This is a genomic window from Hoyosella altamirensis (assembly GCF_014191505.1).
Classification (GTDB): domain Bacteria; phylum Actinomycetota; class Actinomycetes; order Mycobacteriales; family Mycobacteriaceae; genus Hoyosella; species Hoyosella altamirensis.
Genome location: NZ_JACHWS010000001.1, coordinates 746,737 through 976,564 on the forward strand (window position 1 = coordinate 746,737; position 229,828 = coordinate 976,564).

General features: G+C 62.7%; 217 protein-coding genes, 2 pseudogenes and 1 riboswitch (2 of these 220 running past the window's edge). Of the genes and pseudogenes, 121 read left to right on the forward strand and 98 right to left on the reverse strand.

The genetic code is table 11. The features are described 5' to 3' along the window. The 14 genes from FHU29_RS03610 to gcvP all read left to right on the forward strand — a co-directional run. Positions 1–291, forward strand: the 3' portion of a protein-coding gene (locus FHU29_RS03610; RefSeq protein ID WP_064440201.1) for a hypothetical protein. The gene continues 234 nt to the left of window position 1, outside the view; the window shows 291 of its 525 coding nt (coding positions 235–525); its start codon lies beyond the left edge, outside the window; the stop codon is at positions 289–291. Continuing rightward, a complete protein-coding gene (locus FHU29_RS03615; RefSeq protein ID WP_221194673.1) occupies positions 284–1,522 on the forward strand; it encodes an MFS transporter in 1,239 nt (412 codons plus the stop codon). Before FHU29_RS03610 ends, FHU29_RS03615 begins: the two co-directional genes overlap by 8 nt. Positions 1,523–1,552: 30 nt before the next feature. After that, positions 1,553–1,822: an acylphosphatase gene (locus tag FHU29_RS03620; protein ID WP_064440203.1), complete on the forward strand. Its 270-nt coding sequence runs from the start codon at positions 1,553–1,555 to the stop codon at positions 1,820–1,822. A gap of 5 nt (positions 1,823–1,827) precedes the next feature. Then, complete coding sequence (gene smc / locus FHU29_RS03625; protein WP_064440204.1) at positions 1,828–5,463, forward strand: chromosome segregation protein SMC; 3,636 nt, start codon at positions 1,828–1,830, stop codon at positions 5,461–5,463. Positions 5,464–5,668: 205 nt separating this feature from the next. Next, positions 5,669–6,265: a CDP-alcohol phosphatidyltransferase family protein gene (locus tag FHU29_RS03630; protein WP_064440348.1), complete on the forward strand. Its 597-nt coding sequence runs from the start codon at positions 5,669–5,671 to the stop codon at positions 6,263–6,265. 38 nt (positions 6,266–6,303) lie between these two features. After that, positions 6,304–7,203: a DUF881 domain-containing protein gene (locus FHU29_RS03635; RefSeq protein ID WP_064440205.1), complete on the forward strand. Its 900-nt coding sequence runs from the start codon at positions 6,304–6,306 to the stop codon at positions 7,201–7,203. Continuing rightward, the gene (locus FHU29_RS03640; protein WP_013807936.1) at positions 7,200–7,532 is read left to right on the forward strand and encodes a small basic family protein; all 333 of its coding nucleotides are present in this window, start codon (positions 7,200–7,202) and stop codon (positions 7,530–7,532) included. Before FHU29_RS03635 ends, FHU29_RS03640 begins: the two co-directional genes overlap by 4 nt. Beyond that, entirely contained in the window at positions 7,525–8,268 is a 744-nt protein-coding gene (locus FHU29_RS03645; protein ID WP_064440207.1) for a DUF881 domain-containing protein, read from the forward strand. The genes FHU29_RS03640 and FHU29_RS03645 overlap by 8 nt, the downstream gene beginning before the upstream one ends. 73 nt (positions 8,269–8,341) lie before the next feature. Continuing rightward, positions 8,342–8,746 carry a glycine cleavage system protein GcvH gene (gcvH, locus tag FHU29_RS03650; protein ID WP_064440208.1) on the forward strand — a complete coding sequence of 135 codons (405 nt, stop codon included), beginning with the start codon at positions 8,342–8,344 and terminating at the stop codon, positions 8,744–8,746. A 233-nt stretch (positions 8,747–8,979) separates the two neighbouring features. After that, positions 8,980–9,462 (forward strand): oxoglutarate dehydrogenase inhibitor Odhl, encoded by a 483-nt coding sequence (odhI, locus tag FHU29_RS03655; protein WP_064440209.1) that lies wholly within the window; start codon positions 8,980–8,982, stop codon positions 9,460–9,462. Positions 9,463–9,494: 32 nt separating this feature from the next. Next, on the forward strand, positions 9,495–10,178 hold the full coding sequence (gene ftsR, locus FHU29_RS03660) for a transcriptional regulator FtsR (protein WP_064440210.1): 684 nt from the start codon (positions 9,495–9,497) through the stop codon (positions 10,176–10,178). Positions 10,179–10,311: 133 nt separating this feature from the next. Beyond that, a complete protein-coding gene (locus FHU29_RS03665) occupies positions 10,312–10,785 on the forward strand; it encodes a bifunctional nuclease family protein (protein ID WP_064440211.1) in 474 nt (157 codons plus the stop codon). 319 nt (positions 10,786–11,104) lie between these two features. Then, positions 11,105–11,665, forward strand: a complete 561-nt coding sequence (locus tag FHU29_RS03670; RefSeq protein WP_064440349.1) for a MerR family transcriptional regulator — start codon at positions 11,105–11,107, stop codon at positions 11,663–11,665. Positions 11,666–11,720: 55 nt separating this feature from the next. Then, positions 11,721–11,816: riboswitch (glycine riboswitch) on the forward strand. Between the two features lie 176 nt (positions 11,817–11,992). Further along, positions 11,993–14,833 carry an aminomethyl-transferring glycine dehydrogenase gene (gene gcvP / locus FHU29_RS03675; RefSeq protein ID WP_064440212.1) on the forward strand — a complete coding sequence of 947 codons (2,841 nt, stop codon included), beginning with the start codon at positions 11,993–11,995 and terminating at the stop codon, positions 14,831–14,833. A gap of 16 nt (positions 14,834–14,849) precedes the next feature. Here gcvP and FHU29_RS03680 read toward each other — a convergent pair whose 3' ends face one another. From FHU29_RS03680 to FHU29_RS03740, 13 genes are all read right to left on the reverse strand, one after another. Continuing rightward, positions 14,850–15,995, reverse strand: a complete 1,146-nt coding sequence (locus FHU29_RS03680; RefSeq protein ID WP_064440350.1) for a metallophosphoesterase — start codon at positions 15,993–15,995, stop codon at positions 14,850–14,852. Positions 15,996–16,102: 107 nt separating this feature from the next. Continuing rightward, the gene (locus FHU29_RS03685) at positions 16,103–18,277 is read right to left on the reverse strand and encodes a malate synthase G (RefSeq protein WP_064440213.1); all 2,175 of its coding nucleotides are present in this window, start codon (positions 18,275–18,277) and stop codon (positions 16,103–16,105) included. A 111-nt stretch (positions 18,278–18,388) separates the two neighbouring features. Then, complete coding sequence (locus tag FHU29_RS03690) at positions 18,389–19,273, reverse strand: hypothetical protein (protein WP_064440214.1); 885 nt, start codon at positions 19,271–19,273, stop codon at positions 18,389–18,391. After that, positions 19,273–20,331: a hemolysin family protein gene (locus tag FHU29_RS03695; protein WP_064440215.1), complete on the reverse strand. Its 1,059-nt coding sequence runs from the start codon at positions 20,329–20,331 to the stop codon at positions 19,273–19,275. The genes FHU29_RS03690 and FHU29_RS03695 overlap by 1 nt, the downstream gene beginning before the upstream one ends. Further along, positions 20,324–21,724, reverse strand: coding sequence for a hemolysin family protein (locus FHU29_RS03700; RefSeq protein WP_064440216.1), 1,401 nt, complete (start codon positions 21,722–21,724; stop codon positions 20,324–20,326). The genes FHU29_RS03695 and FHU29_RS03700 overlap by 8 nt, the downstream gene beginning before the upstream one ends. A 337-nt stretch (positions 21,725–22,061) precedes the next feature. Next, positions 22,062–22,508, reverse strand: coding sequence for a hypothetical protein (locus FHU29_RS03705; RefSeq protein ID WP_064440217.1), 447 nt, complete (start codon positions 22,506–22,508; stop codon positions 22,062–22,064). 57 nt (positions 22,509–22,565) lie between these two features. Continuing rightward, positions 22,566–24,017: a GuaB1 family IMP dehydrogenase-related protein gene (locus FHU29_RS03710; RefSeq protein ID WP_064440218.1), complete on the reverse strand. Its 1,452-nt coding sequence runs from the start codon at positions 24,015–24,017 to the stop codon at positions 22,566–22,568. 16 nt (positions 24,018–24,033) lie between these two features. Next, a complete protein-coding gene (gene gndA / locus FHU29_RS03715; RefSeq protein WP_064440219.1) occupies positions 24,034–25,503 on the reverse strand; it encodes an NADP-dependent phosphogluconate dehydrogenase in 1,470 nt (489 codons plus the stop codon). An 83-nt stretch (positions 25,504–25,586) separates the two neighbouring features. Further along, the gene (locus tag FHU29_RS03720) at positions 25,587–26,546 is read right to left on the reverse strand and encodes a M56 family metallopeptidase (RefSeq protein WP_064440220.1); all 960 of its coding nucleotides are present in this window, start codon (positions 26,544–26,546) and stop codon (positions 25,587–25,589) included. Positions 26,547–26,644: 98 nt separating this feature from the next. Then, positions 26,645–27,046, reverse strand: a complete 402-nt coding sequence (locus tag FHU29_RS03725; protein ID WP_013807918.1) for a BlaI/MecI/CopY family transcriptional regulator — start codon at positions 27,044–27,046, stop codon at positions 26,645–26,647. A 61-nt stretch (positions 27,047–27,107) separates the two neighbouring features. Then, on the reverse strand, positions 27,108–27,968 hold the full coding sequence (locus tag FHU29_RS03730; RefSeq protein ID WP_064440221.1) for an ABC transporter ATP-binding protein: 861 nt from the start codon (positions 27,966–27,968) through the stop codon (positions 27,108–27,110). Then, positions 27,965–28,957: a FecCD family ABC transporter permease gene (locus FHU29_RS03735; protein WP_221194818.1), complete on the reverse strand. Its 993-nt coding sequence runs from the start codon at positions 28,955–28,957 to the stop codon at positions 27,965–27,967. The genes FHU29_RS03730 and FHU29_RS03735 overlap by 4 nt, the downstream gene beginning before the upstream one ends. Before the next feature lie 110 nt (positions 28,958–29,067). Further along, positions 29,068–30,528: an iron ABC transporter permease gene (locus FHU29_RS03740; RefSeq protein ID WP_074390849.1), complete on the reverse strand. Its 1,461-nt coding sequence runs from the start codon at positions 30,526–30,528 to the stop codon at positions 29,068–29,070. Between the two features lie 149 nt (positions 30,529–30,677). On the opposite strand from FHU29_RS03740, the gene FHU29_RS03745 reads away from it, so the two are divergent. Then, a complete protein-coding gene (locus tag FHU29_RS03745; RefSeq protein ID WP_221194675.1) occupies positions 30,678–31,496 on the forward strand; it encodes a hypothetical protein in 819 nt (272 codons plus the stop codon). Between the two features lie 299 nt (positions 31,497–31,795). Beyond that, positions 31,796–32,263, forward strand: a complete 468-nt coding sequence (locus FHU29_RS03750; RefSeq protein ID WP_064440222.1) for a PaaI family thioesterase — start codon at positions 31,796–31,798, stop codon at positions 32,261–32,263. Between the two features lie 60 nt (positions 32,264–32,323). Here FHU29_RS03750 and FHU29_RS03755 read toward each other — a convergent pair whose 3' ends face one another. Further along, the gene (locus tag FHU29_RS03755) at positions 32,324–33,727 is read right to left on the reverse strand and encodes an NAD(P)/FAD-dependent oxidoreductase (RefSeq protein ID WP_064440223.1); all 1,404 of its coding nucleotides are present in this window, start codon (positions 33,725–33,727) and stop codon (positions 32,324–32,326) included. A 216-nt stretch (positions 33,728–33,943) separates the two neighbouring features. On the opposite strand from FHU29_RS03755, the gene FHU29_RS03760 reads away from it, so the two are divergent. The 6 genes from FHU29_RS03760 (at position 33,944) to FHU29_RS03785 (ending at position 40,169) form a co-directional block, all read left to right on the forward strand. Beyond that, on the forward strand, positions 33,944–34,534 hold the full coding sequence (locus FHU29_RS03760; RefSeq protein WP_232322954.1) for an alpha/beta hydrolase: 591 nt from the start codon (positions 33,944–33,946) through the stop codon (positions 34,532–34,534). Between the two features lie 83 nt (positions 34,535–34,617). Further along, the gene (locus FHU29_RS03765) at positions 34,618–35,937 is read left to right on the forward strand and encodes an NAD(P)/FAD-dependent oxidoreductase (protein WP_183377463.1); all 1,320 of its coding nucleotides are present in this window, start codon (positions 34,618–34,620) and stop codon (positions 35,935–35,937) included. 11 nt (positions 35,938–35,948) lie between these two features. Beyond that, positions 35,949–36,731 carry a DUF1365 domain-containing protein gene (locus FHU29_RS03770; protein WP_064440356.1) on the forward strand — a complete coding sequence of 261 codons (783 nt, stop codon included), beginning with the start codon at positions 35,949–35,951 and terminating at the stop codon, positions 36,729–36,731. Next, on the forward strand, positions 36,732–38,069 hold the full coding sequence (locus FHU29_RS03775; protein WP_083962295.1) for a class I SAM-dependent methyltransferase: 1,338 nt from the start codon (positions 36,732–36,734) through the stop codon (positions 38,067–38,069). Between the two features lie 2 nt (positions 38,070–38,071). Continuing rightward, positions 38,072–39,382: a class I SAM-dependent methyltransferase gene (locus FHU29_RS03780; protein WP_064440224.1), complete on the forward strand. Its 1,311-nt coding sequence runs from the start codon at positions 38,072–38,074 to the stop codon at positions 39,380–39,382. Next, a complete protein-coding gene (locus FHU29_RS03785) occupies positions 39,375–40,169 on the forward strand; it encodes a DUF1295 domain-containing protein (RefSeq protein WP_064440225.1) in 795 nt (264 codons plus the stop codon). The genes FHU29_RS03780 and FHU29_RS03785 overlap by 8 nt, the downstream gene beginning before the upstream one ends. A gap of 2 nt (positions 40,170–40,171) precedes the next feature. Here FHU29_RS03785 and FHU29_RS03790 read toward each other — a convergent pair whose 3' ends face one another. The 3 genes from FHU29_RS03790 to FHU29_RS03800 all read right to left on the reverse strand — a co-directional run bounded on the left by FHU29_RS03790 (position 40,172) and on the right by FHU29_RS03800 (position 43,764). Beyond that, entirely contained in the window at positions 40,172–40,606 is a 435-nt protein-coding gene (locus FHU29_RS03790) for a nitroreductase family deazaflavin-dependent oxidoreductase (protein ID WP_064440226.1), read from the reverse strand. Positions 40,607–40,785: 179 nt separating this feature from the next. After that, complete coding sequence (locus FHU29_RS03795; RefSeq protein ID WP_064440227.1) at positions 40,786–42,216, reverse strand: alanine/glycine:cation symporter family protein; 1,431 nt, start codon at positions 42,214–42,216, stop codon at positions 40,786–40,788. Positions 42,217–42,384: 168 nt separating this feature from the next. After that, entirely contained in the window at positions 42,385–43,764 is a 1,380-nt protein-coding gene (locus tag FHU29_RS03800; protein ID WP_064440358.1) for a DUF2252 domain-containing protein, read from the reverse strand. Positions 43,765–43,903: 139 nt separating this feature from the next. Between FHU29_RS03800 and FHU29_RS03805 the strand changes: the two genes are divergently transcribed. The 3 genes from FHU29_RS03805 to FHU29_RS03815 all read left to right on the forward strand — a co-directional run bounded on the left by FHU29_RS03805 (position 43,904) and on the right by FHU29_RS03815 (position 45,780). After that, positions 43,904–44,338 carry an Hsp20/alpha crystallin family protein gene (locus FHU29_RS03805; RefSeq protein ID WP_064440228.1) on the forward strand — a complete coding sequence of 145 codons (435 nt, stop codon included), beginning with the start codon at positions 43,904–43,906 and terminating at the stop codon, positions 44,336–44,338. Between the two features lie 65 nt (positions 44,339–44,403). Then, the gene (locus tag FHU29_RS03810) at positions 44,404–45,009 is read left to right on the forward strand and encodes a nitroreductase family protein (protein ID WP_064440229.1); all 606 of its coding nucleotides are present in this window, start codon (positions 44,404–44,406) and stop codon (positions 45,007–45,009) included. Positions 45,010–45,015: 6 nt separating this feature from the next. Further along, positions 45,016–45,780 carry a fructosamine kinase family protein gene (locus tag FHU29_RS03815; protein WP_064440230.1) on the forward strand — a complete coding sequence of 255 codons (765 nt, stop codon included), beginning with the start codon at positions 45,016–45,018 and terminating at the stop codon, positions 45,778–45,780. A gap of 19 nt (positions 45,781–45,799) precedes the next feature. Here the strand turns inward: FHU29_RS03815 and FHU29_RS03820 are convergent, their stop codons facing one another. Then, on the reverse strand, positions 45,800–46,330 hold the full coding sequence (locus FHU29_RS03820; protein ID WP_183377464.1) for a DUF309 domain-containing protein: 531 nt from the start codon (positions 46,328–46,330) through the stop codon (positions 45,800–45,802). A gap of 434 nt (positions 46,331–46,764) precedes the next feature. Here FHU29_RS03820 and FHU29_RS03825 point away from each other — a divergent pair, with 434 nt between their 5' ends. Beyond that, positions 46,765–47,487: a type 1 glutamine amidotransferase gene (locus FHU29_RS03825; protein WP_064440231.1), complete on the forward strand. Its 723-nt coding sequence runs from the start codon at positions 46,765–46,767 to the stop codon at positions 47,485–47,487. A gap of 13 nt (positions 47,488–47,500) precedes the next feature. Here the strand turns inward: FHU29_RS03825 and FHU29_RS03830 are convergent, their stop codons facing one another. Genes FHU29_RS03830 through FHU29_RS03840 form a run of 3 tightly spaced genes read right to left on the reverse strand, consistent with a single transcriptional unit; the run spans position 47,501 to position 49,432 of the window. After that, entirely contained in the window at positions 47,501–47,680 is a 180-nt protein-coding gene (locus FHU29_RS03830) for a hypothetical protein (RefSeq protein ID WP_064440232.1), read from the reverse strand. Next, a complete protein-coding gene (locus FHU29_RS03835) occupies positions 47,673–48,995 on the reverse strand; it encodes a hypothetical protein (RefSeq protein ID WP_064440233.1) in 1,323 nt (440 codons plus the stop codon). Before FHU29_RS03835 ends, FHU29_RS03830 begins: the two co-directional genes overlap by 8 nt. Beyond that, the gene (locus tag FHU29_RS03840) at positions 48,992–49,432 is read right to left on the reverse strand and encodes a cupredoxin domain-containing protein (RefSeq protein ID WP_064440234.1); all 441 of its coding nucleotides are present in this window, start codon (positions 49,430–49,432) and stop codon (positions 48,992–48,994) included. The genes FHU29_RS03835 and FHU29_RS03840 overlap by 4 nt, the downstream gene beginning before the upstream one ends. A gap of 272 nt (positions 49,433–49,704) precedes the next feature. Here FHU29_RS03840 and FHU29_RS03845 point away from each other — a divergent pair, with 272 nt between their 5' ends. Together FHU29_RS03845 and FHU29_RS03850 are read left to right on the forward strand one after the other, a co-directional pair. After that, positions 49,705–49,848 carry a hypothetical protein gene (locus tag FHU29_RS03845; RefSeq protein ID WP_157095070.1) on the forward strand — a complete coding sequence of 48 codons (144 nt, stop codon included), beginning with the start codon at positions 49,705–49,707 and terminating at the stop codon, positions 49,846–49,848. A gap of 74 nt (positions 49,849–49,922) precedes the next feature. Next, positions 49,923–50,987, forward strand: a complete 1,065-nt coding sequence (locus FHU29_RS03850) for a SagB family peptide dehydrogenase (protein ID WP_064440235.1) — start codon at positions 49,923–49,925, stop codon at positions 50,985–50,987. Positions 50,988–51,048: 61 nt separating this feature from the next. On the opposite strand, the gene FHU29_RS03855 is transcribed toward FHU29_RS03850, so the two are convergent. Together FHU29_RS03855 and FHU29_RS03860 are read right to left on the reverse strand one after the other, a co-directional pair. After that, entirely contained in the window at positions 51,049–53,040 is a 1,992-nt protein-coding gene (locus FHU29_RS03855) for an ECF transporter S component family protein (RefSeq protein WP_064440236.1), read from the reverse strand. Positions 53,041–53,230: 190 nt separating this feature from the next. After that, positions 53,231–53,746 (reverse strand): lipocalin family protein, encoded by a 516-nt coding sequence (locus FHU29_RS03860; RefSeq protein ID WP_183377510.1) that lies wholly within the window; start codon positions 53,744–53,746, stop codon positions 53,231–53,233. 177 nt (positions 53,747–53,923) lie between these two features. On the opposite strand from FHU29_RS03860, the gene FHU29_RS03865 reads away from it, so the two are divergent. Beyond that, positions 53,924–54,148: a hypothetical protein gene (locus tag FHU29_RS03865; protein ID WP_157095074.1), complete on the forward strand. Its 225-nt coding sequence runs from the start codon at positions 53,924–53,926 to the stop codon at positions 54,146–54,148. On the opposite strand, the gene FHU29_RS03870 is transcribed toward FHU29_RS03865, so the two are convergent. The 3 genes from FHU29_RS03870 to FHU29_RS03880 form a co-directional block, all read right to left on the reverse strand. Next, on the reverse strand, positions 54,145–55,029 hold the full coding sequence (locus FHU29_RS03870; protein WP_064440238.1) for a hypothetical protein: 885 nt from the start codon (positions 55,027–55,029) through the stop codon (positions 54,145–54,147). The genes FHU29_RS03865 and FHU29_RS03870 overlap by 4 nt on opposite strands. A gap of 107 nt (positions 55,030–55,136) precedes the next feature. Beyond that, positions 55,137–55,691, reverse strand: a complete 555-nt coding sequence (locus FHU29_RS03875) for a YceI family protein (RefSeq protein ID WP_064440239.1) — start codon at positions 55,689–55,691, stop codon at positions 55,137–55,139. Positions 55,692–55,797: 106 nt separating this feature from the next. Next, positions 55,798–56,343, reverse strand: coding sequence for a YceI family protein (locus FHU29_RS03880; protein ID WP_064440240.1), 546 nt, complete (start codon positions 56,341–56,343; stop codon positions 55,798–55,800). A gap of 105 nt (positions 56,344–56,448) precedes the next feature. Between FHU29_RS03880 and FHU29_RS03885 the strand changes: the two genes are divergently transcribed. Genes FHU29_RS03885 through FHU29_RS03900 form a run of 4 tightly spaced genes read left to right on the forward strand, consistent with a single transcriptional unit; the run spans position 56,449 to position 59,799 of the window. Further along, positions 56,449–57,393, forward strand: coding sequence for an ABC transporter ATP-binding protein (locus FHU29_RS03885; protein WP_064440241.1), 945 nt, complete (start codon positions 56,449–56,451; stop codon positions 57,391–57,393). After that, on the forward strand, positions 57,390–58,136 hold the full coding sequence (locus FHU29_RS03890) for an ABC transporter permease (protein ID WP_064440242.1): 747 nt from the start codon (positions 57,390–57,392) through the stop codon (positions 58,134–58,136). The genes FHU29_RS03885 and FHU29_RS03890 overlap by 4 nt, the downstream gene beginning before the upstream one ends. Continuing rightward, positions 58,073–59,197: a sensor histidine kinase gene (locus tag FHU29_RS03895; RefSeq protein WP_183377465.1), complete on the forward strand. Its 1,125-nt coding sequence runs from the start codon at positions 58,073–58,075 to the stop codon at positions 59,195–59,197. Before FHU29_RS03890 ends, FHU29_RS03895 begins: the two co-directional genes overlap by 64 nt. After that, positions 59,194–59,799 carry a response regulator transcription factor gene (locus FHU29_RS03900; protein WP_064440243.1) on the forward strand — a complete coding sequence of 202 codons (606 nt, stop codon included), beginning with the start codon at positions 59,194–59,196 and terminating at the stop codon, positions 59,797–59,799. Before FHU29_RS03895 ends, FHU29_RS03900 begins: the two co-directional genes overlap by 4 nt. A 2-nt stretch (positions 59,800–59,801) precedes the next feature. Here the strand turns inward: FHU29_RS03900 and FHU29_RS03905 are convergent, their stop codons facing one another. Together FHU29_RS03905 and FHU29_RS03910 are read right to left on the reverse strand one after the other, a co-directional pair. Further along, positions 59,802–60,401 carry a TIGR03086 family metal-binding protein gene (locus FHU29_RS03905; RefSeq protein ID WP_064440244.1) on the reverse strand — a complete coding sequence of 200 codons (600 nt, stop codon included), beginning with the start codon at positions 60,399–60,401 and terminating at the stop codon, positions 59,802–59,804. 344 nt (positions 60,402–60,745) lie between these two features. After that, complete coding sequence (locus FHU29_RS03910; protein ID WP_064440245.1) at positions 60,746–61,528, reverse strand: META domain-containing protein; 783 nt, start codon at positions 61,526–61,528, stop codon at positions 60,746–60,748. 159 nt (positions 61,529–61,687) lie between these two features. Between FHU29_RS03910 and FHU29_RS03915 the strand changes: the two genes are divergently transcribed. From FHU29_RS03915 to FHU29_RS03950, 8 genes are read left to right on the forward strand one after another with little or no spacing between them, the layout of a single operon-like run. Next, the gene (locus tag FHU29_RS03915) at positions 61,688–63,352 is read left to right on the forward strand and encodes an alpha/beta hydrolase (protein ID WP_183377466.1); all 1,665 of its coding nucleotides are present in this window, start codon (positions 61,688–61,690) and stop codon (positions 63,350–63,352) included. A 9-nt stretch (positions 63,353–63,361) separates the two neighbouring features. Further along, entirely contained in the window at positions 63,362–63,868 is a 507-nt protein-coding gene (locus FHU29_RS03920; RefSeq protein WP_064440246.1) for an NUDIX domain-containing protein, read from the forward strand. Between the two features lie 58 nt (positions 63,869–63,926). After that, positions 63,927–64,628: a YqeB family protein gene (locus FHU29_RS03925; RefSeq protein WP_064440247.1), complete on the forward strand. Its 702-nt coding sequence runs from the start codon at positions 63,927–63,929 to the stop codon at positions 64,626–64,628. After that, a complete protein-coding gene (locus tag FHU29_RS03930) occupies positions 64,625–65,782 on the forward strand; it encodes a sensor histidine kinase (protein ID WP_064440248.1) in 1,158 nt (385 codons plus the stop codon). Before FHU29_RS03925 ends, FHU29_RS03930 begins: the two co-directional genes overlap by 4 nt. After that, on the forward strand, positions 65,779–66,444 hold the full coding sequence (locus tag FHU29_RS03935; RefSeq protein WP_198156530.1) for a response regulator: 666 nt from the start codon (positions 65,779–65,781) through the stop codon (positions 66,442–66,444). Before FHU29_RS03930 ends, FHU29_RS03935 begins: the two co-directional genes overlap by 4 nt. A 47-nt stretch (positions 66,445–66,491) precedes the next feature. Continuing rightward, positions 66,492–66,953: a DUF4190 domain-containing protein gene (locus FHU29_RS03940; RefSeq protein WP_083962299.1), complete on the forward strand. Its 462-nt coding sequence runs from the start codon at positions 66,492–66,494 to the stop codon at positions 66,951–66,953. Beyond that, the gene (locus FHU29_RS03945) at positions 66,954–68,030 is read left to right on the forward strand and encodes an NAD(P)-binding domain-containing protein (RefSeq protein ID WP_064440250.1); all 1,077 of its coding nucleotides are present in this window, start codon (positions 66,954–66,956) and stop codon (positions 68,028–68,030) included. A 7-nt stretch (positions 68,031–68,037) separates the two neighbouring features. Further along, on the forward strand, positions 68,038–68,802 hold the full coding sequence (locus FHU29_RS03950; RefSeq protein ID WP_064440251.1) for an enoyl-CoA hydratase/isomerase family protein: 765 nt from the start codon (positions 68,038–68,040) through the stop codon (positions 68,800–68,802). Between the two features lie 80 nt (positions 68,803–68,882). Here FHU29_RS03950 and FHU29_RS03955 read toward each other — a convergent pair whose 3' ends face one another. After that, positions 68,883–69,353 (reverse strand): MarR family winged helix-turn-helix transcriptional regulator, encoded by a 471-nt coding sequence (locus tag FHU29_RS03955; RefSeq protein WP_083962300.1) that lies wholly within the window; start codon positions 69,351–69,353, stop codon positions 68,883–68,885. A 117-nt stretch (positions 69,354–69,470) separates the two neighbouring features. Between FHU29_RS03955 and FHU29_RS03960 the strand changes: the two genes are divergently transcribed. Next, a complete protein-coding gene (locus FHU29_RS03960; protein ID WP_083962301.1) occupies positions 69,471–71,552 on the forward strand; it encodes a fatty acid desaturase in 2,082 nt (693 codons plus the stop codon). Positions 71,553–71,565: 13 nt separating this feature from the next. Here the strand turns inward: FHU29_RS03960 and FHU29_RS03965 are convergent, their stop codons facing one another. Next, the gene (locus FHU29_RS03965) at positions 71,566–72,729 is read right to left on the reverse strand and encodes a PucR family transcriptional regulator (RefSeq protein ID WP_064440365.1); all 1,164 of its coding nucleotides are present in this window, start codon (positions 72,727–72,729) and stop codon (positions 71,566–71,568) included. Positions 72,730–72,887: 158 nt separating this feature from the next. Between FHU29_RS03965 and FHU29_RS03970 the strand changes: the two genes are divergently transcribed. The 3 genes from FHU29_RS03970 (at position 72,888) to FHU29_RS03980 (ending at position 77,109) form a co-directional block, all read left to right on the forward strand. Next, positions 72,888–74,603, forward strand: a complete 1,716-nt coding sequence (locus FHU29_RS03970; protein WP_064440253.1) for an aldehyde dehydrogenase family protein — start codon at positions 72,888–72,890, stop codon at positions 74,601–74,603. Positions 74,604–74,624: 21 nt separating this feature from the next. Continuing rightward, positions 74,625–76,211 (forward strand): GMC family oxidoreductase, encoded by a 1,587-nt coding sequence (locus tag FHU29_RS03975; protein WP_064440254.1) that lies wholly within the window; start codon positions 74,625–74,627, stop codon positions 76,209–76,211. Between the two features lie 64 nt (positions 76,212–76,275). Then, positions 76,276–77,109 carry an SDR family oxidoreductase gene (locus tag FHU29_RS03980; protein WP_074390850.1) on the forward strand — a complete coding sequence of 278 codons (834 nt, stop codon included), beginning with the start codon at positions 76,276–76,278 and terminating at the stop codon, positions 77,107–77,109. Positions 77,110–77,197: 88 nt separating this feature from the next. On the opposite strand, the gene FHU29_RS03985 is transcribed toward FHU29_RS03980, so the two are convergent. Further along, complete coding sequence (locus FHU29_RS03985) at positions 77,198–78,265, reverse strand: hypothetical protein (RefSeq protein WP_183377467.1); 1,068 nt, start codon at positions 78,263–78,265, stop codon at positions 77,198–77,200. 198 nt (positions 78,266–78,463) lie between these two features. Here FHU29_RS03985 and FHU29_RS03990 point away from each other — a divergent pair, with 198 nt between their 5' ends. Then, positions 78,464–79,261: an alpha/beta fold hydrolase gene (locus FHU29_RS03990; RefSeq protein ID WP_064440367.1), complete on the forward strand. Its 798-nt coding sequence runs from the start codon at positions 78,464–78,466 to the stop codon at positions 79,259–79,261. Positions 79,262–79,317: 56 nt separating this feature from the next. Here FHU29_RS03990 and FHU29_RS03995 read toward each other — a convergent pair whose 3' ends face one another. Beyond that, entirely contained in the window at positions 79,318–80,160 is an 843-nt protein-coding gene (locus FHU29_RS03995; protein ID WP_064440256.1) for a nitroreductase/quinone reductase family protein, read from the reverse strand. Between the two features lie 252 nt (positions 80,161–80,412). Here FHU29_RS03995 and FHU29_RS04000 point away from each other — a divergent pair, with 252 nt between their 5' ends. Then, positions 80,413–81,207, forward strand: a complete 795-nt coding sequence (locus tag FHU29_RS04000) for a class I SAM-dependent methyltransferase (protein ID WP_064440257.1) — start codon at positions 80,413–80,415, stop codon at positions 81,205–81,207. 37 nt (positions 81,208–81,244) lie between these two features. On the opposite strand, the gene FHU29_RS04005 is transcribed toward FHU29_RS04000, so the two are convergent. Next, on the reverse strand, positions 81,245–81,964 hold the full coding sequence (locus FHU29_RS04005; RefSeq protein WP_083962303.1) for a TetR/AcrR family transcriptional regulator: 720 nt from the start codon (positions 81,962–81,964) through the stop codon (positions 81,245–81,247). Between the two features lie 97 nt (positions 81,965–82,061). On the opposite strand from FHU29_RS04005, the gene FHU29_RS04010 reads away from it, so the two are divergent. The 4 genes from FHU29_RS04010 (at position 82,062) to FHU29_RS04025 (ending at position 85,254) form a co-directional block, all read left to right on the forward strand. Then, on the forward strand, positions 82,062–82,748 hold the full coding sequence (locus FHU29_RS04010; protein WP_064440258.1) for an NAD(P)-dependent oxidoreductase: 687 nt from the start codon (positions 82,062–82,064) through the stop codon (positions 82,746–82,748). A gap of 59 nt (positions 82,749–82,807) precedes the next feature. After that, positions 82,808–83,236, forward strand: a complete 429-nt coding sequence (locus FHU29_RS04015) for a hypothetical protein (RefSeq protein WP_064440259.1) — start codon at positions 82,808–82,810, stop codon at positions 83,234–83,236. Between the two features lie 138 nt (positions 83,237–83,374). Then, positions 83,375–84,409: an ATP-binding cassette domain-containing protein gene (locus FHU29_RS04020; protein ID WP_064440260.1), complete on the forward strand. Its 1,035-nt coding sequence runs from the start codon at positions 83,375–83,377 to the stop codon at positions 84,407–84,409. Next, on the forward strand, positions 84,406–85,254 hold the full coding sequence (locus FHU29_RS04025; RefSeq protein WP_064440261.1) for an ABC transporter permease: 849 nt from the start codon (positions 84,406–84,408) through the stop codon (positions 85,252–85,254). Before FHU29_RS04020 ends, FHU29_RS04025 begins: the two co-directional genes overlap by 4 nt. A 131-nt stretch (positions 85,255–85,385) precedes the next feature. On the opposite strand, the gene FHU29_RS04030 is transcribed toward FHU29_RS04025, so the two are convergent. Beyond that, complete coding sequence (locus tag FHU29_RS04030) at positions 85,386–85,667, reverse strand: hypothetical protein (protein WP_064440262.1); 282 nt, start codon at positions 85,665–85,667, stop codon at positions 85,386–85,388. Between the two features lie 402 nt (positions 85,668–86,069). On the opposite strand from FHU29_RS04030, the gene FHU29_RS04035 reads away from it, so the two are divergent. Continuing rightward, on the forward strand, positions 86,070–87,026 hold the full coding sequence (locus FHU29_RS04035; RefSeq protein WP_064440263.1) for a hypothetical protein: 957 nt from the start codon (positions 86,070–86,072) through the stop codon (positions 87,024–87,026). Between the two features lie 18 nt (positions 87,027–87,044). Here the strand turns inward: FHU29_RS04035 and FHU29_RS04040 are convergent, their stop codons facing one another. The 8 genes from FHU29_RS04040 to FHU29_RS04075 form a co-directional block, all read right to left on the reverse strand. After that, a complete protein-coding gene (locus FHU29_RS04040) occupies positions 87,045–88,046 on the reverse strand; it encodes an ABC transporter substrate-binding protein (RefSeq protein WP_064440264.1) in 1,002 nt (333 codons plus the stop codon). Between the two features lie 425 nt (positions 88,047–88,471). Then, positions 88,472–91,009 carry a molybdopterin-dependent oxidoreductase gene (locus FHU29_RS04045; protein ID WP_064440266.1) on the reverse strand — a complete coding sequence of 846 codons (2,538 nt, stop codon included), beginning with the start codon at positions 91,007–91,009 and terminating at the stop codon, positions 88,472–88,474. Positions 91,010–91,206: 197 nt separating this feature from the next. Further along, positions 91,207–91,809, reverse strand: a complete 603-nt coding sequence (locus FHU29_RS04050) for a DUF1775 domain-containing protein (protein WP_064440267.1) — start codon at positions 91,807–91,809, stop codon at positions 91,207–91,209. Then, positions 91,806–93,446, reverse strand: coding sequence for a copper resistance protein CopC (locus tag FHU29_RS04055; protein WP_232322960.1), 1,641 nt, complete (start codon positions 93,444–93,446; stop codon positions 91,806–91,808). Before FHU29_RS04055 ends, FHU29_RS04050 begins: the two co-directional genes overlap by 4 nt. A 13-nt stretch (positions 93,447–93,459) precedes the next feature. Next, positions 93,460–94,140 (reverse strand): YcnI family copper-binding membrane protein, encoded by a 681-nt coding sequence (locus FHU29_RS04060; RefSeq protein ID WP_064440269.1) that lies wholly within the window; start codon positions 94,138–94,140, stop codon positions 93,460–93,462. A 108-nt stretch (positions 94,141–94,248) separates the two neighbouring features. After that, positions 94,249–94,803, reverse strand: coding sequence for a hypothetical protein (locus FHU29_RS04065; protein WP_064440270.1), 555 nt, complete (start codon positions 94,801–94,803; stop codon positions 94,249–94,251). 43 nt (positions 94,804–94,846) lie between these two features. Continuing rightward, the gene (locus FHU29_RS04070) at positions 94,847–95,641 is read right to left on the reverse strand and encodes a phytanoyl-CoA dioxygenase family protein (RefSeq protein ID WP_064440271.1); all 795 of its coding nucleotides are present in this window, start codon (positions 95,639–95,641) and stop codon (positions 94,847–94,849) included. Between the two features lie 60 nt (positions 95,642–95,701). Next, positions 95,702–96,322, reverse strand: a complete 621-nt coding sequence (locus tag FHU29_RS04075; protein WP_083962305.1) for a TetR/AcrR family transcriptional regulator — start codon at positions 96,320–96,322, stop codon at positions 95,702–95,704. A gap of 41 nt (positions 96,323–96,363) precedes the next feature. Between FHU29_RS04075 and FHU29_RS04080 the strand changes: the two genes are divergently transcribed. The 3 genes from FHU29_RS04080 to FHU29_RS04090 all read left to right on the forward strand — a co-directional run bounded on the left by FHU29_RS04080 (position 96,364) and on the right by FHU29_RS04090 (position 99,101). Then, positions 96,364–97,584: a DUF418 domain-containing protein gene (locus FHU29_RS04080; protein ID WP_260152011.1), complete on the forward strand. Its 1,221-nt coding sequence runs from the start codon at positions 96,364–96,366 to the stop codon at positions 97,582–97,584. Positions 97,585–97,746: 162 nt separating this feature from the next. After that, positions 97,747–98,391: a TetR/AcrR family transcriptional regulator gene (locus FHU29_RS04085; RefSeq protein WP_064440273.1), complete on the forward strand. Its 645-nt coding sequence runs from the start codon at positions 97,747–97,749 to the stop codon at positions 98,389–98,391. Between the two features lie 20 nt (positions 98,392–98,411). After that, complete coding sequence (locus tag FHU29_RS04090) at positions 98,412–99,101, forward strand: GOLPH3/VPS74 family protein (protein WP_064440274.1); 690 nt, start codon at positions 98,412–98,414, stop codon at positions 99,099–99,101. Here FHU29_RS04090 and FHU29_RS04095 read toward each other — a convergent pair. Continuing rightward, complete coding sequence (locus FHU29_RS04095; protein ID WP_157095080.1) at positions 99,098–100,810, reverse strand: acyl-CoA dehydrogenase family protein; 1,713 nt, start codon at positions 100,808–100,810, stop codon at positions 99,098–99,100. The genes FHU29_RS04090 and FHU29_RS04095 overlap by 4 nt on opposite strands. 221 nt (positions 100,811–101,031) lie before the next feature. Here FHU29_RS04095 and FHU29_RS04100 point away from each other — a divergent pair, with 221 nt between their 5' ends. Then, complete coding sequence (locus tag FHU29_RS04100) at positions 101,032–105,198, forward strand: bifunctional nitrate reductase/sulfite reductase flavoprotein subunit alpha (RefSeq protein ID WP_221194677.1); 4,167 nt, start codon at positions 101,032–101,034, stop codon at positions 105,196–105,198. Positions 105,199–105,217: 19 nt separating this feature from the next. On the opposite strand, the gene FHU29_RS04105 is transcribed toward FHU29_RS04100, so the two are convergent. From FHU29_RS04105 to FHU29_RS04130, 6 genes are all read right to left on the reverse strand, one after another. Then, entirely contained in the window at positions 105,218–106,411 is a 1,194-nt protein-coding gene (locus tag FHU29_RS04105; RefSeq protein WP_064440276.1) for a MalY/PatB family protein, read from the reverse strand. Positions 106,412–106,413: 2 nt separating this feature from the next. Then, a complete protein-coding gene (locus tag FHU29_RS04110; RefSeq protein ID WP_064440277.1) occupies positions 106,414–106,740 on the reverse strand; it encodes a GNAT family N-acetyltransferase in 327 nt (108 codons plus the stop codon). Positions 106,741–106,760: 20 nt separating this feature from the next. Next, positions 106,761–107,483, reverse strand: coding sequence for a pirin family protein (locus tag FHU29_RS04115; protein WP_064440278.1), 723 nt, complete (start codon positions 107,481–107,483; stop codon positions 106,761–106,763). 5 nt (positions 107,484–107,488) lie between these two features. Then, positions 107,489–108,460: a pirin family protein gene (locus FHU29_RS04120; RefSeq protein WP_064440279.1), complete on the reverse strand. Its 972-nt coding sequence runs from the start codon at positions 108,458–108,460 to the stop codon at positions 107,489–107,491. A 136-nt stretch (positions 108,461–108,596) separates the two neighbouring features. Then, complete coding sequence (locus tag FHU29_RS04125) at positions 108,597–110,264, reverse strand: ABC transporter permease (protein WP_064440280.1); 1,668 nt, start codon at positions 110,262–110,264, stop codon at positions 108,597–108,599. Beyond that, the gene (locus FHU29_RS04130) at positions 110,261–111,181 is read right to left on the reverse strand and encodes an ABC transporter ATP-binding protein (protein ID WP_064440281.1); all 921 of its coding nucleotides are present in this window, start codon (positions 111,179–111,181) and stop codon (positions 110,261–110,263) included. The genes FHU29_RS04125 and FHU29_RS04130 overlap by 4 nt, the downstream gene beginning before the upstream one ends. Before the next feature lie 199 nt (positions 111,182–111,380). Here FHU29_RS04130 and FHU29_RS04135 point away from each other — a divergent pair, with 199 nt between their 5' ends. Then, a complete protein-coding gene (locus FHU29_RS04135) occupies positions 111,381–112,400 on the forward strand; it encodes a hypothetical protein (protein WP_064440282.1) in 1,020 nt (339 codons plus the stop codon). A 36-nt stretch (positions 112,401–112,436) separates the two neighbouring features. Further along, entirely contained in the window at positions 112,437–113,702 is a 1,266-nt protein-coding gene (locus FHU29_RS04140) for a glutaminase (protein ID WP_064440283.1), read from the forward strand. A gap of 3 nt (positions 113,703–113,705) precedes the next feature. Here FHU29_RS04140 and FHU29_RS04145 read toward each other — a convergent pair whose 3' ends face one another. Both FHU29_RS04145 and FHU29_RS04150 read right to left on the reverse strand, forming a co-directional pair. After that, positions 113,706–114,164 carry an RDD family protein gene (locus FHU29_RS04145; protein ID WP_074390851.1) on the reverse strand — a complete coding sequence of 153 codons (459 nt, stop codon included), beginning with the start codon at positions 114,162–114,164 and terminating at the stop codon, positions 113,706–113,708. Further along, entirely contained in the window at positions 114,161–114,589 is a 429-nt protein-coding gene (locus tag FHU29_RS04150; protein WP_064440284.1) for a hypothetical protein, read from the reverse strand. The genes FHU29_RS04145 and FHU29_RS04150 overlap by 4 nt, the downstream gene beginning before the upstream one ends. Before the next feature lie 418 nt (positions 114,590–115,007). Between FHU29_RS04150 and FHU29_RS04155 the strand changes: the two genes are divergently transcribed. The 4 genes from FHU29_RS04155 (at position 115,008) to FHU29_RS04170 (ending at position 119,327) form a co-directional block, all read left to right on the forward strand. Then, entirely contained in the window at positions 115,008–115,385 is a 378-nt protein-coding gene (locus FHU29_RS04155; RefSeq protein ID WP_064440285.1) for an SHOCT domain-containing protein, read from the forward strand. Between the two features lie 166 nt (positions 115,386–115,551). Continuing rightward, on the forward strand, positions 115,552–117,192 hold the full coding sequence (locus FHU29_RS04160) for an AMP-binding protein (RefSeq protein WP_064440286.1): 1,641 nt from the start codon (positions 115,552–115,554) through the stop codon (positions 117,190–117,192). 59 nt (positions 117,193–117,251) lie between these two features. Continuing rightward, a complete protein-coding gene (gene prpD, locus FHU29_RS04165) occupies positions 117,252–118,754 on the forward strand; it encodes a 2-methylcitrate dehydratase PrpD (protein WP_064440287.1) in 1,503 nt (500 codons plus the stop codon). 93 nt (positions 118,755–118,847) lie between these two features. Continuing rightward, a complete protein-coding gene (locus FHU29_RS04170) occupies positions 118,848–119,327 on the forward strand; it encodes a nitroreductase/quinone reductase family protein (RefSeq protein WP_064440288.1) in 480 nt (159 codons plus the stop codon). Here FHU29_RS04170 and FHU29_RS04175 read toward each other — a convergent pair. The 3 genes from FHU29_RS04175 to FHU29_RS04185 all read right to left on the reverse strand — a co-directional run bounded on the left by FHU29_RS04175 (position 119,324) and on the right by FHU29_RS04185 (position 122,005). After that, positions 119,324–119,896 (reverse strand): DUF488 domain-containing protein, encoded by a 573-nt coding sequence (locus tag FHU29_RS04175; protein ID WP_232322961.1) that lies wholly within the window; start codon positions 119,894–119,896, stop codon positions 119,324–119,326. The two genes, FHU29_RS04170 and FHU29_RS04175, sit on opposite strands and share 4 nt — an antisense overlap. A 643-nt stretch (positions 119,897–120,539) precedes the next feature. Beyond that, positions 120,540–121,112 (reverse strand): CGNR zinc finger domain-containing protein, encoded by a 573-nt coding sequence (locus FHU29_RS23610; RefSeq protein WP_064440290.1) that lies wholly within the window; start codon positions 121,110–121,112, stop codon positions 120,540–120,542. Then, the gene (locus FHU29_RS04185) at positions 121,109–122,005 is read right to left on the reverse strand and encodes an alpha/beta fold hydrolase (RefSeq protein ID WP_064440291.1); all 897 of its coding nucleotides are present in this window, start codon (positions 122,003–122,005) and stop codon (positions 121,109–121,111) included. The genes FHU29_RS23610 and FHU29_RS04185 overlap by 4 nt, the downstream gene beginning before the upstream one ends. Positions 122,006–122,265: 260 nt before the next feature. Between FHU29_RS04185 and FHU29_RS04190 the strand changes: the two genes are divergently transcribed. The 4 genes from FHU29_RS04190 to FHU29_RS04205 are packed head-to-tail and all read left to right on the forward strand — an operon-like array spanning position 122,266 to position 126,576. After that, positions 122,266–123,033 carry a hypothetical protein gene (locus FHU29_RS04190; RefSeq protein ID WP_064440292.1) on the forward strand — a complete coding sequence of 256 codons (768 nt, stop codon included), beginning with the start codon at positions 122,266–122,268 and terminating at the stop codon, positions 123,031–123,033. Positions 123,034–123,039: 6 nt separating this feature from the next. After that, positions 123,040–124,608 (forward strand): multicopper oxidase family protein, encoded by a 1,569-nt coding sequence (locus tag FHU29_RS04195; protein ID WP_232322955.1) that lies wholly within the window; start codon positions 123,040–123,042, stop codon positions 124,606–124,608. A 33-nt stretch (positions 124,609–124,641) separates the two neighbouring features. Then, complete coding sequence (locus FHU29_RS04200; protein WP_064440294.1) at positions 124,642–125,844, forward strand: alpha/beta fold hydrolase; 1,203 nt, start codon at positions 124,642–124,644, stop codon at positions 125,842–125,844. A gap of 51 nt (positions 125,845–125,895) precedes the next feature. Then, positions 125,896–126,576 (forward strand): YceI family protein, encoded by a 681-nt coding sequence (locus FHU29_RS04205; protein WP_064440295.1) that lies wholly within the window; start codon positions 125,896–125,898, stop codon positions 126,574–126,576. A gap of 90 nt (positions 126,577–126,666) precedes the next feature. On the opposite strand, the gene wrbA is transcribed toward FHU29_RS04205, so the two are convergent. After that, positions 126,667–127,263, reverse strand: coding sequence for an NAD(P)H:quinone oxidoreductase (wrbA, locus tag FHU29_RS04210; protein WP_064440296.1), 597 nt, complete (start codon positions 127,261–127,263; stop codon positions 126,667–126,669). A gap of 120 nt (positions 127,264–127,383) precedes the next feature. Here wrbA and FHU29_RS04215 point away from each other — a divergent pair, with 120 nt between their 5' ends. Next, complete coding sequence (locus FHU29_RS04215; RefSeq protein ID WP_064440297.1) at positions 127,384–127,839, forward strand: carboxymuconolactone decarboxylase family protein; 456 nt, start codon at positions 127,384–127,386, stop codon at positions 127,837–127,839. Between the two features lie 3 nt (positions 127,840–127,842). Further along, on the forward strand, positions 127,843–128,604 hold the full coding sequence (locus tag FHU29_RS04220) for an alpha/beta fold hydrolase (protein WP_064440298.1): 762 nt from the start codon (positions 127,843–127,845) through the stop codon (positions 128,602–128,604). Positions 128,605–128,612: 8 nt separating this feature from the next. Here FHU29_RS04220 and FHU29_RS04225 read toward each other — a convergent pair whose 3' ends face one another. Further along, positions 128,613–129,446, reverse strand: coding sequence for an LLM class flavin-dependent oxidoreductase (locus tag FHU29_RS04225; protein WP_064440299.1), 834 nt, complete (start codon positions 129,444–129,446; stop codon positions 128,613–128,615). Between the two features lie 5 nt (positions 129,447–129,451). Next, a complete protein-coding gene (locus FHU29_RS04230) occupies positions 129,452–130,090 on the reverse strand; it encodes a lytic transglycosylase domain-containing protein (RefSeq protein ID WP_064440300.1) in 639 nt (212 codons plus the stop codon). 384 nt (positions 130,091–130,474) lie between these two features. Here FHU29_RS04230 and FHU29_RS04235 point away from each other — a divergent pair, with 384 nt between their 5' ends. From FHU29_RS04235 to FHU29_RS04260, 6 genes are all read left to right on the forward strand, one after another. Further along, a complete protein-coding gene (locus tag FHU29_RS04235) occupies positions 130,475–131,389 on the forward strand; it encodes a DMT family transporter (RefSeq protein ID WP_064440301.1) in 915 nt (304 codons plus the stop codon). A gap of 49 nt (positions 131,390–131,438) precedes the next feature. Beyond that, a complete protein-coding gene (locus FHU29_RS04240) occupies positions 131,439–131,873 on the forward strand; it encodes a MerR family transcriptional regulator (RefSeq protein WP_064440302.1) in 435 nt (144 codons plus the stop codon). Beyond that, complete coding sequence (locus FHU29_RS04245; protein ID WP_064440303.1) at positions 131,870–132,892, forward strand: aldo/keto reductase; 1,023 nt, start codon at positions 131,870–131,872, stop codon at positions 132,890–132,892. Before FHU29_RS04240 ends, FHU29_RS04245 begins: the two co-directional genes overlap by 4 nt. A 67-nt stretch (positions 132,893–132,959) precedes the next feature. Beyond that, entirely contained in the window at positions 132,960–134,684 is a 1,725-nt protein-coding gene (locus FHU29_RS04250) for an ABC transporter ATP-binding protein (protein ID WP_064440304.1), read from the forward strand. Between the two features lie 10 nt (positions 134,685–134,694). Beyond that, positions 134,695–136,614, forward strand: coding sequence for an ABC transporter ATP-binding protein (locus tag FHU29_RS04255; protein WP_064440305.1), 1,920 nt, complete (start codon positions 134,695–134,697; stop codon positions 136,612–136,614). 119 nt (positions 136,615–136,733) lie between these two features. Further along, the gene (locus tag FHU29_RS04260) at positions 136,734–138,362 is read left to right on the forward strand and encodes an ABC-F family ATP-binding cassette domain-containing protein (protein WP_064440306.1); all 1,629 of its coding nucleotides are present in this window, start codon (positions 136,734–136,736) and stop codon (positions 138,360–138,362) included. On the opposite strand, the gene FHU29_RS04265 is transcribed toward FHU29_RS04260, so the two are convergent. From FHU29_RS04265 to FHU29_RS04275, 3 genes are all read right to left on the reverse strand, one after another. Continuing rightward, positions 138,334–139,845, reverse strand: a complete 1,512-nt coding sequence (locus FHU29_RS04265; protein WP_064440307.1) for an SDR family oxidoreductase — start codon at positions 139,843–139,845, stop codon at positions 138,334–138,336. The genes FHU29_RS04260 and FHU29_RS04265 overlap by 29 nt on opposite strands. Positions 139,846–139,879: 34 nt before the next feature. After that, entirely contained in the window at positions 139,880–140,269 is a 390-nt protein-coding gene (locus FHU29_RS04270; protein WP_232322956.1) for a TM2 domain-containing protein, read from the reverse strand. Positions 140,270–140,437: 168 nt separating this feature from the next. Continuing rightward, on the reverse strand, positions 140,438–141,847 hold the full coding sequence (locus FHU29_RS04275; protein ID WP_064440308.1) for an alanine/glycine:cation symporter family protein: 1,410 nt from the start codon (positions 141,845–141,847) through the stop codon (positions 140,438–140,440). A 120-nt stretch (positions 141,848–141,967) separates the two neighbouring features. Here FHU29_RS04275 and FHU29_RS04280 point away from each other — a divergent pair, with 120 nt between their 5' ends. Next, on the forward strand, positions 141,968–142,777 hold the full coding sequence (locus FHU29_RS04280; protein ID WP_064440373.1) for a glycerophosphodiester phosphodiesterase family protein: 810 nt from the start codon (positions 141,968–141,970) through the stop codon (positions 142,775–142,777). Between the two features lies 1 nt (position 142,778). On the opposite strand, the gene FHU29_RS04285 is transcribed toward FHU29_RS04280, so the two are convergent. Continuing rightward, positions 142,779–143,366 carry a TetR/AcrR family transcriptional regulator gene (locus FHU29_RS04285; RefSeq protein WP_064440309.1) on the reverse strand — a complete coding sequence of 196 codons (588 nt, stop codon included), beginning with the start codon at positions 143,364–143,366 and terminating at the stop codon, positions 142,779–142,781. Positions 143,367–143,462: 96 nt separating this feature from the next. Here FHU29_RS04285 and FHU29_RS04290 point away from each other — a divergent pair, with 96 nt between their 5' ends. Further along, positions 143,463–144,782 carry a cytochrome P450 gene (locus FHU29_RS04290; protein ID WP_064440310.1) on the forward strand — a complete coding sequence of 440 codons (1,320 nt, stop codon included), beginning with the start codon at positions 143,463–143,465 and terminating at the stop codon, positions 144,780–144,782. 9 nt (positions 144,783–144,791) lie between these two features. Beyond that, complete coding sequence (locus tag FHU29_RS04295) at positions 144,792–145,385, forward strand: MOSC domain-containing protein (protein WP_064440311.1); 594 nt, start codon at positions 144,792–144,794, stop codon at positions 145,383–145,385. 3 nt (positions 145,386–145,388) lie between these two features. On the opposite strand, the gene FHU29_RS04300 is transcribed toward FHU29_RS04295, so the two are convergent. Together FHU29_RS04300 and FHU29_RS04305 are read right to left on the reverse strand one after the other, a co-directional pair. Then, positions 145,389–146,408, reverse strand: a complete 1,020-nt coding sequence (locus FHU29_RS04300; protein ID WP_064440312.1) for an SDR family NAD(P)-dependent oxidoreductase — start codon at positions 146,406–146,408, stop codon at positions 145,389–145,391. A gap of 116 nt (positions 146,409–146,524) precedes the next feature. Then, on the reverse strand, positions 146,525–147,850 hold the full coding sequence (locus FHU29_RS04305; RefSeq protein ID WP_064440374.1) for an AI-2E family transporter: 1,326 nt from the start codon (positions 147,848–147,850) through the stop codon (positions 146,525–146,527). A 154-nt stretch (positions 147,851–148,004) separates the two neighbouring features. On the opposite strand from FHU29_RS04305, the gene FHU29_RS04310 reads away from it, so the two are divergent. Further along, entirely contained in the window at positions 148,005–149,687 is a 1,683-nt protein-coding gene (locus tag FHU29_RS04310) for a cation:proton antiporter (RefSeq protein ID WP_064440313.1), read from the forward strand. On the opposite strand, the gene FHU29_RS04315 is transcribed toward FHU29_RS04310, so the two are convergent. The 3 genes from FHU29_RS04315 to FHU29_RS04325 are packed head-to-tail and all read right to left on the reverse strand — an operon-like array spanning position 149,677 to position 152,237. Then, a complete protein-coding gene (locus FHU29_RS04315) occupies positions 149,677–150,786 on the reverse strand; it encodes a VIT1/CCC1 transporter family protein (protein ID WP_064440314.1) in 1,110 nt (369 codons plus the stop codon). The genes FHU29_RS04310 and FHU29_RS04315 overlap by 11 nt on opposite strands. Positions 150,787–150,817: 31 nt before the next feature. Next, on the reverse strand, positions 150,818–151,873 hold the full coding sequence (locus FHU29_RS04320) for an HNH endonuclease domain-containing protein (protein ID WP_341478961.1): 1,056 nt from the start codon (positions 151,871–151,873) through the stop codon (positions 150,818–150,820). Positions 151,874–151,889: 16 nt separating this feature from the next. Beyond that, the gene (locus FHU29_RS04325) at positions 151,890–152,237 is read right to left on the reverse strand and encodes a YidH family protein (protein WP_064440316.1); all 348 of its coding nucleotides are present in this window, start codon (positions 152,235–152,237) and stop codon (positions 151,890–151,892) included. Between the two features lie 188 nt (positions 152,238–152,425). On the opposite strand from FHU29_RS04325, the gene FHU29_RS04330 reads away from it, so the two are divergent. Then, positions 152,426–153,055, forward strand: coding sequence for a hypothetical protein (locus tag FHU29_RS04330; protein ID WP_064440317.1), 630 nt, complete (start codon positions 152,426–152,428; stop codon positions 153,053–153,055). Positions 153,056–153,113: 58 nt separating this feature from the next. Here FHU29_RS04330 and FHU29_RS04335 read toward each other — a convergent pair whose 3' ends face one another. The 6 genes from FHU29_RS04335 to FHU29_RS04360 all read right to left on the reverse strand — a co-directional run bounded on the left by FHU29_RS04335 (position 153,114) and on the right by FHU29_RS04360 (position 156,809). Further along, complete coding sequence (locus FHU29_RS04335) at positions 153,114–153,650, reverse strand: DinB family protein (protein WP_083962308.1); 537 nt, start codon at positions 153,648–153,650, stop codon at positions 153,114–153,116. An 89-nt stretch (positions 153,651–153,739) separates the two neighbouring features. Then, a complete protein-coding gene (locus FHU29_RS04340; protein ID WP_157095084.1) occupies positions 153,740–154,822 on the reverse strand; it encodes an alpha/beta fold hydrolase in 1,083 nt (360 codons plus the stop codon). Positions 154,823–154,925: 103 nt separating this feature from the next. Continuing rightward, complete coding sequence (locus tag FHU29_RS04345) at positions 154,926–155,249, reverse strand: hypothetical protein (protein WP_064440319.1); 324 nt, start codon at positions 155,247–155,249, stop codon at positions 154,926–154,928. Then, complete coding sequence (locus tag FHU29_RS04350) at positions 155,233–155,499, reverse strand: hypothetical protein (protein WP_064440320.1); 267 nt, start codon at positions 155,497–155,499, stop codon at positions 155,233–155,235. The genes FHU29_RS04345 and FHU29_RS04350 overlap by 17 nt, the downstream gene beginning before the upstream one ends. 6 nt (positions 155,500–155,505) lie before the next feature. After that, positions 155,506–156,546, reverse strand: coding sequence for a hypothetical protein (locus FHU29_RS04355; RefSeq protein ID WP_064440321.1), 1,041 nt, complete (start codon positions 156,544–156,546; stop codon positions 155,506–155,508). Then, positions 156,543–156,809: a hypothetical protein gene (locus tag FHU29_RS04360; protein ID WP_064440322.1), complete on the reverse strand. Its 267-nt coding sequence runs from the start codon at positions 156,807–156,809 to the stop codon at positions 156,543–156,545. Before FHU29_RS04360 ends, FHU29_RS04355 begins: the two co-directional genes overlap by 4 nt. Positions 156,810–157,334: 525 nt before the next feature. On the opposite strand from FHU29_RS04360, the gene FHU29_RS04365 reads away from it, so the two are divergent. Then, positions 157,335–158,648, forward strand: a complete 1,314-nt coding sequence (locus FHU29_RS04365; protein ID WP_064440323.1) for a condensation domain-containing protein — start codon at positions 157,335–157,337, stop codon at positions 158,646–158,648. A gap of 110 nt (positions 158,649–158,758) precedes the next feature. Continuing rightward, positions 158,759–159,502, forward strand: a complete 744-nt coding sequence (locus FHU29_RS04370) for an ESX secretion-associated protein EspG (RefSeq protein WP_064440324.1) — start codon at positions 158,759–158,761, stop codon at positions 159,500–159,502. 10 nt (positions 159,503–159,512) lie between these two features. On the opposite strand, the gene FHU29_RS04375 is transcribed toward FHU29_RS04370, so the two are convergent. Further along, a complete protein-coding gene (locus tag FHU29_RS04375; protein ID WP_183377469.1) occupies positions 159,513–161,267 on the reverse strand; it encodes a DUF2207 domain-containing protein in 1,755 nt (584 codons plus the stop codon). Positions 161,268–161,486: 219 nt separating this feature from the next. Between FHU29_RS04375 and FHU29_RS04380 the strand changes: the two genes are divergently transcribed. After that, positions 161,487–162,377, forward strand: coding sequence for a DUF5602 domain-containing protein (locus FHU29_RS04380; RefSeq protein WP_074390858.1), 891 nt, complete (start codon positions 161,487–161,489; stop codon positions 162,375–162,377). Between the two features lie 95 nt (positions 162,378–162,472). On the opposite strand, the gene FHU29_RS04385 is transcribed toward FHU29_RS04380, so the two are convergent. Beyond that, a complete protein-coding gene (locus FHU29_RS04385; protein ID WP_064440327.1) occupies positions 162,473–163,513 on the reverse strand; it encodes an LLM class F420-dependent oxidoreductase in 1,041 nt (346 codons plus the stop codon). Positions 163,514–163,605: 92 nt separating this feature from the next. On the opposite strand from FHU29_RS04385, the gene FHU29_RS04390 reads away from it, so the two are divergent. From FHU29_RS04390 to eutC, 4 genes are all read left to right on the forward strand, one after another. After that, the gene (locus tag FHU29_RS04390) at positions 163,606–164,427 is read left to right on the forward strand and encodes a crotonase/enoyl-CoA hydratase family protein (RefSeq protein WP_064440328.1); all 822 of its coding nucleotides are present in this window, start codon (positions 163,606–163,608) and stop codon (positions 164,425–164,427) included. Positions 164,428–164,559: 132 nt separating this feature from the next. Beyond that, a complete protein-coding gene (gene eat / locus FHU29_RS04395; protein ID WP_064440329.1) occupies positions 164,560–166,017 on the forward strand; it encodes an ethanolamine permease in 1,458 nt (485 codons plus the stop codon). After that, the gene (locus FHU29_RS04400; protein ID WP_064440330.1) at positions 166,014–167,429 is read left to right on the forward strand and encodes an ethanolamine ammonia-lyase subunit EutB; all 1,416 of its coding nucleotides are present in this window, start codon (positions 166,014–166,016) and stop codon (positions 167,427–167,429) included. Before eat ends, FHU29_RS04400 begins: the two co-directional genes overlap by 4 nt. Beyond that, on the forward strand, positions 167,426–168,169 hold the full coding sequence (gene eutC / locus FHU29_RS04405; protein ID WP_064440331.1) for an ethanolamine ammonia-lyase subunit EutC: 744 nt from the start codon (positions 167,426–167,428) through the stop codon (positions 168,167–168,169). The genes FHU29_RS04400 and eutC overlap by 4 nt, the downstream gene beginning before the upstream one ends. Here the strand turns inward: eutC and FHU29_RS04410 are convergent. The 3 genes from FHU29_RS04410 to FHU29_RS04420 are packed head-to-tail and all read right to left on the reverse strand — an operon-like array spanning position 168,153 to position 170,080. Beyond that, positions 168,153–169,193, reverse strand: coding sequence for an LLM class F420-dependent oxidoreductase (locus tag FHU29_RS04410; protein ID WP_064440332.1), 1,041 nt, complete (start codon positions 169,191–169,193; stop codon positions 168,153–168,155). The genes eutC and FHU29_RS04410 overlap by 17 nt on opposite strands. A 9-nt stretch (positions 169,194–169,202) precedes the next feature. Then, a complete protein-coding gene (locus FHU29_RS04415) occupies positions 169,203–169,736 on the reverse strand; it encodes a DUF1697 domain-containing protein (protein ID WP_064440333.1) in 534 nt (177 codons plus the stop codon). 5 nt (positions 169,737–169,741) lie between these two features. Then, positions 169,742–170,080, reverse strand: a complete 339-nt coding sequence (locus FHU29_RS04420; protein ID WP_064440334.1) for a Rieske (2Fe-2S) protein — start codon at positions 170,078–170,080, stop codon at positions 169,742–169,744. A gap of 135 nt (positions 170,081–170,215) precedes the next feature. Between FHU29_RS04420 and FHU29_RS04425 the strand changes: the two genes are divergently transcribed. Continuing rightward, complete coding sequence (locus tag FHU29_RS04425) at positions 170,216–170,668, forward strand: hypothetical protein (protein WP_157095087.1); 453 nt, start codon at positions 170,216–170,218, stop codon at positions 170,666–170,668. A gap of 228 nt (positions 170,669–170,896) precedes the next feature. After that, positions 170,897–172,327 (forward strand): APC family permease, encoded by a 1,431-nt coding sequence (locus FHU29_RS04430; protein WP_183377470.1) that lies wholly within the window; start codon positions 170,897–170,899, stop codon positions 172,325–172,327. 31 nt (positions 172,328–172,358) lie between these two features. Here FHU29_RS04430 and recD read toward each other — a convergent pair whose 3' ends face one another. Genes recD through recC form a run of 4 tightly spaced genes read right to left on the reverse strand, consistent with a single transcriptional unit; the run spans position 172,359 to position 181,825 of the window. Continuing rightward, positions 172,359–174,212 (reverse strand): exodeoxyribonuclease V subunit alpha, encoded by a 1,854-nt coding sequence (recD, locus tag FHU29_RS04435; protein ID WP_064441578.1) that lies wholly within the window; start codon positions 174,210–174,212, stop codon positions 172,359–172,361. Beyond that, complete coding sequence (locus FHU29_RS04440; RefSeq protein ID WP_064441579.1) at positions 174,209–175,264, reverse strand: phosphotransferase enzyme family protein; 1,056 nt, start codon at positions 175,262–175,264, stop codon at positions 174,209–174,211. Before FHU29_RS04440 ends, recD begins: the two co-directional genes overlap by 4 nt. Further along, on the reverse strand, positions 175,257–178,538 hold the full coding sequence (locus FHU29_RS04445) for a UvrD-helicase domain-containing protein (RefSeq protein WP_064441580.1): 3,282 nt from the start codon (positions 178,536–178,538) through the stop codon (positions 175,257–175,259). The genes FHU29_RS04440 and FHU29_RS04445 overlap by 8 nt, the downstream gene beginning before the upstream one ends. Next, on the reverse strand, positions 178,538–181,825 hold the full coding sequence (gene recC, locus FHU29_RS04450) for an exodeoxyribonuclease V subunit gamma (protein WP_064441581.1): 3,288 nt from the start codon (positions 181,823–181,825) through the stop codon (positions 178,538–178,540). Before recC ends, FHU29_RS04445 begins: the two co-directional genes overlap by 1 nt. A gap of 265 nt (positions 181,826–182,090) precedes the next feature. Between recC and frdA the strand changes: the two genes are divergently transcribed. The 12 genes and pseudogenes from frdA to FHU29_RS04510 all read left to right on the forward strand — a co-directional run bounded on the left by frdA (position 182,091) and on the right by FHU29_RS04510 (position 192,912). Next, on the forward strand, positions 182,091–183,857 hold the full coding sequence (gene frdA / locus FHU29_RS04455) for a fumarate reductase (quinol) flavoprotein subunit (RefSeq protein WP_064441582.1): 1,767 nt from the start codon (positions 182,091–182,093) through the stop codon (positions 183,855–183,857). A gap of 6 nt (positions 183,858–183,863) precedes the next feature. Further along, positions 183,864–184,616, forward strand: coding sequence for a succinate dehydrogenase iron-sulfur subunit (sdhB, locus tag FHU29_RS04460; RefSeq protein WP_064441583.1), 753 nt, complete (start codon positions 183,864–183,866; stop codon positions 184,614–184,616). Next, a complete protein-coding gene (locus FHU29_RS04465) occupies positions 184,613–185,017 on the forward strand; it encodes a fumarate reductase subunit C (protein ID WP_064441584.1) in 405 nt (134 codons plus the stop codon). Before sdhB ends, FHU29_RS04465 begins: the two co-directional genes overlap by 4 nt. Continuing rightward, positions 185,014–185,379, forward strand: coding sequence for a fumarate reductase subunit FrdD (gene frdD / locus FHU29_RS04470; RefSeq protein ID WP_064441585.1), 366 nt, complete (start codon positions 185,014–185,016; stop codon positions 185,377–185,379). The genes FHU29_RS04465 and frdD overlap by 4 nt, the downstream gene beginning before the upstream one ends. A gap of 67 nt (positions 185,380–185,446) precedes the next feature. Beyond that, positions 185,447–186,109, forward strand: a complete 663-nt coding sequence (locus tag FHU29_RS04475; RefSeq protein ID WP_341478962.1) for a TetR/AcrR family transcriptional regulator — start codon at positions 185,447–185,449, stop codon at positions 186,107–186,109. Positions 186,110–186,327: 218 nt separating this feature from the next. Next, a complete protein-coding gene (locus FHU29_RS04480) occupies positions 186,328–187,542 on the forward strand; it encodes an acetyl-CoA C-acetyltransferase (protein WP_064441586.1) in 1,215 nt (404 codons plus the stop codon). Next, positions 187,542–188,299 (forward strand): annotated as a pseudogene (locus tag FHU29_RS04485) (SDR family oxidoreductase). Before FHU29_RS04480 ends, FHU29_RS04485 begins: the two are co-directional and overlap by 1 nt. Next, a complete protein-coding gene (locus FHU29_RS04490) occupies positions 188,296–189,282 on the forward strand; it encodes an NADPH:quinone oxidoreductase family protein (RefSeq protein WP_064441587.1) in 987 nt (328 codons plus the stop codon). The pseudogene FHU29_RS04485 and the gene FHU29_RS04490 overlap by 4 nt, the downstream one beginning before the upstream one ends. Positions 189,283–189,328: 46 nt before the next feature. After that, positions 189,329–190,087 carry a 3-oxoacyl-ACP reductase FabG gene (gene fabG / locus FHU29_RS04495; RefSeq protein ID WP_064441588.1) on the forward strand — a complete coding sequence of 253 codons (759 nt, stop codon included), beginning with the start codon at positions 189,329–189,331 and terminating at the stop codon, positions 190,085–190,087. A gap of 14 nt (positions 190,088–190,101) precedes the next feature. Continuing rightward, positions 190,102–190,554, forward strand: a complete 453-nt coding sequence (locus FHU29_RS04500) for a MaoC family dehydratase (RefSeq protein ID WP_064441589.1) — start codon at positions 190,102–190,104, stop codon at positions 190,552–190,554. A gap of 70 nt (positions 190,555–190,624) precedes the next feature. Then, positions 190,625–191,809 (forward strand): acyl-CoA dehydrogenase family protein, encoded by a 1,185-nt coding sequence (locus FHU29_RS04505; RefSeq protein WP_064441590.1) that lies wholly within the window; start codon positions 190,625–190,627, stop codon positions 191,807–191,809. Next, complete coding sequence (locus FHU29_RS04510) at positions 191,806–192,912, forward strand: acyl-CoA dehydrogenase family protein (RefSeq protein WP_064441591.1); 1,107 nt, start codon at positions 191,806–191,808, stop codon at positions 192,910–192,912. The genes FHU29_RS04505 and FHU29_RS04510 overlap by 4 nt, the downstream gene beginning before the upstream one ends. Positions 192,913–193,008: 96 nt before the next feature. Here the strand turns inward: FHU29_RS04510 and FHU29_RS04515 are convergent, their stop codons facing one another. From FHU29_RS04515 to FHU29_RS04540, 7 genes are all read right to left on the reverse strand, one after another. Continuing rightward, a complete protein-coding gene (locus tag FHU29_RS04515) occupies positions 193,009–194,271 on the reverse strand; it encodes an acyl-CoA dehydrogenase family protein (RefSeq protein WP_064441592.1) in 1,263 nt (420 codons plus the stop codon). A gap of 90 nt (positions 194,272–194,361) precedes the next feature. After that, positions 194,362–195,201, reverse strand: coding sequence for an SDR family oxidoreductase (locus tag FHU29_RS04520; RefSeq protein WP_064441593.1), 840 nt, complete (start codon positions 195,199–195,201; stop codon positions 194,362–194,364). A gap of 11 nt (positions 195,202–195,212) precedes the next feature. Next, positions 195,213–196,217, reverse strand: a complete 1,005-nt coding sequence (locus tag FHU29_RS04525) for an NADP-dependent oxidoreductase (protein ID WP_064441594.1) — start codon at positions 196,215–196,217, stop codon at positions 195,213–195,215. Between the two features lie 71 nt (positions 196,218–196,288). Beyond that, the gene (locus tag FHU29_RS23015) at positions 196,289–196,411 is read right to left on the reverse strand and encodes a hypothetical protein (protein WP_260152035.1); all 123 of its coding nucleotides are present in this window, start codon (positions 196,409–196,411) and stop codon (positions 196,289–196,291) included. A gap of 103 nt (positions 196,412–196,514) precedes the next feature. Next, on the reverse strand, positions 196,515–197,150 hold the full coding sequence (locus FHU29_RS04530) for a TetR/AcrR family transcriptional regulator (protein WP_064441595.1): 636 nt from the start codon (positions 197,148–197,150) through the stop codon (positions 196,515–196,517). 98 nt (positions 197,151–197,248) lie between these two features. Beyond that, positions 197,249–198,847, reverse strand: a complete 1,599-nt coding sequence (locus tag FHU29_RS04535) for a BCCT family transporter (RefSeq protein WP_064441596.1) — start codon at positions 198,845–198,847, stop codon at positions 197,249–197,251. Positions 198,848–198,944: 97 nt separating this feature from the next. Beyond that, positions 198,945–200,417 carry a bifunctional phosphatase PAP2/diacylglycerol kinase family protein gene (locus tag FHU29_RS04540; protein WP_232323037.1) on the reverse strand — a complete coding sequence of 491 codons (1,473 nt, stop codon included), beginning with the start codon at positions 200,415–200,417 and terminating at the stop codon, positions 198,945–198,947. Positions 200,418–200,486: 69 nt separating this feature from the next. Between FHU29_RS04540 and FHU29_RS04545 the strand changes: the two genes are divergently transcribed. Continuing rightward, on the forward strand, positions 200,487–201,872 hold the full coding sequence (locus FHU29_RS04545; RefSeq protein WP_013807747.1) for an acyl-CoA dehydrogenase family protein: 1,386 nt from the start codon (positions 200,487–200,489) through the stop codon (positions 201,870–201,872). 3 nt (positions 201,873–201,875) lie between these two features. Here FHU29_RS04545 and FHU29_RS04550 read toward each other — a convergent pair whose 3' ends face one another. Then, entirely contained in the window at positions 201,876–203,246 is a 1,371-nt protein-coding gene (locus FHU29_RS04550) for a WS/DGAT/MGAT family O-acyltransferase (protein WP_064441778.1), read from the reverse strand. A 134-nt stretch (positions 203,247–203,380) separates the two neighbouring features. Here FHU29_RS04550 and FHU29_RS04555 point away from each other — a divergent pair, with 134 nt between their 5' ends. The 13 genes and pseudogenes from FHU29_RS04555 (at position 203,381) to tenA (ending at position 215,175) form a co-directional block, all read left to right on the forward strand. After that, positions 203,381–203,851, forward strand: a complete 471-nt coding sequence (locus FHU29_RS04555) for an SRPBCC family protein (protein ID WP_064441597.1) — start codon at positions 203,381–203,383, stop codon at positions 203,849–203,851. 5 nt (positions 203,852–203,856) lie between these two features. After that, positions 203,857–204,186, forward strand: a complete 330-nt coding sequence (locus FHU29_RS04560) for an ArsR/SmtB family transcription factor (RefSeq protein WP_064441780.1) — start codon at positions 203,857–203,859, stop codon at positions 204,184–204,186. Positions 204,187–204,301: 115 nt separating this feature from the next. Continuing rightward, positions 204,302–204,919: an IMPACT family protein gene (locus tag FHU29_RS04565; RefSeq protein WP_064441598.1), complete on the forward strand. Its 618-nt coding sequence runs from the start codon at positions 204,302–204,304 to the stop codon at positions 204,917–204,919. Between the two features lie 249 nt (positions 204,920–205,168). Further along, positions 205,169–206,728, forward strand: a complete 1,560-nt coding sequence (locus tag FHU29_RS04570; protein ID WP_064441599.1) for an alpha/beta hydrolase — start codon at positions 205,169–205,171, stop codon at positions 206,726–206,728. 75 nt (positions 206,729–206,803) lie between these two features. Then, complete coding sequence (locus FHU29_RS04575; protein WP_064441600.1) at positions 206,804–207,286, forward strand: DedA family protein; 483 nt, start codon at positions 206,804–206,806, stop codon at positions 207,284–207,286. Positions 207,287–207,307: 21 nt separating this feature from the next. Further along, positions 207,308–207,583 (forward strand): annotated as a pseudogene (locus FHU29_RS04580) (DUF952 domain-containing protein); the annotation flags it as partial. 72 nt (positions 207,584–207,655) lie between these two features. Beyond that, positions 207,656–208,363, forward strand: coding sequence for an alpha/beta fold hydrolase (locus FHU29_RS04585; protein ID WP_064441782.1), 708 nt, complete (start codon positions 207,656–207,658; stop codon positions 208,361–208,363). A gap of 167 nt (positions 208,364–208,530) precedes the next feature. Then, positions 208,531–209,874: an MFS transporter gene (locus FHU29_RS04590; protein WP_064441601.1), complete on the forward strand. Its 1,344-nt coding sequence runs from the start codon at positions 208,531–208,533 to the stop codon at positions 209,872–209,874. Between the two features lie 34 nt (positions 209,875–209,908). Beyond that, the gene (locus tag FHU29_RS04595; protein WP_064441602.1) at positions 209,909–211,006 is read left to right on the forward strand and encodes a methyltransferase; all 1,098 of its coding nucleotides are present in this window, start codon (positions 209,909–209,911) and stop codon (positions 211,004–211,006) included. 140 nt (positions 211,007–211,146) lie between these two features. Continuing rightward, positions 211,147–212,238, forward strand: coding sequence for a Glu/Leu/Phe/Val family dehydrogenase (locus tag FHU29_RS04600; protein ID WP_064441603.1), 1,092 nt, complete (start codon positions 211,147–211,149; stop codon positions 212,236–212,238). 19 nt (positions 212,239–212,257) lie between these two features. Then, a complete protein-coding gene (locus FHU29_RS04605) occupies positions 212,258–213,004 on the forward strand; it encodes a uracil-DNA glycosylase (RefSeq protein WP_064441604.1) in 747 nt (248 codons plus the stop codon). Between the two features lie 87 nt (positions 213,005–213,091). Beyond that, complete coding sequence (locus FHU29_RS04610) at positions 213,092–214,495, forward strand: NAD-dependent malic enzyme (RefSeq protein WP_064441605.1); 1,404 nt, start codon at positions 213,092–213,094, stop codon at positions 214,493–214,495. Between the two features lie 8 nt (positions 214,496–214,503). Beyond that, positions 214,504–215,175 carry a thiaminase II gene (gene tenA, locus FHU29_RS04615; protein WP_064441606.1) on the forward strand — a complete coding sequence of 224 codons (672 nt, stop codon included), beginning with the start codon at positions 214,504–214,506 and terminating at the stop codon, positions 215,173–215,175. Between the two features lie 13 nt (positions 215,176–215,188). Here tenA and FHU29_RS04620 read toward each other — a convergent pair whose 3' ends face one another. Beyond that, the gene (locus tag FHU29_RS04620; RefSeq protein WP_232323038.1) at positions 215,189–216,163 is read right to left on the reverse strand and encodes a S1C family serine protease; all 975 of its coding nucleotides are present in this window, start codon (positions 216,161–216,163) and stop codon (positions 215,189–215,191) included. A gap of 102 nt (positions 216,164–216,265) precedes the next feature. Beyond that, positions 216,266–216,532, reverse strand: a complete 267-nt coding sequence (locus tag FHU29_RS04625) for an antitoxin (protein WP_064441607.1) — start codon at positions 216,530–216,532, stop codon at positions 216,266–216,268. 286 nt (positions 216,533–216,818) lie between these two features. On the opposite strand from FHU29_RS04625, the gene FHU29_RS04630 reads away from it, so the two are divergent. Continuing rightward, positions 216,819–218,279: a cytochrome P450 gene (locus FHU29_RS04630; protein ID WP_064441608.1), complete on the forward strand. Its 1,461-nt coding sequence runs from the start codon at positions 216,819–216,821 to the stop codon at positions 218,277–218,279. A 9-nt stretch (positions 218,280–218,288) separates the two neighbouring features. On the opposite strand, the gene FHU29_RS04635 is transcribed toward FHU29_RS04630, so the two are convergent. The 3 genes from FHU29_RS04635 to FHU29_RS04645 all read right to left on the reverse strand — a co-directional run bounded on the left by FHU29_RS04635 (position 218,289) and on the right by FHU29_RS04645 (position 220,914). After that, a complete protein-coding gene (locus FHU29_RS04635) occupies positions 218,289–218,924 on the reverse strand; it encodes a DUF305 domain-containing protein (protein WP_183377471.1) in 636 nt (211 codons plus the stop codon). Between the two features lie 23 nt (positions 218,925–218,947). Beyond that, positions 218,948–220,486 carry an LVIVD repeat-containing protein gene (locus FHU29_RS04640; RefSeq protein WP_064441610.1) on the reverse strand — a complete coding sequence of 513 codons (1,539 nt, stop codon included), beginning with the start codon at positions 220,484–220,486 and terminating at the stop codon, positions 218,948–218,950. Between the two features lie 158 nt (positions 220,487–220,644). Further along, positions 220,645–220,914 carry an antitoxin gene (locus tag FHU29_RS04645; protein ID WP_064441611.1) on the reverse strand — a complete coding sequence of 90 codons (270 nt, stop codon included), beginning with the start codon at positions 220,912–220,914 and terminating at the stop codon, positions 220,645–220,647. A 104-nt stretch (positions 220,915–221,018) separates the two neighbouring features. On the opposite strand from FHU29_RS04645, the gene FHU29_RS04650 reads away from it, so the two are divergent. From FHU29_RS04650 to FHU29_RS04665, 4 genes are all read left to right on the forward strand, one after another. After that, positions 221,019–221,489 (forward strand): GatB/YqeY domain-containing protein, encoded by a 471-nt coding sequence (locus FHU29_RS04650; RefSeq protein WP_064441612.1) that lies wholly within the window; start codon positions 221,019–221,021, stop codon positions 221,487–221,489. 36 nt (positions 221,490–221,525) lie between these two features. Beyond that, positions 221,526–222,596 (forward strand): ATP-dependent DNA ligase, encoded by a 1,071-nt coding sequence (locus FHU29_RS04655; RefSeq protein ID WP_198156543.1) that lies wholly within the window; start codon positions 221,526–221,528, stop codon positions 222,594–222,596. Then, on the forward strand, positions 222,593–223,591 hold the full coding sequence (gene ligD / locus FHU29_RS04660) for a non-homologous end-joining DNA ligase (RefSeq protein WP_064441614.1): 999 nt from the start codon (positions 222,593–222,595) through the stop codon (positions 223,589–223,591). The genes FHU29_RS04655 and ligD overlap by 4 nt, the downstream gene beginning before the upstream one ends. Before the next feature lie 198 nt (positions 223,592–223,789). Then, entirely contained in the window at positions 223,790–224,335 is a 546-nt protein-coding gene (locus FHU29_RS04665) for a hypothetical protein (protein WP_064441615.1), read from the forward strand. Between the two features lie 38 nt (positions 224,336–224,373). Here the strand turns inward: FHU29_RS04665 and FHU29_RS04670 are convergent, their stop codons facing one another. Further along, the gene (locus tag FHU29_RS04670) at positions 224,374–224,946 is read right to left on the reverse strand and encodes a helix-turn-helix domain-containing protein (protein WP_064441616.1); all 573 of its coding nucleotides are present in this window, start codon (positions 224,944–224,946) and stop codon (positions 224,374–224,376) included. A 90-nt stretch (positions 224,947–225,036) separates the two neighbouring features. Between FHU29_RS04670 and FHU29_RS04675 the strand changes: the two genes are divergently transcribed. Beyond that, complete coding sequence (locus tag FHU29_RS04675; protein WP_064441617.1) at positions 225,037–225,990, forward strand: NAD(P)/FAD-dependent oxidoreductase; 954 nt, start codon at positions 225,037–225,039, stop codon at positions 225,988–225,990. Here the strand turns inward: FHU29_RS04675 and FHU29_RS04680 are convergent. Both FHU29_RS04680 and FHU29_RS04685 read right to left on the reverse strand, forming a co-directional pair. Next, on the reverse strand, positions 225,987–227,660 hold the full coding sequence (locus FHU29_RS04680; protein WP_064441618.1) for a phospholipase D-like domain-containing protein: 1,674 nt from the start codon (positions 227,658–227,660) through the stop codon (positions 225,987–225,989). The genes FHU29_RS04675 and FHU29_RS04680 overlap by 4 nt on opposite strands. Positions 227,661–227,687: 27 nt before the next feature. Continuing rightward, positions 227,688–228,206, reverse strand: coding sequence for a PH domain-containing protein (locus FHU29_RS04685; protein WP_064441619.1), 519 nt, complete (start codon positions 228,204–228,206; stop codon positions 227,688–227,690). Between the two features lie 110 nt (positions 228,207–228,316). Here FHU29_RS04685 and FHU29_RS04690 point away from each other — a divergent pair, with 110 nt between their 5' ends. Further along, entirely contained in the window at positions 228,317–229,504 is a 1,188-nt protein-coding gene (locus tag FHU29_RS04690; RefSeq protein WP_064441620.1) for a PrsW family intramembrane metalloprotease, read from the forward strand. Here the strand turns inward: FHU29_RS04690 and FHU29_RS04695 are convergent. Further along, a protein-coding gene (locus FHU29_RS04695) for a DUF2306 domain-containing protein (protein WP_064441621.1) crosses the window boundary here: on the reverse strand, positions 229,452–229,828 show its final stretch. The gene runs 778 nt beyond the window's last position; the window shows 377 of its 1,155 coding nt (coding positions 779–1,155); its start codon lies off the right edge, out of view — the gene reads right to left on this strand; its stop codon occupies positions 229,452–229,454. The genes FHU29_RS04690 and FHU29_RS04695 overlap by 53 nt on opposite strands.

The window sequence follows — 229,828 nt, forward strand, 5'->3', positions numbered from 1 at the left end:
CGAACCCCTGCGGTGGACTTCGCCGGTATGCGAATCCCGGGCGTGAATGTGCCGCCCATCAAGACCGAGCCAGTGCGCGTGTCGGCGTTCCGCATTCCGTCCGTCCGCATCTCGCCGATCCGAATCTCGACGATCCGGTTCGAGGAGTTGAGCTTTCCGGCAATTACCATCCCGGCGTCGCGAATCGGGAAGGTGCACCTGCCTGAGGTGCGCATTCCAAGCGTAACGATCAAAGCTGGCGGTCTGACGCCTCTGCGCCTCCCACGGATCATTTTCGACAAGAATGAATAGTTCCGCAGATCCAGGCACAACTCGCGAGCGCGATGAGGTCCGGGTGTCACGGTTGCGGGTATGTGCCATATTCGCGGTGAATGGTCTGTTCATCGGTGTGTGGGCAGGCCTGTTGCCGTCACTTCGCGATCACTTCCGCACCGACGCACGCGGGATTGCCGTACTCCTGATGGTCGCGGGCATCTGTGCGGTGATCGCGATGCAGATCGCTGGCCGCTGGGCGGACCGCCGAGGTGCTAAAAAGATCACTCTGGCGGCCGTCCCCATCATGGCAATCGGGATGTGTGCGGTGGCGGCCGCGCCGTCATACGGTGTCCTGGTGGCGGCCGCAGCCGTATTCGGCGTCGGCAACGGGATGATGGACGTCGCAATGAACGCCGTTGGCGTGCACGTGGAGGCCCGGCACAAGCGCCCGACGATGAGCCTGTTCCACGCGTTCTTCTCGATCGGGGCGCTGGCCGGAGCAGGCATCGTCCTTGGCTCTGCGGTGCTCACCGGCGGTCTGCGAACGGTCATCGTTGTTTCGAGTCTCGCCAGCGTCGTCATCGCGGTTGCGGGAACGATGGCTGTCGCAAAACGTCTTCCACAGTCTCAGGTGACCACCGCATCGATGAGCGGTCCACGGCGGATTCCGGCGGCTGCCTGGCTGCTCGGCGTCATCGCCCTGTGTTTTGGGATGACTGAGGGGACCGCGATGGACTGGTCCTCGATACACGTCACCGACGTCACCAACGTGTCACCAGGTATCGGCGCGCTGGGAGTGGTGTGCGTAAGTGGAGCGATGATCATTGTCCGGCTGTTAGGTGACCCCCTGTGTGCACGATTCGGCCGCACCGCCATTGTGCGGGGCGGGGCGATAGTCGCCGCGGCAGGTTTCACCGTGACGGTCATTAGTGACGACCTGCCCGTGGTGCTGGCGGCCTGGCTGGTTGTCGGACTGGGTGTCGGCATCATCAACCCGCAGATCTATGCGGTGGCTGGGCACCTCGGTGGGGGCCGCACCCTCGCTGTGGTCGTAGGGTTTGGCTACACGGCTTTCCTCATCGGACCTGCGATTATCGGGTCTCTCATCGCGGTAGTTGGCATTCAGAACGCGATGATGCTGCCCATCGGTCTCGCTGTGGTCGTTCTCATTCTCGCGCTGTGGATGCCCACGGCAGGTCCTGCAAAGGGCGGCCAACGGAAGCGAGACGTTCACGGCCGAGAGCAACACGCCCCAATATCTCGCTGAATTCCCGGTGAACCGCGTGATACTGAAGGCGTGGTTCGACTGACAGCGTGGGTGCACGGCACGGTGCAGGGCGTGGGTTTCCGATGGTGGACCCGGGCGCGCGCACTGGAACTAGGCCTTTCGGGGCACGCCACAAATCACCGTGATGGGCGCGTGCATGTTGTCGCGGAGGGTCCGCGAGACCAATGCGAGAAACTGCTGGCACTGCTGAACTCCGGCGAGACACCGGGCAAAGTGACGCTCGTGGTGGAAAGCTGGGAAGACGCGCGCGGTGAACTCTCAGGGTTTGAGGAGCGGTAACTCGGGTGCACCTCAAATCGCTCACACTCAAGGGATTCAAGTCCTTCGCCTCCGCCACAACGCTGAAGTTCGAGCCGGGCATTACGTGTGTTGTCGGGCCGAACGGCTCGGGGAAGTCGAATGTGGTTGATGCCCTCGCATGGGTGATGGGGGAGCAGGGCGCGAAAGCGCTGCGTGGCGGCAAGATGGACGACGTCATCTTCGCGGGCACAGTCGGACGGCAGGCACTCGGCCGCGCCGAAGTGACGCTCACTATCGACAACACCGATGGCGCACTGCCAATCGACTACACGGAAGTCTCCGTCACCCGCCGCGTCTTCCGGGATGGCGCAAGCGAGTACGAAATCAACGGGTCGAGCTGCCGCCTGATGGATATTCAGGAGTTGCTGAGCGACTCCGGAATCGGGCGCGAAATGCACGTCATCGTGGGCCAGGGTCAGCTCGCGCAAATCCTCGAATCGCGTCCCGACGATCTCCGCGCCTATGTCGAAGAGGCAGCGGGTGTGCTGAAGCACCGGCGCCGCAAGGAGAAGGCGCTCCGCAAGCTTGACGCGATGCAGGCGAATCTCGCGCGGCTCAGCGACCTCACAACTGAACTGCGGCGTCAACTGAAGCCACTCGCGCGCCAGGCCGATGTCGCCCGCCGCGCCCAGGTGATCCAGGCGGAGTTGCGCGACGCGAAGCTGCGCCTCGCTGCCGACGATCTCGTCCAGCGGCGCTCTGAGCTGCATGATCAGCAACTCAATGAACAACGTGCGCGTGAGCAGGCCGAGAGGGTACGGGCAGAGCTCGATGCGGTCCAGCGGGAAGAACGCGCACTTACCGCAGGCGCGGAAACTCTCGGTCCGCAAGCCGACGAGGCATCTCAGGTGTGGTTCCGGCTGTCGGCGACTGCGGAACGCGTCAGCGCGACGACACAGGTCGCGCGCGAGCGTGCGCGTCACCTCGAAACAGCGGCAGTCGAGCATCGCGGTCAGGATCCTGACGCGCTTGAGTCGCAAGCCGAGAGGATCGCGGCGCAGGAGGCGGAACTGGCCGAGGCTGTGGAGATGGCTGCAGCCGCACTCGAAACCGTGCGCGACGAACTCGCTCACTGCGAAAGTGAGGCGACAGACGCGGAACGTGAGCATCTCGCCGCCGTTCGTGCCGTCGCAGACCGGCGGGAAGGTCTGGCTCGTCTCGCAGGCAAGGTCGAGAATCTCCGGACACGTGCTGAATCCTTCGACAGCGAAATTGCGCGGCTCGACGACCGGATCGCGTCTGCGGTCGAGCGTCAGCAGGAAGTGGAAGCTGCACACGAGGCGGCTCAGGGCAAACTGGCTGACCTCGAGCAGACAGAGGCGAAACTCGACCAGCAATATGAGCGCGCTGCCGCCGCGCTCGACAAGGCGAATCGGCGCGTCACCGAACTGCGGGAGGCTGAACGCGCCGCCGGCCACGATGTCGTGTCACTCCAAGCGCGTATCGACACACTAGCGGCGGGGCTGAACCGCAGTGACGGGGCGGAGTTCCTGCTGCAGCAACCCGGGATCAGCGGGCGCGTGACCGATCTCATCCGCCCCGCTGAGGGTTGCGAAACTGCCATCGCCGCCGCGCTCGGGCTTGCCGCTGATGCTGTGGTCAGCAACTCCGGTGAGGCGGCGGAATCCGCGATCGAGGCGCTCCGCCAGGAGGGCGGCGCCCGCGCCGTCGTCGCGGTCGCGGGCCCGGATGCCGCTGAGAACACCGGCACGGCGGACACTGAGCGCCCAGTTCTGCCGACAGGCGTGGTCTGGGCCGAGGATCGTCTCGAGGCAGATGCACGGATCCGAACCGCGGTCCGCAGTCGACTCCGGGATGTGGCGATTGCCGACAACCTCCGTGTCGCTACCGCCGCGGCGAAGGCCCTGGCCTCGGTACGGCTCGTGACCAAGGACGGTGAGCTGGTCGGAGCAGGCTGGATCGAGGGCGGCACCGGACGCGGCCCCTCAGCTCTCGAGGTGCAGGCCGAGATCGAAACACTGACGTCCCGGCTCGTCGCTTCTCGGCATACTGCCGAGGAACTCGGTGCTGCTCTTGCTGGGGCCGTGGACGAGCACGATGCCCGGCGCACAGCGGCGACAGAAACATTTTCGTCGCTGACCACCTCTGACGCCGAGATAGCGCAGGTCCAGGAAGAGCTGGCGCGCTACGGCCACGAGGTGCGGGTGATGGCCGCGAAGCACGAGAATCTGACCCAGCAGCGTGTGCGGACGGAATCGGAACACGCGGAGCTAATGGCTGCCCTGACTGACCATGAGTCGCGTTTGCGGCGCGCGCAAAGTGAAGGGGAAGAGCAGCCTGCCGAGGATGGAACGAGTGAGCGGCGCGAGGCCGCAGCCCGTTCGCTCGCGGCGGCCCGTTCAGCTGAGGTTGAGGCACGGCTTGCGGTACGTACCGCGGAGGAGAGAGCTGGCGCAGTGCGCGGTAAAGCGGACAGTTTGCGCCGCGCCGCCAAGGCTGAACGCGAAGCGCGGGCCCGCGCAGAGTCTGCCCAGCGCGCGCGCCGCGCCGCGGCCCATGTCGCTGCTGCTGTCGCGGAGTGCGGTGAACTCGTTGCGGCCCGTCTATCCAGCGCGGTGGCGGAGGCGGCAGCGAAGCGCGACATGCTCGCGCGCGCCCGGGACGAACACGTCGCCGCCCTGCACTCAGTTCGTGGCCGCGTACAGAACTTGTCGGCGGAACTGGCGCGGCTGACAGATGCGGTGCACCGCGACGAAGTCGCACGCGCGGAAGCAGCGCTGCGGATGGAACAACTTGAAGAGGCGGCGCTCGAGCAGTTCGGCGTCGCCGCGGAAAACCTGATCGATGAGTACGGGCCGCACGTCGCGCTCCCGCCGTCGCCGCTCGAAATGCAGGAGTACGAACAAGCGAAAGAACGCGGCGAGCAGGTCAGCTCACCGCAGCCGATGCCGTTTGATCGTGCCGCTCAGCAGCGTCGTCTCAAGGCAGCGGAACGGGATCTCGCGACCCTCGGTAAGGTCAATCCGCTCGCGCTAGAGGAATTCGCCGCGCTCGAAGAGCGATACAACTTCCTTTCCACCCAGCTCGAGGATGTGCGCTCGGCGCGCAAGGACCTACTCGGAGTTGTCGCAGATGTCGACAATCGCATTTTGCAGCTCTTCACCGACGCTTACGAAGACGTGGAGCGCGAGTTCCGTACCGTGTTCGCGACACTCTTCCCAGGCGGGGACGGGCGTCTGGTCCTGACGGCTCCCGAAGACATGCTGACCACCGGTATCGAAGTTGAAGCGCGCCCGCCCGGCAAGAAGGTGAAGCGGCTGTCACTCCTTTCAGGGGGTGAAAAGTCGCTAACCGCGGTCGCGATGCTCGTCGCGATTTTCCGGGCGCGCCCGTCGCCGTTCTATGTGATGGACGAAGTCGAAGCTGCCCTGGACGACACCAACCTGCGGCGTCTGATCAAGCTCTTCGAAGAGTTGCGCGCGACGTCACAGCTGATCGTCATCACACACCAGAAACCTACGATGGAAGTCGCCGACGCACTGTACGGCGTGAGCATGCGCGGCGACGGCATCACCGCGGTGATCTCGCAACGATTGCGTGGACAGAATCTCGGGTCCGGTCAGACTCTCGACGCCGTGCCGGCCGCGGCTGCGGGGTAGACCGCACGCGGTCACGACACAAATCGGCTGCGGGCCTGCCCTACGGATGATATCTGTGGCAAGGTATGCCAGAGTTGCGTGCATGAGGACGCCGGAATCAGGTTCTCGTCCGCCGTCTCCTGACGGTGACGAGAGCGAACGACCGCCTGAGGGCAGCGATCGGTTCGCCGAATGGCGCACCCGCAGCCTCGCTCGGGCGCGGGAGATGGACAAATTCGCAGCTGAACCGCCGGTCAACACCGACCGGTTCTTGACAGTCCCGAACATGCTGAGCTTGCTGCGACTTGCGGCCGTCCCACTGTTCCTGGTCCTTTTGCTCGTGTACGAGGCGGATGGCTGGGCGCTCGTCGTGCTCGTCGTCAGCGGCATCAGCGACTGGCTCGATGGGAAGCTCGCCCGACTGCTCAACCAGGTGTCGCGCTACGGGGCCCTTCTCGACCCGATCGCGGACCGGCTGTTCATGGTCGTTATTCCGATAGCGTTCGCAATGCGCGACTTCATTCCGTGGTGGGTTGTGCTGCTCCTCGTCGGTCGCGACCTCGTCCTCACGGTGATGGTGCCAGTCGTCCGGTCCCGGGGTGTGGAGGCGCTGCCAGTCACCTATCTCGGCAAAGCAGCGACTTTCGCCCTCATGTACGCCTTCCCAGTGATCCTTGCGGCGCAGGGGGACTGGGCGCTCGCGCAGATCATGGAGCCGACCGGCATCGCTATGCTGATCTGGGGGATGTTCCTGTACATGTGGACGATGGTGCTTTACCTGATCCAGGTGGGCCTCGTCGTCCGGCATCTGCCGAAAGTCTGAGGGAAGCGCATACAAATCGCGCACACAAATCGGGGGCCATGGTGACTCAGCCAGGGAGCCGCGACCGGGTTCCGTCGCTTCTGCGTTCGCTGCTTTACGACCATCTTGACCCTGGCTATGCGGCTGCTGCCCGCAAGCGAGTCGATGCGGGCACGCGTTCCCCACGCGCACGCAGGATTGCCGCGGTGTGGCTGGTCAGCGGTGCCCTGCTGGTCGGTATGTCGTTGGGCCTCGCGCGTGGTTTTGCGGAAGAGCGCGCGCCGGACGCTGACCAGGTGCGGGCGAGCCTGCAGGCAGAAATCCGGTCGGCGCAGGCGAGGTCGCGCGAGCTTGCGCTTCAGCGCGACGCACTCGCCGCGGAAGCTGCCGCGGCGCGATCCCAGGCACTCGCTCTCGATGCTCCAGGGCAGGCGCTCCTGTCGACGCTGCACCGCGCGGAGAATGCCGCGGGCTCAGTACCTGTCAGTGGGCCCGGGCTCATGGTGATGATCACCGAGCCGCCGGGCCAGCGCGACCTCTCTGGCGCGTCCCGGCCGACAGGGCAGCGGAACACCATTCTCGACCGTGATCTGCAGATCGTCGTGAATGCTCTCTGGCAGGCAGGAGCGGAAGCGGTCGCAGTGGGTGATGTGCGTGTCGGTCCCGGAGTGGCGATCCGTCAGGCGGGCAGCGCCATCCTGGTTGACAACCGTGTCGCAGCCGATTCATCCGGAACGTACGTCATCTCTGCGGTCGGTGATCGGCGCGAGATGCAATCGAGGTTCATCGCAAGTGGCGCGTATATCCGGATGTCGGGGATCAGCCAGCTTTACGGCGCGGCTTTCACCGTCCGGGAGGAATCCGAGATTACTTTGCCTGCAGCGCCGGTACGCGAAGTCCGGTCAGCCGTGCGATTGGGTACCGAGGGCAGTGGTATCGAAGAAGAGGGGGAACCGTGATCGGTATTGTTGCCTTGCTCGCTGGAGTGGTGCTCGGCGTGTATTTGAGCCCCGACATTCCAGTGTATTTACAGCCGTATCTGCCGATCGCTGTGGTCGCGGCGCTTGATGCGCTTTTCGGTGGTTTGCGCGCATATTTCGAGGGTATTTTCGACTCGAAGGTGTTCGTCGTGTCGTTCATCTTCAATGTAACTGTCGCGTCGTTGCTCGTTTTCCTCGGCGATCTGCTCGGGGTGGGAACGCAGTTGTCCACGGCTGTGCTTGTGGTTCTCGGCATTCGTATCTTCGGCAACGCTGCAGCGATCAGGCGGGGGGTGTTTGGTGCCTGACAAACCGAAACGGGCCGACGCGCCGCAGCGCGGGGCACGCACCTTGATCTTCACCGTGCTTGTCGCGGCGCTGTGCGGTCTTCTCGGCCTCGCGATCGCGACTCAAGTCCGGACGACGACCTCTGACGATGTCCTGGGTGGGATGCGTTCGCCTGAACTGCTCTCTCTGCTCGAACAGCTGAACGCGCGGGAGGCGGCGATGCGGAATGAGATCGATACGCTTGAGGACACGCTAGCGGGGATTCTCGCGTCTGGAACTGACAATCAGGCGGCGATCGCTGAGGCACAGGCTCAGCTCGACGTCCTCGCGATTCAGATCGGATCTGTGGCGGCGCGGGGGCCCGGTGTGGTGCTCACGGTGCGTGATCCGAACCGTGCGATTGGCCCGGAGGTGCTGCTCGATCAGGTGCAGGAGCTTCGCGCTGCTGGCGCCGAGGCGATCCAGGTCGCAGGAAGTGGGGAGTCTTCGGGCGGGCCAGTCCGGATCGGTGTAGATTCCTGGTTCGGTGGAACCGGAGGTGCGATTGTCGCCGACGGCGAAACTCTTGCTGGGCCGTATGTGATTAGTGCTATTGGTGATCCGCCAACTTTGGAGGCTGCGCTGAACATTCCCGGCGGAGCGATTGATACCGTTGCCCGAAGTGGTGGACGCTTGACCATCCAGAAGTTTGACGAAGTAGAAGTGACCGCCTTGCGGGAATTGCGTGATCCTCAATACGCTCAGCCGGGTGGTTAGCTCTCCGCGACGAAACGCAGAGACACAATGAAGTCAATATCAACGTTGTGGTTGTGGACGGAAGGAAAACTCAGTGAGTGAGGCGGCTATCCCTGACGATCTGCGCTATACCCGTGAACACGAATGGGTGCAGCGGACAGGGGACACCCGAGTGCGAATCGGGATCACTGACTACGCGCAGAAGCAGCTTGACGACGTTGTTTTTGTCCAGTTGCCTAAGTCGGGCGCGGCGGTCACGGCTGGCGAGCCACTTGGCGAGGTTGAGTCGACGAAAAGCGTGTCGGACATATTCTCGCCGATCAGCGGTCGTGTCATCGCGGTGAACGACCAGCTCAGCAACCGCCCAGAGCTGGTAAATGCGTCGCCTTACCGCGAGGGATGGCTGGTTGAGCTGGAGGTGGCGGATAGCGCTCACCTCGAATCCGCTCTTGGCGAAACGCTCGACGCGGCCGGATACCGCGAGATCATCACGGACTAGCCGTCAGCCCCAGTATTGTTGGTGTTGGGTTGCTGCCCGGAGCGGTGAAAGATCAGCCAAGAGACCCGACACGCTGTGCCTGAGAGGGTACGGTCGGTTGTAGCGTTGGCGGGTCACTGAATCGGGACATCAATACCGGCTTGGACGGGTCAGCTAACGGTCGGGGATAGATTGCGACTGTGGCTGCGGAAGCGACATCCGCTGCGACAGAGCAGATAGAAAGAGGAGATACGGTGAGCGAGAACCAGGACAATCCGGCGTTCGAAGGAGCGTCGGCGGAAACCACATCGGTGTTCCGCGCGGATTTTCTGCGCGAGCTCGATGCGGCGAGCCAGGCACCTGAGCCTCAGGTTTCGGGGATCGAAAGCCTGCCTGCAGGTTCCGCGCTGCTCGTCGTCAAGCGTGGGCCCAATGCTGGCTCGCGTTTCCTCCTAGACGAGGCTACGACGTCGGCCGGCCGTCATCCTGATAGCGACATTTTTCTTGATGATGTGACCGTGAGTCGCCGGCACGCCGAGTTCAGGCGTGAGAACGGCGCGTTCCAGGTCGTCGATGTCGGGAGTCTCAACGGCACGTACGTAAACCGTGAGCCGGTTGACTCAGCGGTGCTCGCCAATGGCGACGAGGTACAGATCGGCAAGTTCCGGCTCGTTTTCCTCGCGGGACCGAAGTCAGTTGGGAAGGACGAGCACGCGGCAGGTGCAGGTAGCCAGTGACAGCAGCAGGGCACCCGCTTTCGGGGGGGAGCATGTCGATCGGGTCTGTACTCGATCAGCTTCGCCCCGATTTCCCTGATGTGACGATCTCAAAGATCCGTTTTCTCGAAGCTGAGGGCTTGATCAGTCCGCAGCGGACACCGTCGGGGTATCGCCGGTTCTCGTCAGCTGACTGCGATCGGTTGCGGTTCGTGCTGACGGCACAGCGTGATCACTACTTGCCTCTGAAGGTTATTCGTGAACAGTTAGATGCCATCGACCATGGCTCAACGCACGAGGGCCCCGTCGTCAAGCTGCCGAGGACCTTCGCATCGACAAGCGATGCATTCGCGAACGACAACTCGACGGGGCGGATAAGCCGGGAAGTTCTATGTGAGCGCAGCGGAGTCGACGATCAGTTCGTCGGTGATCTCGTCTCCGCAGGCTTTGTGGTTCCCGGCAATGCGGGGTACTTCGACGCTGACGCGGTGCTGCTCGTGAAGACCGCATGGGCACTGTCGGAGTTCGGTTTGGATATCCGGCACCTTCGGTCACTTCGCATGGCAGCCGACCGCCAGGCGGCGCTGCTGGCGCAGATTGCGGGGCCTGTCGCCAAAGGAAGGGAAGCCGGCGCTCGTGACCGTGCCGAGGAACTCGTCCGTGAGCTCGGTTCCCTCATCGTTACAGCGCATGGTGCGTTGCTGAAAGCCTCGGTACGTGAAGAGCTCAAAACATAGGCTGGCTGTCGCCGGCCGGTTTGTGGGACGTGCAGAGATCGATATGTCAGACAAGCGGTGTTCTCAGTGATTCCCATAGACTGGAAGTGCACACTCCGTTCCTTTCAGCGGTCGCAGTCGAGAGGCGGTCACCATGGGTGAGGTTCGTGTGGTCGGGATACGTGTGGAACAACCGCAGAACCAGCCAGTACTCCTTCTCCGGGAGGTTGATGGCGACCGCTACCTGCCGATCTGGATTGGCCAGGCAGAGGCCACCTCAATCGCACTGGAGCAGCAAGGGGTCGTGCCCGCCCGTCCACTCACGCATGACCTGTTCCGCGATGTACTTGCTGCGCTAGGGCACGCGCTGAAGGAAGTCCGGATCGTGGATCTGCAAGAAGGCACGTTCTACGCCGAGATGCTCTTCGACGGCGAGATTCGCGTTTCCGCCCGTCCTTCTGATTCTGTTGCGATCGCTTTGCGTATTGGTGTGCCTATTTACGCTGAAGAATCCGTCCTGGAGGAGGCCGGGCTCGTCATTCCCGATGAGAGGGAAGATGAAGTCGAGAAGTTCAAAGAGTTCCTCGACTCGGTTTCGCCGGACGATTTCAAGTCCACGGAGGGCTGACTTCCCGTCGTTGTGCACCAATTCGTCACGAAACAATCTCAACCTTGGATCGAGAGTTATAAATTTCGGAGTGTTGTGTGACGAAATTGTGGGCGGACTCATAGCGTTCGGATTGGCGAGGCGCGAACGTGGGCCGCGCCTCAGGGCGGTATCCTGAACAGGACCACCCTGATGGAGCCCAAACGGGTTTCACGGTTTCCGTTTCTTGGTCGCTGCGAACAGTGGCGATCTGTGGTGCGGAACGGGCGAAAGGGAGATTTCCGTGGCCGAAGAACAGCAGGGGCAGGGGAGCAGCGACGCTTCCTCAGCAGGCGGTCCCGTGGCGGTTGATGTGTCGCCGGGCGTCGTCCAGCCGGGCCTTTTCCCGGACGATTCCGTACCTGACGACCTCGAAGGCTATCGAGTGCCTATCGCATGTCAGGTGGCTGGTATCACCTACCGTCAGCTCGACTACTGGGCGCGCACCGGGCTGGTGCAGCCGACGATAAGGAATGCGGCCGGTTCGGGCAGTCAGCGGCTGTACTCATTCAAGGACATTCTTGTTCTGAAGATTGTGAAACGACTTCTCGATACGGGGATTTCGCTGCAGAACATCCGGGTAGCGGTGGAACATCTCCGCAAGCGTGGAGTGGAGGATCTTGCGAATATCACCCTCTTCTCCGACGGGGCAACGGTTTACGAGTGCACGTCACCCGAGGAAGTCGTTGATTTACTGCAGGGCGGGCAAGGTGTATTCGGCATCGCGGTGAGTGGCGCAATGCGTGAACTCACCGGCAAGATTGCGGAGTTCCCGGCGGAACGCGCCGATGAGGCCGAGGCGTTGCCGTTGCACGACGAACTTGCCACACGGCGCCGTAACCGGACCCGGAAGATCGGCTAGTACTGCTTGCTCCAGTTCGCACGGCAGCCGGGAGCGGGCTAGACTCGTGATGCGCCGATGCCGTGCGGGAGAGTCCCATCCTCAAGTGATGGGCGCCGAAGGAGCAACACCTCTCCGACAATCTCTCAGGCACAAGGACCGTACGTGCTGCGGCGCCTCTGGAAAGTGGTGGTGAGCCACCCGCCCACGGGGAAAAGCCCAGCGAGACATCCAGTCGTCGCCGCCGAATCTCTCAGGCGCCCATTGTGGCAGCGACAGAGGGGGAGGACCGAAAGCGGATGCGCGCTTCATATATGAGCGTCCACCGCCCGGCCTGAGGGGTGCTCCATGATCGACTCCACTGATCGAGGTTTCGCTGACCGCCACATCGGCATCGACGATGAGGCGCTGAACCACATCCTGCATGTCATCGGTGTTTCTTCCCTCGACGAACTCGCCGCGCGCGCAGTGCCCGAGGCCATCCTCGACTCGGCTGTAGATGCCAATGGCGAGATGTTTCGCGGTGCAAGCGAATACGAGGTACATAGCGAACTCCGCGCGCTGGCCGCGCAGAACACGCTCACGACGTCGATGATCGGCCTTGGTTACTACAGCACACTCACGCCGCCGGTGCTGGTGCGTAATATCCTGGAGAATCCTGCCTGGTACACCGCTTACACGCCCTACCAGCCTGAAATCAGCCAGGGGCGTCTCGAGGCTCTGCTGAACTTCCAGACCATGGTCGCTGACCTCACTGGGATGGACATTGCCAACGCGTCCCTTCTCGATGAAGCGACCGCAGCAGCCGAAGCGATGACCATGTTGCGCCGGGCATCGAAGTCAAAATCTCCGCGGTTCGTTGTGGACAGTGATGTGTTCCCGCAGACAATGGCCATCCTGCATACACGTGCTGAGCCGCTCGGTATCGACGTGCTCACCCATGACCTGTCCGGCGGGCTTCCTGAAGGCGACTTCTACGGCGTCCTGGTACAGCAGCCCAGTGCGAGTGGACGAATCGCGGACTGGACCGGTTTGTTTACCGAAGCACATGACCGCGGTGCGCTGGTCGCGGCTGGAGCTGATCTGCTCGCCGCGACACTGGTTACCCCTCCTGGCGAGATGGGGGCCGACGTGGTTTTCGGTACCTCCCAGCGTTTCGGTGTACCCATGGGTTTCGGGGGACCCCATGCCGGTTTCCTCGCCGCCCGTGCAGCTTTCGCGCGCCAGCTTCCTGGCCGGCTAGTCGGGGTGTCCAAGGACGCGGATGGCAAAATCGCCTACCGGCTCGCGCTGCAAACCCGTGAACAGCACATTCGTCGTGAAAGAGCCACATCTAACATTTGCACCGCTCAGGTTCTGCTCGCTGTGATGGCCGCGATGTACGCGTCGTACCATGGCCCGGACGGTCTGAAGCGGATCGCATCTCGGGTTGCCGGGTACGCGCAGGCGCTGGCTACGGAGCTAGGCAATGCTGGGATAGACGTGGTCCACGACGCGTTCTTCGACACTGTTCTTGTTCGCGTACCGGGCCGTGCGCACGAGATCTGGGAGAATGCCCGGTCCCGGGGCCTCACACTGTGGGTGGCCGACGCCGACCATGTCAGCATCGCGTGTGATGAAGCGACCACCACCGACCACATTGCCGGTGTACTCGCTGCCTTCGGCGTGCCGGCGCCTGCGGGGCGCGGCAGGCCGCGTTCTGCGATCCCGGGCGAATTGCAGCGCACCAGCAGCTATCTCAGCCATCCCGCGTTTCACCGCTACCGCACGGAAACCGCGATGCTCCGTTACCTGCGCGCACTAGCAGATAAAGACATCGCGCTTGACCGCAGCATGATTCCGCTGGGTTCCTGCACGATGAAGCTCAACGCCACCGCCGAGATGGAGCCGATCACCTGGCCTGAGTTCTCTGGCCTGCACCCCTTCGCGCCGAACGACGATTCCGTCGGAAGCCGAAAGCTGATCAGCGACCTCGAACAGTGGCTCGCCGACATGACAGGTTACGACCGCGTCAGCTTGCAGCCCAACGCGGGGAGCCAGGGAGAACTCGCAGGCCTCCTCGCCATTCGCGGCTATCACCGCAGCCGCGGCGATCTCCAGCGGGACGTCTGCCTCATCCCGTCGAGCGCGCACGGCACGAACGCGGCCTCTGCCGTGATGGCCGGTATGCGGGTTGTCGTCGTGAAATGCCGCGACAACGGGGACGTCGACCTTGACGATTTGCGCGCCAAGGTCAGTGAGCATGCTGAGCGGCTCGCGGCCATCATGATCACGTACCCGTCGACGCACGGTGTGTACGAACACGACATTGTCGAACTCTGCGATGCGGTGCACGAGGCAGGAGGCCAGGTTTACGTCGACGGCGCAAACCTCAACGCGCTTGTCGGTGTCGCTCGTCCCGGCAGCTTCGGGGGCGACGTCAGTCACCTCAACTTGCACAAAACCTTCTGCATCCCGCACGGCGGTGGGGGACCAGGTGTGGGCCCGGTGGCGGTGCGCGCGCACCTCGCGGAATTTCTCCCCGGGCATCCCCTCGCACCTGAACTCGGGGATGGCCCGGTGATTTCCGCTGCCCCGTATGGCTCTGCCTCAATCCTGCCGATTACGTGGGCGTACATCAGGATGATGGGGACGCAGGGGCTGCGCCGGGCGACACTGACGGCGATCGCCTCGGCGAACTACCTCGCTCGACGACTCGACGAATACTTCCCGGTCCTCTACACCGGCGAGAACGGCATGGTCGCACACGAATGCATCGTCGACGTCCGTCAGCTCACCAAGACGACCGGCGTGACAATTGACGACGTGGCGAAGCGTCTCGCTGACTACGGCTTCCACGCGCCCACGATGAGCTTTCCCGTGCCGGGCACGCTGATGGTGGAACCCACGGAAAGTGAAAGCATCGAGGAACTGGATGCGTTCTGTGCCGCGATGATCGCGATCCGCAGGGAAATCGATCGTGTGGGTGCTGGTGAGTGGCCAGTGGAGGACAATCCGCTGCGCGGCGCTCCGCACACCGCCGAATGCCTGGTCGGTGACTGGCCGCATCCGTATTCGCGCGAGATCGCCGTCTACCCGGCCGGTATCGGCGCTCGGCACAAAGTGTGGCCTGCGGTGCGGCGCATCGACGGTGCGTACGGTGACCGGAACCTCGTCTGCTCATGCCCGCCACTCGAGGCCTACAGCTGAGCTGGCCTCGCCGGTCTCAGGGCGCCGACCGCAACTCCAGTATCGGAATTTCTGGTGGGGCACCCACACGCACCGGAGGTCCCCACGCTCCCGCCCCGCTGGTTGTGTAAAGCGTGGTCGCCCCGACCCGGTCTAGGCCCACGAGTGCGGTGTCGTGCACAGCCTGGACGGCGTAGTGAAACGGCCAGATCTGGCCGCCATGCGTATGCCCGGAAATCTGGAAGTCGACTCCGCGTTCGGCGGCTTCGCCAGAGTGCAGGGGCTGGTGTGCCAGCAGCATCACGAAACCAGTGGGATCGCGACCCTCGAGAGCCGCCGCCATGTCCGCCGGGTCCGGCTCGGGAGCGTCGTAGTCGTGCACCCCGGCGATGTCGATTTCCTCGTCACCAAGCGAAATCGTCGCATGCTCGTTGCGCAGGACGGTGATTCCCAGGGATTCCCAGTAGTCCAGCCAGGCGTTGACGTCGTCCGAGTAGTACTCGTGGTTGCCGCTGACCGCGAAGATGCCGAGCGGGGCCTCGAGTTCGGCTAGCGAAGCAATATCGGCACCTACTTTGTCGACCGTCCCGTCGATGAGGTCACCGGTCATGACAATGAGGTCGGGGTCCTGTTCGTTGATCAGATCGACGACTTTCTGCGTGAACCCTGCACCGAGCGAAGGTCCAACGTGAAGGTCAGCGACGACAGCGACGCGGATGCCATCGAACTCGGCGGGCAGCCCTTCGAGGTCGACGACAGTTGTTGTGACACGAGGATTCAGAGCAGCGACAGCACCATAGGTGGTGGCCGCGACCGCTCCTACGACCATCACTATCCCCGTCACCCGCACGAAGTTGCGCCGCCGGACGTCGCCCGGGCGGGCAGCCCGAATCCGAATGATGCGGCCGGTGAGCAGCATGACACCGATGAGAACTGTTCCGAGCACGAGATAGAAGACGACGGCAAGCCATGTCATGCCGATGTAGCCGAGCGGGCGCGCCCAGGACGTCGCGAAGTATGTGCCGCTGCCGAAACCAATTACTGCGAGAAGCCAGCCCGTCGTCAGGACGACCCCAGCCAGCAGGGCGCCGCGCGGGCCAGTCTCACTCGCCCGCACCAGCCGCCGGTAAAGCCAGAAGTGCACAAGACCGAGGAACACGCCAACCACACTGATGAAAATCAGCACAGCACACTCCTAAGTAAAGCGGTCGACGCGAAAGGGTGGGCGCGGAGGACCGCACCCACCCTTTCACAGCCTAAGCCTCGGTCAGGCGAGCCTATCGGCGCGAACTATTTGTTCGCGGCCTTGAACTCGCGGCGGCGGCGGTGCAGGATCGGCTCGGTGTAGCCGCTGGGCTGCTTTCCGCCTTCGATGATCAGCTCAGTGGCGGCTTCGAAGGCGATGTTGCCATCGAAGTTCGGTGCCATTGGCTTGTAAGCCGGATCGCCTGCATTCTGGCGGTCCACGACCTCAGCCATGCGCTTAAGCGACTCCATCACCTGGTCCTTGGTGATGATGTCATGGCGCAGCCAGTTCGCCAGCGTCTGGCTTGCGATGCGCAGGGTGGCCCGGTCCTCCATGAGCGCAACATCGTTGATGTCAGGCACCTTGGAGCAGCCGACACCGTGGTCGATCCAGCGGACCACGTAGCCGAGGATCGACTGGCAGTTGTTGTCCACTTCACGCTGCACTGTCTGCGGTTCCCAGGAGGCCGCATCCGCAGCGACAGGGATGGTCAGCAGATCATCGATGCTGGCCGGCGTGCGCTCCTTGAGCTCAGCCTGACGCGCGAAGACATCCACCTGGTGGTAGTGCATCGCGTGCAGCGTAGCTGCGGTGGGTGAGGGCACCCACGCGGTGCTCGCACCGGCCTTCGGCTGACCGATCTTCTGCTCGACCATGCCGGCCATCAGCTCAGTCATCGCCCACATGCCCTTACCGATCTGCGCGTGGCCGGGCAAACCAGTGGCCAGACCCACGTCGACGTTCGCGTCCTCGTAGGCGTTGAACCATTTCTGCGACTTCTGATCAGCCTTAGGCACGAACGGACCCGCCTCCATTGAGGTGTGGATCTCGTCGCCGGTGCGGTCGAGGAAGCCGGTGTTGATGAACACCACACGTTCCTGAGCAGCCTCGATGCATGCCTTGAGGTTCACCGTGGTCCGGCGCTCCTCGTCCATGATGCCGACCTTCAGCGTGTTCTCCGGCAGGTCGAGGATTTGCTCGACGCGGCGGAAGAGTTCGACGGTGAACGCGACCTCTTCGGGGCCATGCATCTTGGGCTTCACGATGTACAGCGAGCCCGTCCGGCTGTTTTTGAGCGGGTAGGCACCGCGGAGGCTGTGCAGGCCGATCAGCGACGTGATGAGACCGTCGAGGATCCCCTCAGGCACCTCGTTGCCGTCAGCGTCGAGGATAGCGTCGGACGTCATCAGGTGGCCGACGTTACGCACGAACAGCAGGGAGCGCCCGGGCAGCGTCAGGGTGCGGCCATCGGGGGTGGTGTACTCACGGTCCGGATTCATCGTCCGGGTGAAGGTCTTACCGCCCTTGCTGACCTCCTCCGAGAGGTCGCCTTTCATCAGGCCCAGCCAGTTCGTGTACCCGATGACCTTGTCGTCAGCATCGACCGCGGCGACAGAGTCTTCGAAGTCCATGATCGTGGTGATCGCGGATTCGAGGACAACATCTTTCACTCCGGCCGGATCGGTCTTGCCGACCGGGCTTGCGGGGTCGATCTGGATTTCGGCGTGCAGACCATGATGCTTGACCAGGATCGCCGACGGCGCGTCGACATCCCCCTGGTAGCCCGACAGTGTCGCACCCGAGGCCAGCCCTGTCGTGGAGCCATCAGCGAGCGTGACCTGAAGATGGTTGTTGGCGATCGCATACTTCGTGCTGCCCGTGTGAGAACCCTGGGCGAGAGGTGCCGCGTCGTCGAGAACTTTGCGCGCATACGCGATCACCTTGTCGCCGCGCACCTTGTTGTAGCTGGTGCCCTTCTCAGCGCCGCCATCCTCGGGGATGACGTCGGTGCCATACAGCGCGTCGTAGAGCGAGCCCCAGCGTGCGTTCGCGGCGTTGATCGCGAAGCGCGCGTTCAGAACCGGCACAACGAGCTGCGGGCCGGCCATCTCCGCGATCTCCTCGTCAACCCCAGAAGTGGTGGCGTGGAAATCGGCAGGCTCGGGCTGCAGGTATCCGATATCAGACAGGAAGGACTTGTAGGCGGCTAGATCGAAGTCGCCACCGTTCTCGCCGTGCCATGCATCGATCTTTCCCTGAAGCTCGTCACGCTTGGCGAGGAGTTCCTTGTTCGTGGGGATGAGATCGGTGAATACGGACTCTGCTCCGGCCCAGAACGCTTCGGCATCAACGCCGGTGCCGGGTATGGCCTCGTTCACCACGAAGTCGTACAGAACCTCGGCAACCTGCAGGTTGCCGACGGTCACGCGCTCAGTCATTCATCGCCTCACTTCTATGAATTCGTTCCACGCACACCAACGGCACTGCGAGTGCCGTGGCGCACAGGGCTGCCCGAAGCACCACCAAGGGTACCTGCAGGGGTTCCTGCGTCACTGGTCAGCCTTGGGGGTGGTCTCGAGGTCAGCTAATACGTTCCGGCAGCGCTGAAGCAGCCGCGTCCGGAGTGGTTGTGCTGCCTTACTTAGCGCTATTTGCCCCCGCACATATTCCGCGCGGCCGGCTGGAGTCTCAATCTGTACGGGAGGGTACCCGAACTCAGTCAAATCATAAGGGCTTGCGCGCATGTCTAGCGCACGCGCTTCCAGGGCGAGTTCAAAACAATCCATCAGCAGTTCAGAATCAGTGATCGGGAGCAGCTTGTAGCACCACTTGTAGAGGTCCATAGTGGCGTGGACGCAGCCGGGCTGTTCTCGCACGAGCTGATCGTCGCGCGTGAGCGGCAGCACGTTCTTCGGTGCTGCCGCGGGCGTGAAGAAGCGGAACGCGTCGTAGTGGGTGCACTTGAGTTGCTGCGCTTCGACGACCTCATTCGTGCCGGTGTGGCCGAGCCGCAGCGGCACCCCCGCATGCCGGATGTCCTCGGGCGTGCTCCGGTACACCATCGCCCACTCGTGCAGCCCGAAACACCCGAGCACAGGCTCCTTGCTCTCAGTGTTCGCCAGAAGCCGTGCGACAAATGTCAGCGTCCTTACCCGGCGCGCCACGTGGTCCGGGGAAACCGACGTGCCCTCGGACGTGCTGTGGTAGCCGCGCAGCGCGGCGTATTCCGCCGCGTCGCGCAGCGCGACGCCGTGTCCTGGGTGCCAGCGCCGGAGTTGCGCGGGCCGCAGGCTGTAATAGGTGAACAGGAAGTCCATGACCGGATGCCGCTCGCCTCGCGCCTGCCGCTCCATGTGCGGCGTGAGAAGAGCATCCGCGCGTGCATGATGCGCTGCCTGACGCGGGCGCCACTGCTGCGCTGTCAGAGTCGTCATCATCTCCGGTGGGTGCTGTCGCGGACACGTCCAACGAATTCCTCGAGAAGGTCCTCAAGCGCGACGATACCGACCGTGCGGCCGGTTGACGTCACCACCTTGCCGAGGTGACTGCTGTCAAGGCGGAGCGCGGCGAGCGCCTCATCGAGCGGTGTGTTGCCTGGAATAGAGGGCAGCGGCCGGATCAATTCCCGCGGGATCACCGTCGCCGGTCCGGCGGATTCGTCGATCACCGCGTCGAGAGCATCTTTCAGATGCAGATACCCGACATACTCGCCCGCCTCATCGGCGATCGGGTACCGCGAGAACCCCGTATCTGCGACCGCCTTCTCGATCGCACCGAGTGTCGTCCCACCGTGCTGCAGCGGGAGGCCACGGACACGGCTCACCGGGATGAGGACGTCTGCGACGGTGCGGCCCGCGGTCCGCAAAGTCCGGGTGAGTCTGCGGTGCTCGTCCTCATCCAGCAAACCTTCGGACCGTGACTCGCGAATCATGTCAGCGAGTTCACGGACAGAAACTGCCGAGTCCAGCTCGTCACGCGGCTCCACACCGAAGAGCCGCAGCGTCTTGTTCGCGAGGAAGTTGTACAGCGTGATGAGAGGGCTCATCAGGCGAGTGGCGAACACATGCGCCGGAACCAGGAGCATCGCGGTACGTTCCGGCCCCGCGATGGCAATGTTCTTCGGCACCATTTCCCCCACGAGAATATGCAGGACCACCACTATCGCCAGGGCGATCGTGAAAGCGATGGGGTGCAGCAGGACACCAGGAACGCCGACCGCTTCGAGCGGTGTTTCGATGAGATGCGCTATCGCCGGCTCAGCGACCCGGCCCAAAAGGATCGAGCAGATCGTGATGCCGAGTTGTGCGCCCGCGAGCATCCGTGAGAGCTGCTCACCGGCGCGGATGACCGTCTGGGCACGTTTGTGGCCCTGCTCGTCGAGAGCCTCGAGCCGGTCGCGGCGCGCGGAAATCAAAGCGAACTCAGCCCCGACGAAAAATCCGTTGCCAAGCAGCAGGAGAACCATCAGGCCGATGGCGAACAGGTCACCCATGGCTCATCTCCTCACTGTTCTCGGGGTGATGTGATTCCGGAATTCGGCTGATGGTGACACGGTCGATCCGGCGGCCTTCCATCCGGAGGACGATGGCTTCCCACAGTTCCGGAGCATCGTCGAAACCGTCGCTGGATCGACTCCGGTCTGACGCGGGAAGGATGACGCGATCACCCTCGTCCGGGATCCGGCCAAGCGCGGTGAGCACTAGACCCCCGAGTGTTTCGTAGTCACCATCAGGTGCGTTGTAGCCGGTAGCGGCTTCCACCTCATCGACCCGGAGCAGTCCGGAAAGATCCCATCCCGCGCTTGTCTCCGAGATCTCGGCTTCGGTGTCGTCGTGCTCATCGCGTACGTCACCGAAGATTTCCTCGATCAGGTCTTCCATGGTGACGACGCCGGCGGTGCCGCCGTACTCGTCGACGACGAGCGCGATCTGCAGCCCATGCGAGCGGATGCGGTCCATGAGCGCGTCCCCATCGAGTGACGAGGGAACAACGGGGACCTTTTGCAGAAGCCGTGACACCGGTGTCACTGTTCGGTCCGCGGGAGCCACCGTGAACGCTTCCTTGACGTGAACGACGCCGATCGTGTCATCGAGGTCGCCACCGGTCACCGGGAAACGTGAATGGCCAGTGCGCCGTGCGGCGCTCAACAGATCCGCGACGGTGTCCTCCCGGGCAAGTGATTCGATTTTCACCCGAGGTGTCATGAGGTCTTCGGCAGTAAGTTCACCAAACTTGAGGGAGCGGTCGACGAGAGTCGCGGTCGCCTCGTCGAGGGAGCCATGAACAGCGGAGTTGCGCACGAGTGCAATCAGCTCCTCGGGCGACCGCGCCGACCTAAGCTCATCTGCAGGTTCGATTCCCAGGCGGCGCACCATCGTGTTCGCCGTACCGTTCAGGCCTGTGATTGCCGCTTTGAACAGAAACGAGAAGCCCGCCTGGAAACCGGCTGTCGCCCGGGCTGTGGGCAGCGGGCGGGAGATAGCGAGGTTCTTCGGAACCAGCTCACCGAACACCATCGACAGTGACGTCGCGAGAATGAGCGCAATGGCGAGCGAGAGCCCACCAACGGCAGATTCGGGAACGCCGATGAGGGTGAGGACGGGCAGAACGAACTGCGCGAGCACAGGTTCTGCAAGATAACCCGTGATGAGGGTGGTCAATGTGATGCCGAGTTGCGCTCCGGAAAGCTGGAACGAGAGCGTCCGGTGGGCGTGCTGTACCTGGCGGGCCCGCAAATCTCCCTCACGGGCATGCGCATCGACAACGGTGCGTTCAAGTGCAGTGAGCGAGAATTCGGCTGCGACGAACATCGCGGTGCCCGCGGTTAGTGCGATAAACCCGAGCAGGCTGGCGATGGGAATCAGAACTGAAAGCAGAACGTCCACTACGCGGCGCCTGAAGTCGGGGCCGTTGTTTCGGTGGCGTCAATAAGAGTTGCGGAGGGGCAGGCGGGATGGCGCGGGGATAGGCCGGGTTTGCGACCCGGCTTCCTAGAGGACCCCGGAGCGGGATCGTCTGGTGAGCCTTCGCCACTGTGTGCGCCGTTTTCAGCGCTCGCGAGCGGTTGATCGGGTGCCTCGGGCACCGTCGTCCTTTCTGTTGGACACGGGCCTGCTCGGGAAGAGCCGCCGTGCCATTTCCTGAAAATGGAGGTGCGACTACTTTACCGGCGAAACGGCCGAAATGGGGACTTCGGGGCGCGAGGCTGAGAGCGAACGCACACTACCGCGGCAGGGGGCACAGGTGCCAGCGCGCGGCATTCCAGATCGGGAATACCTGCGCGGTGGTGGCTTCGGGATGGTCGCGCTGAGTGAATTCGACCAGGTCATTGACGGTGTTGTCCGACGATTGCGTTAGCACGCACGCCTTGAGCGCGATTTTTCCGGTCTCTGTGAACCCGATGTCCCGCGCGAACGAGCCCATCCGCTGTTCCTCGGTGATGAAGCCGTCGAGGTCCGCGGCCCAGCGATTGAACCCGTCCTGGGTTTCGAAGTCGCAGGTCTCGCCGAAGAACTCTGCGCAAGTCTGCTGGCGTCCGTCAATGGCGTAAGTGGGGTTATCCTGCGCCTGTTCCGTCGTTTCCGAGCGATCGATGAAGATGAAAAAAAGTACAGCCCCAATAACAACAGCAACAATCGCCGCGACGATACCGGCCAGCAAACCCTTCATGCCCCTCACCTTAAACAGTCAAATAGGGAGACCGGACAGTTTTCGTGATCAAATACGTCACCATCCACCTGGGCGGGGACGGCCTTCCGCGAAGCCAGCAGGGGATTGCACTCCAAGTACGGCACGATCGGTGAACTCCTCGAGCGTGCGCGCACCGGCGTAGGTGCACGCGCTGCGCAGACCGGAACAAATCTGGTCGATGAGGTCTTCCACGCCTGGCCGTTCCGGATCTACCCGCATCCGTGACGACGAAATGCCCTCTTCAAACAGCGCCTTTCGTGCCCGGTCAAACGGCTCGTCCGCTGAGGTCCGTGCGGCGACGGCGCGCTTGGAAGCCATCCCGAAACTTTCCTTGTAGGCGAAGCCGCTCTCGTCCACCCTCAAGTCGCCGGGCGATTCGTAGGTGCCTGCGAACCATGAACCGATCATGACGTTTGATGCGCCCGCAGCGAGTGCGAGCGCAACGTCGCGGGGATGGCGGACGCCGCCGTCTGCCCAGACGTGGGCGCCGCGTGACCGGGCAGCCGCAGCGCACTCAGCGACTGCCGAGAACTGGGGGCGGCCGACCCCCGTCATCATGCGAGTCGTGCACATTGCTCCGGGGCCGACACCCACTTTGATGATGTCGGCGCCTGCCTCGATGAGGTCGAACGTCCCTTCAGCGGTGACGACGTTGCCTGCGACGAGAGGTACGCCCAGTTCGCGATCCCGGACTGCCGCAATTACTTCGAGCATTTTCTCTTGATGGCCGTGGGCGGTATCCACGACGATCAGGTCTGCGCCCGCATCGACGAGCGAAGCGGCCTTCGCGGCGACGTCACCGTTGATGCCTACCGCCGCCGCGACGCGCAAGGCGCCCCGCGTATCGAGATTGGGACGGTACAAGCCGGTGCGCAGTGCACCGGTCTTGGTGAGCACGCCTGCCAGTGAGCCATCACCGTGGGTGAGGACCGCGATCGGCTCATGGTGTGCCTCGAGCAGGTCGAACACTTTCCGTGGGACGGTGCCGGCGTCGACGGTGACGAAGTCGGTGATCATCACGTCCTGCACCCGGGTATACCGGTCGACGTCGGCACATGCGCGCGGCGTCAGCAGGCCGCGTGGCTGATCGTTCTCGACCACAACTGCCGCACCGTGCGCACGGCGGTTCATTAGCGCGAGTGCCTCATAGACCGCCCGGTCCGGCGTCAGGGTGACCGGAGTGTCCGCCACGAGATGACGGCTTTTGACGAAGCCTATTGTGTCCGCCGCGGCTCCTGGAGGGAGGTCCTGAGGCAAAACGACGAGCCCTCCGCGCCGGGCGACGGTTTCTGCCATGCGGCGGCCGGCCACTGCCGTCATGTTGGAGATCACCAACGGTATGGTTGCCCCTGATCCGTCCCGCGTTGCGAGGTCGACGTCGAACCGCGATGTCACACTTGTCCGTCGCGGGACAAGGAAGACGTCGTCATAGGTCAGTTCAAACTGTGACCCCCTGTGCGGGAGAGCTGAGTTCTCGAGGAAGCGCACGCTGGAGGCCCCTTTGTCAGTTGCTGATCTCGCTTCGGTCCGCGCTCCACTGTGTGTGGAAGTGGCCAGGCTTGTCGACCCGCTCGTAAGTGTGCGCGCCAAAGTAGTCCCGTAGACCCTGAATCAGGGCGGCCGGCAGACGCTGCGCGCGCACGCTGTCGTAGTACGCCAGTGCAGAACTGAAGCCGGGCGCAGGGACACCGAGCTGGGCCGCGACGGTGACGACGCGCCGCCAGCTCGCTGCAGCGGATTCGACGGCGTCGCGGAAGTAGGGGTCGAGAAGTAGGCTCGGCAGCTCCGGGTTGGCCGCGTAGGCGTCGCTGATCCGGCCGAGGAATTGTGCGCGGATGATGCAGCCGCCGCGCCAGATCCTGGCGAGGTCGCCCAGTTTAAGATCCCACCCGTACTCCCGGCTCCCGGCGGCGAGCTGGTCGAAGCCCTGTGCGTAGGCGACCACTTTCGAGGCGTAGAGCGCGGAATGAATATCAGCGACGAATGATTCAGTGTCGATGCCGGGGAAGATTTCGGTGAGCGACGTTGCGAGTTCCGCGCCGGCGAGACCTCGGGAGGCGGCGCGAAGTTCACGCGACCCAGAAACCGCGCGGGCGAACACAGCTTCTGCAATGCCTGTTACAGGCACGCCGAGATCGAGTGCAGACTTCACGGTCCACCGGCCGGTGCCTTTCTGCCCCGCCGCGTCGACAATGACGTCAACAAGTGGTTTGCCCGTCTCAGCGTCCGTGTGCCCGAGAACTTCCGAGGTGATCTCGATCAAATAGCTTTCGAGCACACCGCTGTTCCACTCGGCGAACACCTCCGCCGCTTCTTTGGCGGAGAGCCCCGCAGCGCTCGTCATGAGCTGGTAGGCCTCGCCGATCAGCTGCATATCGGCGTATTCGATCCCGTTGTGGACCATCTTCACGTAATGCCCAGAACCATCGGTGCCGATGTACGTGCAGCACGGCGCGCCTTCGACAACTGCCGCGACGGATTCGAGCAGTGGCCCAACGTATTCATACGATTCGGCGGAGCCGCCCGGCATAATCGATGGCCCGTTGAGTGCACCCTCTTCGCCGCCTGAGATCCCCGCACCAACGAAGTGGAGGCCGCGTTCGCGCAGCGCCTTCTCCCGCCGCTGAGTGTCCGTGTACAACGCGTTGCCGCCGTCGATGATGATGTCACCCGGCTCCATGGCGTCCGCGAGTTGCTCTATCACCGCGTCTGTTGCCGCACCTGCCTGCACCATGATGAGGGCCCGGCGGGGGCGTTTCAGTGACGCGACGAACTCGGTGATGCTGGCCGAGGGGACGAAATTCCCTTCGCTTCCGTGCTTTGTCATGAGTTCGTCGACGCGCCCGGCGCTGCGGTTGTGCAGCGCAACGGTGTGACCGTGACGGGCGAGGTTGCGTGCGATATTTGCGCCCATTACAGCGAGTCCGGTGACACCGATATCGGCAAGGGCGGATGGCGAATCAGATGAAGTCATATGCGATTCCTAGCCGGCTATGCATTCGCCCTGGCGGCCACCAGGGCGAGTTCAGGATATCGGCTACCTTCTGAAAGAAAATGTCAGCGTGGCGCCAGGCCGAAAAGACGGGACAATTCGACCAGCCAGGGGACCGCGACAGCGATTGTTGGCCCCACCATGATCAGCGCTGCGACGGAATACGCGGCTACCGATATTCGGCCGTCATACGTTCCCTCGGCGAGCCGCCGGACACGTACCACGGTGGACGGGCCGCCCGCAGCCATCGCGCCTTCGGGTGTTTTGCTCGACGCGCATGTCACCAGGGCGTGGGCGAGAGGCCGGGGGCCTGTTGTGCGCAGTGCGGCGTCGTCCGCGAGAAGTTCGATGAGCAATCGCACCGACCCGAGGGCCGTCTTGCTCCGGACGAACCGGGGGAAGGCCTCATGTACCGCGGTGAACGCTTCGAGAACGAGGTCGTGACGTGCCCGCAGATGTGCACGCTCGTGCGCGAGGATCGCATTGAGTTCTTCGGGCTCGAGCTGATCGAGGGTCCCTGCGCTTACCACGACGCGCTGCTTCAGCCCGGGCAGGCAGTACGCCATCGGTTCGTGATGCTGCAGAACCCGCAGGTCGGCTTTGCTGAGCCCGTCCAGCCGCGGATCGCGCTGATCGAGCAAGTCGACGAGCATGCGGTGGTGTGCTCGTCTGCGCCGTGTCTTGATCGCTACGCGGGCTGTGCTGTAGAGCAAACGGGCGCCAATGAGGACTGTGAGGGCGAAGACTGCGACTGACAGCATCCACAGGGGCAGGCCGAGGGCCGAGATTTCGTCAGTCGGTGAGGTCGTGGGCCTGCCGTCTGGCCCGGGCACAAGCAGCATGCTGGCGATGGCGAGACCGGAACTGAAGGCGGACAGTACCGCCGCGAGAGCGATGGACTGCCACAGGACGAGTGCGGCACGCGGTGCCCGGAGCGGCCATCGCGCACGACTGAGCAGCGCGGGTACCGGCCCTGCGAGCAGCACAGCGAGCGCCGCGAATAGAGCTGCGGTCGTTCCTGTCATGATGCTCCCTCGTGCCTGGCACCGTCGGCGGTCTTTCGTCCGTTTCTAGTGTGCCTGTTGAGGGCGCGAATTAGCGAGTCCCGTTACAGCAATCACCCTCAGCGGTCGCGCCTGCGGCCGCGCGGAGCATCGTCACGAAGGTCGAGTGAGGCTAGTGCGTCGCGCAAGGCGGCGGCTTCGCTGGGGTCGACCCGCTCGACGAAGTGCACCAGCGCGGCAGCCCGCCCGCCCGACTCCTCTGCCTGTTTGAGCGCGTCGACCATGAGTTCTGCGACGAGTTCCTCACGGGCGTTCACGGGCGTGTAGCGATAGGCACGCTCCCCACGCTCCTGGGCGACGAGCTTCTTTTTCGCGAGCCGCTGCAGCACCGTCATCACCGTGGTGTACGCGAGGGTGCGGTGCTCAGAAAGGGCCTCGTGCACCTGGCGCACGGTCTGCGGTTCGGGCGCGGACCAGAGATGGTCCATCACCGCCCGCTCGAGTTCTCCTAGACCTGCCATTTCTCCTATTCTACGGAGTCTTCGACACATGTGCGTACTACGGGTAGTCGTAGCCACCCTTTCAGGGCGTGATATTTGTCACCGGAAGGAGGCTGGTGTGCACGTGGCGTGTGCCGATGGGGACGATGAGGGGCGCGTCGGATGCGGGGTCGTCGATCACGGTGGCGCGAAGCCCGAACGCTTCTTCGAGGAGATCCGCGGTGATGACGTTGCGTGGTGCGCCCTGAGTAATGATCTGGCCATCTTTCATGACGACCAGATGATCGCTGTAGCGGATCGCAAGGTTGAGGTCGTGCAAAACCATTACGACCGTTCGACCCATGCCGTCATGCAACTGATCGATCAGGTCGAGTACGTCGATGGCGTGAGAAAGGTCGAGGTAGGTCGTGGGCTCATCGAGCAGCAGAATGTCCGTGCCCTGGGCCAGAGCCATGGATATCCAGACACGCTGCCGTTGCCCGCCGGAAAGCTCGTTGATGGGCCGGTCCGCCAGGTCTGCAATCCCGGTGAGTTCGAGCGCAGCTGACACTTCCTGCTCATCGTCTCCTGACCATTGACGCAGCCATGACTGGTGCGGGTGCCTTCCACGGGAAACCAGATCGGCAACTGTGAGGCCTTCAGGGGCGATAGGGGCTTGGGGGAGCATGCCGAGGATGCGCGCGACCTCTTTTGTCCGCATTGACGTGATGAGTTTCCCGTCGAGAATGACTGACCCTTCGCGGGGTTTGAGCAAACGGCCCAGCGCGCGCAGGAGGGTCGACTTGCCACAGCCATTGGGACCAATGATCGTCGTGATACCTCCGGTCGGGATCGCGAGGCTCAAGTCCTCGATGATGATTCGTTCGCCGTAGCTCAGGGTGATCGAATCAGCGTGCAACCGGGATTGGGGATGCGATGCCGTAATCCCATTCGTCGGAGTCATGCCGATACCTTTCGGTTTGTGCGGATCAGCAAATAGAGCAGAAACGGGCCGCCGAGCGCGGCCGTGACGATGCCTGCGGGGAGTTCAACAGGAAGCACGGTCCGCGCCACGATGTCCGCGAGGAGAACCAGACAACCGCCGGTAAGTCCGGAAGCAATGATTGGTGGCCCAGCTGATCGGACAAGCCGCAGTGCGACCTGCGGGGCCATCAGGCCGACGAAGCCGATGGGGCCGGCTGCGGCAACACTTGCGGCAGTCAGTCCAACAGCACAGAGAAGCAACGTGGTCTGAGCCAGTTGGAGACGCGTACCCAGCGCGCGCGCCGAGTCCTCGCCGAGGCGGAGAGCGCCAAGCTGGAAAGCGGCGATGACCGCGATGGTCCCGCAGATCAGCACGACTGTGAGCATGGGATAAACGTTGCGCCAGTCGCGGCCGTTCAGGGACCCGACCAGCCACGCTTGCGCGCGTGCTACGTCATGGATGTCGGAAATGATGAGCATCCAGTACACGAGCGCCTGTCCGATGGCGGTGATGGCGATGCCGATCAGGATGATCCGGAAGCCGTCGACGCCGCCTTTCCACGAAAGAAGGAAGAGTGCGATCGCAGCCGCGAGACCGCCGAGCAGGGCTGCGAGCGGAAGTCCGAAGATTCCGAGGAAGCTCGCAATGGAACCGCCAGTGAGAACGATAAGGGCAACTGCCGCGACACTGGCTCCGATGCTGATGCCGAGGATGTCGGGACTGGCGAGTGGGTTGCGGGTGATGGATTGCGTAATCGCGCCAGCGACGCCGAGAGCCACACCGACGAGGACGCCCACTAGGGAACGCGGTAGCCGCAGGTCGGCGATGATGAAGCGTTCGGCGCTGGTTCCGCCACCGAGCAGAACCTCGATGACCTGGCTCAGTGCGATCGGGTAGTCGCCGCGGCCCACGTTGATACAGACGAGGAGGAACAGTAACCCGGCAAGCCCGGCTGTGATGGCCGCCATTCGTGGGCGCCACACGAGGGACACCGGGCCGAGGCGCACAGCGGGGCGTGTGGGGACTGTGGCGGGCGCGTCCGGCGCGTATGCGCGGATAGAGCCGGAGGTTGTGGCAGTCACAGGCTCACCAGCTTCCGGCGCCGCACGAGTGCGATGAAGAACGGCCCGCCGACGAGAGCCAGGACGATGCCAATTTGCAGCTCGCCGGGGCGGATGACGACCCGGCCGAGCACATCAGCGGTCAGCAGCATAATGGCGCCGCACAGTCCCGCGAACGGAACGAGCCATCGGTAATCAGGGCCCGTGATCGCCCGCGCGATGTGGGGGACGACGAGGCCAAGGAAGGCGATCATCCCGCATGCGGCGGTGGCGGCGCCGGTCAGCAAGGTGATCGCGAGGATTCCGAGCGTCCGGTTTAAAGCGATGTTCGTCCCGAGTGAGCGGGCGACGTCCTCGCCGAGGCTCAGCAAGTTCAGCCCTGGAGTGCTGGCGAGCGCAAGGACGAGGCCGAGCGCGATGAAGGGCAGCACCTGGATGAGTACGTCGAATCCGCGTCCGGCGACCGAACCCACATTCCAGAACCGGTACGCATCGAGCGATGCACGGTCGAGCAGCACTATCGCGTTTGTCATCGCCATGAGAAACGCACCGACCGCGACACCGGCGAGCGGCAGTGTCAGTGGGCTCGCGCGTCCTCCGCCGACCGAGGCAAAAGCGAAAACCGCGACGCTGGCGAGGAAAGCGCCGAGGAATGCGAACCAGATGAACTGGAGCGGCGACGAGAGGCCGAGAAGGAAGACGGAGAGAACAACAGCGAAGGCTGCGCCTGCGCTGACGCCGAGAATCCCCGGATCGGCGAGTGGGTTGCGCGTATGCCCCTGAATGAGTGCGCCAGCGACTCCGATAGCGATGCCCACCACGATCGCGAGAACGGTGCGTGGCACCCGCAGTGTGCGCACCACGATGTCGGTATCGATGCCGCTGGGGGTAACAAGGGCGTGGTAGATCTCGGCGAGAGTGAGTGGCCGCGCGCCAATAGCAACACTCGCGAGGGTGACCGCTACGAGGATGACCGAAAGGACCAGCAGGCCGAGCAGTCTCGAGCGGCGCAGGGCCCGGACGCTGATGTCACGCTCGTACGGGGTGAATCCTTCTGCGGTCGCGGTGGACAGGAGGACGGTTTCCGAGGCGCGGGTGAGCCGGGGAGTGAGAGCCGCCCTGAATCCGATTGCCTGGCCTGTTCGCGAACTCCGCAGGACGAGGCCGGTCCACTTCTTCCCTAGGCTCTGACCGGCGCGGCCGCCAAGATGGCCGATGTTCCAGCCGGTTACAGCGATAGCGATGATGACCGCGAAGGCCCCGAACACGACCCGATCGGCCTGTCCGCCGCCGTACTGGTCGCTGAGAGCATTGACGATAAGTGCACCCACAGCTAGCGGTGCAGCGCAGACAGCAGCGTCGAGGAGGCCAGCGCAGGCGCGCCGGGGCAGCGGCGCTGATCCGGCGGGAACGTGCTCGTACCCCCGGTGCTCCGGTAGTTGGTGCGCTCCCGCGTTGGTGTCGCGCAGGCGTGTCATGGTCACAGCTGCTTAGGTTACGCGAACCTAAGTAAGGCGCGAAACCCGAGACCGCCTGTGCGCCACGTCTCTATCCTAACCTGGGGTGAATAGGGTATCCATAGTAAGTGTAGGCTTACCTGAACTTGACGATGGATAAGGTGGTGTCAATGGGTGGCGCAGCGCGTGCCAGCAGGGAAGTTGGGGATCGGGGCATCGCCCCCTTAGTGCTGAATCATCAGGATCTACAGGCAGACCTGTGCATCCCGTTGCTTGCCAGCGCCGACCGGATGCGCGCGCTGGATCCCGAGTATCCACGCATCTACGCAGTTGCCTGGATGGCTCGTGAGCCTCGCCGCCGCTGGTGGCCGCTCGCGGCCGCGCTCTCCGAGGATCGCCTAGAGCAGATGCACTCCCGGATGGTGAGGGATCTCGGCAAACCCGGCCTCGCTTCCGCTCAGGTCGCAAATGTCGTGATTCACGCCGTGGTGAGTCGCGTGATGGCACTCATCGCTCTGGAAGGCCGCGCCTGGGACCCCGGGATCGACAACTTGTGGCTCCACTACGACTCGGATGGTGGGGTCGACTGGGCAGGTGTGGTTGACCCGGCCTTGCGTGTGCTGCACGGCGATCCGGTTGCGCGGGCGAGGCGTGCAGTGGAGATGCCGTGCGAGGAAGCATTGGTGGTGTGGGCGGCACACCGTTGTGAGACGACATTGGTGCCGTTGTTCGCGCGAATCTCCGAATTCACCGGGGTTGATAGGGACCGCCTGTGGTCGATGGTCGGGGAGGCGGTGATCGGGACGGCAACGTACGCGCCGCAGCTTGCTGGGTGCGACGATGCCGCATCGCTGCGGCGCGGACGCGGTTTCCTCGATGCACTCGCACGGTCAGGATTGCCTGTGCGCAGCCACGCTTCCCACGTCCGGTTGCGGTGGCGCGGAACGGATCCGGGTCCTGCACTGCCCGCTATTCCCGCATCAGCATGATTGTGATGGCAATCACATCTGAGATTCAAGGTAAAGCGTTGAAAATTAGGTGAGCCTCACCTATTCTTATGGCAGAAGGTTCCGCTGGAGCCGACGACAGGCCAATACAGGACCGAGTGGTGTACTGAGGGCTGCAGTTACACCCGGTCCATGCCACGGTGGGCCCTGTGCGGACTCACGCGCAGGGCCCACCTCCTTGTCTTCACCCGGTTTTCGTGTGGTTTGTGACAGGATGCGTCCTAGGGTGGTCCCGTGACCGGCACCCAGACACATGACGCCATCTCGACAAGGGAGGCCTGATGACCCCATCTGGCGAGGAAATAACGGAAACTGCCGTAACGGACCCAGAGTTCTACGAGCGCCTTGAGGAGGTGCTCGGCCGCGGGATGGGCGAGTACCTTGGTCTCCGCTTCACAGAGATCACCCCCGACTCTGTGCGCGCGCACTGGCGGATCCGTCCTGATATGCATCAGCCAGCAGGGCTGGTCCATGGTGGCGTGTATTGCGCTGTTGTCGAAACAGTTGCGAGTCTCGCGGGAAGTGCATGGCTGGGCGACCGCGGTCACGTCGTCGGCGTTAACAACAACACCGACTTCCTTCGAGCTGTCCGTGAGGGCACTCTGCATGCACATGCGATTCCGATGCATCGCGGACGCCTGCAGCAATTGTGGCTCGTGAATATCACTGACGATCAGCACAAATTGATAGCACGTGGCCACGTGCGCCTGCAGAACGTCACCGACGCCGCTCGGCTAGGGGCGAGCTGAAAGCGCTGCCCTGGCCACAGGTACTCCCGGGGCCAGGGCAGGCAAACCTTCAATGAGCGGTTAGCTCGCCGCTCGCTTGTCGGCCGCGGTCTTTTCCTTGTCCGCCGACTTTTTCGCCTCGATCTCCTCAAGATGATCGATCGCAAGGCGGGCTGTCATCCACTGCTCGGTCACCGTGAGCTGCGCGCGTGAGTTCGTCAGGAACGTCACCGTCCACGAGAAGAGCGTCGCTGCCCGGCTCTTGAAGCCGACAATGTAGACGAGGTGCACGGCGAGCCACATCAGCCATCCGAGGAATCCGCTGATGTTGATTCTTCCGACCTGGGCGACCGCGCTGTACTTTGACACCGCAGCCATATTGCCCTTGTTGAAGTACTTGAACGGCTTCCGCTCCGGTGCCGGTTCGCCCTTCTTCTCGGCCTTCAGCTCCTGCTTGATGGTCTTTGCGGCATAACGGCCACCCTGAATCGCGACCTGCGCGACACCGGGAAGCTTGTCGAGGGACATCATGTCGCCCACGACGAAGATGTTCGGGTTCCCCTGAATGCTGAGGTCAGGTTTCACCATCACACGACCGGCGCGGTCGATCTCGGTGCCCGTCTGATCGGACAGGATCTTCCCCAGCGGGCTCGCCGCGACACCTGCGGCCCACAGTTTGCAATACGCGGTAATGCGCTGTTCGTTGCCCTCGGCGTCCTTGATGACGATGCCGTTCTCGTCCACATCGGTGACAAAAGTGTTGAGCATGATCTCGACGCCGAGCTTCTCGAGCCGCCGGTGCGCCTTGGAACCGAGCTTTTCCCCGAACGGCGGCAGTACCTGCGGAGCTGCATCGAGAAGGATGATGCGAGCCTGCCCTGGATCGATGTGCCGGAAAGTCCCGACAAGCGTGTCACGTGAGAGTTCCGCGATCTGTCCGGCCATTTCGACACCGGTCGGGCCTGCGCCGACGACGACGAACGTCAGCAACTTCTGCTGCTCGGCGGGATCAGTCGAGAGTTCCGCGAGTTCGAACGCGCTGAGAATCTTGCCGCGCAGCTCGAGTGCGTGATCCACCGTTTTCATACCCGGTGCGAACTTCGCGAAGTGGTCGTTCCCGAAATACGACTGCTCAGCACCAGCCGCGACGATCAAGCTGTCGAAACCGGTCACGGTGACGTGGCCGAACTGCTCCGAGGTGACCGTCTGGTTCTTCACATCGATGTCGATCACTTCGCCCATCAGTACCTGCGCATTACGCTGTTTGCGCAGAACAACGCGGGTGGGCGCGGCGATCTCACCGACGGACAGAATTCCGGTGGCCACTTGGTAGAGCAGCGGCTGGAAGAGGTGATGCGTTGTGCGGGCAATAAGCGTCACTTCAACATCGGCCCGCTTCAGCTTCTGGGTCGCGAACAAGCCACCAAAGCCGGACCCGATGACGACGACGCGGTGCCGCTGAGTGGTGTCGGGCTGGTTACCCATTGCTGGCTCCTTCGTTCGCACTTCGGACCTACCAAGCGTAGTGAGGTCCGAACAGTGCAGCGAACCCGGACCCATATTTGGCAGCATCCCTCTCCCTCAAATTTCCCTCATTACGGAGGAAAGTTCCCTCGAATGTGTCGTGTTCCGGTGCGCGCCCGGAATGTGCTGACCGACACACTGCCCAAGCCGCGGCGGTTTCTGGCCCGAATGATGGGTATGACCGCAACCGTTCTCGTCCTCCCCGGCGGGAAGCCGAATAGTCTGCAGCGCGCACGATCCTGGCATCTGTCGTCCGTGCGGATGCGGCCTTTCACGTCCGCGATAAGGGAAGCGGGAGCTGACTCAGGTATCCACGTCGTTCAGGTCCAGTACCAGGTACGCGGATGGAATCGCGGGGGTTCATCGGCGATCACGGACGTTCGCCGCGTGATGGCCGATGCGCGCAGAGAAAGGCCCGGTGCGCCAATCGTCTTGGTCGGGCACTCGATGGGCGGGCGGGTTGCTGCTCACCTTGCGGCGGAGCCCGACGTACTGGGTGTTGTCGCACTCGCACCATGGTGGCCCGGCGGTGAAGGCTACCTATTCCGTTCGGCGCAGCACCTCGCTGTTCTGCATGGGACGGCCGATCGGTGGACCAGTCCCGACGCGTCCCGCAGGGAAGTCATCGCAGCGTCGAGGCGTGGAGTGCGCGCGTCGTGGACCCCGGTGGAAAACGCGGGGCATTTCATGCTGCGGCATCCAGCCCGATGGCACGCATGGGTGTGCGAGGAAGCACTGCGGATCGCCTCGCTCGCACCGTCCCAGTGATCACCCCCAGTGATCCCCGAGACCACTACGGGTCGGTATTGGCCCATCCGTTGTCGTGAGTGCTCCGAATAACGCGGTAGAAGATGCGCCCAGGTTTGTCTCAGGAGGACAGTGCAGTGTCAGAACCAGTTGATCCACGCCGCCGCATCGCGGTTGTTGGCAGTGGCGTTGCGGGTCTGACAGCAGCGTGGGTGCTGCAGAAGAACGCCCGCGTGACGCTGTACGAAGCGGACGACCGTCTCGGCGGCCACGCCGACACCCACGAGGTTCTCGCCGCAGGGCGGACAGTTCCGATTGATACCGGGTTCATCGTCCACAACGATCGCACCTACCCGACGCTGCTCCGCTTGTTCGGTGAACTGGGCGTCAGCACGCAAGCCACCGACATGAGCATGTCCGTGCGATGCGACGGGTGCGGACTCGAGTATGCGGGCGGCAAGAAAGCCGGTGGCCTGTTCCCCGGGATGCGCATGGCAGCTCGTGGACGCTATTTGCGAATGCTGTTGGAGGTGAAGCGCTTCCACCGCGCGGCCCAGCAGGTGCTCGACAGCGCAGACGACGACACGCCTGACGTCACCCTTGGTGCTTTTCTCGAGACCGGACGGTTCTCCCCGTATTTCGTGAATCACTTCATGACGCCGCTTGTGTCAGCGGTGTGGTCATGCAACCCCGACACTGCTTTGCAGTACCCGGCCCGTTACCTGTTCACCTTCCTTGACCACCACGGGATGCTCAGTGTCAGTGGCTCGCCGGCATGGCGGACCGTCACTGGCGGCTCGCGCGAATACGTGTCTAGAGTCGCCGCAGCGCTGAGCGAGGTCCGCACCGGTTGCGGCGTCCGCACGGTCCACGAGACCGAGGCCGGGGTCGAGATCCGCGATGACGCGGACGGCGCCGAGACGTATGACGCGGTCGTGATAGCCACCCACCCAGCCCACGCGCTCGCGATGCTGAAGGAACCTTCCGCGGCCCACGGCGAGGTGCTCGGCGCTATCTCGTACACGCCGAATCTGGCACGCCTGCACACCGATGAATCGGTGCTGCCGACGCTCCCACGGGCACGTGCGTCCTGGAACTACCGCATCCCCGCATGTGACGCGCGCCCCGAGAACGTTCTCGTCAGCTACGACATGACTCGTCTGCAGCGGCTGGGCAGTCTCGACGGCAGACGCTACATCGTCACTCTTGGCGGCGAGGACCTCCTTCGCAAGGAGGCAGTCATCGACCAGATGGAGTACGAGCACCCCCAGTACACACCGCGTTCCCTCGCAGCACAGCAGCGGCTGCCGGAACTGAATTCGGGTCGTGTGGCGTTCGCCGGTGCGTATCACGGCTGGGGTTTCCACGAGGATGGGGCAGCATCAGGTCTGCGGGCCGCCGAACATCTTGGCGGTGTGTGGTGACCGTTGCCGCCATCAAGACGCGCGCTGCACGCCCTGCCCGGCGGCGCAGCGGGCCACGCCAGTACCCCGGAGCCTTGTACCGCACGGAAATTCGCCACGTACGCTCGACGCCGCTAACCAATGAGTTCATCTACCGAAGCTGCTGGTGGCTCGTGGATCTCGATCGGCTTCCCGCTCTTCCCTGGTGGCTGCGCCCATTCGCACGGTTCTCGTCAGCTGATCACTTCGGTGATCCAGCGCGCACGCTCAGGGACAACGTCGACAGTTTCCTGCTCGAACGTGGAATCGACGTTCGCGGCGGCCAGGTGTGGATGCTGGCGAACGCCCGTGTGCTGGGCGTGAACTTCAATCCGCTGTCAGTCTTCTGGTGTTACGGCCGTGACGGTGAACTTCGGTGCGTGATCGCCGAGGTGCACAACACCTACGGCGGGCGGCACTGTTACGTCCTGGGGCCTGAAGCTGCAGGTCCGAGCGGTACGGTCGCGCCGAAAGAGTTCTACGTCTCCCCGTTCAACGACGTGTCGGGCCAGTATCGCCTGCGTCTGCCGTTCCCAGATCGTGAATTGTCCGCCCACATCGTGTTGCTCCGGTCTGGTGAAATGCCCTTCGTCGCGTCAGTGAGTGGAACACGGGAAGACATCACACACCGGTCGGTGCTTCGTGTGCAGCGGGAGCTGCCAGTGGCACCCCTTCGCGTCATTCTGCAGATCCGCTGGCAGGGCATCCGCCTCTGGGCCCGCGGCCTGCAAATTCAGCCCAGAAATGGCACCCCGTCCCCTCAGGAAGGTGTTTAAGTGAGCGTCGAATTTCAGGATGAGCGCTGCGCTCGCGCAGACAGCACCACTACCGTCATCGACCCGCACCGGTGGCCGGGTGTAGCTTCGGTTCCGCGACGGTGGGCACAGGGTGTGCGGTCAAAGGCGGCTCGCAGTCTGTTCACCCGGGCGGTGTCGCGTCTCCCATTGCGTGTCGAATTCCCCGATGGCCGCATAGCGGGCCAGGGGAGCGGTACGGATTCACTGCCGCGAATGATCATTCATGATGCGGACGCGTTGTTCGCGCGGCTAGGTTCGGGCGGCCTCATCGGGTTCGGTGAGTCGTACATGGCGGGCGAGTGGGACGCGTCCGACTTGGAGCGTGTCCTCGAGGTATTCGCCGCGAGCGTCGCGGACCTGGTCCCGAAATCCCTGCAATCGCTGCGCGCCGTGACAGTTCGGCGTCAGCCCCGGCGTGAACGCAACACCGCCCAGAACACACGATCCAACATCTCGCGCCACTACGATTTGTCGAACGCGTTTTTCCGGCTGTTCCTCGACGAGACGATGACGTACTCGGCGGGGTTGTTCACCGATCCGGAAACCGCGTCGTGGGAGGAGCTAGCCGACGCTCAGCACCGCAAGATCGACCGGCTGCTGGACCAGGCCGGTGTGGGTGAAGGCACGAGAGTGCTCGAAATCGGAACCGGCTGGGGTGAACTCGCTATCCGCGCCGCCCAGCGGGGGGCGAGGGTCCGTTCAGTCACGTTGTCAGTGGCGCAAAAAGAACTCGCCGACGAACGCATCAAGGCTCTAGGCTTGAATGATCGAATCCAAGTTCAGATCCTTGACTACCGGTCTGTTGAGGGCGAGTTCGACGCAATTCTCTCTGTAGAGATGATCGAAGCAGTCGGCTACCAATACTGGCCGACGTACTTCCGCAAAATCGATGAACTGCTTGCGCCCGGCGGCACTGCTGCCATCCAGGCAATCACCATGCCGCACAACCGGATGCTGGCCACGCGCAACACATACACGTGGATCCATAAGTACATTTTCCCGGGCGGGCTCATCCCGTCCATAGAGGCGATCCGCCACACAACCGAGCGCGAGACGAACCTCCGGATCCGCGATCAGTTCTCGATGGGGCCGCACTACGCCCGGACGCTCCGCCTGTGGGAAGAGCGTTTCAGCGCACGCTTCGACGAGGCCCGTGCGCTCGGTTTCGATGAGGTTTTCCGCCGCATGTGGAAGTTCTACCTCTGCTACTCAGAGGCCGGTTTCGCGTCGGGCTACCTCGGTGTGGAACAACTCGTGTTCAGCCGCCCCGATGGCCCCGGCGGTCCCACTGCCCCCGCGCCAGCGAAGGAGCATTGACAATGGCGGATCCCGAAGCTCCGGCAGATCCTCTGCCTGCACGCCCGGCCGCTGAGATCATCGCAGGGGTCCTCGAACCGCTGACCGGCAGTCCATTGCCGGTGCGTATCGAAGCCTGGGATGGCAGTTCCGCGGGCCCCAGCGGTGTCCCCGTAGTGGAACTCGCGTCCCCGGATGCGATCCTCCGGATGCTGTGGCATCCCGGGGAACTGGGCGCCGCCCAGGCGTACGTCACCGGTGAGCTCGACGTGCAAGGCGACCTCGGTGCCGCGCTCGACCATGTCTGGCGAGTGGTGCATGAGCGCAACCTCCGCGCTTTCCGGCCGCACCCGCGCAACCTTGCTCGCATTGCCCGCGCAGCGCGGGAACTCGGGGTACTGCGCACAGCGCCAGAAGCTCCCCGCTCGCAGGCCCGAATCCGCGGACGGCTCCACAGCCTGCGGCGCGACAAGAGAGCGATCAGCCACCACTACGACCTGTCCAACGACTTCTACTCGAAAATTCTCGACCCTCACATGGCGTACTCGTGCGGATACTGGATGTCCAGCGACCCGTCCTACACGGTTGAGGATGCGCAGCGCGACAAACTGGACCTCGTGTGCCGCAAGCTCGGGTTGCGCGAAGGCATGCGCGTGCTCGATATCGGCTGCGGGTGGGGCAGCCTCAGCATCCACGCTGCCGACAAGTTTGGAGTAGACGTAGTCGGGGTCACGCTGTCACGGGAACAGAAAGCGTTCGCGGACAAACGTATCGCCGAGATCGGACTCACGGACCGCGTCGATATCAGGCTCCAGGACTACCGTGAAATTCCGGATGGCCCCTTCGACGCGGTCGCGTCTCTGGAAATGGGGGAGCACGTTGGGCAGCGGAACTATCCGCGCTACGCCCAGGCGTTGTTCGAAAACGTGAAACCCACTGGCCGAGTGCTCATCCAGCAGATGTCGCGCTGCGGACGGCACCCGGGCGGCGGCCCGTTCATCGAATCCTTCATCGCTCCGGACATGCACATGCGACCGGTCGGGGAAACCATCGGCATGCTCGAAGAGGCAGGCCTCGAGCTGCGTGACGTCCACGCGCTACGCGAACATTACGTGCGCACCGTTGACGCGTGGCACCAGCAATTCGAAGCGAACTGGGATGAGCTTTGCGCCATGGTTGGCGAGGAGGTCGCCCGAGTGTGGCGGCTCTACCTCGTTGGCGGTGGACGTGCATTCCGTGACGGACGTATGGGAGTCGACCAGTTACTGCTGGTGCGGCCCGATCGCAGTGGCGGCAGCGGAATGCCCGCGGTGCGGGGACCCGCTCATGGGTGATTTCCTCGTAGTCAGCGCTGCCTCGCTCGCCGCGATTGCCGTCCTGATGGCGGTCACCGCGGTGGCCGGATTCTGGCTGAAACGGCACAACGTAGTGGACGTGTCCTGGGGGCTGGCGTTCGTGTCAGTCGCGGCGGCCGCAGCCGCCGCCGGGACTGGCGAGCCAGCCCGCAGACTCGTCGTCCTGGGCCTGGTCACAGTGTGGGGGGTGCGGCTGGCGTGGCACATGTTCATCCGCACGCGCGGGCACGGCGAGGACCCGCGATACGAAGAAATGTTGGCACGAGGGGGTGGCAATCCCACGTGGCTGGTGATCCGCAAGATCTATCTGACGCAGGCGCTCGCGGCGTGGTTCGTCTCCCTGCCGATCCAGGTGGCCGCGGTCTCTGATGGTCCACTCGGCTGGATCGCGTTTGCGGGCATTCTGTTGTGGATCGTGGGGCTGACGTTCGAGGCAGTAGGCGACTATCAGCTGCGGAAGTTCAAGGCCGATCCGGCGAACCGCGGCAAAGTGATGGACCGCGGACTCTGGTCCTGGACGCGGCACCCTAACTATTTCGGTGATGCTTGCGTCTGGTGGGGCATCTTCCTCATCGCCGCCGACGTGTGGCCCGGCGTTCTGACAATCCTGTCGCCCATTCTGATGACGTACTTCCTTGCCTTCGCCACCGGCGGGAAGCTACTGGAAAAACACATGTCCGAGCGTCCTGGTTACCGCGACTATCAGGCACGGGTGAGCTTCTTCATTCCGCTTCCGCCCAAGCGGAGGAATCGCGAACGGGCCTGACTTCAGTTTTTGGCGAGGATGACAACCGGAATGGGGCGGCTCGTCATTTTCTGGTACGCGGAGTAGCGATTCTTATTAACTCGATTGACAGCTGCCCAGGCGTCGTCGTATTCGTTGTCGCCAGGCCGCACGACTCGTGCGACGGCGGGGAAGACATCGCGGCCGACCTGTACCTTGACCTCCGGCTGCGCGATGAGGTTATGCAGCCAGCCAGGGTTCTTGCTAGCGCCTCCGTTGGAGGCGACGACGGCGTAGCCGCCGGTAACGGAGGCGTAGGTCAGTGCGCTGACGCGTTCCTTGCCAGTTTTGCGTCCCTTCGTCGTCAATAGCAGCGTCGGCACACCGAGAAGCTTGTGGCCGATCCGTCCGCCACTCCGCTCGTAAAGTGCCTGGTGCGCCTTCAGCGTATTCACGAAGATTGTGCCGGCAATGCTCATTGATCCCCCTTGATCAGTTCATTCGACCCCAGGCTACCCCGGGAGAAATGTCAAGGCGTGAGACTTGAAATCAAAAAATAAAGCCAAGGGGCTTGCCGGTGATGTGGGGCATCGCCGATCCGGTTGGATTTGCCGCGCACACCGCGTGAAATCCAACCGGATCGCACCTCTGGAGTGCGTTAGGAAATGCGCGCGCCTTCTTGCGCGCCTTCCCAGCATTCGACCCCCGCAAGATCTGGCATGTCTCGCTTCGCGAATGTTGGGTTGATGCCGCGGCGCCGTTGTTCGAGGTAGTGATCGAGCAGGCGGAACGCGATCACCGATAGTGGCGCGATGACCAGGAGGTTGATCAGCACCATCACGCCCATGGTGAGGTCAGCCACGTTCCATACCAGAGCGAGTGATCCGACGGACCCGAGGAACACGCATGTGATCACCGCGACGCGGAACGAGTTGAGCGCGATGCGCGAATGGGTCAGGAACTGGACGTTGGCCTGGCCGATGTAGTAGTTGCCAAGGACCGAACTGAACGCGAGAAAGAAGATGACAACGGCGAGGTAGTGAATGGCCCAGTCGCCGAATTGAAGGGCGAGCGCATTCTGTGTCAGTCCCGCACCTTCCCGCTGCCCGAAATCGGGATCGGAAAGCAGGATGATGAATGCGGTCATTGAACAGATAACCAACGTGTCGAAGTAAACGCCCAGCGATTGCACAAGTCCCTGTTTCACAGGGTGTGAAACGGCAGCAGTGGCACTGATGTTCGGGACTGACCCCATCCCGGCTTCATTTGAATAGAGGCCACGACGGATGCCGTGCATAATCGCGGCGCCGATCCCGCCGCCGACAATCTCCCGGAGGCCAAAAGCGTTCTCGAAGATCAGCACGAACATGCCGGGCACTGCATCGATGTTCATGGCAACGACCACAAGACCGAGGCCAATGTAAGACAGCGCAAGGGTCGGCACTATGACCTGGCACACCCAGGAAATTCGGCGGACACCACCGAAGATCACCAGCGCCGTGAGCGCAGCGAGGACTATCCCCAGCCCGAAAGTCACGAAAGTGGATGACGTGCCGGCGGAGTTCCTGACGACATCAGTGATCGTGTTGGCCTGCACACTGTTGAAAACGAGGGGGTAGGTGACGATGGTGACAACCGCGAATATGGCCGCAATGCGGTGCTTCCCGAGGCCACGGCTGATGTAATAGGCCGGTCCACCGCGATAGCTGTCATGGTCTTTGACCTTGTAGAGCTGCCCGAGAGTTGATTCGACGAATGAAGTCGCCGCGCCGATCAGTGCCGTAACCCACATCCAGAAGACGGCACCTGGGCCTCCAACGGTAATCGCGATGGCGACACCGGCGACATTCCCGGTGCCCACCCTGGCGGCGGCCGAAATGGTGAACGACTGGAACGATGAAAGACCTTTCCGTCCGTTCTCCATGGTCAGCGATGGCTCTGAGATCAGCCGGACCATCTCGCGCCCGAGCCGGAACTGAGCGAACCTGGACCGGATCGTGTAGTAGATACCCGAAGCCAGAAGTAGGGCGATAATCAGATACCAATAGCGGTCATTGATTTCGGTAATGAAGCTGTTTAGTTGATCCACGGGACCACCTTTAGTGAAAAGGAATAAGCTGCCCTTCGGGGGCATCGGAAAAACGGTACGTTAGCTTCGGCGCAGCACGGCCTTGGGGCATTTTGTTACGGTGCTTTAAATGTGCTGCTGAACGGACCTTTCCGAGGATGGTGGTGTCCGGTATATCCGTATTATGGTTTACGCATTATTCACAGGTAGCTCGCCGTCATCAACAAGCGCGAGAAATTCAGCGTAATCCGCCTCGACCTGGGCGGCGTAGGACGTGGCGTAGGCGGCGATGGCGCGGTCGAAGTGCTTCCCTCTCGCGAGGTACGCCCAGAGCGTGCGCGAGTCGACTGTCCGGCAGTGTGCGCGGGCAAGTAGCGCGCCAGTCAGGCGGCCGTAATCGTCAAGGTTCTTCGCGGTCAGGCGTGCCGGATCAATATCCGCCTTGTGGTTGCGGAACTGCCGCACCATGTATTCGCGCTCACCGATGTTCGTCCACCCCAGCCACGAGTCGCTGTCCGCTTGCATGATGCGGATGCCCTCGACGATGCGCTGCCCATTATGGGTGGGCGCGGTCTCAGGAACATACGGCGCCAGCAGTGAACGCTGCGCCTGTTTGAGTTGCAGGACGAGCGCCTCATTCCCATTACCCTGCAGGAGAACAAGGTAACTCCGCAGCCCGACGCTCCCCGTGCCCACGATCCGGTGGACGACGTCGTGAGCGCGATATCGCGCACTGAGCGGACGTTTTGCAGGTGGCAGCGTCGCGGTGTAGCGGCGCAGCGCATCGACGACGTCAGTTTCGTCTTCCGGCGATATTCGCGTGCGAATCGGTGGGTCTTCAGTGAATTCCCACTGGCCGTCGTCACGTGCGGTCCATCGGTCGGCAACGCGTTCGGAGGTGTTCCGCGCTGCTTTCCGGAGCGCGCGTGCGTAGTCGTCAGCGAGTGCGTCGGCCTTGGTGCGAGAGATCACCGATTCGTCGGCGAAATTGCGCCAGGCGTCGAGGAACGGTGTGGCGGAGACGCGCCGAGCGGCACGCCGGTACGCGCGCGCAGCGTGACGGGCCGCGCGAACGCACGTCCCGTCGTCGATGTCGTTCTGTCGGCCAGCGAGGATCAGGCTCGCGGCGAGGCGTTTGACGTCCCACTCCCAGGGGCCCCGGACGGTCTCGTCGAAATCGTTGACGTCGATGACGATGGACCCGAGCCGTCCGCCAAACAGCCCAAAGTTAGATGCGTGGGCATCGCCGCATAGTTGTGCGTGCAGACCCGTGACGGGTTCGTGGGACAAGTCGTACGCCATCAGCCCCGCGGTGCCGCGGAAGAAAGCGAAGGGGGACTGGCGCATCCGTTCAATCCGGATGGGCAGCAGGTGTTCGTCACGTCCCTCATTTGTGGCTTCCATGTAGTCCCTGACCGTTGGGCGATCGGTCTGGGCAGTGAAGTAGGTATGCGCTTCGTGGGGAATGTAGTCGCGGAGATCCCGGCCCTTGTCGCGTGCCTCAGCCGCGTCGGTCCAGGAGTCGGCACCGTCTCCTGTGAACAGCGTTTTCTGGGTCCGCTCGTCCATGAGCACCACCTTGCCTCATTGAGGACACGCGACATCAAGTTGAGTGGAATACACTCAATTATGCTGGTGTTATGTCAATCGAAAGTGGCTAGTCGCCTTCGAGCGAAAAGCAAACCAGACCAGATTGAAGGAGTGTGAAATGGCAGTACCAGCCCGCCGCGATCCCCGCCGATGGGATCCGTTCCGCGACTTCGAGGAACTGTACGACCGACTCGGCCGATGGTTCGAAGAAGGAACCGGAGAAGCGAGAACGTGGGCGCCGTCCGTCGATATCGAGGAGACGGATCTGGCGTACAAGGTCGACGCGGAACTCCCAGGTGTGCAGAAGGACGACATCACTGTGGAGTACCGCGACGGCATCTTGCAGATCGCAGGCGAATCCAAGGAGAAGGAACGCGTCGGCATCGTCCACCGGCGTACCCGCCGCACCGGGCGGTTCAGTTACCAGGTGACAGTGCCGACAGAAGTCGACGCTTCAAAAATCGACGCCAGTCTCTCGGACGGTGTTCTGACCGTCACACTTCCGAAGTCAGAGACGAAGAAGTCCGTCCGCAAGATCGAAGTCCGCGGCTAGTTCGGAAACGCGGCCCGGGAAGTCTCCCGGGCCGCTCTCGCGCGATTCACGCTACGGTTGTCGCGATGGATGCTGAACTTTCCGAAACACTGCCGCGCGGCGTCGTCGAGTCGATCGCGCGTCGACGGTCCTACTTGACGCTGACGAGTGACGCTCCGAGCGACTCCGTCATCACGGACCTCATCCAGGCGTGCACCTCGGTCGCCGACCACAAAGCGTTGCGGCCGTGGCGAATCATCACCCTCCGAGGTGCCGCGCGTGAACGTTTTGGGGCCGCCATAGTGGAGCACGAGTACGGCGATGCTTCGTTGCTGACAGACCCTGACAAGATCGCCGACGCGCGCAAACTCGCCGGTAAGCCAATGCGGGCGCCACTGCTGATCGCGATCGTGCACAGGTTCGTCGGCCACCCCAGCGTCCCCGAGTGGGAACAGGTCGCCAGCGCTGCTGGCCTAGGCCACTTGCTCTCGCTCGCATTGTTCGACCAGGGCTGGGGTGTCGTATGGCGCACCGGGCCGTTCGTGAATATGCCGGAGGTAGCCGAAATGCACGGGCTGAAAGACACCGAGCGGCTGCTTGGGTGGCTGTACGTTGGCGGAATCGACCCGTCCGACGTCAAGCCGCGCAACCGCAAGATCGACGCCGCACAACTGATCACCCGCCTGGAGTGAGCCGCAATGCGTAACTTCATCAAGCGAAACGCGCTGCACCCAGATTTCTATCGTGCCGAACACGCGGGTCTTGAATGGCTGCGCGCTGCTGGCCTGCCCGTCGTGGGGGTCATCGCGTTCGATGAAGATTTCATCGAGCTTGAGCGTCTCCAATCCGCGGCGCCCAGCCCCGTCGCGGCGCGAACATTCGGTGAACGGCTCGCGAAGGCGCATGGAGTCGGAGCGCGGGGATTCGGTGCCCCGCCTGACGGTTTCGACGGCCAGATGTTCATCGGTACTCAGCCGATGCCCTCAGGCCCGGAAGCAGTGCACACCTCGTGGGGTGAGTTCTACGCCGCCGAGCGGGTACTGCCGTTCCTGCCCCGTGCACGCCAGCTCGGAATGATCACTGCGGCTGCGGTTTCGGTGGTTGAGAAGGCCTGCGACCTGGCCGCGTCAGGTGTGTTCGACAACGGAGCGGAACCGGCCCGGATACACGGCGATCTGTGGTCGGGCAACGTCATGTGGACCATTGATGGTGCCGTGGCGATCGACCCCGCGGCACACGGCGGTCACCGTGAAACCGACCTCGCGATGCTGGAGCTGTTCGGCTGCCCATTCCTCGACGAGATCATGGGCGGCTACCAGTCAGTCTGTGAGCTGGAAGCAGGCTGGCAAGAGCGGATTCCGCTGCATCAGATGCATCCGCTGGCGGTACATGCGGCAGGGCAGGGGGCTCACTATGGCCACGAACTGGAGCGCGCCGCGCGCGCCGTACTGAGGCTGGCATGAATTCGGCGTGCGGCCAGGTTCAGCAACCCGTCAGTGGCGGCACGGCAAGCCAAACAGGACTGGCTTCACTGTGATTCTCAAGCTCAGCGGATTGGTGTTCTGACCACGCCCGCAGCCCGTCGACATCGATGGTGAACGGTCGCGTGTCCTGAAACGGCTCCAAATGCTCTGCTGCGCGAGTCAACAGCCGGGCAGCACCGCTCAGATTGCCGCGCGCCGCATGCGTGACGCCTACAGCAAGCTGCGCGAGACCTTTCCACAGTCCGCGCCACTGCTCCGGCGCGGACTTCCAGGCGTCTTCGAAGACTTCGTGGGCGTGAAACGGCATTCGTTGATCGAGCAGCGCAGACGCCTCTGCGAGGGTCTCCTCGGGCGTGCGGACTTGTCCTTCTTCAAGGCGGGGAACTCCCTGGGAACCGTAGGGCAGCGGTCTGCCCAGCGCGTCCCGCGGCCGCGCATTGCGTGCGCGGCCCGACTCATCTCTATCTCGAGTCTCATCAGTACCTGTCAATTGAGTCTCCAGGTCCTCTTCTGGTCCGCGATGCGTCACAACTCCATGGTTCCAGGCGCTGCGCGTCCAGCCGAGCACCAAGGCGACCGCGTTAACCGGTCTTCGTCAGCCAGACTTCAGTCGCGCACGAACAGTCGGGCTGGAGCGCATCGCAATCAAGCACCCAGGCATGCCGGTGCCGAGCCGGTGCGAGGCACTCATCGCTGGTGCATTCACGGGAACCCCCAGTGTGAATGATGAGCGTCCCATGGCAGTGGTCTAGCTCTGCAGTGCAGTCAGCACAGTCCGTTGTCAGCCGCATGTCCTACTTCTATCAGGGCACACCGACAAATTTTGGCGCCGACACGGGCCTAGAAGTGACTGGGAGCACAGAGAGCCCCTGCCAGCATGCAATTGCACCTCTGGATGTCTACAGTGCTCTTGGTACGTGGTTGTGCTCCGCACAGTGGGGCAGTGAGGAGTCAGCACCTCGGATGGGTGAACGAGTTGTCACGGTCATCGAGAACCACCCAAGCTGCCCGCTCGATCTGCTCGAACAATCGTTGGCGATGGTCAGCCTCGAGGTCGTGCGGCCTTACTATGGCGACACCCTGCCTAGTTGTGACGACGTCGGCGATGGTCTGATCGTTCTCGGTGGTTACCAGAGTGCGATCTCGGACGACGATTGTCCGTGGCTGCCTAAGGTTCGCGCCTTGTTGCGCGACTGTGTGGACGCTTCAATCCCCACCCTCGGCATCTGCCTCGGCGCGCAACTCCTCGCTCTCGCGTGCGGCGGATCGGTGAATATCGATGCTGACGCAGGTCTGGAAGGTGGGGTAGCTGAGATACGGTGGCTTCCCGAGGCGAACCTGGATGAGCTTTTCGGCCGGATCGCGGTGTGCTGTAACCCGATGCGGTCGCCCAGTATGCACTTCGACGTTGTGGAGACTCTTCCCGCGAGCGCCACCCTGCTCGGATCATCCGCAATGTACCCCAACCAGATTTTCCGGATCGGACGCCGAGCGTGGGGGTTGCAGTGCCACCCCGAAGCGTCCTTCGGTACGTTCCGGGCGTGGGCAACCGACGCGGCAACCCAGGAGTCGATGAGTCCCAGCAGTTTCCTGCGGGCCTATCAGGACCGGGAACCTGAAATTGTCGCGACCGCCCACATGGTCGGAAGATCTTTCGCGCGCGTCGTCGGGTGTTCGGGCCGCTGACGATACGGGTCCGCTACTCGGGTTCCTTCTCCCAATCCTCTTCTTCCCAGTCGTCGTCCCATTCCTCACCCTCCGGTGGGCGCTTCTTGCGGGCGGTGTAGATAAGTGCGGCAATGATCGCGAGCGGGCCGAGGAGCATGAGCGCTTCATCCCAGCCGCCCTGATGCATGAGGACGATTTCAACCTCAGACACTGGACACCAGCACAATCCCAATCACCGTATAACCCACCATGAGCGCGAGCGCAGGGTATTGTCCAGTCTTCTTGTAATCAGGCCGGATGATCTGCAGTGCGCGATCGTGGGCCGAAACAACGGCGACGATGTGCCCGACGATGATTGCGCCGACCTGCACGAGGGCAATCAGGCCTGTGGAAAGCACTGCGTAGTTGATGCCGGTCCCGGCCGTGCCAAACAGGTCCCATCCCTGCCCGAATGGATCAGTAGCGAGCAGGAAGCCGGCCTGCCCCTGAAAAATCGCGAAGGAAAAGTAATGCGCGATCGTGTAACCCAGCGCGAGCGGGATGAGCGAATGGGCGAAGGCGCCATACAGGTCGACGGGCGGCTCACCGCGCCGGGGCTTTCGCAGATACGGCCGTGTCAGCCACATCGCTCCCACATACATCGCGGAGAGGAACCCGACGGTCGCGGCAAGTGCAAAAGTTCCGGCAACCGCCGTCCAGAACGGAGTCAACGGATCCACGAAGTCCGGCCACATCGGGATGCGGGTCACGCCATCGAACGTCGTCGAGCCGAGAATCAGCAGCAGCACCGGAGTGAGGCCGTGAGATGGCCCGTCGACCAGTCCATTGAGGGGGCTGCGGACCACAATCCGTCCGTCGTTCCGCCGCCCGAAGGGACTCAGCCGCGCAATGAGTGTGAAGTAGACCTCGAACCCGTCGCCTCGTTCGAACCACTTCGGCCCGTAGTAGGCGCCAGCAACAGCCATCGTCACTGCGTAGAGCGTGACAAAAACGGCGATCGCACGGGGAGAATCTGACGCGGGGTACACGAGTTCGAGCCAGAGAAAAGCTGCGAGTCCAGCGATCGCTGGCCAGAATGCGAGTTTGTCGAGCGATCCGTCACGCCCGGGCCGGTAGAGCACGGGCGCAAGCCCGCGAGCGAGGATCCGCAGCGGATTCGCGACCCGGTAGATTCGCCCGAAAACCAGCGACAACGCGATGACTCCAAGCCAGAACCACACATAAAACCACGTGCTCGCCGGGTTGGTGAACGAGCTATCTGTGCCAGCCCACGCAGTCGCGAGCAGCAGCACGAAGAACACCAGCCCCGCGGCCTGGAGCACGAAATGAAGTGCGCGGCTGTCGACGAAGCGTTCTATGAAAGTCGGTACGGGGCGGCCCGCTTCGGCTCCGAGTAGTCGCGGTTTGGTCCACATAAAGGCCAGTACCACGAACGAAACCAGCACCGCCGCCGCGCCCGTGTAGAGCGCAAGCCAGAGCGGGACGGGCAGGTCGGAGCGACCGTGGAGCCCGTGCGCAAGGATCATCCCTCGACCCGCAGTTGTGTCAGGACAGCGTTCGCGTTGTGCAGTTCAACCTCGAAGATCCCGGGCAGGTCCGCCGTGAATTCGAGCCGGGAAGTCTCGCCCGGCTCGACGTCTGCGTAGAGATCGTAGCCGTGCACGTGGAGCTCTTCAGCGGTGTTCGACGTGACCTCGATAACGACAGTGCGGCCGATTTCAGTAGAGATCCGGGCGTCGCCGTCGACCCGGCGCCCGTCTTCCGCCACAAAGCTGAATACGTCCGAGTCAGCGGCGCCTTCCGCATCATCAGCGGACTCGGCAGCTGTCGTGCCTTCACGAGCCCCGCCGTACGGCCCGGGTGCAGCGCTCTCGTCGCCGCACCCGGTGAGTGATAGTGACACCGCGGCAGCGATGGCAAAGCCCGCGAGCGAACGGCGCGACACTAGTGCCGAGGAAGACATCGTTGACTCCTAGGTTGATCTGCGTTGATCCAACTGTATCGAGCACATGATCTCACTTGACGTCCGAAATGCGCCAAAAAATAGTGGGGTCAGCCACCCGCCGGGCGGGAGTATGATCAGAATCGCGTTATTTCACACACACTTGGAAATCTGCTCCAGCAGAGGTGTAACAACTTCCGCCCGCCAGCGATGTATATGGCAGAGAGTCTGAGCGTGTGAGCCAGGGCGATGCCTGGATCCGCTCGGTTACGCGGGGAAGGACAACGCAGAACATGAACATCGACGAAATGGCACGCGGGCTGTTTGACACAGTCGCAGCAGATGACGTTGTGCTGGCCGCATTTTCAGTGGAAGCAGCGGCGTTCCGCGCGCATAAGAGTGACTACATCGAGTCGCGTCCGCGCCCCCTCAGCTAACGCGCCGCCGGGCTGTCCGGTCGCCCGTACTATCACAGGCAGTGTGTGGTGATGGGAGTTGGGGAGGCAATCGGATGGAGCGGGTGAAGGTCGCTGAATATGCCGCCATGTTCTGGAAGGGCGGCGACCTCATCTGGGACGATTACCTTCATCACCGACAGTTTGCCCTCACCGCAGAAAGCGAAAGCATTCTGCGGTGGTTTTCGTCATGGCGCATTCTTTCAAGTATCGGCGCGCCAGGCGAGATTCAGCGCGCGATCGCAGACCGGTTGATCGACGAGAAAGTGCTCATTCGGGAAGGCTCCGCGGAGCACTACGAAGAAACTCGCCTTCTCGACGAATGGGGCTCGTGGGGAGCTGGCACACGGTACCACCACTTCGCGTCGCGGACCGATGAGACGGTGACCTATCTAGACCCCGCATCGGACCACATGGCATTTGCCGACAAAGCGAAATCTGAGCCCCCGCCGTCGCCAGTCAAAACTTTTCCCGAGCGGCCGATTACGGTAACCGCTCCGGAAGTTCATGACCTCTCGCGCTGGAAGCGTCCGGCGCTCGTCGACGCGTTGTTCTCGCGCCGGTCGGTGCGTCACTACAGCCGGGCAGCGATTCCCCTCGACATGCTCGGGACGCTGGTCGATATCGCGGCTGGGCCGATCGACGTCATCGACAACGAAGAAACCGGATCAGTCGTCCGGAAGACCAGCCCGTCCGCGGGGGCACGGAGTCCGATCGAACTTTACGCCCACGTCAACCGTGTTCATGGACTACAGCCGGCCGTCTATCACTATGCCTCCGCGCGCGGCGGCCTTGAACGCATCCGGCCAGCGGCACGCCCCGCGACCTTGCGCCGGGCGGTGGGGGACCAGCCGTGGCTTGCCGATGCCCCGGTATTGCTGATCTACACGGCGGTCCTGCAACGGACACGGTGGCGTTTCGAGTCCCGGCGTGCTTACCGGGACATTCTGCTCGAGGCGGGCCATATCAGTCAGACCGTGCTGTTGACGGCGACTGCCATGGGGCTCGGTTCTGTAACTGCCACGGCTCTCTGTGACTCGGTCATCGAACAGATACTCGGAGTAGACCCCATCAGCGAGCCCCTGCTCGCCGTCACCGCGCTCGGTTTTCCTGCCACATAACGGCCAGTGAGCGGGCCAGAGGAGTTTCCTCAGGCCCGCTCACTGCCGCTCCAGTCTGCCGTTATGCGGTAGCTGGTTGTGGCTTTGACTTCGCGTCATCGGGACGCTTGTTCTTGCCGTGTGCTGCGGTTGCGTAGCACCAGCCGTAGAACGCGATCAGTCCGTACCAGAAGATCTGGACGATGGCGTAGGCGACCGTCCATACCCACGCTGGAACGTCGTCGCTGACTTCGCGCTGCAAGAACTCGTGCTCAGTGATGAGTTCCTTGGTTTCACCTGCTGCGGTGGTCACCTGGCGGCCCTTGTCGCTGAGGATCTCAGGGTCGTCCGGAGCGTATACCGGGTACGCAATGTGCACGGTCGGTGGCAGGTGGACTCGAATCAGGGTCTTCCACGAGCCGTACATGGGCAGTGGACGCTCCGACTGGAACTCACCAGGATTCCCTGTCTCCACCATCGGGACGCGGACGACACCTTCAGCGCCGCCGGCTTGAGGGTCACGCGGGATGTTCGGAACGCTACGGTCTTCACGGCCCTGCCAGCCGAGGGCATACAGCCAGATAGCGTCCTGAACATCTTCCGGATTGCTGAACCGCACCGTCATGATGGCTTCACAGCGGCGTTCAGCATCACATTCGGTGTCACCTGTGTTCACGGGCAGGGGTTCGCCCTGCTCATTGAAGTAGGTGACGTCGGTGAAGCTGGCGGTCGCTTCGACACCCGGGCGGTCTGTCGGCGGTGCGTAGACAGCCATCAAGCCGATGAACGTCAGAATGCCGACGAGTCCAGCTGTGTGAGCCTTCCAGAACGCGGGTGTGCGCGGCGATAGGCCGATGACCTTCTCCGCGTCCTCTCGTGTGAACGAGCTGCGAGCTTCAACAAGATCGAGCTTCTGCGTATGCCACGCGGCAAGAAGACCGCCGCCGACACCGGCAATTGTGCCGACGGTCAGCATGAACGGCAGCGCCGATGCGGGCAGCGGCTGCGGCAGTGGCATGAAAACGTGGCTCCAGCCCCACTCCGCGAACATCCCGAGCGAGCCGACCAGAAGCCCAGCAACCACGCCGAACCGCACCTTGTTAGCCGGGTCGATGACGGCCGCCACCAGTTCGATGATCAGCGCAGCCGGGAGGAACAGCAGGAATCCCGCGATGAGAACGCCGGGGAGCAGCGCGACCGTCGCCATCAGGAAAAGATGCGCGACGATGTAGACGGCCCACGCGAAGATAGCGCCACCGGGCCCGAACCGCATTCTGACGGCGGTGAACACCCAGCCAGTCAGGAACGCCGCGATGATGAACTGTGTCGCCGCGGGGAACTGTGGCACACCGAGGTCGAACTCCATCAGGAACGCGAATGGGACGATGCAGAGGCTGAGGATGACAGCCTCGCGGAGCCTGCCGAAACTGGAAACAGCGCCCGGAGCGCCCGTCTGCTTCGCCTCAGCATGCAGCAGGACGACACCCAGGATGCAGGTGACGGCACCGCCAATCATCATGATGTGTGTGGGGCCCCACTCGGTGACGTCCGGGCCGAACAGCCGATGCCACACGTCGTCCGCGGGGAAACCGGTGAGGGCGATGAGACCAGCCGCGGTCATGATGAGCGCGCCGAGGGGGCTGCGCCAGCCAGGTGCAATGCGGATGGTGCGGCCAGGAAGTTTGCTCCGGTGGCCGAGAATGATGCTCAGTACACCTGCGCTGAAGAAGCCGAGGATGCCGAAGAAGATCGGCCAGTGAGACGGATTCGACAGCGCTCCGTCGTCGCGACCGTCCTGCATATGCAGCGCCACATCCCACCACACGCCGAAACCCGCAGCGAGGATGCTGATGATCGTGAGGTATGCGGGGAGACTGAACCAGCGAGGCATTCCGTCTCGCTCGGCGAGCCAGTCAGCGAACCGCCCGATTACCGACGATTTCCCTGCGCGCTCGCGCAGCATGAACCAGGCGACTGGCGCGGACACCACTGCTGTGATGATCAGCGCGATCACAATATCCCGGACGTCTGCACCGCCTACGGGTGCGACGTCAGGTGGCTGTGCGACAAACATTGTCGAATTGCCCTCTCACAGTTTGCGGAGCCACTGGTGCACAGTCGCATCGTTGCGACATCCAGACGAATCCGATTTCTGAGACAAAACGATACACACAGTATGCTCACTGGTATAGAGTCCTTCGGGTTCTGTGAGTGATGCTCATACCAGGGCTGAATTGTGATCTCAGTCGCTTTCGTTTACCCCGCTACAAAGTACAGAGTGGCCTGATCTCCTCAAGTCCTCCAGTGGTAGGCGACGTAAGGAAAAAACAGGAATCCCAGCCGCGGGACTCGATTGTTGAGCGCACTAACTGCCATTGTTCAGTCGAAATGCTGGATGTCCTGGAGAGGACGAATCCCGATGTTCGGGCGGGATCGCCCACGATGGCGACCGAATACTCGTCGTCGACATAGGTGACGACGTAATTGGGAATTTCCTCAGCGATTTCGAACGGCACCGTAGGAAAGCGGACCCGCAATGCGGCGTTGGTCGCGGAGTCGGTCACCCGCGCCGTCCCGTCGATCTGGGACTGCTCGCCGGTCCATGTCGTGCAGGTATTGCGGACGGAAATCTCACCGGGACCGATGATTCCGTACTCTGCCCGAGTATCGCGGGCGCACTGCAGGCTGAAGGGCTGCGGTATCGCGGCTATTTGCTGCCACGTTCCTCCGTAGCGTTCAACGTCGAGCGACGGTACTGGCGGCAATGGTTCGGGAAGCATGGATCCCGGTGCTGCGGTCGCGGTGCCAGGCAGTGCGACGAGTGCGGCGGCGGCAAGGGCGGCAGGCAGGGTGCGCTGTATGAGACTCACGAAAACAGTCTGTCAGAAATGCACCACGTTGGTGGCAGTTGTCACATGTGTTTGAGTTCGGCGGAGGTGTGTGGTGAAGATATCCGCGTGAAAGAAGTGATCGACCGTTTGATAGGTGCCGCGCCCTACGCTGCCGGTTCGCTGCTTGCTGTAATCGTTTTTCGCTTCTTTACCGGCAGTGATGCGGACGTCGCGATCCTCGATTCACTGGGCGGCGGCGCGTTCGCTTGGGGTGCTATGGCGCTGCTCGGCGTGGGGCTGCACCCCAAGGCAGCACCGCGGCCCGCGCCCCGTCCGGTGGCTGACGCTTAGCTTACGGTCGGCAGCGGCGGAGTGAACTCCAGATTTACGTATGGCTGCGCGCCGCCAATCGCATCGGCCGGCCACTCCGCAGTAGCTTCATGTACTTCGTCGTCGAGCTGCAGCCGCACCTCATAGCGGTGCGGTGGCTGACCGTCTTCGAGGGATCTTGCCGTCTCTTCCGTGAAGAACCGCAACGACCCTTCTGGGCATGCGGTTGGGGTCGCCTCAGATTCGATGGTTTGTGTCACGCCGTCAGCCGAGGTGATGGTGATGGCAACCGAGGCCCGCTGAGGGTCGGCACGCAGGTCGGTGAGCGTCAGGTCGGGGAAGGACATCGACAAGGGGGCGAATTCCGACGCAATCGCGAGCGCGGCCTGCGGTTCGGGCACTGCGCCGTCCTCTGGGGTATCCCAGCGGAACATGACTGCAGCGTCACCTTCCGGCGCTCGGACGACGAGGAGCACGTCGTATTCACCAGCGAGTCCCACCGGTTCTAATGTGAACGTGCCGTCTGGGTTTTCCTGAAGGTCGGTTTCGTAATTCCGGCCGCACTCGTCGCTGCCAGCCTCGCGGAAGTTCGCGACGAATTCCGCTGCCTCGCCGGCGAAATCGACGGTGACGCTGTCCGGGCTTCCGATGCTCAGGGGGTCTTCCGGCTCCTCGCCATCCACGCACCGGTCAATCCAGCAATAAGTCCAGGGTTCTAGTTCGGTATCGACATCGCCTGCCCGGACCCGGATAGGCGGCGGCGCTTGCCCATCCGCGGCGGCTTCGGTGGTCGGAGCCGTGGTCACGGGGGCGGGAGGGTCGGTGTCGGTGTCGGTGCCGCACGCGGCGAGACCAGCTATCAGGACAGCGCAGCTGACCAAAGCGGCCGCGGATCGAGCCACGACAACACCCCGCTCTCAATCGCGATGGAATCCGTTCCCGCGATGCTACCCGTACAGATGCAGGGGGCAGTCCTAACGGACCACCCCCTGCGCCGACCGGGCCAGGGTTACTGCTTGATGGCTTCGATCTCGAGAATGATGGTTACTTTGTCGCCGACGACCGCGCCACCGTTCTCCAGTGGGGCATCGAAGTTGACGCCGAAGTCTTTGCGGTTGATGACTGTGGTGGCTTCGAAGCCGGCGACCTCGCCCTGTCCCATGCCCGGGTTGACGCCGTTGAACTCGAGGCTCAGTGTCACCGGCTTGGTGACACCACGGAGTGTGAACTCGCCGTCGACGAACACGTCACCGCCCTCTGCGCGTACGCCGGTGGACCGGAAGGTGGCAGTGGGGTGGTTCGCCGCATCAAAGAAGTCGGTGCTGTGCAGGTGCTCGTCGCGCTGCTTGTTTTTCGTCGTCACTGAACCGACGGCGATGTCAGCGGCCACTGCCGCGGACCCGTCGTTCTCGACGGTGACCTGGCCCGAAAATTCTGTGAACTCACCACGGACCTTGCTCACCATGAGGTGGCGGACGCTGAAGGTTACTGAGGAGTGGACGGGGTCAATCGTCCAGGTGCCTGCAGTGAGGCCGGGAAGGGCGGTGGTGACAGCAGCGGTCATGATGAACTCCTTAGTTACGATGTCCAGAAGTAATTGCTCAAGCAACTACATATAGTAGAACATTCAACTAGCGAGGTCCATTCCAATGGTGACCAGCGTCACATCGCTAGTCTGCGGCGGACAGGCCCGCGTCAACCTCGACGGCCACATCGTCAGCAAGCCGGAGGGCCCCAAAGAAGGCAGAAAACGGGGTGATGCCCCAACGGCTCTGCGTCACAGTTGCCGAGGCGTGCAGCCGCCCACCGGGACTCACGGTGCCACTGACGGTCAACGGCTGCGTCTTGCCGACCAGGGTCAGCGTGCCCGGCGCTGAAACAGCATCGTCAACCTGGGCGGTGGAGTCAGCCGTGAACGTGATCACCGGATACTTGCCAGGCTGCAGCACCTTGACCATGTTCTTCTCGGTCATTTTACGGTCTGACGACGTCATCGGTTTGAGGCCGCCCAGCGCATCCCGGATCGTGAGCGAACCCGCATTCACCTCGACATGCACCCGGGCCGACCCATCCGGGCCGACCACGACATTCCCCGTCCACTCGGCTGCCTCGATCACCAGGTCATGCCCCGCCCGGGCGCCGAGTCCGCTGCGACTGGTCTTCACCAGCAAGCGCCCCGAGTCTGGTCCGAGCCGAAACGTTCCTTCGCCCACCATGACCCAAAGCGTAGCCGCAGTCCCCCCGCCGGCATGACAACTGTCACGCCAATCTCGTGACATCTGATCCGTGGCCGCGCGTCACCCATCAGCGAACGTAGAAGCATGACTAGCCGACCACCCGCAATCGAAATACGCAACCTGCACAAGAGTTTCCGGCAACGAGGCGGCGACCCCGTCAGCGCGGTTCAAGGAATCGACCTGACAATCCAGCGCGGCGAAGTTGTTGCGTTACTCGGACCCAACGGCGCGGGCAAGACCACCACGCTCGACCTCGTGCTGGGGTTTGCCACTGCAGACCAGGGCGAAGTTCGCGTCTTCGGGGGAACACCCCGCGCCGCAATCGAGGACGGGGCAGTGTCAGCAGTCCTCCAGACTGGCGGGCTGCTCGCCGACCTCACAGTTCAGGAAACTCTCAAAGTGGTGGCGTCCCTGATGCCCCGGCCACTCCCAATAGATGAGGTCCTCGATCGTGCTGGCCTCACCGCTGTTGCCCGGCACATGGTGGCGAAGTGTTCGGGTGGCCAGCAGCAGCGCCTGAAGTTCGGTCTCGCGTTGCTCGCAGACCCAGAATTGCTGATCCTTGACGAGCCCACAGCCGGGATGGACGTCCGTGCCCGCCGCGAGTTCTGGGGCACCATGCACGCCGAAGCACGGCAGGGACGAACGATCGTGTTCGCGACGCACTACCTCGAAGAAGCGGATGCGTTCGCCAACCGAGTGGTTCTGATGTCGCGCGGCAGGATAGTTGCCGACGGCTCCACCTCGGAAATTCGCGCCCGGGCAACCGGGCGCACCGTCAGCGCCCGAGTGTCGGCGGACATGGCGCAAACCGTGCAGGAATCCATTCTCGCGATCGACGGCGTCCAGGACGTCACCATGCGCGGAGGGCGAATGTCGATCGCATGCCACGACTCCGACTCGGTAGCCAAGTATCTTTTTGACCGCGCCCTGGGCTATGACCTGGAGATCACCTCCGCGAACCTCGAAGAAGCTTTCATCACCCTGACCGCCGACAGCCTCGACGACAGGAAAGGGGTGTCAGCATGAGCACCACCTATGTCACCACCGAGTTCCAGCGCACTGTCCGCAACTTTCCCAACATGTTCTTCATCGCGCTGCTGCCCGGTGCTTTCTATCTCGTCTTCGGCGCACTGATGGAGTTTGGGGCCGAACCCGCCGGCTCGGGCAACGTCGCCGCTGTGATCATGACGTCAATGGCCTGCTACGGCGCCGCGATCGCGACCATGTCAATTGGTGGCTCCGTCGCCGTCGAGCAGTTCCAGGGATGGGGACGGCAACTCGCGCTCACGCCGCTGACGTCGTCGGGGTTCGTCGCCATCAAAGCCGTCGTGGCCATCGGCGTCGCAGCGCTGCCTGTGCTTGTTGTGTACTCACTCGGCTTCTTCTTCGGAGCGCAAGCGCCACCGCACGTATGGATCCTTTCCGCGTTGCTGTGCTGGGTGGGATCGGCACTTTTCGCGCTTTTCGGGCTCGCCGTCGGCTTTGCCTTTCGCACTGAAGCGGCGCTGAGCGCGGCTGGAGGGCTGCTCGTCATCCTTGCGTTCTTAGGCAACGTGTTCATCCCACTGACGGGCACAATGCTGGCGATCGCCAAATTCACACCGATGTACGGGATGGTGGCGCTCGCTCGCTATCCGCAAACGGAAGGCGCCTACGCGGGAATGACGGGCGAATCGCTATGGATACCTGTGGTAAACGTCATGGCATGGGCGATCATCTTCGGGGTAGCGGCGGCGATCATGTCGCGCCGGGCTCTGGCAAGGCGATGACTGACGAGCGGGACTACAGCTGGTTATACGGAGCGGTATGGCTCATCTTCCTTGTATTTCCCGCGACGGAACTGTTCACGTCAGACCAGTCGTTCGCGGCTCTGACGGTCGGCGGGACGCTGCTCGTGGTTTTCGCCGGGGTATTCGTCTACGGTCTGATTTCGCTGAAATGTATAGGCCAGGATGACCTGCGGGCGAACCTTGTGGTGCTGGGCATGGTTGCCATCACGGCACTGATGGGCTTACTCATCGGACTCGCCGCAATGGGAATGACAGCGTTCGTCATCAGCTACGTGTTCTTTGCCTGGCCGATGCGCAGGGCGGCTGCCCTCGCACTTTCCGTCATCGCGCTGGTCCTGGCAGGGCCTGGTGTGATTTTCGGTGGCGAGTTCGGCAGCTACTGGGGGTTTTTGCTGTTCCTGGTGCCGGTCAGTGTGATGACCGCGCTGTCACGGGTCATGGTCCTCAAGGAAGAATCTCGCCGCGAACTCCAAGACGAACTGTCCAAGGTCGCTGAGCGAGACCGTATCGCCAGGGACGTCCATGACATCCTCGGCCACGGACTTACCGTGATCTCGGTGAAGGCCGAACTGGCCGCGCGCCTCATCGACTCTGACCCAGCCCGCGCAAGGCGCGAACTCGCTGAACTGCATACGCTCGCTCGCGGGGCGCTCGCGGAGGTGCGGTCCACGGTGACGAGAATGCGATCCCGCAGCCTCGATGAGGAGCTGCGCACCGCCCGGACCGCGCTGACCGCCGCAGGAATTGAAGCTGCCCTGCCCGCATCCGCACCCGAAGTGCGGGACGGTGCCGAGGAGGTATTCGCCTGGGCCGTTCGCGAAGCTGTCACCAACATCATTCGGCACAGCGGAGCGAGTCGATGCGCGATCACACTGAAGGCTGACTCCGTCACGATTACCGACGATGGGCGGCGAAACGGCCCGTTGCTCGAAGGCCAAGGGTTGCGCGGGTTGCGCGAACGGGCCGCCACGGCGGGTGCCCGGGTGGAAATTGGGGCCGTACACGGTGGAGGGACGAGTGTGGAGGTGGCGGTGCCGTGATCAAGATCCTGCTCGCCGACGACCAGGCGCTGGTCAGGGGCGCGTTAGCCGCTTTGCTCGAGCTCGAACCAGACCTGTCAGTGGTAGCGGAAGTAGGCAGCGGAGACGCTGTCACTCCGGCAGTGCTGGAACATCAGCCCGACGTCTGCCTGCTCGACATCGAAATGCCCGGGTTAGACGGAATCGCCGCAACCGCGGCCGTGAGGGAGCGATTCCCGGCTACGCGCGTACTAATCGTCACAACGTTTGGCCGGGCGGGTTATTTGCGCCGCGCGATCGATGCGGGGGCGAGTGGCTTCATCGTCAAGGACACTCCGGCGCGCGAACTCGCGGATGCAGTGCGCCGTGTGCACGCTGGCCTGCGCGTCATCGACCCAGCCCTAGCCTCGGAAACCCTGGTCGACGGAATCAACCCGCTTACCGAACGGGAACGCCAGGTGCTGCTGCACGCACTCACCGGCGCCACCGTCGCGTCAATCGCACGACATGTGCACTTATCCCAGGGGACCGTTCGCAACTATTTGTCGTCCGCGATTGGAAAAACTGGAGCGGTGACGCGCGGTGAAGCTGCCCAGATCGCCCAATCACGCGGCTGGTTGTGACGTCAGGGCTGCCAGTGCGGACTACGTCCTGACAGCCCGATCGCGCGATCCAGTGCGGGAGCATCGCTGGGCACCTCAATAACTGGTCCGAACAAGCCTTCACGCTCCGCTTCCTCACCGGGAGCCGCCGACATTTCAGTGAACGACAGGCAGGCGGCGGTGCTCGCGTCGTCGCAGAAGAACTCCTGGCCGGTGGCCCGGGCGAGGTCCCAGCCGTGGAGCACGAGCTCATCCAGCGCGACAAGTCCCGTGATCTCCGCGGGCATCGTGACGCCGCCGATGGTGGTTTCACCGTCCCAGGCTGATGGGTTGCGCCACGTCTCGGCGAGCGTAGCCAGGTGAGCGGGGATGGTGACTCGCCACTCGGCGGGAAGGTCGTCCGCCGAGGGCGCGGGCGGGCTTTTCAGCAGCGCCTCGGCTTCAGGGCTTTTCGGCGTCACCGGTGCAGCCAGGTGGAACGCGTACGCGAGGCCCTCAATGTGCGCGAGCAATGTCGCGACGGAGTAGTCCTCGCAGGGTGTAGGGCGAGCAAGGTCGGCATCGGAGATAGCCGGCAGGAGCCGTTCAATCTCTTTGGCGGCAGCTGTCAGGTCATAGCGCATGTAAGTAGTGACTGGCGATGCTCGCGAAAATCATCGCGCGCAAAATAGTCGATCTTCATGACGCGCATGTTAGAAACTCACAGCCTGATAGCCGATCTGGTGACCTTCTTGAAACTCAGTGCCAACATCTCGGAAACGAGGCGTCCATAACGTAGTCGTTGCCTTGCAAGGGTGACATGTAGTTCCGGCAACAGAAATGAAAGGACTGCCAAACATGGGTCTGGTAGCTGGTCTTATCGCAATCGTTGGCGATCTGCTTCACCTTCTGCTCGGGGGGCTGTGAGTCACTGATCCGCTGAGTTAGCTGCAAACTGGCCCTGCCATCGCTGATGGCGGGGCCAGTTTCAGTTTTGGGCGCGGAATCTCAGGCCGTTGCCCGCTTCGGTTGTGACGGTGAGGATGTCGGCGTCAATAGAGGCCGTCACGGTCGTCGACGAGAGAGTGGCGAGTACAGCCCGTTCGATGTCATCCCGGTCAGGCAGGCAGGCCATACGTGTCGTCGCGAGCGGGCTGAAAGTGATCTGATCGCCGTCGATCTCGGCGGTGCCATGGAAATTGTTGCAGCCAGTTGTGCCTGTTGCCCGACCGTCTTGGTCGATCGTCAGGGTCGGCCGCGCTTCCTCTAGCGCTGCTGACGTGCTGATGGCGTCCCGTTCGATGATCGAGTCAACCACCCACTCCGTCCCGCTGAGCGGCAGGTCAGGTTCGGCCACCTTCCGGTCGAGCAACCGGACTGTCCCAGTATCTGTGCGCAGCGTCAGTGTGTCGCCGTCTAGGGTCCATTCGGGTTCCGCGGCGAAAAGTGCGCCCACCCAATCATCGGCTCCAGCGACTTCGGGCGGACAACCGATGAGGGTCATCGCGAGCTCACCGGTGATGATCCGTCCGCTTTCGAGGCGCGCGGTGCCCGCCGCCGTGTTGCACCCCGCGTTCGCGATGAGGCGAGAGTCTTCAGCGAACTCCAGGCGCAAAGGACCACCGCCAGGGATCTGCGGTCCTTCAACCTCCGTAGAGAGAAAAGTCCGGCCGGACAGGTCATTCATGGCTGCCTCAACTTCATTTCCGCTGCAGGCGGCCGACAGCGCGCCGCAACCCAGCCCGAGGAGCGCGAAAAGCGTCTTCCGCATCAATGCCTGCTTCCAGTGGTGGGGTTCGAGACCAAGGTACCTTTTTCGTGACCCGGTACAAGACGTACATTTTCGTCGGCATGTTGTACGTTTTGTACGCGTCCAGACAAAGGCATTCCCCGTTCTGCAGTTGTCACAGCGGCCACATACAGTCCTTTTATGACACACCGTCAGAGGCTGCTGCTCTGGGCGCGCACATTCCATCCGGTTGGGCTCGCTGTCGCGCTCGTCTTCTACGTATGGTCCATGTCTCCGTCACTGCTGCCCAGGCCTTGGTTCCTCCAGGCAGTAGCGACCGCGATCAGTTTGGCTATCGGGTACGGTCTCGGGTGCCTGGCAGCCTGGATTGTGCGCAAGTGCGGGCTCCAGCCGCAGTGGTCTGATCGCGTCCGGCACATGGGGTGGGTGCTGCTGGGTGTCAGTGCGCTGATCTTCATCCCCGCCTTTGCGATTCTGGGTTCCTGGTGGCAGGAATCGATCCGCGACATCGTTGGCGTGCCGAGAGAGGGGCGCCCGGTGTATACGGTGCTGCTCATTGCCGCGTTCGCGCTCGGACTATTGCTCGTTATGCTCGGCCGTCTTATTAGACGCGCTACCCGAGTACTCGCGCACTGGCTAGGCCGCTACGTGCCGGTCCCGGTCGCGCGACTCGCTGCGGTTGTCGTCGTCGTTGTGGTTGGTGTGCTGGTTATCGATGGGACCGTGCAGCGGGGTGTTCTCGGAGTCGCGGAACGGTCTGCGGCCGTCGCGGACGAGTCCACCGCGCCGGAAGTCGTGCAACCGAACCAACCTGAACGTTCGGGATCGCCAAGCTCGTTGCAGCAGTGGGACACCCTTGGACGGGAGGGCAGAACTTTCGTCGCCGGCGGCCCCCGCGCCCAAGACATCACGGACGTCACTGGCCGCCCCGCGATGACGCCGATCCGTGTCTACGCCGGTCGTCTGTCCGCGGACGGGGTCGACGAAACCGCGAAGCTCGTGGTGGAAGAACTTGACCGCACAGGCGGTTTCGACCGTTCGGTGCTCGCGGTCGCGACCACCACGGGCCGTGGCTGGGTCAACGCGAACGTGGCATCCTCACTTGAATACCTCACTCACGGTGACAGTGCGATCGCATCAATGCAATATTCATTTCTCCCAAGTGCGCTCTCGTTCGTCGCGGACAGGGAAACACCGCAACTCGCAGGCCGCGCGCTGTTCGAAGCCGTGTACGAAAGGTGGCTGGAACTGCCCGAAGACGACCGTCCGAAACTGGTCGTCTTCGGTGAAAGTCTCGGATCATTCGGCGGCCAGGCGGCGTTCTCCGGCGGGTACGACATGATGGCGCGCACCGACGGCGCGCTGTGGGTGGGGACCCCCAACTTCTCCGAACAGTGGGGCGAAATCACTGCCAGCCGTGATGCCGGGTCACCCGAGGTGCTTCCTGTGATCGCTGGGGGTGAGCACATCCGCTTCGCGTCAGATCCTGACGACCTGAACGGTGCGCACCTCAGGTCCGAATGGAAAGCACCTCGCATCGTGTACTGGCAGCATGCCTCGGACCCAATTGTCTGGTGGAGTTTCGACCTGGTGCTCAATCGTCCTGACTGGCTGCGCGAGCCGTTGTCTCCACGACTCGAGCCGGGCGTGCGTTGGATACCTTTCGTGACGTTCTGGCAGGTGACCCTGGATATGGTGTTCTCGGTCGACGTGCCGTCTGGCCACGGGCATACCCATGGCCCTGAAGCTACTGACCTGTGGGCAAATATTCTGGGAGAGGCGCCGGACGGCACCCAATGGACACCTGAGGAGATCGCGGAGATCCGCGACGCCCTGGCTGGGTAGGAGAACCGAGTGAGCGAATTTCAGTACTGTCCGCAGTGTGCAACCCCGCTGAAAGATGCGCACATCGGCGGCGAACCCCGGAACTCCTGCCCCGAATCCCAGTGCGGGTTCATCCACTGGGCCAACCCTGTGCCCGTTGTTGCCGCGATCGTGGAGCACGAGGGCCACGTCATCCTCGCGCACAATAAAACGTGGCCGCCCACATGGTTTGGCCTCATCACGGGTTTCCTCGAGCGTGGTGAAACCCCAGAATCAGGCGTGCAACGCGAGGTGGAAGAAGAACTTGCCCTCACTCCGCACGAAGTGACATTCATCGGCCATTACCCGTTCGAGCAGATGAACCAGATCATCATTGCCTACCACGTCACAGCGACAGGCACCGTCGTGCTGAACGAGGAACTCGACGAGTTCAAACATGTCCGGCCCGACAAACTCAAACCGTGGCCGTTCGGCACGGGGCATGCGGTCGCGGACTGGCTGCAACAGAGGAACGCGGCGGGATCATACGAAAGTTGACGGTGGAAGCCGGCCTAAGACGATTCCCGGGCAGGCCGCGCAACCCTACCGTGAGGGTATGAACATGAAGGCGTCCGCGCACGGACCGGAAACAGAGCTCGGGTTGTCCTTCCCGATCCGGCTGCTGCTGTTCATCGGATCCCCGCTGGCCGGCGCGGCGGTCGGCTACAGCTTGCCGCGTGTCGCAGAGTGGGCGCTGAACCTGCCCTGGATTCCGATGCGTGGCCCGCTCGAACTGGTGTCCTCCTTCGACCAGCGCTGGTCGATCCTGGTCTTTCTCGTTGCCGGCTTTCTGCTCGGGGTCGTGTTCGCCGTGATCGCAGTGGTCGGCTGTCTGACGATCACGGTGAACAACCATGACGTGACTCTGACGAAAGACGGCGATTCCCGCACTATCAGCAGGAGTGACATCAGTGCCGCCTTCGTAGACGGCAGAAACCTCGTGCTGCTGGACCGCGAGTCACGGCACGTGTGCCGCGACCACCATGAGTCAACGGTGGCCGAGCTGGCGAGTGCGTTCCGCAACCACGGATACCCATGGTGTGACCAGGACCCGCACGCAGACCTGTACCGCCGGTGGATCCCCGCTGCACCTGAGTTGCCTGCCGGGGTAAACGCGCTGCTGAAAGCGAGGGAGGAAGCGCTGCGCAAAAAGGTCGCCGAGGATGTCACCGAGTTGCGCGGCGAAGTCGAACGACTCGGCTACACCGTTCGGGAAGAGGGCACAAAGCAGTACTGGCGCCCCCTGGTTGGCTCATGACGGAGAGCCGCCGATCTGCCCGCGATATCACCGCTGACGTCGTCGTTGTCGGTGTTTCACTGTTCGTCGTGCTACTCGCGGCGCTGGACGCCCATGCGTCCGGCCTGGCGATCGATGCACGGTTCATTTCCGCAGTGGTGATATCGGTGCTCGGCTGTCTCGCACTCCTATGGCGCAGGACGTGGCCGGTACACATCGCGGTGGGTCTCATCCCGGTCGCGCTGATCACGGACTTCGCAGGAATGGCGACGCTTTTCGCGGTTTTCGCGGTGGCCGCGCGACGTTCACTCCGCGCGACAGCATGGATCACCTCAGGGCATTTAGCCGTTGTGGTGACTTACTACCTGCGTGCGGAAATTCTGCAGGAAGAGCAGATCGCTTACATCGTTTTCAGTGTCATCGTCACGCTCCTCGTGGCCGGGTGGGGCCGGTGGGTGCGCAACAGGAGGCGGCATCTCGCTGAACTTCGCGAACAGGCCCGTCACACGACCGAACTCGCGGCGAGTGAAGCGGAACGTGTCCGCAGTCTGGAACGTGAACGGATCGCGCGGGAAATGCATGACTCTCTTGCGCACCGGATTTCAATGGTCGGACTGCACGCTGGTGCGCTGGAAGTTCGTCCAGACGCGTCACCTGAGGAGGTGACCAAAGCGGCAGCGATCATCAGAACTAGCGCGCGTCAGGCGCTTGATGATCTGCGTGAGATTTTGGGGGTTCTCCGGGACAACGGCGACGACACACAGCGCCCACAGCCTGAGATTGCTGAGCTGACGCGGCTCGTCGACGACTCACGATCCGCCGGTCACCAGGTCCATTACGACGAACGGATCGGCAACTCTGACACGGTTCCAGAAACGCTGGGCCGGACGGTGTACCGCGTCGTACAAGAGGGGCTGACGAATGCTCGCAAACATGCGCCTCGCGAAACGGTCACTGTCACCCTCGAACGCGACGGGGATGACATCCACGTCCATATTTACAATCCGCTCCCAGCCGGACCAGCCCCCTGTGCGGCACCCGGAACGCGGCAAGGCCTGATCGGGATGGATGAACGGGTCGGACTTGCGGGAGGCACCGTGCGCCGCGGGATCCGGCGCGGCGCGAGCGGAGATGCCGAGTTTCATCTGGAAGTGTGGATCCCGTGGCGGCAATGATCCGGGTCTTACTCGTCGATGACGACGCTCTCGTCCGATCAGGCCTCGCTTTGATGCTCGGTGCCGATCCGTCTATCGAGATCGTCGGCCAATCCCCAGACGGTGCGCATGCGGTGCAGGCTGTCGCTGAGTGCCGCCCCGACGTGGTGCTGATGGATATTCGTATGCCAGTCATGGATGGGCTCACCGCTATTGAACATCTCCGGAAGAATGGCCCTGACCCGGCGATCATCGTGCTCACGACGTTCGACACGGACGCTCATGTGCTGCGTGCGCTGCGGCTGGGAGCGGACGGCTTTCTCCTCAAGGACACACCGCCGCGCGACATCCTCGATGCGATCCGGCGCGCGGCGCAGGGAGAGCCCGTGCTCTCACCAGCGGTGACGCGACGGCTGGTCGACCACGTCACTCGTTCGGAGGAGATCCCCGAGTATGAGCGGCGCAGCCAGACCGCGCGGCAGGCCCTCGACACTCTCACTGAACGGGAGCGGGAAGTCGCGCTCGCGGTCGCTGCGGGCATGTCGAACTCCGAGGTCGGAAACGCGCTCCACCTGAGCATCCCCACCGTCAAAACGTACATGTCTCGGGTGCTGGCGAAGCTCCACTGTGAGAACCGCGTGCAGGTCGCGATCCTCGTCCATGACGCCGGGCTCGGGCCGTAGGCCACGCAGGTGAGCACACACACCGGTACTTCGGTTATGTTCGTCCGGTGAGCACGCCACAGGATCCCTGGAATCCTTGGAACAACGACGAGTCGTCCCGCCGGGACGACCCGCCACCCTACGGGCAGCAGTATCCACCCGGATACGGCTGGGATCCGAGCATGCCGCCGCCTCCGCTGCCGCCCAAGTACGAGCCACCCAGTTACGGCAGCCCGCCGGGCTACCAGCAGCCCGGGTTTCCCCAGCAACCGCCGCCCCCGCGAACGAATGGGCTGGCAGTCGGGTCTCTCGTAGTGTCGCTGGTGTCGACTTTCGCGTGCTGCGGCGCCATCGGATTCGTGGGTGCCCTGATGGGGCATGTCGCGCGCGGCCAGATCCGGGCAACGGGCGAACAGGGTGACGGTCTCGCGCTAGCTGGGATCATCATCGGCTGGGTCACGACACTGCTGCTTGTCGCCGGTGTGCTGGTGTGGATCGGCCTAATTGGTGTCGCTGCGACGGGTTACTGAATGAAAACTGATCCGGACGTAGTGGTCATCGGAGCTGGCCAGGCAGGGCTTTCCGGTGCTTATTACCTTCACAAGGCGGGCCTCGCTCCAGGTGCGGACTTCGTCGTTCTCGACGGAGCACCCAACCCTGGTGGTGCGTGGCAGTTCCGCTGGCCGTCTTTGACACTGATGACGGTGAACGGGATCAGCGATCTACCGGGCATGCGGTTCTCTGAGACTCTCGACGACGGCACTGAGGAGGTGCGCGCCTCTGAAGCGGTTCCGCGTTATTACGCTGAATACGAGCGCCGCTTCGGACTAGGTGTGGAGCGCCCGGTAAGAGTTCGGGTCGTGTGTGACCGCGCTGATAACGGGCGACTCAATGTGGAAACATCCGCGGGTACCCTCTCGGTTCGGGGTCTGATCAACGCGACTGGAACATGGGAGCGTCCGTTCATCCCGTTCTATCCTGGCGCGGACACGTTCACGGGCTGGCAACTGCACACCAGGGATTATCAGACTGCGGCCGAGTTCGCGGGCAAACACACGATCGTCGTGGGCGGTGGCATCTCGGCGGTTCAGCTGATCGACGAGGTTTCGCGCGTCACAACTACCACGTGGGTCACGCGGTCCGAACCGGTATTCCGGGATGAGCCGTTCACCGCGGAGATCGGCCGTAGAGCCGTCGCGCTGGTGGAGGACCGAGTGCGCAGGGGTCTCCCGCCAGGATCAGTGGTTTCTGTGACGGGAATTCCAGTCACGCCCGAGGTGCGCGACGCGCAACTACGTGGAGTGCTTGATCGTCGTCCAATGTTCGAACGCATCGAATCGGACGGTGTGCGCTACGCCGACGGCACATTCGAACGTGCCGACATTATCTTCTGGTGCACTGGGTTCCGTTCCTCACTTGACCATCTTGCGCCACTTTCACTGAGGGGCCCTGGTGGGGGAATAACGATGACGGGCCAGCTCGCCACGCAGGTCGCTCAGGATCCGCGCATCCACTTGATCGGATACGGGCCCTCAGCGTCCACTATCGGCGCGAACAGGGCAGGGCGCGCGGCCGTGCGAGAATTACTCGAAGCAATCAGGAGGTAATTTCCAGGTGACGATCACGGTCGATGCGGGTGTCGCACATGTTCTCGTAGCTATCCCGGAGAAGGGGCAGAGCCTCGACATTCCTGGACTTGATGAGGCCGCAGCTGCTATCCGCGCTGATTCCTCCATCCGGGCGATTCTCCTCACCGGAGGTGACGGCCCGAACTTCTGCAACGGGGGAGACGTCAAAGCCTTCGGCGCTGCAGAGAACCCGGGGCAGTATGTGCGAAGCATCGCGGAGCCGTTTCACCGGTGCGTGCAAGCCCTAATCGAGACGGACATCCCGGTGGTCGCGGCCGTGCGCGGTTTCGCGGCAGGCGGCGGCATGAGTTTGTCGTGTGCGGCGGACATCGTGGTCGGCGGGCCCTCGACCACTTTCCTGCCGGCCTACCCGGGCATCGGTTATTCGACAGATGGCGGGCTGACGTGGAGCCTGCCGCGAATCGTGGGGCGACGCAGGGCCGCGGAGATCTTGTTCACGAACCGGCGGATCGGGAGTGCTGAGGCGTTCCAGCTTGGGCTTATCACGCAGATGGCGGCTTCTGATGAGGACGTTGTCACGAAAGCGCAGGCACTAGCGGAACAGATCGCCCGAGGTTCACGCAGCGCGCTGGGTTCGATCAAACGTCTCCTCACCGAATCGGATGCGCGCTCGTTGGCTGATCAGCTGGCCGCCGAGACTGACGCAATCGAACGTGCCGCGGACTCGGCTGATGGTCGTGAGGGTGTCGCCGCGTTCCTGGAGAAGCGAAAGCCGAACTTCGAGGCCTGACACAGCACGTAGTGTGCACGAACTCGCACTTGTGCGCTGCGCGGAGTGCGATTTTGTGCACACGACAGGGCGGGCCGGTGTTACCCGCGCAGCTGATCGAATGCGGCAGGCATCGTTTCGCCGCTGCAGAGCGTGGCCAGTATCTCGTGGAGCGCTCCGCGCTGCCCGCCGGTGAGTTCCACGAGCAGTGTGTCGTTGAGTTCCACGAGGGCGGTATCGGCCCTTCCGATGAGGTCACGCCCCTTATCTGTGATCGAGACGAGCACGCGACGGCGGTCAAGGGGATCGCGGTTGCGTTCCGCGCAGGAAAGCGATTCGAGGTCATCGACCACCGAAACCATGGTGGCCGGATCGATGCGCAGCCTTGTGCCGAGTGCGTGCTGACCGTCAGGCCCAGAGGCGTTGAGCGCTTTGAGCACGGTGTAGTGGCGGGTGCGAAGACCGAAAGGGGCGAGTGCCTCTTCCGTCAGCTTGTATGTGACCTGTCCGAGCCGGAGCAGCAGGCATGTTGTGTGGTCGGCGATTTCGGCCGGAACGAGTGCGTGTGCCACAGAAGGCTCCTTTACAGACATGCTATTTGTGTCTAGAAAGTATGCGTATTGTCTGATACTGTAACAATCATTCGCGTGCCGAATGATTCGCATCGCATACGTTTGATCGGAGTTTACGTGAGTGACGTGGTGAACACTTCAGAGTCGAAGCGTGCACCGATACTCAGCGAGCCGGAATCGCGTGCTGTCCGGCGCGGCGTGCCGGATCCTGGTATCGCCCTGCCATACGTCTCGATCCCCACTCTCGGGTTGTGGGTCGCTTCGCTCGCGCTGTGGGTGTTCGCGACCTGGCTCGTGCTGGGTGCCGGTGTAACGGCGTGGGTTACGGTGCCGTTGCATGCCGTGGTCACATTCACGATGTTCACGGTGCTGCACGAGACCACACACCACGCTGCGGGCCGCGAAACCTGGGTGAATGAGGTGCTCGGCCGTCTCTCCGTGCCATTTGTCGCGGCGTACGGGGCGTTCCCGCTAATCCGCTACATCCACATCGAACATCACCGCAATACCAATGAGGCGATCACCAGCGACCCTGACGCGTGGACGAGCCATGGGCCCGCGGCGCAACTTCCGTTCCGGTGGGCGACCATCGACATCTGGTACATGGCGTTCTACCTGCGTAAAGCGATTGACTGGAAAGCTCTTGGACGCTGGGCGCGGAGCGGTTTCCGGGAACGAGACGGTCATATCGTGCACCGCCCCCGCCGGGAATTCGTCGAGTCGGTCGCCGTTCTCACCGGAACACTCGCGGTGTTCGGAGGGCTCGTCGCGGCGGGCCTGGGCTGGTACCTGCTGGTTATCTATCTGATTCCGCAACGCATCGGCCTGACAGTGCTCGCCTGGTGGTTTGACTGGCTTCCGCACCATGGCCTGGCCGAAACAGCCGCCGAGAACCGGTTCCATGCGACCCGCGTTCGTGTTGGTCTGGAGTGGCTCCTCACCCCGGTCATGCTGTACCAGAACTATCACCTGGTGCACCACCTCCACCCAGCGATTCCGTTCTACCGGTACATCTCCGCGTGGAAGAAGAACGAGCAGGCGTACCTCGAGCAGGACGTCCCGATTGCTAGCGCGTGGGGCAGGGAACTCACCACCTCCGAGTATCGGGCATGGCGTCGACTCGCGGACTCTTTGCAGGCAGGACGCGATGGGTCGGGCAGTCAGGACTTCCATCAGCTCACGGTCAGTGAGGTGCGGAAGCTAACGCCGGACGCGGTGTCCGTCGCGTTTGATGTCCCTGATGAACTCCGCGACACCTTCCGGTTCACCCCCGGCCAGCATCTGACGCTTGAGCTGACAGTGAACGGCTCCCGGCACCGTCGCACCTATTCGATGTGCACCTCCGCCACATCGGACCTCGTCCGGATTGCGGTGAAGCAGATCCCTGACGGTGTCGTTTCCACTTATCTGAATAATGAGCTGAAGCCGGGCACCGTCCTCGATGTCATGCCCCCGTCGGGCCGTTTTGTCCTCGATCACAAGACGGGGAAGCAGACGCACTACGTGGGTATCGCGGCGGGCAGTGGCATCACGCCCATCATTTCGATGCTCGCCACCGTGCTTACCGTTGATGAGAATGCGCGCTTCACCCTCCTCTACGGCAACCGGACTGCGGACAGCACGATGTTCGCTGACGAACTCTCGATGCTTGCCCGGCAGTTTGAAGGCCGACTACGAATTGTTCATTACCGCAGCGGCGATGCCACCGAAACAGCGGAAAGCGCTTACGAGCGCATCGAGAACGGGCGCATCGAAGCGGAGGCGCTGCAGGAATTCGCGCACGACGACGTGACGGCGTGGTATTTGTGTGGGCCGCAGGCGCTTATCGACACGGTACGGGCTGAGCTCAAAGACGCTGGCGTCCCGGATGATCGTGTGCACCTCGAGCTGTTTTACGCAGAGGCGACTGCCGGGCATGGCGTAGCGTCCTCCATCACCGCGCACATCGGGGGCAAGGCTTATTCGAACGTCAGCTCGGGGGAGGAAACCGTCCTCGAATCCATGCTTCAGGTTGGTGCGAACGCGCCCTACGCGTGCATGGGCGGAGCGTGCGGTACATGCCGGGCGAAACTGCTCACCGGACATGTTGAGATGGATTCCAGCTATGCGCTCTCGAGCGAGGAAGTGGAGCAGGGGTACGTTCTCACCTGTCAGGCACGGCCGACGACACATCAGGTGGACGTCGACTACGACGCGTGACGGACGCGTGAGCCTACAACAGCAGCGCCGCCTGCAGAGCTAGGTACAGTTCGGCCGACTGCTCGGGATCGGTGGTGTCGCGACCTGTCAGGTCACGGATCTTGCGCAGCCGGTACCGCACTGTGTTGCGGTGACAATGCAGGGCCTCAGCAACCGCGGCGGCCGACCCTCGGCACTGGTACCAGGCCCGCAGTGCTTCGATGAGGTCGTCCCGCTCGGGTTGCGGCAGGGCGAGCACGGGGCCGAGAATTTGTTCGGCGGCACGGCGGCTCGCATCAGGAATCGTCACGAGCAAATGTGCCACAGGGGCGTCGCCGAACTGAACCGGGGCATGCGATCCAGGCGCGGCGGAACGGGCCGCAATCCGAGCGTCCGAGACTGCGCTGGCAATTCGGTGAGGGTTTGTGAAACCAGTGCTCAGCCCGACGCGCCCAAGCTCGGTGACCTGGGCCGTTGCCTGAGAGACAGTCGACGGTGCGGCGGCGGCAAGCAGGCCGATGCAGGCATCCGTCTGGACATCCCACACCGATATGACGCCCACCTTTTTCGTCGCGCTCACCAGGCTATTCGGCAGTGCGGGGGAGTCGCCGTCTGTCTCGATTACTGCGACCGTGAATGGTCCGTTCTCCGGCAGCCCTAATGTCCGCAGTGCGTCGAGGACACGGCCAGGGTTTGCAGAGTGATCATCGAAAAGGGAACGCACTAAACGGCTTTGCGTCTGCGCATCAGCGTGTGCGAGAAGTATTTCGGCCTCTTGGTAGGCTTCTGCGGCCGCATCGGAATAGACATCTACGGCTTCCCACAGCCGCGCCGCCAGGTGGTGTAGCTCAGGATCGCCGGGGCCCTTTGCCCGGGCGGTGAGTTCCTCCCAGATCAGCCTGCCGCCGAGCCGGTACGCGTGCAGCAACGCCGCGATCGGTACTCCCCGCTCCGCTTTGAGGCGGCCGGTGGCGCGCGCTGCGTCGAGTCGCGCCTCCCCTCCAGCGAGGACGTCGAGTATGGACGTGAGGTTGTTCAGGCATGCTTCGCGAAGCTGCTCGGAGGTCAGGAAAGGCGCGTCCGAGTAGAAGCGGTCCGCCCCGACGATCCGTGACGAGAGTTCGTCTGCCAGCGCGTCCACGGAACCGAGAAGTTCGGTGGCGAGGTGTGACGGCATTCCCAAAATACTGCGCTGCATGTCTGTAGTGTAGTGCGCGGAAGTGATCTGAGCCACGTCATGTTTGTGCCCGGGCATTGCGAAGGTTGGCAATACTCGCGGCTTCGGCACATTTCATTAGTGCTTCAGCACAGAGAGAATGGATCTGTTCGGTCAGTACCAACATCGGAGAATCACCAGTGGAAACCCAAAGCGGAGAATCGGCCGCCGCAGTTGTGGATGCAGCGCTGTCGGACTTGGAAGCCGGCGAGAAGAAGTGGGCTGCCCTGCCATTGACTCGCAGGCGGGACCTGCTCGATCAGGTTCGCAAACTCACGTCGCGGCACGCAGAGGAGTGGGTGGACGCAGCGTCCGGGTATAAGGGACTCGACCCCGACGCGCCCTTGCGCGGTGAGGAATGGATCTCCGGGCCGTACGTCATGGCAGCAAGCCTGCATGCGCTTTCGCGGACACTCGACAAGCTGGCATCGGGCAAGAGTCCCCTTGAGGATGCGGAATTCGGAGCGGCCGGCGAACGAGTAACAGTCCGCGCGCTGCCTTCGAATCTGTTCGACGCTCTGCTGCTCAACGGTTTTAGCGCCGAAGTCTGGCTGCAGCGCGGGGTCAGTCCCGCCGCCGCGCGCACCAACGCCGGGCTAGCGCAGCTCACTCCAGAAAAGACCAACGGGATCGGTGTGGTGCTCGGGGCTGGCAACATCACCTCGATCGCGCCGCTCGACGCGCTGTATGAGCTGTTCGCCCACAACCGGGTTGTCGCGCTCAAACTGAATCCGGTGACCGATGCGCTGCTTCCCGTTTTCACGAAGATCCTCGCACCACTTATCGATTTCGGCGTCCTCCGTCTCCTCTCGGGCGGGGCTGAAGTCGGCGGCTACCTCGTCAACCACGACAAAGTCGCTCACGTGCACATGACGGGCAGCGCCGTGACGCATGACGCGATCGTATGGGGCGTCGGGGATGAAGCCAGCGAACGCAAACGCGACGGCAACCCGAAGCTCGCAAAGCCGATCACCAGTGAACTCGGCGGTGTCTCGCCGACTATCGTCTTCCCTGGCCAGTGGGAACGCTCCGACATCGAGTTCCAGGCCGAGCACATCGCCACGCAGCGCCTGCACAACAACGGATACAACTGCGTCGCCGCGCAGGCGATCATCGTGTCTCCGGACTGGCCGCAGAAAGACGAGTTCCTCACTGCGCTGCGCGACGCTATTGATACCGCGCCAGCCCGGCCCGCTTACTACCCAGGCAGTGACCAGCGCACCGAGCAAGCGCAAGAGAGCTATCCCGAGGCGCAGCGGCTCGGACCATACCAGGGGCGTCTGCTCGTGACCGGCATCGCGCCCGAAAAGGCCGAACCGCTGCTGTCGACCGAGTATTTCTCGCCAGTCCTCGGCGTCGTGGAGATTCCTGGCACGGGATCCGATTTCGCTCAGGCCGCAGCGCGCACCGCCAACGAGGAGTTCATCGGCACACTTGGGGTCAATATCGTCGCGCATCCCGCCACGATTGAGGCTCTGGGTGAGGACTTCGACCAGCTCATCGAAGACCTGCGCTACGGCACGATAGCTATCAATGCCTGGACTGGTGTCGGGTTCCTTACTCCCACCGCGAGTTGGGGCGCGTTCCCCGGCCACACCCTCGACGATGTCCAGAGCGGCATCGGTGTCGTCCACAATGCCTGGCTGATTGACCGCGTCGAACGCACCGTTGTACGAGGCCCTTTCCGTCCGTCCCCGCGGTCGCTGATCAACCGTGAATGGGCGATCTCACCGAAGCCACCATGGTTCGTCGGCAATAAGACCGCGGCGACCACAGGGAAGCTGCTCACCGGGTTCGCCGCCGACCCACGCTGGACCCGCCTGCCCCAGATTTTCGCGTCTGCCCTGCGCGGCTGACCCAGGATTCGGAGACTTTTCATGAGTATCAAACACGCCGACTATGTGGTCGTCGGAACAGGTTCGTCCGGTGCTGTCGTCGCGGCACGGCTCAGCGAACGCTCCGCCGACACGGTGGTAGCCCTTGAGGCAGGCCCGGAGGACAAGAATCAGTACGCGCACATTCCCGCAGCGTTCTCCAAACTGTTCCAGACTGAGCTGGACTGGAACTATCTGACGACACCCCAGCCCGAACTGGCCGACCGCCAGATCTTCTACCCGCGCGGCAAACTCCTCGGCGGGTCGTCGTCGATGAACGCCATGATGTGGGTGCGCGGATACGCGGCCGATTATGACGAATGGGCTCAGGAAGCGGGCGACGAATGGTCATTCAAGAACGTCGCAAAGTACTTCGCCCGGATCGAATCCGTCGAAGGCGCCAGCGCGAGCGATGAAGGCCGTGGCGGTCCCCTGCATGTGTCCCGGCAGCGCAGCGTGAGCCGCTGGACACTGGACTTCCTCGACGCGGTTGAAAACGCAGGCTATAAGCGTGAACGGGCGAATACGCCGCAGCCCGAAGGCTTCACACAAACGATGGTGAACCAGAATCGCGGTGCACGATTCAGCACGGCAGATGCCTACCTCAAACCGATTCGCAAACGCACGAACCTGAATGTGATCACTGGCGCGCACGCGACCCGGGTGCTGTTCGACGGTAGCCGCGCAATCGGTGTGGAATACCTGAAAGACGGTGCTACTCACGTCGTAAAAGCCGGCAAAGAGGTCATCCTCTCAGGGGGAGCGATCAATACCCCGCAGTTGCTGATGCTTTCTGGAATTGGTGACGAAGCGCAACTGCGCGAGCATGGAATTCCCATTCAGCATCACCTTCCTGGCGTCGGTCGCAACCTCCTTGACCACCTGGTTTCGCTGATCGGTTTCGCCGTGGATTCAGGGACTCTCTTCGACGCGGAGAAGCCACTGCAGCTCATTAATTACCTCACGCGGCGGCGCGGGATGCTGACGTCCAACGTGGGTGAGGCGTACGGTTTCGTGCGCAGCAACCCGGACCTTGAACTTCCTGACATCGAGATCATCTTCGGTGCCGCGCCCTTCTACGACGAGGGCATCGGTGTACCGGCTGGTCACGGCATCGGGCTCGGTCCGATCCTGCTCAAGCCCCGCAGCCAGGGCACGGTGACGCTGCGCTCGTCAGACCCGACAGCGAAACCGGTCGTGGATCCCAAGTACCTGTCCGACAGTGACGGTGCCGACCGCACCGCGATGCTGGAGGGGTTGCGCGTTGCGCATCGGATCGCCACAACGCAGCCGCTGGGCGGCAAGATCAAGAAGTTCCTCCAGCCGAAACGAGAGCAGGACACTCTCGAAGCAACTCTTGAGGACGCGCTCAACTGGTACAGCCACACCCTCTATCACCCCACCACCACGTGCCGCATGGGTACGGACGCGGATAGTGTGGTCACACCGGATTTGAAGGTCCGGGGTGTCGAGGGACTCCGAGTCGCCGATGCGTCGGTGATGCCGACTATCATTCGCGGACATACCCATGCGCCGTGCGTGGTGATAGGTGAGAAGGCCGCGGATCTCGTTCGCGCTGTGAGCGTGTGAAGGGCAGAACACATCAGGTCAACGTCGACCCTGACGCGTGACCGGCACTGAGAAAGGTTGCTAGGTGGCATCTCTCGAATCGAAGACGATCATCATGTCGGGCGGCTCGCGCGGGATTGGGCTTGCGATCGCGCTGCGCGCGGCGAAAGACGGCGCGAACGTCGCTATTGTCGCGAAAACCGATCAGCCGCACCCGAAGCTTCCGGGGACCATTCATACTGCTGCCCAGGAGATCGAAGCTGCGGGGGGCAAGGCGCTGCCGATTCTCGGTGACGTGCGCTCAGATGAATCCGTCGCCGAAGCTGTCCAGAAGACAGTCGATGCGTTCGGTGGAATCGACATCGTCGTGAATAACGCCAGTGCGATCGATCTTTCCAACACGTCGGACCTCGCGATGAAGAAGTACGACCTGATGCAGGACATCAACTGCCGCGGGTCGTTCCTCCTGTCGAAAACGTGTTTGCCGCACCTCAGGGAGTCAGCGAAAGCTGGGCGCAATCCGCACATCCTGACGCTGTCACCGCCGCTGAACCTCAACCCGAAGTGGGCTGGTGCGCACCTCGGCTACACGATCGCCAAGTATGGGATGTCGCTGACCACGCTCGGCCTGGCTGAGGAACTGAAGGACGATGGCATCGCCGTCAACTCGCTGTGGCCGCGCACCACCATTGCGACTGCCGCGGTGAAGAACATCCTCGGCGGTACCGAAATGGTCGACAATTCGCGCACACCCGAGATCGTGTCCGATTCGGCGCATCTCGTTCTCACATCGACGGGTGCGTCCGGCAATTTCTACATCGACGATGAGGTGCTCGCCGATCATGGCGTGACCGACCTCGACAAGTATCGGGTCACCCCTGGCGATGGCCCGCTGATGCAGGACATTTTCCTCGACTGATCCCACCCTCCCGCAAATCCATCTACGGAGGTCCCCGAAAACCGCCTTTTCCAGGGGTTTCTGTGGACCTCCGTAGATGGATTTGGCTTCAGCGGGCGTCGACCCGCCAGCCGGGCGGCAGGATGATGCCCGACGGGTGCTTGCTGGGCCAGTCGCTGGGCTCAGGGTCGACAGGCCCCAGCACCGGATCGTGTTTCCACCAGCGGATGGGCTCGTCGCGGATTCGGTTCGCGTCAAGCATCTGGGCGAACCTCAGAGTTAGTTCGTCGAGGCGGCCGAACGCGATCTTCCAGCCGAAGCGGCACAGGTCGAGCGTCAGTCTGCGCAGAACCCATTCTCTTTCTTGCTGTCTCGCGATGACGTCAGCCGCATCCGGCCGATTGTTGTATTTGACTGCGCCGTCCGCCTCGAACCCCGCCCAGTGCCACGGCCACAAACCATCGAGCCGATACTCGGGCTTTCCATCACCGACCCAGGCATTGGGGATGGGAAGTGGCAAATCACCCGCGTATGCAGCGAACCTGCCAACAGATTCCAGCGGCGACTCCGCGAGCGGGGTTGCATGCTGGACTACCCAGCGCGCACGCGCAATTCCTCTGCGTCCCTTCAAGTCACGGGCCGCATTCTTTAGGTTCGCGCCACGCCTCAGCGCGCGGTCGCCCACAGCAAGCGCAATCGGCAGCGACGCGGTGAGCGCGATCGTGCCGGCCGTGTAACCGACACCAGTCGCCGGGATCCCGTCGTAGTCGCGCAGGTGCTGGCCGGGAACATGCTCGCGGCGCGTGCGACCATGCTGACCGTTCTGGGTGCCCTCCGATTTCTGCCCCGGACGTACCGCTTCTGGCAACCGAGGTGGCCGGCCCAGTAGCGGCAGCCCATTCAGCGTTGCCGCGGACCACCCACTCAGGTACGCATCGTCGCCACACGACCGCAGGTAGGCGCGCGACACGAGCGCGAACCGTTCCCAGTCGTTCAGCCCCTCCCAAAGTTCGGGGTCAGTGTATTGGCCGTGCGCCAACTGCTGTAATAAACCCCGCTGGCACAGGGAGTGAAGGTACTGGCGTGCTTTCGGTCTGTCTGCGCTGATCACTCCTTGCCCGGCGGCGAGTGCCGTTTGTATCGCATGCGGAAGTTGCGTTCTTCTCAGGCGTGCCACGTGTGAATAGCTTCGCGACATGCGACCGGGTTGCGAAATAATTCTCAGCGAGCGCTGTGGATAACTGCATCCTGTGGACAACCGCGCTCCCGATTCCATCTACGGGTGTCAACAGAACCCACCAAAATCGGCTTTTTCGTTGACGTGCGTAGATGGATTCGGTGGGTGAGGGTCGACTTGGCGGTCTACGGTCAACCCATGCTCGACGTCGAATCTCGGGACGGCACACGCCTCGCTGTCTGGCGTGAAGGGACCGGGCCGCCGCTCGTGATGGTGCACGGGTCCCTCTGCGATCACACGCGGTTCGATCCCCTGATATCGCTGCTTAAGGATCACCTCACGGTGTACGCGATGGACCGTCGCGGTTTTGGCGCCAGCGGCGACGGACCCCACTATTCGATGGAACGGGAATTCGAGGATGTTGCCGCCGTCGTCGACGCCGTTTCGGCGCGAGAAAGCGAGCACGTCACGCTCTGGGGGCACAGCTATGGCGCCAACTGCGCGATGGGCGGATGCACTCTCACTGAGAACGTCACTGGACTCATCTTGTATGAACCGAGCTTTGGTCTTGCGTATCCGAGAGGATCCGTCGCTGCGGTGGAAAAGGCCCTCGCCTCAGGTGACAGGCAGGCGGCAATCCGCTTGGTCGCTGTCGAGGTTCTGGAGATGACTGAGGCCGAAGTGCGTGCGATGCGTGACAGTCCACTGTGGCCAAAACGACTTGCCGCGGCACCCACGGTCCCGCGGGAGTGTCGCGCCGAGGAAGACTGGGTATATCGGAGCGGACAGTTCGACAGAGTAACCGCGAAGACCCTCATCCTCACGGGTACCGAAACACCTGCGGCAGTTCGGGTGACAACGGCACGAGCAGCCGCTGCACTCCCGGACACACAGGTCCGCGCGCTCGAAGGGCATGGTCACTTCGCTTTCCAGACTGATCCGTCGCTAGTCGCGTCGATCATCAAAGACTTCGCCGGCGAAACGTCGAGCCGCTAGCCACCCTCTCGCGAATCCATCTGCGGAAGTCATCAAAACCCAGGGATTTCTGGGGATTACGTTGACCTGTGCAGATGGATTCCAGCGGAGAGTACGGGCAGCAGCTGTTGTTCCTCATAGTCGAGGTGAGCCTCGACCGCCGCGGAAAGCCTGTCGACCTCTGCGCGCGCGGCAACTGGATCAGCGTTTGCCCTCGAAATGAAAGCCTGCAACTCTTCGAGAAGCTTTGCGAGCGCGGAATGTTCAGCACGCAAACGTGTCATAGCGTCCGCCAGTTCGGGACGATTCGCATCGATCAGAGGGTAGATGCCGTTGTCCTCCATGATGTGGTGGCCGTGCAGTCCCTGACACAGTGCTAAACAGTTGATTCGCAACTGGGCACCCAGACGCGGTCCCGCTTCGGTGAACTCCTTCCGGATCAGCGCCAGTTCCCGGCGGAAAGCGTTGTGTACGAGCACAAGCGATTCGGACCACGAGTCGGTGGCAGGACCGCCGCTTAGGGGCGTCAGCGCGACGACGGGGATGACACGCGTCGTGCTGGCCTGATAATCAGCCCAGCCGGGGTCGTGTTCGCACGCCCGCTCGAACGCCTCGTCGCGTTCGGGGCCGGCGAGTCGTTCGGCGGACGCTTCGAAGACGAACGGCCCGGTCTCACACGTGACGTGCGGGTTCGCCAGCAAGTTGATGTACCAGTCCGGGTGACGGGGCGAGCCGGCGGCTGAGGCAATAATGAGTAACCGTCCGTCGCCGTTCTGGAGATATCCGACGGGCGTGGTGTGCCGCTGGCCGGTGCGTGCGCCGACCGTCGTCAGAAGGAGTAGGCGGGCGTCCTGGAACGGCCCGCCGACGCGCCCTTCGTTGGCGCGGAATTCATCGATGACGTGCTGATTAAAAGACATAGATCCTCCCTTGGGTGTGCAGAATGCGTTGAATTACCCAAGGGGACGGCGGGCCGCGAACCCGCCCGAAGGTCACGCGATAGCCGGGAACCTCTCTCGCTCATGGCTCTTGGCCGACCCGGCAGTCACAGCCTGACACTAACACCGCCATGGCTGCTTCGGAAGGGGCAATTCATCTCACCCTGGGGTGGCTATCGGTCACGCGCATTTGGCTGCACGATCAAGGCGCATCGTCCCAACAGAGGAGTCACCATGGCATTTGAGGAACTGAAGAAGAAGCAGAGCGTCATGTGGGGTACCGGCCCGTACGAGCGCCTTCCTGAACATTACGCACCACTGCTTGAGCATCTCGCGACCGCCGTGGCGCCCCACCCGGGCGAACGTGTTCTGGATGTCGCGACGGGAACCGGTGCTCTCGCGACGCGGCTTGCGCGGACGGGCGCGGAGGTTGCCGGTATCGACCTTGCGCCGGCACTGATTGAGACGGCGAAACGTCTCGCCAAGGAAGACAACCTGTCGATCGACTTCGAGGTCGGCGATGCGGAGAACCTTCCCTACGCGGACGGCGCGTTCGACGTGGTTGTGTCGAATGTGGGAGCGATATTCGCGCCTGACCACAAGGCCGTCGCGAAGGAACTTGCACGGGTGACGCGCCCTGGCGGACGTCTGGGCCTCGGCAACTGGAGTCCGGAAGGCGGCGTAGTCGACATGTTCAAGGTGATGGCGAAGTACATGCCGCCCCCGCCGGCCGGGGCAGGGTCTGCCTTCACCTGGGGCAACCGCGAATATGTCGAGGAGATGCTGGGGGACACGTTCGAATTGAGTTTCGAAACGGGGGACGCGCCGCAGACGGGTTCTTCGGGCGAAGAGGTGTGGGAGTTGTTCTCCACGGTCTACGGGCCGACGCGGACGCTGGCGGCGAACCTGGAGCCCGAACGTCGCGAGCAACTGCACCGAGATTTTGCGGACTTTTTCGAGGGGTATCGCACCGCTGAGGGGATCCATCAGCCGCGGCCGTACCTCATTGTGTTTGGGACGCGTCGCTGAATTAGCTCACCCTCGCAAATCTATCTGCGCAGGTCTTCTAAACCCCTCGATTTTCAGGGGTTGTGTTGACCTCCGTAGATGGATTCGCGGGCAATAGGGGCAGGGCGCCGAGGATGAGGGCGAGGCCGAACTCGAACTCGTCGGCGGAATCGTAGCCCTGACCGCTGGCGCGCTCGGCGATGATCGCCGTGAGATGCGGGTACATGTCGGCCGGCAGGTCGCGCAGAATGTCTCCGGCGACATCGGCAAGTTCGGCGTCGCTGGTAAACGGCAGGCTGAGTTCCTGCAGGACAAACCCGTAAATGTAACTGTCGATCAGGGAGATGGCGTGTCCGGCCATCCCGATTGAGAAGCCGCCTTCGATCAGAGCGCCGAGAACGGCGTCATGGTGCCGCAGCGTCGCAGGTCCGGGCTGGCTGCGTGAGTCCATGAGGCCAACGGCCCAGGGGTGCCGCAGCAGCGCCGCGCGCGTCGAGTAGGCACGGTCGCGCATGGCTGTTTTCCACCCGCTCCCCGACGTTGGCAGTTCGATCTCGCTGAATACCGCGTCGACCATTCCGTCGAGTATGTCGTCGCGACCTGTGACGTGGTTGTACAGCGACATCGCCTCCACGCTGAGTCGCGCGGCGACGGCGCGCATGGTGACCCCGGCTTCGCCCTTCTCGTCGGCCAGCGCAATTGCTGCGGTGACGACTCGTTCGCGGTTGAGCGGCGCTCGCTCCGCTTTCCCTCGTCTACCGGTAGTGCGCCCGCTCATCAGTGCTGTCTCCCAAACTCCCGTTGACGTACTTACACCGTAAGTGTAGCTTGACTTACAACGTAAGTTAAGCCTTCGACACAGGAAGCAGCGGGATATGAACACCAACAAGAAGGTGTGCATCGTCGGCGCCTCGGGGAAACTCGGGCGATACATGGTTCAGCACGCCCTGGACCGCGGATACGAGGTCGTGGGCGTGTGTCGTGAACGCAGCGTCGGGAAGCTTGCCCAGTTCGCGGACCAGATCACGATCATTCCGGGGCCGACGAACGACCGAGAAGTGATCCGCAAGGCAGTTGCCGGATGCGACGGCGTGCTGACCGTCCTGGCGCCCTGGGGCATCCAGCAATATTCGTCAGGCACGGCGCAAGCGGTGCTCGACTATGCCGAACCCGATGCGCGGCTAATCTTTTCGTGCGGCTGGCACATCGCCCGCGATGGCAAGGACACGTACTCCTGGCGATTCCGGGCAGCCGTAAAACTCATCACCTGGCTGGCGCGCGCCGTGCGCGCCGTCGAGATCGATGACCAGGTGGAGGCGTGCCGACGGATATTCGCCAGTGACCGGAAATGGACCGTCGTCCGCGGCAGCGACCTGGAGGAAGGCGAAAGCCAGGGCCTGCCTGTGTGGAGCCGCCACGTCGGCGATCCAGTTCTCGAAAGCAACTTGACGCGACGCGTGGACTTCGCCCTCTTCATGGTCGAGGCGCTGACCGACGACAGCCTCGTCCAGGAGGCACCGGCGATCGTCGGTCGCCTCGCGCCCAGCGCCGTAAATCGTTAGACGCCGAAGAAGGCCACTTGTAACGTTAACTCCAGGCTCAGCAATCCTAGGGAGGCGTGATGAGCCGTGAATCTCGCCGCATTGCCGGTATTCTGCTGATCGTGCTGCCCACTGTCGTGTTCGGGGGCGCGAGTATTCTCACTATGCTCGTCGGGGATTCCGAGTACATGGCTAACCCGTTGCGTCAGGATTTGTGGCGGGCTGGCCACGCGCACGCGGGTGTGCTGCTGCTCTTGTCCCTGGTCACGCTGCGGTACGTCGATGAAGCCGCGCTGTCATCGAAGGCGAAATCGTTTGCTCGCCATGCGATCCCGGCGTCAGCGATCCTATTGCCGGTGGCATTCTTCTTGTCCGTCCCAGCGCCCGGTGACACCAGCCCGAATGCGCTGATCAACCTCGCCTATGTGGGTGCAGTGCTGCTGACGGCGGGGCTGCTGACCCTCGGCGTCGGCTTGTTGCGGCAGCGAGCTGAAGTCACGACCAACTGAGCACTTTCGGACAAGCCAGGTCAAGACAACCTGTGAAATATTCGGTTTACGCGATGAGTTTTTCTCTATAGGACTGTCTGTACATCAAAGTACGAAAGATCGAGCGCGCCGTGGGGCGGGCATGTAAAGGGGAGCGCGATGACAGAGTCAGAACTGTCACAACACGCGTCGGCGTCGGCGATCGAAACACGAGGGCTGGTCAAACGTTTTGGTGACAACGTCGCTGTGAACGGCGTCGACCTCACGGTGCCGCGTGGCGGTGTTTACGGGGTTCTGGGGCCGAACGGCGCGGGAAAGACCACAGTGATCCGGATGCTTGCGACATTGCTGCCGATCGATGGGGGCAGCGCGCGAGTACTCGGGCACGATGTGATCGCGGAGGCGGATTCGGTTCGCCAGAAGGTATCGCTGACCGGCCAGTTCGCCTCGCTCGACGAAGACCTGACCGGCGCCGAGAACCTGATGCTGCTGGGCAGACTGTACGGGTATTCACGCTCGGCCGCACGGGATCGTGCCGCGCAGCTGCTTGACGCGTTCGGGCTGACAGAGGCTGCGAAACGGCAGGTCAAGAACTATTCGGGCGGTATGCGGCGGCGGCTGGATATCGCGGCCAGCATCATCGTCACACCGGAATTGATTTTCCTTGACGAGCCGACGACCGGACTTGACCCGCGCAGCCGCAATCAGGTGTGGGAGATCGTCCGCGCTCTCGTCAAAGGCGGCACCACGGTGCTGCTGACGACGCAGTACCTCGACGAGGCGGATCAGCTCGCGGACCGCATCGCGGTGATCGACCACGGAAAAGTCATTGCCGAGGGGACGACGGGTGAGCTGAAGGCATCGGTCGGTTCAGGTGCTCTGCATGTTCGGGTCGCCGACCCGGCGCAGCGGGCTAACGCGGCGAGCGTGCTGGAGCGGGTACTGGGTGTCGACATCGTCCTCGAATCGGATCCGTCGGCGATGACAGCCCGGGTCAACGAACCGAGAACAGTGGGTGCCGCGCTGCCAGCGCTGCACGATGCGGGTATTTATGTCACGACGTTTGCGCTCGGCCAGCCGAGCCTTGACGAAGTGTTCCTCGCGCTGACCGGGAAGCCCGCTGATCCGGAAACGAACGGCAGCGGCACCAGTGAAGGAATTGAGAACGTAGCGGCCCAGGAGGCACTCCGATGACAACAAATACAGAACGCGTCGACTATGCGCCACCGACGCCAAAGGTCATCGCGGACGTGCTGCACGCTCCGGGACCGCGGCCTTCACGGGCGGGTTCAGTGTCTACGTCGCTGACGTTCGGGCATCGGGCGCTGCTGAAGATCAAACACGTGCCGGAACAGCTGTTTGACGTGACGATGTTCCCGATCATGTTCATCCTCATGTTCACCTACCTTTTCGGTGGTGCACTCGCGGGGTCGCCACGCGAATACGTGCAGTTCCTGCTGCCGGGCATTCTCGTACAGACGGTCGTCATGATCACCATGTACACCGGTTTGACGATCAACAAGGACATCGAGAAGGGCGTGTTCGACCGGTTCCGGTCCCTGCCGATCTGGCGGCCGTCACCGCTAGTGGGGGCACTGCTCGGTGATGTGGTGCGCTACACGCTGGCGTCGATCATCGTGATGCTCGTCGGCATGGCCATCGGGTTCCGGCCGAGCGGCGGTCTCGTCGGTGTCGTGCTGTCGATCGTGTTGCTGCTGGCGTTCTCGTTCAGTTTGTCGTGGATCTGGACGATGCTGGCGCTGCTGCTGCGCACAGAGCAGGCAGTGATGGGCGTATCAATGTTCATTCTGTTCCCGCTGACATTTGCGAGCAACATTTTCGTTGATCCAGCGACAATGCCCGGCTGGCTGCAGGCATTTGTCAATGTGAACCCGATCAGTCACATTGTGACGGCGATCAGGGGCCTCATGGGTGGTTCACTAGAATTCGCTGACCTGGCAGCAGTGGGAATCTGGTGCGCGGTCTTCATCGCGATATTCGGGCCGCTGTCGATGCGACTGTACAACCGGAAATCATAGTCCGGACCTAACAAATCCGGGGAGGCGGTTAGGGGACCTCCCCGGATTTGTCTATTTGTGGGACATGTAACGAAATGGCAGCGAATTGCCAAACTGGTTACAGTCACACGGCCTTTGTGGAAGGTGGCAGATTAGGCGGCTGGGAAGATCTGGCTCAGGATGTCGGCGATCGGGTCACTGCCGCCGCCAGGGTTGCTGCCCGGGTTCCACGGAATGATCGGCTGGTTGTGCGTCTGGTCAACGTTCACCCAGTTCTCGCCATCCCACTCCTGGTAGACCTCATGACCGCCGGATAGGACCGACACAAGATCCGACTGGCCGCTCAGGTAGGTGCCGTAGCCGTCAAAGAAGGCGCCCCAATTGGCAATGTCAGCTGAGGGGCCGATTAATGCGGCGATAATAGTTGCGAGCATAGTTCCACTCCTTGTGGTGCGATTAGTAGGCGCGGGTGCATTCACGCCCCGGTAGTGATTTAACCGACCTGAGAGCAACTTATGAGGGCATCCTCATAGATTTGATCACGTCGTTACCGTTCGGTGCTGATTCCGCTACAATTGCACTTTCTGCATGAAAAGCGGCGTACCTCGAACAACTCACACTTTCGTTTCCAGAAAGTTGCCCGAATATGTCCGGTTTTGGAAGTTTTGGCGTCAAAATGGTTGCAATTCTCGCGAAATTCTAGGTCGAAACAGCCCGCAAAGTTAAAGGAAGATCGCTTCCTCTTATGTCATTCGCCGGCTGCGCACGGGAAAATGCTGTTACTCTCATCACATTCTCAGGCTTTCGCTTGGGTTCTCCGCGAGGCAGGTACCGTCATGCAACCAGCCCATACGACCGCGCGGTCTTCGAAGCGTCCGTTGCGCCGTGCCGCTCTTGGTGTTGGCAGCGTAGGTGTCCTCACCTCGGCGGCGATTGCGTTTCCGGGTGCGGCGGCTGCTCAGTTGCCTGCTGAATGTTCGCAAGCAGGTGCTCAGGTCACGTGTGTGTATGACACCACTGGCCAGCACGTGTTCGCCATTCCCGACGGTGTGGACACGCTCATTGTCACGGCCATCGGTGGTCGCGGCGGAAACACTATTAACACTTTCTCCAGTTTGGGTGGGACCGCGGAAAGCACGTTGAGTGGCCTCACCGGAACCTTGTACGTACGTGTGGGTGGCAACGGTGCAACTGGCGGCAGCGGCGGTGCGGGCGGATTCAACGGCGGCGCTGCGGGCGGATTCAACGGCGGCGCTGCGGGCGGTTTTAGCGGCGGCGGTGGGGGCGGTGCCTCCGATGTGCGCACCGCCCCCGGTGATCTGTCCTCCCGCCTCGTTATCGCCGCTGGCGGCGGCGGAACGGGGGGAGTGGGTGATGGCGGAAATGGCGGCAACGCCGGTCTGCCTGGTAGCGACGGCACTGGCTTCGGCGGGGGCGGCGGAGGCGGCGCGGGGACCGCGGTGGCTGGCGGCGCTGGGGGAGATCCCGGAGGAGGCAGTGCGGGAACCCTTGGTGCCGGTGGGGCGGGCGGTTTTGTAGTGGAGGGCTTCGGTGGCGGTGGTGGCGGTGGAGGTCTCTACGGTGGCGGCGGTGGCGGGAGTGGCATTTTCGGCGGTGACAGCGGTGGCGGTGGCGGGGGCGGCTCCTCACTCGGGGACGTCACTGGCGTCGCGTCAGCCAGCGACACCCCTCGTGTCACTATCGTCTACACCGCGCTGGAAGAGCCTCCTGTCGATCCGGGCTGCACAGGCTCGCTCTGTATCGACTTCGGCAGCTTTTTCGCACTGAGCTAATCTCGCCGACGCCAAAGGCTAGTTCTCGATCACGACGTCTGTCCGGACGTCCTCGGCGAGCAGGATGCGTTCGAGTTCGTCGAGGAACGCGGTCATTTTGCCCCACGCTGCGCCGACGGTTGTGGCGCCGTCGATGACGTAGGCCTGCCCTGCTTTTGTCGCAGCGAGTTCGGCGAAAACAGGGGAGTTGAACAGCGGGTTGTCTGCACGCTGCCCGTCATCGTCGGAGTAGTCGAACACGAGCACCACATCGGCGTCATGCTGGCCGAGGGTCTCGATGCTGTAATCCTCGAAGTCGCCGGGGCCCTGCTGGGGAGCAGGCCGCAGCAGGTCGAGTGCTTGCATGACGGTTCCGGTTGCCTGGCCGATATCGACCCGGTTGAACTGGCCGGGCTCGTACTGGCTGACGAGTGAGATGGAAAGCGTGTCCTTCCGGTCGCCGAGTTTGTCGAGGAAGTCGTCAACGCGGGCGCGGAAGTCGGCCTGCAGCGCTTCAGCCTGAGCTTTCTCACCGACAAGATCAGCGAACTCGAGTAGCGCATCATCGAGAGGGCGATCGAACACCTGTATGAGCACAGTGGGGGCGATCGCGGACAGGTCGTCATACATGTCGCTGTCGTACTCATACCCAAGGATCACATCGGGGTTGAGGGCCGCTATTTTCTCCAGGTTAGGAGCGCCGTAGGCCCCTACGGGCTTGACCGATGTGGTGTCGTAACCGTCGGTGCGGCGGAAACGGATCTGCCCGCCGTCGAGTTCGATCCCGGCGCTGCCAACTGGAGTGATCCCCAGTTCGAGCAACGGCAACAGAGCATTCTGATCGGTTGTCGTGACGATCCGCTGAGGGTCGAGGGGTATCTCAGTAGCACCCTGCGAATGGGTGAAAGCACGGGTTTCGGCGTCCCCTGCGTCGCCGAACGAATTCCCGCATGACGCGGCGAGGAGGGCGACGAACGGGAGAGTGGCAGCGGCTGTGAACCTTTTAGCAGAGCGCAAGGCAGGCCGACTCGGCGGGATCATGGGGCGCTCCTGGGCAGGCGGGAAACAGTCGGCATGAAGCTACTGCACGAAAAGTCGGTTTGGTGAAGTACGTGCCCAGCCTCGGGTTTCTCACTACGACGCGAACCGGAGGGATTCTGTGAGGGGGCGAAGAGCATCTGCGATGCCACAGTTCCGACTTACTGTTTTCACGTGGCCGGCGAACACGAACCGCGGCTCATCTTCCACCCGGTAGTACTCCAGCCCCGACGGATAGCACCGGTAAGGGCCGGACACCGTCACGCACTCACCAGCAATCGTTCGCGCACGATACGTCGTACGTGCGTCAGTTGGACGCACGAACAGCCCGACACCTGCCTTGATGATCCTCCGCACTGCCGCCTCCATAAGACGTACATCGCCGCGCGTTGCTCACCCGTTTCACCGGAAAAGTGAACTGCCAGTAACTAACTCGCAGGGTGGCTCAAATGTTCGATGCGGGCCGGGACGTTCTTGTGCCAGGGGGTGCCCCAGAACTTGTCGCGTCGGGTCAGCGTGGTGAGGGTGTTCGGCGAAACTCCGACCTGCGACTCCTCGCCGTCTTCATTTGGGTAAAGGACGCCGAGGCCGTTGGGAAGCGAGATGTGCCCTGGCTGCATCATCTCGCTGACCTCCACTGGCGTTTCGGCAGCTCCTGCCTCCGTGACGACGCGCACGCGGGCGCCGCTCTCGATGGCGAGGCGTTTGGCGTCTTGCGGTGCCATCCGCAGCGCGCCGTGCTTGTCGCGGCGGCGCCACCCTGGGTCGCGGATGATGACGTTCGCGGTGAAGGATCGGCGTTCGCCCACGGAGAGTGTGAAGGGGAATTCGTCGCTGGTGTAGCTCGGCTCGATCTCGTCGATCAGAGCGAGCTCGTCGAGTAGTTCGGGGATGCGCGCGTGGATCTTGCCGTCAGCGTGCTGGATGTAGCCCCACGCGTCCTCGTAGCGGTCCTCAGCGAATACGACGCCTTCGCGGCGGCTCGTGAAGGCGTCGAAAAGCTGCTCGCCCAGCGCGAAGCCGGATGCGGAGAACCCGGCCCGTGCGACGGCGTCGGGTTGTGCGATCGCGCACAGGTGCGCCAAACCCCAGATCAATGCGGTGGCCTGCTCACCAGGTGGCAGCACCTGTCCGAGGCTCCGGTACAGCAGGTAGGGCACTAGGCCGGCCAACCGCGGCTCGTGCTCGATGGCGGCGAAAAACGCCAGCGCGAAGGCGCTGCGGCTGGTGCGGGCTGCCGCGGTGAGATCGGAGATGAGTCCTTCATCGACCGCGCCGAGCTTGTCGATGATGGCGGCGTAAATCTCTGGCTCCGGCTTCGTTCCAGGCAGCGGCGGCATGAGCGGGTGGCGCAGCTGAAACGTGTTGTGCGGGAAATGCAGTGTGAAGAGTGACGCCTCGTGTTTCTCGAACTGGCTGGCGGCGGGCAGCACGTAATCGGCTTGGCGAGCGGTTTCGGTGAACGCCACATCGACGACGACGGACAGTTCCAGGGCGCGCATCGCTCGCCGGAACCGTTCTGATTCAGCGAGCGAATGCGCTGGGTTGGAGCTGTCGATCCACATTGCCCGGAACCGGTTCGGGTGGTCGGTGAGGATCTCCTCGGTGATCGAGTTGGCGGGGATGAGCCCGCTGATGATGCGCGCGCCCGTCACCGGCGTCGTCTCCGGCGCGGTGGAACCGCTCAAGACATCGGCGATTCTGCGTGCAACTGGCACCGCCACGGCGGGGAAGAACGCGGCAAGCGTTGTGTCAGCCACCTGTGCGGACAGGCGGCCAGTAATTGTGTTCCCCGGCGACGCGGCGAAGGCCCGGCGGAGTGCGGGGGCCGCCCACCGCATCGCCGTGAGCCCAAGCGCCCGGCGTGCGCGGAGAACGCGTGGCCGGGAGCGTGTGCTGGGTACTGGATGCCAGCGTCCAGCGACGGGGAAGACCCAGGAGTGGATATGGACGCCGCCCGGCTTGGCGAAGTTGCCGGTGAGAATCCACATCATCTTGTTCAGGTAGGCGACGAGCGTGCTGTTGGGGGACTGCTGCACCCCGAGATCTTCATAGGTCGCAGCGCTCTCGGCAGCGGCGATGCGCCGGGCTGCTGCGCGGATCTGCTGCTCCGGCACGCCGCAACGGCGGGCATAGCCGGGGATGTCGATGCGCGCGAGCGCCGCCAGTACGTCCTCGATGCCGGTGGTGCGTTCGGCGAGGAACGTGTGGTCGAGGAGGTCTTCTTGAACGAGTGTGGCGACGATGGCGGCCACGCACCAGGCGTCAGTGCCCGGTTTGAGCTGGAGATGAATGTCGGCGAGCTCGGCGGTCTCGGACTTGCGGGGATCAATCACGATAATGGCGCGCTGAGGGTCGCGGGCGATTTCGCGCAGCAGGGGACGGGCCCGGGCCACGCCGTGGGACTGCCACGGGTTCTTGCCGATGAAGATTGCGACTTCGGTGTTCTCGAAATCTCCGGAAGTATGGTTACCGTAAAGCAGCTGGTCAACCCAGCCCTCGCCGGTCTTTTCTTGCGCGAGCGCGTTCGACATGTACGTCGCGCCGAGCGCGTGGAACATGGCGCGGCCATAGGCGCCGCCGAGGTGGTTGCCCTGACCACCGCCCCCGTAGAAGAACACCTTGTCGCCGCCGTAACGGTTCTTGACCTCGAGAAGTTTTGCGGCGATTTCGTCGAGCGCTGTTTCCCAGTCGATTTCCTCGTAGGTGCCGTCTGCCTGGCGGCGCAGCGGACTGGTCAGCCGGTGCGGGGTGCTCTGGTACTTGTCGAGGCGCAGTGGTTTCTCGCAGGTGTATCCCGCGGAGCCCGGATGCTCCTTGTCGCCGCGGATCTTCGCCAGAGCGCGATCCTGGACGAGTACTTCCAGGCCGCAATTGCACTCACATAGGATGCAAGCGGTCTTTTGCCAGCTCGCGTCCGTCGTGGGTGGGGGCGCGTCGTTTTTCGGGGTGCTTTTCGGTTGCATCGCGCTCCTCGATCCAGCGGTGGGTGACTCTGGCGCTCGGCGGCCTACAAACCTGACGCCAAGTCTATTGTATGCACTATCGCATAGAACATTGCCCAGGCCAAGGTCGGCGATGTATCGAACTAGTGTTCGATTGTGTGTTACGCTCGTGCTGGCGGCCGGGCGGGGGAAGCGTCCGGCCGCCAGTCACAAGCCAGCTACAACCCAGTTGCGCGCTTCACCGGTCTTGCCGCCGCACCGGCAGCCGCCAGCGCGACGGCAAGCACCACTGCCGCGGTGATCGCCTGACCGCGGCTCGCTCCTGCAGTGGTTGCCGGAGGGGGTGTCACAGTAGCGCTCGTCCCGATGAACGACGGTGCCGGTTCGGGCGCGGACGGGTCCGCGTCTGCCCAGTGATAGCTCGATCCGCCCTCATATCGTTGATAGGTGGGGAACAGAAACACCTCTCCGGGTGCGCCCGTGATGTGCGAGGTGAGCACAAACTCGGCACGGTCACCATCTGCGATTGGCGGGCCCGACCACGTGATGACGTCATCGTGAATGTGTGCATGCCAGCCATCCGGTTCGTCAGTCGACCGGGGTTCAACGCCAACGGGCACAGTGAGTTCAAGCGTGACGGTCGGGTCGCCTTCGCATCCGTGCTCGAACGCGAAAACCACCGACGTTTCCCCGCCGCCAGCGGGTTCTACCCGGTCGACCAGGACGTGTGCGGCTGCCGGCGCAGCCGCGATCGCCCCAATTAACACAGTTGTCGCCACCGCTGCTGCCAGAGTGAGGCTGCGCCGAATCGGACTGGTCATTCCGCCACCTCCACGGTGACCGTCGCAACGGGATTATCGAACCGGGAAAGCCGGGCGCTGACCGTGACTTCCCATTCGCCAGGAAACGGTAAGTCGAGCACTGCCTCGTACTGTCCCGGCCCTGTTTGTGTCACGGAGGGGGAGAGCGGGCCGATACCAGGATCGGGCATGAACACCCGCAAATCGGGTTCGCTCACCGCATCGATGGGCTGGCCGTCCTCGTCACGAAGGGTGAACTCGAACGCGTTAATTCCCACCCGCAACGGCGACACATGTGCGTCAAGGGTCGCCTCGCCGAGCGAAACTGAGTATTGCCCCGTGTGGCCACGTGGCACCGCGGTCGGGCTTTGGGAGACGAGAAACGCGGTAATGGACGCAACGACGATAAGCAGCACTGCTTCAGCGCCCACGATCCGGCGGAGCCGGAGCAACGAATCCGGCCGGGAACCCACCGTCGGAACGAGCTTCCACCTGTTCCACGCCGCCAGAACAACCACAAGAGCCACAGCGCCGACCTTCACCATCAGAGTGACGCCGTAACGTGTACCGGTCAAAGCCTGCAGGGAATCCAGAATCAGCCACGCCATGACGACCCCGGTGATCGCCGAAGCCGCCAGCACGGCCGCTGCGATGCTGGAGAAACGCACCACAGCAGTCGCGGCGCCGCGCTCACCCGCCCGGAGCACCAGGGCGAGACCGATGAGACCGCCCAGCCACAGCGAAGCCGCCGTGACGTGCACCGCGTCGCTAGTCAGCAACACAACCGGCGGGCCGAATGTGCGCGTATGCCCGGTCAGCACCAGGGAACCCAAAGCGAGCCCAGCGCCACCGCACGCTATGGCCGCCAGAACTCGTCCCGGGCTGCGTGCGGCCACACTCGTCGCAGTAACGGCGCCTGCGAAACCGAGAATCCCCAGCATGGCCGCAATCGATGCTGCTGAGAATGAACCCGCCGCGTAGAAGCTGTCCCGCACCGCCTCCCAGGGAAAGACGGAGGTAAGCCCAAGACCGTTCTGCCACACATACGCTGCGGGAACATAGGCGATCATTCCGCACACCGCGGCGACAGCTGACCATCGCATAATCCGCATACCGCCGCGTGTCAGCGCGGTCACGAAGAAATGAAAGAACACGAGACCTGCAGCGGTGAGACCGCCGAGATACACCACAGCCTGCGTGCCCACCGTGAGCGCTTCGGTGCCCGGCGCCGCGGACGGTGGTGCCACGTCGGCGACGGTGTCGCTCGGTGCACCGACACTGAACGTGAAGGCGCCGCTGATGGGGTGACTGTCCGCCGAGATGACACGCCAGTTGGCGATGTAGGTGCCATCGCTCAGGGCGCCCTCGAAAGTGACAGCTACCGATGCGTCGATCGACATGGCGTTGCTTCGCACTGCGTCGCCAGTTGCGTCGAGGACGGTCACACCATTTGGAGGTACGGCGACGTTCTCGTTGAACGTGAGTGTGATTGTGTCCGGTGGGGAGTCGAGAACCGCACCGTCACCCGGATCGGTGCCAAGTAAGACTGCGTGCGCCGCAGCCGGGGTCGCTGCAAAAAACAGTGCAGCGACAGTCAGCAGCAACGCCCCGGCGGCGGCCTTCACAACCCCGGACACGGCCCGCGAACGGGACTGCATCACGGGCGCCACGTTAGGTGCGGCGGGTGCGAGCGAGCGCGGCGCCGCCGAGAACGACCGCAACCACAGATAGGCCAAGTGCCGCGACCGAAACTCCGGAGACACCCGAGGTGTCGTTGTCCGCGGCGGCGGTGGCATCCGTGTCGTCGTCGGCCGAAGCAGCCGTCAGAGTCACCAGAGGTGCGGGATAGTCGAAGTCATCGGCGTCCTGTCCCTCAGTGGCGATCTGTGTCCACGCGGTCTCGCCTTCCTCGCACGTCTGGATGGCGGGGAAGTGCAGAGTCTCGCCGGGAGCGTCAGGCAGTCGGACGGATAGCTCGAACGTGTCCCGCAGATCGTCCGGAAGCGGCGTGTTCGCTGTGTACACGACCTCCGCGACCCGTTCGGTGATCTGACCGCCATGGCCGTCATCCACAGGAGGGTCGAGCTGCTCCATGACCTTTTCAACGTCCCAGTTGGGATTCACGGTCGGTGTCACGCTGGTGAACGCTTCGGGGATCTGGATCGCAACCGACGTGGTCGCTGAGCCGTCACAGCCGTGGGGGACGCCGACCGTGAGCACCGCGTATCGGCCGGCCTCGGTGGTGTTCGCGGAAACCGTGACGTGGGCCGCGGCAGTTGTCGGGACCATCAGAGCGAGGACGGCAGCAGCGGATCCGGCCGCGGCGAGCCGCGCGAGGGTAGACGTATTCACAGGTGTTGCCTTTCAGGAATGAGTGAAGAACGCCCTCGCACGTCGAAAACCGCGCGCGAGGAGCGCCGAGTGACACCCGCAGCGACCTGCCACGGGCGTTAAGACTGATTAGGCGAACACGTGCGGAGGGCCACGCCGGGTCGCGCGGCTCGCTTGCGCGGCGAGCTGGCGCAAGTCCAGAGGCCGGTAAGTGATGTCGGCTGCCGTTGGAGCCCAATACGGAGCAGGCAGGACGAGGCAGAACTGCCAGAGCCCGGCCAGCCACGACCACAGTGCGCTCAGAAGCCGGTCACCATGCACAACGAGGGCGGCACAGATCGCGGTCGCGAGCACGTGGGCCCCGATCATTACCGGCGACAGGGTCGCGACCGCGGCATGGCTGGTGTGCGACGGTCCATGACCAGGTGTGGCGGTGAGGTCGAAGAAGCCGTGAAAACCCGCTTGTGCGGTACCGAACAACATCACCGCACGGCCGAACGTCATCGGCACGCGTGACAGCCGGTATGCACCGATCGCGGTGAGAACGATAAGGATCACGACCGCGAGCAGATCGGACGAGTGCCCGCCAGCCGCGGTGTGCAGCACCAGTGACAGCACGACAGTGACCGACGCGAGCACGATTGCCCGCACCGCACACACAATTCTGTCAGTGGGCGCTGCCACGCGAGAAGGATACTTCACTCAATGACTGAAAACGGCAGGGTCCTCAGCTGTGCAGCGCCCGGCGAATGGCGATCTCCACCGGCACGTAGGCACCGTCGGAGCGGTCGAGCGAAAAAGGCGCCGTCGGTTCGAGTCCGGGCTGGGCGAGAAAGCGGGGCGTCGCGCCGCGATGTGGCTGACCGGCATGCACGAGGAACGGATGGCAGAGGTACACGGTGCCCGCGGGGCCCGTCGCCGCAACCTCGGGGCGGCCTTCACTGACGCTGACATCGAGGTCGAAACCGAGCCCCTCATCGCCTGCTGGTGCGAGCAGGCGCGCGATGTCGTGATGTGACCCAGCGCGGATGCGTGTCGGCGCGTCGTCATCGCTTACGTCGGAAAACAGGAACAGCATGAGCAGCGCCCGGCCGCGGGATGTGACGTTGACGCGCCAGTCGGAGAAATCGTCGTCGGACGGACCGGAGTTGGGGCCCGGGAAGCTGGCGTCGACATGCCATCCGGTGTCACCTGGGTCTTTTGCTGATGGAAACCGCACCACAAAAGTGCCCAGCGCGCCGCGCCTCGCCCACCGGCCCTTTCCGGCGAGCTGGTCGAAGGCCCGGTGCAGGATCGGAGTGTTCGCTGCTTCGCGAAACGGCTTCTGCCAGTACACCCACAGTCGAACGACTGGCTCGGTCCAGGTCGATGGGTCGCGTGGCTCGGCATTGATATCGCGCCACATGCGCGCACGGCCCTGAGTCGCCAGTCGACGCGGAAAGGCGTGATCAACGCGCACATAACCCTCGGTGATGAACTGTTCGATTTGCTCGTCACTTAGTCCATGAGTCGTATCGTGCATCCTCCGGAGGCTAGAACTCATCGCCCGTTCAGCGCCACTGAATTTTGCGAGTACGCGCGCTTAGTAACCCGGAAAGACGAATCCCAGCGCTGCATCGATTTCAGCGACAGCGTGGGTGACCGCGCCTTCATCGGGAGAGGTGACGGTTTGCAGTGTCGCGCCGTCGGCGACCGCAAGCAGGGTGCGCGCGAGCGTGTCCGCGGACACGTGGGTGACGGCGTCGCCGGATTGCTGTGCGAGTTCGACTAGGTGTGTGACGACGGTGCGCAACTGTCCGAGTCCCTCGTGGTAGACATGCGCGAGTTCGGGGGTGACGATTGCCCGCGCGGCGAAGGCGATGAACATGCGAGTCTCAGTGCTCCGTGGCCCATCGAGGGGAAGCAGTTCGAGCAGCAGCTTTCGGACGACGTCACGCGGCTTTCCCGACTGATCCATCGCGCGAATGCGGTCGCCGAGCGTGTCGGCGTATCGCTGGAAAGCGGCGAGGAGCAGGGCATCTTTGCTGCGGAAATGGTGCTGCACGGCACCGATCGATACACCAGCGGCTGACGCCACCTCGCGCACGCTGACGTGGTCGAGCCCTCGTTCCGCAGCGATCTGCGTGACGATGTCCGCGAGTTGTGTGCGCCTGTCCACTGATTCCCCGGATTCCCATACATTCGTATTGCCAGCGTGGCCCATACATCTGTATGGTAGACCCAATCGGTCACCAATACAGTCGTATGGTCGATGAAGGGATACTCATGGTGCTCGCAAGCAGCTCGGCCGAAACTGCCACGCGGCGGTCCGCGAAGCAGCGCAACCCGCTGCTTGATGTCGTGCGCGGAGTCGCCATATTGGGCACGCTCGCCACCAACATCTGGATCTTTGCGAACCCCGCAGGAATTATCGGGCTGCTCGAGCAGCCCGTCCTGCCTCTCGACGGCGCGGCGTCGTGGGCCGAAGCGGTCTTCCGGTCGCTCGCCAACGGCAAATTCCTCGCGCTGCTCACAATCCTCTTCGGAGTCGGAATCGAACTTCAGCGACGTTCCGCGGAGAAGCGCGGACAGCGCTGGCCCGGCCGGTATCTCTGGCGGGCAGCGATACTTCTGCTCGACGGAATTCTGCACTACCTGCTCGTCGTCGAGTTCGACATTCTGATGGGGTACGCCGTCACCTCGATGATCGTCGCCTACCTCGTCCTGACGAGCGACAAGGCGCAGCGCCGCTGGATGATCGCCGCGGGCACCGTTCACGTCCTGCTCGTCAGCCTCGTGACGGTCGCGCTGCTCGCTAATCCGCTGCCGACCGCCCCTGACCCGGCAGTGCTGGCCGAAGGTGTGCGCCTGTTTGCCGACGGAACATGGTGGGAGCAGGTGCAGTTCAGGGTGGAGAATGCCGGAATGCTCCGCGCTGAAGCGATCTTCGTGATTCCCTACAGCGTCATGCTCTTTCTGGCTGGCGCGAAGCTTTACCGTGCGGGCGCATTCGACGCCAGCAGTCGCGGCAGGCAGCTGCGCACGCGGATGCTGATTATCGGCTCCGTCGCACTTCCCGCCAACATGGCGGTCGGGCTCGCGGGCGGATCGTCGCTCCTCATGGTCGACCGCTACATACTGCCGCCACTTGTGGCCCTGTTCTACATCGCGCTCACCGCGATAGTCGTCGACCGTCTGCGGGCGGGATCACCGCTGATCGTGGGGGTGTCTAACGTCGGGCGTATGGCGCTGTCCTGCTATATCGGGCAGAACATTGTCGGCTCAATCCTCTTCTACGGCTGGGGATTTGGACTCGCGGCGACACTGGAACCGCACGGCCCTTGGCCCGTTCTCGCAATCTACGCTGCCATGTGTGCCGCGCTGATCGTGTTCAGCACAGTCTGGCTGCGATTCTTTCAGCAGGGCCCGTTCGAAGCGGCGTGGCGGTACGTCTACGAGCTTCCGTGGCAGCGGCGAAAGTCGTGACAATCGGCTCGGGCGTCACAGCCCCTTAACTGTCTGCCCACCTCGCAGCGACAGCCCTGACAGTTGTCGCTGCGAGGTGGGCGGCCGGTGTCATGTCTCGCGACCCCGGCGGAGTGGGAGGGAGGGTAGTCTGCGACAGCGGTACGAAAGCAGGAAGGTGACGTGGACACTCCAGGCGGCAAGTACGGCGGTGAAACCGCAGTGCAACGCAAAACCGCGCGACGCGCAAAGCTCATCAGCGCGGCACTCGACATCGTCGCAGACGGGGGAGCAGGCAGGCTCACCGTGCGTGGTGTTTGCGGCATGGCACGCCTGAACGACCGCTACTTTTACGAGAACTTCCGCGACTGCGACCAGCTTCTCCTTGAGGCCCTCGAACAGGAAATGGCCCAGGGCGTCGAACACCTGCTGGGCGCCGTCGGTGCCGCCCCAGCGGAGATCCGGGCGAAAGTCCGTGCGGCAGTGGAGGCAGCGTTCGACTTCGTCATCGCCGACGAGCGGCGCGGGAAACTACTGATCGCGGCGCAAACCTCGGAAGCGCTGCGGCCACGGCGCGACGAACTGATCCGGTCGCTCGCTCAGATCATGTCCATCCAGTCGATGGAACTGCTGGATTCGCGCCACCTCTCCAAGTCTGACGCTGAACTAGCCGGGCTCAGTCTGGTCAGCGGAGGCCTCGAAGTCGCCACGATGTGGCTGCGCGGCGAATTGTCGACCAGCAAGAATCACCTGGTCAACTTCATCGTTGCCCTGATCCTGACTACAGCGGAAATGTCGACTGCGCTAGAACGGGAACTTACCGACTGAAGCCCGAATAGTCTGAAGCGGTGGATTCGCTGGCTGTGGATTTGAACCTCCTGCTACTTGACCCTCGCAAGGGCCGTCCCCTCGTCGACAACGCGCGATGCGACTTTGCGACAAGCGCCGCGGTACTGCGTCAACTCGAAGAGCAGGGGCGCATCAGCGTCAAAGCCCGCGGCAGATTCGCCCGTACCTGGACAATCCGGGTCACCGACATGACCCCGATCGGTGACCCAGTCACCGACACTGCACTGCGCAACCTCGGCGGCCGACCGAAAACGGTCCGGGAAGCCATGTTCAGGTACGGCCAGCTGTGGCGCCAGACCGCGTACGCAGTGCTCGCCGAAAGAGGCGTCATCCAATACGAACGGCGCAAGTACTTCCGGCTGACGCTCTCAGACCGCTGGAAGGTCACTGACATCAACGAGCATGAACGCCTGCGCACGGCTCTGAGCGACGCGGTGCTGAACGGCGGCAATCCAGACACACACTGGACCGCGCTGATCGCGCTGCTGTACCAGGTCAACGTGGTCCCGGTGCTCTTCCCGGAAAAGCGGAAAGAGGCGAAGCGGCGCGCGGCGGACATCGCCCACTATGACTGGGCGAGCGAAGCCCTCCGCAAGGCGCTAGAAGTCCGCCGACGGGCCATGGTTGTGCTGACGCCGCACATGTTCAGCGTCAGCACAACCCGGAAACCACGCCCTGAAACGACTTAGGGGCGCATCGCGTACGCGCCGGACAGCCCAGTTATGGCCTCCCAAATAGGGCTGTCATCGCCTGCAGCAGGCCGGCGGATCGCACTGATCATCCGCTTCTGCTGCTCATCCGACGCGAGTGGCTTCGAATAAAGATCGAGCGCACCGGAGGAGAAATCGCGGACCAGGGTGCTGAAGATCTGGTTCACGACCACGTCGTCGATGCCCTTGATCTTCGCCTGCTCGAGGATGAGGTGCCCGTACACGAGGAAGGTGAACAGCTGGCCGACAGCCAGCATGAAGTCCATGTCCCCGATCTGCTCTTTGGTGGGCGTCGATTCCGTCAGCATCGACGCGAACGTATCGATCTGCTCCTGGAACACCGCGACGTTCGGGATGTGCGCGGCCGCCTTGTAGGTGGGACGCCAATCGTGGAAGCGAACCTTCCCGAGCCCGCGCGCTGGCCCCTGACGGAACAGGAAATCGTCATTCGCGGCTTCGAGTCGCGTCGGGACAGTGTCAAGGTCGGCCGGTGAGAACATGTACGCCGGCATGAACTTGTTGATCAGTGCCAGGTTCACCGCCACCGTACCCTCGAGCTTCGGCAGCCCACGCACGTCGTTGACGGCAATCGTGAAGAAATTGTCCTTCTCGAACCCCCTCGCCGCGACGATATCGCCGAGGCCGCCCATCACAGCTTCGGCTTCTGTCGTGACCTTCATTTTGGTGACCGCGTTGTACAGCAGGTAGCGGCGATCGTCCGCGCTCGCGGTACGGAAATAGTCGATCGCGCGATCGGAGAACAGGCGCATCCCCAGCAGGCGGGCGTACGAATCGATGAACTGTGTCCGGACGTGCGGCATTGTGGTGACCGCGCTGCCGTACAGCACACGGTTGCTGGCATGCGTGATCGCCTCGTAGAGGGCGTGAGTGCAGAGCCCGATGCCACCGAAACACAGGTTGAACTTGCCGACATTGACGGTGTTCATGGCTGCGGAGAAAGCATCGTCCCCGCGGTGGAGGATGTCGTCCTCAGTGACCGGGTAATCGTTGAGCCGGAACTCGGCGACGTACATCTGCGACGGGACGACGTTCTTGATCAACTCGAAGGCAGGGTGCGTGGAGTCGGCGCGGAAGAAAACGTATTCGTGGTCGTTCTCATGGTCGATGCGCCCGAAGACCGATACGGTGCGAGCGCAGTTGCCGTTGCCGATGTAGTACTTGCCGCCGTTGGCGACGTAACCCTCATCGGTGGGGGTCAGGCGCATGCTCGTCGAGTACACGTCGGCGCCGTGTTCCTTCTCGGACAGGCCGAACGCGGCGACCTCGCCTTCCGCCAGCGAGAGCGCGGTCGTCTTGCGCGCAGCCGGGTTGTCGCTCTGCCAGACAGGACCGAGACCGAGTACCGCGACCTGCCACGGATACCAGTAGTTCAGGCCATAGAACCCGAGGATCTCCGAGAGCGCCGCGACGCGGGCCGTATCCCAGCGCGCACCCTCGACCGCGCCAGGCTGTCCCTCCGGCGTGAGAAATTTCGCGAACAGCTGCTTCTCCGCGACGAAGTCAAGAAACTCCTGGTAGAAGACTTTTCTGTGGAAGTCTTCAGTGAGCTTCCTCAGGCCCCGCGTCTCGAACCATTCGATCGTCGACGCGAGTAGTTCGCGTGTCTCATCGTCGAAGTGCTCAGGGTTGTACGTGGTCGGGTTGAACAGGAGGGACGCGGAGTTCACGGGACAACCTGCCTCAGATAGGTGGTATGGCATAACGCTGCTTGCGGGCTCGATGGTAGGCGCAACCACACTACTTCGCGGGATCTCCCATAAATACGCGTCTACGGGGCCGTAGGGAGCCGGATTTCTCACCGGAACACCGTCGGGCGGTGCAGCAGAAGTCATCTATCTGAAACATTCCTAAAAACTCCTGGCAGCTTCGGCAGGGGATCATCGGGACCATGAACAGTCAAGCAACCGGAGATGTGACCGTCAGTGGCAAGTCCACTGGGCAGTCCACAGCCGTCTGCTCATACTGTGGCGTGGGATGCGGAATCAAACTCGACACCGCGATCAATCCCTCGAGTAAGCAGCTAGCGATCACGAAGGTGTCGGGCGACAAGAACCACCCGGCGAACTCCGGCCGCCTGTGTACGAAAGGTTCCACGCACGCCGACATGATGGCGGCGCCCGGACGGATGACGTCTGCCTACCTGCGCCCGGGCCGGGGCGAGTCGCTTGTCCCCACCGCCCTCGATGCTGCGATCAGCGAGGCTGCGACGCGGCTGCGCCAACTGATCGACACGCACGGACCCGACGCGGTCGGGCTGTATGTGTCAGGGCAGATGTCCATCGAGGCGCAGTACCTGGCGAACAAGCTCGCCAAGGGATACTTGCGGACCGTGCACATCGAGTCGAACTCGAGGCTCTGCATGGCCAGCGCCGGTACCGGCTACAAGCAGTCGCTGGGCGCCGACGGGCCGCCCGGGTCCTACGACGACTTCGACCACGCCGACCTCTTCTTTGCTATCGGCGCGAACATGGCGGACTGTCATCCGATTTTGTTCCTGCGAATGGCCGACCGGCTCAAACGCGGCGCAAAACTGATCGTCGCGGACCCCCGCCGAACCGCGACCGCGCAGAAAGCCGACCTGTTCCTGCAGCTCAAGCCAGGAACCGATCTCGCGCTGCTCAACGGGCTGCTGCATCTGCTCGTCGAGAACGGCGACATCGATGAAGAGTTCATCGCCGAGCACACCGACGGCTGGGACGCGATGCCCGAATTCCTCACCGACTACACGCCGGACAAGGTGGCAGAAATCACCGGTCTCAGCGAAGCCGACATCCGCACCGCCGCGACCTGGATCGGCGAAGCCGGCAACTGGATGACGCTGTGGACCATGGGCCTGAACCAGTCCACACACGGCACCTGGAACACCAACGCGATCTGCAATCTCCATCTCGCGACCGGCGCAATCTGCAAGCCCGGCAGCGGCCCCTTCAGCCTCACCGGCCAGCCCAACGCGATGGGCGGACGCGAAATGGGGTACATGGGGCCTGGACTCCCCGGGCAGCGCGCGGTGTTCAGCGCGGACGACCGCACGTTCGTCGAAAAGCAGTGGGGGCTCGATCCCGGCACCATCCGCGACGAAAGCGGAACCGGAACCATCGACATGTTCCGTCAAATGGCAGACGGAACCATCAAAGCGGTGTGGATCATCTGCACCAACCCGGTCGCGTCGATCGCGAACCGCAAAACCGTCATCGCCGGGCTGGAGAAAGCCGAACTCGTCATCGCCCAGGATGTGTTCACCGAGAACGCGACCAACGCGTACGCCGACATTCTTCTGCCCGCCGCGCTCTGGGTGGAGTCCGACGGGGTGATGGTGAACTCGGAACGCAACCTCACGCTCGTCCAGAAAGCAGTAGACGCTCCCGGCGACGCTCTGCCCGACTGGCAACTGATCTGCCGCGTTGCTCAGGCGCTGGGCTTCACCGACGGATTCCGCTACGCGTCGAGCGAAGACGTCTTCAACGAGATTCGACAGTTCTCGAACCCACAAACCGGCTACGACCTGCGCGGGGCCACCTATGAACGGTTGCGGGAAACCACGCTGCAATGGCCGTGCCCGCCTGCGGATGGGCATGAGGAAGCGTCTCCCCGCAACCCAATCCGCTACCTCAACGACGGAGTGAGCCAGCACCTGCACATCACGGAGGATGGGGAACAGCCTCGTCTCGCGTTCGCGACAGCGTCACGCAAAGCGAACTTTTTCCCGCGCCCGCACATGGATCCCGCCGAGATGCCCGACGACGATTTCCCCTGGATCCTCAACACGGGGCGACTTCAGCACCAGTGGCACACCATGACGAAGACGGGCAAGGTCGCCAAACTGAACGAACTCAACCCGTCACCGTTCATCGAAGTCCACCCGGACGACGCCAAAGCCCACGGCATTGCCAACGGCGACAAAGTGGAGGCTACGTCGCGTCGCGGACGTGTCGTTCTGCCCGCCGTCGTCACCGATCGTGTGCGCCCCGGCACCAGCTTCGCCCCGTTCCACTGGAACGACGAACACGGCGAATACGTCACCGTCAACGCGCTCACCAGCGACGCGGTGGACAGCGCGTCACTACAGCCAGAGCTGAAGTTCTGTGCCGTCAGCCTGCGCCGCATCAGCGAGGCCGGGCAGGACGCGCCCGCAGCGGAAACGCAGGACAGCAACCGCCCAGCCAGCAGCCTCGCTGAACTCGCAGGCCTCGGATCGCTCACTCCGCCCGCTCCGAACACGGCGGAGCAGACTTATCTCGCGGGATTCTTCGCCGCGCTCAATGCCGCGCCCGTCGAGGCGGCCACAGTTCCCGTCCTGCCATCCACGGCACCTGTTTCGCCCACCGTCCGGTTGTGGATCGACGGTCTGCTCGCGGGCACGTACTCGCGTGTTCCCGGCCCAGCTTCGGGCGGAAATGTGCAGCCCACCGCAGACGCGGACGATGAGGCCGTCACCGTTTTGTGGGCCTCGCAGACCGGAAACGCTGAGGACTTCGCGGCGCAGTGCGCCGCTGAACTCGAGAAGAACGGCCACCGTGCGCGCACGGTCAGCATGGACGAATTCAGCTCCGCGGACCTCGCGAACGTCAGCAAGCTCCTCGTCATCACCAGCACATTCGGTGACGGCGAGCCCCCCGACAACGGCTCCAGCTTCTGGGAAGAACTGCAGTCTGATAACGCGCCAGCGCTTGAGGGGCTGCGGTACGCAGTTCTCGCCATGGGGGATTCGAACTACGACAACTTTTGCGGCCACGGCCGCAACATCGATTCCCGGCTGAAGCAGCTTGGCGCGGCCCCGCTCGTGACGCGCGTGGATTGCGAGCCCGAGTACCACGAAACCGCGCAGCAATGGCTGCAGAACATTCTGGCGTCACTCAAGGGCGATGCTGGACCGGACCAGGATGCGCCGGTGCCGGCACCGAAGACGGCCACGAATTCTGCTGTTGTGCGTGCCGAGCCGTTCACGCGCGACAAGCCCACGCCCGCGCCGCTCGTCACGAACACGCTGCTCAGCCGAACTGGATCAGAGAAGGAAGTCCGCCAGTTCGGGTTCAGCCTTGCTGACGCTGCCGTGTCCTATCAGGCAGGCGACGCGCTCGGAGTCGTCAGCCGCAACAGCAACGCTCTCATCGGTGAGTGGCTCGAGGCGACCGGACTGAAATCCGGTCACACCGTCACGATCGATGACAAGGAGATGCCCCTCCACGACGCGCTGCGCAAACACCTCGACATCAGCCGTGTCACTCCGGCGCTCCTGAAATTCCTGCATGAACGCAGTGGTGACAAGACCCTCGCCAAGGTGACGCGACCCGGCAACCGGATCGAACTCGACCGATTCCTCTGGGGTAAGCAGGCCGTTGACGTGATCCGGGAGTTCCCGGTCAGCGCCGATGTCATCGAATGGCTCGATGTGCTGAAGCGGCTGCAGCCGCGGCTGTACTCGATTTCATCAAGCCCGAAAGTCAGCCCCGACGAGGTCCAGCTCACCGTGTCCGTCGTACGGTACGAGAACGAGTTCGGCCGTGAGCGCGGCGGCGTGTGCTCCACGTTCCTCGCTGACCGCTGCGCCGACACGACAGTGCCGCTGTACCTGCAGCGGTCTGCACACTTCCGGCCACCGAACGATCCGGACACACCCATGATCATGATCGGTCCTGGAACCGGCATCGCGCCGTTTCGCGCTTTCCTGCAGGACCGTCGCGCTGACGGCCACGGTGGAAAGAACTGGCTGTTCTTCGGCGAGCAGAAGTCCGCGACCGATTTTTACTACCAGGACGAACTCGAAGACATGTTTCGCGACGGCTTTCTTACCAGGCTTGACCTGGCGTTTTCGAGAGACCAGCGGCAGAAGATTTACGTGCAGGACCGGATGCTCGAACATGGGGCAGAACTATGGCGCTGGATCAACGAGGGCGCCCACATCTACGTGTGCGGTGACGCGTCACGCATGGCGAAAGACGTGGATGACACCCTCACGACGATCGCGCGCAGCCACGGCCACATGACTGAAGCTGATGCGCTCGCGTTCAAGAAGCGGTTGTCGACGGAGAAGCGGTACGTGCGCGACGTGTACTGATCGCGAGGCGCCGTGTCGCTCAGGCCACCGCACCCATCCGTGACAGCGCCTCGCGCAGCGTGTCAGGTGAACACGCGAAGTTCAGCCGCACATGCCCAGCTCCGCCGGTCCCGAACACATGCCCGGAACTCAGCGCGACCCGTGCCTTTTCGAGGAACACTGCAGCGGGCCCACCGACTTCGCTGAACGTCCGCGGTCCGCTTGGGGACTGTTCGTCAGTGAAGCCGAGGGGACGGCAGTCCAGCCACGCAAGGTAGGTGCCTTCCGGCTCCCGGTACCCGATGGCCGGCAGGTGTTCGCTGAGCAGCTCACCAAGGAGCGCACGGTTGGCGTTAAGCCCTGCCAGGAGGTCGTCGAGCCATATTTCGCCGTGGTTGAACGCGGCCGCATGCGCGATGATGCCCACGTGGGACGGCCCGTGGCTCACCTCCTCAGGCATCCGCTGGAGATCCGGCACGGCGTCTTCTCCCGCGATAGCCAGCGCGGCCTTCAAGCCAGCGAGATTCCAGCCTTTCGACGCTGATATGAGTGAGAACGCATCGCCGGAACCGGGCACACTGAGGTAGGGCACGAACTGTGCGCCGTCGAGGATGAGCGGGGCGTGAATCTCATCCGCGATCACCCGGACACCGTACCGGCGGGCGAGCTCAGCGACCTGCTCGAGTTCAGCCCTCGTATGCACCGCCCCGGTGGGGTTGTGCGGATTGCAGAGCACGAACGCCGATCGTCTCGAGTGCATAGTGGCGCTCTGAAATGCACTCTCCAGATTTGTCATATCGATCCGGAGATCCGGGCCAAGAGGAGCTTCGAGCACGGAGCGGCCGCTGTGCTCAATAAATGCGTAAAACGGCGCGTAAACCGGACTGTTCACCACCACCGAGTCGCCCGGTTCCGTGACCAGACGCAGTACCTCGACGATCCCCAGCATCACATCTGGAACGATGGTGCAGCGGTCGGCCGCGACGCCGTTCCATTGCCAGCGGCGGCGGGCGAAGCCATCGAGCGCTTCGCCGTATACATTTCCCGCCGGGTAACCAGTGTCGCCGATATCGACCGCTTCGCGGATCGCCTGCGCCACAGCGGGCGCCAGCGGGGTATCCATTTCGGCGACCCACAGCGGTAAAACATCGGACGGGTGAGTGCGCCACTTGACGCTGGTGCGGGCACGCAGTTGATCAAGTGACAGTTCTGTGAGCGGGTTCCTCCGGGGCACTGTCAGAGATCGAACTCGGCGCGTCGCTCTTCCGGCACCATAGCGACGTAGTCAGGGTTTTTGGCCAGGAACTTCTGCACGGCTGGGCAGTAGGGCAGAAGCCGCTGATTCTCATTGCGCGTCGCATCGAGAGCTTCGCGGATCACTTGCATCGCGAGTCCCCGGCCACCGAACTTGTCCTGGACCTCGGTGTGGACGAAAGCGCGCAACTCGGGTCGCGGACGGTATTCGGTGAACCCAGCCATCTCGTCGCCCACCCAGATTTCGAAGCGAGTCTGCTCGGTGTTGTGCTTGACCGTGACCACTGCGGTCTCGTTGTCGCTGGCCATAGTTTTCCTTTCCGGCGCTCTCAGAAGTGCGCGTGCATCTCCCAGATGAGAATCTCAGAATCTTTCCGTGCTGTCAGGGTTTGTCCGCCTCCGTTGGTGATTCGGACGGAATCACCATGGCTGAGGTTCCCAGTGCTATCCATGTGCACCTCGCCCTCTGCGACGAAGACGTGAACGAACGGACCGGTGGGGGTCGTCACCGACTGACCTGCTGGGATACGGGCCGCATACAGCGCCGCGTATTTGTTGCTGATGCCAATTCCTGACTCGTCAGCGTGTTTCGCGAGGCCTGATGCGACGATGAACAGTTCACCAGAGTTGATTTGTGCGGTGAAGTCGGCCTGGTCATAGTGCGGCGCGAGCCCGTTCGTGTCCGGGGCGGCCCACATTTGCACAACGTGAACTTTTTCGCCGTTGCGGGAAACGCTGCGCTCAGAGTGACGGATGCCAGTGCCGGCGGTCATACGCTGTGCGGAGCCCGCCGGTATTCGCAACGTGTTGCCCGTCGAATCCTCATGTACTACTTCACCGCTCATTACCCACGTGATGATCTCCATGTCCTTGTGCTGGTGCATGTCGAAGCTTTCGCCCGGGGACATGACGTCCTCGTTGTTGACGAGCAGCACGCCGTGGCCGTTGCGGTGGAGATCGAAGTTCCCGGCGAACGGGAAAGTATGTTTGCTGACGAGCCACCCCAAGTTGAGGGTTGTGCGCTCGTCAGCGCGCTTGATCTGAACATCCATTGGGGTCACCGTCCGTGGAACGGGCGCAGCCCATCTGTGGGGATCTGGCCGAAGGCCCCGGACTGGAAATCCTGCAGGGCTTCGATGATTTCTTGTTTGGTGTTCATGACGAACGGCCCGTACTGGAAAATGGGTTCGCGGATCGGCTTCCCTCCGAGCAGCAGCACTTCCAGCGCAGGCCGGTGGCTTTCCTGTGCATTCGCCGCGGCGACGGTGATGCGATCACCACGGCCGAGGACAGCGAGTTGTCCCTGCGTGATGGGACGGCCTTCGGCGCCTACCGTGCCACTGCCGGAAAGGACGTAGACCAGCGCGTTGAAGGCCGGGTTCCACGGCGCCGAAAGTTGCGCGCCAGGCTGAATTGTGGCGTGTGCGAACGTGATCGGTGTGAATGTTGCACCGGGGCCTTCGTGGCCCGCGATGTCACCGGCGATCACGCGCACGAGGGCGCCGCCGTCCGCTGAAGACAGCAGCTTCACCTGAGCGCCTTCGAGGTTCTGGTAGCGCGGGTTGAGGAACTTATCTTTGCGGGGCAGATTCACCCACAGTTGCACGCCGTGGAATGTGCCGCCGGATTCGACGAGTTCAGCCGGTGGCGTCTCGATGTGGAGGATTCCTGAACCGGCGGTCATCCACTGGGTCGCGCCGTTCTCGATTACCCCGCCGCCACCGTGCGAATCCTGGTGCTGGAAGCGGCCGTCGATCATGTAGGTGACGGTTTCAAAGCCGCGGTGCGGGTGCCAGTCGGTGCCGCGCGGCTCGCCGGGTGCGTACTCGACTTCACCGAGTTGATCCATGTGGATGAACGGATCGAGGTCGGCGGCGGGAACGCCGGCGAACGCACGGGTGACGGGGAAGCCTTCGCCTTCGTATCCGCGGGGGCCGGTGGTGACTGCTTTAACGGTACGTTCTGTCTCGGCAGCCTGTGGGCCCGCGATCCGGGGGAGGGTCAGCGTATCGGCGGTTACAGCAGGCATCGGATGCTCCTCTCGTGGCTTTCACCCTACCTCAACTGATTGAAAATTAAATCTATTCCAGGCGGTGGGTGTCCACGCGGGAATCGTGAAAGAAATTCCCTCCTGACGAGGGTAAATCCTTCACGATCCGCTCAGCTCAAGCCGAGATGTCGCGCCTCGACCATGCTGACATCCCGGCCCCGGTGAGCACCACCACCGTCGCGCTCAACACCAGAATCGGAACGAGCGCGAATGGCTCAGCAGGAAGCAGTGGAACCCAGCCGAACGGCGATAGCCGTCCCGCCCAAGAGGGCAGGCCGAGGAGATCACCAAATGTGCTGACAATCCCCGCGTACGCCACCATCAGCCACACCAGCGTGCTCAGCCGTGGCAACGCGCCAATCAACGCGACAGCGAGCGCGGCGATAAGCCACACCGCGGGGGCATACACGATGCCCGCGACGACTAGCCGGGGAAACAAAGTGAGGTCCCCAGTCCCCAGCGCGGCGGTCAGCCCGAGTCCACCCGCGGAGAGGACGAGCAGCGCCGCGCTAGCAGCCATTGTCACGAGGAGATGGGTGCCCAGCCAGCGGTTGCGCGACACACCCGTCGCAAGGATTTGCTCCAGCCCGCCCGAAGTCTCATCAGACCTGACCCGGCGGATCGACAGCACCGCAAAAGCCGACACAATGATGGCGAGCATCATCACGATGACGGACAGGAAAGAGTCGATCATCGCTTGCCCGCCCACCGCGCCGATCCAGTCCTCCAAGGTGGTGAGCCCTTCGATGAAGTCCTCAAGTTCGCCAGCCAGCGTTCCGTAGAAGAGACCGAACGCCGTCAAACCGAACGCCCACCACAGGATGCTCGTCCGCTGCATCCGCCACACGAAACCCAGCGGCGTAGCCAGCAACTTCGACGCTGTGGGCCGGCCCTTTTTCGGCCGACGCAAACCAGCCGCTACGTCACGCCTGGTGCTGAGCCAGAACGCCGACACCAGCAGTAGCGCGATCAGCGACGCTGACAGCAGCAGCGGCCACCACCGATCATCGACATACACGCGCGTCTGCTGCGCCCAGCCGATAGGGGAGAGCCACGAGAGCGCGTTTCCGCCCACCTGGCTCATGTCGCCGGCCGCACGAACCAGGTAGCTCGCCGCGAACACGGCCCCCGCAAGTCCGGAAGCAGCCCGCGCATTTTCTGACACCTGCGCCGTCACCGCCGCCACTGCCGCGAAGACAACACCGATTGATGCCAGCGCGAGCCCGAAGAGGAGCGAACCACCCCACGAGACACCATTGAGCCCCAGTGCTCCCAGACCCAGCGCGATAAGCAAACCGATCACCAGGTTTGCGCCCGCCGTGACCAGAAGCGCGGCGGCGAGCGGCGCGTGACGGCCCATGACCGTTGCGCGAAGAAGTTCTGCGGTGCCGTTTTCTTCCTCGGCACGGGTGTGGCGCACCACCATGAGAATGCTCATGATGACGAGGAATATTGCCGTCCAGCTGAGGAATTCAAGAGCCAGCATCGCGCCGAACGTGTAGTTGTCGAGACCATATCCAGGTCCGGTCATCGCGCGTGTACCTGGGTTGCCGATCAGCGATGCCCGGAGTTGCTGCTCCTCGAAGCCGGCGTACACACCGGGCAGCATCGCCGCGAAGCCCACCACAAATGTCACGAGTGAGGCGATCCAGATAGGGAGACGTACGCGATCCCGACGCAACATGAAGCGTGCCAGGAGCAGCGTGCCTGTCAGCGGACTCTGCTCCACAACACTGTGGGGCGGGTGCAATGTCGCGGGCCTCTCCCCGGCCAGGGTGCTCATGCGGGGACTTCCTGGGGCTCGGAGCTGACGTCGAGGGAATCGTCGTAGTGGCGCAGAAGAAGCTGCTCCAGTGTCGGCGGGTGGGCCTGCAGCGAACGCAACCCTAGGTCAGTCAGGTAGCGCACCGTGGGCTGCAAATACTCGCGCTCCACTTCGAACTGGATCCGGCCGTCCACGGCTCGCACGTCGAAAACCCCGGGCAGTCCTACGATGTCTGCCGCTGGCATTTCCGTTCGTGCGAGCACCGTGGTGCGCGTGAGATGGCGCATGTCTGTGAGCGTGCCCGTCTCGACGACACGGCCCTGACGGATGATCGACATTCGGTCAGCCAGCACCTCCACCTGCGCGAGGATGTGGCTTGAGAGCAAGATGGTCTTACCTTCGGCGCGGAGCTCGCGAATGTAATCCTGGAAGACGGCTTCCATGAGTGGGTCCAGGCCGCTTGTCGGCTCGTCCAGGAGGAGTAGTTCGGCGTCGCTCGCGAGCGCCGAGACAAGTGCGACTTTCTGCCGGTTGCCTTTCGAATATGCCCGCGCTTTTTTGGTGGGGTCCAGTCCGAATCGCTGGCACAACTCATCCCGGCGCTTGCGGTCGGCGTCACCGCGGAACCGCGACAGCACGTCGATGATTTCGCCGCCAGTGAGGTTCGGCCACAGGGTGACGTCGCCAGGGACATATGCAAGGCGCCGATGCAGCTCGACAGCATCGCTCCACGGGTCGAGCCCAAGCACGCTCGCCGAACCGCTGTCCGCGCGCAGCAAGCCCAGAAGGATGCGCAGTGTGGTCGATTTGCCAGCGCCGTTCGGTCCGAGGAAGCCGTGCACTTCACCTGCCCGGACCTCTAGGTCAAGGGCATCGAGCGCGCGAACTGGTCCGAACGTTTTGGTGAGACCGGAAAGAAGAATTGCGGGGGCCATGGTAGGAAAACTACGAGTATGCACTCCTCGGCTGTAGGGACCTAAGTCCCTGGCAGGCCCGGCAGAGTGCCCCGATGTAACCCGAAAAGGCCGATTTAGCGTTTCGCTAAAACCGCCTGCGCGGCCACGGGTCCTTCGCCTGCGGCATACGAGCACAAAGACTCTGTTCGTCGCCGACGAACACCACCACGATGAGGCCATGGGAAGTCTTCACAACGGAAGCCCGCAGTGGCCGATTTCCGTGCAGCTCGACACTATCGCCGCGATGCTGAATTTCGAGATCCACGACCATCCCGTGTATCAAGGCATCGAAATCCAGTACTTTAACGACGCGAAACACGGCACGGGCGTCCTGGTGATGATGAGCCGCACCGCGGACGGCAAAGTCGATGTCTACCAGCAAGCCGGGCTGGAGGTCGACCGAATCGGATACGGGATCGGTGCGGGTGTCGGCGAATGGACGGTCGCGGATATCGAACCGGCCGTGCTCGAAGTGTCGGATGCCGGAGTCCATGCGGACATCGCGCTGCGAGACACGATGGGCCGGTCAATCGAAATCATCGTGGACGACCGTGATGGCGCACCACGGCACCCGGCGGAGTTCCTTGCTCCCGTTGGTGCGGGCATTGAGCAACCGACAGCGTTGATGCTCGTATGGATGCGGAAGTTCGATCTGGTCCGTCACACCAGTGTCGACCCGGTCGTACGAATCGCGGGAACAACCGCCACGATCGGCCGGCTTCCAGGTGCCCGGCTGCACCACCGCCACCTGATCAAGTACGCGGCTGACCTGTGGATCGTCAATGTGAATCCGCCTGACGGTGACGGATGGCTTGCCGCGGGCGATCGAGGTGACGCGCACGCACACCTGCACCTCTCGCCCGAGCCTCCCGGGCCTGCGTTGCTCGCACCGGGGGAGACGCGTAAAGGAACTTGGTCCGTTTCGATAGGCGACCGCGCCGATGTCATCGCCGGTGAATGGACGTGCACGGGAGGCGAAGTATCGACATTGACGTTCGGGGTCACGCGAGGCTGGCGTCCGAGGCGGCTACCACCGTTGATGCGTGTGGTCACGACGCTGTTGCCGGTGTTCCGGCGCTGGCCGACGACCTATATATGGGAGGCGCGTGCGGACCTTCGCGGCGTTCCAGCGGTACACGCAAAATGGCGGCGGACGACTAGCTCCGGCGACAGCCTCTACTCCAGAGTCACCAGCTAGCTCCGGGAACGTTGATGGACAAGTACGCTGACCGCCATGCGCTCGCCGATTCCCGATTACATGCAGGAAGTGCTCGACGATTGCCGCAACGCCGATGGCGGTGCCGTCGCGGATTACATTCCAGAACTTGCCCGAGCCGACCCTGATCGCATAGCGATCGCCCTCACCACACCCGACGGGTCGACATACTGCGCTGGTGACGCGGACGTTGAATTCTCAATTCAGTCGATCTCGAAGCCATTTGCGTACGGAATCGCGTTGCTCGACAGCGGGTTCGACACGGTGCTCGCGAAAATCGGCGTTGAGCCGTCGGGGGAGGCGTTCAACGAGATCTCACTCGAGGAGAGCTCTGGCCGCCCACGGAATCCGATGATCAATGCGGGTGCGATCGCGGCCCACTCGTTTATGGACGGCAAGAACGCGGACGAGCGTGCCGAACGGTTTCGTGAACGCATGAGCATGGCCGCTGGCCGGGAACTCAGTTATGACGAGTCCGTTTTCACCTCCGAACTCGAGACCGCGTACCGCAATATCGCAATCGGTTACATGTTGCGCACGCACAACATTCTGGAGACCGACCCGGACGATGTGGTGCGCGGCTACATCCGGCAGTGTTCACTCAGTGTCACCACCAGGGACCTGTCGATGATGGCCGCGACTCTCGCCAACGGTGGTGTGCAACCAGTGACCGGCCGCAGGCTATCCGGTGACCGAGCCGTCCGGCAGGTGCTCAGCGTCATGATGACCTGCGGTATGTATGACGCCGCAGGCGACTGGATGACCACAGTCGGTATTCCGGCGAAATCTGGTGTGGCAGGAGGCATTCTGGGCGTACTGCCCGGACAGGTGGGCATCGCAGTGTTCTCACCACGGCTAGATTCGCACGGCAACTCCACGCGTGGCGTCAAATTGTTTGAGCGTCTCACTGAGGACATGGGCTTGCACCTGATGGAAGTTCCTCCTGTCGGGCGTTCGGTGCTGCGCGGGCACAGCCCTCACGGCGCGGCGCACGTTTTCGGGCTGCAGGGGTCGATCCGTTTCGCGGGTGCGGAAGCCGTGGTCCGGCAGGTCGCCGAAGCTGACCTGAGCGGCGATGACGTCATCTTCGACCTCTCCCGTGTGCACGGCATCAGTGATGTCGCGCGGCGCATGTTCCTGGAAGTGGTGCGCCGCCTGACTCTCGAAGACGGGAAGCGAGTGATCCTTGTCGATCCAGACGGAATCGTCGACGAGCCTGACGCGGGAGACGGCATACGGCCGATAGTCATTTCGAGTCTCGATGACTACAGCCCTGCCCGTTAGTGTTCAGCCCGGCAGGTCTCTGGCTGTGGGCTCCCAGTCGTAAATCACCACAGTACGCAGCAGAATGTCCTGGAAGGAGCGGCGCTGCGGGTCCACTGCAGCCCAGAGCAACCCCACCGGGCACAGCACGCATAGTGCTGCCCTCGCGAATGCGAGCGGCCATCGGTGAAACCGTCCGCTAGGCAGGACGATCCGCAGTCCCATCGCGACCCTGCCCACCGTGCGTCCGGTGACGGCAGCAGAAGTAGCGAGGTAGATTATCGCGATCGCGATCGCGGAACCCGTCGACATCAGCGCGCCCGGAACGGGCAGTTCGAACCGTCGGGGAGAGAACAATAACAGCATGAACACCCATCCGACGTACAGCGCAATCATGATGGCGAGTACGACGCCGATGTCTAGCATCGCGGCGAGGGTCCGGGTGACGAGACCAGCCGGGCGGTGGGGCGCAGCATGGTTCACAAGGAGTCCTCACCGACTGCGTGAGCGGCAGACCGGACTCGTGCGTCTCTGTGGAGGAGCCGTCCAATGAAACCTGCGACCGCATCGTCCGCGCGCACTCCCTGACTACGAACATCCCACACCGCTCCGGACGACAAGGACCCTGTCGACTCGCGAACAATTTCAGGAATGTCGAGCTCGCTCAGCACTCTTCGCAGGATCGGTTCTATCTGTACGCTCTCGATGATGCCGTCAAGATCGAGCCGATTCACAATTCTGTCTAGGTCAACTCGCGCGACCACTGCGTCGATGTCAAGGTGCTCACAGACGACTTCTGTGAGGTCCACTCCGGACAGAGCGATCGCGACGATCTCGCGAACAGCGATCCGCACCACATGACGCGCCGGTTCAGTCAAGGCCCTCAGCGCCCGTGAAAGAAGGATCATGGCTACTCTCCCGCCGCTGACAACGTAGAGAATGCTCAGCGCTGCCCGATTCGGCCGCGCTAGCGACATTCTTTTCGATCACATTGTGGCATAATCTGCATCAGTAATGTGCAGCGCGTGGACCTGCACATTCTCGGCACCAGCGGGAGGGCTGCAGAATCGGGATAAGAGGCGTACTAAACCAATAGCGCGTCGTGTAGGCGCATTTCACCACATCTGTTTCGGCAGCCGGGTAATGCGGTCGCAATGCTTGCCACGGCCTTTCCGCCTAACCGCAGCGCTGGTGCCGGTCAGTAGCTAAGTACGGTATTGCGGGGCCCAGTGTAGCTGGCGCTCATGGGCATTATCGCTTCGCGCCGTCAGGCGTTCGCAAGGCTCAAAGAAACTAGCCGTCGTGGCTTTCCGAAAGGATAGGGAATTGGAAACCTTCTGGGATTTTTTCAGGCTCATCGTGGTGAGCTTTGTGTTCATCGCATACCTAATCATGCTCTTCTCGATAATTACAGACCTGATTCGCGATCGTGAAACCTCAGGGTGGGTTAAGGCGATCTGGGCGCTTTTCCTTATCTTCCTGCCATTCCTCACCGCGCTGGCGTACCTCATATTCCGGGGCGACGGCATGAACCGCCGTTCGCACGAGGTTGCCACGCGTCTGCAGGAGGCGCAGAACGCCTACATCCAAGGCGTCGCTGGCACGTCGCCCGCCCAGCAAATCGCTGACGCTAAGTCTCTGCTCGACTCCGGAACCATCACGGAAGACGAGTTCCGGCAGTTGAAGTCACGCGCACTCAGTTAAAGCTGTCGCCTCGCTCCCTTCGTGCGTAAGGCGAGCGGAGGGAGCAGTACTGCCAACGTTCACGAGCCGATACCCCTATCTGGGGGTATCGGCTTTTGCGTTCAGATTGGACGATGGGGGACTAGCTGACTGTCGACTCTTGACCTCAGAGGAGAGGACCGATCGCATGAGCTCCGAGACCAACGCACGTACCGATCAGGCGACCCGGGTGCAGGCGTTGCTGGACCGCTACGACACCCCTGATGCGTGTGCCGCGCAACTCTTGTGCGATGACCACCCGGCGGAGGCTGTCGCGTTCACCGTGATCGAGGCTGACCTCAGTTCGACGGACCTCACATTCGGCGACCTGCGCGACCAGTCCACTCGTTTCGCGGCGGCCCTGGCTGATCTGAGTGTCGAGCCCGGCGATTACGTTGCCACGTTGATGGGCAAGTCCGCTGACCTGGTGGTGGCCCTCCTTGGAATCTGGCGACGCGGCGCCGTGCACGTACCACTGTTTACCGCATTCGCACCACCAGCGATCGGGTTCCGGCTTCAGGCAAGCGGCGCGAAGGTAGTGGTTGCTGACGCTGACCAGGTTGCCAAACTCGTTCCGAGCGAGGACATTCCGGCTGATGCGCCGTGGCAGGTTGTCGTCGCTGGCGGTGATACGGCAGCTGGGCTGAACTTCAACGAGTTGCTCACCGCGCACAACGCGGACGATCCGCGCGGTGAGGCCGTCGCTGTCGGGGCGAATGGTGGTCTCGTGCAGCTCTTCACCTCGGGCACGACGGGCACGCCCAAAGGCGTGCCGGTGCCGGTGCGGGCTCTCGCGTCGTTCCACGCGTACCTCGAATTCGGCCTGGACGTACGTAACGACGACGTCTTCTGGAACGCCGCGGACCCAGGGTGGGCGTATGGGCTGTACTACGCACTGCTCGCGCCGATGGCCGCTGGCGTGCGCAGCCTGCTACTCCACGCCGGGTTCTCCGCGCCACTCACCTGGCAGGTGATGGAGCAGTTCGGTGTCACCAATTTCGCGGCCGCGCCGACCGTCTACCGAAGCCTCCGCGCTGACAAAACGCCGGTGCCCCAATCGGTTTCGCTGCGCCGCGCTTCGTCCGCGGGGGAGCCACTCACACCGGACGTGGTGGCCTGGTCGGAGCAGACGCTCGGTGCGGTGGTTCGCGACCAGTACGGTCAGACTGAACACGGGATGTTCATTGTCAACGCGTGGGCGGATGGGCTGCGCGAGGACGTCCCGGCCGGGTCGATGGGCAAGCCGCTGCCAGGCTGGTCGTGCGCAGTGCTTTCCGAGGACTCGGACGTGCTCGCTGCGCCTGGCGTGCCAGGCCGCGTAGCCATCGACACCCACGCCAGCCCGTTGCTGTGGTTCACCGGCTATGTCGATGCCCCGGAGAAAACCGCTCAGCGATTCACGGCGGACGGCCGCTGGTACCTGACTGGCGATGCCGGCCAGGTTGACGAGGACGGGTTCTTCTTCTTTTCCGCCCGCGATGACGACGTGATCATCATGGCCGGTTACCGCATCGGCCCGTTCGACGTTGAAAGCGTCCTGGTCATGCATGACGATGTCGTCGAGGCCGCCGTTGTGGGGATGCCCGATGAGCTTCGGGGGGAAGTGCTCGAAGCGTTCGTCGTGGTGCGCGAAGGCGCCGAGGCCACCGACGAACTTGCTGCCGAACTGCAGCAGCTAGTCAAACGCAAGTTTGCGGCGCATGCATACCCGCGGACCGTTCATTTCGTACCGCATTTGCCGAAGACGCCCAGCGGCAAGGTTCAGCGGTACATTCTGCGCCAGGGTTAGCACGTCACGCATACTTTGAGCATTCCGAGTGCGGTAACGGACCCGACCCGAGGAGTGTTGTGAAGTCGCATCACGTGCGCACCCGTCCCTCTGCCGAGGGGTTCCCTCGTGAGGAACACCTCGCATGGAAGATCGCAGAAGTTGCCACCGATCCCGTCGAGGTCCCCGCCGAAACGGAAGAAATGGTGATCAACCGGATCATCGACAATGCGGCGGTGGCAGCGGCATCACTGACACGCCGGCCCGTAGCGAACGCCCGCGCTCAGGCACTCGCGCATCCCTATGATCCAGGCGCGGCAGTTTTCGGTGTGCACGGCACATACTCGCCGGAATGGGCGGCGTGGGCAAACGGCGTCGCGGTGCGGGAACTCGACTTTCACGACACGTTCCTTGCCGCGGAGTACTCGCACCCCGGTGACAACATTCCGCCGATCCTCGCTGTCGCCCAGCACGCGCGACGTTCGGGCGCGGACCTGATCCGGGGCCTTGCGACGGGCTACGAAATCCAGATCGACTTGGTACGCGGTATCTGTCTGCACGAACACAAGATTGACCACGTCGCGCACCTCGGACCGTCCGCCGCCGCTGGCATCGGGACGCTGCTCGGCCTCGATGCGGAGACGATTTACCAGGCAATCGGGCAGGCGCTGCACACCACGACCGCGACGAGGCAGTCCCGCAAGGGCGAGATCTCCAGCTGGAAGGCGTGCGCGCCCGCGTTCGCGGGGAAGATGGCGGTCGAGGCCGTTGACCGAGCGATGCGCGGCGAAGGCGCGCCGTCACCGATCTGGGAGGGAGAGGACGGCGTGATCGGGTGGCTGCTCGGTGGCCCCAACGCGGAATACCAAGTGCCGCTGCCCAGTCCCGGCGAAGCGAAGCGTGCCATTCTCGACAGCTACACGAAGGAACATTCGGCCGAGTACCAGAGCCAGGCCGTCATCGACCTCGCGCGCAGTATGCGGACCAAGATCGACGACTTTTCGCAGATCAAAAGGATCGTCCTACACACCAGCCACCACACGCATTACGTGATCGGCACAGGCTCGAACGATCCGCAGAAGTTCGATCCCAAAGCCAGCCGCGAAACCCTGGACCACTCAGTGATGTACATCTTCGCCGTGGCCCTTCAGGACGGTACGTGGCATCACGAGCACTCGTATGCGCCGGAGCGCGCGCAGCGGCCCGATACGGTCGAGCTATGGCACAAGATCAGCACTGCGGAAGATCCAGAGTGGACCCGCCGCTATCACGCGTCAGATCCGAGTAAAAAAGCCTTCGGTGCCCGCGCTGTCATTACGCTCGCGAACGGGGATCTCATCGACGACGAACTTGCCGTCGCGGACGCGCACCCACTCGGCGCCCGTCCTTTCACGCGCGAGCAGTACATCAACAAGTTCCGCACGCTCGCCGAAGGCATCATCGACAGCAAGGAGCAGGACCGTTTTCTCGACGCTGTGCAGCGCACGCGTGAGTTGTGTGGGGGTGAACTCGGGCAGTTGAACTTCACGGTGTCCGAAGATGTCGTTGGCCGCGCACTGAAGTCCCCGAAGGGGCTCTTCTGACGGGTGTCGGCATTGGGGCACGTTTCCTCGGCAGTGCTTATCATCGGTACAGGTCTGCAGCGGATAAGAGACGGAGCGCGCGATTTGGATCGAATGACTGAGAATCCGCCGAAAGTCCCGCCACGCTGGTTCATTCGCAGCGCGTGGGTGGTGCACCGCGCACTCTATAGGTTCAGTCGGGGCAGGTTTGGGCTCCGGCGGCCGCGACCGGACCGGTGGGGGATGATGCGTCTGACCACGACTGGCCGCCGAACAGGCCAGGAGCGCCACGTCATCCTCGCCTACTTCGAAGACGGACCGAACATCATCACGATGGCGATGAACGGGTGGGCAGCAGCCGAGCCCGCATGGTGGCTCAACCTGAAGGCGCATCCAGATGCCATAGCCCAACTGCCCGGCCAGCGCCGCACCGTGAGCGTACGCGCTGCGGAAGGTGAAGAGCGTGAACGGCTCTGGGCGAGATGGCGCGAGTTCGGTGACGACATCGACGGGTATGCGAAGCTCCGGCAGAACCAGACAGCGGTTGTCGTCCTCGAACCGCGCCCAGAATTGTCCAGAAAGGACGTCACCTAGCCCTGCGGGACGCCTTGGCTAAATCCCGGGCGGAGGTCGGTGACCGGCAAGCCGTACACGCCGCGCAGCCGCTCAGCCACGAGCGAGCGGTGACACGCCTCCGGGTCGCGCTCGACGCAGAAAAGAGCGCTCGCGACGTCGCTCGGAAGCTCCGCTACGAGCGCGCCGAGGTCGAACTCGTCGAGGATTTCACGGGTGTAGCGCTCGGCGTACTCGGGTGCCAGCGCGACACGGTTGCGCTTGCCCACGCCCTGGCGGGCGTCCTCGCGGTACTGGACCTGGCGCAGCTCGGTTGTCGGAGCAAGCTGCTTCACGTGCCAGTAGCCGATGCTCGCTGCGGCAAGGGCGCGCTGGAGCCGGGCCGAGTTCGCCCAGCAGTAGTCGGGGCCCCGAACGCCGCAGCGCTGGCGGAGGTCGAGCAGTAATCCCACGCCAGCACCGGTGAGCTTCTCGAGGAAGGCTCTGGCCGTGAAGCCGTAGACGCCAATCGTTGCTGTGCGCTTGACTCGAAGGCTCTCCGCCGGGGTATGGGTCCCGATCCGGCGGTTCTCGGCGTCCACGTCGTCCATCATGGCGAGTCAGGGCTGTCTGAGGGTCGGAGTTTGACAAGTCTTGTTAAAGCGGAGCGAAAAGGGCCAGGACTAGCACGAAGCGAGTGCGACACGAAGAAGACTTCGCCAGATCTGTGTTGCCAGTCCTCAGACAGCGGTAGGACGACCAGAGTGAGGCGGAGATCGGGGACCAGATCAGCTATGTCGTGAATTGCTGAACTAGACGACTCGTCACGAAGGAGAGTCATAATTTCATGCTGGCGCTCCTGGCGCCAGCCTTGAGCTTCGCAGACGGCTTCTTCCTCAATGCCTAGGGCATAAAACTGGTGGAGCCACAGCGTGCTCTCGCGAAACTCAGTTACGTTGGAATCGCCCAGGCTCGCGCGTAGTGATCGCCGAATCCAATAAGAACAAGCGGAGACGGCGTCGCTCTCGGATACTTCGCCTGAGCGCACGGGGATGGTGGGATGCAAGCGCGGGATCGCCGGATCTGAGATGTCGATCGGCAGCCCGAGATAATCGCGCAGGTATAGCGTTAATAGCAAAAGACCGCCGTCTGTCTCTCGCACAGACCATCGCGTGCCGCGTTTCCACCACATGCGCTCTCCAGCGGCTCTCAGCGTGTTTGCATATCAGCGTACGCGTGTGAGACTCGCACGGATCATGGGTGAGCGGAGCGGTAGCGCGCTGCTTTCGCCTGGTTCCCGCAGGTTTTCATGCTGCACCATCGGCGACGCCGGCTGCGGGACGTGTCGAGGTAGAACCAGCCGCAGCGGTCGCATGCGCGGACTGGCTGCGACGGTGGGCTCAGAACCAGCCGGATTCCTTGCAGTGCAAGGACGGTGAGCCCACCGTGAACAGTTAATGGCGTCGTGGCACCGTGTGGGCCGATGGCGACGTCACTGGCGAGGCCACGGCACGCATGTTCGAAAAGACCGGCGAGGGCGCCCGTTGGCATGTCACGGCCGTCGATCTGCGCATCGAAGATCACCCAGAACAGCTGACGTAGGTGACGCGCCTCGGCCAGCATGGACGCAGAGTCGTCGACGCTGTCTCGGGCCGCGTCCGGCGGCGGCAGCAGCTTTGCGTGATGCAACCATGTAGTCAGAGAACCGACGCTGTTGAGAAGGTCCGCACCGAGCTCGGGCGTGCGGCGGTAGACGGTGTTCGCGAAGTCGAGCGCGGCGTCACCAGCGATGAAATGGTCATCGGTCCAGACAGTTTCGGCGCTCACGCGGGCAGACCTGCGCGGTTGAACACGTCGTCGATAAAGGTGACGAGCAGTTCCGCGACTTGGGGAGCGTGCGTCTCCAGCAGGAAATGCCCGGCGTCGTAAATGTGGGCGTCGAAGGTGGTCATTTCTTGGTGGTAGGCCATGACCTCGGCGATGTCGTAGAAGGGGTCATGGCGGCCCCAGAGTACGAGGCATGGGGGCTGATGCTTCTGGTGGTAGGCGGCGATATCCGCGAAACGTGCGACGTGTTTGCGGTAGTCGTAGAAGAGCTGGAACTGGATGTCGATGTTGCCGGGCCGGGAAAGCCGCTCCCAGTCGAGATGCCACGACTCTCGCTGGTGCAGTTCCTGCAGTTCGGACCGCAATCCGCCGAGGTATTGTTCGCGGGTCCCGGCGAAGTTCAGCCACTCCGGGATCGCGGACTTATTTTCCTCAGTCGGCTCCGCCCAGTACTTGCGCGGCGCATCCCACGCCTCGTTCAGCCCTGCTTCGTGTGCATTTCCGTTCTGGACGATCAGGCCCAGGACCCGCTCCGGATGACGCATCGCCATGTGGTACCCGACGGGGGTGCCGAAATCCGTCACATACAGCACGTATCGCTCAACTCGGAGGTCGTCTATCAGGGCCTCAATTACATGCGACAAGTGCTCGAAGGTGTACTCGTACTCGTCGAGCGGTGGGGCATCGGAGAACCCGAAACCGGGTATGTCCGGGGCGATTACGTACACATGCTCACCGAGAACAGGGAGCACGTCGCGGAAAGAATACGAGGAACTAGGAAAGCCGTGGAGAAGCAGGACTGCCGTGGACGACGGCACCCCTGCCTCGCGGTAATGCAGGGTGGTCCCAGCCAGTTCGCGGGAGAGATGCCTCGTTTTGGCTGTGCGCTTCATAGGAGACTCCCTTCAACGTCAGGTCTTCAACCCATGTAACCGTTAAACTCCTATATAACAGTTACTACCACCGTACCTCGAGCACGGCCACAATTCCAGGGCCCAGCAGATAGATCAGCCCGTTTACGGTGCTAGCCAGTGGTGGATTCGCGGGACTATGCTTTGTTTGGCGGAGTATCCCGGGCCCTCGAGGAGTTTCCCCGGACTCGTGATGCCGTCTACTCAAAACAGAGGCGGTTGGGGCGAACCGAGGAGGAACGGTGCCAATCAAGCGCTGGACGATTGCTGTCGCGGCAATATGTGCACTAGGTGCAGCGAGCTGCACGTCGAATGACACGACGACTGACGAGCCAGAACTCACCGAAGTCCAGGCAGATGCCTGTGAGGCACTTATCGAATTCGGGCTGTGGGAGCCGCCGGAAGATGACCCCACAGAGGCGGATCTGGTGGAGTTCCGGTCCTTTTTTGAACGCATCCAAGCCGGCTCAGATGGGGAAGGCGCAGAGGCTGCATCGTCGGCGATTGAGGCGGTCAATGAGGTGATCGAAACTCAGAACTTCGAGCTGCTTGAAGGTCCTGAAATCGGGCAGGCAATGGGCACCGTAGGTGTGGTCGGCCGTGACGTCTGCGGATACGAGGAGATCGACCTTGGCGTCGAGGAAACTCCTGAGGAAGAGGGATCACCTGCGACGCACGAGTTTGTCGGCGTACCAGATACTCTCACGCCGGGCCGATACAGCATTCAGCTCGACAATGACCAAGAGAACTTCCACCTGGTGATTGTCGCGAAAGTTCCCGACGACTACGAGGGCAATGTCGACGACTTCGCACAACTGGACGAAGATACAGCCATTGCAACGGTCGAGTGGTATGCGGCGGGTGCGTTCGCGGAGCCGGAGCAGACCGCGTACCTCACCGCTGATCTCTCAGAACCCGGCAGGTACTTCATTCTGTGCCCAGTGACTAGCGAAGACGAAGAGGTTCCGCACCACGCCCAGGGAATGATCAACGAAGTGACAGTCAGCTAAACCTGCATGAGCGGCCCTGCGGAATGCTCCCGCCGACAATTCCTGCGACGAATGCTCGTCGGCGCCGCCTTCGCGGGACCATTCGTCGCAGGATGCTCGGTGTCCGGTGGGGATCAGGGAATCCTTGGCCGGAAAGTGCCTGGACAAACCGGGTTGATGGTGCTCGGCGCGTCCGTCCCGGAATCTTTCACAGTGCCGCTCGCGATACCGCCCGTGCTGCGTCCCGTACAAACCGTAGGGAGGACTGATCACTACGAACTCACTGTGCGCGCCGCGTTGCAAGAAATCGTTCCGGGCCTGGAGACCCCGATCTGGGGTTACAACGGAGAGTTTCCCGGCCCGCTGATTGAGTCCCAGCGCGGGCGGCGCGTCGTCATCCACACACGCAACGAGCTTCCCGCGCCGGTGAGCACACACCTCCACGGTGGCCGTACGCCTGCGGCGGACGACGGCTACCCCACGGACCTACTTTTGCCGGCTCAAGGCTGGGAACATGGGCATGAGCATTCCGGTGCAATCAGCCATGGGGAGCGGGACTATACGTACCCACTCGATCAGCGGGCAGCGCTGCTCTGGTACCACGACCACCGTATGGACTTCACCGGACCGCAAGTGTGGCGCGGCTTAGCGGCCATGCACATTCACCGTGATGATGAAGAAGCCGCGCTCGGCCTGCCCACCGGTGAGTACGAGCTTCCCTTGATGGTCACCGACAGGTCTTTCGGTCGCGACGGAAGATTCTTATACCCGTCTCGCGATCCTGAACTGGTGTCGCCACCTGGGGTTCTGCCCGATTTCGCGAACGGTGTTCTGGGGGATGTGTTGCTGGTCAACGGAGTTCCTGCGCCGTTTCACCCGGTTTCGCGCGGCGTCTACCGACTGCGAATCGTGAATGCCAGTAACGCACGGCATTACAGATTCGAACTCGTTCCTGCCCCGCCGGGCCGTGAGCCCTTTCTGCTTATCGGCTCAGACGGTGGACTGCTCGCCGCGCCAGTCGAGTTGCGGAGCTTCGCACTGGCTCCCTCTGAGCGGGCTGACGTGCTCGTCGATTTCTCATCGTTCAGCGCGGGGGAGAACGTCGTTCTGCGGAACCGCTATGGTGACGAGCACTGCAGCGATGTGCTGCAGTTTCGTGTCGGTTCTGAGCTGGGGCCGTCCTACTCGACGCCCCCAGTCCTGTCGCATCTTGAGCGTCTCGATGAGTCGCAGGCTGTACGTACCCGCACGTTTCACTTTGCGCGGCGCAACCAGCATGACGGTGCGCTGTGGCCGATAGGAGGGCATTTGTTCGACCCGGACCACATCGCGGCCGCGCCAGCTCTCGGAGATACCGAAATCTGGCAGCTGAGCAGCGACCTGCGGCATCCTTTCCATATCCACCACGTCCCGTTCCAGGTTCTCGACATTCCTGGAGTTGATACGTACGGCTGGAAAGATACCCTCGCCTTGGGTCTTCGAGGGAGTGCGCGCGTGATCATCCGTTTCGACGGTTATCGCGGCAAATATACTTTTCACTGCCACACCTACGAACATGAAGATATGGGGATGATGGCGAACTACGCGATCACCTGACCTGTAGGTCCCAACGTAAGGCGGTCTCCTGCTGTGGTTTCGGAAGCACGTGTCCTGAAGTTCCCGGGTGTCCACACGATCCACCGCGCTGGCCCGCCAACATTTCCGCTGCGCTACGTTGTCGAAGGGCCAGAGGACGGAAGACGCGTGCTGCTGATCCCGGGCGGTCCAGGGCTGGCGTCTGTCTTGCCGTACCGATTGCTCCGCAAGCGTTTCGCGAAAGCCGGGTACCAGGTTGCAATGGTCGAGCACCGTGGGGTCGGCTTGTCACGGTGTGCCGCCGACGGAACAGACCTTCCGCTTGACGTATTGACGGTCGATGCCGTGGTGGGGGATACGATCACTGTTCTCGACGACCTCGGCTGGGACACCGGGGTCACTGTTTACGGAACGTCCTACGGCGGCTGGGTGGCACAGAAACTCGTCATCGCCGCGGCGGACCGGATCAGCGGGCTCGTGCTTGATTCGACGTTCAGTTCGGTCGACGAACATGAAGTGCGACGGCGGCTCATCCGGACAATTCTGACCGATCGCGGGCCGCTCAGCAGTCGCATCATTGATCTCATCGATAAAGGACTTCTCTCAGAACGTGACGCGGTTCGCGTGCTTCCGCCAACGCTCGAGTTTGGCGGCGACGAACTGGCGAACAAGCTGCTTGATGCGCTCGAAAAGGGCCATAAGCGGGCCTGGAACTGGGTTGCGAACGCGGGGGACAATGAACTGCACACGACGACGCGGTACGTGATGGAGTTCGACCTCGTCGGCGTCATCATGCATCGGGAAGTCGACAGCACGGTTCCGGATGGGCGCCCGTTTGACCCGGTGGCGCTGTTCGATCGGACTATCAGGAAATTCGGTGCCTACGAGGGGGAGCCGGAGAATCTGCGGCCCGCCCTCGCCAGCGTTACCTGCCCCGTCGCGGTGGTGTGTGGTGCGCGGGACCTCCGCTCTCCGGTCGAGGTCGCTCAGCGTACCGCGGACGCGCTGCCCAACTCGACGCTGTTGCTGTTCCCCGATACCGCGCATAGCATCCTCGACACGCGACCCGCGGCCGCGTTAGAAATCGTGAACGGGGTGGTCAACGCGCGGCTTCACGAACTCGCCGACCAGACGGCTGAACTCGAACGGCGATCGAAGTGGGCTCTGCGCACGTTCGTTCCGCGCGTCCTCAGCGCGTGGGTTTCTGCCGAGCTGGCTTTTGGTGCCGTGCGCCGCCGTCTTCCTCATCGAAAGTGATCAGCGCCGCCCACACAGTCCACACTTAGGTTTGCCTTATACCCTATCGGCGTGAACAGAACACGTGCACTTGTGATCGCCGGTGTAGCCGCGCTTGTACTTGTTGTTGCGATAGTCGTAGCTGGCCCGTGGGCGTATAGCCGTTTCATCGTGGGCGAGCAGCCAGAAGAGCTTCGCCTCCCAACGAATGGCGGGCAGATCGCGGATGGCGATCCCGTCGCGCTCGAAGGTGAGTGGACGGTCACGAACAATTCGGTAGCGGGGTATCGGGTCGACGAAATTCTGTGGGGGCAGGACGTGACCGTTGTGGGTCGCACGGACCAGGTATCGGGAACGGCGTCGATCGACGACGGAGCTCTCTCCGGCGTGTCCGTCAGTGTGGACATGGCGTCGGTCGAGACTGACGACGAACGCAGGGACAATCAGTACCGTGGTCGCATCATGGATACCGAAACGTACCCGGAGTCAACGTTTCTGCAGACCGGGGATGTCACGATCCCCGATGGGGAAGGTCCGTTCACGGTCCCGGTGACTGGAGACCTTACGGTTCGCGGTGTGACGCGCACGGTGACCGTCGACCTCGATGTGCAATCTGCGGGAGACGCTGTGAGTGTGTCCGGCAGTGTGCCGGTGGTATTCGCGGACTTCGACATTCCGGAACCAAGCATCGCCGGGATCGCCGTGGACGACAGCGGCGTCATCGAATTCCTGCTCGAACTCGAACGAGTCTGAGCAACGTCCACGAAGCGCAGCGGAAAGGAGCCGGGCTCGGCGCGCAGCACCATTGATGCGCACTGAGGCCGGCTCCTCCTATCGCCGGGATTACCCGGCGAGCTTTCTGGCAGTCTCTACGACCCGCGTGGCGAGGTGTTCAAGCGCTGCTTCGGTATCGCTGGTGAGTTCGTCAGTGTTGTCTGGCCCAGTCACGTGGCTTACGCCGTAGGGATTGCCGTCACTGAACTTGAGTTCGCTGGTGTATCCGGGCGGCACGATGACGCCACCGAAATGCATCAGCGACGTGTAGAGGTTGATGAGAGTTGTCTCTTGGCCGCCATGCGCGGACTTGCTGGATGTGAACCCTGCATACACCTTGTCTGCGAGCTTGCCCTCTGCCCATAGGCCGCCGAGCGAGTCGACGAAACTCTGGAACTGCGCGGACGTGGCGCCGAATCGGGTGGGGGAGCCGAAGATGATGGCGTCAGCCCAGACGATGTCGTCACCCGTGGCTTCAGGGAGGTTCTTGGTTGCCTCGTAATTCGCCTTCCAGGCGGGGTTGTCGGCGAACGTGGAGGGATCGGCGGTCTCGGCAATGTGGCGGACTCGCACTTCTGCACCGACGTTTTCGGCTGCTTTTGCGATGCGGTGTGCCATGGTCGTTCCATGGCCGGTTGCGGAGTAGTAGATAACTGCGAGCTTCATATGATCCTCCAGCACAATCGGGGGCGGATCGGTCTATGGGTCCGGTTAATGTTGAACCTTCAACTGGGTGGACTCTAAAGCGTTATGTTTGATGCGTCAACAACCTAGCGGGAGAAAGTCATGGTTCGTCCATCGCTCGACAAGCATCACCCCGAAATCTTCAAGTCCTACCTCGCCACAGCCCGCACGGTGCGGTCCGCAGCTCGTGACACCGGGCTCGATCGGCGCCTCTTAGAACTGGTTAACCTGAGAGCATCACAAATAAACGCCTGTGCGTATTGTCTCGACGTGCACGCGAAGGCGGCTCTCGACAACGGTGAGACATATCGGCGCATCACCCTGCTGCCGGCATGGAGGGAATCGAACCTTTTCGACGCACGCGAAAAGGCTGCGCTAGCACTGGCTGAGGCGGTCACGCTGATCACCGATGAGACCAGACGTGACGAGGCGTTCAACTGGGCTTCGAACCATTTCACGAAAGATCAGATATCGGCACTCAACTGGACTGTGATCACGATCAACGCGTTCAACCGCGTGTCAGTTCTCAGCCAGCACAAGGTCCGGCACGACGATTAGCCGATGAGTAAACCAGCCCTTGTTCTCCTGCACGGCGTCACCATGTCGGGCCGGGTGTGGGACCGTGTTGTACCGCTGCTGACCGATCAATACGACGTACACACCCCTACTGCGCTTGGCCACAAAGGGGGTCCGCCTGCGCTGCAACGGCCTGCACTCATCAGGCACCTCGTTGACGCCGCCGAGCGGATGCTCGACGAGTCAGAACTCGAGCGTCCGCATCTTGCCGGCAACTCGCTGGGCGGCTGGATTGCGATTGAACTCGCCCGGCGCGGCCGTGCGGCGTCAGTGTGTGCCCTCTCTCCAGCTGGGTTCTGGGACGCAGGCAGCCACAGTCAAGCAGACGGCGTGGCGAGGCTGCGACGGGAAGTAGCGCTGAGTCGCTACACGCGGCCGGTAGCGCCTTTGTTTCTAAAGTCAGCCAAGGTCCGCCGCCTCGCAATGCGTGATATCGCCCAGCGCGCAGACAAATTGACTGCTGACGAAGCGCTCGCCGCAGTCGATGACCTGCTCGGATGCGCGGTAACCCACGACCTGCTGGGTACCCGTGAAGCAGTCGCCGCGCTCGATCCGCTGCCGTGCCCCGTCACACTCGCGTGGGCTGAGCACGATGCGATATTTCCCCCTGCGGTCAACGGTGCTATCGCCCGGGAACGACTGCCCGGCGCGACATTTCACGTCCTGCCAGGGGTAGGGCATGTGCCGATGATCGACGATCCCGAACTAGTAGCGAAGACCATCCTGGCGGCGACGCGCAGTGCCTAACCGTCCTGTTACCCGGACACCTCTGCCCGAACGGCCGGAATGATGTCTTCGGCGAACCACCTCAGCGTCGCTTCGTCATCAGGCCCGCCGAGGATGAAGGTACCGATCCGTTGATCGCGAGCTAGTCCGCTGAGGAGATCGATCCACTCGTTGCGCTCGAACTCACCCCAGATGTTGTAGACGCGGCGGATTGCGGCCGGATCGCGATTCGCTGCCACCGCAGCATCATCAATGCGAGCCTGCAAACCGGGGAGCTTCTCTGGAGGAACGAAACTCATTGACGGCACCCAGCCGTCAGCATGCGAGCCAAGAAGTGCGAGCGCGCGCGGCCCGGTCACGCCGAGCCAGATCTCGATAGCATGCGCTGGAACAGGCCCGGGGTGAATTCCGTTGAGCTGGTAAATCTCTCCGTCGTAGGACACTGAGCGCTGATCCGACCACATCAGGCGCATGACGTCGATTGCCTCACGCAAGGCTTGCAGTGCTTCGCCAGGCGAGCGGCGGGGGCCGCCCATGCCCTCGATAGCGTCCCAGAAAGCGCCAGCGCCGAGCCCGACCTCGACTCGGCCGCCACTCAGCACATCAAGCGAAGCAGCACTTTTCGCGAGAATAGCTGGTGGTCTCAGCGGCAGGCTCGCTACGTCCGGGAAAAACCGGATGTTCCGCGTGTGCGCTGCCAGGTAGCTGATAAGCGTCCACGTGTCGAGGAAGCGGCGCTGGTACGGGTGGTCCTGAATCCCCGCAAAGTCGTAGCCAAGTTCGTCGAGCAGCCTGGCAGTGGAGACCAGGCTGCTCGCGTCACTCGCGTTGGGAGTCAGGAAGAAACCGAACTGAGGGTGCATTTTTGCTAGCTGAGTTCCCCGAGTGAACCGATCGAGCCGAAATCGAGGAGGTCCAGCGGCAGATCAGGAAGCACGAACGGCACGGTGGGCAGTGGGCTCACTCCGCTGTTGAGGTAACGGTAACCGGGTTCGAGCATGCGGATTTTCTGGACATACGGCCGGGTTTCGGTCGTATAGGCCCCACCGGAGGGCATGCCCCCGGCGCGGGTGATAGCGCCTAAACCAGCGTTGTAGGCAGCGATTGCGAGGTCGAGCGGGTCGCCGCGGAGTTGTCCGGATCGCACACCGCTAGTGGTTCGGTCGAGCAGATGGCACATAAATCGGCCCTGTGACATCACGGCGTCGGGAATGCTAAAGGGATCTGCCTTACCATCCCCATCTGCGTCAACACCCCAGATAGCCCAGGTGCCGGGAATGAATTGTGCTGGTCCTTGCGCATTGGACCTGCTGACAGCATTCTTCCGGAAGTCGCTTTCTGCGTGAATCTGCGCGGCAAGAAGCGACGCGGTGATTCCGGAACATTGCGTTGCGGATTTCTGAAGCCACGGCACATATTCCGTGGGCGCGGTATTAGCCGACGCGGGCGCGGCAAGCGCGAGCGTCGACCCGAGCGCGACAATGAGGGAACCGAGAGCGGTCAGCATTCTTTTCATGGCAAAAAGAAGCTTCGCATGCAGACCGCGTTTATGAATCAGTTTTGACACAATTGAGTAACAGAGACTTTCTGTGTGCGTGTCCAAGTTGTGTGTCGCCCGCGGATCGTACTAGTAAGCGCTGGGTCTCGGGCGGGCTGAAAGCGGTTGCCCGGGTGAAGGGCTCGCCAGTGACATACTGTTAACTGCCACCATGGGAATTACACGGTAAAACTGCACGTAAATAACGTAATTGCCAGTTCGAAGAATGACTCGCGAGGCGCCAAATCAAGGCCCTTGAAACACCTCGTTTGAACCTTGTAAGAGTTGCGCAAGCCGGGATAGTGAAGGGTAGGGGCGTGCAAATTCGCGCCGACATCGCTACCGTGCACAGGGGTGAGAGTCAACGCAGTTCCAGGCTGGCTACTGGTGCTTCTTGGCGCGAGCCTCTGGGGCACCGCGGGCACCGCCCAGGCGTTTCTGCCCAGCGAGGTGACTCCAGCACAAACCGCCACCGTTCGTCTCGTTATTGGTGGCGCACTGCTCGGCTTTTTCGTCCTCCTCTTGCGCCCGAAAACAGTCGCGCCGTCCTCGGTCACGATGAAACGCGGGCTCGTCGCGCTGCTGATCACTGCGTCCGCCGTCTCGATCGTCCTGTTCCAGGTGTGCTTCTTCTCCGGCGTCCGTGCCACCGGCGTGGCGGTCGGCACGCTGGTGGCCATCGGCTCTGGCCCCGTCTTCACTGGACTACTCGGACTTTTGCTGCGTGAACGAATCACGTCCCGATGGATGACCGCGACGGGGATCGTTCTGACGGGCCTGGTGCTGCTGCTCGCGCCCTGGTCGGGCGACCCCGTCGACTGGAATGGCGTGCTTTTCGCGCTCGGCGCCGGTCTCGCCTACGCGTGCTACACGGTCCTCGCGCGCCTGCTGCTCCTCAACGGTGTGCCCGGCGAAACCATTGTCGCGTCGTTGTTCGTGATCGCCGCTGTGCTGCTGGTGCTCACTCAATTGGGCGAGGACTTCTCGTGGGTGTTCACCAGCGACGCGCTCGTTGCGGCCTTGTGGCTCGGAGTCGCAGCGACGGCGATTCCCTATTTTCTGTGGATCAAGGGACTCGCAAGCGTCACTGCGGCGTCGGCGGCGACAGTGACGCTCGCGGAACCGCTTGTTGCCGCACTGCTCGCCGTGACCCTGCTTGCTGAGCCACTTACGGTGCTTGGCGCGGCGGGGGTGGCAGCCATCATCGCGGGCATGGTGCTCATCGCGCGATCGCCGGGCTCAGCGCCACGGCAGCACTCGGAAAATTAACGATTCTCTTCTTGCGCTGGAGTGCACTCCAGCACTTAGCGTTGTCGGTATGAGTGAGTTGCTCGGCATTGCTGACGTTTCGGAGCGCACAGGGCTCAGCAAGGACACATTGCGCTGGTACGAGAATGAGGGGCTGATCCCGCACGTCTCCCGGGGCACCCACGGACGGCGCCGGTACGACGAGCCGACCATCCGCATGATCGAACTGCTGGTCCGGCTGCGCCGTACGGGGATGCCAGTCAAACAGATGAAAGCCTTTGTCGAAATGGTGTCGGCGGGCGCTGAGACCCACGGCCGTCGGATGCAACTCCTGACAGACCACCGCGAGGAGGTTCTCTCGCGAATCCGTGAACTGCTCCTCGATGTCGACGCTATTGAGGAAAAGATCGACCACTATTCGCGGCTGATCGCCGAGGGGCGTGACTGCGGGGAGACCCCTATTCGCGACGCGAACGTACGATCCGAACAGAGGAGAACAGAATGACGGTGTCCCAGATCGAACTCGGGGACGGCCTGGTGGTCAGCAAACTCGGCTTCGGCGGTATGGCGCTCACTCACGTCTACGGTGAAACGGAACCCGAAGAAGCACTGAAGACGCTCCACGCAGCGATTGACGCGGGGGTGACGCTGCTCGACACTGCCGACGTCTATGGCAAGCCCCAGCCCGGGGCTGTGGGGCCAGCTGGCACGAACGAGGAACTCATCGCGCAAATTCTGGACGTGCGCCGCGACGAAGTTCAGATCGCGACGAAGTTCGGTATCACCGGACAGGTGGGGCCAGGTGTCGGCACGCGCGGAGACCGTGACTATGTGCGCGAGGCGTGCGAGGCGTCACTGCGGCGGCTGGGAACCGACGTCATCGACCTGTACTACATGCACCGCCGGGAGCTTGCCCGGCCGATTGGTGAAACTGTCGCTGCGATGGCCGAACTCGTACAAGAGGGCAAGGTCCGGCACCTCGGGCTGAGCGAAGTCACCGCAACTGAGCTCCGTGAGGCATCCGCTGTGCATCCGATTGCGGCCGTGCAGAGTGAGTGGAGTGTGTGGAGCCGCGACGTGGAGCGCGAGGTAGTGCCGACAGCGATAGAACTGGGCACAGGGTTTGTGCCGTACGCGCCGCTCGGTCGCGGCTTCCTCACTGGAACACTCACGCGAGACGCTGTGGCTTCAAGCATGCGTGCCGGGCAGGCGCGGTTCGATACGAACTTCGGCGCCAACCAGAAAGTTGTGCACATCATCCGTGAAGTCGCCGACGAGCTTGGGGCGACCCCCGCACAAATCGCCCTCGCCTGGCTTTACGCGCAGGGTGAGCGGCTCGGCATTCCGGTAGTACCGATCCCCGGCACGCGCAGTGCTGCGCGGGTCCGGGAGAACGCTGCCGCGACAACGATCGCACTGTCGGGTGATCAGCTCGCGCGGCTCGACAGTGCGTCCGATCTCGTAGAGGGTGGCAGAAATCTGAGCTTTGCGAGTGACGACTGGATATCCGCGGGCCGCGAATAGTGTAAAGCTCAGTCAAAATAACAGGGTGCAGGGAACTGGGTCAGCGGTGTACTCGTAGGCTCGGAGGGTGCTGCTTTCCCTACTGAGAACGTACCTGGCAGCGCATCGGAGGGCGCTCGCGGGAATTGTCGTGCTGCAGTTCGTCGGTGCCTTCGCTGCGCTGTTTTTGCCCCGGCTGAACGCGGACATCATCGACTTCGGCGTCACCCGCGGCGACATCCCGTACATCGTGCGGGTTGGTGGCGTGATGCTCGCCGTGGCCGCAGTGCAGATCGTCTGCCTGGTCGGTGCGGTGTACCTGTCGGCGAAGACAGCGACCGCAGTCGGGGCTGCGGTGCGGCGGGATGTGTTCCGCCGCGTCAGCGGGTTCTCTGCCCGTGAGATGGGGCTCTTCGGTGCGCCGTCGCTCATCACCCGCAACACCAACGATGTCCTTCAGGTGCAGACCCTGATCATGATGGTGCTGACCATGCTCGTTCTGGCTCCAGTGATGTGTGTTGGCGGCATCATCATGGCCGTGCGGGAGGAAATCCGGCTGTCGTGGCTGATCGCCGTAAGTGTGCCTGCACTCGCGTTCACGATGGGTTTCATCATCGCGAAGATGATCCCGGCCTACCAGGTCATGCAATCGCGAATTGACACCGTGAACCGGGTGCTGCGCGAACAGATCACCGGAGTGCGGGTGGTGCGTGCGTTCGTGCGAGAACCCTGGGAGATGAAGCGGTTCGCCCACGCCAACAACGAACTGACCGACACCGCGCTCCGTGTTGGCCGGCTATTGGCGATCGCGTTCCCAGCGGTCATGCTGATCTTGAACGTGACATTTGTCGGCGTGATCTGGTTTGGCGGCATCGAGATCAGTGCTGGACGAATGCAGGTCGGCTCGCTGACAGCAATGATCAACTACTTGATGCTCATCCTGATGTCCATCATGTTCGTCACGTTCATGGCGTCACAGGTACCGCGCGCGGCTGTCTGCGCGGACCGAATCATGGAAGTGCTCCGCACGCCCTCGTCGATCATCTACCCGGCTGACCCTGTCACGGCAATGCCGACGCCTGGCACCGTTGAATTCCGCGACACCACCTTCTGTTACCCCGGTGCGGAAAAGCCAGTCATCGAGAACATTTCGTTCACCGTCACACCCGGCACGACGACGGCCCTCATCGGCGCGACCGGATCAGGGAAATCCACCGTCCTGCACCTCATCCCGCGGTTGATAGACGCGACGAGCGGTGCTGTTGTCGTCGGCGGGGTCGATGTCCGCGATCTCGACCCCCCGGTACTTCGATCATCGTTGGGATACATTCCGCAGCGGGCCTTCCTGTTCTCGGGCACTATCGCGACGAACCTGCGCTACGGCAAGCCTGACGCCACCGACAGCGAACTATGGGAAGCACTGGAGATCGCGCAAGCGGCGGACTTCGTGAAGGCAATGCCCGATGGCCTCGACACCGCCGTGGCGCAGGGTGGTACGACAGTGTCGGGCGGGCAGCGCCAGCGGCTCGCGATCGCCCGGGCGCTGGTACGCAAACCCAGCGTCTACCTCTTCGACGACTCGTTCTCAGCGCTCGACGTCGCCACCGACGCGCGACTGCGCGCCGCGCTCGAACCGCACACGCGCAACTCTGCCGTCCTGATCGTCGGCCAGCGCATCGCCACTATTAAGAACGCCGACCAGATCCTCGTGCTCGAAGGCGGACGTATCGTCGGCCTCGGTACGCACGACCAGCTTGTTCACACTTGCGCCGAGTATCGGGAAACCGTCGAGTCACAGATGGTGGTCCAATGACAGGAGCGCGATGACCAGGCCAATGGCGCCCGCCACCACACCGGGCAACCCGAACGACCGCGCCAGCCAGTTCGTGCCCACCGTGCGGCGCTTGTTTCGCCGGCTGGTGCCGCGCAAAATCGCACTGATCGCTGTACTCGCCTGCACCGTCACGTCCGTCGCGCTGAACGCGATCGGTCCCCGCATCCTCGGCTGGGGCACCGACATCATCTTCAACGGCGTGATCGGACGCGATCTTCCCGCCGGGCTCACCCGTGACGAAGCGGTGGCGCAACTCCGCGCCGAAGGACGCGACACATTCGCGGACATGGTGTCCGGTATGACTCTTGTCCCCGGTTCAGGTGTCGATTTCAGCGCGCTTGCGCGGGTGCTGTACCTCGCGCTCGCGATCTACTTAATGGCATCGCTGTGCGCCTGGGCATCCGGCTACATCCTGAACATTGTGGTGCAGAGCGTCATCCGCCAGCTGCGGGCTGACGTGGAGGGAAAGGTGCATCGCCTGCCGCTGGTCTACTTTGACCGGCACCAGCGTGGTGACGTTCTGAGTCGTGTCACCAACGACATCGACAATCTCTCACAGAGCTTGCAGCAGACGATCAGCCAGATGCTGAACTCGCTGCTCACAGTTGTCGCGGTGCTAGCGATGATGGTGTGGATATCGCCGCTGCTCGCCGTGATCGCACTGCTGACGGTTCCCGCCGCGATGGTGGTGACGGCACTTATCATGCGCCGGGCGCAGCCGCACTACGCTGGCCAGTGGCGTCACACCGGCAAACTCAATGGGCACGTCGAAGAGTCGCACACCGGCCACGAACTCGTTCTCGCGTACGGCCGTGAAGAGGACGCACAGCAGGTGTTCGATGCGCACAACGAGAAGCTGCAGCTGTCCGCGTTTAAAGCGCAGTTCCTGTCTGGGCTGGTTATGCCCATGATCCAGTTCCTGGGGAACCTCAACTACGTCCTTGTCGCGGTGATCGGTGGCATGCGCGTGGCCAGCGGTTCGATGAGTCTCGGTGAGGTGCAGGCCTTCATCCAGTACTCACGCCAGTTCACGCAGCCGCTGTCGCAACTCGCGTCCATGGTGAGCGTCCTGCAGTCCGGCGTCGCGTCGGCTGAGCGAGTGTTCGAATTGCTCGACGCCGAAGAAGAAACCGCTGACCCGGTCGATGAGCAGATAATCGCCGACCCGCGTGGACACGTCGAGTTCGACCACGTGTCGTTCCGCTACCGGCCCGAACAGCCGCTCATCGACGACCTGTCGCTGACAGTGGAGCCAGGGCAGATGGTCGCCATCGTCGGCCCTACCGGCGCGGGAAAAACGACGCTCGTGAACCTGTTGATGCGCTTCTACGACATCGATTCGGGATCGATCCGCATCGACGGTATCGACACCCGCCGAATGAGTCGCGCCGAATTGCGTTCCCGCATCGGAATGGTCCTGCAAGACACGTGGCTCCTCGGTGCGTCCATCAGAGACAACATCCGGTACGGCGCGGACATCACCGATGACGCTGCGGTGATCGCTGCGGCGAAAGACAGTTATGTCGACCGGTTCACACGCACACTGCCCGACGGGTATGACACGGTGCTCGATGAAGAGTCCGGGAACGTCAGCGTGGGGGAGCAGCAGCTCATCACGATCGCGCGGGCTTTCGTCTCAGAGCCGCAGATCCTGATCCTCGACGAAGCGACATCGTCCGTGGATACCCGCACGGAACTGCTGATCCAGCAAGCAATGGCACGGCTTCGCGCCGACCGCACAGCGTTTGTGATCGCCCATCGGCTGTCAACCATTCGGGACGCGGACGTCATTCTCGTCATGGAGGACGGGCGCATCGTCGAACAAGGCTCCCACGACGACTTGATCGCAGCACGCGGCGCCTACCACCGGCTGTACATGAGTCAGTTCGCCGCGGCAGTCACGGAATAAACCACTTGCGTGCGGCCCGCGCCGCAGGCACACTCGACGACATGAAGAGCTGACACCTGTCGTTCCCGCTGTGCGCATCACCTGCCCGGCGGGTTGTCCGTACCGACGGATGGGTGTCTATGCCTCACGAAATTCTGCGCGCAATTGATCTTGTCAAGATTTATGATGGACGCCGCGTCATCGATGGACTGAGCCTCACTGCTTCGCCAGGTGAGCGCATCGGCCTGGTCGGTGAGAACGGCGCAGGGAAGTCAACGCTCCTCAGGCTGCTCGCGGGGGTTGAAGAGCCTGACGGCGGCACCCTCGAACGCCCTTTGGATTCAGGGTTTCTCGCTCAGGAGCTGCCGTACTCTCCGGAGACGACACTCCAGGAAGCAATCGACGACGCGCTGGCGCTCACGCTGCAGCTCTCTGCCGAACTTTCACTCACTGCAGCTGAACTCGCAGACAAACCGGATGATCCCGTAATGCTTGCGCGCTACGGAGCCCTTCTGTCCCGCGCCGAAGAAACCGGGTTGTGGGACGCTGAGAGCAGAGCGGAGAAGGTCCTCGATCGGCTCGGTCTCAGCGGGATCGCCCGGACGACACCCCTTCAGGCCATTTCGGGCGGGCAGCGGTCCCGGCTCGCGCTCGCGGTGCTGCTGATCCGGCAGCCACGTGCGCTCCTGCTCGACGAGCCGACAAACCACCTGGACGAAACAGCGACAACGTTCGTCGAGGAGCATTTACGCACGCTGCCCGGCACCGTTGTTCTCGCGTCCCACGACCGCGCCTTCCTCGATGCGGTGTGCACGACGGTGATTGATCTCGACCCGTCACGCGGCGGCGTGACCCGCTACGGCGGCAGCTATTCGCACTATCTGTCCGAGAAGCAGAAGGAACGCGTCAGGTGGGAACAGCAGTATGCGGCCGAACAAGCGGAACTGCACGAGCTGGAACACTCGGTCACTGTCACCGCACGCGAGGTCAGTCACGGCCGCCCGATGCGGGACAACAACAAACTCGGCTACGACCGCTTAGGCGGCCGGGTCGAGAAACAAGTATCCCGAAGGGTGCGCAATGCGCAGCGCCGTCTTGACGAACTGGAACGCGACCAGGTTGCGGCACCGTCCCAGCTCCTTAAATTCCGCGCGTCCCTGACAAGTGCCAGCGTCATCGAGGAGCCCGCGCTCACGGCGACCGACGTTGTTGTGCCGCGAAGGCTGACGATCGAGGCGCTCGAGATCACCAGTTCGGAACGTCTGCTGGTAACAGGTCCGAACGGAGCCGGGAAGTCGACGCTGCTGAGTGTGCTCGCGGGGACCCTGCAGCCCACGTCCGGATCAGTGAAGGTGGCTGACGGGGTGACCCGGAAAATGCTGCTTCAAGACGTCTCGTTCATCCGGGCGCATCGCAGCGCGTCGCTCGTCTACCGGGAACACGCTGGCGACGACGTGCCGAGCCTCATGGAACTGGGCTTACTCACCGCGACGCAAGCTGACTCATCCGTCGCGCACTTGTCGGTTGGGCAGCGGCGCAGACTCGCACTCGCGATTCTGCTCGCCAGCCCGCCCGATGTCTTGCTGCTCGACGAACCGAGTAATCACCTGTCACTACGGCTGGTGGAGGAACTCGAAGATGCTTTCGATTCGGCTCCCGGCGCTCTGATTGTCGCTTCGCACGACAGATGGCTGCGGAAACGGTGGGATGGTCGCGAAGTCCGTTTGCTGAACGGAACTGCTAAGGAGTTCGTTCCGCTGTCTGCGTGATGTTCCTCGCCATGCCCTGGAAAATGATCCCGTGGAAGGGAAGGATCGAAAACCAGTACAGGCGCCCGAATAAGCCGCGCGGGAAGAACACTGCACGCTGCAGCAGTTCGGAGCCGTCGTCGTGTGGCTGTACGCGCATCTCAAGCCACGCACCCCCCGGCACCTTCATTTCTGCTCGCAGCCGCAAAAGCGATCCGTGCTCGATTTCCTCGACGCGCCAGAAATCCAGTGCCTCACCCTTGTAGAGCCGGTGGGGGTCACGGCGCCCGCGGCGCAAACCTACGCCTCCGACGACCCGGTCCATCCAGCCGCGAATCGTCCAGGCCAACGGGAATGAATACCAGCCGTTTTCACCGCCGATACCCTCGATCACTGCCCACAGCTTTTCAGGGGACGCCGAGGTCGATTGGGTGCGGAGATCGGTGTAGGCGGTTTCGCCCGCCCAGTCGGGATCAGACGGCAGCAGATCCGATGGTGTGTCAGGCACTGCCGCGTTGGACCAGCGGGTCTCGACCTTGCCGTCCTCGATCCTCTGTAGCGCGAGGTAGACGGAGCGGCGGTACGGAGTGAGTCCGCCCTCCGGCTGCGGGACGTAGCCGTCGATGTCATTTTCGTGCGCGACGGCTTCGCATTGCAGCGACTCGATGAGGGGCATCGCGAGGGCTTTGGGCACCGGGGTCACCAGGTTGATCCAATGGCCCGCGAGCCGCGGCGTCAGCACCGGGACGACCAGCATGCGCCGTTTCGGGAGGCCTGCGACGTCGCCGTACGTGCGCATCATTTGGCCGTACTCCATCACGTCCGGGCCCCCGATGTCGAAGGACCGATTCACTCCTTCGGCCACGGTGAGGTCCGCGAACGAGAGCAGGTAGTAGAGCGCGTCACGAACAGCGATCGGCTGAATGCGATTTTTCACCCACTTAGGTGTCACCATGACGGGCAGCCGGTCGGTGAGGTGACGGATCATCTCGAACGACGCGGAACCTGAACCGATGACGACACCGGCTTGCAGCACCACTGTAGGGATCGACGAGGCCAGCAGAATGTCGCCGACTTCGGCACGCGAACGCAGATGCGGTGAGAGATCTCCGTCCGCAGGGTGCAGCCCACCGAGATAGACGATTCTTTTGACTCCAGCGGCTTCAGCTGCGGCGACGAAGTTGCGCGCGGAGTCCCGTTCAAGGTCGGCGAACTTGCCGGCGCCGCCCATCGAATGGACGAGGTAGTACACGACGTCGATGCCGTCACATGCGGCGCGCAGACTGTCAGCGTCGGTGAGGTCGCCTTGTACGATCTCAGCGTCGGGAGACCAGGGGACATCACGAAGCTTGTCGGGGGTGCGCGCGAGCACGCGAACTTTGTGACCAGCCTCGATCAAACGCGGTGCGAGCCGACCGCCGATGTAACCCGTCGCCCCCGTGACGAGGCACGAACTCGTGGTTTCGGGGATGGGCACAGGATCAGGAAGCTGATCATCCGTCATGACGCCAAGCTACCAGCGCGGGACGCGGCGTGCCTCAGGGACGCAGCGGTCTGCCGTGTTCGTCGTGGCCGCCGTTGATGAGGATGAGGATGCCGTCAATCAGGCTCCAGATCCAGCCGAGCCCGCACGTCACGATCGCCACGAGCAACTGAGCGATACCCAGGCCGATTTGGCCGGCATACATTCGGCCCACTCCCGCGACAAGAATGTTGAGGAGTCCCGCGCCCAGTCGGCTCTTCGGCGAGAACGGTACGCCTGTCGCTGGGTCGTACCCGAATGGGGCGCCGGGCTGCGAGAAATACGGTGGGTACTGCGGCGGCTCCCACGCACCAGAATCTGGCCCGGTCGCGCCGAACGGGGGTGGGGGCTGAGTAGCGTCCCACCGATTCTCTTGCTCGTCGCGTCTCGGTCCTTGATCTGTCACGAGTGACAAAGGTACGTCAGAAGTTTCCGACTGTGGACCCTAAGGTGACAAACCCCACCGCATTCGCCGCCAGCTTCGCGGGCGAATGTATCGAGTCTCACTCGGAAACCAATACATCCGCCCGCGAACTCTCTATACGGCGACAGCCGAACCAGGCGCCCTGCAGATTTAGCGCGGCAGGGTCGCCATAAATTCGCGCACTTGCCGCGCCGAGGCGCGCAATTCCGGATCATGCTGCAGATAGTGTTTCGTTTCCCGTGCGATGAGCCCAGAAAGCAGCAGCAGCCCGATCAGGTTGGGCAACGCCATGAGGCCGTTGAGAATGTCCGCAATCGTCCAGACAATCGTCAGCTGAGAAACCGCGCCTATGAAAACCACGCACGTGAAGAAGACACGGTAGGGGGCCACCCCGCGGCGCCCAACGAGTCGCTCGACGCAGCGTTCGCCATAGTAGGACCAGCCGAGGATCGTGGAGAAGGCGAAGAACATCACGCTGAACGACACGATGTAATGGCCCCACTCGCCCGGCAGTCCGATGGTGAACGCGTTGGCTGTCATCGTGCCTGAGGCTTCACGGTCAACATCCCAGACGCCGGTGGTGATGAGTACGAGACCGGTGAACGAAACCACGATGATCGTGTCAATGAAGGTCTGAGTCATCGACACCAGGCCCTGACGCACAGGATGAGTCGTTCTCGCGGCGGCCGCGGCAATTGCTGCCGACCCCATGCCGGACTCATTGGAGAAGATGCCGCGGGCGACACCCATCTGCAGCGCGTAGAGAAATGCAGAGCCGAGCAGCCCGCCAGCTGCCGACTGTCCGGTGAATGCTTCGGAAAAGATGAGTCCAAATGCGCTGGGAATCGCCGCTGCATTCGCGATGAGGATGTAGGTGCCGCCGATGAGATACACGGTGATCATGAAGGGCACGAACGCCGCGGTGACCCGGCCGATGGCTTTGATGCCGCCGACGAGCACCAGTCCGGTCAAAGTGAAAAGGATGAGGCCCGTGACAAACGGGCTGATTCCGAAAGTATTCTCCATCTGCGCGGCTACAGCGTTGCTTTGCGTCATGTTGCCGATGCCGAAACTGGCGAGCACAGCGAAGACGGTGAACAGGATGCTGAGAACGAGCCCCAGGTTGTTCTGGATGCCGCGGTATAGGTAGTACTGCGGTCCGCCGGACTGCTCACCCTTCGCGTCGGTCACCCGGAAGCGCACACCGAGGAAGGCTTCCGAGTATTTGCTGGCCATACCGACGAGCGCCGTGACCCACATCCAGAAAAGGGCACCCGGACCGCCGAGGCCAATCGCCGCGGCGACACCAACAATGTTGCCGACACCCACCGTCGCGGCCAGCGCGGTGGTCAGCGCCTGGTATTGGGTGATGTCCCCGTTGCCTCCATCGTCCCGCCGCTCGATCAGGGCAAGGCGCAGCGCGGGGACAAGCTTGCGGAACTGCAGGCCCCCAAGTCGAATGGTCAGATACAAGCCCGTTCCCAGCAACAGCGGGATCAGCAGCCACGGGCCCCAGACAAATGAACTGATGTCACCCAAAGTGTCTTCAACGTTCGGCATTGGAGAAATGTATATTGACGTCGCCGATCACGTGATTCGAGAATCGGACATTGAGCGAAACTGCCGTAGATGTCCGTTTTCTGTGAGCGAGCTGTCAGCCGTTACAGGCACACTGGCATCATGACGTCGCATCCCTACCTCGCGTCGCCCGCACCCCGGGCGTTCGCTCACCGTGGCTGGCACTTTGGTGAGTTCCAAGGCCTGGAAAACACGCTGGCAGCCTTCACCGAAGCTGCGCGTAGGGGATTTGAGTACCTCGAGATCGACGTCCGCGTCTCCTCCGACGGTGTGGTCGTGGTTCATCACGATGCGACTCTCGACCGGGTTTCCAACATGGAGGGGCGCATCGGCGATATGCCGTGGTCAGCGCTGGCGGAGGCACGCGTCGATGGTCGCGAACCGCTGAGCCGGCTTTCTGACGTACTCGAAGCGCTCCCGGATACCAAGTTCAATATTGATGTGAAGTGCGATGCGGCGGTGGAGCCGTTCGTGGATCTCGTCCAGCGCACCGCCGCTTTCGATCGGGTGGCGATGGCCGCTTTCTCGACCCGGCGCCTGAACTTGATGCGCAGGTTGTTCGGCGCAAGCGGTGGTGTTGTGCCGATCGCTGCGATGACGCCAGCGGCGGTGATGACTGTGTGGTCGTCGAGTCGCCTTGGTGCGCTGGGCTCCCAGGGCGCTCTCCCGAAAGCGATCCTCCGCCGGGTGGCGTGGGGCGGCATGGCACAGGTGCCGAGAACCTATGCGGGACGCACACTAGTGGACCCGAAGTTCATCCGGGCCGTACATGCCCTGGGTGCAGAGGTGCACGTGTGGGTGGTGGATTCCGAAGCGGAAATGCATGAACTGCTCAGCCTCGGGGTGGATGGCCTCGTCACTGACCGGCCCGAGACGCTGCAGCGAGTCCTCAACGAACGCAACGGTTCGTGAGTTACCCGGAGTCACGGCCGACGGAGTCGAAAAGCAGAGTGAGGCCGTTGATCAGTTCGGCCGGGCTCGGCGTGTTGTCCGCGTCGATCAGCCATTGCATGGCGAATCCGTCACACACGGCGATCATGAAACTGGCGATCGCGGCAGTGCGGGGGTCTTCCGCGGAAAGGCCGTCGACTGCTTCAGCGACGTAACCCGCTACGCGGCTGCGGATGGCGCGGTACTGCTCGGCGAACTGGTGGCGCAGTTCGGGCGTTCTTTCCGCCTGGGCGAGCGCTTCGGCGACGGCGACCAGCAGGGGCTGCTGATCGTGGAAGTCGTTGAGCATTGCTGCCCAGGTAATCACGGCTCGCTCGTGTGGTGAGTTGACCTGCGCTGTCATTGCGGTGTTCGCAAGGTAGGTCGTCCAGTCGCTGAACGCGTCGAAAATGGCCGCATTGAGCAGCGCCTCTTTGGACCCGAAGTGGTAGCCGATCGAAGCCAGGTTGGTGCCCGACTCCGCGACGAGGTCCCTGGCAGTGATTCGCGCGTAGCCCTTCTCACTGATGAGCTTTCCCGCTGCAGCGAGGAGGTCTTCCCGATGGCCCATATAGGAGAGTTTAGGACTTCGATCTATACGTGTGTTCTATACGGATGTATAAATAGGAAGAAACAAAGCGAGTGACCTCAACGGAGAGGGACGAAGATGACACAGACCATGCGCCTGGACGTCCCGCCAGGACCGCAACTTCCACTAGCCGTTCAGACGTGGCGCTTTGCGCGCTCCCGGCACGAATGGATTCCTGAGCTGCGCAAACGCTACGGAGACGTGTTCACTCTGAGTGTGTACCCCCAGCGCAACCTCGTACAGCTCGCACATCCGGATGACATCCGCGCGGTGTTCGGTGGGCCACCGGATCTCTTTCACGCCGGAGAGGGAAATATGATCCTGACGCCGGTCATGGGTGAGCAATCAGTGCTGACGACCGACGAGGAACAGCACCGTCGCCTTCGGGCCCTGCTGATGCCACCGTTCCACGGTCAGGCGCTGCGTGGCTATCGGAACATGGTTGCCGCGCTTGCCCGCGACGATGCCTCGGGGTGGCCAATCGGTAAGCCCTTCGCGACCCATTCGCGTATGCAGGCACTCACCCTCGAGATCATCATGCGAGTGGTGTTCGGGGTCGCCGAGGGCCCCCGGCTCGATGCGCTGCGTAATCTGCTCGGCCGCCTGGTCTCGCTGAACTTACTGTTCCTCTTCGGTATTCACGATCCGCGCTTGCGCCGGTTCGGGCCCTGGCGCCGGACGGTCCGGATGCAGGGTGAGATCGACGCGCTTCTCGCCAGCGAGATCAGGGAGCGCCGCCGTGCTGCTGACCTCGCTGACCGGCCCGACGTGCTCTCTCAGCTCATCGCTGGCTCGTCACCTGCCGCCGGGAACGCGAGTGACGGACTCACCGACGCCGAGCTGCGGGACCAGCTGATCACGCTGCTCCTCGCCGGTCACGAAACGACCGCAACCGCGCTCTCATGGGCGTTCCATGAGCTCGCCCGGGACCCGGAACGGCAGCGCCTTGGCCGGGAGGCTGCGCTGAGCGGGGACGACAAGTACCTGGAGGCGATCTTCAAGGAGGCACTGCGCCTGCGGCCCGTTATTTACGAAGTGGCGCGGACTCTGACCGACGACATCGAGATCCGGGGCTACCGTATCCCGGCGGGCTACACCGTGATGCCGATGATCGGTGTCGTCCAGTCCGACACAGAGAACTACGACGACCCTGAACTCTTCCGGCCTGAACGTTTCCTGAATGGCGGTCCAGCGCCGAACACCTGGATTCCCTTCGGAGGCGGAGTCCGGCGCTGCCTCGGAGCGGGGTTCGCGCAAATGGAGGGCACAGAGGTGCTTCGCGCTGTTCTGAGCCGGTACACCTTCAAGCCCGACAGGGTGGCACCCGAACGGGCTGTTCCCCGGAACATCACGCTCACACCCCGCCGGGGCGGGCGAATCGTCGCCTGGCCCGTCTAGTGTTGAGGTGTGAGAGATCGCGCAGACAACACGCAGCTCGCCGTTGAACGGGTGTTCGTGGGGACGCCCACTGTACTGGGGGATTTCGGCCGCGAGCGAGTTCTTAGCGCGATCGCAAAGCAGGAGGTGCGTGGCACGCACATCACGCTGCAGCCCACCAATCTCGACGGCGACCGGCAGGCTGACCTCGTCAACCATGGCGGCATCGACAAAGCGGTTTACCTGTATCCCGCAGAGCATTACAGCGAATGGAACACCAGCCAGTACACGCTCGCCGCAGGAGCGTTCGGGGAGAACGTATCCGTACGCGGCGCGCTCGAACCGGACGTTCGCATCGGCGATGTGTGGCAGTGGGGGGATGCGCTCATCCAGATCTCGCAACCCAGACAGCCCTGTTACAAACTGGGCATGCGCGTGGGAAACAAGGCGATCATCGCTGACATGGTGCGGTCAGGGCGCTGCGGCTGGTACGCCCGTGTCCTTCAGGCCGGCGACGTACCCGTTCGTGGCGCGATGGTGCTGCAGGACCGTAATAGCGACAGTCCCTCGGTGGCTGAAGCCTTCGCAATGCTCTTCGAATCGCCACGCACAGCCAGTAGCTGACAGTCAGCCCTCTCCAAGATCGACATCGCCAGCGCTGAGATCAAGTGCTTGGGCGCAGTATCGCCACAACCGGAGGACGTCCTCTGCTGACTGATGAGTGCCAGGAAGTCGGTGCGCCGCGCGTGAACGCCGGTCATGCCAGAACCGTCCCGGCGGAGGGGGTGGTTGTGAAGCCGCGAGCCACACGATCGTGTCCGCGGCCGACTCAGCGTTGCGCAGCAACGGCTTCATGATCTTGTGGAACCCGGGCAGCGCGTCAACGACGCCCGGCGTGTCCGCCCAGCCGGGGTGCATCGAATGGACGTCAGTGCCCTCCGGGCCCCAGCGCTGCGCCAGCAGGGGAGTCAGCGCAACCTGCATTCGTTTAGTGCGGGCGTAGGCTGTGGCGCCTTTGTAAGTCCCCGACAAGTATTCAGGGTCTTCCACGGGCACGCGCTGCGTATACATCCCGCCCGAGGACACGAAGATGATCCTGCCTTTTCCGGACGCCCGTAGCGCGGGCCTGGCGACCTCGGTGAGCAAAATCGGCCCTAGCACGTGCGTTGCGAGAGTGATTTCGTGACCGTCTGCGCTTTCTTCACGGTGTGACGGCAGCACCCCAGCGTTGTGTACAACAACGTCGAGGCGAGGTTCCTGGGAGATGATGTCGCGACCGGCTTTGCGTACCGACGCGAGGTCGGACACGTCGCAGATAACTGTCGCTATGTTCGCGTCCGGCAGTTCGGCACGGATCGCCTGTTCCGTGGCGTCGCCCTTCTCTTGTGACCTGACGCAAAGCAGCACGCGCGCACCCAATCTGGCGAGACCCAGCGCGCTCGCTGCACCAATACCAGAGCCCGCTCCGGTAACGAGCGCTGTCCGGTCGCGCAGTGCGCCAGACTGGGGGTCGTCCGGCCACGCCGGAAGCAGCCTGCGGGCCGCGAAACCAATCCGCGAAAAACCGCCCACCACGCTGCCCTCTAACACCGCATCCGCGGTACGGGCGAATAAACGCGCACTTCGGGGGCCAATTGACGCCGTCATACAGTCACCTGAATACCTCGTTGTAACTCAGCTTGCACGCTGGGCCAAAGCGGGAATGGCCCCGCTAGTGGCCTGGATAGTAAGGCTACTGAACACCGGCGGATGGTGCGGACAGTTCAGCTACGAGGGGACGAACGTGACTCGGCATCCTCATCGGCATCATCAGGCCCAACATCATCAGGCCCAACATCGTCAGGCCCAACATCGTCGTCAGTACCTTGGAGGTGTCTAGTCTCGTCCGCGGTTTTCTCGTCGAGAACCTCACCGACGTAACGGACTGCCACTGCGACCATCGCAGCGACGGGGACCGCGAGGAACGCCCCAACTATGCCGAACAGCCGAGCGCCCGCGGTGACGGACAGGAGCACCACGACCGGATGCAAATTCATGGAGCGGCTCTGCAGGATCGGCTGCAGAATGTTGCTCTCGAGCTGCTGAACCGCAACGATGATGCCGAGAACGATAAGGGCGTTGACGAGTCCATTCGCGACAAGCGCGACGAGCACGGCCAGCGCACCGGCCACGAACGCACCGACGATTGGCACGAACCCCGCGATGAAGGTGATGATCGCGAGGGCGTTCGCGAGCGGAACCCCCATCACAATCAGGCCGATCCAGATGAAGAACGCATCGACGAAACTGACGATCGCCTGCGCCCGAATGAAGCCGGCGAGTGTTTTCCACTGACGCCGGAGAACTTCGGCGACGTGGTGCGCGCCCGGCCCGCCGGTTGAGCGCAGGAACCAGGGGAGAAAACGCAGCCCATCCTTGAGGAAGAAGAAGGTCAGCACCAGGGAGAGCACAAGGGTGATGAGAATCGACGTAGCGGCCCCGATGCCCACGAACACGCCGGATGCGATGCGGTCCGAGCTTTCCTGAAGCACACCCGCCACCGCTTGTACGTACTCGTTGAGCTGCTCGGGCTCGATATTCAGCGGTGGACCTGAGATCCATTCCTGGATACTGAGGATGCCCTCTTCGGCTTGCTCAGCGAGCGCGGGCGCATCGTCGACAACCGAGGGCACAATCGAGGCAATCAACCCACCAAAAACCCCGAATGCAACGAGCAGACTGATCATCGACGCGAGCGCCGCGGGAACGTGGTGCCGATACAGCCAGCCAGCGATCGGCCAAAGCACGGTCGACACGATGACGGCCAGTGCAACCGGCAGCGCGATGACCCACATCTTGCCGACAACCCAGCCCACGATGTACGCGGCGGCGGCAAACAGGATCAGCCGCAAGCTCCAGATCGCGACCCAGCGGCCGCCTTCGCCAATGAAGTCGCCACGGTGGCGCGCGCGATGTGGGGCACGCGTCCGCTGCAGGTCAACCACTCCTGCGGCCTCGGCCACTTCCGGAACTGGTGAGGATCTCTGATCAGGCACAGGGAGCCCCGCTTCGTCGCTGGTGACGTGACATGGTGTGATCTTGGCATTCACGTTGCTGGTACACAACGTTTTCCGCATGTGAGTCCAGCATCGTTAACCCAGCGTTTCGGTCTGTGTCCGCAAGGTCCGGTAGGTCTGCTTCCACTGTTCTGGCCCGACTATGCGAAGGTAGAAGGAACATCCTGCTCATGATCGAAGGGCTTAGATGGACCTGCACGACTTCTCACTCATCGCAGCCGTGCTTGCTATTGCCGCGGTCGTTGCGCTTCTTGCTGTGCGCCTGAAGCAGCCCCTCATTGTCGCGTTCATCGGCGTGGGCATCCTGGTTGGGCCGGTTGGCCTCGGATGGGTGACCGCCGATGGGACAGTGGAACTACTTGCGCACCTCGGCATTGCCATCCTGCTGTTCCTCGTCGGGCTGAAACTCGATCTGCACCTGATACGGACCACCGGCCCGATCGCCCTCGCCACGGGGCTAGGGCAGGTCGCGTTCACGTCGGTGGTTGGCTATTTCATCGCGATCGCGCTGGGCATGGACACCGTCACGGCGATCTATGTCGCCGTGGCTCTGACGTTCTCGTCCACCATCATCATCGTCAAGCTGCTTTCCGACAAGCGGGAACTGGAGCAGCTCCATGGCCGCATCGCAGTCGGGTTCCTGATCGTCCAGGACATCGTCGTAGTCCTCGTCATGATCGGTTTGACAGCGTTCGGCCAGGAAGGCACCGACAACCTCGCGCTGGGCGTTGGCGAGGTCCTGGCGAAGGGACTTGGGCTCCTCATCGGTATTGCCCTGCTGATGAAGTATGTGATCCCCACGCTGATCAGAAGCATCGCCCAGTCACAGGAACTTCTGGTGCTGTTCGGCGTCGCGTACGCCGTGGCGGTGGCGGCGTTCAGCGACTGGCTCGGCTTCAGTTCAGAGGTGGGCGCATTCCTCGCAGGCGTGTCTCTCGCGTCAACGCCGTACCGCGACGCGCTGGGCGCGCGGCTCGTCAGTCTGCGAGATTTCCTGCTCCTGTTTTTCTTCCTCGCACTGGGAGCGCAGCTCGAGTTCACAGACGCGAGATCCCAGCTCACCGCAGCGGTAATTTTCTCGCTCTTCGTGCTGATCGGGAACCCGCTGATTGTCATCATCATCATGTCGCTGATGCGATACCCCGTCAGGGTCGGTTTCCTCGCGGGCCTCACCGTTGCCCAGATTTCGGAGTTCTCGCTGATCCTCGCGGCGCTAGGCCTCAGCCTTGGCCATATCTCTAACGCGGCGGTCAGCCTCATCACCGTCGTCGGGCTCCTCACGATCGGTGGCTCGACTTACTTGATCCTGTACTCCCATCAGATTTACGACAAGATCGGTCCGTGGCTCGAGAAAGTGTTCGACCGGACTCAGGGCAGGACCGTGGCGCTCACCGACCCGCCGCCGGACACCGACGTCATCCTGTACGGGCTTGGACGTTTCGGCGGGCACGTAGCGGACCGGCTCGGCCAATCTGGCTGGCGGGTTCTTGCGGTTGACTTCGACCCGTACCGGGTGGAGAAAAACGACCGGCCGAACGTCACGGCCGTATTCGGCAGTGCCGAAGATATTCACTTTCTCGAGACGCTCCCACTGGGCCGGGCGAAATGCGTGGTCAGTAGTGTGCCACTGCTGGACACCAACAAAGCGTTAATGCACGGCCTGCGCCATCACGATTACCGCGGCTGCGTCGCACTGACCGCGCACACGATGCACGACGCGGTGGAATTGCAGCGTTCAGGCGCGGATATCGTGCTCGAACCGTTCGACTTCGCGGCGACGACCACCGCGAACTCACTGGCAGAAATGATCGTGGAACTCGAGCGGCGGCGCAACGATGAGGATGGTGCTGCGGGTCCGGTCACCCGATAGTCGTGCCGAAGCCAAGGCCGAGCAGGTACGTGGCCGCCGCTGCGCCGTATCCAATCGCGAGCTGCCTCAGTGCGCGCTTAACGGGAGGCCCGCCCGAGAGCAGCCCGACGATCACACCGGTCGTGAGCAGCGCGAGGCCAACGAGAATGCAGGCAGTGACGATAGCGGCGAGGCCGTGCAGCCCAAGGAGGTACGGGAGCACGGGGATCACGGCGCCTGACGCGAAGAAGCCGAAGCTTGCCGCGGCTGCCCGGACGCCGGTTCCGACTGCCTCATGCGTGTCGCTGGAACTCCGCGCAGCCGCGCTGTCATCGTAATTGTGGCTGCGCAGAACCTCCGCGGCCTGAGCTTCCGCGTCCTCTGCGGACATCCCGCGGGCCCGGTACACCAATGCGAGCTCGTTCTCTTGGACGTCGAGCTTCGGCACAGCGTCGCGGGTTTCTGTGCTGGGAGTCGACGCGTCGAGCAGTTCACGCTGTGAACGCACGGAAATGTACTCGCCTGCACCCATCGACAGTGCGCCTGCTAGCAAACCTGCGAGACCTGCGAGCAGGACGACCTCGTTGTCGACGCCGCTGCCTGCAAACCCGAGAATGAGCGCAAGGTTGCTGACAAGCCCGTCGTTTGCGCCGAACACCGCCGCACGGAAGGTCCCGGAGAGCCGGTTGCGCCCGCGTGTGGCCAGCGCGCGGACCACCTCTTCATGGATGTGTTCGTCGGCCATCATCGCGTCAGTTGCGTCGATGTCCGACGCATAAGGTGACCGTTTCTCGGCGCGCTGCATCAGCGCGAGCACAAATACCGAGCCGAACCTTCGCGCGAACAGTCCGAGCATCCGCGTGCGGAGGTCGCCGCGCTTCGGCATACCGACGTGGTCACCGAGCAGGTTGCGCCAGTGCGCTTCGTGCCGTCCCTCCGCATGCGCGAGGGCGAGCAGGATCTCGCGTTCCTCTCCAGTGCGGCGGTCCGCCAAGTCCAGGTAGACCGCGGCCTCAGCCCGCTCGTTCGCGAGGTGGCGCCGCCAGCGCTGGATGTCCTTGGCATTGGGGGGATTCGCTGCATCACGGCGAACGACAGGATCAGGCGTGTCGCTCGGCATGTGGCCTCTCCTCCTCGATCAGATCTGTTCCCTAGGAAAGGTTACCGTGAGGGGCATATTGTTTCGGCGCACGCCATAACGGCACCCCCGGTGGCAGCGTGCCGTAAATACCGCGCGCGGCGTTGACCGTGCGGGTTTTCAGCACCGGGAGGCCGGTCAGATCTGCTATCGACGATAGGTCACCGGGCGGTCTCGCGACGGCCCGGTCTACGTGCACGCGAACGGGGAGCATGGCGGACTTATCGAGATTGCAGGCAGCGTCGACAAGGACGAGATTCGCGACACCGTCGATCGGAACTTTCGACCAGGGGAGTACGTGGTCGATATGAACGTCAGCGGGGAGGTTTCGGTCGCAGTAAAAGCAGCGCCCGTTCTGAAGGTCCCGGAGCGGGTTACGCAGCGAAAGCAAGTGCGAGCGTTCACTGCCGAAGAGGAACCCTGCGATGTCGTCGTGCTCGAGCGCCTGACGGTTGCAATCGACAACATCTCCGACCCAGACCATCTCGATCATCGGTTTGAGCAGGGGTGCGAAATCGCGAAGGGCGTCCGCTACTCCAGGCCGTAGTACGAGTGGACCGTGTTGCTCCAGTTCGCGTCGGGTGACGTTGTTGTGGAACGCACGCGCGTCGTAAATGAAATCGTTGCGCAAGTGAGCGAGCTGGCGGGTTGGTGTTTGCAGATGGGTCAGCGGGTACTTCGCGAGGATGAGTTCGACGCTCCGAACCATTCTCAGGTAGTCGGGGTCCTCGGCCTCCCGGGCCGCTTCCGGCGTGCGGACACCTCGGCCGAGCAGTACATCCCGCGCGTCCCCCACAAGCTTGAGAATCACAGGCGGTGCACTTTTGCTTTGGCGGAGCGGTCCGTACTCGGCGAATGGGCGCACTTGCGGCCAGTAGTACGCGACGACGCGGTGCGCGAGTTCCTGCACAGGGATGGCAAGCGTCCCGTCGGGGCGTGGCTGGTTCTCAACACACACATCCATGATGGCCATGAGGGTCGCGAGTTTGTAGGTCGACTGCCGTCGTCCCGTTTCCACCAGCGCGACAAGTCGTTGTGCGAACTCCATCGCTGATCCGCCGCTTGCCACAGGGACAGCCTAGCTTTCAGGTCACGAGGTCAGCGCCGATGGCAATGAGGGTGACGGCGCCGACCCCGACAATGGCGACGGTGATGATCGCGAGAGTCCGCGGGCCCGGCATCTCTTCCTCACCGCTTTCCAGGGCCTTCGCGACTTGGCGCCATCTCCGGAACCCTTCGGCCGCAGCGAGACAGGAGAGTGCGACCATTGCGAGGCCGATGACGGTGCGGACGGTCTGGGTGCTGAATGTCGGCACCACGTGGATAACAGCGATCCCGGCGACCATCAGTCCGAGCGACGTGCGCATCCAGGCGAGAAAGGTTCGTTCGCTGGCGAGCGTGAAACGTTCGTCGGGCCGGAGTGGTGCACTCATGAAGCGTCAGTATGCCACCAATGCCGGCGTCCGCTTGCTCTTGCGTTCGCCGTGGGACAGGCGAAGGATTGACGGTGCAGTGGCCGCGATCGTATGGCTGACCGGAGTGGGCCGGCAGTGGACTGCGACGGGCCGGCCACCGGCACGCACACGCGCCGGGCAACGTACCCCCGCGTGAGGAGGGATCGATGTTTCTCCAGGTATTCCAGGGCAAAGTAGCTGATGAGGACGGTCTTCGACGCTGCATGGATCGCTGGTCAGAAGAATTGCGTCCAGGTGCGGATGGCTATCTGGGCAGCACATGTGGCCTCAGTGACGACGGCACGTTCGTGTGCATGGTCAGATTTGAATCCGAGGAGGCCGCACGGCGCAATAGTGCCCGCCCTGAACAAGGTGAATGGTGGGCGGAGTGCGAGCGGTGCTTCGAGGGGCAGGTGACGTTCATGGATTGTCCCGACGTCACGATGTGGCTTGATGGCGGATCAGACGATGCTGGATTCGTACAGATCCTCGAGGGACACACAGCGGATGCCAAACGAATGCGTGAACTGCTGACCCAGAGCGGGGCTCGCCTACACGAATGGCGCCCCGAGATCATCGGCGGGACATTTGGCACGTACGGCGACGACGGCTACATCGAGGCCGTTTACTTCCGGTCGGAGGCGGAAGCGCGCAAGCACGAAAAGATGGAAGTACCCGATGACCTGCGCGAGTTGATGCAGGAAGAAGAACGGATCATGGGCAAGGTCACTTACTATGACCTGCACAATCCCATGATGATGTCCGCAGGAACCTCAGGGATGAGCGAATCTCGCTGACCGCGTAAGCGCGCCCGATGCCGCAGCAGGCGGACATCGGGCGCGAATACGTTCGCTGTCAGCCCATCGTTTTCGAGCCGTCGAGGGACTCGCGAAGGATGTCGGCGTGTCCGGAATGCTGTGCGGTTTCCGCGAGGATATGCACGAGGACGCGCCGCGCTGACCAGCGAACCCCGGGCGGGAACCACGGTGCGTCCGGAAGCGGATGCGACACATCAAGAGTGGGAAGGTCCGCCACAATTTGTGCTGTCCGCTTGGCCACCTCGTCGTACTCGGCGAGCACACTTGCGAGGGTTTCGTTCTCGAGTAACTTGAATTCGTTTTCGCGGGCCTCGAAGTCGATGTCCTCCATGTTGCCGAGAGCTGACGGGCCGTTGAGCACGAAGTTCATCCAGCCGCGTTCCGTTGCGGTGACGTGTTTGATGAGCCCACCGAGGCAGAGTTCACTCACCGTTGTGCGCTGCCGTGCCTGTTCGTCCGTGAGATTCTGGACGGTATAGCGGAGAAATCCCCGTTGCGTGGCGAGAGCTTCGAGTAGTTCCGCACGCTCGCTTGAGAGTTCAGAGTTGACGGGGGAGGGCTGAGTCGCTGGCATGGGCTCACCTTTCATCCTGGCTGATGAGACCACTGTATGATTTATTGCGGCCACTTATTGACCGCAATAAGCCGACTTCTCGACTTTTTCTAAGGTGCGACCAATTCGGCCTCATGCTGCTGTTCGGTCAGGAACCTGTCGATATGCACCCATGTCGTGTCTTTGGCGCCAGGGCCCGCGAGTACACCGAGATGACTGCCGGGTTCCGTTTCGAACCTGACCAGAGGCGCACCTGTCAGCACCTGCAGCAAGTGGCGTGCGGCTGGGACAGAAGTGATGGCGTCGCCGACTCCGGCAACCGCGAGCACCGGGACCCTGAGGTTCTCAAACCGTATCTCCCGATCGCCAAGTTTCAGTCCGCCTCGTGCGAGGTCATTCCGAAGCATGATGCGCTTCCATAGCTGCAGATACAGACGGCCCGGGTATCCCGGCATTTGTCCCATGAAGCGCTCGATAGCCTCCATGCGTGCCAGGCTCTCGGTGTTCGCGAGGTTCTTGGCGATGAACACTGGCTTCTTCAGCTCGCGCTCGATTGCCGTCGCACGGAACGTGAGGCGGACAATAGGTGCGGGCATCCCGCCCATCAGCTTGGTCCCGAGCGTCGTGATGCGGCCTCCGGTAATACGCGCGAGCGCGCGCAGCGGGTACAGATTGGGAAGCTTGGAATAGTCAATCGGTGTAGCAACCGTAGTGATCGACCGGATCGGCAGGTCGGGGTGCGCGGATGCAGCCAGCAGTGTGAGAGTTCCGCCAAGGCACCAACAGACCACGTCGATCGGCTTGCCGCCATGTTCTTCAGATACCCGACGGATCGCGGTGGGGAGGATGTCATCGATCCACTCCTCGAACCCGAGGTCGCGATCGGCGTAGCTTATCGTCCCGTAATCGATGACATAGGGGGTTCGGCCGGTGTCCACAAGGTAGCGCGCAAGGCTCTGACCTGGCCGAAGGTCGAAGCAACTCGCTGAGACCGCAAGCGGCGGGACTAGCAGGACCGGAACGTCCACGGCGGGCGTCTCCGTTCCGGACGGTCGTTCGAAGCGGCGCAGCGTGCGATGCGGCTCGTCGTATATCACCGTCGACGGGGCCGGCTGAGGCTGTTCCAGCCCGCCGCCAAATGTCATCCCCCACGCGTTGCGTGCGGCCGTGGGGACATTCTTGTGGACGCTCACCTGATACTCCCTTGCTCCTGCTGTGAGTGGGATTGTCTCACATAAATGATGCCACCTGCTGTCGGTCGTGGGGGAGAACACAGGAGTTTCACAGCGCGAATGCTCAGATCCGCAACGTTTCGGCGCGAACTGTCTCGGCTATCTGATGGGCCTGGCGCGCGAACTCACCCCAGTATCGGAGATGGACCGTGCTGACGTCGAGGACAATGCCACCGGCGGGCGCGGACAGGACGTACTGCACGCCACGTGAGACAACTGATACGGCATCCAGAGCACCGGGAGCCGATTCAGGGAGTGACAGTTCCGTTTCCCGCACACTCCGTACAGCAGCACCAAAGGGGAGACCGATCACTTCGGTCACTGCCCTCGGATGCCGGACGCGAATTATCTCCGCGAGACCGGCAGCATCATCAGAGCCAGCCAGCATTGGCGTTGTGCCATTGGCTCACGGTGAGAAAGGCCGATACCTCCGGGCCCGCTTCCACTGCGGTGAGAACGGCTGCGAGCGCGATCCCGGACGCGCGCAGATCGGCGCCGAGCATCGCCAGTCCGTCCCTCGCACCGTGGCATGCGCGGCCGCCCCCCTCGAGCGCCTCCGCCGCGCAGGCCCGGCGCTGCTCAGCGTCATCCTGCAGCGGAACAAGAATGCACCCTGGTGGGACGGAGATCCTCAGCACAGCACCTCATTTCCCCTGCGCGAGTTCAGCAGCAGGGCGCAGCGTGTATTCACCTGGCTGGAAGAAGGCGAGCGCCGCTTCGTCCGCGTCACGGGGGTTCCAGTGCCCCTCCCACAGATTTCCGCCCAGCGAGAGGGGGTAGTTCTGGCGCCCCGCGGGAATCGTGCCGAGTCCGTCAAGCGCTAGCGTCTTCCATGTCACCTCCTCGGCGCCCGCCCGCATCGCGACGGCATGCCCTGCGAATGCAGCGGCACTCAGCGCGACAGAGGTGACTCCCAGCGCCCCCGCTAGCGGCTGGGTACCGGGAATCAGGGCGAACGCGCCCGAGGCAATCCCGAGAGCGGTGCTCAGATCGGACGCGGTGTCCGAGATGCTCGCGATTGTGTCAGCATTCTCCTGAATGAATTCCCACGCGAATTCAGGTCCCTTCAGCAGAGTGTCCAGAATCCGCCCGAATTCCGCTCCGGCTCGTTCGAACACGCCCGGTGTATTCGGAGCCAGCGCTGCGGCTTTGTCTAGTTCCGCCGACCTAATCGCGCCTTCACGGCTGTGCTCCACCTCGAGCTGATGGGCGAGCCATCGGATGTGTTCGAGTTCCTCGAGCGCGCTGCGTAACTCGCGCTGTGCAAGAAATGCGCGCAACTGGCTGTCGCTGTCGCCTGCGACGGACTCGAGGGGAGTCAAGTAGGGGTTCATCCGGGCGGCGCTTATCCGCTCCATCGCAGCGCGCGCCGCAGTTTCGAGCTGTTCTGCGCGATGTTGCAGGTCGGCGAGGGTGTACGCCCACTTACGCAGCGATTCAGCGGAGTCCGACATCGCGGTCGCGGCGTCGCGAACCAGTGGGATCGTTGACGCTACACTCTCGGTGAACTGGTGCGCCGCATCACCGGTCCAGCTCTGATCGGCACGTGCAATCGAGGTCAAACTGTCGGCTGCGTCGCTCAGTAGCCGCGCGGACGCTCCGAATCGCGCAGCATGGGCCTCGACGCCTGAAACGTCGCCAGGCGCGGGGTCGAAACCGAGGGCTATGAAATCGATGCGGTTCACCGGCCACCACCGAGAGAGCGGGCGTTGAACTCCTCGGCAGCTGCGTAGAGATCGGCTGCACTTCTGAGGCCGAAACTCATCTGTTCGTGGGCGTCGCGGAGCTTCGCAGCACCGAACCCCCACTGCGCGTTCAGATTGCGTGCTGATTCCGTCAGCTTGGATGTTCCGAGACAGGCCAGATCAGCGTCGTGCAGTTCCCGTGTGGCGGCGTGCATTCCTTCCGCGACATTGGAGAGCACGCCCGCGATGTGGCGCAGACGCACAGGTTCGACTCCTAGGTCCCTCAATGTTCCCCTCGCCCTTCCGGCTGGATGCGTGATTCTGCTGTTGTTGAATAGGGACGCACGGCCCCTGATCTCGGTTCCATCACGGATCGGAAAAGTATGGTGATCGGGATCTTATTCAGTGCTAAAGGCCGTGAGGGACTGCGGCTCTTCGGTTTTGGCGCAGAACTTTTCGGAATGCGCTGCGCGTCGCGCAGATCTCCGTAAGATTGCGAATCAGTGACTGTATTACCCGCCCATTTGTCGGTTGACTGAATGACGCCGGAAATGAGGTCCCGTGATCGGCGGATACCGGGAATCACGAACCGGGTTGTATGGTGATGCCGGGCGTGGGGCTGGAAGGGGAATGGTGGAGGTACGGGGTGGGTGAAACCCATCCCTGGGGTGTCTGTCTCCGAATGACCACAAGTACGACAGTGGTAACTATCAGGCTGTAACGGTCGAGGGGTGAAGATGGATGTACCTAGCGTGAACCGATTTGATGGTGGCTCTAGACGGTCTGGCGTGCGTACTCCGCTGACGTCTGCTCAGGTCGCGATCTGGTTCTCGCAGCGTCTGCACCCAGAGGTTCCTGACAACCTGGTCCACTACGTCGACGTTCGCGGGAAAATCGACGAGGTCCGCCTCGCGCACGCCATCCGTGGCGCCGCACGCGAAACGGGCATTTCGACGGTGGGTTTCATCGAGAGCGACGGATGGCCATATCAAGTGGCCCGGCCCGCATCCGAGGTCGAGGTTCAGATCGTGGACCTGCGAAAGCTTCCAGATCCGTACGTCGCCGCTCAGCGCTGGATGAATGCAGACCGAACTCGGCCCGTGGACATCGTTCGCGACGATCTTGTCACTGCGGCGATCCTGCGGATAGGCGACGATCGTGTTCTCTGGTATTCACGTGTCCATCACCTCGTGGCGGACCCCTTTGTCGTCGCGGCATTGCTGCGCCGCGCCGCAGAGATCTACTCCGCGGACAAACGCGACGAAGCTCCGATCCCGTCGGCGTGGTCGGCTGCGCACAGTGCTGTAGATGCCGAATACGATTACTGCGGTTCAGCCGCCTACAGCAGGGATTCCGAATACTGGACTGAGCAGCTGCATGACGCGGCAGAGCCCATCAGCCTGGCTGGGCGAAGCGCGGAACCGAGCCTCGACACGGTGCGGATCCAGGGAACCGTGCCCGCCGCAGTCAATGCACGTATCGCGTACCGCTCCGAGCAACTCGGGACGACCATTGCGATTGTCGTTGCGGCCGCTTTCACCGCGTATCAATTGCGTGCGACGACGAGCGACGACCCCCTCGTCTCCCTGCAGGTCGCGGCTCGGCCAACCATGCTGCTTCGTCGCTCGCCAGGCGTGCTGTCGAATGTGATTCCGCTGCGCAGCAGAATCACCGCCTCCACACCTGTACGAAGCGCGATACGCGCGGTCGCGGAAGCGACAATCGGAGCACTTAGTCACCAGCGATACCGCCGCGACGACATCATCCGCGAGCTTGGCCTAGTGAGTGATTCAGCGGGAGACTTCGGGCCTGTGCTGAACTTCGCACTCAACGAATCCACTGTCGACATCGGCGGTACGCGCTTCGACGTGCATGAACTTGCTGGCGGTCTGGTCAACGACCTCAAAGTCACACTGCGATCGGACGCCAACGATAACCTGGTCATCGAATTCGAGGCGAACCCACGCTTGTATTCGCACACTGAGGTCGAGTCGCACCACGTGAGATTCCTCGCGTTCCTCGAGCAGTTCATCACAGCTGCAGATTTCACCCACATCGGCGCGCTTCGGGGCTTCGGACCGAATCTGCAGCTCGTACGCTGACCAACGCCGTCGGGCGCATATGAGCCACGACACAATATTGAATCGATTAGCGCGGAACCAGGCGCTCCCCGGATTCGTCAGACCATGACAGAGTGAGGGGAGAACCGATCGTGCACGTGAAATCATGGCATGTGACAGCCCTTGAGCTGTCGATTTTATTGTTCAGTGCTGGACGCGACCGGTTACCGTACCCGCTGCAGCACTCGCTGCCGAATTCAGATGAGGGTGCCACCCGCGAAGAACTGGCGACAGCAAAACGCCGCATTGAAAAGCAACTGTCACGTGAACTTGAGGAAGCCGCGCTCTGCCTCCTCGAACCCGAGAAGTACGCTCAATCGGTTAGCTTTGTCCGCGACGGTGAAAGCGCGAAGAAGCAACGCGCAATTGCCGCAGCTCGGGGTGCTCACGCAGGAGTCGCTGTTCAAGAACCAGGTGCATCGGAAAGCCACGGCGGTGACGTAGTACTGCGCCTCGTTCCGCGTGCAGCGGCCGCGCAGTACGTGGTGGCGTCGCTGCCAGACACCCCCGCGGGACTGTCGCGCAGTGTGACGGGACACACCACCGTTGCGAAAGCTGCGGAAACGCTGATGCCGCAGCGGCATCCGACCCACAGCGACGGTGTCACCGCCGAAATGCTTTTCTCCCGCCGCCGCACAGCCACCGGCGAAGTAATAGTGGGCTCCGGGCCGACGTACAGCACGCGTGTAAACGAGACTGACACCGCACTCAGTTGGATCGACGTTGATGGCGATGGCCGCTACCTGGTGCGAGCAACGGGAAACTCGGACTGTCTCAGTGTTCTTCCAGCTGACGGTGCGCGACTTACCCGAGAGATCCGGCGGTGCCTCGCGTAGCGTGGCACGTTCAGCGACCTCCGCCGCCTCCGCCGCCACCCCCGCCGCCGGAGAATCCGCCGCTGCTCGAGAACCCGCTACTGGCGCTTGGACCGCCCGGTGAACTTACGAAACCGCTCATGGACTCGCTGAAGTGCGCAGTACTGAACGGCTGGGTGCCGTAATACCAGAAGGGCACGATGTGGCGCTCCTCGTACTTCTCGGAAAGCTCGTTGACCCACTTCTTTTCTTGGCCGAATAGCACGGCGTACGGCAGGGTGCGTTCATAAAGCTGAACCACCTGATCAGAGTTGAATGCGCTCATCGGCATTGTTGGCGCGGTTCCGGGGGCCTGCATCGCGGCGATGCGGTCCTTTTCATTCATGCCCACATACCGTTTCAGCCCGTCCAGGTGATCCACGACCGCACGGCCGCGCGGCGTCAGAGGACGAATGTCAACCGCGGCGATGATCGCGATGAGGGCAGCGACAAAGGTTGCCGCTAGCAGCCCATATCGCCAGTCCGCGGGCTGGTTGCCCAGAATTATCGCTGCGATACCGCTGACGACAATGGCGGCTCCAGCGATCGCAAAGACCTTCCATCCGGCTTTCACCCGATTGCGGTAGCCATGCTGAATGGCGTCCTTCCGCGCGGTCGACTGCAGTTCCTGCAGCTGCTGTGTCACGTCGCTGTCTTTGTCCGCGAAGTTGTGCCGCGCGCCCGCAAGGCCGGAGGGGAAGAAGGCATCGATCAACTGACGTTCGTAAGGATTTAGCCCATCGGTGTGGACGAGTTCCACCGAATACTTGTTCGATGACGTGAACGCGCTCTTCTTCTCCTCTTCGACAATCCGAACGAAGCCCCGGACCGCAAGGTCAAGGATCTGAGCCGGAATGGCATTCGCGACGCTGCCTTGTATGCCCGCGGCCTCGATAATCGAGAGCCCCTGAGGTGGAGCGTACTGCAGCGAGACGGGCCCATTGCGCGGCGCACTCCGACCGATCGTCATGCGGATTCGAGTGACCACTCCCAGCACACCGAGGGCCGCGAGCATGGCTCCGATCATCGAGTAGCGTGCGGCAGCACCGATGGGGCCCTGATCGTACGGTGCGAAAGTGCCTGGCTCGAACATGGCGACAAGAGTGACGTTCTCGCCGGCGTCCAGCGGCCTGTTCGCTGTGAAAGTCAGCGTCTGGCCATCGCTCGTCGCATCGCACTCTTCGACGGCTCCGAACTCACCCGCGATGCAGCGGATCGCGCCTGTGAACTCGTCCCGCACTGATTCATCGAGATGCACGCGCGCGGTGAGCGCCTCGAAGGGCTGGCGCCACTCGACGCCGTTCGTATTCCAGTAGAACTCTTGGTGTGCGCCGTCATCCAGAATGACATCCCGCATCGTGTAGGTGAACTCGTACACCTGGGTCCCATTGACGTAGTCGTCGGTGCCAGTCTCGATAACAGTGTTCTCGCCACTCGAGTACTCGTCGTAGATCGGCTCTTCAGCGCCGTTGCGCGTCACAGACTCCACGGAGAGACTTACTGTGTGCCCGTCGTAATGGCGCGGGATCTCACGCACCAGCCCTTTGTTCTGGTCGAAGTCCGGAAACTCCGCCGTCAGCCTCTCGACAACGCGCAGAGAAGCGCGGCCCTCATCATCGCGCGAGAGGTAGTAGTCGGCGTCGAAACTGCTGAACGTGAAGTCTTCGGTCGACTGCGCAACCGCGGCGGGCGCGGGAACGAGAAGCGCGAATGCCGCACACAGCAACAGCAGAGCTGTTCGTCTCATGTCAGGCACGCTAGCACCGGCAGCTGCCATCGTCCCGATCAGGCGTCGTGAGTCCCCTCGAACATATTGCGGATTGTGCATAGGGCCACGTGAGAGATATTTTCTCGATTTCTCCCAACCACGCGCCAAAGGCGCGCAGAATTACCGTTATTACCTAGTTGCGGAGATTCGCGGTGAAGATTCGCGGTGAAGATTCGCACTGAAGAAGAGAGGGCGATTATGAGGTCACGCACATGGAGGCTCACCAGTGCTGCGGCCGCGACCGGACTTGCCTTGGCGTTTGTGACGGGCTGCGGTACCGACACCGATGACGAAGGTCTCGGTGACGCCACACCCGACGCGGCAACACCGGAAGCGACGACAGAAGTAACCGAAGAGGAGATGGAACCGCCCGAGGGCATGTTCTTTGGGTCCGAAGTCGAGGTGGGAGAGGGATCTGCACGCACATTCGTGCTCCTTGACGACGACGGCGCACCGACTGAAGTGGGGATTCGGCTTTCAGAAGGAGCGCTTGAGGCGCTGCCGGACGCGCCTGATGGTCCGCCCGAATTCTGGGAGATGGAACTGCCCGATGAGGCTGAGGACACAGTATTCCAGTTCGTGTCACTCGACTGGGCCAGCCACGGACACGAACCGCCCGGACTGTTCGACGTTCCCCATTTCGACATCCACTTCTACATGATCGATGTCGACGAGGTGATGGCGATCGATCCGGAGGATCCGGACTTTGCGGAGAAGGCCGAGAACGTGCCTGAGCCGCAATACATGCCGCAGGACTTCATCACCCTCCCCGATGCTCCTATCGCGGAAACAGCGGTCCCTGCGATGGGTGTGCACTGGATTGACTCCGAAGGCGGTCTTGTCCCGGGCGAGTACGAATTCGAGGTGGTCTTCATCAACGGGTCGTGGGACGGCGAATACACGTTTATGGAGCCAATGGTCACGCTGGAATTCCTGCAGTCGCGCGAGTCGTTCGAGGCTGAAATCAAGCAGCCTGAGGCGTACCAGCGGACCGGATACTATCCGACTATGTACAGCGTGACTTTCGACGAGGCAACTGGTGAGCACGTCATCACGCTCGGCGGACTGGAGATGCGCGAGGAGAGCTGAGATTTCCTCGACGGACGCGGATTTCCTAGAGTAACTATGAATCTCCTCAGGATGTTTCCTGAGGAGATTCATAGTTTCGTGCGGCAATCCGGAGATTAGTCCGTCAGCGCTCGCAATTGCTCGATCAGACGCACGCGGGCGTCGGTTTCGAACGCCATCGGCGTGACGTTGAGGGTGGTGACACCCGCTTCGCGGAACGCCGCGATCCGTTCCTTCACGAACCCCGCAGGGCCGATCAGCGACGTTGCGCGCACCAGTTCAGTCGGCACATGTTCCGCTGCCTCGTCTTTCTTGCCCTCGAGGTATAGCTCCTGAATTCGGTCTGCCTCGGCACCATATCCGTACTGTGTGGCAAGACTGTGATAGAAGTTCTTACCTTTCGCCCCCATGCCGCCGATATACAGCGCCATGAAGGGCTTGACTAGGTCGAGAAGTGGTTCGACGTCGTCGCCAATGGCAAGCGGGGGACCAGCGTAGATGTCGAGCTCACCCAAAGCGGGGTCGCGCTTTTCGAAACCTTTCGCCAGGGCCTCGCCCCACACGTCCTTCGCCTTCTCCGGATAAAAGAATATTGGCTGCCAGCCCTCGGCTAACTCGGCCGTCATCTGCACGTTCTTCGGTCCAAGCGAGGCCAGCAAGATCGGGATGCGTTCCCGAACAGGATGGTTGATCAACTTCAGCGGCTTCCCGAGGCCAGTGCCCTGCCCTGCTGGGAGCGGCAACTTGTAGTAGCGGCCGTCGTATTCGAGTTTCTCCCGCCGCCACACTTTGCGGCAGATTTCGATGATCTCGCGCGTGCGCCCGATCGGCGCATCGTAGGGAACGCCGTGGAAGCCTTCGATAACCTGAGGCCCGGATGCACCTAGACCCAATACGAAGCGCCCACCAGACACGTAGTCCAGACCAGCTGCGGTCATTGCAGTTAGCGTCGGTGTACGCGTGAACGCCTGCAATATGCCTGAGGCCAGCTGAATCCGCGACGTCTTCGCGGCGAGATAGCCGAGCGCGCTCACCGCATCGAAGCTGTACGCCTCGGCGACGAACACGATGTCGAGTCCCGCTCGCTCAAGGTCAGCGATCTCGGCCGCCGCATCCGCGAACTCGCCTGAGTAGTTGATAGACAGCCCGATTCGCATCCGGATCCCCTTTCGTCGGCACGCTCGACCATACTCCGCGTTAACTTCCGGGCTCATACAGGTCGCTAGCGCGGGGTGGTTAGAGTGCATGAATGACTGAATTGAAAGCGTTCACCGTCGAGAAGCGCGATCACATCGCCGAGGTCACATTGATCGGTCCCGGCAAAGGCAACGCGATGGGTCCGGACTTCTTCGCGGAGCTCCCTCAGATTTTTGGCGAACTGGACGCGGACCCGGACATCAGGGCTGTAGTGCTTGCGGCCTCCGGCAAGCATTTCAGTTTCGGTCTGGATCTGCCCGCGATGGCACCCATGTTCGGCCCGCTGATGGAGCCCGGCGCGCTTGCCGCCCCGCGAACCGACTTCCACCGCGAGATTCGCCGCCTGCAGGATGCCCTCACATCGGTCGCTGAGTGCCGTAAACCCGTCGTCGCGGCCGTGCAAGGCTGGTGCATCGGAGGCGGAGTCGATCTGATCTCTGCTGTCGATATCCGGTACGCGAGCGCTGACGCGAAATTCAGTATCCGCGAAGCAAAGGTAGCGATCGTGGCGGACATCGGGTCGCTGCACCGGCTGCCACCGATCATCGGCGAGGCGCACCTCCGCGAACTTGCCCTGACAGCGAAGGACATCGACGCGCAGCGCGCTGAGAAGATCGGCCTCGTCACCGATGTGCTTCCCGATCCCGCAGCGGCCCTGGACGCAGCGCGCGCGACCGCACAGGAAATCGCCGCGAATCCACCGCTCGTCGTGCAAGGGGTAAAGGATGTGCTGGGCCGCGAGCGCTCCGCTGCGGTTGACGACGGTCTTCGTTACGTCGCGGCCTGGAATGCGGCATTTCTGCCTTCGCACGATCTGACCGAAGCGATGAGCGCGGTATTTGAAAAACGGACACCGGAGTTCAAAGGCAGATAATTAGCAGGGATGCAACGGTGCTGCAACGTTGCATTCCTAGTGTTTCAGCTCACAGCCATTCCTACTTTCGAAGGATGTCCCTGATGAGCTATCGGAGCAGCGGTTCTCTGTGGAAGCGGACAGAGGACCCACATGTCTGACAAACGCGCGCCTGTGGCGGCGGTGACCCCGGCACACCACGACGGCGCTGAGTTCCACACTGAGAGTCAGGACTACCTGGCACGACGCTCACTCCGCGGCGGGACCGCGGGCTGGATACTCCTCGCCGGCCTCGGTGTGAGCTTCGTGATCTCTGGTGATTACGCGGGCTGGAACTACGGCCTCGGTGAGGGCGGATTCGGCGGCTTGCTCATTGCCGCAGTCATCGTCGCAGGAATGTACCTCGCGATGGTGCTGGGCATGGCAGAACTATCCTCCGCGCTCCCCGCTGCCGGAGGAGGGTACACGTTCGCTCGGCGCGCAATGGGCCCCTGGGGCGGCTTCGCTACTGGGACAGCGATTCTCATCGAGTACGCCATCGCACCGGCAGCAATCGCTACGTTCATTGGTGCGTATGTCGAGTCGCTGAATCTGTTCGGCATCACCGACGGCTGGTGGGTGTACCTGGCGGTCTATGCCCTATTCATTGGGATCCACCTCAGTGGCGCCGGTGAAGCACTGAAGACCATGTTCGTCATCACCGCGATAGCTCTTGTCGGCCTGATCGTGTTCGCGATCGCGGCAATCAGCCGTTTCGACTCCGCGAACCTCACGGACATTCCTGTGTCCGAAACCGCTGCGGGAGCGTCGGAGTTCCTGCCGTTCGGGGCGCTTGGCATCTGGGCCGCGATTCCTTTCGCGATCTGGTTCTTCCTCGCCATCGAAGGCGTACCGCTCGCGGCCGAAGAAGCGTCGCAGCCTGAGAAGAACGTCCCGCGCGGAATCATCGCGAGCATGCTCGTTCTGCTCGTCACCTGCGCGACCGTGCTGTTCCTTGCAACGGGCGCGATCGGTGCCGAATCGCTCGCGGACTCAGACAACCCGCTTGTGCACGCACTCGGGGACGGCACTATCGCGAGGGTCGTCAACTACATCGGCCTTGCGGGCCTGATCGCGAGCTTCTTCGCGATCATCTACGCGTACTCGCGACAGACGTTCGCGCTCTCACGGGCCGGCTACCTGCCCACTAGTTTGTCGGTGACGAACAAGCGCAAAGCTCCTGTCCTGGCGCTCATCATTCCCGGTGTGATCGGGTTCGTGCTGTCGCTCACCGGTGAGGGTGCGACTTTGCTGAACGTCGCCGTCTTCGGTGCCGCCCTGAGCTACGTTTTGATGATGGTGAGCCACATCGTCCTGCGGGTCCGCGAACCGCAGATGCCCAGGCCCTACCGGACCCCGGGCGGCATTGCCACCACGTCGTTCGCGCTGGTTATTGCGGTGTGCGCGGTGATTGCCACCTTTTTGGTCGACCCACTGGCAGCATTCCTGGCCCTACTCGTATTCGGCGGGTTCATGGCCTACTTCGGGTTCTACAGCCGCCACCGGCTCGTCGCGAATTCACCGGACGAAGAGTTCGCCGCGCTCGCAAACGCGGAGGCCGAACTGAGATGACGAACTACACCCAGCAGCTCGGTGGCACTGCCTACCAGTTCGGTGGACTGGTCGACCTGCTCGCGAAAGCCACGCCGCTGCGTTCGGGCGACGAACTGGCTGGGTGTGCGGCGCATTCTGATGAGGAACGTGCCGCTGCCCAATGGGCGCTTTCTGACGTTTCGCTCTCGACGTTCCTGAACGACCTCGTCGTACCGTACGAGACGGATGAGGTCACGCGCCTCATTGTTGACTCGCACGACCGCGGCGCGTTCGGTCCGGTTTCGCATTTGACGGTGGGCGGCCTGCGCGACTGGCTGCTCGAAACGATCACGAAGGATGACGCTGCGGCACAGTTGCGCTCTGTGTCACCAGGCTTGACTCCGGAGATGGTCGCGGCGGTCAGCAAGCTGATGCGGAACCAGGACCTGATCGCCGTGTCGAAAGCGATCGAGGTCACTGCGAGTTTCCGGACGACCATCGGAATGCCGGGACGGCTCGCGACCCGCTTGCAGCCCAACCATCCCACTGACAATCCCCGGGGTATCGCTGCAGCGACTCTCGACGGGCTGCTCATGGGGTGCGGTGACGCAGTCATCGGCATCAACCCTGCGACTGATTCACCGCAAGCGACAGCCGATCTTCTGCACCTGCTTGATGATCTGCGCCAGCGATTCGGGATTCCGATGCAGTCCTGCGTACTGTCCCATGTCACCACGACGCTTGGCTTGATCGAGGCAGAAGCTCCGGTGGACCTTGTTTTCCAGTCGATAGCAGGAACGGAGGGCGCAAACAAAGGTTTCGGTGTGACGCTGAACCTGCTGGACGAAGCTAACAGCGCCGGCCGCTCTCTCGGTCGCGGCACGGTCGGCAACAACGTCATGTACCTCGAGACGGGGCAAGGTTCAGCGCTAAGTGCGGGCGCCCACATCGGCACCGGAAACCGGCCTGTAGACCAGCAGACACTCGAAACCCGCGCGTACGCAGTCGCCCGGCACCTCGAACCCCTACTGGTGAACACCGTGGTCGGTTTCATCGGGCCCGAGTACCTTTACGACGGCAAACAGATCATCCGGGCGGGGCTGGAGGATCACTTCTGCGGCAAACTGCTTGGCCTGCCGATGGGTGTCGATGTGTGCTACACGAATCACGCCGAAGCCGACCAGGACGACATGGATAACCTCCTTACGCTCCTCGGCGCGGCGGGAGTCGCGTTCGTGATCACCGTGCCAGGCGCGGACGACGTGATGCTCGGCTACCAGAGCCTGTCGTTTCACGACGCCCTGTTCATCCGCCGCGCTCTGGGGTTGCGTGCGGCGCCGGAATTCGAGGAGTGGCTGACAGGTTTGGGAATGGCCGACGGGGAGGGCCGAATTCTGCCGGTAGACCCAGCGAGGTCGCCGCTGCGTGCGCTGGCAGGGGGAGTGGCATGACTGATTTTTGGGCGCCCCTGCGCGCCTCGACGCAGGCCCGTATCGGTCTCGGCCGCGCGGGGGACGGGCTCCCGACGCGCAGTGTTCTCGAGTTCCGCGCCGCTCACGCCGCTGCGCGTGACGCGGTGCACCAGCCGCTCGACGTGGAGGCGTTCGCCAGCGAGATCGCGTCGGTTGGCCTTGGCGCACCGGCTGTGGTGCGCAGCCAGGTTGCGGATCGCGGCGAGTATTTGCGGCGCCCCGATTTGGGGCGAGTTCCCGCCAGCCTCGAGGAAGTCGCGAGAGCTGACGCTGAGGTGGGCATAGTTCTCGCTGACGGGCTGTCACCGCGGGCGCTGCATGACCATGGCGCCGCTCTCCTCGGCGCCCTTGCCCAGGCCGTTCAGGGGATTTACACGATCGCACCGCCGGTCATTGCGACGTCAGCACGTGTCGCACTGGGCGACCATATTGGCGCGGCCCTCGGCGCGGAGATTCTCATCGTCCTCATCGGGGAGCGGCCAGGACTGTCCGTGGCTGACAGTCTGGGCATCTATCTGACGTACCAGCCCCGGCCTGGCCGTGCCGATTCGGAACGGAACTGCATCTCCAACATTCACCCGCCGGACGGGCTCGGCTACACGGAAGCGGCGAGAATCGTGAAAGGCCTGATCGGTGGGGCCCGGGAACTCGGGCGTTCCGGTGTCGACCTCAAGGACACGTCGCGACTGGAGCTGACGGGAATTACTGCGGTGGAATGAGATTCGCGAGTTGTCTGACATGCTCCGGGCCGTGGCACGTGACCAGCAGCATGGTGACTCCGGAGTCCTCCCATCGTTTGACGTCGTCGCGAACTTGTGCGGCATTCCCGATGATCATTGTCTCGGTCACCATCTCATCGGGAATCGCCGCGGCGGCGGCGTCTTTCTGACCTGACCGGAAGAGAGCCGTCACCTCGTCGACAACGTCGCCGTACCCCATTCGCCGGTACACCTGTGCGTGAAAGTTCAGTTCTGGCGCACCCATACCTCCGACGTAGAGGGCAGTCACCGGTTTTAGCCGGGCGATTTCTCCCGCGCGGTCCTCGGTGACGACCACCTGGCACGTCGCAGCGATCTCGAAGTCGGCGCGGCTGCGGCGAGCTCCCGCACGTGCGAACCCTTCATCGAGCCACTCGTTGTACATGGGTGCGAGGCGCGGCGAGTAATAGATCGCGAGCCAGCCATCAGCGATTTCCGCAGTAAGCGCGACATTCTTCGGCCCTTCCGCGCCGAGCCAGACCGGGATGTCGGCGCGGAGCGGGTGGGTGATCGGCTTGAGGGGCTTGCCTAGCCCGGTCGCGTTCCCGCCCGTGTACGGGAGTGGATAGTGCGGGCCGTCACTGGTTACCGGTGCTTGGCGAGCGAGGACCTGCCGCACGATGGATACGTACTCGCGGGTGCGGGCGAGTGGCTTCGCGAACGGCTGGCCGTACCAGCCCTCAACTACTTGCGGCCCGGAAACGCCAAGTCCCAGGATGGTGCGGCCACCGTTGAGATGGTCGAGAGTGAGGGCGTGCATCGCGCAACTGGTCGGGGTGCGCGCCGAGATCTGCGCGACGGACGTTCCGAGCCGGACTCGTTGCGTTGCCGAGCCCCACCAGGCGAGCGGCGTAAACGCGTCTGACCCCCACGACTCGGCCGCAAAGACAGCGTCGAAGCCTTCTGCTTCTGCCGCGGCAATGAGTTCCGGCGCATTGGCTGGCGGCTGCGCGCCCCAGTATCCGAGCTGCAATCCGAGCTTCATTAGAACAGGTTATCGTGAAAGCTCCAGCAGTTTCCGGACCGTATTGATGTTCCGCGCGGTCCCTGGAACGCCAAGTGCGCGACCGATGGAGGCGTCTTTCATTTCGGGCCTCCCCGCGCCATTGACATACCTGATGTGCATCTCACGACCGATGACGTCCCAGCGGTCATTCCCAGTCTCAAACGTCCGCGCCTTCTCCACGGCCGCAGCAGCTGGCTCACGCAGCAAGAACGTCACATACGAGAACTTCGGATTCACGATTTCGAACGGATGGGCGTCGAGGGCAGCCTGCACTTCATCCCGGGAACGTGAGATCACCTCACGAAAGAAGCCGAAATGGGCTTGGATTGCTTCTTCGAGGGCGCGGTCGAACGCCTCAGGATCTCCCGGAGGCTGACACAGGAGATTTCCGGACGCGATGTAGGTGCGCACGTCAGAAGCTCCCAGTTCCGCGGCGATGGCCCGTAGCTCTGCCATCGGCAGTTTCGCGCCACCCACATTGATGGCGCGGATGAGATGGATGCGGTCACTCTCGACGTACATTGTGACTACTCGACCCAGACGTCGCCATTCTTCACGACGACGCGGCCACGCTGAAGGGGAAAGATCCGGGTCAGGGTCTTGAACGCGAGCCCAACACCGGGAATCTTTGCGAAGATGCCCTGCGGTCCGAGAACCATGCGTCCGGATTTGACGTCATATTTAGCGCCATGCCAGGGGCAGACCAAACACCCGTCCGCATCGATGCTGCCCTGGGCCAGATTTGCGCCAAAATGCCTGCATGTGTGGCTGACCGCGAAATATTCACCATTGTTGCCGACCGCCCAGCTTCCTGCTTGAGTGACCGTGCCTGGGGGCAACTCTTCCTCGGGACCGATTCGGGACATGGCGGCAATCCTTTCCACGGGGCTGACTAGGAGTGGCTATCTGGCAAGGGGCTGGCTTGCAAGGGCTGACTGGGCCAGGCACCACCCGTTTGATTCCGTCTTACCACGCAGCCGCCGTAACTGGACGGTATTGCTGTGAGCTGGCAAACAGACGTGGGGGCATCGGCCTGCTACTGTCACAGCGCACACGTCGGCGGGATGCTCAACGCGATGATCTCTGAGGAGAATGCAGTGGTTGGAACAGTGGAGACTGGCAAGGACACGGTCCAGCACCTGGTCGAGTCCGCGATCAACCACGTCGGTCAGATCTTCGTCATCACGACCGGCATGATCACTGACGTCATTCGGGAGATTGGCGACTTCATTGGTGAGACCCTTGACGTTCTCCAGAAACTCATCGAATCAGCCGTAAGCCATGTTGGTCAGATCGCTGTGCTCATCACACGGGCAATCGCTGGGGTTATCCACGAAATCGGTGAGCTGATCTCCGAGGGTTTCGAAATGATCGAAGCCTCGAAAGCCGCCTACAGCGATCGCGCGCTCTCTAGCCGGAACGAATACGTTGAGGCAGAGTTCGCTCTGTCCTGACTTTACCCCTGGCCGTCAGGGGCTCGCCGCTCCTGTTCAGAACCAGAGATCCAGCTCCTGGGATTATGTACAACCTGTCGATCGAATTCCAATCAATTACGCCGTTTTGGCAGGGCGCGCGCGTGTGTGAAGACAGCCACACTGTATGCGGCGCATGAGTCTCATCACTAGATAACTAAAGACCCTCCGCGCTGAATTTACGGATATCCCTCAATTCAAGGAGTTTGTATGAGTAGCAGCGGTGGGGCGGGCCTGGTACGGGTCCTGGGGCGGTGGGATGTGCTCGCGGTCGCGTTCGGCGCGATGATCGGCTTCGGCTGGATCGTCCTGACTGGCGGGTTTCTCGAAGACGCGGGAACGTTAGGTGCGGCGCTGGCTTTCGTCATCGGCGGCATCATCGTCTCCCTAGTTGGACTGACCTACGCCGAACTTGTCTCGGCGATGCCCGAGGCCGGCGGGGAACACAACTACGTGCTCCGCGGTCTGGGGTCGTGGCCAGCGTTCCTTACCTCCTGGACGCTGGTTCTGGGTTATGTCGCGGTGTGCGCGTTCGAAGCGGTAGCACTGCCGCACAGCCTGAAATATCTGGTGCCGCAACTCGATACGGGATATTTGTGGACGATCGCGGACTACGACGTGTACGCGGTGTGGGCGGCTGTGGGTATCGGCGGCGGACTCGCGATGGCGATCCTGAACTATGTCGGTGTGCGTCCTGCCGCGATCTTCCAGTCGATTGCCGTGGTATTCCTCATCGCGGTCGGCGCGACACTGCTTGTCGGGTCCTTCACCGGCGGTGACCCCGGCAACATGCAGCCGCTGTTCGCCACCGGGTTCTCGGGAATCCTGGTGGTCCTGATCGCGGTACCGTTCCTCTTCGTCGGTTTCGACATCATCCCGCAGTCCGCCGGGGAGATCCGCCTGCCGTACAAAATGATCGGCATCCTGCTGATCATCTCCGTGGCACTCGCCGCCGCCTGGTACATCCTGATCATCCTCACCGTCGGCTCCTCCCTGCCCGCCGATCAGCTCGCCGGCGCGGACCTCGCCGCAGCAGATGGCATGTCCGCGCTCTGGAACAGCCAGACCATGGGCAACATCCTCGTCCTCGGCGGCATCGCGGGCATCCTGACCAGCTGGAACGGCTTCCTCATCGGCGGCAGCCGCCTCATCTACGCAATGGCCGAATCCGGCATGCTGCCCCGCTGGTTCGCCAAAGTCCACCCCCGGTTCCACACACCGAGCAACGCGATCATCTTCATCACCGCGCTGACGGTCATCGCGCCGCTCTTCGGCCGTCAGACCCTGATCTGGCTCGTCGGTGCCGGTGGTTTCGCGATCGTCGTCGCCTACATCATGGTCGCGATCACCTTCCTGGTGCTGCGCCGCCGCGAACCCGGCATGGAACGCCCGTTCCGCGTCGGCCCCGCCCGCACCGTGGGCGTGCTCGCCGTGGTACTCGCCATCGGACTGCTCGTGCTCTTCCTGCCCGGCATGCCAGGTGGGCTCTCGGTACCCGAGTGGATCGTCCTCGCCATCTGGGGCGTGCTCGGACTCGTCCTGCTGACACGCGTACCCCGCATCACACACGGCCCCGACGCCGAAGAACGCATCAGAGCCGCAACGAACAGACAGCACCACGCATCAACCATCAAGAGCTAAGCGCTTTACCACGGGGCGGGGTGCGGCGCGCCTACACGAGCGTCCGCCGCAGCCCGCTGGCCCGTTGTACCTGCCGTGCGACCCCCGCGGCGACCGAGATGTCAGTTCCAATAATCCGGACGTGGTGCCGTGCCCGCGTGATGGCGGTGTACAGGAGTTCGCGCGTCAGCAGAGCGGACGCATCGTCCGGGAGCAGCACGCTGACGGTGTCGTACTGGCTGCCCTGGCTGCGGTGAATTGTCATCGCGTACACCGTCTGAACCGCTGCAATCTGGTTGGGGTGCAACAGAATTGGGTTATCGCCGCGCTGGAACGCCGCCACCACGCCCTCACCTTGCGCAACAACCACCCCGGTGTCCCCGTTGTAAACCTTCGCGTCATGATCGTTTTCCGTCACCAGCAGGGGCTGGCCAGGGTACCAGCGGAAGGGGTCGAGCCGCTCGCCTGTGTCTGTGCTGATCCAGTCCATTGCCTGCTGAGCCCATTGCCGCACGCCGAACGGTCCATCGCGGTGTGCACACAGCAGCCGATGCGATTCGAGCTTTTCCAGTGCGCCTGGCACGTCACCAGCCGTGGCGCGCGCGGTGAGCGCGGCGGAGGCGGCGACGATGTCATGACGGAGCGACGTAAGTTCATCAGGCGGGCAGAATGACACGTCATCGAGTTTGGCGTGCAGGATGTTGAGAACGTCGTCAGCGCGTCCGTCTCGTACCGCCGTCGCGAGTACGGCGATGTTGCCGCCGAACCGCCGGCCGCGGCTGAGCCGGATCACACCCCGGTGCAAGCGCTGCTTCTCGAACGGACTGAGAGCGGCTTCGGCAGGATCGTCGGTGGCGTCGAGGTCAGCACGGATCAGCGTCTCGAGTTGCGGGCTAGGTGACGCGCCAGAACTGGCTGGCCGGGCAACGAGGTCCGCAAGAACGGCTCCAGCTTCGACGGACGTCAACTGGTCGGGGTCGCCCACGAGCAGTAAGCGGGCGTCCGGCCGGACCGCTTCGAGGAGGCGGCACATCATTGTCAGCGACACCATCGACGTTTCGTCGAGCACCACCACGTCGTAAGGCAGCCGGTTGTTCTCATCGTGCCGGAAGCGGTGCCGACTGCCGGGCCGCCAGCCGAGCAGCCGGTGCAGAGTCATCGCGGAGAGCCCCGCGGGGAGCCCGAGCTGGGCGGCCTGTTGATTGATCGATTCTTCAAGGCGCGCAGCAGCTTTGCCAGTCGGAGCGGCAAGTCCGATGCGCAGGCCTTCGCCGTGCAGCGCATACAGCACGGCGAGGATACGTGCGACAGTGTGGGTTTTACCCGTGCCGGGCCCGCCCGCTATGGCGGTGGTCCAGTGGGTTGTCGCGAGTGCCGCGGCGATGCGCTGCCGGTCCGGCGGTGGCGTGACGGTGCCTTCCTCGGTGCGGAACAACCGGACCAGGATGTCGGTGACACGCGCATCGTCGACCGTGGGATGGCTCAGCGCGCGCTGGTCGAGGATGCGGCGGATGGTTTGCTCTTGCCGGTAATACCGATCGAGGTAGAGAAGTTCCCCTTCGGTGGTTGCCACGAGTCGCAGGGGATGAAGTGGATACTCGTGGCTGTCGAGGAGTGGGCTTCGCTTCAGCGCTGCGACAACGTCTGCGCTGTCCGGCCAGGGGAGTTCGTCAAGATCAATCTCGGACTCGACGGTGACTTCCGACAGCCGATTGAGGTCGACACACACGGAGCCGAGTCGCACCGCGCGCGTGGCGAGAGCCGCAGCGAGGAGCGCGATCTCGGATGTTTCGCCGCCTAGCTTCTGCAGTCGCTGAGCGACGTGCACGTCCGCCGGGGCGAGGACGCCCGCCGCATTGAAGACTTGGAGTAAGCCCTGGGCGTTGAGAACGGTGCTGACAGTCATGACCATGCCACCGTGTCTGAGCGTTGCCGTGCCATTGTGAGTACCCGCGACGCGTGACCGGACGGCCCCCACGAATCTCTCGTATGTTCCAGTGCTTTGACACGCTGGGGCCTGTCCCAGGTGTCCTCGTCAAGGACAACTGCGGCGAGTTCCCGTAAATCGTTGAGAGCGCGCACGCAGTGGAAATAGAGCATCCTCTCGCGGTCAGCCCCAGAGTCGGACCCAGAGCCGGCCCCAGAGTCGTCACGGTTCCGATTACCCCGGTCGGCCCTGTATCCCCGGTAGAATGACGCTTGCTGATCTTCGGTGACGGGCGCGGAAGCGAGTACACCCCCGTGATCAACGAACATGAGATCGCGTTCCGGCGGCGCGAGTTCCGCGTCATCCCAGTCGAGGAGATACACCCCGTGCTCGTTCGAGACGACATTCCCGGTGTGAGCATCGGTGTGGCACAGCACAGCCGGTGTCTCTTTGTCCTGCAGCCGGTTTCCGAGCATTTCTGCAATCGACGCTAAATAGGCGATTTCGCCGGTATGTGTGGCCCAAATGGCAGCGAGCGCGGTGACGAGTGAGTCCGTGGCCGGACGCGCGAGCGCGGACTGCACCTCCGCTAGTTCGTCAAGGAGGCTGTGCGGTCTGAAGGACTCTGCTCGCAAACTCGCACGGAGGTGTTCTGGTACGCGCATGGCGTGGACACCGGCGAGCAGACGACCGAATGCGAACCATTGGTCCGCCGTCATTTCGGACCCTGGTTGTCCTTCGATCCAGGGGATGACGCTCAACCGCTTACCTGAACGGATCGACCAGATTGCTCCGGAACGCGTGAGAAGGGGGCCGGGTACGCCGTGGAGGTTGTGCCGCGCAAGGTTTGCCTGAGCGCTTAAACCGGCCGTGCCGCCGCTGCTCAGCTTGATGGCGTACCGTTCACCGTCGTCTGCCGTGCCGCGCCAGGTCTGAGCCGCTGCGTCAATGCCTTCAGTGATGGGGGTGACTGCGTGCAGGGCGATGCCGAAGTCGTCCTCCACCCAGCCGCGGATAGTTCGCTCAGACATCGTTCACGGCTCCTAAATCGTTCGCGGCCAGCATGTCTGAGAGTTGCACGATGAGCGCTGCGGGCGGCTTCCATTCGAAGACACCGTGGCCGGGTGGCGTGTCGGGTCCGACCATCCCGCGCACGAAGAGATATTGAACGGCGCCTAGGTGAACTTCGGGATCGTATTGAGGCTGGCGCCAGCGCAAATAACGATGCAGTGCTACGCAATACAGCAGGGCTTGCAGGGGGTAGTGTGCGTGCAGCATTTCCGCTGCCATCGCTTCGGGCGTGTAGTGCCCGACTGTGAGGTCTCCTCTCCCAAGGCGGTTGGTTTTGTAGTCCGCGACGACATATCGGGGTCCCGGGATGCGCAGGACCGCGTCGATACTGCCGGTGAGAAATCCTCGGAGCGGGGGAGCCTGGACAGTCGTCAGCACGCGGTGATATGACGAGAGGGGATCGTCGGCAGGCAGATGTTCGTGCACCAGACGCGCGATACGCTGCAGCGTGACACGCTCAGACACGGGTTTGTCACCGCCGGCTAGCGGAAACTCGAAATCAAGTTCGGGGAGAAGGTCTCTCGGCAGGACGTCAGCGAGCGTTCCGTAGCCGAGTGGCGTGGTCATCACCGCATGCAGCGCGGTCGCGAGAGCCGCAGGTTCGACCTCGGAATGCCGTCTGCGGATGGCGTCCCGACATCGGTTGTGAAGTTCTGCGGGCAGGTCACCAGTCGACGTGTCGACGGTTTCGAGGATTTCATGCACAAGGGTGCCGAATACTGCTCCCGACGGCAGGTCGTTCATCAGTGAGGGAGCACCACCACGGTCGGAAACCAGTTGCGGTTCTGCGTCAGGCTCATCGGAGATGACGGGTTCTTCTGGCTCGCTGCTTACACCGGCCGGATCATGGGCTGTCGCAATCAATGCCGAATACGAGGTGCGCCGCCATTTCGCGTCGAGCGACCGGTGAAACTCCGCCGCGGCGAGTTCCCGCACCGGTTGAGGCACCGGCTCCCACGAGAGGGCAGGCCCGCCGCCCTTGCCTGCAGCTTCGACTGAAATATATTGCGCCGCAGCCGCGCCCCAATCCTCCAGGATCTGAGCGGCGATGTGATCTTCGGGCACTTTGGCGGGCAGTGCGGGCTCGGAACTATCTGAGCTCCGCCCCATCAGCAAGCGCTGCAGTGGTGCCGTGTCTGTGCCGTACGCTGGCGCCCACCAGAGCACGGTCTGGCATTGTGCGCGGGTGAGCGCGACATAGAGCAGGCGCAGTTCTTCGCCCGCATCTTCTCTGTTGCACCGTGTTCGGTGCCGAAAGAAGTCGGGGCTCTCCTTGCCGCCGATGTCGAGGATGCGGCGTCCGTCATCATCGTGCAGGAGAAGTGAAGACGGGTACGGATCCTTCGCGCCGTCCCAGCCGTACGGCACGTAGACAATCGGGAACTGCAATCCTTTACTGCCATGGATGGTGACGATCTGCACTGCGGCAGCCTCACTGTCGAGGCGCTGACTACGGTTTGATCCGCTGCCTGAGTTCGGGTCCTGGATGCGGCGAGTCAGCCATCGTGTCAGCGCAGTTAGGCCGTAGGAGTTTTCGAGCGCGGCCTCGTTCAGCAGTTGCGCGATGTGGCGGAGGTCAGTCAGATCGCGCTCACCTGACTCATGGCTGAGTAGGCGGGCATCGAACCCCGTGTGCGCGGCGATCCGCTCAGAAACGGCAGCGAACCCGGCTGTGCCGAATAATTCGGCCCAGGCGCGGAGATGACCGCTCAGCCCCGCCATCGCTTCGTCGTCGAGTTGCTCCGGCCGGTACCCCAGCAACGGGGTGAGCGCAGCTAGCCGCACGCGACCAGGCCGGTGTGGCTGCTCCAGCGCATGCAACAACCACAACCACTGCGTCGCGCTGGGCGTGGTGAACACGCTCGCTCCGCCAGCGAGAACTGAAGGCACCCCCACTTTGTCCAGTTCATCGCGAATGTAGGGGATATGTGCCCATTTACGGACGAGAATGGCGATGTCGTTGGGAGCCACCGGACGGGTCTCCGGCCCGAGAGAAACCTGTCGGCCACTGCTGAGCAGTTGCGCGACGTCCGTGGCGAGATCCCGTGCAACCCGGGCGCGTAGTTTGCCTATCGGTGGGAAACCAGTTCTGCCGAGAGGCCCAGACCCAGTCCTGGGCAGGTAGCGCAACCGCAATGGAACGGTGTCCTCAATGCGGGACGTGGCGTGATGGGCGGTGACGGCACCGACGACTATGTCGGGATGCCCGAGGGCGGCACGACCGTAGAGGTGGTCGAGTGCGGCGATGAGTCCGGCGTCACTGCGCCAGTTCACGCCGAGCTGCCGATGGTTGCTGGCTTGCCGTGCGGCATCAAGGTAACTCAGGACTTCAGCGCCGCGGAATGCATAAATGGCCTGCTTGGGGTCACCCACGAGAATGAGCGTGGAGTGCCCGTGAAAAGCACGCGACAGAATCTCCCACTGGACGGGATCAGTGTCCTGGAACTCATCGACGAGCACCAGCCGGTACTGTCGCCGGACGCGCTCGCAAGCCGTGTCACCTTGGGTCTGATCCGACAATGTGTCGCGTAGCAGTATGAGCAGGTCATCGAAGGTTCGTATGCCCGCTATCCGCTTGCGGCGCTCGATCTCCGCCCGGGTGGCTTCGGCGAATGCAACGAGATGCCACGGCGCGCTTCCGTCGTCGGCGTTGATCGGCGCGAGGCGCGCCTGGCGGTCCCGTATGGCGGCGAGCGCGGCTGCGCGTGCGGCGGCCAGGGAAATCGGTGGGGCGGACTCACCTGCGTAGTGCTTCAGGTACAGGTCATCAATCACCTCGGCGGCGAGGTCATCGATGGATTCGGTGAACGTCACGTGCGGCTCGTGCTCACCGGCAAGTCCGAGGCTGTCTAGCATGCGCTGGCAGAAACTGTGTGTGGTGGCGATCGTTGCCGCGTCGAAGTCGGAAAGAGCGTGCGTCAGCCGGTCGCGGCGCTCACGCACCTTCTCCGGTGTCCCGGTGGCGAGATACCGGATCAGTGGGTCCCGATGTAATGCTGCCGTATGAGCATCGGCGAGGCTGAGTGCGGTTTCGGTCAGACGTTCTCGGGTGCGTTCGCGGAGTTCCTGTGTGGCTGCGCGGCTGAATGTCACGAGGAGTAGTTCGGAGAGGCTGGCGCGGCCCTCGGCGACATACCGGGCAGCCAGTCCGACAATGGCGTAGGTCTTTCCCGTACCCGCGCTCGCCTCCAGAATTGTCGTGCCGTCAGGGAGTGGGCCTGTGAGGTCGAACATCAGGGCGCCACCTGCGATTCATTGTCGAGCAACGGGAGCCACAATCGGCAGGCCAGCACACCGAAGCGGGTGGGATCGTCGGACCAGGATGCCTCATCCGCCTCTGGCCTTGCACTAGCGAGTGATGCAAGCTGCGCGCCCGGCCCATAGACGAACGAGTAGTGCTCGTCGGTGCAGTCGCCGAACCTGCCGTCGAACGTTTTGCTTGCTGCTTCGAATGCTTCATCAATTGACCGGCCTGAGTGCCGCCGGTTTGCGTATTCCGCGGACGCGTTCTGCGCGATGGGCAGCGGTGCGGTGAGTCCGCGTTCACGGAGGTCAACTAGACGGCGCAACAGGGCAATTGGATCGTCAGGTGCGCAGATCACGGACCGCCATGCGGGACGCTGCCCCTGCCCGCGCCCTGTGGTGACGGCACGCCAGTTGCCTTGCTCCATGCACGCCAGCGCGACGAGATGCACCCATGCGTGCAGGCGATGCTTGGGGCCGAGCCTGGAATAGATTGTGCGCGCCAAGGTTTCGCCGTGCACACCGGAGACGCTGCCGGTGACACGGCGACCCTGTCCAAGATCGATATCGATGTCATATGTCTGCGGCTGACCTGAGTGAAAACTGTGGGATGCTGCCGAGAGGATGTCGACGGTCGTGCTGATGTCGTCCAGTATCTGGGTGCCGAGGGTGAATGGCGGCAGTGTGCCTCGGCGCAGCTCCGCGTTCCGGAAGTCGTCAATCGTGTGTCCGGACAGCACTGCGTTCAGCATTCTGTCACCAATGTTCCACTTCACCAGGTTGTCGACTTCCGCGCTGAACGCGTCGTCGATCTCGTCTTCCTCGGAGGGCAGGACGACGCCGAGGCGCTGACGAAGGAATGCTTGAACCGGATGCACCACGAAGTTGACGAGGTCGGAGAGGTCTGTGATCGCGGTGTCCTTAGCCGCGAGGAGCATTGGGCGGTCGAGGAACGGTCGGGCAGGCTTTGGCGGTTGCTGGCTGGCGCGGGCGCCGGCGAGCGCGTTCATGTCATAGCTGTGCGGCCTGGCGGGATCGAAGTTGCGGACATCGAAGGGTTGCAGGGGATGAGTGGTGACTGGGTTACTTCCTGCAAGAGCGGTGACGGCGTCCACGACTTCACCGAGCGGGACAGCAGGTGGCAGTCGGTTCCCGGTCACCGGGTCGCAGCCGGTGAAGAACAACAGCAACCGTTCCTGCGCCGCCATGATTGCGTCGAGTAGGAGCTGGCGATCCTCACTGCGCGGGTCGCGCTCGCCGACGCATGGATCCCGGCTCAATACATCGTCACCATCGATTCCGGCGCCGCGCGGAAACTTGTCGTCGTCTAGCCCGAGAAGGATCACGACCCGGTGCGGTACCGATCGCATCGGCACCATCGTGCACACGGTGAGCTCCCCGGTGCGGAAGTTCGCCCGGGTGGGCCGCCCCGCGAGCAGACGCTCCAGCAGTACCCGGACGTCAGGCAAACGAAGCTCTGCTGAGTCGCTGTATCGCGTCGCATCGCCCAGCGCGCTGCGTGCCTCACCTACTTGCCACGCTTCCGCGGCCGGCACCTCGGTCAGCAGATCGAGCGCATCGACAAGGTCGTGGGTCCACTGCCGCGCAGGTTTCAAGCCCTGCAGGGACCGCAGCACGGTGTCGAGCCGGTCCGCGAGTTCAGCGAATTTGCCAGCGAGATCGATATCACCGCTGCCGATGTCGTCGAGCGGAAGCGCCCTGTCGATCCACGCCAGGTCAGACTCGTCCGCAGCTACGCCCAGAAGAATCCGGTCTAGTCCGGTCGCGAACGTGTTCTGCGGGAACCCGCCAAGCCGGAACCGGGAGCGCTGCTGGTCACCGAGCCCCCACCGGGCGCCAGATGCCACCGTCCATTCCCGAAGACGCTCGATATCCTCGTCCTTGAATCCGAAGGCGCGGCGGACCGGACCGTTCGCGGCGAAATCGAGCAATTCGGATGCGGTGACGCGGCTAGCGGCCAGTTCGAGAAGTGAGGCCACGACGCTGAGAAGTGGATTGGTCTGCCGGAGATTCCGGTCCGCGAGCCGCACCCGCAGCTGCTGCCCAGGGTGGGTCGCGATATCTTGCCCGAAGACAGCTCGGATGTGCGGTGCGAAGGTCTCCACATCGGGGCACATGATGAGTACGTCCCGGGGTTCGAGATCGGGGATATCCGAGAACAGGTGCAGCAGACATTCACGCAGAACTTCGACTTGCCGCGCGACCCCGTGGCACGAGTGGATTTCGATCGACGGGTCTGTCTGTGCGAGCGGGGCGGGCGGCTCATCGTTCTGAATGCTGGCCTGGAGGTGGCGCAGCGTGGTGCCGGGCGCCGGGCTGTCCTCGTAATGCGCAACCTCGTCGCACAGAGGTTCAATGCGAAGCTGAAACTCGCGCACATCGCGGGAAAGACTGGCGAGCAGCGGATTTCGTATGCCGAGCACGCTGGTGTCACCTGAACGCCGGGCGCTCTGTGGTGCGCCGCGAAGGTGGTCCCACAGCGCGGGGCTGGGGTGCGGCGTCCAGACGTGTACGGCGCGGCCAGCGGAAAGCGCTTTGATGATGCGCAATTGTTCAGTCGTGAGCCGGGTGGGCCCGAAGAACGACAACCGTTCGGGCAGCGGTACGCATTCAGGCATATCGCGGATGCGTGCACACACGTCCGCGAGCCGTTCCGCTGGGCTCGGGTGACCGATGCGCCCCCGGAGCTCCTGCCAAAGCTGCGGCTGCCAGTCGAGATCGGCGTCGATCGCGGAACCGGCGCCATCGGTATGGAGGCCGGCTGCCCAGTCGACGAGCATGTCCGGCCGTTCAGTGCTGTACCGCCGGAACAATCCCGTCAGGTGTGCCGCGGTCGCATACCTGCGGCCAGCCCGAAAGTCTTGTCGGCCGTCAGTCCGGCGGCCGAAGTGCCGTGCAAGGACCGCGCACCAAGGCTGGCCGACCGACGCGTCGAGAACCTGGAGCAGGTGCCATACGACTCGCTCGATTGCCCAGGGATCATCGTCCGCCGTGACACCACTGGCCGCGGCGATGGCCTCCTCGACGACTCGCGACGGTGCGGGGAACTCGATGTTGGCGGCGATTCCGTCTGTCCGGAGAGGATCGCCGCCCGCCCCGAGCACTGTGGAAAGCCGCTGGGATAGCCAGCGCTCAACACCTTTCGCGGGGACCGAGATCACCTCTGCAGCGAACGGATCCGCGAGTGGCTGCTCGAGGTGCCGCGCGAGTTGAGTCGCCAGCCGGGCTGCAGACCCGGCACGGTGGAGCTTCAGCACAGCGCCTACACCCCTTCCACTGATCCTGCACACAACCGTAACCACTGTGCGCCGCGTCGCGGGCGCAGTTACGCCGTGTCGGCGGGGCCGCCTGCGGTGAGGAGCTGCGCCGTACGCCCCTCCGGTTCCGTCAGCAGCCTGATTACCTGTACAGCCAATGCGGGCGGGCGTCTTTCTGAGAAGTCGATCAAGGAGTACTCTTGTGATCTAGATCACTAGCTAATGCCGAGGTCGCAGGGTCCCAGCCAAGGTGCGGAGGTGGCGGATGGCGTCAGGACCAGTTGCAGCGCACGATGTCGTGATCGTGGGAGGCGGCGGTGCTGGCTTGCGCGCAGCCATTGCGATCGCGGAATCTGATCCCAGCCTGAGCATCGCGATCGTGTCGAAGGTGTACCCCATGCGGAGTCACACTGTGTCGGCGGAGGGTGGTGCCGCTGCGGTCGCAGGTGACGACGACACGTTCGACGAACACGCGTACGACACCGTCTCAGGCAGCGACTGGCTCTGTGACCAGGATGCGGTGGAAGCTTTCGTTGTCGAAGCGCGGCGCGAAATGCTGCAACTCGAACACTGGGGGTGTCCGTGGAGCCGTCGCGACGATGGCCGGATCGCGGTGCGCGCCTTCGGCGGCATGAAGAAGAAGCGCACCTGGTTCGCGGCCGACAAAACTGGGTTCCACCTGCTGCACACCCTGTTTCAAACAGCTCTGTCTTACTCGGAGCTTGTCCGGTACGACGAATGGTTCGCGACGAAACTCTTGGTCGACGACGGCAAGGTCCGAGGGGTCGTCGCGATCGAACTTGCCACAGGCCGTACCGAAACGATCCTCGCGAAATCCGTCATCGTGTGCACCGGCGGGTGTGGCAGAGTCTTCCCCTTCACGACGAACGCAGCCATCAAAACAGGTGACGGGATGGCTCTCGCGTACCGGGCCGGGGCAGCGCTGAAAGACATGGAGTTCGTGCAGTACCACCCAACTGGACTGCCGTTCACCGGGATTCTCATCACCGAAGCGACCCGCGCCGAAGGCGGATGGCTACTGAACAAGGACGGCTACCGGTATCTCCAGGACTACGACCTCGGGAAACCAACGCAGGAGCCGGTGCTGCGCAGCATGGAACTCGGGCCGCGAGACCGGCTTTCTCAGGCGTTTGTGCACGAAATGGAGAAGGGCCGGACGATCGACACGCCCTCCGGTCCAGTGGTGCACTTGGATCTGCGGCACCTTGGCGAAAGCCTGATCAATCTCAAACTCCCGTTCGTGCGGGAGCTGTGCACCAATTACCAGAACATCGATCCAGTGCATGAACTGATCCCGGTCCGTCCCGTCGTGCACTACATGATGGGCGGCATCCATACCGACATCAATGGCTACACGGGAATGCCAGGGTTGTATGCGGCGGGCGAAGTCGCGTGCGTCAGCATCAACGGCGCCAATCGGCTTGGTTCCAATTCGCTTCCTGAACTGCTGGTATTCGGTGCGCGTGCGGGAGCCGCCGCAGCGGAATACGTGCGCACACAGGGCGTTGGCGGACCAGGGGGAGCGACAGCGGCGGTGGAGGCTCAGGGACGTGATGAGCAGCAGCGCCTTGAACGTGAACTCGCCGCCCGTCAGGAGCCGAGCAAGTACCGGATCGCGGATATCCGCGTTGCCATGCAGGACACGATGGAGGCAGGGGCAGGGATTTACCGCGACGAAGAATCGATGCGCGCGGCGGCGGACAAGCTGAAAGAACTGCGCGAGCAATTCGGGCACGCTGGTATCGACGACCACAGCCGCACTTTCAACACGGACCTTATCGCCAGCCTCGAACTCGATGGGATGCTCGACGTCGCGGAATGCATTGTTGCGTCGGCCCTGCGCCGGGAGGAGTCCCGTGGCGCTCATCAGCGCACGGACTATCCGAAGCGTGATGACGAGCGCTACCTCGCACATTCGGTCGTCAATCTCGACAATGACGGCCCCCAGGTGTCTTACCAGCCAGTGACGATCACCCGTTGGCCACCAGCGGAACGGGTGTATGGGAGGTGATGAACCGTGGCGGACACCATCACCGTGGAGGTCTTCCGCTTTCGGCCTGAGCAGGAGCCTGCCCCGGTTTTCGACAGTTACGATGTGCCGCTCCGCAAAGAGTGGGCGGTGCTCGACGCGCTGAACCACATCAAAGACCAGATCGACGGGACGCTGTCGTACCGCTGGTCGTGCCGGATGGGTATCTGCGGCAGCTGCGGAATGACCGTCAACGGTGAACCGAAACTGTCGTGCTCCGCGTTTCTCGTGGACTATGCGCCCGGTCCCGTTCGCGTCGAACCCCTGCAGAACTTCCCGGTAATCCGGGATCTTGTCGTCAACATCGACGATTTCATGGAGAAACTTCCCACCGTTAAACCGTGGCTGGTGCGGAAGTCCGACGAGTCACCGGAGGAGATCGAGGACACTGAGTACCTCCAGAGCCCCGAACAACTCGAGGACTACAAGAAGTACAGCATGTGCATCAACTGCATGCTCTGCTATTCGGCGTGCCCGGTATACGCGCTGGAACCCGAGTTTCTCGGGCCCGCCGCGATCGCGCTCGGACAGCGGTACAACCTCGACTCGCGTGATGAAGGAGCCGAGGACCGCCGGGACGTTCTTGCGTCAGCCCAGGGCGCGTGGGCGTGCACTCTGGTCGGCGAGTGCAGCGTCGCGTGCCCCAAGGGGGTTGACCCGGCCGGCGCAATCCAGCGCTACAAACTAACGGCCGCGTCGCAGTCCGTGAAAGACCTGCTGATGCCGTGGGGGAAAAAATGACCGCCCCGCCCCCGCAGGCGAGCAGTCAGTACCGGCCGTCGCTGCCGCTGCTCTGGTGGACGAAACGACGGACGTATTTCGTTTTCGCGATGCGTGAGCTGTCGTGCGTGTTCGTCGCCTGGTTCGTGGCGTTCATGGTGATGCTCATCCATGCGGTGGGGCAGGGACCCGCCAGGTACGAGGATTTCCTCGACCTGGCGGGACGCCCCTGGGTGGTGGTAATCAACGTCCTCGCTCTCACGTTTCTCATCGTGCATGCGGTCACGTGGTTTCAGCTCGCTCCGAAGGCCATGGTCGTGAAAGCGGGACCACAACAGGTGCCGCCCGCGGCGATCATGGGCGCCCATTTCGCGGGCTGGCTGATCATTTCGCTCATCGTTATGTGGGTGGTCCTGCGATGATTCCGCCAGTTGAGAATCGGCGCGCACGGTGGGAACCCATAGCGTGGTTGTTGTTCAGCGCGGGCGGCATGTCGGCTGCCCTGTTTCTGCCGGTGCTGGTACTTCTGTTTGGTGTGCTGGCACCACTCGGCGTCATCTCACCTAGCCATGAGCACCTGTACGCGGTGCTGAGCAACCCGCTGACGATGCTGGTGCTGTTCGGCGTGCTTTCGCTTTCCGCGTTCCACTGGGCTCACCGGTTCCGCCACATCATGATTGACGGTTTCCGGTTGCGTCCGCTGGCAGGTGTCATCAGCATTGCCTGCTACGGCACCGCCGCGATCGGAACGGTTGTGATAGGTGCCGTGATTCTGCAGGTGTGATTTGTGGTGCAATCCGGCTGTTAGGGTACAGAAGTAACCTGGAGCCGGACGCACCGAGTGAGCGTAAGTGACCACCGAAAATGACACCGAGAACGGTCAGTCCGGCCGTCTCGCGCCTAAAAGCAAGCGCGGCATGCGGACGAGAAATGCTCTCATTGCGGCTGCGCAAACGGTATTCGAGCGGGATGGCTTTCTCGAAGCGCGCATCACGGATATCTCAAAGGAAGCACATGTAGCGTCGGGTTCGTTCTACACCTACTTCGACAGCAAGGAAGAGATTTTCGCTGCGGTTGTGGAGCAGATGCAGGAAGAGATGCTTCACCCACATGTGCGCGAACGTACTGGCGTGAGTGACCCACGGATTCTTATTGAGGCAGCGAACCGCGAGTACCTGCAGTCTTACCGGAGAAATGCGCGGCTGATGGCGGTCTTCGAGCAAGTCGCGCAAATTGACGATGAGTTCCGCGCACTGCGTCGTGATCGATCAAACGCCTTTGTCGAGCGCAACGCCCGGATGATCAAGCGGCTTCAGGAGCAAGGCCTGGCCGATCCGGACCTGGACCCGAATGTGACGGCACTTGCACTGTCGTCGATGGTCAGCAAGACCGCGTACTCGGTATTCGTCCTGGACGCTCAGGCGCCCTTCGACCAGGTGCTGTCGACAGTGAATCAGATCTGGATCAACGCGCTTCAGTTGAAGCCGGAAGCTGACAAAGGGCAACAGGTCTAGTAAGCATTTCGGCGGCTCAATTGATCATCTCTTTGCCCGTTATGTGGGCACCATTCCCCGTACGCAAATTCAATTCACACCGGAATGCACGCTAGACCTGTTGGTGATGTGAGTCACACTAATGCTTTTGTGTCCGAGCAGTCTTGACAGTCGGACTCTGCACGGTCACCGTGGACATAGTTATAAGCAAGCGCTTAGTTAGTGATGGAGGAAGGTCTATGCCCGAAGCTGTAATCGTCTCGGTTGCGCGGTCGCCGATTGGCCGTGCACACAAGGGATCACTGAAGGACATGCGGCCAGATGACCTTGCTGTGCAGATGGTGCGGGCCGCGCTGGAAAAGGTCCCTGCACTGGATCCGGTGCACATCGAGGATCTGATTCTGGGGTGTGGTCAGCCAGCCGGAGAACAGGGCCACAACCTCGGGCGTGCGGTGGCTGTCCTGTCGGGACTGGACCAGGTTCCGGGCACGACGGTCAACCGATACTGCTCGTCTAGCCTGCAGACCACCCGAATGGCGCTGCACGCCATTAAGGCTGGCGAAGGTGACGTATTCGTTTCTGCCGGCGTCGAAACCGTCAGCCGCTACACCCAGGGCGTCGCCGACGTGCCGGGTACGGAGAACCCGCTCTTTGCAGACGCGCAAAGTCGCACCGAGAAGTTCGCTGCCGGCGGCGAGAGGTGGGCTGACCCACGTGAGCACGGCCAGCTCCCCGACCTTTACATCGCGATGGGCCAAACTGCCGAGAACGTTGCGCAGTACAAGGGCGTGACCCGCGCCGAACAAGACGAGTTTGGTGTACGCAGCCAGAACCTCGGAGAGAACGCGATCACTAACGGTTTCTGGGAGCGAGACATCACACCCATCACGCTTCCTGACGGCACCGTCATCTCCACCGACGACGGCCCCCGCGCCGGTGTCACCCTGGAGAAGGTGTCCGAGCTCAAGCCGGTGTTTCGTCCCGACGGTACCGTTACCGCGGCCAACTGCTGCCCCCTCAACGATGGGGCCGCGGCGGTGGTCATCATGTCCGGCACAAAGGCTGAGGAACTCGGCATCGCCCCGTTGGCCCGCGTCGTTGCGACCGGAGTATCGGGACTCTCCTCCGAGATCATGGGACTCGGCCCTGTCGAGGCTTCCAGACAGGCGTTGCGACGGGCCGGTATGACGATCGGTGACATCGACCTCGCGGAGATCAACGAGGCATTCGCCGCCCAGGTAATCCCGTCCTACCGCGACCTCGGCCTCGACATCGACAAACTCAACGTCAACGGCGGCGCAATCGCGGTCGGACATCCATTCGGTATGACGGGTGCCCGCATCACCAGCACACTGATCAACTCACTTCAGTTCCACGACAAGCAGTTCGGCCTGGAAACGATGTGCGTCGGCGGGGGACAGGGAATGGCCATGATCCTGGAAAGAATGTCCTGATGAGCGGGCGTTTCGAGGGCAAATCAGCAATCGTGACGGGTGCCAGCCGCGGCATAGGACTGGCTATCGCGCAGCGCCTGGTCAAAGATGGCGCGCGAGTATGCGTCACGGCACGCAAGCAGGACGCACTTGACGAGGTCGTCACGCAGCTAGGCGGGCCGCAAAAAGCGATCGCGGTTGCCGGGCGAGCAGATGACATCGAACATCAATCAAACGCGGTCAAGCAGACGATCGAAACGTTCGGCAGCGTGGACATGCTCATCAACAACGCCGGGATCAACCCGGTGTATGGGCCAATGATCGACTTGAACCTTGACGCCGCGCGCAAGACTGTCGAAGTGAACTGTCTCGCCGCGATCTCTTGGGTGCAGCAGGCGCACCTCGCATGGATGGGCGAGCACGGCGGCGCCATCGTCAACGTCGCTTCCGTCGCCGCGATCAAGCCTGCTCCAGGAATCGGTTTCTATGGAGCAACGAAGGCGATGCTCAAGTACATAACTGAAGAACTAGCCGTCGAGCTGGGCCCGCACATCCGAGTCAACGCGGTCGCGCCTGCCGTCGTGAAGACCCAATTTGCGACCGCACTGTACGAGGGCAGGGAAGAAAACGTTGCACAGGCGTATCCGCTCAAGCGTCTCGGAATTCTGAGGACATCGGTGGCGTTACGGCGTTCCTCCTATCTGACGATGCTGCGTGGATGACGGGCCAGACCCTCGTCGTCGACGGTGGCGTTACCCTGACCGGGGGCATCGAATGAAGGCGTGGCAGGTGACGGAACTCGGTGAGCCGGCCCGTGTTCTCCGCCTCGCCGACGTGCCGGACCTGCAGCCCGGTCCTGGCCAGCTCGTCGTGCGGGTGCGCGGTGCCGCAGCCAACTTCCCGGACGTCCTGATGTGCCGCGGGCAATACCAAGTGAAACCGCCGCTTCCGTTCACTCCAGGCGTCGAACTGTGTGGTGAGGTTGTCGCAGCAGGTGACGGCGTGTCCGGACTCGGCGCGGGAGACAGGGTTCTCGGGAGTCCCGCACTGCCTCATGGTGGATTCGCGGAGTTCGCGGTGATGGATGCGAACGATGCCTTCCTGGCGCCCGATTCGCTGAACGATGCAGAAGCCGCGAGCTTCTATATCGGTTATCAAACAGGCTGGTTCGGCCTGCACCGGCGTGCAAACCTCCAGCCAGGGGAGACACTCCTGGTCCATGCAGCGGCGGGTGGCGTTGGCAGCGCCGCAATCCAATTGGGGAAAGCCGCCGGAGCTCGCGTCATCGGTGTCGCAGGCGGGCCCGACAAGGCTGAAGTTGCTCGTGCGCTCGGTGCAGACATTGTCATCGATCGGCGCGAAAGCGACTTCGTCGAGGTCGTCAAAGAAGCGACCGACGGGCGTGGCGCCGACGTCATCTACGACCCGGTCGGCGGCGACGTGTACCAGCGGTCCACGAAGTGCATCGCGTTCGAAGGACGCATCGTCGTCGTGGGATTCGCTGGCGGACAGATCCAGTCGGCAGCGCTGAACCATGCACTGATCAAGAACCATTCGATCGTCGGGCTGCATTGGGGTCTCTACACGGAGTACGACCGCAAGAGAGTCCTGGAGTGTCACGACGCACTGACCCGGCTCGCGGCGGACGGGGCCGTCAAACCTCTCGTCAGCGAAGAGCTTCCGCTGGAGAAGGTAGCCGACGGGGTACAGCGACTCGCAGACGGCACCACAGTCGGGCGGGTCGCGTACGTAGCTCAGTAGTCCCACGGCGCTTAACCACCTATCACTTCGAGAAGGAGCAGAAACAATGACCACACAGCAGCGCACCGCGATCGTGACCGGAGCTGCCCGCGGTATCGGTGCAGCCACCGCGAAGAGACTCGCCGAAGACGGTTTCGCAGTTGCTGTCGTCGACCTGGATGAGACTGCCTGCAAGCAGGTCGTCGCGGGGATCGAGTCCGCTGGCGGCCGGGCGCTGGCAATTGGTGCTGATGTCTCGGACGAGGAGGCTGTGAATGAAGCGGTGTCACGCGTCGCCGCCGAACTCGGCAACCCGAGCGTGCTCGTGAATAACGCTGGAATCATTCGCGACAACATGCTGTTCAAAATGACGACCTCCGACTGGGACGCCGTGATGGATGTGCACCTGCGCGGATCATTCCTGATGACGCGTGCAGTGCAGAAGTACATGACGGACGCGAAGTGGGGCCGCATCGTCAACCTATCGAGCACCTCCGCTCTCGGTAACCGCGGACAGGCCAACTACTCTGCCGCTAAGGCGGGCCTGCAAGGCTTCACGAAGACCCTTGCGATCGAACTAGGCAAGTTCGGCATCACAGCCAATGCGGTCGCGCCAGGCTTCATCGAAACCGATATGACCGCAGCCACGGCGGAGCGTATCGGCGTGTCCTTCGAGGACTTCAAGCAGTCAGTAGTCGCGCAAATCCCCGTCGCACGCACGGGAAAGCCCGAAGATATCGCTAACGCGGTGTCCTTCTTCGCCAGCGACGCGTCGGGTTATGTCTCGGGCCAGGTGCTGTACGTCGCCGGTGGTCCTACCAACTGAACCCAGGAGTCACGATGAAGGTTTTCAACGGCGTCGCCGAACTCGAAACTGCCGTGGGTACGCACCTCGGCTACAGCGACTGGCACACGATTACACAAGAGCAGATCAATCTGTTCGCCGATGCGACAGGCGACCATCAGTGGATCCACGTCGACCCAGAAAAAGCTGCGGACGGGCCGTTCGGGTCGACGATCGCGCACGGGTATCTCACGTTGTCTCTCATCCCGAAGCTGGTGTGGCAGGTCTACACCGTCGAGGGAGTGAAAATGGGAATCAACTATGGCACCAACAAGGTGCGATTCCCGTCTGCAGTGCCCGTCAACAGCAGGGTGCGCGCAGGAGTGGAGCTTCTCGGTCTGACAAAGACGAGTATCGGCGTTCAGGTCAGTGCGCGAGTCACGATCGAGCTCAGCGGGGCGGACAAACCCGCGTGCGTTGCCGAGACCCTGTCGGTCGCAGTGCCATGACATCGCAAAGTCGAACCAATCATCGCGGCGGGAATCGCCGCCCGAAACACGATTGAAAGACAGGAAAATAATGACTGACGATATGCGGGGAGAGCTTTCCGCCCGCGTAGAGAAGCTCCTCTCCGACGCGCACCCCGACACAGTGGGTGAATTGGAGTATCTGCGAGCTCGTTTCGACACCGGGCTCGCCTGGGTCCACTTCCCCGAAGGATTAGGCGGACTGGGGATCCCGCGCGCCTACCAGGAATACGTTGACGATCTCCTCACCGCCAGTGGCGCGGCGAATGACCCCTCCCGGAACACAATCGGCCTCGGGATGGCGGCGCCTACCATCCTCGCCTACGGAACCGACGAGCAGAAGCAACGTTTTCTGCGCCCCTTGTGGACCGGCGAGGAAATCTGGTGCCAGCTCTTCAGTGAGCCCGGTGCGGGCTCTGACCTCGCAGGACTCGCAACTCGTGCGGTACGTGACGGCGACGATTGGGTGGTCAATGGACAGAAAGTGTGGACATCGAGCGCACACCTCGCCCAGTGGGCGATCCTCGTCGCACGCACCGATCCATCGGTGGCGAAACACGCGGGAATGACCTATTTTCTCTGCGATATGACGGATCCGGGTGTTGACGTTCGTCCACTCCGACAGATCACCGGTGAAGCGGAGTTCAACGAGGTCTTTCTCACGAACGTTCGGATCCCGGACGCACACCGTCTCGGGAACGTCGGCCAGGGCTGGGAAGTGGCGAACGCGACGCTGATGAACGAACGCGTCGCCATCGGCGGAAATGCGAGGCCCCGTGAGGGTGGCATGATCGGGATCGTCTCGGAGCTGTGGCGCGCTCGCCCTGAGTTGCGGACACCGGACAAACAGGAGCAGCTCCAGCGACTCTGGGTGGACGCGGAAGTCGCACGGCTCGCCGGGAATCGTTTGCGGCAGAAGCTGATTGCCGGGCAGCCAGGACCAGAGGGGTCCGCGATGAAACTCACCTTCGCGCGGCTCAACCAGCAACTCAGCGGACTCGAGGTCGAACTTCTCGGCGAGGAAGGGCTTCGCTACGACGACTGGACGATGCGCCGCCCCACGCACGTGAGCATGACCGGGCGCGACGCCGGCTACCGGTACCTTCGCGCGAAAGGCAACTCGATCGAGGGCGGAACGTCGGAAGTGTTGCGCAACATCGTCTCTGAACGCGTCCTCAAGCTGCCTTCTGAGCCGCGATCGGACAAAAACATCCCCTGGAAGGAGCTGCCGCGATGAGCGCGGAACTCGATCTGCTGTATACCGACGTTGAGGAAGCGCTGCGCGATAGCGTCCGCCGCGTACTGACTAAGCGGTGCGGCCCCGACAGAGTCGCCGAAGTGTATGACACGGGCAGCACAACTGACGATGCGGCGTGGCAGGTGCTCGCGTCAGATCTGGGTCTCGCAGCACTCCTCGTCAGTGAGGAAAATGGCGGCGCTGGTGCGAGCGCTCGCGAAGCCGCTGTGGTGCTCGAAGAACTCGGTCGGGCGGTCGCGCCGGTGCCGTTCCTCACCAGTTCGGTTATCGCGACCACCGTGCTCGAAAAGCTCGGCGCGGCGGACCTTCTCGAGCAGCTTGCAAATGGCGAAAAGACTGCGGCGCTGGTGCTGCCGTTCACAACGGGACCGGACGGATTCACAACAGCTGTTTCGGTATCGGGCGCCGGCGAGCTTTCCGGGACTGTCACAAGCGTCGCGGGTGCGCTCGCGGCTGACGTTCTCATCGTCCCCGTTGCGAGCCAGGGAGGTCTGGATCTGTTCGAAGTGCCTGCTGATGACGCACGCATCACTGCTGTGTCTTCGCTGGACATGACACGGCAGATCGCCGATGTCGAACTGATTGGGGTGGCCGGGACGCGGCTCGCGACCGGTGCCGAAGCGTCAAATGCGGTGCAAGCGGGGCTAGAAACCGGGGCAGCGCTGCTAGCGTCGGAGCAACTCGGTATCGCTCAGTGGTGCCTGGACGCCACCGTCGAGTACTTGAAAGTGCGTAAGCAGTTTGGGCGGGTAGTCGGCGGATTCCAGGCCCTGAAGCATCGCCTGGCGGATCTTTATGTCATGGTCGAATCTGCCCGCGCGGCAGCACGTTACGCGGCAGCGTCTGTGGCAGCTCAAGACCCGGACAGTGCAGTGGCAGCGTCGCTGGCGCAAGCCTATTGTTCGGACGTCGCGGTGTTCGCGACCGAGGAATGCGTGCAACTCCACGGTGGTATCGGCATGACATGGGAGCATCCGGCGCACCTGTACCTCAAGCGAGCTAAGGCGAGCCAGATCGGTCTGGGCACTCCGGGGATGCACCGCAAGCGGCTGGCTGAGCTTGTCGATCTCCCTGCGGCATAGGGGGAGTGCTCCTCAGGCACGTTCAAACCTGAACAAATCTGACTCCCACAAGCAATGGGGTGTCCACGCTGTCGTGGACACCCCATCGGTCGCCGATCATGCCTTCGCGGCGAGTTGTGCCGCGGAAGCAGGGGAGTGGCCGTTGGTGCTGCCAGTGCGGTGCTTACGCAGCTCCTGCCTGGCAATGGCGCGCTTGTGTACTTCGTCGGGTCCGTCGGCCAGGCGCAGCGTACGCAGGTGGGCGTACGCGCTGGCGAGTGGGAAGTCGTCGGTGACCCCGCCGCCGCCGTGGACCTGGATCGCACGGTCGACGATTTTAAGCGCGATCTGCGGCGCAGCAACTTTGATTGCGGCAATTTCGGTGCGTGCGGCCTTGTTGCCGACGGTATCCATCATCCATGCCGCCTTGAGCGTCAGCAGCCGGATCATCTCGATCTCGATACGCGCTTCGGCGATCCAGTCCTGGATGTTCGCGCGTTCACTGAGCTTCTGACCGAAAGTGACGCGCGACTCGGCCCGCGTGCACATTAACTCAAGCGCACGCTCGGCTATGCCGATGGTGCGCATGCAATGGTGGATGCGTCCTGGGCCAAGACGGGCCTGGCTGATCGCGAATCCCTCACCTTCGCCTTTGAGGACATCAGATGCCGGCACAATGACATCTTTGAAGTCGATTTCGGCGTGGCCTTCACGGTCCTCGTAGCCGAAGACGGGGAGGTTGCGCAGCACTGTGATGCCAGGCGCATCGATAGGTACCACCATCATCGACTGCTGGCGGTGCAGTTCGGCGGCTGGGTCTGTTTTGCCCATTACGATCAGTACGCGACAATTCTTGTGCATCGCGTTAGATGCGAACCATTTGCGGCCATTAAGAACGTAGTGATCACCGCTGCGTTCCATACGGAGTTCGATGCTCGTAGCATCCGAGCTGGCTACGGCGGGTTCAGTCATCGCAAAGGCTGAGCGAATCGTGCCGTCGAGAAGTGGCCTGAGGTATTTCTCTTTGTGCTCGTCGGTACCGAAGAGGGTCAGGACCTCCATGTTTCCAGTATCCGGTGCATTGCAATTGCAGGCCTCGGAGGCAATCTCGCTGCGGCCCATAATTTCTGCGAGCGGCGCGTACTCGTAGTTCGTTAACCCGGGTCCCCATTCGGGGTGGGGGTGGAAGAGATTCCACAGACCGCGTGCGCGGGCTTCCCTCTTGAGTTCCTCGAGGATCGGGGGATGGAAATGTGGGTCCCCGGACTCGCGCCTTTGCTCGTGGTAGATAGCCTCAGCTGGGTAGATGTGCTGGTCCATGAACCTGAGGAGATCCTTCCGGTACTTTTGTGCGCGGTCGGAGAGTTTGAAGAATTCCATGGAAACTCCTGTGTGAAAGCAGTGGGCGGGTGGGGGCTGTGCGTGGTCAAACACCGCCGAAGTCGAAAGGGACGGCGCTAGGCGTTCGGTTCACGCGACCGCTTCCTGGTAGCGGCGCATCCCGCGGATCCATCGGTCGTAGTCAGATGTTTTGCGCTGGAAGAAATCCAGTACCTCTGGGTGGGGGAGGATCAAGAAACGTTCATCGCGGATCGCGTCGAGCACGATGCCGGCGACTTCCAGCGGCTCAAGTACCGTGCCGGCCTCAGTCACCGCTTTCGCGGACACCTGTGCGACTGCGCCCGCGGAGTTGCCGTCGCCACCAGTGAGCATGTCGGTGTTGACGCCCATGGGGCAGAGGCAGCTTACCTTGATACCCTGTTTTCCGTACGTCACCGCAAGCCACTCCGCAAACGCGACCGCGCCGTGCTTCGATACGGCGTAGGTGGCCGAACCGAGTTGAGTGATGAGCCCCGCCGCGGAGGCGGTGCTGACGAAGTATCCGCCGCCACGCTCGATCCAGCGGGGGACTAGGAGTCGCGCGGCACGGACGTGGCCCAGGACATTCACCTGGATCGCCTGCCCCCATTCGTGCTCGGACGCGTCAAGACCCACTCCGCCGCCGACACCAGCATTCGCGAAGAACATCTCGACAGGGCCGAACTGCGATTCAGTTTCGGCGATAAGTGAACTCAAGTCGCGTTCGCTGGACGCGTCACCCGCCTGAGCGAAAATGGCTCCCGGGTGATCCTGGGTGAGGCGCGCCGCCGTCGATGCGAGTTTGTCAGCATTGACGTCGGTGATCGCGACGCGTGCGCCGTTCTGCGCTAGCCGCTGAGCGAGAGCCGCGCCAATGCCGCCTGCCGCGCCGGTGACTACTGCTACCCGACCCGTCGCTGTACTTTTAGCCGCTGCGCCGCTGAACTCCATGTCGTACTCCCTTATAGGCGAATGAGCATCTTGCCGGTGTTAGCTCCGCGAAGAAGGCCGAGGAAGGCGTCCACGGCATTGTCGATTCCTTCCGCGACGGTTTCCGGGGTGCGCAACGAACCGTCACCGATCCAGCTGGATGCGAGGCCGGTAAAGTCCGCAGCCAGATCTTTGTGGTCGCTGACGATGAATCCACGCACTGTGAGCCGCTTGCTGATGACCTGCATCAGGTTGTCGGGTCCCGGTCCGGCGGCGGCGTCGTTGTAGTGGGAGATAGCTCCGCACATCGCGATGCGCCCGTTGTCTCGCATCGTGGCGATGGCTGCCCGAAGGTGCTCACCGCCAACGTTGTCGAAGTAGACGTCGATGCCGTCTGGTGCCGCTTCGCGCAGGTGTTTGTCGAGATTGCCCGCCCGATAGTCGATTCCGGTGTCAAAGCCGAAATCCGAGACTAGGCGCTGGGCCTTTGTGGGGCCGCCCGCTGAGCCGATTACTTTCGCTGCGCCGAGATGCCTCGCGATGCGGCCCGCGACAGTGCCGACGGCGCCGGCAGCGGCGGAGATAAACACGACATCGCCGTCGCGGACCGGGGCGATCCGGGTAAGACCCGCATAAGCGGTAAGCCCTGGCATGCCGGCCGGGCCGAGATAGGTCTGCAGCGGAACGGCCGAGCCGTCCACTTGCTGGACGTGAGGGGCGTCGACGAGTGCGTACTCGCGCCAGCCCGCGAAATGCAGGACTGTCGCGCCGACCGGGACGTCGCCAGCTCTGGACTCGATGACGGTCCCAACTGCGCCGCCTTCTAGCGGCGCGTTCAGCTGAAACGGGGCCACATACGACTTCACATCGTTCATGCGGCCGCGCATGTACGGGTCGACGGAAAGCCAGTTGTTGCGTACGAGTACCTGACCGTCGGAGGGGCTGCGGACCTCCGACGTGACAAGTGTGAAATTCTCGGGCGCGGGTTCTCCGGAGGGACGGGATACGAGATGAACTTCGCGGCTTGTGACAGCCATGCGAAACCTCCACTGCGAATCGGGGACCGCGGCGCCCATTGGGTTCAGGCCCGCGATATTGTGCCTCAACCTTAAATGAAGTTGACGTCGGATTCAATGTAAGTGAGCCGCTTAGTCGTCACGATCACGGTAGCGCTGCTGCCCGTTTGCTCATACGCGAGTTCGTCGGCGCGGAACTTAGGATTAACCGGCACGCTCAGTGGCGTGGAATGACGCCCGTCAAGGGATCCTCATGTCGCCATGATGATTGGGTTCGGGGTCATGACGCTCGCGGCGATGAGGAGATACGGGTCGACCTCACGCGTCAGCCGGGTTCCGCTGGTCGCGGTACCCCAGCATCCGCAACGCCAGGTCCCGGTAGTGTCCCGCGATCGCCTGCGGACTCCATTGGCCTTCATCGCGATACCATCGGGCTACATCTAGCCCGAGGGAGAGAAGCGCGAGAGTCGTCATGCGGGGGTCGCCGGTATGGAAATCCCCGGTGGTCACGCCGGCGCTGACGATTTCCCTGACATGACGTTCGATTTCCCGCCGGATCCCCGCAATTTCGTTTAAGTGCTCAGGGCTAAGCGCGGCGAGTTCATAGTTCACGATGCGCGCTGTGGTGTGATTACGGGCGTGGTGCTCAGTGAAAGCACTGATCACTGCGGTCAGTTGGTCGACTGGATTCTCCGAGGCTGACAGTGCGTTCTTAACCAGGCGCAGCGTCGCATGATGACCCGCTCGCGATATCAAATAGAGCAGGTCTTCTTTGGACTTGTGGTGAATGTAGAGGGCGGCCGGACTCATGCCCGCACGCGTAGCGATGTCGCGCGTCGTGGTGCCATGAAAGCCCTTGTCAGCGAAGGCTTCGACTGCGGCGGCGAAGAGGCGCTCGCGGGCGTCCGTCGCCGGCGAAGCTGCACCCACACCGTTCTCAGTCGCGCGGCTCATCACACCTCCTCGCCCCAGTCCGAAACGCTCATGACCCGCGCCTTACGGATCATGAGCGTTCGCTTATTTTGACGTCAGGATACGCCAAAAAGGGCGGGCTACTCCTCCAGATCCTGCTGCACGCGGTACTTCGCGTGTTGCCTTTCCCGGATTGGACGCCCGGTGACGACGTGATCCTCTCTGAGCGCTTTCACGAGGTTGAACATCGTGAAGAAGCCGATGAGGAAGAACGGCAACCCTATTACGGTGATCACCTGCTGTAAGGCCGTCAGCCCGTCGGTACCTGCCGCGGCAGCCAGGAGCGTCGCCGCCACAAGACCTTCGGCAGCGGCCCAGAACACCCGCTGCCGCGTGGGCCCAGCACCGATGTCACCGGTGCAGAGCATGTCAACGACCAGCGATGCCGAGTCCGAGGACGTTGTAAAGAAGATCACCACGATAAGTACCGAGATTGCTGCCACTAAAGTCGTGGCGGGGAAGTTTTCGAGGAAACTGAACAACGCCCCGGGAATGTCACCTTCGTCGACCACCTCCTGAACGAGGTTGCCGTCGCGGTTGCGCTCGATGTCAAAGGATGACAGTCCGAACACGCTGAACCAGATGATGGTGAACGCGGTGGGGAGGCCAAGCACGCCACCGACGAATTGGCGGATTGTGCGGCCCCGCGAGATACGCGCAATGAAGATGCCGACGAATGGCGCCCACGTGATGGTCCAGGCCCAGTAGAAGACAGTCCAGCTTCCCTGCCATCCAGGGTTGACGTCGGCGGCGTCAGTCCAGAACGCGAGCGGCACGATCCATTTGAGGTAGGTGCCGGTGGTTTCGATGATCCCTTTGAGGAGGTACAGCGTGGACCCGGCGAAGAGGATGAATACCAGCAGCCCGATTGCCATGGTGATGTTGATGTTCGATAGTCGTTTGATGCCTTTGTCGAGGCCAGCAACAACAGACGCAATCGCGATCAGAGTGATGACGGTAATCAGAATGACTTGGACGAGTTTGCTTTCCGGGATCCCGAAAAGCGAGTTCAGGCCGGCATTGATTTGCAGAGTTCCCAGACCGATGGACGTCGCGACACCAAACAGGGTTCCTAACACTGCGAGAACGTCGATGCTCTTCCCGATGGGGCCGTGGATCTTGTCCCCGAGCATCGGGTGGAAGATCGAACTGACGCGCATGGGCAGCCCGCGTTTGTAGACGAAATAGGCGAAGGCGAGCGCCGGCAAGCAGAAGATCGTCCACGTGTGCAGCCCGAAGTGGTACAGCGTGAACGCCATTGCCTCTTCTTCGGCTGCTAGCGATTCGGGGACAACGTCCGCACGCGGCGGGTTCGCGTAGTGGCTGATCGGCTCCGCGACCCCCCAGAACATGAGAATCGTGCCGATGCCGGCCGCGAACAGCATCGCGAACCAGGTGGCCGTGTTGTATTCCGGTTGTTCCTCATCACCACCGAGCTTGACGTGCCCGTATCTGCTGATCGCGATCCAGATCAAGAACAGCAGAAATGACGTCACACCAAGGATGTAGAACCAGCCCAGGTTGGCGAGAATCCAGTCCTTGACGTTCTCGAACACCGCGTCGACCGTGCTGGTGAACAAGATTGCGATGAGAACGAAACCGACCGTGATGGCTGCGGACACAAAGAAGATGATCGGATCCGTCCGAAGACCGAAAAGGTCGTGAAACTTCTTGAGCATGATGCTTCTCCTGCCGTGACGTTCGGGAAGCTATCTCCGTGATCTTGCCACTCCCAGAACATGTACGCGCGCCGAATGGCAGGGATCCGCTATATTTTTACGTCCTGTTTTGTGCATATAACGTCAGTGAACAATGGCGTGCACGGAACCTGAATCGAGTGCCCTGCGCGAGCGGATCGCCGTCGAGTGCCAGCGGAACGTCATCTCCCAGGATCGTGACGTTGAGCCGCGCGAGGCGGTCACGACGGTGCACAGGGCTTTTCCCTAGAGTCCCGGTCAGTACTGCGTAGAGCGCGCGAAGATAGGACAGGCGCAGATCCGCGCGGATCCGGCGGACGTCGAGTTTGCCTTCAGCCAGGCTGGTGCGCCCGACGGGAATCCGGTCCGCGGGAGCGTAACCGCCGTTCCCGACGAACAGCAGCCGCAGCGTTGTCTTTCTGCCGTTGATGTTGGCTCGCAAAGGTGGGGACGTGGCGATTTCGCGGACCATCGCGGCAACCAGCGGGATCCATTTTCCGGCGATGCGCTGCCACTTCTTACGAGTCTGCAGGGCCGACGGGTAGCCGCCGATGCTCGCCGTGTTGATGAACGTGATGGGCGTTCCGCCATCGACGGCGACGTCGGCGGTGTCAATGCAGTACGCGGAACCTTCCTCGACGGCGGCGGCGACGACGTCGACATCAAACGCCCCGGTGTCGAGGGCAAAGTGGTTCAGCGTCCCGCCGGGAAACACCGCAAGCGGCAGGCTGGTTTCCAGCGCAGCAGCGGTCACGGTGCGCACTGTTCCGTCGCCGCCGCACACGCCGAGCGCTTTCGGATCGGCGGACTGGATCAGCGTGACGAGTTCGGCGTGCGTCTCGGGCAGCGAATCGCGGAGCGGTATTTCGCTGAATTTGGCGTCCGGCAGGCGTTCGCGCAGAGCCTCAAGCAGAGGCGACGCTCCCCGCCCAGACTCTGGGTTGTACAGAACGATCAGTCCGTCGCCTCTGGGAAGCGCGGGTGCCGGAGCGGTCTCGGCGGGAAGAGCCGGGTCACCGCTGGCGCTAGCCCACCAGCGCCGGGTAGCGAGTGCCGTCGCGCTGCCAACCGCGACGCCCGCAAGGACGTCGGAGGGCCAATGCACGCCGGTGTGCACGCGCGAGTACGCGACGGCGGCAGCGAGCGGGGTTACGACTAGCCCCGCCGACTTCGATTCGAGGAACACGCCCGTCGCGTACGCGCCGGCGAGCGCGGAATGGCCGGAGGGAAAGGACGATGAGCGCGGCACGTCGAAGGTTCGGCGGGCAAGGGGAACCGCGTCCGCGGGGGGACGATGGCGCGGGAAGGTCCACTTCAAAGCGGCATTAGCGAGAAGGCTGCTGAGCGACACGGATACCAGGCCGCGCACCGCGGCGCGCCGGTAAGGACCGCCCAAACCGTAGAGGATCGCGGAAGTGCCTATCCACAGCATTCCCCGGTTCGCGGACCGGCTCAGCCCCGCCATCACAACGTCGACCGAAGAGGGCCCCCAGCGCGCGGTGCGCTCGACAAGATATCGGTCTGCCGCTGTGACACGGAAGGCGGGCTGCATCTTCATAGCGTAGGCGTGAATAGAAACTTTGGTCAGCGGGTAACCCATTAAGGGACTTACGGAGGCGCAATGAGTTTTGATCTATCCCTGACCGGTGCACAGCAAGACCTCGTGGAACGTACCCACGCGTTCGCGGAGGACGTGATCCGGCCCGTCGCAGCCAAATATGACAAGGAACAGGCGTTCCCCTGGCCGGTTCTGGAGAAAGCCGCGGAGGCGGGCTTTTACGGCCCTCTCTTCTACCGTGACCTGATCGGCGATCCAACTGGGCTTTCGCTGCCTCTGTTCATGGAGGAACTGTTCTGGGGATGTGCGGGAATCGGGCTCGCGGTCGTGATGCCTGCCCTTGCCCTCTCGTCGATCGGGCAGGCGGCGACCCCCGAGCAGATGCTGCGGTGGGCGCCGGAGTGTTTCGGCACCCCGGGTGACCTCAAGCTGGCGGCGCTGTGCGTCTCTGAACCTGAAGGTGGCAGCGACGTCCGCAACCTGCGTACGACTGCGAAGCGGGATGGCGACCACTGGATTATCGACGGTCACAAGATGTGGATCGGTAATGGCGGAATCGCAAACGTGCATGTCGTCAATGCGACCGTCGACCCTGATCTGGGGCACCGCGGTCAAGCACTCTTCATCGTTCCGGGTGACACGCCTGGCATCGAACTCGTCCGTAAACTCGACAAACTCGGCTGCCGCGCGTCGCATACTGCGGAGCTGCGCTTTCACGGCTGCCGCATCCCGGCGGATCACTTGCTCGGTGGGGACGAGAAGCTGAACAAGAAGCTCGAACGGGCGCGCGCGGATGCCGAATCGCAGTCGGGCAAGCGGAAGTCGTCGACTCTCGGCACGTTTGAGCAGACTCGTCCAATGGTTGCGGCGCAGGCGCTCGGCATCGCGCGGGCGGCGCTGGAGTTCGCGACGGAGTACGCGAATCGGCGGGAAGCGTTTGGCGCGCCGATCATTGATAACCAAGGGGTCTCTTTCCCGCTCGCTGATATCGCGACGCAACTCGATGCTGCGCGATTGCTGACGTGGCGGGCGTCGTGGATGGGTGCCAACGGTGTGCCGTTCCAGCATGCGGAGGGCTCGATGTCGAAGCTCGCTGCGAGCGAAATCGCTGTCCGTGCGACGGAACAGGCGATTCAGACTTGTGGTGGCTGGGGCTATATCACCGACAACCCGGTGGAGAAGTGGTACCGGGACGCGAAGCTGTACACCATTTTCGAGGGGACCAGCGAGATCCAGCGCATGGTGATCGGCAAGTCTTTAGGCGCGGCGGACGGCGCCCCTCCTCTGCATTTCGACCTGCCCGTTGATGGTGGACAGCTGAATCGGCAGTTCGGCCGGGGCACCCCGCTGCGTACGCGACTTGGACAAGCAGCGCTGTCCGCTAAGGATCGCGTTCCCGCTCCTGCGCTGCGTGCCGCGATGAAGTTCCTTACCCCGCCGAATAGGTGACGGCTACACACCCGCGGCGTTCTCAAGCGCGGTAAGGGATTCGTCGAGGTAACGCAACAGGTGCTGGAGGTGTGGCACTGACTGACGGCACCCGAGAATGCCGAAGTCGAGGGAATCTCCGTTGCTGGTCAGCGTGATGTTCAGGGCTAGTCCGTCCATGACGATCGAAGCGGGATAGATGCCGTCGAGCCGGGCACCGTTCCAGTACAACGGTTTCTTGGGGCCAGGCACGTTCGAGATGACAACGTTGAAGGAGGGCGGGGTGATGCCAGCGAGCCCCGAGGCGCTAGTCAGGCCGAACGGACCCGCAAGCGTCGCACCGAGCGCGATTGCCTGAAGTGGGGAGAGGCCGGACATCATTTCCTTCGCCTGTCCCATCGACCTTCTGATCGCCTTCATTCGTGCCAGCGGATCGTCTTCGTCAGTGCCGAGACTGGTCATCACCAGAGAGACGGCATTACCGCCGTCGCGCTCTCCGGTGAGCGCGTGCAGTGACACCGGCACGAACGCGATGAGCGGCTTGTCGGGGAGTGCGTTCTGCGAGATGAGGTATTCGCGCAGCGCGCCGCCGCACATTCCCAGAACGACGTCGTTAAGGGTGCACCCAAGCTCCGACGCAACACCCTTCAGCCGCGCGATCGGCCATGATTGCGCCGCGAAACGCCGGGCGCCACCGATCGGCACGTTGAACATGGATCGGGGTGCGCGCAAGGGGAGTGGGATATCGCGCTCACGCATGATCTGGCGCCCGATGCGGTACGCGGCGGGAACTGAACCTGCGACCTCACCTGTCAGGCTGAGCCCGGTTTTCGCGAGTGACAGCGGATTCATGCTGCGGCCAGGCTTCGATCGCCGCGGTGACCGTGGAGCGAAAGGGGCCGCGAGATGTTCGTCAGCCGGGTCGTCGGACAGACTGTTCTGCAGAAGGCGCAGTGCTGAGACACCGTCGACGAGTGCGTGGTGAATTTTCGTGTACACCGCGAGCCGCCCATCCGAAAGGCCCTCGACGATGTTCATTTCCCACAACGGCCGGTGCCGGTCAAGAAGCGCGGAATGCCAGAGCGAAGCGGCTTCGAAGAGTTCCCTGATCCGGCCCGGCCGGGGGAGCGCGGAGAGGCGGACGTGGTATTCGAGATCGACGTCAGCGTCTTCGATCCAGGTGAGATTTCTCAGCGTGTTGAGCGGGGTCCCCGGGCGCCGGCGGAATGTCGACGATATTTCAGGTGCGCTGATCAGTTCAGTGTGCAGTTGGCGGGCGAAGTCGTCACCCGCGCCGTCTGGGAGGGTGAACAGCTCAAGCCCTCCGACATGCATGGGATGTTCCCGGGATTCGAGCCCAAGGAAGATGAAGTCGTTCGGTGCCATGAGCCGCATGGTCAGAGTGTAAGCCGGATCACAGAGCCATCGCACTTAAAGGCAGCCAATCCCGAAAGTGCAACTAGATGGTTGCGGCAACCGGGAGAGTGTGCAACCATCTAGTTGCAGCAACCAAACGCTTTGGAGGAAAGATGAACACTGACCTTGACCGCATCGAACGTCAGATTGATATCGAGGCCCCGGCCAGCCGTGTCTGGACGCTGATCTCAGAACCCGGCTGGTTCATCAACGACGGCGCCATCGTCGAGCATAAAATCGATCAGAATGGCGACGTGAGCGTCGTCCACGACCCAGTCCACGGTGCATTCTCGTTTCAGACCGTAGAGCTTGTAGAGCCCAGATATGCCGCGTTCCGGTGGCTCGGCGGGGACGCTGGCTCGACGCTCGTCGAGTTCTGGATCGACGAGCGAAACGACGGAAGCGTGTCGCTCCGCGTGGCCGAAAGCGGCTTCTCCACACTTACGGTCTCTGAAGAGGAGCGGCGCAGGAAGATCGACGACAACACGGAAGGCTGGGAAACTGAACTCGCCGCTGCGCGTTCGTACCTGACCCCTTCGGTGCGGGAACCAGCAACCGCAGAACGAGCAGCCGGGCGGGGATGAATCGGATGCCGTCCTCAACCTTCGCTCCGGCGTTCGCGGCGCTGGGCGACGAGACCAGGTGGAACATCCTGGTTCGTCTCGGCGAGGCGCCAGCATCCGCATCCACGCTAGCCGGTGAATTCCCCATCAGCCGCCAGGCCATCGTCAAGCATCTCGAAATTCTGCGCACGGCTGGGCTCGCCGAAGCCGAGAAGCGCGGACGCGAGATGATATACAGCCCGTTGGGATCTCGGATCAGCACGCTGGGCCGGGATCTCCAGCGGATCGCGGACAGCTGGGATCAGCGACTGGCACGGATCAAGGCGGTCGCGGAATCCGGAGAGCGCCCGGAGTGACGCACATCGTTTCCACGGCACACCGTCTCTCCCGGCCACACACCCCTGCAGCGGGTGTGTGGCCGGGAGAACGGGTGTGTGATGAGGTCAGGGCGGGGCCATTACACTGATCGCGATGCTGTATTCGCTGTCCAGCGGTGACCGGCCTCGCGTCGAGACCGAAATTAAGCGTTCCAGATTCATCGCCGAGTTACGCCGCGCGGACGATGTAGACGCCGCGATGCGCCTGGTGACGGATGCGCGCGCGGAGCACTCCAGTGCCCGGCATCACTGCTTCGCGTGCATCATCGGCGATGAGGGGGAGTCTCGAGTCGAAAGGTCCAGCGACGATGGGGAACCGGGCGGCACGGCGGGTATCCCCATGCTGCAGGTTCTCAAAGCACGCGACCTGGTGAATGTCGCTGTCGTGGTGAGCAGGTATTTCGGCGGGGTGAAGCTGGGGGCGGGCGGACTGGTCCGGGCGTACTCGGGTGCTGTCTCCGCCGCGGTCGACGCCGCCAACCTCGTACCGAGGACTCGATACGAGACGTTCTTGCTCGTCGTCGAGCACGCCCAAGCCGGCCGGCTGGAGGCGGAGCTGCGTGGCCGCGGGATCGACGTGTCCCACGTCGACTACGCGGAACAAGCGACCCTCACTCTCACGTCCAATGAGCCGGAACAACTCGCGTCGACAGTCGCCGAGCTCACCGGGGGACATGGCGAGCTGCTCCCTGCCGGACATATCTGGAAATAGGTCGTGCATGGATGGCGATTGCGCTGCGGCAGTGGCCCTCTCCTTCCACTAGCCGCAGCGTTCTCGCCTCCCCGTGGACGCCTTCCTCTCGCGTCCACCAATAAATGACGCCGTCCCGGACCAATCGGTTCCAGTGAAATCAGGTCTTTTCGGATCTATTGCGCAGTAAGGACTTCCGAGCGTGCGGATCGCCTGCGCACCCGATAAGGTCCCCATAGCAACGACGAGTAATTAAATGGGGGTTGGATCGTGGGTGCGGTGCGGGCTGGAACTACGGCGGTTGCTACTGCGAGTCTGCTAGCGGGTACGGCGCTGTTGCTTCCCGGCCACGCGGTCGCGGAACCAGCCGACTTGGACTGGGGTCCGTGCCCCGAAGGAAGCTACGTCGAGACCGCGCAATGCGCAGAAGTCGAAGTGCCGCGCGACTACGCGAACCCAGACGGGCCGACGATTGAACTGACAGTGAGCAAGCTTCCCGCGCAGGGCCCGAAACGAGGCGTCCTGTTCGGCAACCCCGGCGGACCCGGTGGCAGTGCGCTTCCGATGTTCGAAGACAACCAACTGTTCAGCTGGCCGCAAGAACTGCGCAATGAATGGGACCTCATAGGGGTGCAGCCTCGCGGGCTTCCTTTCGCCACCGCCCTTGAATGCACCCCACCGCTCGACATTACGACGGCCACAATCAACTATGGCGGTGCCACACGCGCGATGTGCGACGCGCAAGACCCCGGATACACAGCCACCATCACCACCGAAACAACCGCGCGTGACTGGGAAGAAGTGCGCCGCAAACTCGGTGACGAGCGGATCAGCATTTTCGGACTGTCGTACGGCACGTTCCTGGGTTCGACGTACGCCACGCTATTCCCGCAGCATGTCGACCGTCTGGTCCTAGATTCCGCGATGGACCCGGACTGGGCGTGGAACGAAGTTCTCTGGCAGCAGAACGACGGTTACAAGCAGCGCGTGTACGCGATGATGCAGTGGATCGCCGACAATGACGAGACTTACGGTCTGGGGGATACCCCGCTGAAGGTGTACCAGCGCTGGTCAGAAGTTGTCGCCACGGAAGCAGGTGCGTCACCCACACTGGTACCGCCCGCCGCGCAGATCGGGGATGTACCGCCAGCGCTCACCGACTTCGCTGAGCAGTACATCGCGGGCATCAACCTCACCGAAGGTGCGCGAACCCAGTTCGAAGGCTGGCTGTCGAACATCATCACGCCGTCGCAGATGATGTCGACGGTTTACGGGCTGACTCGTGAGGCTGCACCCCAGCGCGACATGTGGCCACTCGTTGCCCAGTCGATCCGGAACGGGGGCACGGATCCCGCGGCGTTCGAGATGGACGACGTCATCATCAATGAGCTGCTCCAGTTCCAGGCGATGCAGAACGTCATCATGTGCAACGAGAACCAGGTCGCCGCACGCCCATGGGACTACCCGGCATTCCTCGCGCACAGCTTCCTCAGCGGTGACATGTTCGAGCTCATCGGATACACGTTCAGCTCCGGGGCGGCGTGCGCTGGCGCGCCTCCCGTCACCGTCCCGGTCGACGTCACCAATAAGGGTTTGGCCGTTCAGCCGCTGCAGCTGCAGTCGCGGCAGGATCCGCAAACTCCCTACACCGGCGGCCTGAGCATGTCGGAGCGGATGGGATCACACTTGATCAGTGTCGATGGCGGTGATCATGGCGCGTTCGCCAAAGGCAATGGGGTCGTCGACGCGGCTGTCGTCGAATACCTTCGCACCGGCGCCACCGATGTCGTCACCGCGCCTGAAGCCCCGATCCGTGCACCGTTGCTGTAAGGGGACCCTGCAGGGACGATCCGATATTGAGTAATCTCGTCCGATGACAGGTGTTCACCGGCGGAGGGACGCGGTATGGAGTACACGTTCCTTGAAGGACGGTCGGTGGTCGTTGTTTATCTCGCGCTGCTCGGCATCGTTTTTCTGCGCGCCCAGGCCACCTACTGGATAGGCCGGGGACTCGGTGCGGGTGTTCACCGGTCCAGGCTGGGTGATCGGCTCGGCGACAAACTGGAGCGGGCTGAAGGGGCGATCAACCGGTACGGTCCGCCCGCGGTGACGGTTTCGTTCCTCACGATCGGCGTGCAGACGGCGATCAACCTGACCGCCGGGGCGATGCGCATGCGCTTTGTCCGCTACTTGATCGCAATGTTCGCGGGCTGCCTGATGTGGGCGGCGATCTACACCTTCGGCGGTCTCGCCGTGATGACGGCCTGGGTGTCGATGTTTACGCAGTCACCACTGCTTGCCGTCGGCGCTCTCGCCGCCATCGCGGGACTGATCGGGATTATCGTCTGGCGCCGCAAGCAGCGCGCCGTAGCGGCTCACGAGGTGTAGGAGGAGCAAGTGCTGCACTTGATGCCGCTGTCAGCGTGGCGTGCCCAGTCCGGCGCCTGGATCCGCCCCGCCTCCCTAGCAAGCGAGGGCTTCATTCACTGCACCAGCGACGAAGCGACGCTCACTGCGGTAGCGAATCGTTTCTATCGCGATCAGCCGGGTGACTTTGTGGTGCTTGTCATCGATCCGGAAGCGGTGTCCGCAGAGATCCGGCATGAAGCTGCCCAGCCCGCCCCGCCGCCAGGAGTTGCAAGCGACGTGTTGTTCCCGCACGTGTATGGCCCGATTGAAATCAGCGCGGTCGTCTCGACGATGTATGCGCGCCGGAATCCGGATGGCGAGTTTGTGGGATTCGACGCCCGGCCGCGGCTGAATACCTTTTTGCTACTTCCCGGAGCGGGTTCGGATTCGTGGTACTGGCACCGGGTTGCGCCCCTCCTGGAGGCGGCCGGCAATAGCGTCGTAGCTCCTGACCTGCCCGTGGACGATGATTCCGCCGGGTTTCCGGAGTACACCGATGTTGCGGCACGTGCCGTTGCTGACGTATCGGGACGGCCGCTCATCATTGTCGGGCAATCGATGGGTGCGTTCACCGCTGTCATGACCGCGGAACGCGTACCTACTTCGATGCTGGTTCTTGTTGGTGCCATGATCCCGGCGCCCGGTGAAACTGGTGGCGCGTGGTGGGGTAACACGGGGCAAGAAGCGGCACAGAAGGCCTACGCAGTCGAGGAAGGCCGCAATCCCGAAGCTGCCTTCGATCCGTTCGAACTGTTCCTCCATGACGTGCCGCCCGACGTTGTCGAAGCGAGTGCCGAGCACGTACGGAACCAGTCCGAAACGCCGTTCACGACAGCCTGGATGGGGCCGGAGTGGCCGAGCATTCCCACCAAAGTCATTGCGGCGCGCTATGACCGGTTGTTCCCGCTGCCGTTCATGCAGAAGATCAGCCGGGACAGGCTGGGAATCGAGCCGGAGATAATTGATTCAGGCCACCTGTCAGCGCTGGCCAAGCCACACGATCTGGCTGCGAGGCTGCTGAGCTACGCGAGTGAACTCGACAGTCCGCCCCGCTGAATTCATCTGCTGCGTCACACACGTAACTCTGGAAACGTCAGCTAGGGGAGGGCGCTGCCTGACCCCTGTACCAAACGTGCAATTCCCATCCCGTTTTGTACGTTCGGTACATGGTGGAAAAACGCAATACTGTCCGGCGAGTGTCATCATGGGAGTAGCGTTATCGCATGGCAGCCCCTGGGCGGGAGGATGCGCTGATCGCGCGGCTCGACCGCATTCCTGTCTGGCCTTATGGCAACCGGCTACTGATCGTGATCGGTGCTGGATACTTCTTCGCCTACTTTGACGTCGTAACAATCGGGCTCGCTCTGCCTGTCATCAGTGAGCAGTTCGGCGTCTCCAGTAGAGTCGCTGCCCTCGCAGTCACCAGCAGTCTCATCGGGTACATCCTCGGCGCGTTCATCGACAGCCGCATAGCGGACACCCGCGGTCGGCGCGCGAGCATGATGATCTCCGTGTGCCTGTTTACCTTCGGCACACTCGCTGCTGCCGCGAGTCCCGGAATCGCATGGCTGATCGCTTTCCGATTCATCGCCGGTATGGGTATTGGGGCGGAGATCGCGGCCGTCACCACCTACGTGGGTGAACTGGCTCCCGAGAAGCTGCGCGGACGCGTGACGTGCATCGTTGGCGTGATGGCGTTCGCGGGCTTCGCCCTGGTCCCAGTGATCGGACGATTCCTGATCCCCGCGTTCGACGCAGGCTGGCGGGTGCTTTTCGTCATCGGCGCGGCAGGCGGCCTGACGATCGCGGTGCTGCGCCGGGAGATGCCGGCGTCCGCGCGCTGGCTGCTGGTGCGCGGCCGCGTCGATGAAGCTGAGCACGCGATCGCGCGGGCCGAAGAACGGGCCCGCGCTGTTACGGGCCGGGACCTGCCGGAACCGCTCCCGGCCCCCGTAGTGCAAAAAGAGCGAGCAGGGTTGCTGCGCCCGCCCTACGTGTGGCTTATGGTTCTGTTCACGGTGATCTGGACGGTGTACTACATCGGCAATTATGGATGGCTTACCCTCGCGCCCACACTGCTGACTAACCACGGTTTCAGCCTGACGTCGAGTCTCACCTTCCTGATCGTCACCGGAACCGGTTTCGTGGCGGGGGCGTTGTTAGCGACTGGCCTCGCGGACCGGTTCGATCGGCGTATGACAACCGCTGTGGGTGCGGCGGCGTGGGCAGCGGCGCTGCTTGCTATCGGCCTCATCCACGGTGCTGCGTCGGTGATGTTCTTCGGGTTCGTCGCCTCTGCAACTATCGGCTTCCTGATTCCACTCCTCTACACGTACACGGCCGAACAGTTCCCGCCTCAGTTCCGCGCTACCGGGGTGGCGGTGACTGATGGAGTGGGGCACCTGGGTGGCGCGGCGGCGCCATTGGTGGTGCTGACTGCCTCTGAACTATGGGGCTTCACGGGGGCTTTCATCGTCATGGCGGCCACGGGGGTTGTCACTGCGGTTCTGCTTCTCGTGGTCTCGAGTTGGCGCCGGGAGCGGCAGATGGCAGTTCGCCCCACATAATGGAGGTGATGCCCGCGCCGACAGGGAGGTATTTGTGGACCTAGCTGGACTGCCATGGTTCCCACCTGTTCGTGTTGTGCGGGCTGTCGAGACCGTCCGGAGCGGGCTGATAAAGCTCACCCAGCTGATCGCACCTTCGCCGGTAAACGTCCTCGAACTGGCGACCGGAAGTTGGGTCACGCAGGCGGTTTACACCGCTACCAAACTCGGTATTCCGGACGCTCTCGCGGGCGGGCCGCTCACTGCTGAAGAGGTTGCGGAGAAGGTCGGCGCGAACTCCGATGGAACGCAGCGACTGCTGCGCGCGCTCGCCGCGAAGTCGGTCTTCCGCGAAGGCAGCGATGGTCGTTTCGAACTGACGGCGATGGGACAGTCGCTGCGCTCCGATGCAGCGGATTCGGTTCGTCCGCTTGTACTCATGATCGGGCATCCTGCGCACTGGGAACACTGGGGCGGCCTCTTGTATTCGGTGCAGACGGGAAAGTCGAGTCTTGAGCAGATCAGAGGGTTGAGTGCATTCGACTACTTCGAGGAGGATGAGGAAGTCGCGCAGGTCTTCAACGACGCGATGACGGTCACGTCCGAGATGGTCATCGGACCCGTCCTCGCTGCCTACGACTTCAAGAAATATCGCACGGTCGTCGATGTGGGGGGAGGCCATGGACGGCTCCTCGCCGCGATCTTGCAACAGTCGCCACGCTCGCGCGGGGTTCTATTCGAACTGCCGACAGTGCTGCCAGGCGCATGGGACTTGTTCGTCGACGCAGGTGTCGCCGACCGCGCGGAGGCTGTCGGAGGCTCGTTCTTCGAGTCAGTTCCTGCTGACGGTGATGCGTACGTTCTGAAGAACATCGTGCACGACTGGCCAGAAGAACAGGCCATCGAAATCCTTCGCAATGTGCGCGCCGCGATGCGCGACGATGGGCGGGTTCTGCTGATCGAAGCTGTCATTCCAGAGGGAAACGGTGAGCACGTCAGCAAGTGGCTGAACCTCGAAATGCTCATCCAGACAGGCGGACGAGAACGAACCGTCGGCCAATATTCCGAACTGCTTGAACACGCCGGGCTCAGACTGAACCGGGTAGTTCCCACGATCGGACCAGCATCACTGATCGAAGCGATTGCGCGATGAGCTGAAAGTCAAGTAGAGACTTCTGCCGTGATAGCTGTCACACTGCAAAAGGCGGATCATAGACAGTGTGAGCCGTTATACAAATATGCGCGATCGCAGCCACAAGCACGCGATCGTCCAGACAAAATGGAGGCACTACAGTGACTCGAGGTGTGTTCGAACGCCAGACCGGTCATGAGCAGGTCATTTTCTGTAATGACGCGGAATCCGGTTTGAAGGCGATTATCGGGATTTACTCCACGGCGCTTGGTCCCGCGCTCGGCGGTACGCGGTTCTACCCGTACTCGTCTGAAGAAGATGCGCTGACCGACGTGCTGAATCTGTCGAAGGGCATGGCCTACAAGAATGCGCTCGCTGGGCTTCCGCTCGGCGGCGGCAAGGCTGTGATCATCGGTGACCCGCAGCTGCACAAAACTGAGACGTTGCTCCGTGCGTACGGGCGGTTCGTCGAATCTCTGGGGGGACGCTACATCACCGCGTGTGATGTGGGCACCTACGTGACGGACATGGACACCATCGGTGAGCAAACCCAGTTTGTGACGGGCCGCTCGCCTCAGCACGGTGGCTCCGGGGATTCGTCCGTCATGACATCGTATGGCGTCTACCAGGGTATGCGCGCGAGCGCAGAATACCTGTGGGGCAACGCTTCGCTTGCGGGGCGCCGCGTCGGAGTGGCGGGCGTGGGGAAGGTCGGGCGCCTGCTCGTCGACTACCTCCTGCATGAGAAAGCGACTGTCACCATCACCGACGTCAGTCCCGTGGCTGTCGACCGCGTCAAGCAGGCGCACCCTGAGGTGTCGGTCGTCGACGACACCGAAGCCCTCATCACGTCCGGCCTGGATATTTACGCGCCGTGCGCGCTGGGTGGTGCGCTCAACGACGACACTGTGGCCGTCTTGACCGCGAAGATCGTGTGTGGGGCCGCGAACAATCAGCTCGCGCATGCGGGGATTGAAGACGTTCTCGCGGCACGGGGCATCCTCTATGCACCTGACTACCTCGTGAACGCGGGCGGTGTCGTGATGGTGGAAGATGAGCTGCACGGATTCGATTTCGACCGGGCGAAGCGCAAGGTGGGCACAATCTTCCACACCACGAAGGAAGTATTCACCTTGGCCGCCGCAGAGGGTGTTCCGGCAGCGATTGCCGCAGACCAGATCGCCGAGCGACGGATGATGCACGCGGCAGGCGCTGGTTACTGGCCCCGGGCAGCGGAACTCGCCGCTCACTAGGCGACCGTACGATCGAGGCATGGCTGCCTCCGACGAACCGGACTGGCCGCGCCGTGCGGAAAGCGCGGGCACACTGCGCGCCGTCGACGACCTGGTCGTGCGATGTCGCGCGTGCCCGCGGCTGGTCGAATGGCGCGAGAAGGTGGGACGCGAAAAGCGTAAGAGTTTCGCGCACTGGACGTATTGGTCGCGTGCGGTCCCCAGCTTCGGTGACTCGGAGGCCGCTGTGATCGTTGTCGGGCTCGCCCCGGCGGCGCACGGCGGCAACCGGACCGGGCGGATGTTCACCGGCGATCAGAGCGGCGATGTGCTTTACGCTGCTCTGCACCGGACCGGGTTCGCCAATCAGCCCACTTCAACACACTCGGGTGATGGGATGGTGCTGACAGGAGTGCGTCTCGTCGCGCCAGTCCACTGTGCGCCGCCGGAGAACAAACCCACCCCTGAGGAGCGGAATCGCTGCGCTCCGTTTCTCGCGCGCGAACTGGACCTCCTCGCACCAACTCTGCGGGTGGCGGTAGTGCTGGGTGGTTTCGGCTGGCAGGCGCTGCTAACGAATCTGGCGGGGACAGGCTGGCAGATTCCCCGCCCCCGGCCCAAGTTCGGTCATGGCGCTGACGCGCGAGTCACCCACCCAGATGGACGCCGGCTCACTCTTGTTGGCTGCTACCACCCCAGCCAGCACAACACTTTCACTGGGCGTCTGACGCCGGACATGATCGACACCGTCCTGCGGCGAGCTAGGAGTTTGGCTGAAATCGATTAGCGCTGCCCGCAAGCTCCAGACAGGGGAGTAATCCCACGCTATCGTGGTTGTGAGCTAGATCACACACTTTCGATGTGGGGGTGCCCGATGCCGGTTCCTGGTCCCGGTTATTCGATAACTGTCCGGCTTGAATCACCCCCATCAGTCAGTGCCGCAGGTGATCTCACCACAGTGGTTGGCGGAGCCGGCGGGGTGCTCACCGCGTTCGACATCGTCGATTCGACCGCTGACGCGATCCTCGTCGATATCACTGTGAACGTGTTGTCCTCAGACCATGCTGAAGATGTCACCGCGGCGCTTGATTCGCTGCCCGATGTCCACGTGCGGAAAGTCTCCGACCGAACCTTCCTCGTGCATCTAGGCGGCAAGCTCGAAGTTACTCCGAAGGTCAGTCTGCGTAACCGTGACGATCTGTCCCGCGCGTACACGCCAGGTGTGGCGCGTGTCTGCCAGGCGATCGCGAAGAATCCCGAGGATGCACGGCGGCTCACCATCAAACGCAACACGGTCGCTGTCGTGACGGACGGTTCAGCGGTGCTCGGGCTAGGCAACATCGGTCCGGCCGCGGCGCTTCCCGTGATGGAAGGCAAAGCCGCGCTCTTCAAGAAGTTCGCGGGTGTGGATGCATGGCCAGTGTGCCTCGACACCCAAGACACGGAAGAGATCATCCGCGTTGTCCAGGTGCTGGCGCCCGTCTACGCGGGAATCAACCTCGAAGACATCGCCGCTCCGCGCTGCTTCGAGATCGAATCGCGGCTGCGCGAGATGCTCGACATCCCGGTGTTCCACGACGACCAGCACGGCACCGCGATCTGTGTCACGGCGGCGCTCCGCAACGCCCTGCGGGTGGTCGACAAGAAGATGACGGACTGCAGGATTGTCGTCAGTGGTGCGGGCGCTGCAGGGTCGGCCATCATGCGGTTGCTTCTGCGGCAAGACCCTGCCGACATCGTCGCGGTGGACATCGACGGCATCGTTCACCCCGCCCGCGAGAACAAGGACGACAATCTGCGCTGGCTCGCTGACAACACCAACAAACACCGCATGGCGGGAACCTTGCATGATGCGCTGGTCGGCGCGGACGTCTTCATCGGCGTCTCTGCACCGAATCTCTTTGGTGCAGAACAAGTCGCGACCATGGCAGACAATGCAATCGTGTTCGCCCTCGCGAACCCCGACCCTGAAATCGATCCGGTAGATGCGCACCAGCACGCCGCTGTCGTCGCGACCGGGCGCAGCGATTACCCAAACCAGATCAACAACGTTCTCGCCTTCCCGGGCGTTTTTCGTGGCCTCTTAGACGCGCACGCCAAGGACATCGACGAACCCATGATGCTGGCCGCCGCCGAGGCCATCGCCGACGTCGTAGGCGACCGCCTTAACCCGTCCTACATCGTCCCCAGCGTTTTCGATACCGCAGTGGCACCGGCTGTGGCCGACGCGGTGAAAGCAGCGGCGCAAAAGCAGGCGGCCCAAAAAAGGGGGGATTGAGTGGCCTTATGCTTCCTCTCAGCGACTCACTGCGCTCAGCAGCGGACGGAATTTGGCAGGCCCAGCACAATCACCCCTTTGTTCGAGGTCTCGGCGACGGATCTTTGGACCCTGCTGCCTTTCGCCTCTGGATCCGTCAGGACTACCTGTTCCTCATCGAATATTCCCGTTTGTGCGCACTCGCAGCTGCGCGGGCACCTGATCTCGAGACGATGAGACGCTTCGCCGAATTGCTTCACGAGACCTTGCACGTCGAAATGGGTTTGCACCGCTCCTACTGCACGGAACTCGGTATCACCGAGGCAGACCTGGAACGTGAAGAAATGGCTCCCACTACACAGGGTTACACGGATTTTCTGCTTCGCAGCGCGGCGGTGGGTGATTTTGCTGAGCTTCTCGCTGCTCTGCTGCCGTGCATGTGGGGGTTCAGCGAAATCGGGACTCGGCTGGCGGAGGCCGGTTTGCCGCAGAACGAAGGGTATGCGAAATGGATAAGCATGTATTCGTCCCGCGAGTTCACCGACCTTGTGGTGTGGCTTCGTGAGTTGACCAACGAGATCGGTGCGGAGCTTTCGGGCGCGGCGATGGAGCGGGTCAGAGATGCCTTCATGATCAGCAGTCGTTACGAACTGGCGTTCTGGGAAATGGCGTGGACCCACCAGGAGTGGCCCGCCCAATAGGGGAGACGAAGTTTCAGGTGGTGAGCTCCGTTGGGACGGCAATCACGTCCACCATCGCGTCGCCACGCAGGACGGTGACGGGCAGCGCGAGGCCAATTGCCTCACCGAACAACTGCCGCTGAATGTCCTGCGCGCTGCTGACGGGCTCACGGGCCACGGTGAGCAGCAGGTCACCACGTTTCAGTCCGGCAGCGTCCGCGGGGCCGCCTGACAGTACTTCGACGAGCCGGAGTGCTTCACTGCGGCCAATACGTTCCGCGAGTGGCGCTGGGACGGGCGTCGGGGAGCCAATGATCCCGAGGTAGGCGCGACGCACCCTGCCCTCACCAAGAAGGGTGCTGATGATGCGCTGTGTCGTTGAATTGATCGGCACAGCCATACCAAGGCCGATGCCCGCGACAGCGGTATTTATGCCGACCACCTCGCCTGCCGCGTTCGCTAGTGCACCACCGGAGTTGCCAGGGTTGAGCGCGGCATCGGTCTGGATCACATCTTCGATGACGCGCGTAGCGCGCCCATCGCGAGCGGGGAGGGACCGGCCGAGCGCGCTGACCACACCAGCCGTGACGGAACCGGACAGGCCGAGCGGACTGCCCACAGCGACGACGAGTTCACCGACAACCAGCGCGTCGGCATCTCCCAGCATCGCCGCGGGCGGGCCAGCGCCACGCGTCCGGATGACGGCCAGGTCGGAAAGTCTGTCTGCGCCGACGACCTCGAACTGCTGCTCGGTGCCATCCGCGGAGACTGCTTTGCCACCCGACTCCCGTCCGATGACGTGCGCATTGGTGAGCAGGAAACCGTCATCAGTGAACGCGACCGCGGATCCGCCGCCGTGACGGAGGCTAATGCTTGCGACATGTGGCGTGAGCGTGCGCGCGACGGCTACGACGATCTGGGAATACGCGTCCAGTGGGCGCTGGCTGGGCCCTTGGGGCTCCATAAAAGGATCGAGTGGCATGACGACCTCGCGCGCTGCTGAATTCACACCTGATACCCAACAGTGCGCCCGGTCCGGCGATTTCGCCACAATAATCGCCATCGGCGAAACCTGTGAGCCAAGCTGAGCGCGCGGGTCGCATACTCTCCGCTACGTGACTTCTGATTCTGCGCTGGCGTGCTCGTCGCTGACTGCTTGTGGCGCTTCTGTGGGCGCGTCTGCGGGGGCCTCTTCTGGGACGACAGCGACCCCTAGTTGCTCCTCGACGGTGTCCGCGGCTTGGTGGATTTTGTCGCTGTACTTGCCGCCAGTGGTCTTGTCGATGGTTTCCTCGACACGATCGATTACTGCCCGGACCTTCTCGGGATTCTTCTGAACGAGTCCCTTGGCCTTGTTGATCAAGTTCGTCAGTACCATTGCTACCTCCTCAAGGGGTGCGGTGCGCGCCGGAAATAGCTTCCGGACTGGCCCGATCCCACGGTACTGACGGATTGTTGCTCGGGCTGAGCCCGGCCGTTACGGCAGAATTAGCAGTTGATGAAGTGGTTACGCTCACTTGGCGAAAGCGCGTATTTCGCCGTTAACCGAACGAATCCGCGAAAATTGATAACAACATCTCGCATTTACATGACTTTCGATTTTGTCAAGCGTAGATTGGTGTCAGCGTTATACAAGCGTCTAAGTCTCAACGGGGAGGCCAGCGATGAGTACGCTCATGAATCCGAAGAACATCAAACATGCGGTTGCCCGCCACAAGCCCACGATCGCGACGCTGCCAGGCACCCGCCTGCTTGCGGACACACTGGAACATCATCATCGGCGCGCAGAGCCATTCGCGACGCCACCCGCAGACAGCGGACTGAAACCCGTTCTCGGCGATGCGGGGCTGCCGGTACTAGGGCACACGTTTGAACTCATGCGCCTCGGCCCCGAGTACCAATTGCGCCGATATAACGAGCTCGGCCCCGTTTCGTGGGCGAACATCTTCGGACGGCGCGGTGTCGCCATCGCCGGACCTGAAGCGACACAAGCGGTCTTGGTGAACCGCGACAACACCTACACACAGGGCGGCTGGCGTTATCTGATCGACGCCTTCTTCCATAGAGGACTGATGCTCCTCGACGCCGACGAGCACCGATATCACCGCCGCATTATGCAGGCGGCGTTCACGAAGGAACGGCTCGAAGGCTATGTTTCCGTGGCCGACGAGGTCGTCGACGATCAGGTATGGAAGTTCACGCGCGGCGGTGATGTCGAGCTTTATCCGACGCTCAAACAGCTCACACTCGAAGTGGCGACGCGCGTCTTCATGGACGCGGGAGAAAAAAGTGACGACGTCGTCGCAAAACTGAACGATGCGTTTATCGCCTCTGTCAGAGGTGGCACCGCGATCGTGCGGTACCCCGTGCCAGGCGGACGCTGGGCGCGCGGCCTGCGCGGGCGCCGCACACTCGAAACCTACTTCCGCGAACACCTGCCCGCTAAACGGCGTGAGAATTCACGAGATTTGTTCGCGGCGCTCTGTCACGCGACGTCGGAGGACGGCGAGACGTTTAGCGACGACGACATCGTCAACCACATGATCTTTCTGATGATGGCTGCGCATGACACCGCAACCATCACCGCGACCGCGACGGCGTACCACCTCGCGAAGCACCCGGAGTGGCAAGGGAAAGTCCGTGCGGAAGTGGCCGCCCACGATGGTCCAGTATCTCCGTCCTACCTCGACGGACTGACGACTCTCGACAACGTGATCTCCGAATCACTGCGGCTCGTGGCGCCAGTGCCAGCGTTCATACGCGAAACCACGAAAGACACTGAAATACTCGGGTTCTACATTCCTAAGGGAACGTTCTTGCTCGTCGATCCGTGGGTGAATCACTTGCTGCCGGAGTACTGGACGGAGCCAACGCGCTTCGACCCCGAGCGTTTTGCCCCGCATCGTCGTGAAGACAAGCAGCATCCCTTCCTGTTCGTGCCATTCGGTGGGGGAGCGCACCGTTGCATCGGCATGAAGTTCGGAATGCTCGAAGTGAAAACGATCCTGCACTACCTGCTGCGTACGTACCGTCTCGATTTGAAGCCAGGATACGACGTTCACTGGGACACAAGCTCATTGCCATTCCCGACGGACGGACTGCCTATCACCCTAACCAGAATCTGATCGGGCTGGTCAGGGCCAGGGCAGGGGTTCGGCGCCGCGGGCACGGAGGAGGTGCTCCATGACCGCGGTTTCCTGGCTCTGTTCCTTGATCATGCTGGTGGCCAGGCGCTGAACGACCGGGACCGAAGCGTGCTGCGCCGCATACCCAGCCATGTCGATGCCGCCCTGGTGGTGGCGAATCATCAGTTGCAGGAACTGCACTTCCGCGTCCGTACCATCGGACTGCCTCAACGCATCGACTTCCTGCCAGCTCGCCATACCAGGCATGGGAGGTTCTGTCGCGTCACGGCCGCCATGGCCCGCATGCTCGTGCTTGTCGTCGTGGTCCATCCACGCCATCGGTTCGCTCGAGGCCAGTGGCTGATCGAGGAGTTCCAGCCAGCCTGTCATCATCCCGATTTCCTGTGTCTGGCTGGTCCGGATCTGTGTGCATAGTGAGACCAGCATCGGGTCGATATCGTCACCGAGTGCGTTGCACAGTTCTACCGCCTGCAGATGGTGTATTGCCATGTCCTGGGAGAACCCAACTTCGACTTGCCCGAACGCGTGCGGCACCGCGCTGTCTGCTGCGGGTTCCGCCCGTGGTTCCGTTCGGGGCCAGAAGAATCCCGCGGCAAAACCACCCGCGAGCAAGACGAGAGCCACGATGAGCACCAAAGCGCGAGACCTCATGAGATCGGATACACGCCGTTCTCGAACTGCAGCGCCATGAAGCCGTTGTCCATGCACGTCACCCACAGTTGATCCCCATGGAACGCCGGAGGTGACATGCACCAGTCCGCGGACATATCGATGCCGAGCAACCGGGCCCGTGGGCTCTCGATATCCTGCAGTTCAATGTCACCGTCAGCGATGGCGCGCGCCACGGCGATAGACCCGACGAGGGGCAGGCCGACTATCGCGCCGAGCGTCGCGTGCGTGGAGTTCACAAGCTGACCGGCTTTCCCCACCTGGGCCGGCGGGTTGAAATATGCGATCTCCTTGACGTTGTTCAAATCTCGGACGTCGAAGACACGGATACCTGATTGAACCCACCCGCATGCGAGGGCCGTCGGGTCGACCTTCCGGTCTACCGTGCAATAGTGTGCGTCGTATCCGAACGCACCGTTACCGGAATTGTCGCGCGCCCACGTCCCAAGATTCTCGGGGAGATTAACTTCCAGCTTGATGGTGTTGATCAGCTTCAGATTCTGATCATCACGCGAATCGATGATCTTCACCCCGCCCGATCCGCCTTCGTCGACAGTGAAGAGGACCGGTGCGCCGTCCACTGTGACGGGGATGGTGTGCTGGGTAAGTTGCCCATCGGACCAGAACAGGCGGCCCACGTGAGGTACGACGGGGAACGGGTCACGCCGCTGCACTGAGCTGACGTCAAGCACGGTGATACCGGCAAGCGTCGATATGTACATGCGGTTGCCGTCGGCGGTGATGCCGAAGCCGTGGTTCGAGATCCCCGTGATGCCCGTCCAGATCACCCTCGGGTTGGAGGGGTCGCTCACATCGATTGCGGACAATTGGCCACCGACAGTGCCAGCCGCCCAATAGGTTCGACCATCCGGGGAAAAAGCGCCCTCGTGAGTGGTGATCGGCAGTGGCATCGAGAGCTGGGTGCCATCGCGATGGTTGAGGAGGCGTGGGGTGGCGCAGTCCTCTGACACGTCGTAGATCGAGAAACCACCCGCGCCGACCAGAATTCCGACACCTGTGCCCGCGAGCAGGCCGCGGCCTTCGTGAACGTCGAGGGACTCCCACGTGCCCGCAAGCATGGGCGGTTCTTGCAGTGACCGCACATGCCGGGGATTGGCGGGATCAGAAGCGTCGATGACCTGCACGCCGGTACCAGGGCTGCCCACCTGTTCGGGGATGGGGATATTCGAACCCGTGTACGAGCAATGATCGTATGAGACGCTGACGATTCCCGCGCCAGGGCCCTGATGCTGGCCGACCAGGCTCAGATTGCAGTTGTAGCCTTGTGCGCTGCGGCCGCTATCGCGGTCCGGTCCGGGAACTTGGCCCTGCAAGCCGGGCTCCGGGTCTGACCCCGGCCCACAGTCCGCGCGTTCGACGGCGGTCCGGTGCACCTCGAGAAAGTCGTCAACCGGATCGGCGCTGGCCGGAGCGCCGGCGACGATCAGCGCGAGAGCGCAGGCCGAGGCTCCAGCGCGCAGGGCAGAGCGTGATTGTGACCGTGTTGGTTCCCCCATCCCCGAAAATTATCACGGGCACATAACGTTAACTGGCAATTTCCAAATATCTGTTAACTTCTATGTCGGACGCAGTGTCACAGATGGGGGAAACGCAGCAGGACGGTCTCCCCAGAAGCGTCATCGAGACCGTCGTTGTCGGTGACGACGAACAGATCCTACTTTTCTGGCTGGTCAGTCTTGTTTTCGACGCCCTGCTGCGGGGCTGTGCCGGTGCCGGGCTCGGGTGACTTCTCAGCGTCCTTGGCTGCTTCCGCGACTCCAAGGTTCTGCTCGACAGCGTCACCGCCCTTGCGGATCTGGTCCCCGTACTTCCCGCCGGTCTTGCTGTCGAGGGTGTCTTCCACACGGTCGATAGCCTCACGCGCCTTGTCTGGGCTCTTCTGCGCGAGGTTCTTCGCCTTGTTGACGATGTCGCCGAATCCCATTCAGACCTCCTGAGTTGTTGAAATACGTTCGGTCTCTGGCCACCCTACTGACAGCACGCGCCTCGCGCTCGATGCGCATGCTGGGGCGTAATGTAGGTCGCACTATGGCTGAATTGAAAGAGAAGCTGCGCGCAGATCTGACCGCGGCGATGAAGGCTAAGGATTCCGCGACAACCGCGACGCTGCGCATGCTGATTGCGGCGATCCGCACGGAAGAAGTATCGGGAACCGAGGCGAAAGAGCTCACCGACGCGGACATCATCAAAGTTCTCACGAAAGAAGCGAAAAAGCGGGCCGAGTCAGCCACCGTATTTTCAGACGCAGGCCGCGAAGAACTAGCGTCCAAGGAGCGTGCGGAAGGCGAAATCATCGCGCGGTACCTCCCCAAGCAGCTTTCTGACGAAGAACTCGATACCGTCGTGACGAATGCGCTCGCCGCAGTGGAACAGGAGACCGGGGAACGCCCGGGGATGCGACAGATGGGTCAGGTCATGAAGGTCGCTTCAGCGGAGGTGGCTGGACGGGCGGATGGCTCCCGCGTGGCCGCATTAGTGAAGCAGAAACTCGCTGAGTAAGCACCGGCCGGCAGCAGCCTGACCTACCATCGGTGTGTGCAGCTACCTGTGATGCCGCCGGTGCGGCCCATGCTGGCCAAGGCCGCGGCCGAACTGCCGCGAGCCGACGGTCTGCGCTACGAACCGAAGTGGGATGGCTTCCGGTGCATAGTCTTTCGCGACGGCGACGACATCGAACTGGGCTCGCGCAACGACCGGCCGCTCACTCGCTACTTTCCGGAACTCGTTGACGTGCTGCGGCATGCCGTGCCGGAGAGATGCGTCATCGACGGAGAGATCGTGATCGTCACAGACCGCGGACTCGATTTCGATTTGCTGCAACTCCGGCTCCACCCTGCCGCGTCTCGCGTCACCAAGCTCGCAGGGGAGACACCATCGAGCTTCGTGGCGTTCGACATGCTGGCGCTCGGCGACGATGACTTGACGACGGAGCCGTTCGATACGCGGCGCCGTCACCTCGCCGCAGCAGTCGCCACCGGACCTCACGTTCACCTGACGCCGATAACCGCTGACGTCGCAGTAGCGCAAGACTGGTTCACCCGGTTCGAAGGCGCTGGATTCGACGGGGTCATGGTGAAAAGTGCGTCGCTGCCGTATGAACAGAACAAGCGCACGATGATCAAGGTCAAGCATGAGCGTTCCGCTGACTGCGTGGTAGCAGGGTTCCGCTGGCACAAGGACGGCGAGGGAGTGGGATCGCTTCTCCTCGGACTGTTCGACGATGCTGGGACGCTGCACCATGTGGGTGTCGCCAGTAGTTTCACCGCGGCCCGGCGACGCTCGCTCGTGGACGAGTTGGCTCCGCTGCGCGAAGGTGCCCTCGAAAACCATCCGTGGCGTGAGTGGGCCGACGCGCAAGCCGCAACTACCGGTCGCATGCCAGGTGGTCAGAGCAGGTGGAGCGCTGGCAAGGATCTCTCCTGGGAGCCGTTGCGCACCGAACTCGTCGCGGAAGTGAGATACGAGCATGTACAAAGCGGTCGTTTCCGCCACGGAGGGCGTCTCGTCCGGTTCCGTTCAGACCGCACACCCGAGTCGTGCACCTACGCTCAGCTGGACGAGGTAGCGCCGGCCGAGCTCGCAGAGATTTTCGCTGTGCCGTCATGATCATCGACGCCGCCGGTGTAGAGGTCACGTTGTCGAATCCGGACAAGGTGTACTTCCCCAAGCACGGCTGGACCAAGCGGGACGTCGCGCTGTACTACGAGAGCGTCGCCGGACCGTTGCTCGTGGCACTGGGTGGACGGCCGCTGCTGATGGAGCGGTATCCGGACGGTGCCGACGGTAAGTCGTTCTTTCAGAAGCGGGTTCCGAAGAACGCTCCGAGCTGGCTAGAGACCACTGTCGTTTCGACGCCCAACGGGACGACGTCCGACGCGCTCGTTGCGAAAGACCTCGCTCATATCCTGTGGGGAGTCAACTTGGGCTGCATAGGGTTTCATGTCTGGCCATATCAAGCCGACACTCCCGAGGTGACCGACGAGTTGCGCATCGACCTCGACCCTTCGCCAGGCGTGACGTTCGCGAACGTGCGAGAGGCAGCGGTCTGTACTCGTGAACTGCTGGCAGAGCTAGAAATCCAGTCCCACATCAAGACGTCTGGATCGCGTGGGTTGCATATCTATGTGCACGTCGAACCCCGATGGGACGGCTATCAGGTGCGTGCGGCTGCGGTCGCGCTTGCGCGGGAGCTTGAGCGGCGCCACGCTGATCTCATCACCGCACAGTGGTGGAAGGAAGAACGCGGCTCACGGGTGTTCGTCGACTTCAACCAGAATGCCCCGCACAAGACTGTTTTCGGTGCGTGGTGCGTGCGCCCCAGAGTTGGGGCGCAAGTGTCAACACCGATCAGCTGGGCAGAATTGGACGCTGTCGAACCGGATGTCTTGACGTTGGCTACTGTCCCTGAACTTGTTGCAGCGCATGGTGATCCGTGGGCGGGTAAGCCGAATGGGCCGCAATCGCTTGAACCGCTGCTCGAAATGTCCGAACGGGACATGGCCGATGGTCTTATGGATGCGCCGTGGCCGCCGGTCTACCCGAAGATGCCGAACGAGCCGCCGCGAGTCGCTCCGAGCCGGGCTAAACGCGACCCCGCCTGAGCCAAATCCATCTGTGCAGGTCAACAGAATGGCGTAATTTCGGGGGTTTTAGGTGACACCCGTAGATGGATTCGGGGGCGGGGCTTGCTCTCTGGGTGGGCAGTTACCACCCCTGGGGTCTCTGTCCGCCGGGCGTCACCACGCCCACTATTAGGGGGACGAACGAGCGATCGACCACCGAAACTTCTGGAGAACCCCGTGACGTTTGCCCCCACCATCAAGCGCACCGCTACCGCTGCCACTCTCGCCGCTGCCACGAGCATCGCCATCTTCGCGGGCGGCACCGCAGCGAGCGCCGACATAATTTCTGGCAACGCCGCCGCAACGGTGGATGGCCATTACATCACCATCTACTTCAGTGACGTTGTCAGCGACTACCAATATGCAACCGAAATCACCTGCCAGGTTTTCGTCAATCCCTCGAATGGCAACCCGTTCAGCCAGCTCGTCGACATCGACATTCCAAGCAAGAGCGGCAGCACCGTCATTCAAGGCCAGCCCGGCTACACCTACTACTTCACGGCCTCGTGCACAGACACGTATGACTTCCTCGCAATCCCGGTATACCCGAATCCGGTAACCATCGCCGAGTACCACGAAGATGATTACGCCGCGGACTATGACGAATACCAGGATGAGCACGCCGAAGAGGAAAAGAAGAAGCACCACAACCGCAGGAACTGGATGAGCAACCGCGAAGGTTCCTCCTATGCTCGGAATGTTCTCGACCGTATCTTCGGCTGACCCTCCGACACCCAACCCAGCAGCGGGTGGGGGCCGATCTAGTCGGCGGAGCGAGTGCGCAAATGGGCGCGCTCGCCTTGCTTGCCGAAGAGGCTGAGGATTTCGACCGGTTCTTTTCCGGCCGCGCCGAACCAGTGCGGCACGCGCGTGTCGAACTCTGCAGCCTCACCGGGCAACATCACAACGTCATGCTCACCGAGCAGTACACGCAGCCGTCCGTTGAGCACGTACATCCACTCGTAACCCTCATGGGTTTGCATCACTGGCTCCGCGCCCTGATCTGGAGGGATGACCAGCTTGTACGCCTGAATGCCGCCCGCTCGGCGCGTCAGCGGAATCATCGTCCTGCCGTGATGGGTGATAGGGCGCATGTGAATTCGAGGGTCTCCCGTTGTGGGAGCGTCTACCAGTTCGTCCAGAGTGACGCCGTATGCCCGCGCGAGCGGTAACAGCAGTTCCAGGGTCGGCCGCCGGGTACCAGATTCGAGCCGGGACAGCGTGCTCACCGAGATTCCTGTTGTCTCCGACAGGTCGGCCAGCGTTGTCTCCCGCTGCTGTCGCAACGATCGCAAGTGCGGCCCGACACGGTCGAGTGCGCTACCAAGATCCATACCCCAGAGTTTGCCATATCAGCAAGGATCCTTGCCAATACCGGGACGGGGCCAGCACAATCTCTGCGTAACCAATTCGGGGAGGTAGTGATGGCTGATCAGTTGCTGGACCGCTACGACGCGGCAATCATCGGTGGTGGAGCCGCCGGACTCAATGGCGCACTCATGCTCGCGCGGGCACGGCGTTCTGTTGTGGTTTTCGATGCGGGGGAGCCGCGCAACGCGCCAGCTGACGGCATCCACGGGCTGCTGGGGCGCGAAGGCATGCCGCCCGCTGACTTGCTGACGCGCGGCCGCGCGGAGGTGGAGCAATACGGAGGCACCGTCGTGTCAGCGACAGTCGCGAACGTAGCGCGCGGCGAACAGGACTTCGTTGTTGAGCTATCCGACGGCAGGACCATCCAGGCCAGCCGACTGCTCGTCACAACTGGGCTCATCGATGAACTCCCAGATGTACCAGGGGTGCGGGAGCGCTGGGGCCGTGACGTCATCCACTGCCCGTACTGCCACGGCTGGGAAGTACGCGATCAGGCGATCGGCATCCTCGCAACCGGCCCGATGTCGATGCATCAGGCGCTACTCTTCCGTCAGCTCAGTGACGACGTCACGTTCTTCCTCAATGGCCTGCCGCTGCCGGATGAACAGGCGGAACAACTCGCTGCACGCGCCATCACGACTGTGCCGGAAAAGGTGGCGGGGCTGGAAATCATCGACGACACGCTGACCGGTGTCCGTCTCGACGAGGGCACAGTCATCAAGCGTCAGGTAGTCGTCGTCGCGCCCCGCATGGTGGCACGCGCCACGTTCCTCGACGCGCTCGGGCTGCAATCGCAGGCACACCCGTCCGGCATGGGTGAGTACATCCCCGTTGACGCGGCGGGACGTACCGAGGTCCCGGGCGTGTGGGCAGCGGGCAACGTCACTGACCTTTCCGCGCAGGTTGGCGCGGCGGCAGCCGCTGGAGCCGCTGCCGCGGCGCAGATCAACGCCGACCTCGTACAGGAGGAGACGCAGAAAGCTGTCGCTGAATACCGGAACCGCTAGAACCGCTTCGTCAGGCGCATCTTGAACGGCCGGCCGTCTGGATCCACCACATTGCGGTAGATCGGTGCCGCCATTACGCGCTGCCACCTGGGTGACGAGTCGACAGAGTGGGGCCGCAGCCTGCCCGGCGGGCGCGGCCCACGCTGGCCGCTTTTGTGCCAGTCCTCGAGTTTCTGGGCGCTCGCCTGGAAAGCCGCGAAAAATTCAGCGGGATCGAACAGGTCAGCGACGTCACCCTCATCCCGGTCCAAGTGTTCCCGCGCCAGCACAAGCCGCAGATCGCGGGCAAACACCCGCGCGCCATCACCAAGGCCAGCGGGATCAGCCGGCGCACGCGCGTCACACTCGGCGTCGATGATCGCCGCAGTCAGCTCCGAGTCATGCGTCCAGGAGCGGCGGTTGAAGTTGTCACTGCCGACCGTCGCCCACACGTCATCAATGACACATACCTTTGCGTGCACGTAAACCGGTACAGCGGAGCAGTTTTCGATGTTGTACACCGCAACGCGGTCGGGTCCGGCAGAGAGCAACTCCTCGAGTGCCTCGGCGTGGCCGAGCAGCGCGGACGGGATTGTGAGCACACCTTCTTCGTCGAGGTATCGCGGTACAACCACCATCATGTGCAGAGTGGGATGCTCCCGGAGCGCGTGTGCGAAAACGCGCGCAACATCGAGTGACCACAGGTACTGGTCCTCGATGTAAATCAGCGAACGCGCACGATGCAATGCCTTCGCATACGCCCGTGCGACGCTTCGCTCTCCCTGCGGCGCGAACGGATACGCGGGCTTCCGGCGCGGATAGGTGCGCAGCAGCTGAACGTCACACGTGCCGCGGCGCGGCGGGGAGTCCGGAAACGACGGGATCACGGACGGCTCACGCGGCACTCGGGGCCGGACGATGTCCGGAATCGCCTGCCATGGCAGCCGGGACAGCGCGGCGGGATCGTCCCAGCGCTCCCGGAAAATCGTCTCCACGTCGACGACCGCTGGACCGCGAAGCTCGACCTGCACGTCGTGCCACGGCGGGGTGTCGCCGTATTCGGCGGGGAACGGCCGGGAGATTGGGTCCCCGTCATGGTCAGCGTCGTCGCGGCGACTGCGGGCAAGGTCGATCCCGCCAACGAACGCGACATCATCGAGTTCGGGTGAACAGTATCTGATCACCACGAATTTCTGGTGATGACTGCCGAACGCGAGCACACGCTGATCGAGTACCACTTCACCGCCTGCGGCGTTGATCTTCTCGACAAGTTCGCGGTTCTCCGGGCCGTGGAATCCCATGCTGTCCATGTGCGAGCGCCACAAGAGGCCGCGGACGAGCGCGCCGCGATGTGCGGCGCCAACGAGCGCGTCGACGATGCTGAGGCCGTCGTCGGTGAGGAGTTGTTCGGGGTCTCCGCGCCAGTCCGTGAAAAGTACAAGATCGCCGGTGCGGACAGCGTCTAATGCGTGCGCGAGACGCTCGAAATACGTACGCCCGTGGGGCAAAGGGAGCACCGCGTTCCCGGATGTCCAGGGAGCCAGGGTGGTCGCTGGGTTGTCGCGTTCACGATCCGTCAGGAACCACGGGTGCGTGCTGTCGAATCCGCCGCGCGGCGACTCGAGGTTATCGAGTGACCGGCTCACGAGGTTGCGCACAGATTGTGCAGCAGAGCGGAGAGCGTCTAGCAACGGTCGCTTCTTTCCCGAGTTGTTCTGCTAAGCCCGGCGGTTGTCGTCGCGACGGCGCTGCTCATCGTAAACAGCCCGGTAGATGCGTGCCTTGAGCCCTTCCGGGTCCGGAACGTGCCGCAGCGTCATCTTGCCCTGTTCGGAAGCCGACTGAATGGTCAGCGTGCCGTAACGCATGATGCGCTCCCACAACGACGCTTTGAACGATACGTCGTTCACGCGAATTAACGGAATGCTGCGGCCAGATTTGGTGAGAAATCCGCTGCGCTTGTAGATGCGTTTCGTCGTCAGGATGTACATGGTGCTGCGCCACTGCAGCAGCGGAACAAGCCACCACCAGAGTGAGGCGAGTACGGCGACCCCCAGAACCACGTACACCGCTAGGGCCGACCATTCTTCGTCACCGGGGATTGCCCAGATAGCAGCAGCCGCAATGATCCAGACGATCAGCAGGACGAGGAACTCACGGACCATCTCGGTCCAATGCTGACGCGTCGTATAGAGGGGTGCCTCATCGTCCGCGAAGTAACGCTCCGCAATACCCATGACGAAAGCTTGACACAGCGGGCGCAGCGCCTCGGCGTATCAATGGCGGCAGTGTCGGATTCTCAGTACTGTGCTTCCGTCAGGTGTACAACGAACGAGGGGATGGGGCGATGCAGAGTCCGCACCACGTGCAGTGGTCGGTGGAGCACAATCGCAGAGCGCTGGTGCCCATCGCTGTCATCGTCATCATGGCGGTTGTCGCGGTCGGTCTTGTCGCAGTGTTTTCGCTGAGCACCGGGATCGCTATTGGACTTGTTGCGACGCTCCTCGCGTTTGCGCCGGTAATTCCCATCGCGATGTTGTTCTTGTGGATTGACCGCTGGGAGCCAGAGCCCGGAAGGCTGCTGCTCGCCGCGTTCCTCTGGGGCGCGAGCATCGCGGTCGTCACCGCCTTGATCGGCAGTCTCGTCCTGAACATCACGTGGTTGCGGCTACTCGCCACAGAGAACACTCACGCGCTGGGCCTGGCTGTGACGGCACCGGTGGTGGAAGAACTCTGCAAAGGTCTGTTCCTGCTGTGGCTGTTCTGGTTCCGGAGGCGCGAAATCGACGGTGTCGTCGACGGCATCGTGTACGCCGGGTTAGTCGGCCTCGGCTTCGCATTCATGGAGAACATCTTTTATCTCGGCGCGGCGCTCGAAGAAGGTGGCCTCGCCGGTGGGCTCTTCGTGTTCGTTCTGCGGTGCCTGATCAGCCCGTTCGCCCATCCGCTGTTCACGATCATGTTCGGCGTGGGACTGGGGCTCGCGGTGCAGAGTTCTCGGCCGCTGGTCAAAGCACTCGCGCCGGCATGTGGCCTGCTGCTCGCGATAGCGATGCACGGCTTGTGGAACGGGTCCATCCTGGTGCTGGACGGTGCCGGGTTCCTCCTCGTGTACGCGCTGATCATGGTGCCCGTGTTTATCGGCGCGATCGTGATCGTGACGTGGCAGCGGAAGCGTCTGCAGCGCGTTGTTGCGCAACAACTCCCACGAATGGTGTCCACTGGGCTCATCCATCCCGGGGAGGTGGCTCCGCTTGCGTGCCTGACGAGCCGGGGCCGCTGGCGCACGACGGTTCAGCAGCGTCAGGGCGCGGACGCCGCGAAGGGCGTGAAGGATTATCACGCCGTCATCACCGAGCTGGCGATCCTTTATGACCGTCAGGCGCGTGGAGCGATTGGTGACGATTACGCGAAACTCGAACGCGAACTCGTCGCCGGTCTCTATGACGCGAGGGCCCGCGCGCACAGTTACCCGGCAGCACTCACGACCGCATCACAGGCTGTTGGGCAGCGGAACCCGTACCTGCGGGCTTGATCACGCGGCGGTTCCACGCGACCACACCATAGGCGACGAAAAGCGTCACAGCGGCTGCGGTCAGGGTGGCGCCGTAGAAAGCCTCGGAGACGGTGAATGGAATTGTATAGACAGCCCACAAGACGACGAACGCAGCAGGGGCGGCGGCGAGGCCAAGGTGGATCACTTTCCACTCGGCGGCCCCGATGACATCACCGTCCCGCTGTGCCTGGCGCCCCATTGCAGCGACGACTATCAGCGCGAGGACGTACGTCACGAGGTGAGCGGCCAGCAGCCGGTCGATCCCGCCGATGTACGAGCTCACCGCCACGAAGAGCGGGATGA

What these genes read in the sequence shown, in the direction of transcription:
- FHU29_RS03615 (WP_221194673.1), top strand. Translation starts at nt 284, where the DNA reads ATGAATAGTTCCGCAGATCCAGGCACAACTCGCGAGCGCGATGAGGTC.
- FHU29_RS03630 (WP_064440348.1), top strand. Translation starts at nt 5,669, where the DNA reads ATGGACAAATTCGCAGCTGAACCGCCGGTCAACACCGACCGGTTCTTG.
- FHU29_RS03635 (WP_064440205.1), top strand. Translation starts at nt 6,304, where the DNA reads ATGGTGACTCAGCCAGGGAGCCGCGACCGGGTTCCGTCGCTTCTGCGT.
- ftsR (WP_064440210.1), top strand. Translation starts at nt 9,495, where the DNA reads ATGTCGATCGGGTCTGTACTCGATCAGCTTCGCCCCGATTTCCCTGAT.
- FHU29_RS03665 (WP_064440211.1), top strand. Translation starts at nt 10,312, where the DNA reads ATGGGTGAGGTTCGTGTGGTCGGGATACGTGTGGAACAACCGCAGAAC.
- gcvP (WP_064440212.1), top strand. Translation starts at nt 11,993, where the DNA reads ATGATCGACTCCACTGATCGAGGTTTCGCTGACCGCCACATCGGCATC.
- FHU29_RS03685 (WP_064440213.1), bottom strand. Translation starts at nt 18,277, where the DNA reads ATGACTGAGCGCGTGACCGTCGGCAACCTGCAGGTTGCCGAGGTTCTG.
- FHU29_RS03690 (WP_064440214.1), bottom strand. Translation starts at nt 19,273, where the DNA reads ATGACGACTCTGACAGCGCAGCAGTGGCGCCCGCGTCAGGCAGCGCAT.
- FHU29_RS03695 (WP_064440215.1), bottom strand. Translation starts at nt 20,331, where the DNA reads ATGGGTGACCTGTTCGCCATCGGCCTGATGGTTCTCCTGCTGCTTGGC.
- FHU29_RS03705 (WP_064440217.1), bottom strand. Translation starts at nt 22,508, where the DNA reads ATGAAGGGTTTGCTGGCCGGTATCGTCGCGGCGATTGTTGCTGTTGTT.
- gndA (WP_064440219.1), bottom strand. Translation starts at nt 25,503, where the DNA reads ATGACTTCATCTGATTCGCCATCCGCCCTTGCCGATATCGGTGTCACC.
- FHU29_RS03720 (WP_064440220.1), bottom strand. Translation starts at nt 26,546, where the DNA reads ATGACAGGAACGACCGCAGCTCTATTCGCGGCGCTCGCTGTGCTGCTC.
- FHU29_RS03725 (WP_013807918.1), bottom strand. Translation starts at nt 27,046, where the DNA reads ATGGCAGGTCTAGGAGAACTCGAGCGGGCGGTGATGGACCATCTCTGG.
- FHU29_RS03730 (WP_064440221.1), bottom strand. Translation starts at nt 27,968, where the DNA reads ATGACTCCGACGAATGGGATTACGGCATCGCATCCCCAATCCCGGTTG.
- FHU29_RS03735 (WP_221194818.1), bottom strand. Translation starts at nt 28,957, where the DNA reads ATGGCGGCCATCACAGCCGGGCTTGCCGGGTTACTGTTCCTCCTCGTC.
- FHU29_RS03740 (WP_074390849.1), bottom strand. Translation starts at nt 30,528, where the DNA reads ATGACACGCCTGCGCGACACCAACGCGGGAGCGCACCAACTACCGGAG.
- FHU29_RS03745 (WP_221194675.1), top strand. Translation starts at nt 30,678, where the DNA reads ATGGGTGGCGCAGCGCGTGCCAGCAGGGAAGTTGGGGATCGGGGCATC.
- FHU29_RS03750 (WP_064440222.1), top strand. Translation starts at nt 31,796, where the DNA reads ATGACCCCATCTGGCGAGGAAATAACGGAAACTGCCGTAACGGACCCA.
- FHU29_RS03755 (WP_064440223.1), bottom strand. Translation starts at nt 33,727, where the DNA reads ATGGGTAACCAGCCCGACACCACTCAGCGGCACCGCGTCGTCGTCATC.
- FHU29_RS03760 (WP_232322954.1), top strand. Translation starts at nt 33,944, where the DNA reads ATGACCGCAACCGTTCTCGTCCTCCCCGGCGGGAAGCCGAATAGTCTG.
- FHU29_RS03765 (WP_183377463.1), top strand. Translation starts at nt 34,618, where the DNA reads ATGCGCCCAGGTTTGTCTCAGGAGGACAGTGCAGTGTCAGAACCAGTT.
- FHU29_RS03780 (WP_064440224.1), top strand. Translation starts at nt 38,072, where the DNA reads ATGGCGGATCCCGAAGCTCCGGCAGATCCTCTGCCTGCACGCCCGGCC.
- FHU29_RS03785 (WP_064440225.1), top strand. Translation starts at nt 39,375, where the DNA reads ATGGGTGATTTCCTCGTAGTCAGCGCTGCCTCGCTCGCCGCGATTGCC.
- FHU29_RS03790 (WP_064440226.1), bottom strand. Translation starts at nt 40,606, where the DNA reads ATGAGCATTGCCGGCACAATCTTCGTGAATACGCTGAAGGCGCACCAG.
- FHU29_RS03800 (WP_064440358.1), bottom strand. Translation starts at nt 43,764, where the DNA reads ATGGACGAGCGGACCCAGAAAACGCTGTTCACAGGAGACGGTGCCGAC.
- FHU29_RS03805 (WP_064440228.1), top strand. Translation starts at nt 43,904, where the DNA reads ATGGCAGTACCAGCCCGCCGCGATCCCCGCCGATGGGATCCGTTCCGC.
- FHU29_RS03810 (WP_064440229.1), top strand. Translation starts at nt 44,404, where the DNA reads ATGGATGCTGAACTTTCCGAAACACTGCCGCGCGGCGTCGTCGAGTCG.
- FHU29_RS03815 (WP_064440230.1), top strand. Translation starts at nt 45,016, where the DNA reads ATGCGTAACTTCATCAAGCGAAACGCGCTGCACCCAGATTTCTATCGT.
- FHU29_RS03825 (WP_064440231.1), top strand. Translation starts at nt 46,765, where the DNA reads ATGGGTGAACGAGTTGTCACGGTCATCGAGAACCACCCAAGCTGCCCG.
- FHU29_RS03835 (WP_064440233.1), bottom strand. Translation starts at nt 48,995, where the DNA reads ATGATCCTTGCGCACGGGCTCCACGGTCGCTCCGACCTGCCCGTCCCG.
- FHU29_RS03840 (WP_064440234.1), bottom strand. Translation starts at nt 49,432, where the DNA reads ATGTCTTCCTCGGCACTAGTGTCGCGCCGTTCGCTCGCGGGCTTTGCC.
- FHU29_RS03845 (WP_157095070.1), top strand. Translation starts at nt 49,705, where the DNA reads ATGAACATCGACGAAATGGCACGCGGGCTGTTTGACACAGTCGCAGCA.
- FHU29_RS03850 (WP_064440235.1), top strand. Translation starts at nt 49,923, where the DNA reads ATGGAGCGGGTGAAGGTCGCTGAATATGCCGCCATGTTCTGGAAGGGC.
- FHU29_RS03855 (WP_064440236.1), bottom strand. Translation starts at nt 53,040, where the DNA reads ATGTTTGTCGCACAGCCACCTGACGTCGCACCCGTAGGCGGTGCAGAC.
- FHU29_RS03860 (WP_183377510.1), bottom strand. Translation starts at nt 53,746, where the DNA reads ATGCTTCCCGAACCATTGCCGCCAGTACCGTCGCTCGACGTTGAACGC.
- FHU29_RS03875 (WP_064440239.1), bottom strand. Translation starts at nt 55,691, where the DNA reads ATGACCGCTGCTGTCACCACCGCCCTTCCCGGCCTCACTGCAGGCACC.
- FHU29_RS03880 (WP_064440240.1), bottom strand. Translation starts at nt 56,343, where the DNA reads ATGGTGGGCGAAGGAACGTTTCGGCTCGGACCAGACTCGGGGCGCTTG.
- FHU29_RS03885 (WP_064440241.1), top strand. Translation starts at nt 56,449, where the DNA reads ATGACTAGCCGACCACCCGCAATCGAAATACGCAACCTGCACAAGAGT.
- FHU29_RS03890 (WP_064440242.1), top strand. Translation starts at nt 57,390, where the DNA reads ATGAGCACCACCTATGTCACCACCGAGTTCCAGCGCACTGTCCGCAAC.
- FHU29_RS03895 (WP_183377465.1), top strand. Translation starts at nt 58,073, where the DNA reads ATGGGCGATCATCTTCGGGGTAGCGGCGGCGATCATGTCGCGCCGGGC.
- FHU29_RS03905 (WP_064440244.1), bottom strand. Translation starts at nt 60,401, where the DNA reads ATGCGCTATGACCTGACAGCTGCCGCCAAAGAGATTGAACGGCTCCTG.
- FHU29_RS03910 (WP_064440245.1), bottom strand. Translation starts at nt 61,528, where the DNA reads ATGCGGAAGACGCTTTTCGCGCTCCTCGGGCTGGGTTGCGGCGCGCTG.
- FHU29_RS03915 (WP_183377466.1), top strand. Translation starts at nt 61,688, where the DNA reads ATGACACACCGTCAGAGGCTGCTGCTCTGGGCGCGCACATTCCATCCG.
- FHU29_RS03925 (WP_064440247.1), top strand. Translation starts at nt 63,927, where the DNA reads ATGAACATGAAGGCGTCCGCGCACGGACCGGAAACAGAGCTCGGGTTG.
- FHU29_RS03930 (WP_064440248.1), top strand. Translation starts at nt 64,625, where the DNA reads ATGACGGAGAGCCGCCGATCTGCCCGCGATATCACCGCTGACGTCGTC.
- FHU29_RS03935 (WP_198156530.1), top strand. Translation starts at nt 65,779, where the DNA reads ATGATCCGGGTCTTACTCGTCGATGACGACGCTCTCGTCCGATCAGGC.
- FHU29_RS03945 (WP_064440250.1), top strand. Translation starts at nt 66,954, where the DNA reads ATGAAAACTGATCCGGACGTAGTGGTCATCGGAGCTGGCCAGGCAGGG.
- FHU29_RS03965 (WP_064440365.1), bottom strand. Translation starts at nt 72,729, where the DNA reads ATGCAGCGCAGTATTTTGGGAATGCCGTCACACCTCGCCACCGAACTT.
- FHU29_RS03975 (WP_064440254.1), top strand. Translation starts at nt 74,625, where the DNA reads ATGAGTATCAAACACGCCGACTATGTGGTCGTCGGAACAGGTTCGTCC.
- FHU29_RS03990 (WP_064440367.1), top strand. Translation starts at nt 78,464, where the DNA reads ATGCTCGACGTCGAATCTCGGGACGGCACACGCCTCGCTGTCTGGCGT.
- FHU29_RS03995 (WP_064440256.1), bottom strand. Translation starts at nt 80,160, where the DNA reads ATGTCTTTTAATCAGCACGTCATCGATGAATTCCGCGCCAACGAAGGG.
- FHU29_RS04000 (WP_064440257.1), top strand. Translation starts at nt 80,413, where the DNA reads ATGGCATTTGAGGAACTGAAGAAGAAGCAGAGCGTCATGTGGGGTACC.
- FHU29_RS04005 (WP_083962303.1), bottom strand. Translation starts at nt 81,964, where the DNA reads ATGAGCGGGCGCACTACCGGTAGACGAGGGAAAGCGGAGCGAGCGCCG.
- FHU29_RS04010 (WP_064440258.1), top strand. Translation starts at nt 82,062, where the DNA reads ATGAACACCAACAAGAAGGTGTGCATCGTCGGCGCCTCGGGGAAACTC.
- FHU29_RS04015 (WP_064440259.1), top strand. Translation starts at nt 82,808, where the DNA reads ATGAGCCGTGAATCTCGCCGCATTGCCGGTATTCTGCTGATCGTGCTG.
- FHU29_RS04020 (WP_064440260.1), top strand. Translation starts at nt 83,375, where the DNA reads ATGACAGAGTCAGAACTGTCACAACACGCGTCGGCGTCGGCGATCGAA.
- FHU29_RS04025 (WP_064440261.1), top strand. Translation starts at nt 84,406, where the DNA reads ATGACAACAAATACAGAACGCGTCGACTATGCGCCACCGACGCCAAAG.
- FHU29_RS04030 (WP_064440262.1), bottom strand. Translation starts at nt 85,667, where the DNA reads ATGCTCGCAACTATTATCGCCGCATTAATCGGCCCCTCAGCTGACATT.
- FHU29_RS04035 (WP_064440263.1), top strand. Translation starts at nt 86,070, where the DNA reads ATGCAACCAGCCCATACGACCGCGCGGTCTTCGAAGCGTCCGTTGCGC.
- FHU29_RS04040 (WP_064440264.1), bottom strand. Translation starts at nt 88,046, where the DNA reads ATGATCCCGCCGAGTCGGCCTGCCTTGCGCTCTGCTAAAAGGTTCACA.
- FHU29_RS04045 (WP_064440266.1), bottom strand. Translation starts at nt 91,009, where the DNA reads ATGCAACCGAAAAGCACCCCGAAAAACGACGCGCCCCCACCCACGACG.
- FHU29_RS04050 (WP_064440267.1), bottom strand. Translation starts at nt 91,809, where the DNA reads ATGACCAGTCCGATTCGGCGCAGCCTCACTCTGGCAGCAGCGGTGGCG.
- FHU29_RS04055 (WP_232322960.1), bottom strand. Translation starts at nt 93,446, where the DNA reads ATGCAGTCCCGTTCGCGGGCCGTGTCCGGGGTTGTGAAGGCCGCCGCC.
- FHU29_RS04070 (WP_064440271.1), bottom strand. Translation starts at nt 95,641, where the DNA reads ATGCACGATACGACTCATGGACTAAGTGACGAGCAAATCGAACAGTTC.
- FHU29_RS04075 (WP_083962305.1), bottom strand. Translation starts at nt 96,322, where the DNA reads ATGGGCCACGCTGGCAATACGAATGTATGGGAATCCGGGGAATCAGTG.
- FHU29_RS04080 (WP_260152011.1), top strand. Translation starts at nt 96,364, where the DNA reads ATGGTCGATGAAGGGATACTCATGGTGCTCGCAAGCAGCTCGGCCGAA.
- FHU29_RS04100 (WP_221194677.1), top strand. Translation starts at nt 101,032, where the DNA reads ATGAACAGTCAAGCAACCGGAGATGTGACCGTCAGTGGCAAGTCCACT.
- FHU29_RS04110 (WP_064440277.1), bottom strand. Translation starts at nt 106,740, where the DNA reads ATGGCCAGCGACAACGAGACCGCAGTGGTCACGGTCAAGCACAACACC.
- FHU29_RS04115 (WP_064440278.1), bottom strand. Translation starts at nt 107,483, where the DNA reads ATGGATGTTCAGATCAAGCGCGCTGACGAGCGCACAACCCTCAACTTG.
- FHU29_RS04120 (WP_064440279.1), bottom strand. Translation starts at nt 108,460, where the DNA reads ATGCCTGCTGTAACCGCCGATACGCTGACCCTCCCCCGGATCGCGGGC.
- FHU29_RS04125 (WP_064440280.1), bottom strand. Translation starts at nt 110,264, where the DNA reads ATGAGCACCCTGGCCGGGGAGAGGCCCGCGACATTGCACCCGCCCCAC.
- FHU29_RS04130 (WP_064440281.1), bottom strand. Translation starts at nt 111,181, where the DNA reads ATGGCCCCCGCAATTCTTCTTTCCGGTCTCACCAAAACGTTCGGACCA.
- FHU29_RS04135 (WP_064440282.1), top strand. Translation starts at nt 111,381, where the DNA reads ATGGGAAGTCTTCACAACGGAAGCCCGCAGTGGCCGATTTCCGTGCAG.
- FHU29_RS04140 (WP_064440283.1), top strand. Translation starts at nt 112,437, where the DNA reads ATGCGCTCGCCGATTCCCGATTACATGCAGGAAGTGCTCGACGATTGC.
- FHU29_RS04150 (WP_064440284.1), bottom strand. Translation starts at nt 114,589, where the DNA reads ATGATCCTTCTTTCACGGGCGCTGAGGGCCTTGACTGAACCGGCGCGT.
- FHU29_RS04160 (WP_064440286.1), top strand. Translation starts at nt 115,552, where the DNA reads ATGAGCTCCGAGACCAACGCACGTACCGATCAGGCGACCCGGGTGCAG.
- FHU29_RS04170 (WP_064440288.1), top strand. Translation starts at nt 118,848, where the DNA reads ATGACTGAGAATCCGCCGAAAGTCCCGCCACGCTGGTTCATTCGCAGC.
- FHU29_RS04175 (WP_232322961.1), bottom strand. Translation starts at nt 119,896, where the DNA reads ATGGACGACGTGGACGCCGAGAACCGCCGGATCGGGACCCATACCCCG.
- FHU29_RS04185 (WP_064440291.1), bottom strand. Translation starts at nt 122,005, where the DNA reads ATGAAGCGCACAGCCAAAACGAGGCATCTCTCCCGCGAACTGGCTGGG.
- FHU29_RS04195 (WP_232322955.1), top strand. Translation starts at nt 123,040, where the DNA reads ATGAGCGGCCCTGCGGAATGCTCCCGCCGACAATTCCTGCGACGAATG.
- wrbA (WP_064440296.1), bottom strand. Translation starts at nt 127,263, where the DNA reads ATGAAGCTCGCAGTTATCTACTACTCCGCAACCGGCCATGGAACGACC.
- FHU29_RS04215 (WP_064440297.1), top strand. Translation starts at nt 127,384, where the DNA reads ATGGTTCGTCCATCGCTCGACAAGCATCACCCCGAAATCTTCAAGTCC.
- FHU29_RS04220 (WP_064440298.1), top strand. Translation starts at nt 127,843, where the DNA reads ATGAGTAAACCAGCCCTTGTTCTCCTGCACGGCGTCACCATGTCGGGC.
- FHU29_RS04225 (WP_064440299.1), bottom strand. Translation starts at nt 129,446, where the DNA reads ATGCACCCTCAGTTCGGTTTCTTCCTGACTCCCAACGCGAGTGACGCG.
- FHU29_RS04230 (WP_064440300.1), bottom strand. Translation starts at nt 130,090, where the DNA reads ATGCTGACCGCTCTCGGTTCCCTCATTGTCGCGCTCGGGTCGACGCTC.
- FHU29_RS04240 (WP_064440302.1), top strand. Translation starts at nt 131,439, where the DNA reads ATGAGTGAGTTGCTCGGCATTGCTGACGTTTCGGAGCGCACAGGGCTC.
- FHU29_RS04245 (WP_064440303.1), top strand. Translation starts at nt 131,870, where the DNA reads ATGACGGTGTCCCAGATCGAACTCGGGGACGGCCTGGTGGTCAGCAAA.
- FHU29_RS04255 (WP_064440305.1), top strand. Translation starts at nt 134,695, where the DNA reads ATGACCAGGCCAATGGCGCCCGCCACCACACCGGGCAACCCGAACGAC.
- FHU29_RS04260 (WP_064440306.1), top strand. Translation starts at nt 136,734, where the DNA reads ATGCCTCACGAAATTCTGCGCGCAATTGATCTTGTCAAGATTTATGAT.
- FHU29_RS04265 (WP_064440307.1), bottom strand. Translation starts at nt 139,845, where the DNA reads ATGACGGATGATCAGCTTCCTGATCCTGTGCCCATCCCCGAAACCACG.
- FHU29_RS04275 (WP_064440308.1), bottom strand. Translation starts at nt 141,847, where the DNA reads ATGCCGAACGTTGAAGACACTTTGGGTGACATCAGTTCATTTGTCTGG.
- FHU29_RS04280 (WP_064440373.1), top strand. Translation starts at nt 141,968, where the DNA reads ATGACGTCGCATCCCTACCTCGCGTCGCCCGCACCCCGGGCGTTCGCT.
- FHU29_RS04285 (WP_064440309.1), bottom strand. Translation starts at nt 143,366, where the DNA reads ATGGGCCATCGGGAAGACCTCCTCGCTGCAGCGGGAAAGCTCATCAGT.
- FHU29_RS04290 (WP_064440310.1), top strand. Translation starts at nt 143,463, where the DNA reads ATGACACAGACCATGCGCCTGGACGTCCCGCCAGGACCGCAACTTCCA.
- FHU29_RS04300 (WP_064440312.1), bottom strand. Translation starts at nt 146,408, where the DNA reads ATGACGGCGTCAATTGGCCCCCGAAGTGCGCGTTTATTCGCCCGTACC.
- FHU29_RS04310 (WP_064440313.1), top strand. Translation starts at nt 148,005, where the DNA reads ATGGACCTGCACGACTTCTCACTCATCGCAGCCGTGCTTGCTATTGCC.
- FHU29_RS04315 (WP_064440314.1), bottom strand. Translation starts at nt 150,786, where the DNA reads ATGCCGAGCGACACGCCTGATCCTGTCGTTCGCCGTGATGCAGCGAAT.
- FHU29_RS04325 (WP_064440316.1), bottom strand. Translation starts at nt 152,237, where the DNA reads ATGAGTGCACCACTCCGGCCCGACGAACGTTTCACGCTCGCCAGCGAA.
- FHU29_RS04330 (WP_064440317.1), top strand. Translation starts at nt 152,426, where the DNA reads ATGTTTCTCCAGGTATTCCAGGGCAAAGTAGCTGATGAGGACGGTCTT.
- FHU29_RS04335 (WP_083962308.1), bottom strand. Translation starts at nt 153,650, where the DNA reads ATGCCAGCGACTCAGCCCTCCCCCGTCAACTCTGAACTCTCAAGCGAG.
- FHU29_RS04345 (WP_064440319.1), bottom strand. Translation starts at nt 155,249, where the DNA reads ATGCTGGCTGGCTCTGATGATGCTGCCGGTCTCGCGGAGATAATTCGC.
- FHU29_RS04375 (WP_183377469.1), bottom strand. Translation starts at nt 161,267, where the DNA reads ATGAGACGAACAGCTCTGCTGTTGCTGTGTGCGGCATTCGCGCTTCTC.
- FHU29_RS04380 (WP_074390858.1), top strand. Translation starts at nt 161,487, where the DNA reads ATGAGGTCACGCACATGGAGGCTCACCAGTGCTGCGGCCGCGACCGGA.
- FHU29_RS04385 (WP_064440327.1), bottom strand. Translation starts at nt 163,513, where the DNA reads ATGCGAATCGGGCTGTCTATCAACTACTCAGGCGAGTTCGCGGATGCG.
- FHU29_RS04390 (WP_064440328.1), top strand. Translation starts at nt 163,606, where the DNA reads ATGACTGAATTGAAAGCGTTCACCGTCGAGAAGCGCGATCACATCGCC.
- eat (WP_064440329.1), top strand. Translation starts at nt 164,560, where the DNA reads ATGTCTGACAAACGCGCGCCTGTGGCGGCGGTGACCCCGGCACACCAC.
- FHU29_RS04400 (WP_064440330.1), top strand. Translation starts at nt 166,014, where the DNA reads ATGACGAACTACACCCAGCAGCTCGGTGGCACTGCCTACCAGTTCGGT.
- eutC (WP_064440331.1), top strand. Translation starts at nt 167,426, where the DNA reads ATGACTGATTTTTGGGCGCCCCTGCGCGCCTCGACGCAGGCCCGTATC.
- FHU29_RS04410 (WP_064440332.1), bottom strand. Translation starts at nt 169,193, where the DNA reads ATGAAGCTCGGATTGCAGCTCGGATACTGGGGCGCGCAGCCGCCAGCC.
- FHU29_RS04415 (WP_064440333.1), bottom strand. Translation starts at nt 169,736, where the DNA reads ATGTACGTCGAGAGTGACCGCATCCATCTCATCCGCGCCATCAATGTG.
- FHU29_RS04420 (WP_064440334.1), bottom strand. Translation starts at nt 170,080, where the DNA reads ATGTCCCGAATCGGTCCCGAGGAAGAGTTGCCCCCAGGCACGGTCACT.
- FHU29_RS04430 (WP_183377470.1), top strand. Translation starts at nt 170,897, where the DNA reads ATGAGTAGCAGCGGTGGGGCGGGCCTGGTACGGGTCCTGGGGCGGTGG.
- recD (WP_064441578.1), bottom strand. Translation starts at nt 174,212, where the DNA reads ATGACTGTCAGCACCGTTCTCAACGCCCAGGGCTTACTCCAAGTCTTC.
- FHU29_RS04440 (WP_064441579.1), bottom strand. Translation starts at nt 175,264, where the DNA reads ATGTCTGAGCGAACTATCCGCGGCTGGGTGGAGGACGACTTCGGCATC.
- FHU29_RS04445 (WP_064441580.1), bottom strand. Translation starts at nt 178,538, where the DNA reads ATGTTCGACCTCACAGGCCCACTCCCTGACGGCACGACAATTCTGGAG.
- frdA (WP_064441582.1), top strand. Translation starts at nt 182,091, where the DNA reads ATGGCGTCAGGACCAGTTGCAGCGCACGATGTCGTGATCGTGGGAGGC.
- FHU29_RS04465 (WP_064441584.1), top strand. Translation starts at nt 184,613, where the DNA reads ATGACCGCCCCGCCCCCGCAGGCGAGCAGTCAGTACCGGCCGTCGCTG.
- frdD (WP_064441585.1), top strand. Translation starts at nt 185,014, where the DNA reads ATGATTCCGCCAGTTGAGAATCGGCGCGCACGGTGGGAACCCATAGCG.
- FHU29_RS04480 (WP_064441586.1), top strand. Translation starts at nt 186,328, where the DNA reads ATGCCCGAAGCTGTAATCGTCTCGGTTGCGCGGTCGCCGATTGGCCGT.
- FHU29_RS04490 (WP_064441587.1), top strand. Translation starts at nt 188,296, where the DNA reads ATGAAGGCGTGGCAGGTGACGGAACTCGGTGAGCCGGCCCGTGTTCTC.
- fabG (WP_064441588.1), top strand. Translation starts at nt 189,329, where the DNA reads ATGACCACACAGCAGCGCACCGCGATCGTGACCGGAGCTGCCCGCGGT.
- FHU29_RS04500 (WP_064441589.1), top strand. Translation starts at nt 190,102, where the DNA reads ATGAAGGTTTTCAACGGCGTCGCCGAACTCGAAACTGCCGTGGGTACG.
- FHU29_RS04505 (WP_064441590.1), top strand. Translation starts at nt 190,625, where the DNA reads ATGACTGACGATATGCGGGGAGAGCTTTCCGCCCGCGTAGAGAAGCTC.
- FHU29_RS04510 (WP_064441591.1), top strand. Translation starts at nt 191,806, where the DNA reads ATGAGCGCGGAACTCGATCTGCTGTATACCGACGTTGAGGAAGCGCTG.
- FHU29_RS04515 (WP_064441592.1), bottom strand. Translation starts at nt 194,271, where the DNA reads ATGGAATTCTTCAAACTCTCCGACCGCGCACAAAAGTACCGGAAGGAT.
- FHU29_RS04520 (WP_064441593.1), bottom strand. Translation starts at nt 195,201, where the DNA reads ATGGAGTTCAGCGGCGCAGCGGCTAAAAGTACAGCGACGGGTCGGGTA.
- FHU29_RS04525 (WP_064441594.1), bottom strand. Translation starts at nt 196,217, where the DNA reads ATGGCTGTCACAAGCCGCGAAGTTCATCTCGTATCCCGTCCCTCCGGA.
- FHU29_RS04530 (WP_064441595.1), bottom strand. Translation starts at nt 197,150, where the DNA reads ATGAGCCGCGCGACTGAGAACGGTGTGGGTGCAGCTTCGCCGGCGACG.
- FHU29_RS04535 (WP_064441596.1), bottom strand. Translation starts at nt 198,847, where the DNA reads ATGCTCAAGAAGTTTCACGACCTTTTCGGTCTTCGGACGGATCCGATC.
- FHU29_RS04540 (WP_232323037.1), bottom strand. Translation starts at nt 200,417, where the DNA reads ATGCAGCCCGCCTTCCGTGTCACAGCGGCAGACCGATATCTTGTCGAG.
- FHU29_RS04545 (WP_013807747.1), top strand. Translation starts at nt 200,487, where the DNA reads ATGAGTTTTGATCTATCCCTGACCGGTGCACAGCAAGACCTCGTGGAA.
- FHU29_RS04550 (WP_064441778.1), bottom strand. Translation starts at nt 203,246, where the DNA reads ATGCGGCTCATGGCACCGAACGACTTCATCTTCCTTGGGCTCGAATCC.
- FHU29_RS04555 (WP_064441597.1), top strand. Translation starts at nt 203,381, where the DNA reads ATGAACACTGACCTTGACCGCATCGAACGTCAGATTGATATCGAGGCC.
- FHU29_RS04560 (WP_064441780.1), top strand. Translation starts at nt 203,857, where the DNA reads ATGCCGTCCTCAACCTTCGCTCCGGCGTTCGCGGCGCTGGGCGACGAG.
- FHU29_RS04565 (WP_064441598.1), top strand. Translation starts at nt 204,302, where the DNA reads ATGCTGTATTCGCTGTCCAGCGGTGACCGGCCTCGCGTCGAGACCGAA.
- FHU29_RS04575 (WP_064441600.1), top strand. Translation starts at nt 206,804, where the DNA reads ATGGAGTACACGTTCCTTGAAGGACGGTCGGTGGTCGTTGTTTATCTC.
- FHU29_RS04590 (WP_064441601.1), top strand. Translation starts at nt 208,531, where the DNA reads ATGGCAGCCCCTGGGCGGGAGGATGCGCTGATCGCGCGGCTCGACCGC.
- FHU29_RS04605 (WP_064441604.1), top strand. Translation starts at nt 212,258, where the DNA reads ATGGCTGCCTCCGACGAACCGGACTGGCCGCGCCGTGCGGAAAGCGCG.
- FHU29_RS04610 (WP_064441605.1), top strand. Translation starts at nt 213,092, where the DNA reads ATGCCGGTTCCTGGTCCCGGTTATTCGATAACTGTCCGGCTTGAATCA.
- tenA (WP_064441606.1), top strand. Translation starts at nt 214,504, where the DNA reads ATGCTTCCTCTCAGCGACTCACTGCGCTCAGCAGCGGACGGAATTTGG.
- FHU29_RS04625 (WP_064441607.1), bottom strand. Translation starts at nt 216,532, where the DNA reads ATGGTACTGACGAACTTGATCAACAAGGCCAAGGGACTCGTTCAGAAG.
- FHU29_RS04630 (WP_064441608.1), top strand. Translation starts at nt 216,819, where the DNA reads ATGAGTACGCTCATGAATCCGAAGAACATCAAACATGCGGTTGCCCGC.
- FHU29_RS04640 (WP_064441610.1), bottom strand. Translation starts at nt 220,486, where the DNA reads ATGGGGGAACCAACACGGTCACAATCACGCTCTGCCCTGCGCGCTGGA.
- FHU29_RS04645 (WP_064441611.1), bottom strand. Translation starts at nt 220,914, where the DNA reads ATGGGATTCGGCGACATCGTCAACAAGGCGAAGAACCTCGCGCAGAAG.
- FHU29_RS04650 (WP_064441612.1), top strand. Translation starts at nt 221,019, where the DNA reads ATGGCTGAATTGAAAGAGAAGCTGCGCGCAGATCTGACCGCGGCGATG.
- ligD (WP_064441614.1), top strand. Translation starts at nt 222,593, where the DNA reads ATGATCATCGACGCCGCCGGTGTAGAGGTCACGTTGTCGAATCCGGAC.
- FHU29_RS04670 (WP_064441616.1), bottom strand. Translation starts at nt 224,946, where the DNA reads ATGGATCTTGGTAGCGCACTCGACCGTGTCGGGCCGCACTTGCGATCG.
- FHU29_RS04675 (WP_064441617.1), top strand. Translation starts at nt 225,037, where the DNA reads ATGGCTGATCAGTTGCTGGACCGCTACGACGCGGCAATCATCGGTGGT.
- FHU29_RS04685 (WP_064441619.1), bottom strand. Translation starts at nt 228,206, where the DNA reads ATGGGTATTGCGGAGCGTTACTTCGCGGACGATGAGGCACCCCTCTAT.
- FHU29_RS04690 (WP_064441620.1), top strand. Translation starts at nt 228,317, where the DNA reads ATGCAGAGTCCGCACCACGTGCAGTGGTCGGTGGAGCACAATCGCAGA.